At 71.1% G+C, this 224,715-nt stretch carries 205 protein-coding genes and 1 riboswitch (1 of these 206 only partly in view); of the genes, 94 read left to right on the top strand and 111 right to left on the bottom strand.

Translation table 11 applies throughout. The features are described from left to right. Positions 1 to 588: the 5' portion of a sigma-70 family RNA polymerase sigma factor gene (locus ACFYWJ_RS32345; RefSeq protein ID WP_355279874.1), read on the bottom strand. 420 nt of this gene lie to the left of the window's left edge; only the first 588 of its 1,008 coding nucleotides appear in the window; it begins with the start codon at positions 586 to 588; its stop codon lies off the left edge, out of view. A 178-nt stretch (positions 589 to 766) separates the two neighbouring features. Between ACFYWJ_RS32345 and ACFYWJ_RS32340 the strand changes: the two genes are divergently transcribed. Then, positions 767 to 2,146 carry a DHA2 family efflux MFS transporter permease subunit gene (locus ACFYWJ_RS32340; protein ID WP_387163586.1) on the top strand — a complete coding sequence of 460 codons (1,380 nt, stop codon included), beginning with the start codon at positions 767 to 769 and terminating at the stop codon, positions 2,144 to 2,146. A gap of 29 nt (positions 2,147 to 2,175) precedes the next feature. On the opposite strand, the gene ACFYWJ_RS32335 is transcribed toward ACFYWJ_RS32340, so the two are convergent. Both ACFYWJ_RS32335 and ACFYWJ_RS32330 read right to left on the bottom strand, forming a co-directional pair. Then, complete coding sequence (locus ACFYWJ_RS32335) at positions 2,176 to 2,448, bottom strand: MoaD/ThiS family protein (protein ID WP_355279879.1); 273 nt, start codon at positions 2,446 to 2,448, stop codon at positions 2,176 to 2,178. Positions 2,449 to 2,451: 3 nt separating this feature from the next. Next, a complete protein-coding gene (locus ACFYWJ_RS32330) occupies positions 2,452 to 3,549 on the bottom strand; it encodes an exo-alpha-sialidase (protein ID WP_355279883.1) in 1,098 nt (365 codons plus the stop codon). 280 nt (positions 3,550 to 3,829) lie between these two features. Here ACFYWJ_RS32330 and ACFYWJ_RS32325 point away from each other — a divergent pair, with 280 nt between their 5' ends. Continuing rightward, entirely contained in the window at positions 3,830 to 4,375 is a 546-nt protein-coding gene (locus ACFYWJ_RS32325) for a hypothetical protein (RefSeq protein ID WP_355279884.1), read from the top strand. 34 nt (positions 4,376 to 4,409) lie between these two features. Here the strand turns inward: ACFYWJ_RS32325 and ACFYWJ_RS32320 are convergent, their stop codons facing one another. After that, positions 4,410 to 5,846: a lipase family protein gene (locus tag ACFYWJ_RS32320; RefSeq protein WP_387163582.1), complete on the bottom strand. Its 1,437-nt coding sequence runs from the start codon at positions 5,844 to 5,846 to the stop codon at positions 4,410 to 4,412. Positions 5,847 to 5,930: 84 nt separating this feature from the next. Next, complete coding sequence (locus ACFYWJ_RS32315; protein ID WP_355279887.1) at positions 5,931 to 6,554, bottom strand: TetR/AcrR family transcriptional regulator; 624 nt, start codon at positions 6,552 to 6,554, stop codon at positions 5,931 to 5,933. A gap of 148 nt (positions 6,555 to 6,702) precedes the next feature. Between ACFYWJ_RS32315 and ACFYWJ_RS32310 the strand changes: the two genes are divergently transcribed. Next, positions 6,703 to 7,437, top strand: coding sequence for an SDR family oxidoreductase (locus ACFYWJ_RS32310; RefSeq protein WP_355279890.1), 735 nt, complete (start codon positions 6,703 to 6,705; stop codon positions 7,435 to 7,437). Positions 7,438 to 7,486: 49 nt separating this feature from the next. Here ACFYWJ_RS32310 and ACFYWJ_RS32305 read toward each other — a convergent pair whose 3' ends face one another. The 4 genes from ACFYWJ_RS32305 to ACFYWJ_RS32290 form a co-directional block, all read right to left on the bottom strand. Then, positions 7,487 to 8,908: a WGR domain-containing protein gene (locus ACFYWJ_RS32305; RefSeq protein ID WP_355279892.1), complete on the bottom strand. Its 1,422-nt coding sequence runs from the start codon at positions 8,906 to 8,908 to the stop codon at positions 7,487 to 7,489. 107 nt (positions 8,909 to 9,015) lie between these two features. After that, complete coding sequence (locus ACFYWJ_RS32300) at positions 9,016 to 9,441, bottom strand: hypothetical protein (protein ID WP_355279895.1); 426 nt, start codon at positions 9,439 to 9,441, stop codon at positions 9,016 to 9,018. Positions 9,442 to 9,491: 50 nt separating this feature from the next. Next, positions 9,492 to 10,814, bottom strand: a complete 1,323-nt coding sequence (locus ACFYWJ_RS32295) for a deoxyribodipyrimidine photo-lyase (RefSeq protein WP_355279897.1) — start codon at positions 10,812 to 10,814, stop codon at positions 9,492 to 9,494. Next, positions 10,811 to 11,395: a lipocalin family protein gene (locus ACFYWJ_RS32290; protein WP_355279899.1), complete on the bottom strand. Its 585-nt coding sequence runs from the start codon at positions 11,393 to 11,395 to the stop codon at positions 10,811 to 10,813. Before ACFYWJ_RS32290 ends, ACFYWJ_RS32295 begins: the two co-directional genes overlap by 4 nt. 80 nt (positions 11,396 to 11,475) lie before the next feature. On the opposite strand from ACFYWJ_RS32290, the gene ACFYWJ_RS32285 reads away from it, so the two are divergent. The 5 genes from ACFYWJ_RS32285 (at position 11,476) to ACFYWJ_RS32265 (ending at position 16,097) form a co-directional block, all read left to right on the top strand. Next, positions 11,476 to 11,856, top strand: a complete 381-nt coding sequence (locus ACFYWJ_RS32285) for a hypothetical protein (protein ID WP_355279902.1) — start codon at positions 11,476 to 11,478, stop codon at positions 11,854 to 11,856. Between the two features lie 35 nt (positions 11,857 to 11,891). Further along, positions 11,892 to 12,734 (top strand): MerR family transcriptional regulator, encoded by an 843-nt coding sequence (locus ACFYWJ_RS32280; protein WP_355279905.1) that lies wholly within the window; start codon positions 11,892 to 11,894, stop codon positions 12,732 to 12,734. Positions 12,735 to 12,823: 89 nt separating this feature from the next. Further along, a complete protein-coding gene (locus tag ACFYWJ_RS32275; protein WP_355279908.1) occupies positions 12,824 to 14,137 on the top strand; it encodes an FAD-dependent oxidoreductase in 1,314 nt (437 codons plus the stop codon). Beyond that, on the top strand, positions 14,134 to 14,856 hold the full coding sequence (locus ACFYWJ_RS32270; protein WP_355279911.1) for a DUF1365 domain-containing protein: 723 nt from the start codon (positions 14,134 to 14,136) through the stop codon (positions 14,854 to 14,856). The genes ACFYWJ_RS32275 and ACFYWJ_RS32270 overlap by 4 nt, the downstream gene beginning before the upstream one ends. Then, on the top strand, positions 14,853 to 16,097 hold the full coding sequence (locus tag ACFYWJ_RS32265) for a cyclopropane-fatty-acyl-phospholipid synthase family protein (RefSeq protein ID WP_355279913.1): 1,245 nt from the start codon (positions 14,853 to 14,855) through the stop codon (positions 16,095 to 16,097). Before ACFYWJ_RS32270 ends, ACFYWJ_RS32265 begins: the two co-directional genes overlap by 4 nt. A gap of 1 nt (position 16,098) precedes the next feature. On the opposite strand, the gene ACFYWJ_RS32260 is transcribed toward ACFYWJ_RS32265, so the two are convergent. Further along, on the bottom strand, positions 16,099 to 17,433 hold the full coding sequence (locus ACFYWJ_RS32260) for a TIGR01777 family oxidoreductase (RefSeq protein WP_355279916.1): 1,335 nt from the start codon (positions 17,431 to 17,433) through the stop codon (positions 16,099 to 16,101). 70 nt (positions 17,434 to 17,503) lie between these two features. Between ACFYWJ_RS32260 and ACFYWJ_RS32255 the strand changes: the two genes are divergently transcribed. Further along, positions 17,504 to 18,496, top strand: a complete 993-nt coding sequence (locus ACFYWJ_RS32255) for an SDR family NAD(P)-dependent oxidoreductase (protein WP_355279919.1) — start codon at positions 17,504 to 17,506, stop codon at positions 18,494 to 18,496. 56 nt (positions 18,497 to 18,552) lie between these two features. Here ACFYWJ_RS32255 and ACFYWJ_RS32250 read toward each other — a convergent pair whose 3' ends face one another. The 6 genes from ACFYWJ_RS32250 to sucB form a co-directional block, all read right to left on the bottom strand. Continuing rightward, entirely contained in the window at positions 18,553 to 18,864 is a 312-nt protein-coding gene (locus ACFYWJ_RS32250; protein WP_218715933.1) for a pyrimidine/purine nucleoside phosphorylase, read from the bottom strand. A gap of 73 nt (positions 18,865 to 18,937) precedes the next feature. Beyond that, a complete protein-coding gene (gene lipA, locus ACFYWJ_RS32245) occupies positions 18,938 to 19,960 on the bottom strand; it encodes a lipoyl synthase (RefSeq protein ID WP_355279920.1) in 1,023 nt (340 codons plus the stop codon). Next, entirely contained in the window at positions 19,957 to 20,706 is a 750-nt protein-coding gene (gene lipB, locus ACFYWJ_RS32240; RefSeq protein WP_355279923.1) for a lipoyl(octanoyl) transferase LipB, read from the bottom strand. Before lipB ends, lipA begins: the two co-directional genes overlap by 4 nt. 64 nt (positions 20,707 to 20,770) lie before the next feature. After that, a complete protein-coding gene (locus tag ACFYWJ_RS32235; protein WP_355279926.1) occupies positions 20,771 to 21,274 on the bottom strand; it encodes an N-acetyltransferase family protein in 504 nt (167 codons plus the stop codon). Then, a complete protein-coding gene (locus ACFYWJ_RS32230; protein ID WP_355279929.1) occupies positions 21,274 to 22,179 on the bottom strand; it encodes a TIGR01777 family oxidoreductase in 906 nt (301 codons plus the stop codon). The genes ACFYWJ_RS32235 and ACFYWJ_RS32230 overlap by 1 nt, the downstream gene beginning before the upstream one ends. Before the next feature lie 19 nt (positions 22,180 to 22,198). Further along, positions 22,199 to 23,947, bottom strand: coding sequence for a 2-oxoglutarate dehydrogenase, E2 component, dihydrolipoamide succinyltransferase (gene sucB, locus ACFYWJ_RS32225; RefSeq protein ID WP_355279930.1), 1,749 nt, complete (start codon positions 23,945 to 23,947; stop codon positions 22,199 to 22,201). Positions 23,948 to 24,204: 257 nt separating this feature from the next. Between sucB and ACFYWJ_RS32220 the strand changes: the two genes are divergently transcribed. Continuing rightward, on the top strand, positions 24,205 to 24,549 hold the full coding sequence (locus ACFYWJ_RS32220) for an oxidoreductase (RefSeq protein WP_355279933.1): 345 nt from the start codon (positions 24,205 to 24,207) through the stop codon (positions 24,547 to 24,549). On the opposite strand, the gene ACFYWJ_RS32215 is transcribed toward ACFYWJ_RS32220, so the two are convergent. Both ACFYWJ_RS32215 and ACFYWJ_RS32210 read right to left on the bottom strand, forming a co-directional pair. Then, entirely contained in the window at positions 24,550 to 26,061 is a 1,512-nt protein-coding gene (locus ACFYWJ_RS32215; protein WP_355279936.1) for a leucyl aminopeptidase, read from the bottom strand. 9 nt (positions 26,062 to 26,070) lie between these two features. Continuing rightward, positions 26,071 to 26,883 (bottom strand): TetR family transcriptional regulator, encoded by an 813-nt coding sequence (locus ACFYWJ_RS32210; RefSeq protein WP_355279939.1) that lies wholly within the window; start codon positions 26,881 to 26,883, stop codon positions 26,071 to 26,073. 89 nt (positions 26,884 to 26,972) lie between these two features. On the opposite strand from ACFYWJ_RS32210, the gene ACFYWJ_RS32205 reads away from it, so the two are divergent. From ACFYWJ_RS32205 to ACFYWJ_RS32185, 5 genes are all read left to right on the top strand, one after another. After that, positions 26,973 to 27,584 (top strand): GNAT family N-acetyltransferase, encoded by a 612-nt coding sequence (locus ACFYWJ_RS32205; RefSeq protein ID WP_355279942.1) that lies wholly within the window; start codon positions 26,973 to 26,975, stop codon positions 27,582 to 27,584. A 134-nt stretch (positions 27,585 to 27,718) separates the two neighbouring features. Beyond that, complete coding sequence (locus ACFYWJ_RS32200) at positions 27,719 to 28,519, top strand: hypothetical protein (RefSeq protein ID WP_355279944.1); 801 nt, start codon at positions 27,719 to 27,721, stop codon at positions 28,517 to 28,519. Then, positions 28,516 to 29,601 carry a hypothetical protein gene (locus tag ACFYWJ_RS32195; RefSeq protein ID WP_355279947.1) on the top strand — a complete coding sequence of 362 codons (1,086 nt, stop codon included), beginning with the start codon at positions 28,516 to 28,518 and terminating at the stop codon, positions 29,599 to 29,601. Before ACFYWJ_RS32200 ends, ACFYWJ_RS32195 begins: the two co-directional genes overlap by 4 nt. Continuing rightward, complete coding sequence (locus tag ACFYWJ_RS32190; RefSeq protein WP_355279950.1) at positions 29,598 to 31,079, top strand: hypothetical protein; 1,482 nt, start codon at positions 29,598 to 29,600, stop codon at positions 31,077 to 31,079. Before ACFYWJ_RS32195 ends, ACFYWJ_RS32190 begins: the two co-directional genes overlap by 4 nt. Next, a complete protein-coding gene (locus tag ACFYWJ_RS32185; protein WP_355279953.1) occupies positions 31,076 to 32,383 on the top strand; it encodes an AAA domain-containing protein in 1,308 nt (435 codons plus the stop codon). Before ACFYWJ_RS32190 ends, ACFYWJ_RS32185 begins: the two co-directional genes overlap by 4 nt. On the opposite strand, the gene ACFYWJ_RS32180 is transcribed toward ACFYWJ_RS32185, so the two are convergent. Continuing rightward, on the bottom strand, positions 32,380 to 33,852 hold the full coding sequence (locus ACFYWJ_RS32180; RefSeq protein ID WP_355279956.1) for a serine/threonine-protein kinase: 1,473 nt from the start codon (positions 33,850 to 33,852) through the stop codon (positions 32,380 to 32,382). The genes ACFYWJ_RS32185 and ACFYWJ_RS32180 overlap by 4 nt on opposite strands. Before the next feature lie 125 nt (positions 33,853 to 33,977). Between ACFYWJ_RS32180 and ACFYWJ_RS32175 the strand changes: the two genes are divergently transcribed. Beyond that, positions 33,978 to 35,990, top strand: a complete 2,013-nt coding sequence (locus tag ACFYWJ_RS32175) for a nitrate- and nitrite sensing domain-containing protein (RefSeq protein WP_355279958.1) — start codon at positions 33,978 to 33,980, stop codon at positions 35,988 to 35,990. Beyond that, complete coding sequence (locus tag ACFYWJ_RS32170) at positions 35,987 to 36,367, top strand: DUF742 domain-containing protein (protein ID WP_355279961.1); 381 nt, start codon at positions 35,987 to 35,989, stop codon at positions 36,365 to 36,367. The genes ACFYWJ_RS32175 and ACFYWJ_RS32170 overlap by 4 nt, the downstream gene beginning before the upstream one ends. Here the strand turns inward: ACFYWJ_RS32170 and ACFYWJ_RS32165 are convergent. Both ACFYWJ_RS32165 and ACFYWJ_RS32160 read right to left on the bottom strand, forming a co-directional pair. Beyond that, on the bottom strand, positions 36,364 to 38,319 hold the full coding sequence (locus ACFYWJ_RS32165) for a GMC family oxidoreductase N-terminal domain-containing protein (protein WP_355279964.1): 1,956 nt from the start codon (positions 38,317 to 38,319) through the stop codon (positions 36,364 to 36,366). The genes ACFYWJ_RS32170 and ACFYWJ_RS32165 overlap by 4 nt on opposite strands. 110 nt (positions 38,320 to 38,429) lie before the next feature. Beyond that, complete coding sequence (locus ACFYWJ_RS32160) at positions 38,430 to 38,855, bottom strand: carboxypeptidase-like regulatory domain-containing protein (RefSeq protein WP_355279966.1); 426 nt, start codon at positions 38,853 to 38,855, stop codon at positions 38,430 to 38,432. A 209-nt stretch (positions 38,856 to 39,064) separates the two neighbouring features. On the opposite strand from ACFYWJ_RS32160, the gene msrA reads away from it, so the two are divergent. Together msrA and ACFYWJ_RS32150 are read left to right on the top strand one after the other, a co-directional pair. Further along, positions 39,065 to 39,580, top strand: a complete 516-nt coding sequence (gene msrA, locus ACFYWJ_RS32155; RefSeq protein WP_355279969.1) for a peptide-methionine (S)-S-oxide reductase MsrA — start codon at positions 39,065 to 39,067, stop codon at positions 39,578 to 39,580. 245 nt (positions 39,581 to 39,825) lie between these two features. Further along, positions 39,826 to 40,920 (top strand): hypothetical protein, encoded by a 1,095-nt coding sequence (locus tag ACFYWJ_RS32150; protein ID WP_355279972.1) that lies wholly within the window; start codon positions 39,826 to 39,828, stop codon positions 40,918 to 40,920. A gap of 57 nt (positions 40,921 to 40,977) precedes the next feature. Here ACFYWJ_RS32150 and ACFYWJ_RS32145 read toward each other — a convergent pair whose 3' ends face one another. Then, positions 40,978 to 41,229 (bottom strand): hypothetical protein, encoded by a 252-nt coding sequence (locus tag ACFYWJ_RS32145; RefSeq protein ID WP_355279975.1) that lies wholly within the window; start codon positions 41,227 to 41,229, stop codon positions 40,978 to 40,980. A 116-nt stretch (positions 41,230 to 41,345) separates the two neighbouring features. Between ACFYWJ_RS32145 and ACFYWJ_RS32140 the strand changes: the two genes are divergently transcribed. Continuing rightward, entirely contained in the window at positions 41,346 to 42,380 is a 1,035-nt protein-coding gene (locus ACFYWJ_RS32140; RefSeq protein WP_355279978.1) for a hypothetical protein, read from the top strand. A 70-nt stretch (positions 42,381 to 42,450) separates the two neighbouring features. Here ACFYWJ_RS32140 and ACFYWJ_RS32135 read toward each other — a convergent pair whose 3' ends face one another. The 4 genes from ACFYWJ_RS32135 to ACFYWJ_RS32120 all read right to left on the bottom strand — a co-directional run bounded on the left by ACFYWJ_RS32135 (position 42,451) and on the right by ACFYWJ_RS32120 (position 45,941). Continuing rightward, positions 42,451 to 42,930: a gamma-glutamylcyclotransferase family protein gene (locus ACFYWJ_RS32135; RefSeq protein ID WP_355279981.1), complete on the bottom strand. Its 480-nt coding sequence runs from the start codon at positions 42,928 to 42,930 to the stop codon at positions 42,451 to 42,453. Beyond that, a complete protein-coding gene (locus tag ACFYWJ_RS32130) occupies positions 42,931 to 43,587 on the bottom strand; it encodes a hypothetical protein (protein WP_355279983.1) in 657 nt (218 codons plus the stop codon). A 97-nt stretch (positions 43,588 to 43,684) separates the two neighbouring features. Beyond that, complete coding sequence (locus ACFYWJ_RS32125; RefSeq protein ID WP_355279986.1) at positions 43,685 to 44,314, bottom strand: nucleotidyltransferase domain-containing protein; 630 nt, start codon at positions 44,312 to 44,314, stop codon at positions 43,685 to 43,687. 85 nt (positions 44,315 to 44,399) lie between these two features. Further along, positions 44,400 to 45,941, bottom strand: a complete 1,542-nt coding sequence (locus tag ACFYWJ_RS32120; RefSeq protein ID WP_355280176.1) for a phosphatase PAP2 family protein — start codon at positions 45,939 to 45,941, stop codon at positions 44,400 to 44,402. Positions 45,942 to 46,104: 163 nt separating this feature from the next. On the opposite strand from ACFYWJ_RS32120, the gene gcvT reads away from it, so the two are divergent. Both gcvT and ACFYWJ_RS32110 read left to right on the top strand, forming a co-directional pair. Beyond that, positions 46,105 to 47,205 (top strand): glycine cleavage system aminomethyltransferase GcvT, encoded by a 1,101-nt coding sequence (gene gcvT / locus ACFYWJ_RS32115; RefSeq protein WP_355279989.1) that lies wholly within the window; start codon positions 46,105 to 46,107, stop codon positions 47,203 to 47,205. 26 nt (positions 47,206 to 47,231) lie between these two features. After that, a complete protein-coding gene (locus tag ACFYWJ_RS32110) occupies positions 47,232 to 48,329 on the top strand; it encodes a branched-chain amino acid aminotransferase (RefSeq protein WP_355279991.1) in 1,098 nt (365 codons plus the stop codon). A 59-nt stretch (positions 48,330 to 48,388) separates the two neighbouring features. On the opposite strand, the gene ACFYWJ_RS32105 is transcribed toward ACFYWJ_RS32110, so the two are convergent. From ACFYWJ_RS32105 to ACFYWJ_RS32015, 19 genes are all read right to left on the bottom strand, one after another. After that, entirely contained in the window at positions 48,389 to 49,102 is a 714-nt protein-coding gene (locus ACFYWJ_RS32105; protein WP_355279993.1) for an MBL fold metallo-hydrolase, read from the bottom strand. A gap of 132 nt (positions 49,103 to 49,234) precedes the next feature. Continuing rightward, entirely contained in the window at positions 49,235 to 49,984 is a 750-nt protein-coding gene (locus tag ACFYWJ_RS32100) for an adenosylcobinamide-GDP ribazoletransferase (RefSeq protein WP_355279996.1), read from the bottom strand. Between the two features lie 139 nt (positions 49,985 to 50,123). After that, on the bottom strand, positions 50,124 to 51,236 hold the full coding sequence (cobT, locus tag ACFYWJ_RS32095) for a nicotinate-nucleotide--dimethylbenzimidazole phosphoribosyltransferase (RefSeq protein ID WP_355279999.1): 1,113 nt from the start codon (positions 51,234 to 51,236) through the stop codon (positions 50,124 to 50,126). 39 nt (positions 51,237 to 51,275) lie between these two features. Beyond that, positions 51,276 to 51,812, bottom strand: coding sequence for a bifunctional adenosylcobinamide kinase/adenosylcobinamide-phosphate guanylyltransferase (locus ACFYWJ_RS32090; RefSeq protein WP_355280002.1), 537 nt, complete (start codon positions 51,810 to 51,812; stop codon positions 51,276 to 51,278). Positions 51,813 to 51,828: 16 nt separating this feature from the next. Further along, positions 51,829 to 52,776 (bottom strand): alpha/beta hydrolase family protein, encoded by a 948-nt coding sequence (locus ACFYWJ_RS32085; protein ID WP_355280005.1) that lies wholly within the window; start codon positions 52,774 to 52,776, stop codon positions 51,829 to 51,831. A 101-nt stretch (positions 52,777 to 52,877) separates the two neighbouring features. After that, complete coding sequence (locus ACFYWJ_RS32080; RefSeq protein WP_355280007.1) at positions 52,878 to 53,432, bottom strand: pyridoxamine 5'-phosphate oxidase family protein; 555 nt, start codon at positions 53,430 to 53,432, stop codon at positions 52,878 to 52,880. Further along, positions 53,429 to 54,973, bottom strand: a complete 1,545-nt coding sequence (locus ACFYWJ_RS32075) for an NAD(P)/FAD-dependent oxidoreductase (RefSeq protein ID WP_355280009.1) — start codon at positions 54,971 to 54,973, stop codon at positions 53,429 to 53,431. Before ACFYWJ_RS32075 ends, ACFYWJ_RS32080 begins: the two co-directional genes overlap by 4 nt. After that, positions 54,966 to 55,724, bottom strand: a complete 759-nt coding sequence (locus ACFYWJ_RS32070; RefSeq protein WP_355280012.1) for an SDR family oxidoreductase — start codon at positions 55,722 to 55,724, stop codon at positions 54,966 to 54,968. Before ACFYWJ_RS32070 ends, ACFYWJ_RS32075 begins: the two co-directional genes overlap by 8 nt. Continuing rightward, positions 55,708 to 56,100, bottom strand: coding sequence for a lipocalin-like domain-containing protein (locus ACFYWJ_RS32065; protein ID WP_355280015.1), 393 nt, complete (start codon positions 56,098 to 56,100; stop codon positions 55,708 to 55,710). The genes ACFYWJ_RS32070 and ACFYWJ_RS32065 overlap by 17 nt, the downstream gene beginning before the upstream one ends. A 3-nt stretch (positions 56,101 to 56,103) precedes the next feature. Next, complete coding sequence (locus ACFYWJ_RS32060; protein ID WP_355280018.1) at positions 56,104 to 56,271, bottom strand: hypothetical protein; 168 nt, start codon at positions 56,269 to 56,271, stop codon at positions 56,104 to 56,106. A gap of 15 nt (positions 56,272 to 56,286) precedes the next feature. Beyond that, positions 56,287 to 57,876, bottom strand: coding sequence for an acyl-CoA carboxylase subunit beta (locus ACFYWJ_RS32055; RefSeq protein WP_355280021.1), 1,590 nt, complete (start codon positions 57,874 to 57,876; stop codon positions 56,287 to 56,289). A gap of 18 nt (positions 57,877 to 57,894) precedes the next feature. Beyond that, positions 57,895 to 58,758, bottom strand: coding sequence for an alpha/beta fold hydrolase (locus tag ACFYWJ_RS32050; protein WP_355280023.1), 864 nt, complete (start codon positions 58,756 to 58,758; stop codon positions 57,895 to 57,897). After that, positions 58,755 to 59,693 carry an aromatase/cyclase gene (locus ACFYWJ_RS32045; protein WP_355280026.1) on the bottom strand — a complete coding sequence of 313 codons (939 nt, stop codon included), beginning with the start codon at positions 59,691 to 59,693 and terminating at the stop codon, positions 58,755 to 58,757. The genes ACFYWJ_RS32050 and ACFYWJ_RS32045 overlap by 4 nt, the downstream gene beginning before the upstream one ends. A gap of 12 nt (positions 59,694 to 59,705) precedes the next feature. Beyond that, complete coding sequence (fabG, locus tag ACFYWJ_RS32040) at positions 59,706 to 60,482, bottom strand: 3-oxoacyl-ACP reductase FabG (protein ID WP_355280029.1); 777 nt, start codon at positions 60,480 to 60,482, stop codon at positions 59,706 to 59,708. A 12-nt stretch (positions 60,483 to 60,494) separates the two neighbouring features. Beyond that, positions 60,495 to 60,752 (bottom strand): acyl carrier protein, encoded by a 258-nt coding sequence (locus ACFYWJ_RS32035; RefSeq protein ID WP_355280032.1) that lies wholly within the window; start codon positions 60,750 to 60,752, stop codon positions 60,495 to 60,497. Next, positions 60,749 to 61,996 carry a ketosynthase chain-length factor gene (locus ACFYWJ_RS32030; RefSeq protein ID WP_355280035.1) on the bottom strand — a complete coding sequence of 416 codons (1,248 nt, stop codon included), beginning with the start codon at positions 61,994 to 61,996 and terminating at the stop codon, positions 60,749 to 60,751. The genes ACFYWJ_RS32035 and ACFYWJ_RS32030 overlap by 4 nt, the downstream gene beginning before the upstream one ends. After that, positions 61,993 to 63,264, bottom strand: a complete 1,272-nt coding sequence (locus ACFYWJ_RS32025) for a beta-ketoacyl-[acyl-carrier-protein] synthase family protein (protein WP_355280036.1) — start codon at positions 63,262 to 63,264, stop codon at positions 61,993 to 61,995. Before ACFYWJ_RS32025 ends, ACFYWJ_RS32030 begins: the two co-directional genes overlap by 4 nt. Then, positions 63,261 to 63,884, bottom strand: a complete 624-nt coding sequence (locus ACFYWJ_RS32020) for a TcmI family type II polyketide cyclase (RefSeq protein ID WP_355280039.1) — start codon at positions 63,882 to 63,884, stop codon at positions 63,261 to 63,263. Before ACFYWJ_RS32020 ends, ACFYWJ_RS32025 begins: the two co-directional genes overlap by 4 nt. Positions 63,885 to 63,904: 20 nt before the next feature. Further along, positions 63,905 to 65,635, bottom strand: coding sequence for a biotin carboxylase N-terminal domain-containing protein (locus tag ACFYWJ_RS32015; protein WP_355280042.1), 1,731 nt, complete (start codon positions 65,633 to 65,635; stop codon positions 63,905 to 63,907). A 375-nt stretch (positions 65,636 to 66,010) separates the two neighbouring features. Between ACFYWJ_RS32015 and ACFYWJ_RS32010 the strand changes: the two genes are divergently transcribed. The 3 genes from ACFYWJ_RS32010 to ACFYWJ_RS32000 are packed head-to-tail and all read left to right on the top strand — an operon-like array spanning position 66,011 to position 67,416. Beyond that, complete coding sequence (locus ACFYWJ_RS32010; RefSeq protein ID WP_355280044.1) at positions 66,011 to 66,394, top strand: MarR family transcriptional regulator; 384 nt, start codon at positions 66,011 to 66,013, stop codon at positions 66,392 to 66,394. Between the two features lie 20 nt (positions 66,395 to 66,414). After that, positions 66,415 to 66,903, top strand: a complete 489-nt coding sequence (locus tag ACFYWJ_RS32005; RefSeq protein ID WP_355280046.1) for a hypothetical protein — start codon at positions 66,415 to 66,417, stop codon at positions 66,901 to 66,903. A 3-nt stretch (positions 66,904 to 66,906) separates the two neighbouring features. Continuing rightward, entirely contained in the window at positions 66,907 to 67,416 is a 510-nt protein-coding gene (locus tag ACFYWJ_RS32000; protein ID WP_355280049.1) for a nuclear transport factor 2 family protein, read from the top strand. A 53-nt stretch (positions 67,417 to 67,469) separates the two neighbouring features. On the opposite strand, the gene ACFYWJ_RS31995 is transcribed toward ACFYWJ_RS32000, so the two are convergent. Both ACFYWJ_RS31995 and ACFYWJ_RS31990 read right to left on the bottom strand, forming a co-directional pair. Next, on the bottom strand, positions 67,470 to 68,210 hold the full coding sequence (locus ACFYWJ_RS31995) for a response regulator transcription factor (protein WP_355280051.1): 741 nt from the start codon (positions 68,208 to 68,210) through the stop codon (positions 67,470 to 67,472). Positions 68,211 to 68,401: 191 nt separating this feature from the next. Beyond that, complete coding sequence (locus ACFYWJ_RS31990; RefSeq protein WP_355280054.1) at positions 68,402 to 69,364, bottom strand: helix-turn-helix domain-containing protein; 963 nt, start codon at positions 69,362 to 69,364, stop codon at positions 68,402 to 68,404. Between the two features lie 86 nt (positions 69,365 to 69,450). Here ACFYWJ_RS31990 and ACFYWJ_RS31985 point away from each other — a divergent pair, with 86 nt between their 5' ends. Then, positions 69,451 to 69,618, top strand: a complete 168-nt coding sequence (locus ACFYWJ_RS31985; protein WP_355280057.1) for a hypothetical protein — start codon at positions 69,451 to 69,453, stop codon at positions 69,616 to 69,618. A gap of 56 nt (positions 69,619 to 69,674) precedes the next feature. Here ACFYWJ_RS31985 and ACFYWJ_RS31980 read toward each other — a convergent pair whose 3' ends face one another. Beyond that, positions 69,675 to 70,334, bottom strand: coding sequence for a DUF3043 domain-containing protein (locus tag ACFYWJ_RS31980; protein ID WP_387163551.1), 660 nt, complete (start codon positions 70,332 to 70,334; stop codon positions 69,675 to 69,677). A 258-nt stretch (positions 70,335 to 70,592) separates the two neighbouring features. Here ACFYWJ_RS31980 and erpA point away from each other — a divergent pair, with 258 nt between their 5' ends. Beyond that, a complete protein-coding gene (erpA, locus tag ACFYWJ_RS31975) occupies positions 70,593 to 70,949 on the top strand; it encodes an iron-sulfur cluster insertion protein ErpA (protein WP_067496006.1) in 357 nt (118 codons plus the stop codon). 183 nt (positions 70,950 to 71,132) lie between these two features. Continuing rightward, positions 71,133 to 72,059 carry a carbohydrate kinase family protein gene (locus ACFYWJ_RS31970; RefSeq protein WP_378833506.1) on the top strand — a complete coding sequence of 309 codons (927 nt, stop codon included), beginning with the start codon at positions 71,133 to 71,135 and terminating at the stop codon, positions 72,057 to 72,059. 64 nt (positions 72,060 to 72,123) lie between these two features. Here the strand turns inward: ACFYWJ_RS31970 and asnB are convergent, their stop codons facing one another. After that, a complete protein-coding gene (gene asnB / locus ACFYWJ_RS31965) occupies positions 72,124 to 74,067 on the bottom strand; it encodes an asparagine synthase (glutamine-hydrolyzing) (RefSeq protein ID WP_355280063.1) in 1,944 nt (647 codons plus the stop codon). Positions 74,068 to 74,486: 419 nt separating this feature from the next. On the opposite strand from asnB, the gene ACFYWJ_RS31960 reads away from it, so the two are divergent. Continuing rightward, on the top strand, positions 74,487 to 75,608 hold the full coding sequence (locus ACFYWJ_RS31960; protein WP_387163547.1) for a cytochrome c oxidase subunit II: 1,122 nt from the start codon (positions 74,487 to 74,489) through the stop codon (positions 75,606 to 75,608). A 10-nt stretch (positions 75,609 to 75,618) separates the two neighbouring features. Next, positions 75,619 to 76,035: a cytochrome c oxidase subunit 4 gene (locus tag ACFYWJ_RS31955; protein WP_342801330.1), complete on the top strand. Its 417-nt coding sequence runs from the start codon at positions 75,619 to 75,621 to the stop codon at positions 76,033 to 76,035. A gap of 78 nt (positions 76,036 to 76,113) precedes the next feature. Here the strand turns inward: ACFYWJ_RS31955 and ACFYWJ_RS31950 are convergent, their stop codons facing one another. The 3 genes from ACFYWJ_RS31950 to ACFYWJ_RS31940 all read right to left on the bottom strand — a co-directional run bounded on the left by ACFYWJ_RS31950 (position 76,114) and on the right by ACFYWJ_RS31940 (position 79,728). Continuing rightward, positions 76,114 to 77,385: an FAD-binding oxidoreductase gene (locus tag ACFYWJ_RS31950; RefSeq protein ID WP_355280066.1), complete on the bottom strand. Its 1,272-nt coding sequence runs from the start codon at positions 77,383 to 77,385 to the stop codon at positions 76,114 to 76,116. Positions 77,386 to 77,436: 51 nt separating this feature from the next. Next, positions 77,437 to 78,987 carry an alkaline phosphatase D family protein gene (locus ACFYWJ_RS31945; protein WP_355280069.1) on the bottom strand — a complete coding sequence of 517 codons (1,551 nt, stop codon included), beginning with the start codon at positions 78,985 to 78,987 and terminating at the stop codon, positions 77,437 to 77,439. Positions 78,988 to 79,089: 102 nt separating this feature from the next. Continuing rightward, positions 79,090 to 79,728 carry a TetR/AcrR family transcriptional regulator gene (locus tag ACFYWJ_RS31940; protein WP_355280072.1) on the bottom strand — a complete coding sequence of 213 codons (639 nt, stop codon included), beginning with the start codon at positions 79,726 to 79,728 and terminating at the stop codon, positions 79,090 to 79,092. 170 nt (positions 79,729 to 79,898) lie between these two features. Here ACFYWJ_RS31940 and ACFYWJ_RS31935 point away from each other — a divergent pair, with 170 nt between their 5' ends. Continuing rightward, positions 79,899 to 81,473 carry an AMP-binding protein gene (locus tag ACFYWJ_RS31935; RefSeq protein ID WP_355280074.1) on the top strand — a complete coding sequence of 525 codons (1,575 nt, stop codon included), beginning with the start codon at positions 79,899 to 79,901 and terminating at the stop codon, positions 81,471 to 81,473. A 29-nt stretch (positions 81,474 to 81,502) separates the two neighbouring features. Here the strand turns inward: ACFYWJ_RS31935 and ACFYWJ_RS31930 are convergent, their stop codons facing one another. From ACFYWJ_RS31930 to ACFYWJ_RS31875, 12 genes are all read right to left on the bottom strand, one after another. Next, entirely contained in the window at positions 81,503 to 82,882 is a 1,380-nt protein-coding gene (locus ACFYWJ_RS31930) for an AarF/ABC1/UbiB kinase family protein (protein ID WP_355280077.1), read from the bottom strand. Between the two features lie 104 nt (positions 82,883 to 82,986). Continuing rightward, a complete protein-coding gene (locus ACFYWJ_RS31925) occupies positions 82,987 to 83,760 on the bottom strand; it encodes a sporulation protein (protein ID WP_355280080.1) in 774 nt (257 codons plus the stop codon). 91 nt (positions 83,761 to 83,851) lie between these two features. Next, positions 83,852 to 84,580, bottom strand: coding sequence for a lysophospholipid acyltransferase family protein (locus tag ACFYWJ_RS31920; protein WP_355280083.1), 729 nt, complete (start codon positions 84,578 to 84,580; stop codon positions 83,852 to 83,854). Between the two features lie 117 nt (positions 84,581 to 84,697). After that, positions 84,698 to 85,693 (bottom strand): ROK family protein, encoded by a 996-nt coding sequence (locus ACFYWJ_RS31915; RefSeq protein WP_355280085.1) that lies wholly within the window; start codon positions 85,691 to 85,693, stop codon positions 84,698 to 84,700. Continuing rightward, a complete protein-coding gene (locus tag ACFYWJ_RS31910) occupies positions 85,690 to 86,523 on the bottom strand; it encodes a hypothetical protein (protein WP_355280088.1) in 834 nt (277 codons plus the stop codon). Before ACFYWJ_RS31910 ends, ACFYWJ_RS31915 begins: the two co-directional genes overlap by 4 nt. After that, positions 86,513 to 87,763 carry an ArsA family ATPase gene (locus ACFYWJ_RS31905; RefSeq protein WP_378833503.1) on the bottom strand — a complete coding sequence of 417 codons (1,251 nt, stop codon included), beginning with the start codon at positions 87,761 to 87,763 and terminating at the stop codon, positions 86,513 to 86,515. The genes ACFYWJ_RS31910 and ACFYWJ_RS31905 overlap by 11 nt, the downstream gene beginning before the upstream one ends. Before the next feature lie 26 nt (positions 87,764 to 87,789). Then, positions 87,790 to 88,227 carry an SRPBCC family protein gene (locus ACFYWJ_RS31900; RefSeq protein ID WP_355280090.1) on the bottom strand — a complete coding sequence of 146 codons (438 nt, stop codon included), beginning with the start codon at positions 88,225 to 88,227 and terminating at the stop codon, positions 87,790 to 87,792. Positions 88,228 to 88,277: 50 nt separating this feature from the next. Next, positions 88,278 to 88,673, bottom strand: a complete 396-nt coding sequence (locus ACFYWJ_RS31895) for a polyketide cyclase / dehydrase and lipid transport (RefSeq protein WP_355280092.1) — start codon at positions 88,671 to 88,673, stop codon at positions 88,278 to 88,280. Between the two features lie 43 nt (positions 88,674 to 88,716). Then, a complete protein-coding gene (locus ACFYWJ_RS31890; RefSeq protein ID WP_355280095.1) occupies positions 88,717 to 89,844 on the bottom strand; it encodes a glycosyltransferase family 4 protein in 1,128 nt (375 codons plus the stop codon). Between the two features lie 69 nt (positions 89,845 to 89,913). Continuing rightward, positions 89,914 to 90,927, bottom strand: coding sequence for a peptidase MA family metallohydrolase (locus ACFYWJ_RS31885; protein WP_355280098.1), 1,014 nt, complete (start codon positions 90,925 to 90,927; stop codon positions 89,914 to 89,916). 7 nt (positions 90,928 to 90,934) lie between these two features. Further along, positions 90,935 to 91,948 (bottom strand): NlpC/P60 family protein, encoded by a 1,014-nt coding sequence (locus ACFYWJ_RS31880; RefSeq protein WP_355280100.1) that lies wholly within the window; start codon positions 91,946 to 91,948, stop codon positions 90,935 to 90,937. 229 nt (positions 91,949 to 92,177) lie between these two features. After that, entirely contained in the window at positions 92,178 to 92,747 is a 570-nt protein-coding gene (locus ACFYWJ_RS31875; RefSeq protein ID WP_355280102.1) for a C40 family peptidase, read from the bottom strand. A 664-nt stretch (positions 92,748 to 93,411) separates the two neighbouring features. Here ACFYWJ_RS31875 and ACFYWJ_RS31870 point away from each other — a divergent pair. The 5 genes from ACFYWJ_RS31870 to ACFYWJ_RS31850 all read left to right on the top strand — a co-directional run bounded on the left by ACFYWJ_RS31870 (position 93,412) and on the right by ACFYWJ_RS31850 (position 98,488). Beyond that, the gene (locus ACFYWJ_RS31870) at positions 93,412 to 94,653 is read left to right on the top strand and encodes an ATP-binding protein (RefSeq protein ID WP_355280104.1); all 1,242 of its coding nucleotides are present in this window, start codon (positions 93,412 to 93,414) and stop codon (positions 94,651 to 94,653) included. A gap of 11 nt (positions 94,654 to 94,664) precedes the next feature. Continuing rightward, complete coding sequence (locus ACFYWJ_RS31865) at positions 94,665 to 95,780, top strand: tetratricopeptide repeat protein (RefSeq protein WP_355280106.1); 1,116 nt, start codon at positions 94,665 to 94,667, stop codon at positions 95,778 to 95,780. A gap of 45 nt (positions 95,781 to 95,825) precedes the next feature. Continuing rightward, positions 95,826 to 97,586: a DEDD exonuclease domain-containing protein gene (locus ACFYWJ_RS31860; protein ID WP_355280108.1), complete on the top strand. Its 1,761-nt coding sequence runs from the start codon at positions 95,826 to 95,828 to the stop codon at positions 97,584 to 97,586. Between the two features lie 70 nt (positions 97,587 to 97,656). Further along, complete coding sequence (locus tag ACFYWJ_RS31855; RefSeq protein ID WP_355280110.1) at positions 97,657 to 98,208, top strand: phosphoribosylanthranilate isomerase; 552 nt, start codon at positions 97,657 to 97,659, stop codon at positions 98,206 to 98,208. A gap of 4 nt (positions 98,209 to 98,212) precedes the next feature. Next, complete coding sequence (locus ACFYWJ_RS31850; RefSeq protein WP_218717263.1) at positions 98,213 to 98,488, top strand: Lrp/AsnC family transcriptional regulator; 276 nt, start codon at positions 98,213 to 98,215, stop codon at positions 98,486 to 98,488. A 13-nt stretch (positions 98,489 to 98,501) separates the two neighbouring features. Here ACFYWJ_RS31850 and trpD read toward each other — a convergent pair whose 3' ends face one another. Together trpD and ACFYWJ_RS31840 are read right to left on the bottom strand one after the other, a co-directional pair. Then, positions 98,502 to 99,563, bottom strand: a complete 1,062-nt coding sequence (gene trpD, locus ACFYWJ_RS31845; protein WP_355280113.1) for an anthranilate phosphoribosyltransferase — start codon at positions 99,561 to 99,563, stop codon at positions 98,502 to 98,504. Between the two features lie 89 nt (positions 99,564 to 99,652). After that, complete coding sequence (locus ACFYWJ_RS31840) at positions 99,653 to 100,072, bottom strand: hypothetical protein (RefSeq protein WP_355280115.1); 420 nt, start codon at positions 100,070 to 100,072, stop codon at positions 99,653 to 99,655. A 179-nt stretch (positions 100,073 to 100,251) separates the two neighbouring features. Here ACFYWJ_RS31840 and ACFYWJ_RS31835 point away from each other — a divergent pair, with 179 nt between their 5' ends. Genes ACFYWJ_RS31835 through ACFYWJ_RS31820 form a run of 4 tightly spaced genes read left to right on the top strand, consistent with a single transcriptional unit; the run spans position 100,252 to position 104,540 of the window. After that, the gene (locus ACFYWJ_RS31835) at positions 100,252 to 100,863 is read left to right on the top strand and encodes a heme-copper oxidase subunit III (protein ID WP_355280117.1); all 612 of its coding nucleotides are present in this window, start codon (positions 100,252 to 100,254) and stop codon (positions 100,861 to 100,863) included. A gap of 55 nt (positions 100,864 to 100,918) precedes the next feature. Next, on the top strand, positions 100,919 to 101,782 hold the full coding sequence (locus ACFYWJ_RS31830) for a cytochrome c (protein ID WP_355280118.1): 864 nt from the start codon (positions 100,919 to 100,921) through the stop codon (positions 101,780 to 101,782). After that, a complete protein-coding gene (locus ACFYWJ_RS31825) occupies positions 101,779 to 102,918 on the top strand; it encodes a ubiquinol-cytochrome c reductase iron-sulfur subunit (protein WP_355280120.1) in 1,140 nt (379 codons plus the stop codon). Before ACFYWJ_RS31830 ends, ACFYWJ_RS31825 begins: the two co-directional genes overlap by 4 nt. Further along, positions 102,915 to 104,540 (top strand): cytochrome bc complex cytochrome b subunit, encoded by a 1,626-nt coding sequence (locus ACFYWJ_RS31820; protein WP_355280121.1) that lies wholly within the window; start codon positions 102,915 to 102,917, stop codon positions 104,538 to 104,540. The genes ACFYWJ_RS31825 and ACFYWJ_RS31820 overlap by 4 nt, the downstream gene beginning before the upstream one ends. Positions 104,541 to 104,609: 69 nt before the next feature. On the opposite strand, the gene ACFYWJ_RS31815 is transcribed toward ACFYWJ_RS31820, so the two are convergent. Then, positions 104,610 to 105,107: a polyadenylate-specific 3'-exoribonuclease AS gene (locus ACFYWJ_RS31815; protein WP_355280183.1), complete on the bottom strand. Its 498-nt coding sequence runs from the start codon at positions 105,105 to 105,107 to the stop codon at positions 104,610 to 104,612. Positions 105,108 to 105,278: 171 nt separating this feature from the next. On the opposite strand from ACFYWJ_RS31815, the gene ACFYWJ_RS31810 reads away from it, so the two are divergent. After that, positions 105,279 to 106,664 carry a class II 3-deoxy-7-phosphoheptulonate synthase gene (locus ACFYWJ_RS31810; RefSeq protein ID WP_355280124.1) on the top strand — a complete coding sequence of 462 codons (1,386 nt, stop codon included), beginning with the start codon at positions 105,279 to 105,281 and terminating at the stop codon, positions 106,662 to 106,664. Between the two features lie 77 nt (positions 106,665 to 106,741). Here ACFYWJ_RS31810 and pknB read toward each other — a convergent pair whose 3' ends face one another. Beyond that, positions 106,742 to 108,706, bottom strand: coding sequence for a Stk1 family PASTA domain-containing Ser/Thr kinase (pknB, locus tag ACFYWJ_RS31805; RefSeq protein ID WP_387163533.1), 1,965 nt, complete (start codon positions 108,704 to 108,706; stop codon positions 106,742 to 106,744). A gap of 128 nt (positions 108,707 to 108,834) precedes the next feature. Between pknB and ACFYWJ_RS31800 the strand changes: the two genes are divergently transcribed. Further along, positions 108,835 to 109,203, top strand: a complete 369-nt coding sequence (locus ACFYWJ_RS31800; RefSeq protein WP_355280127.1) for an Rv2175c family DNA-binding protein — start codon at positions 108,835 to 108,837, stop codon at positions 109,201 to 109,203. Positions 109,204 to 109,213: 10 nt separating this feature from the next. Here ACFYWJ_RS31800 and ACFYWJ_RS31795 read toward each other — a convergent pair whose 3' ends face one another. Beyond that, complete coding sequence (locus tag ACFYWJ_RS31795) at positions 109,214 to 111,235, bottom strand: heavy metal translocating P-type ATPase (RefSeq protein ID WP_355280129.1); 2,022 nt, start codon at positions 111,233 to 111,235, stop codon at positions 109,214 to 109,216. 93 nt (positions 111,236 to 111,328) lie between these two features. Here ACFYWJ_RS31795 and ACFYWJ_RS31790 point away from each other — a divergent pair, with 93 nt between their 5' ends. Beyond that, positions 111,329 to 111,688 (top strand): metalloregulator ArsR/SmtB family transcription factor, encoded by a 360-nt coding sequence (locus ACFYWJ_RS31790; RefSeq protein ID WP_355280132.1) that lies wholly within the window; start codon positions 111,329 to 111,331, stop codon positions 111,686 to 111,688. Positions 111,689 to 111,807: 119 nt separating this feature from the next. On the opposite strand, the gene ACFYWJ_RS31785 is transcribed toward ACFYWJ_RS31790, so the two are convergent. The 4 genes from ACFYWJ_RS31785 to ACFYWJ_RS31770 form a co-directional block, all read right to left on the bottom strand. Next, positions 111,808 to 112,869: a phytoene/squalene synthase family protein gene (locus tag ACFYWJ_RS31785; protein ID WP_355280134.1), complete on the bottom strand. Its 1,062-nt coding sequence runs from the start codon at positions 112,867 to 112,869 to the stop codon at positions 111,808 to 111,810. Then, the gene (locus ACFYWJ_RS31780) at positions 112,866 to 114,518 is read right to left on the bottom strand and encodes an alpha-(1->6)-mannopyranosyltransferase A (RefSeq protein ID WP_387163529.1); all 1,653 of its coding nucleotides are present in this window, start codon (positions 114,516 to 114,518) and stop codon (positions 112,866 to 112,868) included. Before ACFYWJ_RS31780 ends, ACFYWJ_RS31785 begins: the two co-directional genes overlap by 4 nt. 101 nt (positions 114,519 to 114,619) lie before the next feature. Beyond that, the gene (crtI, locus tag ACFYWJ_RS31775; protein WP_355280136.1) at positions 114,620 to 116,248 is read right to left on the bottom strand and encodes a phytoene desaturase family protein; all 1,629 of its coding nucleotides are present in this window, start codon (positions 116,246 to 116,248) and stop codon (positions 114,620 to 114,622) included. Between the two features lie 7 nt (positions 116,249 to 116,255). Next, complete coding sequence (locus tag ACFYWJ_RS31770) at positions 116,256 to 117,410, bottom strand: polyprenyl synthetase family protein (RefSeq protein WP_387163610.1); 1,155 nt, start codon at positions 117,408 to 117,410, stop codon at positions 116,256 to 116,258. A gap of 278 nt (positions 117,411 to 117,688) precedes the next feature. On the opposite strand from ACFYWJ_RS31770, the gene ACFYWJ_RS31765 reads away from it, so the two are divergent. Next, positions 117,689 to 118,690 (top strand): methylenetetrahydrofolate reductase, encoded by a 1,002-nt coding sequence (locus tag ACFYWJ_RS31765; protein ID WP_378833268.1) that lies wholly within the window; start codon positions 117,689 to 117,691, stop codon positions 118,688 to 118,690. On the opposite strand, the gene ACFYWJ_RS31760 is transcribed toward ACFYWJ_RS31765, so the two are convergent. Further along, positions 118,680 to 119,267 (bottom strand): DUF2867 domain-containing protein, encoded by a 588-nt coding sequence (locus tag ACFYWJ_RS31760; RefSeq protein ID WP_378833266.1) that lies wholly within the window; start codon positions 119,265 to 119,267, stop codon positions 118,680 to 118,682. The genes ACFYWJ_RS31765 and ACFYWJ_RS31760 overlap by 11 nt on opposite strands. A gap of 238 nt (positions 119,268 to 119,505) precedes the next feature. Between ACFYWJ_RS31760 and ACFYWJ_RS31755 the strand changes: the two genes are divergently transcribed. Continuing rightward, complete coding sequence (locus tag ACFYWJ_RS31755; protein WP_355280140.1) at positions 119,506 to 120,387, top strand: hypothetical protein; 882 nt, start codon at positions 119,506 to 119,508, stop codon at positions 120,385 to 120,387. 68 nt (positions 120,388 to 120,455) lie between these two features. On the opposite strand, the gene ACFYWJ_RS31750 is transcribed toward ACFYWJ_RS31755, so the two are convergent. The 9 genes from ACFYWJ_RS31750 to ACFYWJ_RS31710 are packed head-to-tail and all read right to left on the bottom strand — an operon-like array spanning position 120,456 to position 130,302. Beyond that, on the bottom strand, positions 120,456 to 121,607 hold the full coding sequence (locus tag ACFYWJ_RS31750; RefSeq protein WP_355280141.1) for an LLM class flavin-dependent oxidoreductase: 1,152 nt from the start codon (positions 121,605 to 121,607) through the stop codon (positions 120,456 to 120,458). Then, positions 121,604 to 122,413 (bottom strand): DUF1684 domain-containing protein, encoded by an 810-nt coding sequence (locus ACFYWJ_RS31745; RefSeq protein WP_355280143.1) that lies wholly within the window; start codon positions 122,411 to 122,413, stop codon positions 121,604 to 121,606. Before ACFYWJ_RS31745 ends, ACFYWJ_RS31750 begins: the two co-directional genes overlap by 4 nt. Then, positions 122,410 to 123,777, bottom strand: coding sequence for an NtaA/DmoA family FMN-dependent monooxygenase (locus tag ACFYWJ_RS31740; protein ID WP_355280145.1), 1,368 nt, complete (start codon positions 123,775 to 123,777; stop codon positions 122,410 to 122,412). The genes ACFYWJ_RS31745 and ACFYWJ_RS31740 overlap by 4 nt, the downstream gene beginning before the upstream one ends. Then, positions 123,774 to 124,901 (bottom strand): LLM class flavin-dependent oxidoreductase, encoded by a 1,128-nt coding sequence (locus ACFYWJ_RS31735; RefSeq protein ID WP_355280147.1) that lies wholly within the window; start codon positions 124,899 to 124,901, stop codon positions 123,774 to 123,776. Before ACFYWJ_RS31735 ends, ACFYWJ_RS31740 begins: the two co-directional genes overlap by 4 nt. Continuing rightward, on the bottom strand, positions 124,898 to 126,568 hold the full coding sequence (locus tag ACFYWJ_RS31730; RefSeq protein ID WP_355280148.1) for an ABC transporter ATP-binding protein: 1,671 nt from the start codon (positions 126,566 to 126,568) through the stop codon (positions 124,898 to 124,900). Before ACFYWJ_RS31730 ends, ACFYWJ_RS31735 begins: the two co-directional genes overlap by 4 nt. Beyond that, positions 126,565 to 127,464: an ABC transporter permease gene (locus tag ACFYWJ_RS31725; protein ID WP_355280150.1), complete on the bottom strand. Its 900-nt coding sequence runs from the start codon at positions 127,462 to 127,464 to the stop codon at positions 126,565 to 126,567. The genes ACFYWJ_RS31730 and ACFYWJ_RS31725 overlap by 4 nt, the downstream gene beginning before the upstream one ends. A 26-nt stretch (positions 127,465 to 127,490) precedes the next feature. Beyond that, positions 127,491 to 128,507 (bottom strand): ABC transporter permease, encoded by a 1,017-nt coding sequence (locus tag ACFYWJ_RS31720; RefSeq protein WP_355280151.1) that lies wholly within the window; start codon positions 128,505 to 128,507, stop codon positions 127,491 to 127,493. A 2-nt stretch (positions 128,508 to 128,509) separates the two neighbouring features. After that, a complete protein-coding gene (locus ACFYWJ_RS31715; protein ID WP_355280153.1) occupies positions 128,510 to 130,129 on the bottom strand; it encodes an ABC transporter substrate-binding protein in 1,620 nt (539 codons plus the stop codon). Next, on the bottom strand, positions 130,126 to 130,302 hold the full coding sequence (locus tag ACFYWJ_RS31710) for a hypothetical protein (protein ID WP_355280155.1): 177 nt from the start codon (positions 130,300 to 130,302) through the stop codon (positions 130,126 to 130,128). Before ACFYWJ_RS31710 ends, ACFYWJ_RS31715 begins: the two co-directional genes overlap by 4 nt. Positions 130,303 to 130,309: 7 nt before the next feature. Beyond that, a riboswitch (SAM riboswitch) is annotated at positions 130,310 to 130,403 on the bottom strand. 213 nt (positions 130,404 to 130,616) lie between these two features. Between ACFYWJ_RS31710 and ACFYWJ_RS31705 the strand changes: the two genes are divergently transcribed. Both ACFYWJ_RS31705 and ACFYWJ_RS31700 read left to right on the top strand, forming a co-directional pair. Then, entirely contained in the window at positions 130,617 to 131,318 is a 702-nt protein-coding gene (locus ACFYWJ_RS31705) for a hypothetical protein (protein ID WP_355280157.1), read from the top strand. Positions 131,319 to 131,380: 62 nt separating this feature from the next. Next, the gene (locus ACFYWJ_RS31700; protein WP_355280159.1) at positions 131,381 to 131,959 is read left to right on the top strand and encodes an NAD(P)-binding domain-containing protein; all 579 of its coding nucleotides are present in this window, start codon (positions 131,381 to 131,383) and stop codon (positions 131,957 to 131,959) included. A gap of 2 nt (positions 131,960 to 131,961) precedes the next feature. On the opposite strand, the gene ACFYWJ_RS31695 is transcribed toward ACFYWJ_RS31700, so the two are convergent. The 5 genes from ACFYWJ_RS31695 to ACFYWJ_RS31675 form a co-directional block, all read right to left on the bottom strand. Beyond that, complete coding sequence (locus ACFYWJ_RS31695) at positions 131,962 to 133,134, bottom strand: glycosyltransferase (protein ID WP_355280160.1); 1,173 nt, start codon at positions 133,132 to 133,134, stop codon at positions 131,962 to 131,964. Between the two features lies 1 nt (position 133,135). Continuing rightward, a complete protein-coding gene (locus tag ACFYWJ_RS31690; RefSeq protein WP_355280191.1) occupies positions 133,136 to 133,882 on the bottom strand; it encodes an LppM family (lipo)protein in 747 nt (248 codons plus the stop codon). A 134-nt stretch (positions 133,883 to 134,016) separates the two neighbouring features. Then, complete coding sequence (locus ACFYWJ_RS31685; RefSeq protein ID WP_355280162.1) at positions 134,017 to 134,868, bottom strand: carotenoid biosynthesis protein; 852 nt, start codon at positions 134,866 to 134,868, stop codon at positions 134,017 to 134,019. 67 nt (positions 134,869 to 134,935) lie between these two features. After that, complete coding sequence (locus tag ACFYWJ_RS31680) at positions 134,936 to 136,513, bottom strand: NAD(P)/FAD-dependent oxidoreductase (RefSeq protein ID WP_355280163.1); 1,578 nt, start codon at positions 136,511 to 136,513, stop codon at positions 134,936 to 134,938. After that, complete coding sequence (locus tag ACFYWJ_RS31675; protein WP_355280165.1) at positions 136,510 to 137,136, bottom strand: N-acetyltransferase; 627 nt, start codon at positions 137,134 to 137,136, stop codon at positions 136,510 to 136,512. The genes ACFYWJ_RS31680 and ACFYWJ_RS31675 overlap by 4 nt, the downstream gene beginning before the upstream one ends. Before the next feature lie 116 nt (positions 137,137 to 137,252). Here ACFYWJ_RS31675 and ACFYWJ_RS31670 point away from each other — a divergent pair, with 116 nt between their 5' ends. From ACFYWJ_RS31670 to ftsZ, 15 genes are all read left to right on the top strand, one after another. Continuing rightward, a complete protein-coding gene (locus ACFYWJ_RS31670) occupies positions 137,253 to 137,702 on the top strand; it encodes an SAV_6107 family HEPN domain-containing protein (RefSeq protein ID WP_355280167.1) in 450 nt (149 codons plus the stop codon). 125 nt (positions 137,703 to 137,827) lie between these two features. Then, positions 137,828 to 138,256, top strand: coding sequence for a DUF3040 domain-containing protein (locus tag ACFYWJ_RS31665; RefSeq protein WP_355280169.1), 429 nt, complete (start codon positions 137,828 to 137,830; stop codon positions 138,254 to 138,256). A 410-nt stretch (positions 138,257 to 138,666) separates the two neighbouring features. After that, the gene (gene mraZ / locus ACFYWJ_RS31660) at positions 138,667 to 139,098 is read left to right on the top strand and encodes a division/cell wall cluster transcriptional repressor MraZ (RefSeq protein WP_218715918.1); all 432 of its coding nucleotides are present in this window, start codon (positions 138,667 to 138,669) and stop codon (positions 139,096 to 139,098) included. A gap of 219 nt (positions 139,099 to 139,317) precedes the next feature. Then, entirely contained in the window at positions 139,318 to 140,316 is a 999-nt protein-coding gene (gene rsmH, locus ACFYWJ_RS31655) for a 16S rRNA (cytosine(1402)-N(4))-methyltransferase RsmH (protein WP_355284990.1), read from the top strand. Next, positions 140,313 to 141,311, top strand: coding sequence for a hypothetical protein (locus ACFYWJ_RS31650; protein ID WP_387163518.1), 999 nt, complete (start codon positions 140,313 to 140,315; stop codon positions 141,309 to 141,311). Before rsmH ends, ACFYWJ_RS31650 begins: the two co-directional genes overlap by 4 nt. After that, the gene (locus ACFYWJ_RS31645) at positions 141,308 to 143,191 is read left to right on the top strand and encodes a penicillin-binding protein 2 (protein WP_355284875.1); all 1,884 of its coding nucleotides are present in this window, start codon (positions 141,308 to 141,310) and stop codon (positions 143,189 to 143,191) included. Before ACFYWJ_RS31650 ends, ACFYWJ_RS31645 begins: the two co-directional genes overlap by 4 nt. A gap of 104 nt (positions 143,192 to 143,295) precedes the next feature. Beyond that, complete coding sequence (locus ACFYWJ_RS31640) at positions 143,296 to 144,888, top strand: UDP-N-acetylmuramoyl-L-alanyl-D-glutamate--2,6-diaminopimelate ligase (protein WP_355284872.1); 1,593 nt, start codon at positions 143,296 to 143,298, stop codon at positions 144,886 to 144,888. Next, positions 144,885 to 146,384, top strand: coding sequence for a UDP-N-acetylmuramoyl-tripeptide--D-alanyl-D-alanine ligase (gene murF / locus ACFYWJ_RS31635; RefSeq protein WP_355284870.1), 1,500 nt, complete (start codon positions 144,885 to 144,887; stop codon positions 146,382 to 146,384). The genes ACFYWJ_RS31640 and murF overlap by 4 nt, the downstream gene beginning before the upstream one ends. Continuing rightward, the gene (mraY, locus tag ACFYWJ_RS31630; RefSeq protein WP_218716002.1) at positions 146,381 to 147,457 is read left to right on the top strand and encodes a phospho-N-acetylmuramoyl-pentapeptide-transferase; all 1,077 of its coding nucleotides are present in this window, start codon (positions 146,381 to 146,383) and stop codon (positions 147,455 to 147,457) included. Before murF ends, mraY begins: the two co-directional genes overlap by 4 nt. 50 nt (positions 147,458 to 147,507) lie before the next feature. Beyond that, the gene (murD, locus tag ACFYWJ_RS31625; protein ID WP_355284878.1) at positions 147,508 to 148,944 is read left to right on the top strand and encodes a UDP-N-acetylmuramoyl-L-alanine--D-glutamate ligase; all 1,437 of its coding nucleotides are present in this window, start codon (positions 147,508 to 147,510) and stop codon (positions 148,942 to 148,944) included. Further along, a complete protein-coding gene (gene ftsW, locus ACFYWJ_RS31620) occupies positions 148,941 to 150,359 on the top strand; it encodes a putative lipid II flippase FtsW (RefSeq protein ID WP_355284867.1) in 1,419 nt (472 codons plus the stop codon). Before murD ends, ftsW begins: the two co-directional genes overlap by 4 nt. Next, positions 150,356 to 151,471: an undecaprenyldiphospho-muramoylpentapeptide beta-N-acetylglucosaminyltransferase gene (gene murG, locus ACFYWJ_RS31615; protein ID WP_355284864.1), complete on the top strand. Its 1,116-nt coding sequence runs from the start codon at positions 150,356 to 150,358 to the stop codon at positions 151,469 to 151,471. The genes ftsW and murG overlap by 4 nt, the downstream gene beginning before the upstream one ends. Beyond that, positions 151,468 to 152,964: a UDP-N-acetylmuramate--L-alanine ligase gene (gene murC, locus ACFYWJ_RS31610; protein WP_355284861.1), complete on the top strand. Its 1,497-nt coding sequence runs from the start codon at positions 151,468 to 151,470 to the stop codon at positions 152,962 to 152,964. Before murG ends, murC begins: the two co-directional genes overlap by 4 nt. A gap of 8 nt (positions 152,965 to 152,972) precedes the next feature. Continuing rightward, a complete protein-coding gene (locus tag ACFYWJ_RS31605; RefSeq protein WP_355284858.1) occupies positions 152,973 to 153,650 on the top strand; it encodes an FtsQ-type POTRA domain-containing protein in 678 nt (225 codons plus the stop codon). A gap of 160 nt (positions 153,651 to 153,810) precedes the next feature. After that, the gene (gene ftsZ / locus ACFYWJ_RS31600) at positions 153,811 to 155,064 is read left to right on the top strand and encodes a cell division protein FtsZ (protein WP_355284856.1); all 1,254 of its coding nucleotides are present in this window, start codon (positions 153,811 to 153,813) and stop codon (positions 155,062 to 155,064) included. Between the two features lie 63 nt (positions 155,065 to 155,127). On the opposite strand, the gene ACFYWJ_RS31595 is transcribed toward ftsZ, so the two are convergent. Next, the gene (locus ACFYWJ_RS31595) at positions 155,128 to 155,673 is read right to left on the bottom strand and encodes a hypothetical protein (protein WP_355284854.1); all 546 of its coding nucleotides are present in this window, start codon (positions 155,671 to 155,673) and stop codon (positions 155,128 to 155,130) included. Between the two features lie 164 nt (positions 155,674 to 155,837). Here ACFYWJ_RS31595 and ACFYWJ_RS31590 point away from each other — a divergent pair, with 164 nt between their 5' ends. From ACFYWJ_RS31590 to ACFYWJ_RS31550, 9 genes are all read left to right on the top strand, one after another. Next, entirely contained in the window at positions 155,838 to 159,254 is a 3,417-nt protein-coding gene (locus ACFYWJ_RS31590) for an AAA family ATPase (protein ID WP_387208268.1), read from the top strand. Between the two features lie 153 nt (positions 159,255 to 159,407). Then, positions 159,408 to 160,139 carry a peptidoglycan editing factor PgeF gene (pgeF, locus tag ACFYWJ_RS31585; RefSeq protein ID WP_355284381.1) on the top strand — a complete coding sequence of 244 codons (732 nt, stop codon included), beginning with the start codon at positions 159,408 to 159,410 and terminating at the stop codon, positions 160,137 to 160,139. Then, positions 160,136 to 160,867 (top strand): YggS family pyridoxal phosphate-dependent enzyme, encoded by a 732-nt coding sequence (locus ACFYWJ_RS31580; protein WP_355284378.1) that lies wholly within the window; start codon positions 160,136 to 160,138, stop codon positions 160,865 to 160,867. Before pgeF ends, ACFYWJ_RS31580 begins: the two co-directional genes overlap by 4 nt. Positions 160,868 to 160,974: 107 nt before the next feature. Beyond that, complete coding sequence (locus ACFYWJ_RS31575; RefSeq protein WP_355284375.1) at positions 160,975 to 161,730, top strand: cell division protein SepF; 756 nt, start codon at positions 160,975 to 160,977, stop codon at positions 161,728 to 161,730. Positions 161,731 to 161,819: 89 nt separating this feature from the next. After that, positions 161,820 to 162,122: a YggT family protein gene (locus tag ACFYWJ_RS31570; protein WP_019046242.1), complete on the top strand. Its 303-nt coding sequence runs from the start codon at positions 161,820 to 161,822 to the stop codon at positions 162,120 to 162,122. A gap of 60 nt (positions 162,123 to 162,182) precedes the next feature. Continuing rightward, complete coding sequence (locus tag ACFYWJ_RS31565) at positions 162,183 to 163,043, top strand: DivIVA domain-containing protein (RefSeq protein WP_355284373.1); 861 nt, start codon at positions 162,183 to 162,185, stop codon at positions 163,041 to 163,043. Positions 163,044 to 163,126: 83 nt separating this feature from the next. After that, positions 163,127 to 163,327 carry a hypothetical protein gene (locus ACFYWJ_RS31560; protein ID WP_355284370.1) on the top strand — a complete coding sequence of 67 codons (201 nt, stop codon included), beginning with the start codon at positions 163,127 to 163,129 and terminating at the stop codon, positions 163,325 to 163,327. A gap of 277 nt (positions 163,328 to 163,604) precedes the next feature. Beyond that, positions 163,605 to 166,736: an isoleucine--tRNA ligase gene (gene ileS / locus ACFYWJ_RS31555; RefSeq protein WP_355284368.1), complete on the top strand. Its 3,132-nt coding sequence runs from the start codon at positions 163,605 to 163,607 to the stop codon at positions 166,734 to 166,736. Positions 166,737 to 167,043: 307 nt separating this feature from the next. After that, positions 167,044 to 167,553 carry an NlpC/P60 family protein gene (locus tag ACFYWJ_RS31550; protein WP_355284365.1) on the top strand — a complete coding sequence of 170 codons (510 nt, stop codon included), beginning with the start codon at positions 167,044 to 167,046 and terminating at the stop codon, positions 167,551 to 167,553. 3 nt (positions 167,554 to 167,556) lie between these two features. On the opposite strand, the gene ACFYWJ_RS31545 is transcribed toward ACFYWJ_RS31550, so the two are convergent. Further along, positions 167,557 to 168,432: a UTP--glucose-1-phosphate uridylyltransferase gene (locus ACFYWJ_RS31545; protein WP_355284362.1), complete on the bottom strand. Its 876-nt coding sequence runs from the start codon at positions 168,430 to 168,432 to the stop codon at positions 167,557 to 167,559. 95 nt (positions 168,433 to 168,527) lie between these two features. Between ACFYWJ_RS31545 and ACFYWJ_RS31540 the strand changes: the two genes are divergently transcribed. The 3 genes from ACFYWJ_RS31540 to ACFYWJ_RS31530 all read left to right on the top strand — a co-directional run bounded on the left by ACFYWJ_RS31540 (position 168,528) and on the right by ACFYWJ_RS31530 (position 173,911). Beyond that, on the top strand, positions 168,528 to 169,922 hold the full coding sequence (locus tag ACFYWJ_RS31540) for a DNA polymerase IV (RefSeq protein WP_355284359.1): 1,395 nt from the start codon (positions 168,528 to 168,530) through the stop codon (positions 169,920 to 169,922). Between the two features lie 127 nt (positions 169,923 to 170,049). After that, positions 170,050 to 170,547 (top strand): hypothetical protein, encoded by a 498-nt coding sequence (locus ACFYWJ_RS31535; RefSeq protein WP_355284356.1) that lies wholly within the window; start codon positions 170,050 to 170,052, stop codon positions 170,545 to 170,547. A 127-nt stretch (positions 170,548 to 170,674) separates the two neighbouring features. Next, positions 170,675 to 173,911: an arabinosyltransferase domain-containing protein gene (locus tag ACFYWJ_RS31530; RefSeq protein WP_355284353.1), complete on the top strand. Its 3,237-nt coding sequence runs from the start codon at positions 170,675 to 170,677 to the stop codon at positions 173,909 to 173,911. A gap of 108 nt (positions 173,912 to 174,019) precedes the next feature. Here the strand turns inward: ACFYWJ_RS31530 and ACFYWJ_RS31525 are convergent, their stop codons facing one another. Continuing rightward, a complete protein-coding gene (locus tag ACFYWJ_RS31525) occupies positions 174,020 to 174,949 on the bottom strand; it encodes an ADP-ribosylglycohydrolase family protein (protein WP_355284351.1) in 930 nt (309 codons plus the stop codon). 115 nt (positions 174,950 to 175,064) lie between these two features. Then, on the bottom strand, positions 175,065 to 175,988 hold the full coding sequence (gene rarD, locus ACFYWJ_RS31520) for an EamA family transporter RarD (protein ID WP_355284348.1): 924 nt from the start codon (positions 175,986 to 175,988) through the stop codon (positions 175,065 to 175,067). 35 nt (positions 175,989 to 176,023) lie between these two features. Between rarD and ACFYWJ_RS31515 the strand changes: the two genes are divergently transcribed. Then, positions 176,024 to 178,447 (top strand): HAD-IC family P-type ATPase, encoded by a 2,424-nt coding sequence (locus tag ACFYWJ_RS31515; protein WP_355284346.1) that lies wholly within the window; start codon positions 176,024 to 176,026, stop codon positions 178,445 to 178,447. 80 nt (positions 178,448 to 178,527) lie between these two features. Further along, positions 178,528 to 179,346: a PhzF family phenazine biosynthesis protein gene (locus ACFYWJ_RS31510; protein ID WP_355284343.1), complete on the top strand. Its 819-nt coding sequence runs from the start codon at positions 178,528 to 178,530 to the stop codon at positions 179,344 to 179,346. 81 nt (positions 179,347 to 179,427) lie between these two features. Here ACFYWJ_RS31510 and ACFYWJ_RS31505 read toward each other — a convergent pair whose 3' ends face one another. Further along, positions 179,428 to 181,512 (bottom strand): MMPL family transporter, encoded by a 2,085-nt coding sequence (locus tag ACFYWJ_RS31505; protein ID WP_355284341.1) that lies wholly within the window; start codon positions 181,510 to 181,512, stop codon positions 179,428 to 179,430. Positions 181,513 to 181,623: 111 nt separating this feature from the next. Between ACFYWJ_RS31505 and ACFYWJ_RS31500 the strand changes: the two genes are divergently transcribed. From ACFYWJ_RS31500 to ACFYWJ_RS31490, 3 genes are all read left to right on the top strand, one after another. Then, positions 181,624 to 182,781, top strand: a complete 1,158-nt coding sequence (locus tag ACFYWJ_RS31500; protein ID WP_355284339.1) for a histidine kinase — start codon at positions 181,624 to 181,626, stop codon at positions 182,779 to 182,781. After that, the gene (locus tag ACFYWJ_RS31495) at positions 182,778 to 183,437 is read left to right on the top strand and encodes a response regulator transcription factor (RefSeq protein ID WP_355284336.1); all 660 of its coding nucleotides are present in this window, start codon (positions 182,778 to 182,780) and stop codon (positions 183,435 to 183,437) included. Before ACFYWJ_RS31500 ends, ACFYWJ_RS31495 begins: the two co-directional genes overlap by 4 nt. Before the next feature lie 167 nt (positions 183,438 to 183,604). Beyond that, the gene (locus ACFYWJ_RS31490; RefSeq protein ID WP_355284334.1) at positions 183,605 to 184,246 is read left to right on the top strand and encodes a hypothetical protein; all 642 of its coding nucleotides are present in this window, start codon (positions 183,605 to 183,607) and stop codon (positions 184,244 to 184,246) included. A 54-nt stretch (positions 184,247 to 184,300) separates the two neighbouring features. Here ACFYWJ_RS31490 and ACFYWJ_RS31485 read toward each other — a convergent pair whose 3' ends face one another. The 3 genes from ACFYWJ_RS31485 to lspA are packed head-to-tail and all read right to left on the bottom strand — an operon-like array spanning position 184,301 to position 186,565. Further along, a complete protein-coding gene (locus ACFYWJ_RS31485) occupies positions 184,301 to 185,032 on the bottom strand; it encodes a hypothetical protein (protein ID WP_355284331.1) in 732 nt (243 codons plus the stop codon). Continuing rightward, positions 185,025 to 185,951 carry an RluA family pseudouridine synthase gene (locus ACFYWJ_RS31480; RefSeq protein ID WP_355284329.1) on the bottom strand — a complete coding sequence of 309 codons (927 nt, stop codon included), beginning with the start codon at positions 185,949 to 185,951 and terminating at the stop codon, positions 185,025 to 185,027. The genes ACFYWJ_RS31485 and ACFYWJ_RS31480 overlap by 8 nt, the downstream gene beginning before the upstream one ends. Beyond that, positions 185,948 to 186,565 carry a signal peptidase II gene (gene lspA, locus ACFYWJ_RS31475; RefSeq protein ID WP_355284326.1) on the bottom strand — a complete coding sequence of 206 codons (618 nt, stop codon included), beginning with the start codon at positions 186,563 to 186,565 and terminating at the stop codon, positions 185,948 to 185,950. Before lspA ends, ACFYWJ_RS31480 begins: the two co-directional genes overlap by 4 nt. A gap of 85 nt (positions 186,566 to 186,650) precedes the next feature. On the opposite strand from lspA, the gene ACFYWJ_RS31470 reads away from it, so the two are divergent. Both ACFYWJ_RS31470 and ACFYWJ_RS31465 read left to right on the top strand, forming a co-directional pair. Beyond that, positions 186,651 to 187,604, top strand: coding sequence for a hypothetical protein (locus ACFYWJ_RS31470; protein WP_378833570.1), 954 nt, complete (start codon positions 186,651 to 186,653; stop codon positions 187,602 to 187,604). Next, positions 187,601 to 188,305 carry a hypothetical protein gene (locus tag ACFYWJ_RS31465; RefSeq protein WP_355284321.1) on the top strand — a complete coding sequence of 235 codons (705 nt, stop codon included), beginning with the start codon at positions 187,601 to 187,603 and terminating at the stop codon, positions 188,303 to 188,305. The genes ACFYWJ_RS31470 and ACFYWJ_RS31465 overlap by 4 nt, the downstream gene beginning before the upstream one ends. Before the next feature lie 6 nt (positions 188,306 to 188,311). On the opposite strand, the gene ACFYWJ_RS31460 is transcribed toward ACFYWJ_RS31465, so the two are convergent. Next, positions 188,312 to 189,172, bottom strand: coding sequence for a TIGR03619 family F420-dependent LLM class oxidoreductase (locus tag ACFYWJ_RS31460; protein WP_355284318.1), 861 nt, complete (start codon positions 189,170 to 189,172; stop codon positions 188,312 to 188,314). A 155-nt stretch (positions 189,173 to 189,327) separates the two neighbouring features. Between ACFYWJ_RS31460 and ACFYWJ_RS31455 the strand changes: the two genes are divergently transcribed. Then, positions 189,328 to 189,798 (top strand): VOC family protein, encoded by a 471-nt coding sequence (locus tag ACFYWJ_RS31455; RefSeq protein WP_355284311.1) that lies wholly within the window; start codon positions 189,328 to 189,330, stop codon positions 189,796 to 189,798. Between the two features lie 8 nt (positions 189,799 to 189,806). On the opposite strand, the gene ACFYWJ_RS31450 is transcribed toward ACFYWJ_RS31455, so the two are convergent. Further along, positions 189,807 to 190,226, bottom strand: a complete 420-nt coding sequence (locus tag ACFYWJ_RS31450; protein ID WP_355284308.1) for a Rieske (2Fe-2S) protein — start codon at positions 190,224 to 190,226, stop codon at positions 189,807 to 189,809. Between the two features lie 177 nt (positions 190,227 to 190,403). Between ACFYWJ_RS31450 and ACFYWJ_RS31445 the strand changes: the two genes are divergently transcribed. Then, positions 190,404 to 191,378 (top strand): NAD(P)-dependent alcohol dehydrogenase, encoded by a 975-nt coding sequence (locus ACFYWJ_RS31445; RefSeq protein ID WP_355284306.1) that lies wholly within the window; start codon positions 190,404 to 190,406, stop codon positions 191,376 to 191,378. 6 nt (positions 191,379 to 191,384) lie between these two features. Here the strand turns inward: ACFYWJ_RS31445 and ACFYWJ_RS31440 are convergent, their stop codons facing one another. From ACFYWJ_RS31440 to ACFYWJ_RS31405, 8 genes are all read right to left on the bottom strand, one after another. Beyond that, a complete protein-coding gene (locus tag ACFYWJ_RS31440; protein ID WP_355284387.1) occupies positions 191,385 to 192,005 on the bottom strand; it encodes an LON peptidase substrate-binding domain-containing protein in 621 nt (206 codons plus the stop codon). A 79-nt stretch (positions 192,006 to 192,084) separates the two neighbouring features. Then, a complete protein-coding gene (gene acs / locus ACFYWJ_RS31435) occupies positions 192,085 to 194,028 on the bottom strand; it encodes an acetate--CoA ligase (RefSeq protein ID WP_355284304.1) in 1,944 nt (647 codons plus the stop codon). A 76-nt stretch (positions 194,029 to 194,104) separates the two neighbouring features. Next, positions 194,105 to 195,739, bottom strand: a complete 1,635-nt coding sequence (locus tag ACFYWJ_RS31430; RefSeq protein ID WP_355284301.1) for a cation acetate symporter — start codon at positions 195,737 to 195,739, stop codon at positions 194,105 to 194,107. Next, the gene (locus ACFYWJ_RS31425) at positions 195,736 to 196,092 is read right to left on the bottom strand and encodes a DUF485 domain-containing protein (protein WP_355284299.1); all 357 of its coding nucleotides are present in this window, start codon (positions 196,090 to 196,092) and stop codon (positions 195,736 to 195,738) included. The genes ACFYWJ_RS31430 and ACFYWJ_RS31425 overlap by 4 nt, the downstream gene beginning before the upstream one ends. 140 nt (positions 196,093 to 196,232) lie before the next feature. After that, positions 196,233 to 197,987, bottom strand: coding sequence for a cation acetate symporter (locus ACFYWJ_RS31420; protein ID WP_355284296.1), 1,755 nt, complete (start codon positions 197,985 to 197,987; stop codon positions 196,233 to 196,235). A gap of 26 nt (positions 197,988 to 198,013) precedes the next feature. Beyond that, entirely contained in the window at positions 198,014 to 198,379 is a 366-nt protein-coding gene (locus tag ACFYWJ_RS31415) for a hypothetical protein (protein WP_355284293.1), read from the bottom strand. Continuing rightward, positions 198,376 to 199,173 (bottom strand): LytTR family DNA-binding domain-containing protein, encoded by a 798-nt coding sequence (locus ACFYWJ_RS31410; protein ID WP_355284290.1) that lies wholly within the window; start codon positions 199,171 to 199,173, stop codon positions 198,376 to 198,378. The genes ACFYWJ_RS31415 and ACFYWJ_RS31410 overlap by 4 nt, the downstream gene beginning before the upstream one ends. A 101-nt stretch (positions 199,174 to 199,274) precedes the next feature. After that, positions 199,275 to 200,456, bottom strand: a complete 1,182-nt coding sequence (locus ACFYWJ_RS31405; protein ID WP_355284288.1) for a histidine kinase — start codon at positions 200,454 to 200,456, stop codon at positions 199,275 to 199,277. A gap of 317 nt (positions 200,457 to 200,773) precedes the next feature. Here ACFYWJ_RS31405 and dnaE point away from each other — a divergent pair, with 317 nt between their 5' ends. The 4 genes from dnaE to ACFYWJ_RS31385 all read left to right on the top strand — a co-directional run bounded on the left by dnaE (position 200,774) and on the right by ACFYWJ_RS31385 (position 209,572). Beyond that, positions 200,774 to 204,319 carry a DNA polymerase III subunit alpha gene (gene dnaE / locus ACFYWJ_RS31400; protein ID WP_378833550.1) on the top strand — a complete coding sequence of 1,182 codons (3,546 nt, stop codon included), beginning with the start codon at positions 200,774 to 200,776 and terminating at the stop codon, positions 204,317 to 204,319. A gap of 134 nt (positions 204,320 to 204,453) precedes the next feature. Then, a complete protein-coding gene (locus ACFYWJ_RS31395; RefSeq protein WP_355284285.1) occupies positions 204,454 to 206,307 on the top strand; it encodes a hypothetical protein in 1,854 nt (617 codons plus the stop codon). 186 nt (positions 206,308 to 206,493) lie between these two features. Continuing rightward, positions 206,494 to 208,245: a malto-oligosyltrehalose trehalohydrolase gene (treZ, locus tag ACFYWJ_RS31390; protein ID WP_355284283.1), complete on the top strand. Its 1,752-nt coding sequence runs from the start codon at positions 206,494 to 206,496 to the stop codon at positions 208,243 to 208,245. A gap of 76 nt (positions 208,246 to 208,321) precedes the next feature. Then, positions 208,322 to 209,572 (top strand): serine hydrolase domain-containing protein, encoded by a 1,251-nt coding sequence (locus ACFYWJ_RS31385; protein WP_355284280.1) that lies wholly within the window; start codon positions 208,322 to 208,324, stop codon positions 209,570 to 209,572. A gap of 21 nt (positions 209,573 to 209,593) precedes the next feature. Here ACFYWJ_RS31385 and ilvA read toward each other — a convergent pair whose 3' ends face one another. Together ilvA and ACFYWJ_RS31375 are read right to left on the bottom strand one after the other, a co-directional pair. Continuing rightward, positions 209,594 to 210,946 (bottom strand): threonine ammonia-lyase IlvA, encoded by a 1,353-nt coding sequence (gene ilvA / locus ACFYWJ_RS31380; protein WP_355284277.1) that lies wholly within the window; start codon positions 210,944 to 210,946, stop codon positions 209,594 to 209,596. A gap of 90 nt (positions 210,947 to 211,036) precedes the next feature. Further along, a complete protein-coding gene (locus ACFYWJ_RS31375; protein WP_355284276.1) occupies positions 211,037 to 211,471 on the bottom strand; it encodes a nitroreductase family deazaflavin-dependent oxidoreductase in 435 nt (144 codons plus the stop codon). A 96-nt stretch (positions 211,472 to 211,567) separates the two neighbouring features. On the opposite strand from ACFYWJ_RS31375, the gene ACFYWJ_RS31370 reads away from it, so the two are divergent. Beyond that, positions 211,568 to 211,783: a hypothetical protein gene (locus ACFYWJ_RS31370; RefSeq protein WP_355284274.1), complete on the top strand. Its 216-nt coding sequence runs from the start codon at positions 211,568 to 211,570 to the stop codon at positions 211,781 to 211,783. Here ACFYWJ_RS31370 and ACFYWJ_RS31365 read toward each other — a convergent pair. Continuing rightward, a complete protein-coding gene (locus ACFYWJ_RS31365) occupies positions 211,772 to 214,441 on the bottom strand; it encodes an AAA family ATPase (RefSeq protein ID WP_355284272.1) in 2,670 nt (889 codons plus the stop codon). The genes ACFYWJ_RS31370 and ACFYWJ_RS31365 overlap by 12 nt on opposite strands. Before the next feature lie 159 nt (positions 214,442 to 214,600). Here ACFYWJ_RS31365 and ACFYWJ_RS31360 point away from each other — a divergent pair, with 159 nt between their 5' ends. The 3 genes from ACFYWJ_RS31360 (at position 214,601) to ACFYWJ_RS31350 (ending at position 216,289) form a co-directional block, all read left to right on the top strand. Beyond that, complete coding sequence (locus ACFYWJ_RS31360; protein WP_355284269.1) at positions 214,601 to 214,957, top strand: nuclear transport factor 2 family protein; 357 nt, start codon at positions 214,601 to 214,603, stop codon at positions 214,955 to 214,957. A gap of 29 nt (positions 214,958 to 214,986) precedes the next feature. Beyond that, positions 214,987 to 215,412: a hypothetical protein gene (locus ACFYWJ_RS31355; RefSeq protein WP_355284267.1), complete on the top strand. Its 426-nt coding sequence runs from the start codon at positions 214,987 to 214,989 to the stop codon at positions 215,410 to 215,412. Between the two features lie 70 nt (positions 215,413 to 215,482). Continuing rightward, positions 215,483 to 216,289 carry a methyltransferase domain-containing protein gene (locus ACFYWJ_RS31350; RefSeq protein WP_355284926.1) on the top strand — a complete coding sequence of 269 codons (807 nt, stop codon included), beginning with the start codon at positions 215,483 to 215,485 and terminating at the stop codon, positions 216,287 to 216,289. Positions 216,290 to 216,295: 6 nt separating this feature from the next. Here ACFYWJ_RS31350 and treY read toward each other — a convergent pair whose 3' ends face one another. Then, positions 216,296 to 218,716, bottom strand: coding sequence for a malto-oligosyltrehalose synthase (gene treY / locus ACFYWJ_RS31345; protein ID WP_355284929.1), 2,421 nt, complete (start codon positions 218,714 to 218,716; stop codon positions 216,296 to 216,298). Between the two features lie 8 nt (positions 218,717 to 218,724). Then, a complete protein-coding gene (glgX, locus tag ACFYWJ_RS31340) occupies positions 218,725 to 220,845 on the bottom strand; it encodes a glycogen debranching protein GlgX (RefSeq protein WP_355284931.1) in 2,121 nt (706 codons plus the stop codon). 351 nt (positions 220,846 to 221,196) lie between these two features. Between glgX and ACFYWJ_RS31335 the strand changes: the two genes are divergently transcribed. From ACFYWJ_RS31335 to bioD, 3 genes are read left to right on the top strand one after another with little or no spacing between them, the layout of a single operon-like run. After that, positions 221,197 to 222,474 carry an adenosylmethionine--8-amino-7-oxononanoate transaminase gene (locus ACFYWJ_RS31335; protein ID WP_355284934.1) on the top strand — a complete coding sequence of 426 codons (1,278 nt, stop codon included), beginning with the start codon at positions 221,197 to 221,199 and terminating at the stop codon, positions 222,472 to 222,474. A gap of 47 nt (positions 222,475 to 222,521) precedes the next feature. Beyond that, entirely contained in the window at positions 222,522 to 223,676 is a 1,155-nt protein-coding gene (locus tag ACFYWJ_RS31330; RefSeq protein ID WP_387163491.1) for an 8-amino-7-oxononanoate synthase, read from the top strand. Beyond that, on the top strand, positions 223,673 to 224,341 hold the full coding sequence (bioD, locus tag ACFYWJ_RS31325; protein WP_355284939.1) for a dethiobiotin synthase: 669 nt from the start codon (positions 223,673 to 223,675) through the stop codon (positions 224,339 to 224,341). Before ACFYWJ_RS31330 ends, bioD begins: the two co-directional genes overlap by 4 nt. Positions 224,342 to 224,715 lie beyond the last annotated feature (374 nt).

Raw genomic sequence — 224,715 nt, 5'->3', positions numbered from 1 at the left:
GGGTTCGGTGATGTGGTCGGCGTCGGTGGTGTGGGCGGCGAGGGTGGCGTGGGCGCGTTGCAGGGTGCTGTTGATCGCGGTCGGGGTGGTGTCGAGGAGGTCGGCGACCTCGGTCGCCTTCCAGTGCAGGACATCGCGCAGGATCAGGACGGCGCGCTGGCGGGGCGGCAGGGTCTGCCAGATCGCGATCAGGGCCAAGCGGGTGGTGTGGCGGGTGGCGACGATCGCGGCGGGGTCGGTGGACTCGGGTTCGATGAGGATGTCCGGGATGGGTTGTAGCCAGGGGACGGTGTCGGCGTCGCCGCGCAGCTGGTCGGGGTGGTCGGCGGGGCCGGTGAGGCCGGAGGGGAGGACGCGGCGGCTGCTGTGCTCGAGCGCGTTGAGGCAGGCGTTGGTGGCGATGCGGTAGAGCCAGGTGCGCAGGGACGCGCGGCCCTCGAAGTCGGCGTAGCCGCGCCAGGCGCGCAGCAGGGTCTCCTGGACCAGGTCCTCGGCGTCGTCGAGGGAGCCGAGCATGCGGTAGCAGTGGGCCAGGAGTTCGCGGCGGTACGGCAGGGTGCGGGTCGCGAACTCGTCGGTCTGGGTCATTCGCCGTCCTTCCGGGCACAGGGGTCCCCTGCTAGTACTGACCGGCTGCTCGGCGAGAAGTCATCGGTGTGCGCGCGATGAGTTTGTTCGTGTGTCCGGTCGGTATGTGTGTGGGCTCGATCGACCGGAAGGACACCCCATGGAGATACCGACAGTGTCGAAGGCTACGCAGCGTTGGGTGCTCGCGCTGGGAGCCGTCGCCTCGATGATGGCGGCGCTGGACACCCTGGTGGTGGCGACCGCGCTGGGCACGCTGCGCGAGGATTTCGGCGCCTCGCTGGCGACCTTGGAATGGACCGTCAACGGCTACAACCTGAGTTTCGCGGTGCTGCTGATCACCGCGGCGGTGCTCGGGGACCGGTTCGGGCGGCGCCGGATGTTCGCGGTCGGGCTCGCGATCTTCGTCGCCGGGTCGGCGGCGTGCGCGGTCGCGGGGTCGGCCGGGATGTTGATCGCGGCGCGGGTGGTGCAGGGCGCGGGGGCGGCGCTGATCATGAGTTTGGCGTTGGCGTTGGTCACCGCGGCGTTCGCGCCCGAGCGGCGGGGTGGGGCGATCGGGGTGCTGGAAGGGGTGACGGGGTTGGCGGTCGCGTGCGGGCCGCTGGTCGGCGGAGCGGTCGCGGAGGGGCTGTCGTGGCAGTGGATCTTCTGGGTGAACGTGCCGATCGGGCTGCTGGCGATTCCGCTGGTACTGGTGCGGATTCCGGAGAGCTTCGGGCCCGATACCGCAGTCGACGGTGTCGGGTTGGGGCTGGTGACCGGTGGTGCGCTGGGCGTGGTGTGGGGGCTGGTGCGCGGCAATATCGTGGGCTGGACGGATCCGGAGATCCTGCTGACGCTGGGTGGTGGCATCATCGCGCTGCTCGGTTTCGCGGTGTGGGAATCCCGTACGCGCACACCGATGTTCCCGATCCGGATGTTCACCTCCCGTGGCTTCGCGGCCGGGAACGCGGCGATCTTCCTGACCTTCGCGGCGCTGTTCGGCGCGGTGTTCTTCTTCGCGCAGTTCCTCCAGATGGTGTTTCACTACGGGCCGCTGGGCGCCGGGCTGCGGTTGCTGCCGTGGACCTTGACCCTGTTCTTCTGCGCGCCGTTGGCCGGGGTCATGGCCGATCGGATCGGGGAGCGTCCGCTGATGACCGTGGGATTGACGCTCCAGGCGATCGGGCTGGGCTGGATCGCGATCGTCGCCGATCCCGGAATGGCTTATCCGGCATTGATTCTGCCGCTGGTGGTGGCGGGAATCGGGGTGTCCATGGCGATTCCGACCGCGCAGAGCGCGGTGGTCGGGGCGGTGGAGCACGGGTCGATCGGGAAGGCCGCGGGGGCCAACAGCATGATGCGGGAACTCGGCGGGGTGTTCGGGATCGCCGTGGTAGTGGCGGTTTTCGCCGGATTCGGTGGGTACGGGTCGGCGGGGGAATTCGTCGACGGATTCGGTCCGGCGATCGCGGTGGGTGCGGCGTTGTCGTTGCTCGGTGCCGTCGTGGCGCTCGCGCTACCGGGTCGCCGGGCGCGGACGGCCGACGGTGAGGAGGCGGCGATGGTTCCGGTGTGAGCCGCGGCGGTGGATCGCCGTGCTGCGGTCTACCCGCCGGCGACGGCCGGGATGATCATCAGTTCGGTGTTCGTGGTCAGCGGGGTGTCGACGCCGTTCAAGGTGCGGCACTCGTCGCCGTCCACATAGAAATTGACGTAGCGGCGGAGAGTGCCGCGCTCGTCGCGGAGACGCCGTTCCAGCGCGGGGGACCGGTCGCGGAGAGTGTCGAGGACCTCGCGCAGGGTGGGGGCGTCGATGTCGAGTTCGTGCGCGCCGTTCGCGTAGGGGCGCAGGGCGGAGGGGAGCAGGACGCGGGCCATGGGTCAGCCGATGACGGCGGCGCGGACGCACAGGACGTCGGGAAGCTTGTCGGCGACCAGGTGCCAGTGGTCGCCTTCGTCGGGGCTGCAATAGACCTCGCCGTTGCGGGTGCCGAAGTAGATGCCGGTGGGGTCGGCGTCGTCGGCGGTCATCGCGTCGCGCATGACGGCGGCCCAGAACGGCACCGTCGGAAGGCCGTCCGTGCGCGCCGACCAGGTCCGGCCGCCGTCGTCGCTGCGGTAGACGGCGCAGGTGGCGTCGGGTGGGAAGCGGAAGCGGTCCATGTCGGCGACGAGCGGGAAGGTGTAGATGACGCCGGGGCGGCGGGGATGGGCGACGATCGGGAAGCCGAAATTCGACGGCGGCAGGTCGGCGTCGATGGACTGCCAGGTGGTGCCGTCGTCGGTGCTGCGGAACACGCCGCCGTGGTTCTGGAGATAGAGGGTGCTGGGGGTTTCGGCGTCGCGGACGACCTTGTGCACGCACTGGCCCCATTCGGGCAGCTCGCCGGGCATGAAGTCGGCGGTGACGCCCTTGTTGGTCGGTGTCCAGGAGGCGCCGCCGTCGGTGGTCTGGTAGACGCCGCCGGTCGACATGGCCACGGCCAGGCGCTGGGTGTCGGTGGGATGCGGCAGGACGGTGTGCAGCGCCAGCCCGCCGCCGCCCGGCTCCCACTGCGGCCGGTGCGGGTGGTCCCACAGGCCTCTGACCAGCGTGAAAGTCCTTCCGCCGTCGGTGGAACGGAACAGGGCCGACGGTTCGACGCCCGCGTACACCACCTCCGGCTCGGCCTCGGTGGCCGGCGCGATCTGCCAGACGCCCTGGAGCGCGGCGTCGGTGCTGTCGGGGAAGGCCAGTGGGGCGTCGTCGGGTTCGGTCCAGGTCTCGCCGAGATCGTCGCTGGCCACCAGTGTCGGGCCGAAGTGGCTGTTGAGGACACCGGCGAGCAGGCGCGGGGTTGTCCGGCGGGTGTCGATGGCCAGGGCTTTCACATCGGCGACCGGGAACTGGGGCGGGCTCACCGTCCAGCTCGCCCGGCCGTCCGAGCTGCGGGCCAGGAACAATCCCTTGCGCGTTCCGATTCCGAGAAGTACGTCCATCGCCGACCTCCAGGTCGTCAGCACCGACGCGGATGAAAATGAGCGTACTCCGCGGTGACGTAAGGGCCGCATGATCGCGTTTCGTGAGGGATACTGGTCCGATCGTGCGCAACCCGCCGCACGAGCGTGACTTTTTCGCGACCATTTCGTAATCTGGCAGTGACCTTGTTCTCGACAGTAGCTGGTGATTGATAAAGTGCCTGGTCAACATCGCACCCCCGCTCCTCCGACGGGGCGCATGTCGTTGGCTGTGTGCAGCCTCGCAGCAACGGTTCCCGGCATGCTCTGGATGGCGTTCCGGCCGGGCGGGACCGAGGTGCAGCAGGTCGCGGCCGTCGTGCCGCACACCCCGTCCGCCGTCGAGGTCGACGTCCTGCCCGCGCTGACCCACGACGAGCCGACCATCGCGCCTGCTCCGGTCGCGGCCGACGACGAATCGGCGACGCTGTCCGCCTCGAAGCTGAAGTACCTGTGCTCGACGGAGTGGAAGGGCACCCAGCCCCACGTCGCGCAGGTCAGCCACATGGTGCAGAAGATGTTCGGGCTCTCCGACATCGGCGGTGCCAACGGACGTTTCGACGGTGACCACGGCGCCGGCCTCGCGCTCGACATCATGACCTCGAACCCCGCGCAGGGCGACGCGATCGCCGCGTTCGTGCTGGCCAACAAGGCGCGCTTCGGCGTCACCTACGTGATCTGGCAGCAGCAGTTCAACGACGGCGGCGGCTGGTCGTACATGGAGGACCGGGGCAGCCCGACCCAGAACCACTACGACCACGTGCACGTGTCGTTCTCCTCGTACGGCGCCGCCAACCTCACCTGCTGATCTCCGGCACCGAAGTACCGGAGACCAGCCTCGGTCACTTGCCGATCGGCGCGCCGAACAGCCCGGCGAGCGTCTCGCCGACGATCGCCACCCATTCCGGCCAGGTGCGCTGATCGAGGGTCATGGTGCCGACATCGGTGAGCGTGCACCCGGACTCGACCGGCACGCCCGCGAAGCGGTCGCGCATCCACATCATCACGCTGGGGACCGCGATCGGTTCCAGTGAGAGATGTTCGCTGAGATGGTCACGGGTGTAGGTGATCCGGGCGGCGGGGTCCTGGCAGTAGGTGCCGTAGAGGGTGTTGACCGGGCCGACCGGGACCAGCCAGTCCATGTTCGCCTGGTAGAGGAACACGGGCATGGTCGGCGTGGATTTGCCCATGCGGGTGCGGTCGAGGACCTTCTTCGCCTCCGGGGAATCGAGGGGGTCGCCGGGGGTGTTCAGCAGGCCCTTGATGTTCATGAACGGCAGCGACAGCGCCTGGTAGGTGACGCACATGCGGTCCTTCGCGTCGAGCAGCACCTGCGCGAGCGGGGTGCCGGTGCGCCGCAGGAAGGCGGCGAATTCCGGTTCCTCGTGGGCCAGTCCGATGATGCCGGCGAACACGACGCCCGAGGCCGCGTTGTTGTTGGCGAGGTTCACCAGCGCGCCGAGGTCGGCGTCGGTGCCGCCGGAGGCCGCGCCGACGATGTTCAGCTCGGGCGCGTAGGTGGCGGCCAGCTCGGCGGCGTGCATGGTCGGGACCGAGCCGCCCGAGTAGCCCATCATGCCGACCTTGGTCGCGGCGCCGTCGAGGCCGAGCGGGGTGAAGTTCTCCGCGGCGCGGATGCCGTCGAGGGCGATGCGACCGGCGAGCGGGCCGTGGGCGAAGGCGGAGTTGGGGCCCTGGTGGTCGGGAACGACGACGGCCCAGCCCTGCTGGAGCGCGACCTGCACCTCGAGGAAGGAGATCGAGGCCACCGACTGGCCGGTGAGCTGACCCGGAATCGACCACTGCTGCACCGCGTAGGAGGAGGCGCAGTACTGACCGGTCGAGTCCTCGGCCATGTGATAGGAGAGCAGGTTGCGGGTGCCGGGCGCGACCTCGCCGCGCGGCTTCAGCACGGTGGCCACCGACGCGATCGGCTGGTCGTAGCTGTTGTTGGAGCGGTAGGAGACCTGCCAGGCGTCGACATCGACCGGGAGCAGGGAGAAGTTGGCGACGCGGACCTCGCGCGCGGCGATGATCTCGCCCGGCTGCTTGGTGGCGATCACCTCGGCCGGCGGGCGGTAGAACCCGTCGAATTCCGGGATCGCCGGGGCGCTGAGGAACGGCGGGGCCGGCTGCACCGGACCGTCGTAGGGATCGGCGAATGCCGGTGTGCCGCTGAGGATCAGCAGCGTGCCGAGCGCGGCGGCGCCCGCGGTGGCGCAGCGGCGGAGCAGGCCGGTCCGCGTTCTGTCGTCGGATCTTCTTCGCGTACCGGGCACGCGGCACCCCTTCGTTCAGTTTTAGACGCCGTCGTCTAAATTGTGCCGCACGTTACAGCGTGCCGGAGCCGTTCGGCAAGTGGGTCAGGGCAGGGTGAGGGCGACCAGGAAGCGGGTGAGGACTTCGACCAGATCGTCGAATCCGGTGCGCGGCTCGGTGCTGCTCCACTGGTGCACCAGCGCCATCAGCGCGCCGATGAATCCGGTTGCCGCCGTGCGATATCCGCCGACGGGGGTGAAGTCCTTGCCGAGCGCGAGGCGCAATTCGGTGGCGAAGAAGTCGGCCCAGACCTCGCGCTGTTCGATCCGGTGCCGCTCGAACTCGTCGCTCACGCCGACGCACTCGACGAACGAGACCCGCGCGCGATGGACATCGGAGCCGACCGACTCCGCGTAGGCGCGCATGGCGGCCCGCGCCCGGGTGACGAAATCGGCGGCGGCGGTGTCGGCGACCGCCGCGGCGACGGCCTGGCGCGCGTCGACCTGCACCGCGTCGTACACCGCGAGCAGCAGTTCCTCGCGATTGGCGAAGTGCTCGTAGAACTGGGCGCGGGCGAGTCCGGCGGCCTTGCAGATGCTGGTGATGGAGCTGTTGCGGTAGCCGGCGTCACCGAAGACGGCGAGTCCGGCGAGCAGGAATCGGTCGCGCCGCTGGGCTCGCCGGTCGTCGACGCGGCTGCTCGCGCGGGAAGAACTGGGGACCGTCACCGCCGTCAGGATAGTGCGACGTCTCCTGGGTGGGTGATCAGCGTGCGGCTTTCCTGAGAGTCGACCGTTCATTTAGGCATATCTCCACGCGATCGGAGCCGCGCTCCTACGGTGAGAGTGGCTCAGTTCTGTCGAGAGGAATGTGGACATGGGACGGTTGGCGGGCAAGGTCGCGGTGATCAGCGGCGGAGCGCGGGGAATGGGCGCGGCGCACGCGCGCCGGTTCGTCGCCGAGGGCGCGTCGGTGGTACTCGGTGACGTGCTCGACGACGAGGGTGCCCTCGTCGCCAAGGAGCTCGGCGACGCCGCGATCTACCGGCACCTGGATGTGCGCGAGCCCGAGCAGTGGGCCGCGGTCGTCGCGGCGGCGGTCGAGACCTTCGGCGGGCTGCACGTGCTGGTGAACAACGCGGGGATCGTCAACGGGAACCTGCTCGTCGACTTCGCGCTGGAGGAGTGGCAGCGGATCATCGACATCAACCTGACCGGGACGTTCCTCGGCATGCAGGCGGCGGTGCCCGCGATGACCAGCGGCGGATCGATCGTGAACATCTCCTCGGTCGAGGGGATGCGCGGTAGCCCGGGTCTGCACGGGTACACGGCGACGAAGTTCGCGGTGCGCGGGCTCACCAAGTCGGCGGCCCTGGAGCTGGCGGCGCAGGGAATCCGGGTGAATTCGGTGCATCCCGGCCTGATCAGCACGCCGATGACCGAGGGGATTCCGGCGGACTTCCTGCAGATTCCGGTGAAGCGGGCGGCCGAGCCCGACGAGGTGTCGGCGCTGGTCGCGTACCTGGCGTCGGACGAGTCGTCGTATTCCACCGGTGCGGAGTTCGTCGTCGACGGTGGGCTCACGGTCGGGGTGCCGCACAAGAGTTTCTGAGTGGCATCGTGTCGGCGGAACCCGGCGGTTCCGCCGACCGACACCGCGATCAGCTCAGGCGGCGGATGTCGCCGCGGACGCGGTAGAAGCCGCCGCGGGCGGATTCGGTGACGGCGTCGACGACGTAGCGGGTGCCCGCCTGGCGGATGTCGCGGGGGAACTGGACGTTCCAGCCGCGTTCGTAGCCGGGGCTGACGACGTGCACGCGCAGCGAGCCGCCGTGTTCGACGCATTCGACGACGATGCCGGTGCCCGCGTCGGCGGTGACCTCGAGGGTGCTGGAGGCGGTGACCGCCGAGATCTCGGGGGCCTTGACCGAGATCGTGCTGGGCAGCACGCCCTGGTCGGCGTCGCGGACGGCGGATTCGCTCACATCGAGGCAGGCCAGCGCGCCGGATGTGGTGACCAGGTACAGCTTCTCGTCGTGGTACTGCATGGAGTAGGCCGAACCGCAGCCGGTGGCCAGCTTCCACAGGCGGGTGCCGGTGGCGTCGAAGCAGTAGACCGAGGAGTGCGAGTCGCCGGCGAAGACGTAGCGGCCGTCGGGAGAGGCGGCGCAGGAGAAGACGGCGGCGTCGCACTGGTAGGCGCGGGTGGTGACGCCCTGCTTGGTGATCTCCTCGACGCGGTTGGCCGAGGTGCCCGCGTAGACGTCGGAGGTCTCCTGCCAGCCGAACAGGACCGAGCCGTTGGTCGGCGAATGCCACTGGGTGGCACCGGTTTCCAGGTGGTACTTGGTGACACCGGCGCTGTGGCCGTGGTAGACGCCGGTCGGGTCGAGGCGCACCATCCAGCCGGAGGAGCCGGTGCTGCGGGCCGACCACAGGGACTCCTCCTCGTGATCGATGACGGTTAGACCGCCCGCGGCGTCGGAGGCGGCGAGGATGCCGTCGTGGATGTCGAGCCAGTAGACGTCGGTGGCCGAGACGTCGTAGGCGGCGCGCGGGACCTTGCCCGACAGGTCGTAGACGCGGCCGTCGTCGCAGCCCGCGTAGATCCAGAAGTCGTCGGCCACCAGGCATTTCACGCCGTCGGGCAGCTGGTAGCGGTTGGTCACCACGCCGTCGGGGGTGAGGGTGTAGACCTCGCCGTTTTCGTTGCCGACCCAGCAGCGCTGCTCGTCGACGAAGATGCCGAACGCGGCCGCGCCGGAATCGAAGCGCCACAGGACCGGAGCGCTCTTGGCGGTCGAGCGCTGGCTGGTGATCACCCGCCGCGTCACCGCGCGGCGCTGCCGCCCACCCATCACCGCGGGCGCGTAGCCCTTGCGGACCTTCTCGCCGATCTTCTTCTGCGCGGCCGACTTCGCCTTCTCCGCCGTGGCGAACGAACTCGCCTTGGACTGACCCTGCTCGCCGATCCGGCCGAAGCGGATGTTGACCTGGGTGCCGGTGACGATCACCTCGTAGAACTTGTGCGAGGAACCGGTGTCGTCGGACAGTTCCAGGTAGGTGGTTTCGGCGGTCGTCATGGATCCTCGCTGAGCTCGTGCGTCTTTCGAACGAGCGAAAAGTAGCAAGGCACACCGACATCGGCCCGATAGACGAGATCACTGCAGGTCAACGCATGTGAGTGGCGCTATCCACTGAAGCAGGCGGTGAGTTTGGCCACCGAGTCCGGCGACAACGGACGCAGACCCTTCTGGAGGTCGGTGTTCTGTATGCCGAATCGGATTCCTCGTCGATTGTCGGGGAACCGGTCCGGGATCGCGTTGCGGAGTTCTCGTCGCAGCGTGAACGGCACTACGTAGGTGTAGATCTCGGGTTCAGGCCAGGGCGAATTGACTGCCGGTCGGGCCGGGTCCGTCGCTGTGAGCATGGCGAGTAGACCCGAGCCTGGACGCTGGCCGCCGCCACGCCAGACGAAGATGGTGTCGCCGACGCGGACTTGTGCGGCACTCCGGACGGCCGACGGGCTGGAGCGCACCCCGATCAGGCCGGACTGCTTGCAGATGGCCCAGTTGGCAGCATCTTCGTAGCGCAGGCTGAAAACGAACGCGGGCATACGAACAGATGCTAGTGGCCGCGATCATCGCCGGGCGGTGGAACTGCGTGTCACATACCCGCGACGTCGAGGAGTGGTGGGGGATAGACGGTGTGGGGGAGGGCGGTGCGCCAGGGGCGGTGGATGGTGGGGCCGGGGAGGTGGGCTAGTTCGGGGAGCCAGGTGCGGGTGTAGGTGCCGTCGGGGTCGTAGCGGTCGGCTTGGCGGAGGGGGTTGAGGGTGCGGTTGGGGCGGGTGTCGGTGCCGGTGCCCGCGGCCCACTGCCAGTTGAGCTGGTTGTTGGCGAGGTCGGCGTCGACGAGCCAGTGCAGGAAGTGGGCGGCGCCGATGCGCCAGTCCAGGCGCAGGGATTTGGCGAAGAAGGAGGCGGTGATCAGGCGGGCGCGGCCGGGGAGCCAGCCGTCGGTGACGAGCTGGCGCATGGCGGCGTCGATGATCGGGTAGCCGGTGCGGCCTTGTTTCCAGGCGGTGACGGCGTCGGGGTCGGTGCGCACGGCGAACGGGCCGGGGCGGTAGCTGGTCCAGGCGGTGTCGGGGCGGGCCGCGAGGAGCTGGTGGTGGAAGTCGCGCCAGGCGAGCTGGCGGGCGAAGGCGTGGCCGCCCGGGTCGGACAGATCGGTGCGGTGCACGATCTCGACGGGGGACAGGCAGCCGAAGTGCAGGTGCGGGGAGAGGTGGGAGGTGGCGTCGGCGGCGAGGTCGTCGTTGCGGTCGGCGTAGTCCTCGATCGGGCCGGCGAGCCACTTCCGCAGCAGGACCCGGCCGCTGATCTCGCCGCCGCGCGGGCAGTTCGGGGACGGGTCGCCAGTCGACAGGTCTCCGGGTGTCGGCAGGGGATCACTCGCCACGTCGGGCACCGACAGGTTGCGCGGAGTGCCGAGCGGGTGACGCTGGTGGGAGTCGACCCAGCGGCGGAAATACGGTGTGAACACGGCGTAGTGGTCGCGGCCGGTGGCGGGGGTGAGGACGGCGGGGTCGGCGGCGGTGACGACCGCGCTGTGGGTGCGCACCACGCAGTCCGTTCCGGCGAGGCGCTCGCGCAGGGCCTGTTCGCGGCGGGTGGCGAAGGCGCTGACGTCCTCGGCGAGATGCACCGCGCCCGCGCCGGTCTCGGCGACTAGCCGGGCGAGTTCTTCGGTCACCTCGCCGCGGCGCACCACGAGCCTGCCGCCGATGCCACGCAGGCGCTCGTCGAGTTCGGCCAGGGCGGTGGCGAGGAAGACGGCGCGATTGGGCGGACAGCGGTCCGGGACGATGCGGTCGTCGACGACGAAGACCGGGACCACGGCGTCGCTCTCGCGGTGCGCGGCGGTGAGGACCGGGTTGTCGGCGGTGCGCAGGTCGCGGGTGAACAGCGCGATCGAGACGCTCATCGGGCGCACAGCGGGGTGATGTCGGAGCGGCCGCCGGTGGTCGGGGTGGTCAGGTAGACGCAGGTGTTCTGGCCCGCGGCCACGATCGCGGCGTCGATGTCGTTCCAGGTGGCGGCGTCGACGGCGGGGGTGCGCGACAGCACGAAGCCGGACAGGCGGCTGGGATCGGTGACGACCGCCCAGGAGTAGTCCGGGCCGAGCGCGGTGACGATGTAGTTGGGGGCGCCGGTGCGCTGATCCTGGCCGGGCACGCCCGGGAAGGAGACGTGCAGCTGGGCGCTGGTGACGGGATCGGTCACCGTCGCGGTGCCCCGGATCTCGGCGGTGCCGCCCGACCAGGTGCGGCAGCGGTTGTAGACGCCGACGTCGCCGGCGTCGTCGAGGGTGTAGGTGGCGGTGGTGTCGCCGGCGCAGTCGAGGCTGAACGGGGCCGGGATCGCGGCCAATTGATGCCAGACGCCCAGGTACCGCTCGACATCGAGCGACGGCACCGGCGCCGGGGGCGCGGCGGAAGCGGCGGCCGGGACCAGCGCCACGGCCGCGCAGGCGAGTAGCGGAACGGAGGAACGGGCGATGCGCACGAGAACTCCTCGGATCGTTGGTACTGACAGACTACCAATGAACGATGCATAATCGATGCATCCGGCGAGAGGAGTTCCCGATGACACGGGAGTGGCCGTTCCGTCTGCTCGGTGTGGTGACTGCCGCCTACGGCGTGAGTGTGGCCGCACGCCCCGAGGTGCTGTTGCGGCCGTGTGGATGGGAGTCGGATCGGGCGGGCAGTCGGGCGCTGGCCCGGATGGTCGGGTGCCGGGACGCGATCTCCGGCGCGGCCATGGTGCTGGCGCCGGACGCCCGCGTCGCGCGCGCCGCCGCGGGGGCGCGCATCGCGGCCGACCTCGCCGACGCGCTGGTCCTCGGCGCCGCGGTCGAACCGCGCCTGCGCCGGACCGCGATCGCGGTGCCGCTGGTCTGGGGCCTGATCGGGGCGGTGAGCACGGCGCTGGCCTGGCCGCCGCGACCCGCCGCCACACGGCCGTGACACGCGGGCGCGGTGGCATCGGTCAGAATGGGACGATGCCCGCCGGTTCCGCCCCTGTCTCCGACGCGGCCGGGTACACAGTGCGCGCGGTCGCGGATCGTCTCGGCATCCCGACGGCCACCCTGCGCAGCTGGAATCGCCGCTACGCCATCGGGCCCGCGCAAGACCGTCCCGGCCGCCATCGCCTCTACACCGAAGCCGATATCGCCCTGCTCGAGCGCATGGTGACGCTGATCCGCGACGGCGCGAGCCCGGCGGGCGCCGCGGCGGCCGCGCGGGGACCCGCGGTGCTGGCGGGCAACCGCGGCGAGCTGATCGACGCCGCGTTCGCCCTGGACTCCTCGACCTCGGTCGACCTGGTCGAGGCGCACGTGCGCGCCTTCGGCGTGATCCGCACCTGGGACGAGCTGTGCCGCCCCGCCTTCGCCGACATCGTGGCGCGTCAGGGCGTGGGGGAGAACTGCATCGATGTCGAGCATCTGCTGTCGTGGTCGATCGCGGCGGTGATGCAGCGGGTGCAGACCGCGCCGGTGGTCGCCGACCGGACCGTCGTCCTCGCCTGCACCGGCGGGGAGACCCATTCGCTGCCGCTGGAAGTGCTGCGCGCGGCACTGGCCGAGCAGGGCGTCGGCGCCCGGATGCTGGGCGCCGATGTGCCGACGATCGCGCTGGTCGGCGCGCTGGCCCGGCCCGCGGGGCCCACCTCGCTGCTGCTGTGGTCGCAGCGGGAATCGACCGCGCTGACCTCGGCCGTGCTGGCCGGTCTCGACGCGGGCGCGCGGGTCTTCGTCGGTGGCCCCGGCTGGGACGCGGCGTTGCTGCCGCCCTCGGTCGCGCGCATCGCCTCGCTCGCGGGCGCGGTCGAGGTGTTGCGCTGACGGCTGGCCGCCGCGCACCAAACGATGCATAATTGATTCAAATCGGGTGGATCGGCCGCCCGTAGTCCGGGGACGACCGGAGGAATCGCATGCACGCATCGAATGGGCCACGCCGGGTAGCGGTGATCGGTAGCGGAGTCGCGGGGCTCACGGCCGCCTGGGTGCTCGCGCGCTCGGCCGAGGTCACGCTCTACGAGGCGCAGGGCAGGCTCGGCGGGCACGCCGACACGCACCGCGTGGTCGCGGGCAACGGCGAAACCCTCGGCGTGGACACCGGATTCATCGTGCACAACGACCGCACCTACCCGACCCTGCGGCGGCTGTTCGGCGAACTCGGCATCGCCACCGGGGAGTCCGACATGAGCATGTCGGTGCGCTGCGACGGCTGCGGACTCGAATACGCCGGCGCGCGTGGGCTGCCGGGACTGTTCCCGCGCCCCGGGCACCTGGCGCGTGGCCGGTATCTGCGGCTGCTCGCCGAGGTGCCGCGATTCCACCGCCTGGCCCGTGCCGAACTCGCCACGAGCGCGGCGACCGAACGCACGGTGGCCGAATTCCTGGCCGACGCCGGGTTCTCCGCCTACTTCCGCACCCACTTCCTGGCACCGCTCATCTCGGCGGTCTGGTCCTGCGATCCGCGCACCGCGCTGCGCTACCCGGCCCGCTACCTGTTCACCTTCCTCGAGCACCACGGCATGCTGACGGTGTTCGGCTCACCCACCTGGCGCACGGTCACCGGCGGATCGGCGACCTATGTCGCGGCGGTCGCCAGCCGCCTGCACCGGGTCCGGGTCGTCACCCCGGTCCGGGCGCTGCATCGGCATCCGGACGGGGTCACCGTCCGCACCGCCGACGACGGTGTCGACGACTTCGACGCCGCGGTGGTCGCGACCCACCCGCACGAGGCGCTGGCCCTGCTGGCCGAACCGACCGCCGCCGAACGCGTCATCCTCGCGGCGATGCCCTACTCGGTGAATCACACTGTCCTGCACACCGATTCCCGGCTGCTGCCGCGCGCTCCCGGCGCACGCGCGTCCTGGAACTACCGCCTGCCCGCCTGCGGCGCCGAACCCGACCGCGTCCTGGTCACCTACGACCTCACCAGGCTCCAGCGCCTCGACGACACCGGCGACCGGCGCTTCCTGGTGACCCTGGGCGACGGCGACCGCATCGATCCCGGCGCGGTGCTCGAGACCATGACCTACGAACACCCGCTCTACACCCCGGAATCGGTGGCCGTCCGCGCTCGGACAGGCGAACTCGGCTGCGCCCGAACGGCCTTCGCGGGCGCCTACCACGGGTGGGGGTTCCACGAGGACGGCGCGCTGTCGGGCCTGCGCGCCGCCGAGCGACTCGGCGGACGCTGGACGGGACCGGTGCCCGACCTGGTGGCGGCCACGTGACCGCGCGCCTGATCCGCACCGACATCCGGCACACCCGGCTGGCGCCGGTCCGGCACGCCTTCCGCTATCGCGGGCACAGCTGGCTGGTCGATCTGGACCGGGTGCCCCGGTGGCCGTGGTGGCTGCGGCCGTTCGCGGGTTTCGACGCGGGCGACCACCTGGGCGAACGCGGTGGCTCGCTGCGCGCTGCCGTCGACGGGTACCTAGCCGCCGAAGGCATCGACCTGCGGGGTGGGCGGGTGCTCATGCTGGCCGGCGCGCGCTCCTTCGGGTACGTCTTCGATCCGCTGACGCTGTACTGGTGCCGCGACCAGTCCGGCGCGCCGGTGTGCGTGATCGCCGAGGTGCGCAACACCTACGGCGGCGCGCACCGCTACCTGCTGCGGCCCGACGACGACGGTCGGGCCCGGGTCGGCAAGGAGTTCTACGTCTCGCCGTTCAACCCGGTGGCGGGGGAGTACCGGCTGCGCGTACCCGAGCCGGATGCGGCGCTGCGGGTGTCGATCACGCTGGTGACCGACCGGCCGATCTTCGTCGCCACCGTCGCGGGCCGCTGCGTGCCCGCCACCACCGGCGCGATCCTGCGCGCCGTGCTGACCGATCCGATCCCGCCGCTGCTCGTGGCCGCGCGTATCCGCTGGCAGGGCGTGCGGCTCTGGGCGCGGGGACTGCCGGTCGTGCCGCGTCCGGCGGCCGTGCCCGAGGAGGCGCTCCGATGACGACCGTGGACACCACCGCGAATCCCGCTGTGCCGGAGCATGATCGGTGGGATCTGGCCGTGCCGCGCGGGCTGCGGGCGGGCGTGTCGGCGAGGGCGGTCGACCCGCTGGTGCGCCGCCTGACCCGGCGGCTGCCGCTGGCGGTGCGCTATCCCGACGGCACCGTCGTCGGCGCGCCCACCGGGGTGCCGTGCCTGGTGCTGCACCGGCCCGGCGACTTCGCCGCCCGGGTCGGCGCGGCCGGGCTCATCGGTTTCGGTGAGTCGTACATGGCAGGCGACTGGGACGCGCCCGATCTCGTCGGCGTCCTGACCGTGCTCGCCGCCCACGTCGACGAGCTGGTGCCGCGGTCGCTGGCCCGGTTGCGCCGCCTCTACGTCGCCGGACATCCGGCCGCCGAACGCAATTCCGAGGACAACACGCGCGGCAACATCGCCCGGCACTACGACCTGTCCAACGACTTCTTCGGGCTGTTCCTCGACGAGACCATGACCTATTCGGCCGCGTTGTTCACCGATCCCGCCGCCGATCTCGCCACCGCCCAGCACGCGAAGATCGACCGACTGCTCGACAGCGCGCACGTGCGCTCCGGCACCCGGCTGCTCGAAATCGGGACCGGCTGGGGCGAACTCGCGATCCGGGCGGCGGCGCGGGGCGCGCACGTGCACACCGTGACGCTGTCGACCGAACAGCGGACGGCGGCGCTGGACCGGGTGGCGGCGGCCGGACTGACGGAGCGGGTGCGGGTGGACCTGCTCGACTACCGCGGGGTGCGCGGCAGCTACGACGCCGTCGTCTCGGTGGAGATGATCGAGGCGGTCGGCTACGAATACCTCGACACCTATTTCGCGACCATCGGCCGGGTGCTCGCGCCGGGCGGCCGGGCCGCGATCCAGGCCATCACCATGCCGCACGAGCGCATGCTCGCCACCCGGCACACCTACACCTGGATCCAGAAGTACATCTTCCCCGGTGGATTCCTGCCGTCGGTGCGGGCGATCGAGGACTCCGTCGCGCGGGCGACGGATCTGGGTGTGCACGAGGAGTTCTCGATGGGCGCGCAGTACGCACGGACCCTGCGGATGTGGCGGGAACGGTTCGAGAACGCGCGGACGGAGGTCGGCGCGCTCGGGTTCGACGAGACGTTCGTGCGGATGTGGCGGTTGTATCTGGCGTACTCGGAGGCGGGCTTCCGGTCGGGGTATCTCGACGTCGGGCAGTTCGTCCTCGCGCGGGGGTGAGTCAGCGACCGAGCAGATGACGCAGCGTCTGTTCGAGGTCTGGGCCCCGGAAGACGTGGCCCGCCTGGGCCAGTCGGGCCGGGGACACCCGCTGACTCGCCGCGGCCAGCTCCCGCGCGCCCTGCTCGCCCAACAGCAGCGCCGGGCCGAACGACGGGACCGGGAGCAGCACGGGCCGGTGCAGAACCCGGGCCAGCACCTCCGTGTAGTCGCTGTTGCGGACCGGATCGGGGGCGACCGCGTTGACCGGGCCGACGAGCGAATCGTCCCAGAGCGCACGGTGATAGATGTCGAGGAGATCGTCGAGACCGATCCAGGACAGCCACTGGGTGCCGTCGCCGATCCGGCCGCCCAGACCTGCCGTGAACAGCGGCCGCAGCAGCCGCAGTGTTCCGCCGGTGGGTGACTGGACGATGCCGGTGCGGACCTGCACCACGCGGCCACCGGCGGCCGTGGTCGCCGCCTCCCAGCCGGTGACCACCTCGGCGAGGAAACCGTCACCGGGATCGCCGGTCTCGGTGAGGATCTCGTCGCCCCGATCGTAGCCGTAATAGCCGATGGCGGAAGCGGAGACGAAGGTGCCGACGCCGCAGCGGGCGGCGGTCTCGGCCAGCGCCTGGGTCGGGCCGATCCGGCTGTCGGCGATGGCGCGGCGGTGCGCCTCGGTGAACCGGCCCGCGATCGGCGCGCCCGCCAGATGCACCACCGCGTCGACGCCGTCGAGCAGGTCCGGCGCGGGATCGGCCGGGTCCCACCGGCGTTCGGCTGGACCGGACGGCGCGTGGCGCACGAGCCGGACGACCTGGTGACCGCCGGTCGACAGGAACGCGCACAGCGCCGTGCCGACCATGCCGGTCGCGCCGCTGACCGCGATGGTGCGCGCGGTGAAACCCGCCTCGGCGGCGCGCCGGTGGGCGGCGAGGTCGTCGGCGAGCTGGCGGTAGCGGTAGTCGAACATCGGGCGCAGCAGGCGGACGGGGAGTGGGGTGTCGACGTGGTCGGCCACGCGGGTGTGGGTGTCGTCGACGGCGGTGAAGTCGTGGGTGTGCCGCCACGGCAGCAGGCGGCCGATCGGCGCGGAGGCCAGGCCCTCGACCGCGGTCGTGTCGGCGAAACGGTGGGGCGGGTCGTAGGCGGCCGGATCGTGGCGCGCGACCCAGCGCAGGCCGCCCGGCAGACCGAGCACGGCGGCGCCACGGGCCAGGTCGTCGGACTCGCTGAGCAGCCGGACCGGCTGCCAGGGCGGCGCCAGGCGGGTGAACGCGCCGGGCCGGGCGAACCAGGCGAAGACCTCGTCGCGGGGTGCGGAGACAACCATCGAACAGTCGATGCCCATCACTCGACTCTAGCCCCGATCGGTCATCGTTGAAACGTTTGTGCATCGTTTCACGCGGTATTCTGGAGAAGTGATCGCGATTGGTGGGAAAAACGATGCGAGCTTCGAGCCGTCGTTCGTCGACGCGCTGCTGGACCGGGCCGTCCTGCCGGGCTACAGCAGAGTCGGGATCGCGCTGCGACGGCGCGGCTGGCCGACCGCCGACCCGGCGCCCGACGCCCTGCGCGGGCGGCGCGCCGTGATCACCGGGGCCAACAGCGGCATCGGGCTGGCCATGGCGGACGGGCTGGCGGCATTGGGCGCCTCGGTCGTGCTGGCCGTCCGGAGCACGCCGCGCGGCGAGGACGCGGCGGCCGGACTGCGGCGACGGCACCCCGGCGGCACGGTGACGGTGGTGGAATGCGATGTCGCCGAACCCGATTCGGTGCGGCGCTGCGCCGCCGCACTCGGCGAGACCCCGATCGATGTCCTGGTACACAACGCGGGTGTGCTCCCGGCGCGCCGCCAGGAGAACAGCACCGGACACGAACTCACCCTCGCCACCCACGTGCTCGGGCCGCTGCTGCTGACCGAGCTGGTCCGGCCCCTGCTGGCGGCCGCGCACGGGGCTCGGGTGGTGCTGATGTCCTCCGGCGGGATGTACGCCCAGCCGCTGATGACCGACGACCCCGACTACCGGCGCGGCGAATACCGGGGCGCGCGGGCCTACGCGCGCACCAAACGGATGCAGGTCGCGCTCACACCCCTGCTGGCCGCCGAGCTCGCCGACGAGCGGACGTGGGTGCACGCCGTGCACCCCGGCTGGGTCGACACCCCCGGCATCGCCGACGCGCTGCCCCGATTCCGCCGCGTCACCCGGCCGCTGCTGCGCACCCCGGCCGAGGGCGCCGACACCGCGATCTGGCTCGCGGCCACCGCGCGGCCGGTGCCCTCGGGCCGGTTCTGGCACGACCGCCGGGTCCGCCCGCTGCACCTGCGGCGCGGCACCCGCTACCCCGAGGCCGAGGCCGTCGCGCTGTGGCGGGACTGCCGGGCCATGATCGGCGTGCCGGAGTCCACCTGACCGACACGGCGAAGGGCGGCGGTTCCACGGAACCGCCGCCCTTCACTCAAGGTCGATCAGCCGAAATGGCAGACGTAGTGCAGGGTCTCGACGACCTCGATGTCGAAGGCGCTGTTGCCGGGAACCGAGAACGACTCGCCGCCACGGAAGACCTTGGGCTCGGTCTCGCCGGGCAGGGTCACCTTCGCCTCACCCTCGATGAGCTCCATGATCTCCGGGGCGCCGGTGGTGAAGGTCAGGGTGGCGGGCAGGATCACGCCGACGGACTTCGAGGTGCCGTCGGGCAGCTCGATGTTGTGGCTGACGCACTTGCCGTCGAAATAGACATTGGCCTTCTTGACGACGGAGACGTTCTCGAACTTCGACATGGGTCCTTCCGGGGGTGAGGGGACCCTTAGTCTACTGGCGGGGCAGGGCTCACCGAGCCCTGCCCCGACGAGGTCAGCTGCCGTAGCGGGCCAGCACCGAGCTGGCTTCCTGGGAGGCGGTGCCTTCCTGGGCCAGATGGGCCATCGCCTCGGGGATCTCGCGGCCGTGATGGGCCATGGCCTGCGCGTAGAGGCGGCCCGCGCGGTAGGAGGACCGGACCAGCGGGCCCGCCATCACGCCGGCGAAACCGAGTTCCTCGGCGACCTGGGAGTGCTCGACGAACTCCTCCGGCTTCACCCAGCGGTCGACCGGGTGGTGCCGCGGCGACGGGCGCAGGTACTGGGTGATGGTCAGGATGTCGCAGCCCGCCTCGTGCAGGTCACGCATCGCGGCGGTGACCTCCTCCGGGGTCTCGCCCATGCCCAGGATGAGGTTGGACTTGGTGACCAGACCGGCCTCGCGGGCCGCGGTGATCACCGCCAGCGAGCGCTCGTAGCGGAAGGCGGGGCGGATGCGCTTGAAGATGCGCGGCACCGTCTCCAGGTTGTGCGCCAGCACCTCGGGGCGGGTCGAGAAGACCTCGGCGAGCTGATCGGGGTCGGCGTTGAAGTCGGGGATGAGCAGCTCGACGCCGGTGCCCGGGTTGATCGCCTTGATGGCGCGCACGGTCTCGGCGTAGAGCCAGGCGCCACCGTCGTCGAGGTCGTCGCGGGCGACGCCGGTGATGGTCGAGTAGCGCAGGCCCATGGCCTGCACGCTCTCGGCGACGCGGCGGGGCTCGTCGCGGTCCAGGGCAGCGGGCTTGCCGGTGTCGATCTGGCAGAAGTCGCAGCGGCGGGTGCACTGCTCACCGCCGATGAGGAAGGTGGCCTCGCGGTCCTCCCAGCATTCGAAGATGTTGGGGCAGCCCGCTTCCTCACAGACCGTGTGCAGACCCTCGCGCTTCACCAGGCCCTTGAGCTCGGTGTACTCCGGGCCCATGGTGGCGCGGGTGCGAATCCACTTGGGTTTGCGCTCGATCGGGGTCTCCGCGTTGCGCGCTTCGATGCGCAGCAGTTTGCGTCCGGCGGGGGCAGAGGCGTCGACGGAGGTCACCGGACCGACTCTACGCTCGGGGCGACGACATTCGCGGCGCCGGTGGTGCGATCAATATCATGCGGCTGAACGGGAATTTCGCCGTTCAACGTGGCAATGATCGCGGCCGCGACGAGCGGCTTGATCTCGGTGACGGTGACCTCGCGGCCCAGCTCGCGGGTCAGCGAGGTGACCCCGGCGTCCTTGATGCCGCACGGCACGATCGCCTGGAAGCCGTCGAGGGCGGAGTTGCAGTTCAGCGAGATGCCGTGCAGGGCGACGCCGCGCTGCACGCGCACGCCGATCGAGGCGATCTTGCGCTCGGCGAGCCACTCGGTGGCGGGCAGCCACACGCCCGAACGGCCCTCGACCCGGCCGCACTCGATCCCGAGGCCGGAGACCACCTGGATCAGCGCCTCCTCCAGCCTGCGCACGTACTGCACGACGTCGACGGGCTCGGCCAGGCGGATGATCGGGTAGCCGACCAGCTGGCCCGGGCCGTGCCAGGTGAGCTTGCCGCCGCGGTCGACGTGTACCACCGGGCTGCCGTCGATCGGCAGGTCCTCGGTCTCGGTGCGGCGGCCCGCGGTGTAGACCGACGGATGCTCGAGCAGGAGCACCCGATCGGCGCCTTCGCCTGCGGCGCGCTCGTCGGCGATCTGCCGTTGCAGCTCCCAGGCGGCGGTGTATTCGATGAGTCCGAGATCCTCGACCACGATCGGGGTCGAATCGAATCGAGCGGACGCGGTGGGGCGCGTGTCGTTCACGGCCCTGACGTTACGCCCACGGGCCACCGGGAGTGAAGACCGGTCGGGACGGACGGACTGCCGGTCAGACGTCCAGCGCGAAAGTGCGCTGCATCAGCGTCAGATCCATCCAGCGGCCGAACTTGTGGCCGACTTCCGGCAGCTCGCCGACGGTGCGGAAACCGAAGCGCTCGTGCAGGGCGATGGACCCGGTGTTGCTCGATTCGATCGCGGCGATCATGGCGTGCACGCGGCCGGAATCGGTGGCGCGGGTGACGAGTTCGGTGAGCAGCGCGCTGGCGACGCCGCGGCGCTGGAAGCGCTCGTCGACGTAGACGGAGTTCTCGACCGAGAAGCGGTAGCCGGTCTTGGGCCGCCACTGGCCGTAGGAGGCGTACCCGGCGACCTCGCCGTCGATCTCGGCGACCAGGATCGGCATGCCCGCGGCGGTGCGATCGGCGAACCAGGTGAGCCGGTCGTCGAGGTCGACCTCGTCGGTGTCCCAGATCGCGGTCGAGGACGCGATATTGGTGTTGTGGATCGTGAGGACGGCGGGGAGGTCGGCCTTGTCGGCGTCGCGGATGAACATCACTGACCTCCGGGGCGACCGACGGCGGCGGCGAGCGCGGCGCCGATCGTGGGGTGCTGGAAGGTGTAGCCCGCCTGCTCCAGCGCGGCGGGAATCGCGCGCGGGCCGCGCAGGATGGCCTCGTCGGCGAGTTCGCCGACCAGGGCGCGCAGGGCGACTCCGGGGACGATGAGCGGGGTGGGCCGGTGCAGGGCCCGGCCGAGCGCGCGGCTGAACTCCGCGTTGGTGACCGGGGCCGGGCCCGCGGCATTGATCGGACCGGACACTTCGGGGTGGGTGAGCGCGAAGCCGATCGCGCCGACCTCGTCGTCGAGGGAGACCCACGGGGTGTACTGGCGGCCGCTGCCGAGGCGACCGCCCAGGCCCAGCCAGTACAGCGGTTGCAGCATGCTGAGCATGCCGCCGTTGCGGGCCAGGACCACGGCGCTGCGGACCAGGACGGTGCGCACGCCCGCCGAGCTGGCCGGCTCGGTCGCGGCTTCCCAGTCGCGGCACAGGGTCGCGAGGAAACCGGTTCCGGCGGGGGAGGTCTCGTCGACCACCGCGTCGCCGGTGTCGCCGCCGTAGTAGTGCGCGCCGCTGGCGTTGACCAGCGTCGGCACTCCGGCGGCGGCGACCGCCGTGGCCAGGACGTCGGTGGGGGTGATCCGGCTGTCGCGCAGCGACTGCTTGTAACCGCCGTTCCAGCGGCGCGCGCCGATGCTCGCGCCGCACAGGTTCACCACCGCGTCGGCCCCGCGCAACGCCCGCTCGTCGAGCTGGGCGCGCGCGGGTTCCCACGCGAATTCGTCCGGTGCCGCGGGAGCGCGGCGCACCAATCGCGACACCTCGTGCCCGTCGCGGCGCAGAGCCGCGACGAGCGCCGTCCCGATCAGCCCGGACGAACCGGCGATCACCACCTTCATCTTCGGCCGAATTCCTCGACTACAGACCCAGATCGGCCTCGAACGCCGCCTCTTCCAACCGGTGCCGGATGGTGGTGAGGAAGCGGCCCGCGTCGGCGCCGTCGATGAGCCGGTGATCGTAGGTCAGCGGCAGGTACACCATCGAGCGCACGCCGATCGACTCGCTGCCGGTCTCGTCGGTCACCACCACCGGGCGCTTGACGATCGCGCCGGTGCCGAGCATGGCCGCCTGCGGCGGGACCAGGATCGGGGTGTCGAACAGCGCGCCCTCGGAACCGATGTTGGTGATGGTGAAGGTGCCGCCGGACAGCTCGTCCGGCTTCAGGCCACCGGTGCGGGCGCGGTTGGCGATGTCGGCGATCGCGCGGGCCAGCCCGGCCAGCGACAGGTCGCTGGCGTTGTGGATGACCGGCGAGAGCAGACCCTGCTCGGTGTCGACCGCGATACCCAGGTGCACCGACGCGTGGTAGGTGATCTCCTTGGTGTCCTCGTTGTAGGAGGCGTTCACGTTCGGGTGCACACCGAGGGCCTCGACCACGGCCTTGGCGAAGAACGGCAGGTACGTCAGGTTGACGCCCTCGCGCGCCTTGAACGAGGCCTTGGCGAGCTGACGCAGATGCGCGATCTTGGTGACGTCGGCCTCGTGGACCTGGGTCAGCTGCGCGGTGGTCTGCAGCGATTCGCGCGTCTTGGTGGCGGTGATCTGCCGGATCCGGCTCGCCTTCTGCGTGGTGCCGACCAGACCGGCCAGCTTCGGCGCGGCGGCCTGCTTTGCCGGGGCGGCGGGCGCGGCGGCGACGGCCGGAGCCGCGGCGGGCGCCGGCGCCTTCTTGGCCTCGGCCGCGGCGAGCACATCCTGCTTGCGGATGCGGCCGCCGACACCGGAACCGGTGAGCGACGCCAGGTCGACGTTGTTCTCCTCGGCCAGCTTGCGCACCAGCGGGGTCACGTACGGCGAGCTGCCGTTGGCGGCGACCGCCGGGGCAGGAGCCGACGCGGCCGGAGCCGGGGCGGGCGCGGGGGCCGGGGCAGGCGCCGGAGCGGGGGCAGGTGCCGGAGCCGGGGCGGGAGCCGCCGCGGCGGGCGCGGGAGCGGGGGCCGGAGCAGGCGCGGGAGCCGGTGCCGGGGCGGGCGCCGGAGCGGCCGCGGGCGCGCCGCTACCGATCACACCCAGCTGACCACCGACGGCGATGATGTCGTCTTCCTGCGCCGAGATCTCCAGCAGCGTGCCGGCGACCGGGGACGGGATCTCGGTGTCGACCTTGTCGGTGGACACCTCGAGCAGCGGCTCGTCGACGGCGACGGTGTCACCGACGGCCTTGAGCCAGCGGGTCACGGTGCCCTCGGTGACCGACTCGCCCAGCTCGGGCATCTTCACGGGCGTACCGGAAGCGGCGGCGGGGGCGGCGGCGGGCGCGGGAGCCGGGGCCGGGGCGGGAGCCGCGGCGGCGGGGGCAGGCGCGGGGGCCGGAGCGGGGGCGGGTTCGGCAGGCGCGGCAGCAGGCGCGGGCGCGGCGGCAGCGGCTTCGCCCGCCTCGCTGATCACACCGAGCTCACCGCCGACCTCGACGATGTCGTCTTCCTGGGCGACGATCTTCGACAGCACACCGGCGGTGGGCGACGGGATCTCGGTGTCGACTTTGTCGGTGGAGACTTCGAGCAGCGGTTCGTCGACCTCGACCGTGTCTCCTTCCTGCTTCAGCCACCTGGTCACCGTTCCCTCGGTGACGCTCTCACCAAGAGCCGGCATCTGGACGGAGAAGGCCATGTCCTCTGTCTCCTCTGACTGTTAGACGGGTAATACAACAGTGCTTCGACCCCGGCAGACACCCGTCGCGGGTCGCGGCGTACGTCCACCCCACCGCGAGAGCGAGGCGTCCGGGAATCGTCGGTTTCTTGTTCCGGCAACCATCCTTGCACTCGCCCGCCGACGACGTAGCGCAGGGCGGCATTCCGGGCAGAGCTGGCACCATGGAATGTACGGCGGTGAGCAGATTTCCGTCGGAGCGCAGGAGGTTGTTACCGGTGGGTTTGCTGGATCGTTTCCGCGGTGCGCGCGGCCGGAGCAGGACAGTCGCTCGTGACAGCGCGTCGGAGATCGCCGCGCTCGCCGACTGGGCGCGGGCCCGCCGCGGCGTCGAGGCGTTCATCGAACCGAAAACCGCTGTGACCGATGTCACAGCGGTGCTGGTGGCCGCGGACGGCGAATGGACCCGCCGCATCGTCGGCGAACGCGGCGCGCGGCGACTGGCGGGCGCGCTGAAGATCCCGGTCTACGACGTCAATCGCACCGGCTATCCACAGCGCATGCGCGACTACGATGCCCGCCGCCGCATCGAGCAGCGGCGGGCCCGCGAGCAGGAGCAGTGACTACTCCGCGCCGATCTCCTCGATCACCGTGATCAGGGTGCGCACCGGGACACCGGTGCCGCCCTTGCCGATGTAGCCGAACGGCCCGCCGGTGTTGTACGCCGGACCCGCGACATCCAGGTGCGCCCACTGCACGCCCTCGGGCACGAACTCCTTGAGGAACAGTGCGGCCGAGAGCATTCCGCCCCACCGGTGCGGGGCGACATTGGCCAGGTCGGCGACCTTGGAGTTGAGATCGGCGCGCAGCTCGGCGGGCAGCGGCATCGCCCAGCCGTGCTCGCCGACCGACCGCGACGCGGCGGCGACGCGATCGCGGAACTCCTCGGTGCCCATCACGCCGGGCGTGCGGGTGCCGAGCGCGACCATCTGGGCGCCGGTCAGGGTGGCGACGTCGATCAGGTAGTCGGGCTCGTCCTCGGCGGCGCGCACGATCGCGTCGGCCAGGATGAGCCTGCCCTCGGCATCGGTGTTGAGCACCTCGACGGTGGTGCCGCCGTACTGGGTGAGCACATCGCCGGGGCGCTGCGCGGTAGCCGAGGGCATGTTCTCGGCCATCGGGACGGTCGCGGTGACGGTGACCGGCAGCCCGAGCCGGGCGGCCAGCAGGGTGGTCGCGATGACCGCCGCGGCGCCGGCCATGTCGGAGGTCATGTTCTCCATGTTGGCGGCGGGCTTGATCGAGATGCCGCCGGTGTCGAAGGTGATGCCCTTGCCGACCAGCGCGATCTTCTTGGGGCCGCCCGCGTAGGTGATGCGCACCAGGCGCGGCGGCCGCGCGGAGCCCTGGCCGACGCCGACGATGCCGCCGTAGCCGCCCGCGGCGAGCGCGTCCTCGTCGAGCACCTCGACCTCGAGCCCGGCCGCCTCGGCGAGCACGCGGGCCCGCTCGGCGAACTCGGCCGGGTACAGCGCGCTCGGCGGGGTGTTGACGAAATCGCGCGCGGTCGCGACGGCCTCGGCGACGAGCTGGGCGCGCAGCAGTTCCAGGACGCCGAATTCGGCCTCGGGAACCAGCAGTTCGACGCGCAGCACCGGCTGCTCGTCCGGCTTCGGCGCGCTCTTGGCCGACTTGAAGGTGGTGAAGGTGTAGGCGCCGAGGTAGAAGCCCTCCGCCGCGGCGGCCAGGTCGACGCCCGAGAGGGTGGTCGCGACGAGTTCGGTGCCGCTGAGCGCGCGCCCGGCCACCCCGGCGCTGCGGCGCACCTGCTCGGCGTCGACCTTGTCGGCCGCGCCGAGGCCGACCGCGAGCACGCTGGTCACCTCGGCCAGTGCCGCGGGGGCGGGCACCCGGGTGAGTTCCTCGGGCTTGCCCTTCGCACCGACCGCGCCCAGGGCATCGAGCAGCTCCGCGCGAACCTCGGCGGTGAGCACGTCGCCGAACAGGTCGGCGGGGACGATGGCCGGTCCGTTCTCCGAGGACGTCAGGCCGATCACCAGTACATCGGTGTCCGGGCTGATGGTTTCGATGCGTGCCAATTCCGGTCCGAGTGAACGATCTGCAACAGCGGTCATCGCCCCAGATTATGCGGTCGGTGCCGAGTGCCGCACCGCGACGCCGTCGAGCAGCAGTCCGACACCGGCGGTGAGCAGTTCGTCGAAGGAGAGGTCGGGCCCGTGCGGCTCGGCGGCGAACATCCGGTGCAGCACCGGGCGGACGCGCGGGTCGAGGAGTTCGGCGAGTTCGGCGCGCACCGGGTCGGCGATCGCGGTCGCCCCGGCGCCGATCCGGTCGCCGCGATCGGTGCTCCACATCAGGGCCAGACCCTGGACCAGGCCGGAGTAGGCGAGGTAGATCGTGAGCATCTCGGCGCTGGTCAGATCGAGGTCGTCGAGTGCGGTGAAGGCGCGTTCCAGGGAGTCGAGCAGCGCCGGGCCCAGCGGCGGCCGGGTGCGCGCGAGCACGGTGAGCACCCATGGGTGCCGTCGGTAGAGCCGCCACTCCGCGTCGGCCTCGGTCGCCAGGGCCGCGCGCCAGTCCGGGGCGGGCGCGGGCTCGGGGGCCCGCGCGAGGGCCAGTTCCGTCATCGCCGCCAGCAGGGCTTCGCGGTCGGGGAAGTGCCGGTACAGCGCGGCGGTCGCGACGCCGAGTTCCCCGGCCAGGCGGCGCATGGTGAGGCCGTCGAGTCCGTCGCGGTCGGCGAGCGCGATCGCGGTGGTGGCGATGTGCACCGGGGACAGCCGGGTCGGCCGGGCACGGCGCACCGGTGGGCGCCGGTCCCGGCGCGCCCGATAGGCCCGGCCCTGACACGACCGCGAGCAATAGCGGCGCACCCGGCCGCGGTCGGCCTGTTCCACCTTGCGACCACAGTGCGCGCACGACGTCGATTTCCGCACACCAACCAGTGTGACGAAATCCTCGTAACTGTGCTGGCGCACTCCTAGATTGGCGGCTGCACACGCTGTTCACATCGAAGGAGAGACCGATGAACACCCACGTCAGACAGGCCGGGCCCGACGAACTCGCCGCGGTCGCCGACGCCTTCGTCGCGGCGAGCCTGGACGAGGTCGTCTCGGCGTGGATCCGGGCGGGCGACCCGGAGATCGAGCAGGCCTACCGCAGCACGTTCGGACCGCAGTTCGTGGCCAAGGCGATGGCCGAGGACGAGGTGTGGGTGGCGGGCGACGGCGAGGACATCTGGGCGGTGTCGCTGTGGCAGACGGTCACCTCCGCCGACCGGCTCGCCGCCGAAGCCGACGAGGCGCAGGCCTTGCTGAAGGCGGCGCCCGGGGTGGTGTCGTTCCAGCGGATGGCGGCGGTCTCGAGCCTGGTCGGGGCCGCGCATCCCCGGGAATTCCCGCACCGCTACCTGCACGTCATCGTCACCGTGCCGGAGCACCGGGGCAAAGGCGCGGGCGGCGCGATCCTGGCCGACCGCCTCGCCGCCTTCGCCGGGGCAGGCGAATCGGCGTTCCTGGAGGCCAGCACGGTCCGGTCGTCGCGCCTCTACGCCCGCCACGGCTTCGCGCACGAGGGCGACCCGATCCAGCTGCCCGACGGCGGACCGACCCTGCTGCCGATGTGGCACCGTGGCTGACTCGGGCGGCGGAGGGCAAACACCGGCTACCCCGGGTCACGGGGGCGGATTCGCGGTGTGACCCGCACGGCAATCCGGTGGTGAATACTGGCAAACACTGGACAACACTGGAACCACTGCCTACGCTCACGCTCGTGACGGACACGGCCGAGGAGCTGGAGGCGCGCATCGCCGACCTCCGCGGCGAGGTGCGCCGTGCCGCCGCGTCCGGTGACCGCGCCACCGCCCGTCAGCTGCGCGCGGAACTGCGCAAAGCCGAATCCGCCTGGGACGTGGTCGTGCTGGGCTCCATCCCGGAACCCGCCGACGCGCCGGAGCGGGCCGACGCGCCCGCCGTGCCGGTGCGCGAGCACGTGCACCGCGCGCTGACGCTGCTCTCGGTGCCGTCCTCGCCCAAACTCGTCCTCGCCGTGCACGAGGCGTTCTTCTCCGGCGAACTGCTACCCGCCCGGCTGACCAGCCTGCGCCGCGACGAGGAACGCTCGTTCCGCTCGGCGCCGTACGCGCGTCCGTACTACGTCTGCGCGGCGCTCACGACGGATCTGCTGGCGCCGGCACGCGGGCTGATGGCGGTCAGTTCGTGGCCGCTGGAAGGCCGGATGGTGGGGCCGTTGAGCCCGCGCGTCGACCTGTTGACCTCGGCGATCCGCCTGGCCGACCATCTGTCGGCGCAGCCTGCCACGACCCCGGCGGGTCAGCGCGTACTGTGGCGGCTCGCCGTGTCGATACCGGGAGTGTCGGGAGCTCCGGACACACTGGACCCGGCGGAGGTGATCGAGGCCGCGCGGCGAGAGCTGGCGGTGCACGCGGACGAGGACGCGCGGCAACGACTCTCGGCCGCGCGCCGGGCGGCCGATCAGCTGGCCGATCCGGCCGCACAACTATTCGGTGTTCGGCTCGGGGTGGCCGACCGGCGACGAATCGAGGTGAAATGAGCACTCTCGCAGCACAGCTGGACCACTTGCGCGGCGCGGCGCCCGCGACCAGGCACAATGCCCGCACCATCGCCGCGCTCACGGCCAATCCCGGGTGCGCCCGGCGCGCCCTGCTCGACGCGGCCGCGGTGGACAAGACCGTGATCGCCCAATCGCTCGGTTTCCCACCACAGTTCGGTCAGTCGCAATTCGCCATCACGCGCGGCAACGCCTTCGAGTCGATGGTGAAGGCCAACGGGTGCGCCGAACTGCTGGCCCTGCTGCGCGACACGCTCGGCCTCACCATCCCCGAGGTCGCCTACCACGACCTGAACTCCGTCGGCGAGAACACCGGCAACGCCGTGCGGTACCAGCGCACCAGGCAGCTGCTGAAGTCGACGATCGCGGCGGGCGACGGCACCCTGTTCGACCACCCGATGCTGCGCCTCGACATCGCGGGCGCCACCGCCTATCTGGAGCCCGACGTGGTCGCCGTGCAGCTCGACGGCAAGTTCCACGTCGTGGAGATCAAGGCGTTCCCGGTGATCGACGGGCAGGCCGACCCGGCCCAGGTCGCGGCGGCCGCGCGCCAGTCCGCCGTGTACGTGATCGCGTTGCGCGAGTTGATGACCGAGATCGGCGAGTCACCGGAGCTGGTCTCGCACAACACGATCCTGGTGTGCGCGAAGGACTTCACCAACCGGCCCACCGCCGCTCTGGTCGACCTGCGCAAGCAGCTCGCGGTCGTCTCCCGGCAGCTGACCCGGCTCACCGCCATCCCCGACCTGCTCGAGCTGCTGCCGCCCGAGGCCACCTTCGCGCCGGGGGAGGACCTGGAGAAGACGATCGCGGCCATCCCCGCCCGCTACGCGCCCGAGTGCATGTCGAGCTGCGAGCTCGCCTTCGCCTGCCGCGACGAGGCCAGGACCTGCGGTTCGGTCGACGCGCTCGGCCGTGGCGTGTGCGACGAGGTCGGCGGCATCGAGAACCTGCACACCGTGCTCGGCCTGGCCGACGGGACGCTGCAACCGGGACCCGAGCACGCCGACATCACCGCCATGCTGCGCACCGCGCACCGGTTGCGGCTGGAGATCGCGGGATGAGTGTGCTGTCGGCCCTCGCCAAGGCCGAGGCGGTCCGCGCGGGCCGGGCGCAGCCCACCGCGGCGGTGCGGCACCTGCACCTGGCCGAGCGGCCGCTGGTGGCGGGGCCGCTGCGGCTGGCCGGTGAGGCGGCGGCGCCGCTGGCGATCATGATCGGCACCGCGCGCGGCGACCAGAACGTGCTGATCGTGCCGCAGCCACGCGACCGGGTGCTGCGGCTGCGGTTCATCGAGCAGCTGGCCGATGTGGTGCTGCCCTATCTCGCGTCGTTCCTGGCCGAGAGCGAGGAACTCACCAGCAAGGCGGGCGAGACCTACACCCGCTGCCTCGACGCGCCCCAGATCTGGACGCCCAACGAGGGCGGGGTGAACTTCCTGAAGCTGCTGGGCCGTTCGGTCCGCTTCCACCGCACCGACGGCGACAACCCGGTGCCCGTCTCGATTCCGCTGCTCGGCCGCTGGCTGACCTGGTTCGGCGACCGCGCCGAGCACCCCGGGTCGGCGGTGCTGCCCGCGATGACCTCGGCGCTCTCGGCGCACTGGGCGACCGGCCAATCCGCCCTGGAGGACGGCAATCTCGCCGCCCTGCTCGGCTGGATCGATCCGCCGCCGGGCCGCACCGGCGCCGAGGCCGCGGCCATCGCCGAGGACCCGTTGCAGTCCCCGCCCGCCGGCCCGGCCACCGATCCCGGCTTCGACAACGAGGAACTCGCGCCGCTGATCGCCGCCTACAACGCCGCCACGGACGAGAACGCGCGCGCCGTCGCCGCCGAACGGCTCGAGCGTTCGCTGCGCGGCCAGCTCGAACCCACCTGGCAGTTGATGTGGCGGGCGCTCGACCTGCTGCGCGCGCTGCCGCCGGGCGCCAGCGTGGCGAACCGGTGGACCGATGATCGCGGCGCCTTCTCGTATTTCGCGGCCGAGGTGGCCGAGGGCACCCCGCAGGCCCGGCGCGATCCGGCCGTGCGCGCGGTGCGCAGGCTGCTCGAACGCGAGCGGGCGCTGGAGGCGTTGCAGGCCCAGTGCGCCTTCGACGATCCACTGCGCATGCTCGAGCACCGGGTCACCGGGGCGGCGTTCCGCGGCACCGTCGTGCACAGCGAACCCGATCGCGTCGACCGCTCGGGCGCGCGCCCGAAACTGCGCCCGCACATCCACATCCGCACCACCGATCCGTTCCTCGCGGTCGTCGGCGAGGAGCTGACGTGCGTGGAGCGGCCGAAGCAGAGCGGGGTCGTCGTCGAGATCGACGGTGACGGCATGGTGCTCGAACTCTCGGGCGGGATGGGCCGCAAGCTCGTCGCCGAACCCGGCTCGGTGCCCGCCGACGGTGAGGCCCTCGGGTTCGCGCGGTTCTCGCCGACGCCGTTCAACGGTCAGCTGAATCTGCCCGCCCGCGAGGACACCCCGTGGACGCACGGCGGTCCGCCGCCGGAATGGGCGCCGCCCACCGACGACGAAGGGGAGGAGCTGCAGTGACCACGCCGGACGAGGCCGTCGCGAACATTCTCACCGACCTGCGCGACGCGAGCCATCGCGCCATCGTCGTCGACTCGCCGCCCGGCGCTGGCAAATCCACGCTGGTCGTGCGGGCCGCCCGCCAGCTCGCCGAGGACGACGATCAGCGGATGATCGTGGCCCAGACCAACGAGCAGGTCGACGACCTCATCGACCGCCTCGCCGGGGCCGATCCGGCGATGCGCATCGGCCGCCTCTCCAGTACCGCGTACGTGACCAGCGAGCGGGTCGACCAGCACGCGAACGTCCGCGTCGCGACCAAACCCGCCGACCTGGCCGATCGCACGATCGTCATCGGGACCGCCGCCAAGTGGGCCACCATCACCGACGGCAGCTGGTCGCACGCGATCATCGACGAGGCGTATCAGATGCGCTCGGACATGTTGTTGCGCATCGCGAATCGGTTCGATCGCGGGCTGTTCGTGGGCGATCCCGGGCAGCTCGATCCGTTCGCCACCGTCGAGACCGCGCGCTGGGCGGGGCTCACCTGGGACCCCACGATGAGCGCGGTGAGCGTGATGCTGGCCAACAACGACAACATCCCGATCCACCGGCTGCCGGTGTCGTGGCGGCTGCCCGCCACCGCGGCGCCGGTCGTCTCGCGGGCCTTCTACCCGTTCACCGGCTTCGAGTCCGGCACCGGATTCGGCGACCGCAGCATGGATTTCACGACGCGCGGCCTCGGCGGACCGATCGACGCGGTGCTCGAGGAAGCGGCTGCGACGGGCTGGGGCTGGTACGAACTGCCCGCCCGGCACACCCTGCGCACCGATCGCGAGGCGGTGCACGCCCTGGCCGCGATCGCCGCCCGGCTGATCGAGCGTGGCGCCACCGCGCATTCGGAATCCGGCAGCCACCCGGTCACCGTCGATCGCGTCGCCATCGGCACCGCCCATCGCGATCAGGCCGATGCCGTGCGCACCGCGCTGCGCGGCACCGCCGCCGAGCCGGTCACCGTCGACACCGCCAACCGGCTCCAGGGCCGCGAATACGACGTCACCCTGGTGCTGCACCCGCTCTCGGGCCGCCGCGACGCGAGCGCCTTCCACCTCGAGGCGGGCCGTCTGTGCGTGCTCGCCTCGCGGCACCGCCACGCCTGCATCCTGGTCGGCCGCGCGGGCATCCCCGAGCTCCTCGACGCCCACCCCTCGGCCGAACCGGTCCACCTCGGCGTGCCGGTGAAGTTCCCCGACGGCTGGGAGGCGAACCAGTCCGTGCTGAGCCATCTGACCCGGCATCGGGTGCGGGCGGGAACACTGAACTAGCGCCGTCGCGCCAGCCACCGCGTGGTTTCCGCCGACCGGGCGCCGGAGATCACGATGAGCGGGAGGATCACGATGAATCCCGCTGCGGCGAGCCAGTCCGTCTCCCCGGTCACCAGCGCGTACCCCGCGACACCCACCGCGGCCAGCAACAGCCACAACGATCCCGCGCAGACCAGGACCTGGCCCGCTCGTCTGCGGAGGATAAGCGCGACGCCGCCGACGATCGACAGCGCGGCAGGGGGAACGGTCGCCACCACCGCTGACAGCGACAGCCGGAAGTCCTCGTCATAGGTCATCGCCGACCCGACGTAGGAGGTGTCGGTCGGCTGCATCCTCATCAGGTGCCCGAACATCGACATACCGATGAATCCGAAGATCAGTCCCATCACGAGGCTGATCACGGCCACGGCTTTCGCGCTGCCCCCGGATACCTCGGGTGCGGGCGCCGATCGCGGTGTGCGCGCACCGCCTGCCGCCGCCGACTGGACCGACGGCGCAGGGAAGATGTTGTACAGCAGCGCATCCCGTGCGGCCGTGGCAAACTCCCCACAACCGCCGAAGCGCTCCGCTCGCCGCTTGGCCATCGCGCGCGCGAGCACGGCGTCGAGCGCGGGCGCCAACCCGGCCCGCGCGGTGCTCAACCGCGGTACCGGCGCGGACAGGTGACCGGCGATCACCTGGGCCGGATTGGTGGCCGGAAACGGTGGCTGCCCCGCCAGCAGCGCGTACAGCGTGCAGGCGAGCGAGTACTGATCGGACCGGTGATCGACCACCTCGCCCGCCAGCTGTTCCGGGGAGGCGTAGGCCAGGGTGGCGGTGAACGTGCCCGTGACGGTCAGCTTGGTGCCGGAGTCGACGAGCCGGGCGATGCCGAAGTCGGTGAGCACGGCGCGGGAATCAGCGGTGCCGGGCGCCGCCACCAGGATGTTGGCCGGCTTCACGTCGCGATGCAGTACCCCCTGGCCGTGCGCGTAGTCCAGCGCCGCGGCCGTCTCGGCGATGTATCGCAGGACCAGGTCCGGCGGGGTGTTCGGGTCGAGCCGGGTGGCGTCGACGCCCTCGATCAACGGCATCGAGATCCACAGTCGCCCGTGGTCGGTGCCCCGGTCGAAGATGCCGACGATCCCGGGGTGTTCGAGCCCGGCGACGATGGCGGCTTCCTGTTCGAAGCGCCCGCGCACTTCGGGATCGGCCGATACCGCCGGATCGAGGACCTTCAACGCCACGCTGCGCGGCAGCCGGGGATGCCGGGCGCGATAGACCGTTCCCATGCCACCGCGCCCGAGCACGCTCTCGATGCGGTATCCGGCGAATGTCTCGTCGACGGCTGTCACCGATCCCCCTTGTTCCACCATGTCGTGACCACGCAGCATAGGCGTCGTCGCGCCGCGCGCTGGGATCACGTGACAGTTCACCCTGGGTAAGCTGCGAGTTTGCTTGACGGGGAGGGTTTTTCGGGGTCCGCGCAAACCGCGCGCGGGTGGGGACGGTCGGTTAGTCTCTGCGCGAAGACAAGCGTGCCGGGTCGTCTGTTTCGCGGGTGCGGGCACGCAGCGGAGCGCCGGGGGCGGCTCCGGGAGCGGAAAGTTTCGGTGTGAAGAACTGGCGTAGCTCGTTGCTCGGGAAGTCGTGGTCGGGCGGGCGCGGCGTTCGCGGCCGGGTGAGCGTACGGATCCGGCTCCTGTCCATCGTGCTGATCTCCAGCGTGATCCTGCTGGTCACCGGTGGTGGCGCGGCGGTGTACCTGGTGGACTCGGCGCGCGAATCCACCGAATGGGCCGAGCTGGCCAGCAGCACCACCGGGCCGGCGATCCTGATGGTGTCGGCCTTCCAGGAGGAACGCAGGCTGTCGCTGCTGCGGCTGGCCGGTGACCCGCCGTCCACGCCCGCCCTGGTCACCGCCCGCCAGCGGTCCGACGAGGCGCTCGCCGCGGTGATGGCCAAGGGTGACGCCGCGCGCGAGCTCAATCCGGACGGGTCGGCCGAGGACATCGAGGGCTACAACAAGCTCTTCGCCATGGTGCCGACGGTGCGCGGCGGCGTCGACGCCCTCCAGATCCCGCCGGATCAGGTGTTCACCTTCTTCTCCCAGGTGATCGGCACCATCGTCGCCGCGTCCGTGCTGGCGGCCCGGGTGGCGCCGGACGCGAAGATCGGCATCGAACTGGGCTACGGCGTCGAGCAGTTGCGGGCCGCCGAGGCGCTCTCGCAAGCCGACACCCTCGGCTCGGTGGCGTTGACCAACGGCCGGATGTCGGCCGCCGAACTGACCGACTTCGGTCGCCGGGTCGGCGAGTTCCGTGGCGAGGTGGCCTATTCGGCCACGGTGCTGAAGGGCACCCGGCTCGCGCAGCTCGGCGCGATCACCGCGAGCACGGACTGGCAGCAGGTCACCGCGATGCAGGACGCGCTGGTGACGCGCGGTCCCGTGAGCAACGATCGCGGCGACGCGGCGCTGCCGCTGAGCCTGGCGGGCTGGCAGGACGCCACCCGGCACGTGAACCTCGCCCTGCAGCAGCTGTGGGAGGACCAGAGCGGCGACGCCCACGTCATCGCCCGTCAGCAGGGCGAGACCGACACCCGCAACGCGCTGCTCGGCGGGGCGCTGGTCGCGCTGCTCGCGGTGGGCGCCTTCCTGGTGGCGCTCGTCCTGGCCAATCGGTTCATCGGCCGCATGCGGCGGCTGCGCCACGACACCCTGGAACTGGCCGACGAGCGGATGCCCGACCTCATGCGCAGGCTCGCGGCGGGCGAGCAGGTCGAGGCGCGCGCGGAGACCTCCCGGCTGGACTTCGGCTCCGACGAACTCGGCCAGGTCGCGGCCGCGTTCAACCGGGCGCACCTGGCCGCGGTGTCGGCGGCGATCGCCGAAGCCCAGACCAGGGCGGGCATCAATACCGTGTTCCTCAATATCGCCCACCGCAGCCAGGTGGTCGTGCACCGTCAGCTCGCCCTGCTCGACCGCGCCGAACGCGACGAGAGCAACGCCGATCAGCTCGAATTGCTGTTCCAGCTCGACCATCTCGCCACTCGCACCCGCCGTAACGCCGAGAACCTCATCATCCTCGGCGGCGAGCAGCCGGGCCGGCGCTGGCGCAATCCGGTCGCGCTGCTCGAGCTGGTCCGCGGCGCCATCGCGGAGAGCATGGACTACACCCGGATCCAGACCAAGCAGCTGCCCGAGGTGCGCATCGCCAGCCACGCGGTCGCCGACGTCATCCACCTGCTCGCCGAGCTGATGGACAACGCGACGGCGTTCTCGCCGCCGGAAGCGCACGTGACGGTGTCCGGGGTCGTGGTCGGGCGCGGCATCGCGGTGGAGATCATCGACCAGGGTCTCGGGATGCCGGAAGCCGATCTCGCCGAGCGCAACGCGATGCTGGCCGACCCACCCGAATTCAGCGTGACGACACTGTCGGGCAGCTCCCGGCTCGGCCTGTTCGTCGTCGCGAAACTGGCGGGCAGGCACAACATCTCGGTGCGATTGTCGGAGTCGGTCTACGGCGGGGTGCGCGCGATCGTGCTGATTCCGTCGGCGCTGGCCGAGGCCACCGACCAGTCCGCGCCGATCTCCGGCCAGTTCCCCGTCGTCACCCCGCGCGCATGAGCGACGAGCGCGAGCACTGGTACGAGGAGGACGCCGGCCCGATCGTGCGCCTCTACGCGGTGACCCGCGGGCGCGGGCGGACCGAGCGCGACGAACTCGACCTGACGACCCTGCTGGTCGACGCGGGCGCGGGAACACGACTGCGGCGCACCGAACCCGAGTACGCCGCGATCGTCGAGCTGTGCCGGACCCCGATGGCGGTGGCCGAGGTGTCGGCGCACCTGGGGCTGCCGCTGAACCTGGCGAAGGTGCTGATCACCGATCTGATCGAAGAGGGCAGGCTGATCGCGCGCGCCCCGCAGCACCGCGCGGTCGGCAGTGCCGACCTCGGGGTGCTGCGGGCCGTTCTCGCGGGGATCCGCCGGGTCGACGGCTAGCCGAGCCTGGCCGCCAGCCGCTTGGCGTTCATGTAGCCGATCGCCTCGATGGTCACCATCGGGTTCACGCCCGGTGCGGTGGGGAAGCTGGAGCCGTCGGCCACGACGATGTTGTCCACGTCCCAGGTGACGCCGTCCGGATTGGTCGCCGACAGCTCCGCGCTGCCGCCCATCCGGGCCGAGCCCATGATGTGCAGGGCGCCGAGCGAACACCGGCCCGGCCCGTAGCCCGCCTTCTTGCAGGCGGCGTCGAACTCGGTGAGTGAGCCGCGCACACCGGGCTCGAACGAGATGCCCGCCTGATGACCGGAGTAGATGCGTTGCGCCCCCGCGGCTTCCAGCACCGAGGCGGCGCCGACGATGCCGGTGTGCAGGTGGTTCGCGTCGTAGTCGGAGAGCCGGTACTTCACCACGGCCTCGCCGCTGCCGTCGATCGAGACGGTGCCCGGATCGCGGTCGCGGGTGATCACGCCGATCGAGTTGGTGCGCGCGAAGTCGAGCATGGTGTCGCGATGCGCGGCGGCCCCGCGCCAGCTCATGAACCCGGTCGCCAGGCCGGGATGAATCGGCCCGGTCTCGTAGATGACGCCGTAGCCGTTGCCGTCGAGGTCGGCGTGGTGCCTGCTGATCCGGGCCTGGAGCGCGCCCTCCCAGGGCCGGATCTCCTCCTCGAACACCCCGAACACCGCGGCGGCCGGATGCAGGCGCAGGTGCTTGCCGATGTTCTTGTTGCGCAGGCCCGACCGCTGCAACAGCGCCGGTGTCTGGATGGCGCCCGCCGCGACGACCACCGCGCGGGCCCGCACGGTGATCTCGACGCCGTCGGAGGTGCGGGCCGAGACCGATTCCGCCCGACCCGCTTTCACCGTGATCGTGCGGACATCGGCGTCGACCACCAGGCGCGCGCCGTGCCCGGCGGCGTCGGAGAGCCAGGTCTTGGTGACCGACTGCTTGGCGCCGAGCCTGCACCCGTAGCCGCACCGCCCGCATTCGACCGCGGCGTCGCAGGCGTCGCCGACATTGCGCGGCAGGGTGTCGACGTCCCAGCCGAGCGCCTTGGCGCCGCGTTCGAGGATGCCGTCGCGGGCCGAGAGCGGCGACCGGCCGCTGGTCACCCCGATCCGGCGCTGCACCGTGTCGAGCGCGTCCCCGAACTCGTCGTCGGCGAACTGCGGGACACCCGATTCGGCCCATTCCTTGCGGACGTTGTCAGGGGTGGGCAGCGAGGTACTCCAGTTGACGACGGTGCCGCCGCCCAGACAGGACCCCGCCACCAGCGTGATCTGCCCCTCCGCCGAGGCCGGTGGGCCCGAGGCGTACAGGCTGGTCAGCGCGTCGAGCTCGCCGTTGCCGAAATCCTTGTCGTCGTAATAGTTCCCGCGTTCCAGGACCACCACGTCGAGGCCCGCCTCGGCCAGTACCGCGGCCGCCGCGCCGCCGCCCGCGCCGGAACCGACCACCACGACATCGCAGTCGAGGGTGGTCGCCGCGGTGAATCGCTGCGGCGTCAGCGCGGGGGCCGGGGCGTCGGCCAGCGGCCCGGTCGGCGCCGGATAGCCGATCCGTTCCCACAGCGGGTTGACCCCGGTCGGGCCGGGGGTCACGTTGTAGGCCAGCAGCGACGCCTGCTTGAGCGCCTGGAACACCGCGCGCGCCGGGGCCAGCCCGGAATCGGCCAGCCGCAGCAGGGCGGCCTCCCTGCGCTCCTGCGACAGCGTCGAGAACCGCCGGAAACCACTCCCGGTCAGCAGGCCGAAGGCACGGGAATCCCACAGCCCCAACAACATTCCCAGCTGCTTCTGATCCGCTTCCCGCGGGTTGCGGCCCAGGATCCGGAAGATCGTGTCGACCGTGCCGAGCGCGGTCGCCGGTGGTAATCCGAGCTCGTCGCCCGGGAGGAATGTGTCACAGATCAGGCCGAGCGCCGCGCGCTGTTCGGCTGTTGGTTCCATACGGAAACCACCCCTTCTCACTCTGGGGTGATTTGTATCACGGGTGCTGCGGGCGTGCTCGGTGTCAACGGGTTTCGGGCCGGGCGGCGCGCACCCGGCCCGATCGGCGGCTAACGGCGGCCGGTGGCGACCGTGAACTGCACCGTTTTCAGCGTCGGTGTCGACAGTTCGACATCGGCGGTGGCGACCGTCTTCGCCGTGCCGGGCGAGGCCGTCACCTGGTAGCGGCCGGGCTGCAGGCCGCGGAAGCTGACCTGGCCGTCGGCGCCGGTCGACAGGTGCCGGTGGATGGTGTCGCCGCAGGCGTCGAAGCCGGTCAGGACCACCTTGCCGCCGGCGATCGGGCCGCGGGTGGTCTCGTCGAGCACGATGGCGTCGATCTGGCCGGTGGCCGCCGGGTCGGGCGAGCGTAGCGCTAGGTCGTTTTGTCGCGATTGTCTGGCTTCGCAGGAGGTGGCCTGCTCGACGGTGTCGGTGCTGCCGGGATGGGCTCCCGCGCTGGTCACCGCACCCGCGGTGAGAGCGGCTGCGGCCAATCCGATCATCGAATACCGGGCAACGACGCTACGTGGCATTTCGCCGACTTCCTCCTGTTTCCTCGGTGACGCTGGGGCACACACGGATGTTCCTGAGGTATCGCTCGCGCGGCGAGCTTACTGGCGGGAATTCCGGGCCCGTCGGGGGAGTTCCATAGAGGCGGTTGTGGCCGTTCTGTGCGACCGTGGAGCTCTACGAAGGAGGACGCGTGACCGAAACCCGCAAGGCGATTCTGGCCGGTGGATGCTTCTGGGGCATGCAGGACCTGATCCGCCGTCAACCGGGCGTGCTGTCGACCAGGGTCGGCTACACCGGTGGCAGCAACGATTACCCCACCTACCGCAACCACCCCGGCCATGCCGAGGCCGTCGAGATCGACTACGACCCGGCGCAGACCGACTACCGGGCCCTGCTCGAGTTCCTGTTCCAGATCCACGACCCCACCACCAGGGATCGGCAGGGCAACGACATCGGCTCGAGCTACCGCTCGGCGATCTTCTACCTCGACGAGGACCAGCGCCGCACGGCGATCGACACCATCGCCGACGTCGACGCCTCGGGCCTGTGGCCCGGCAAGGTCGTCACCGAGGTGACCCCCGCGAGCACCTTCTGGGACGCCGAGCCCGAACACCAGGACTACCTGATCCGCTACCCCGACGGCTACACCTGCCACTTCCCCCGCCCCGGCTGGAAGCTCCCCAAGCGCGCCACCGCCGAGCAGTAGCCCGGTCACACTCCCGCCCGACATTGTTTTCCCGCCGACGCCCGCTCGGCGGCGCTGACGCGATTTCGCTCGAATGCCCGCGACGGCTCGAGCGAATTACTCGCTGTGCGGGGTCCGCGCAGGAAAACCGCATGTCGGGTGGGTCGTGTGAAATGATCACCTGTGTCGGCGTGACCGTGGCGCCGGATCGGAAGACTCATATCGGCGGTTTCGGCCGTCGCACAAGGTGAGGGGATGCGATTCGGATGACGTATGGACAGCAGCAACCCGGGTATCCACCGGCGGGGCCGAAACTCGGTGTCGGCGACGCCATCGGTTACGGGTGGGACAAATTCAAGAACAACGCGGTCGTGTGGATCGCGATCGTGCTGATCGCGTTCGTCATCCAGGTGGCGATCAACTTCCTGTTCGGCCTGGGGAACACGACCGATACCGATGCCGACGGTGGCATCAGCATCGGATTCGGAATCTGGCAGTTCATCGGGACCGTCGTCAGCGCCATCATCGGCTATTTGATCTCGGCCGCTTTCGTGCGCGGCGCGCTGCACGAAACCGATGGGCGGAAACCGGGATTCGGTGATTTCTTCCAGTTCACCAATGTGGGCGCGATCATCCTGGCCGGCATCCTGGTCGGTCTGGCGACCGGTATCGGTTTCGTGCTGTGCATCCTGCCGGGTCTGGTGATCGCGTTCTTCACCTGGTGGACGATGCAGTTCGTGATCGACCGGAACCAGGACGCGGTGACCGCGATCAAATCGAGTTTCTCGGCGATATCCAGTAATGCCGGACCGCTGCTGCTGCTGACGCTGGCGCTGTTCGGCATCAATATCGTCGGCGCGCTGCTGTGCGGCCTCGGCCTGCTGGTGACGATTCCGCTGACGATCATCGCCTCGACCTACGCCTACCGGGTGGTGACCGGCGGTCCGGTCGTCGGCGGGGCGACGGCTGTCGCCGATCCCGGCTATCCGCAGCAGTACGGCGGGCCCGCAGGGGGATTCGGCCAGCCGGGTCAGCCCGGTTACCCCGATCAGCCCGGCTACCCCGGTCAGCCCGGTTACCCGGGTCAGCCCGGTTACGGTGGCCCCGCGCAGGGTGGCCAGCCCGGTTACGGTGGCCCGGCCCAGGGTGGTCAGCCCGGCTATGGCGGACCGGCCCAGGGCGGTCAGCCTGGCTACGGCGGCCCGGCGCAGGGTGGTCAGCCCGGATACGGCGGTCCGGCCGAAGGTGGTCAGCCGGGCTACGGCACCGGCCCGGGCTACGGCACTCCGGGCGGCCCCGAAGGCGGCCCCGACCTGGGCAAGCCGGGCGAGGGCCCCAGCAGTCCCGATATCGACCGCTGACCCCGAACACGAAGGGGGCGTGCGATGCAACCGCATCGCACGCCCCCATTTTCGTACCTACTCGCAGCCGATGCCGTCGCCGTCACGGTCGAGGCCGTACTCGTCGGGCCCGATCACCTGCACGCGCCCGGTGTAGACCGGCCCGTTCCCGCTGCCGCCTTCGCAGTCGACATCGCTGACGATCGGTAGGCAGGGGGAGTAGGACTTGTGGCAGTTGCCCGACGGCTGGGCGGTGGCCACGGCGGGCGTGACGATCGCGAAGGCGAAGGCCGCGACGGCGGCCGATCCCAGGGTGACGGCGAATTTCATGGTGCTCCGTTCAGTTGTCCAGCGGCGCACAGTTTTCCACGTGCGGGCGATTTGCCGGAAATCTGCGGATCGGTACCTACGGGTAATCTCGGGGGCCGAGGGCGAGGGAGGCCGGAATGCGGGGGAAGTGGCGGGCGTGGTCGTGGCGGCGGCGCGGCGCGGTGCTCGTGCTGGTGGTGCTGCTCGTGGTGTCGTTGCCGGTCGCGGGCGTGCTGACGGCGTTGCTGGCGCACAACATCGGCGAGCAGTCCGAGCAGGCGCGGACCAGGGGCAAGGACGCGTTCTGGCTCGGTCACGCGTGGGTGGACGGGCGCAGGACCGACGCCGATGTCGATCAGCTGGTGCGGTTGCTGGCGGGTACCGGGATCCGGGATCTGTATGTGCACACCGGCCCGCTCGAGCACGACGGGAGCCTGCGCGACGAGCTGGCGCCCAGGGCGCGCTGGTTCGTCGACGCCGTGCACGCGAAGCTACCGGGGATCCGGGTGCAGTCCTGGCTCGGTGACATCGTGCGGCCCGAATTCGACGGGCTGGACGTGGAATCGGCGCGGTCGCGCGAGCGCGTGGTCGCCTCGGCGCGACGGGTGCTGGACTACGGCTTCGACGGCATCCACTACGACCTGGAGCCGATCCGGTCCGGTTCACCAGGCTTCCTCGCGCTACTCGACGCGACCAGAGCGGTGACCGCCACCGCGCGGGTGCCGCTGTCGGTATCGGCCCCCGTCATCGATCCCCTGCCGGGCCTGCACGCGGTGGGTATCGCGCTCGTCGACCACGGGAAGTGGTGGAGCCAGGCCTATTTCGCCGAGGTCGCGCGTCGCGTCGATCAGGTGGCGGTGATGTCGTACGACACCGCGATGCCCACGCGGGCGCTCTACAGCGGATACCTCGCCCAGCAGACCGCACTGGCCGCGGAGGTCACTCCGTCCGAGGTCGACCTGCTCATGGGCGCACCCGCGTTCTGGGCCGACGATCCCGGCCACGACGGATCCTCGGAGACGGTCGCCGCCGCGATCCGCGGCATCCGCCTCGGTCTCACCCGAACCGCCGTGGACCGCCCCAACTTCGGCGTGGCCCTGTACGTGGATTTCGCCGCCAGACCCCAGGATTGGATCGACTACCGCCAGAGCTGGTGCCGTTCGCCCGAGTGACCGTGACGCTGGTCGGTCCGGCGCTCGCGGCTCATGCCCTGCGGTGCCACGGACAGTAGTTGGTCCGCGACTACCCGGAGGTCGCGGCCAATTCACCGTCCCCTGCCGGGGACAGCCACTCCCGCAACTCGTCGATGTAGTCGGCAGGCAGCTGCGCTTCGACCGCGCCTTCGATCAGCACGTTGACGTAGTCATGATCGGGCGCGGACTGTCTGCCGTCCGGATACGAGATGTACGCCCAGCAGTACTCGGTTCCGTGTTCGGCAGTATGCACGGGAACGGCGATGCGGACATAGGCGTCCGGGTCCTCGATGGCGTCCATGGCGCGGAGGTCTTGATCCGACATCTCCCAGACCAGTCCGAGTACTCGACTGCCGGGATTCGGCGACGGCTCGATGCTGGCAACCGCGCCCGGCCGATAGGAGCCCTTTCGATTGAACGACAGACAGAATCGCTGGAGGGTGCCGGTACCTCGGAGCCCCGCGCCGGGGCATCGACGCTGCATCTGCGCCGCCGACATGTTGGAGCCGTATGCGAAATAGAGCACCATCTAGACCTCCCCGATCGATGCGTTGAGTTGGTCAGCGGAAGTGACCAGCTTGACGGTTCCGAATCGCTTCATGGACATCACATTCGACCTGAGCGCTTGGGCGAGGTCCTTGCGTCCATGGATGAAGATTGCCGTATCCGCGATGCGCACACTGGAGTCTTCCAGATCGCGGTCGGTCGAGAGTGACATCTCCACCACGTTGTTTCGCCGCGCGGCGTCGATGACGCAGACGCTGGCCAAATCACGCATGTCCTCGACATGGTTCACGAGGTAGAGGTGGAAGTGGGCCGGATACTGAGTCAGTAGCTCACGCAGGCGATCACACCAGCGTGGGTGAACGTGATTGAAGGTCTGGAATCGGATCACGTGAATGCCACGCGCGAGTGCGTCCCTGGTCGCCGAGTGGTAACTGTCGGCAATTCGTTGGCCTTCCGATCCCCGGTAGGTGAACCCTTCGCCGGTGACCACGATTTCCTCGGCGGCCCGGTTGATCTGTTCGATGAAGTAGTCGTAGAAGGCTGTATTGAACTGCCCGTCTTTCGGTTCGAAGACGCGGATCTTGCGGAGACCACCCATCTGTCGAAACCGGATGAACTGTGTCACCAGTACCGAGGTGATCAAGCCGGCGGCGATTCCGAGGAGAAGCTCGGTCAGCATGGTGTGATCCCGTCCAAGAGCAACGTGGTCCGATAACCATGTATAGCGGAGGCGGCCTTAACCGGCAACGCAATGCCTTGTGTGAGTGGCGATTTGATCAAGCAGACGTGGTGGCGAGCCACGGATGATCGGGGTGCACGCGCGTCAGCCACGCGGACAGGCGTGCGCGGCGGTGCTCGGAGAGCAGGGGGAGGGTGCGGTGGAAGTCGGCGTCGTCCTTGGGGCGGTTGGCTTTTGCCTTGAACAGCAGGACTACTTCGGGGATGAGGTAGGGGATGCCGGTGGGGGTGGTGTGGATCAGGTCGGAGTAGGGGAGGGTGATCGTCGGGTCGCGGCGGCAGATCCATGTGTCGCCGTCGTGGGGTTCGCGGAAGACGTCGAGGTGGAACGCGCCGGTGTAGGGGTCGCGGAGCCAGGTCTGGTGCAGGTCCTCGCGGTGGGCGGCGCGGGCGTAGGGCCAGAGGTGGCCGTCGCCGACGATGTCCCACTCGTATTCGGGGAAGGCGGCGGCGATCTCGGGGAAATCCGCTCGGGGGACGGTGATCTCGATGTCCTCGTGGGCGCGGGAGATCCCACCCGCGAACAGGTCGACGGCCCAGCCGCCGGCGACGGCCCAGGGCACGGGGCAGGACGCGAGACGGGCGGCGACGACACTCGGGGTCCACGGGTCCCAGCGGCGGGTGGCTTCGGTTGCGGTGATCGGACGGGCGCCGTCCGGTGAGCTCATCGACCCATCATGTCCACAGGTGCGGGTACCCGCGCAAGGCTGTTGTGGCCGATGGTGATCGAGGTGAGACGGGTTCGTGAGGAAATCAGCGGCGGCGGTCGGTGAGCCACGCCAGCGGGCGCCGATGGTGCGGCCGCGCCCGGTTCTCCCAGCGCGGGTTGTCCTCGTCGCGCCGGTAGACCGGGATGCGGCCGGCGACGGTGAAACGCAGATCGCGTGCCGTGCCGACGACTTCACCGTCGGCGGCCACCGGGACGGGGAAGTGCAGGGCGATCGACAGCTCGTGCATCTGGCGTTCGCCGTAGACCCGGCTGTGTCCGATCGCGGCCAGCATCAGCGCGATGACGGCTCTGGTGCGGGAGAAGCGGACGTCGGCGCGCAGCCAGCGGACGTCGAGCAGGCCCTCGTCCAACCGGGAGCGGAAGGCGGGGACGGCGCCGTGCGGGTGATACGGACCGTTGCCCACGAACAGGAACCACAGGTCGTGCCAGCGGTCGTCGATCCGGATGCGGGTCGGTTCGGCCCGGCGCAGCATGACGATCAGGGCCGCCGCGAACGCGGGCCACTTGCCCCAGCGGTCCTCCCACTTCTCGCGCAGGCGGACCAGGTCGGGGTAGGCGCCGACGCTGGCGGTGTTGATCAGGTAGTGGGTGCGCGGACCGTCGGCGGTCTCGAATTCCACCGCGGCGATGTCGACTTCGACCGCTTCCCCCGCGCCGGTCGCGTCCACGACCTCGCGCAGGTCGTAGACGCCGAGGTCGCGGGCGAAGTGATTGAGCGTACCCGCCGGGACGACGACCAGCGGCAGCTTGTTGCGCAGGGCGACGGCCGCCGCGGCGGCGATGGTGCCGTCACCGCCCGCCGCGCCCACGGCGACGATCGACGAGTCGATGGCCTCCTGGAGCAGCTCGACGGCGTCGCGGCCGGGCTCGGTGTGCAGCAGGGTCGCCGCGGGCAGGGCCTCGGCGATATCGGCGGTGGGATCGTAGGTGGAGTCGCCCGAGCGCGGATTGATCAGCAGCAGCAGACCTTTGCCGTCGACCAGCACGGGCACGTCGCGCACCACGTGCGCCTCGGCCTCATCGGATTCGCGGATCGGCCACCAGCGGCGGGTGGCCAGCGCGACACCGGTGCCGACGGCAGCGCCGACGAGGACGTCGGACGGCCAGTGCGCGCCGGTGTGGACGCGCGAGTAGGCGACGGCCGCGGCCACGGGCGCGACGGCGAGCGCGGTCCGCGGGCTCTCCAGGGCGACCGCGGTGGCGAAGGCCGCCGCGTTGGCGCTGTGCCCCGACGGGAACGACGACGACACCGGCGCGTCGATCAGGCGCCTGCCGTGCGGCATGAGCTCGGCCGGTGGCCTGCGGCGCGGGATCAGCGACTTCAGCACCAGATTCACCACGAAGCTCGACCCGGCCAGCGCGATCACCCCGCGCATGGCGGCCCGCCGGGGCTGGCCGGGCTTCAGCGCCAGCACCGCCGCCGTGGCCAGCCACAGGCCGCCGGTGTTGGCCGACTTGGTCAGCCGCAGCATGCCGCGGTCCACCGGGGACTCCGGGATCCTGGACACCGTCTGGCTCAGCGTCCGGTCCATCCGGGAGACTCTGCGGAACCTGCGGCCGGGCATCTCACTCACGGCCACGACCTTACCGCCGTTGCCCGGCATCGGCTTTCGCCGAAGCCGGAGCCGACCGCCGCGATCGCGACGCCGGGACCGGCGCGGATGCCGGTGCTCGCGCCCGCGCGCGGAGGTTCGCGCGGTTCCGGCCGGGACCGATAAGCTCTCGCCCATGACCGACAACGCGCTGCTCGAGGGCCCCATCCACGCTGTTCACGTCGAGCTCGGAGCCACCTTCGCGCCGTTCGGCGGGTGGGAGATGCCCGTGCAGTACGGCGGCACCGTCGGCGAGCACACCGCCGTGCGCACCACGGTCGGGCTGTTCGATGTCAGCCACCTCGGCAAGGCGACGGTCGCGGGCCCCGGCGCGGCGGCGTTCGTGAACTCGGCACTGACCAACGACCTGGCCCGGATCCGCCCCGGCAAGGCCCAGTACACGCTGTGCTGCGCGGCCGACGGCGGCGTGATCGACGACCTGATCGCCTACTACGTCAGCGACGACGAGGTGTTCCTCGTGCCCAACGCCGCGAACACCGCGGCCGTCGTCGCCGAACTGCGCAAGGTGGCGCCCGATGGCGTCACCGTGACCGACGAACACCGCGACTACGCGGTCTTCGCCGTACAGGGCCCCAAGTCGAGCGAGGTGCTCGCCGCGCTCGGCCTGCCCACCGACATGGAGTACATGGCCTACGCCGACGCCGACTGGGACGGCCGCCCGGTGCGGGTCTGCCGGACCGGCTACACCGGCGAGCACGGTTACGAGCTGCTGCCCCGCTGGGCCGACGCCGAGGCCGTGTTCCGCGCCCTCACCGCGCAGGTCGTCGCCGCGGGCGGACAGCCGGCCGGGCTGGGCGCGCGCGACACCCTGCGCACCGAGATGGGCTACCCGCTGCACGGCCACGAACTGTCCCTCGACATCACCCCGAACCAGGCCCGCACCGGCTGGGCCGTCGGCTGGAAGAAGCCGGAGTTCTGGGGCAAGGCGGCGCTCGAGCAGGAGAAGGCCGACGGCCCGCGCCGCACGCTGATGGGGCTGAAGGCGCTCGATCGCGGCGTGCTGCGACAGGGCCAGACCGTGCTGCGTGACGGCGAGCCGGTCGGGGAGACCACCTCGGGGACGTTCTCGCCGTCGCTGAAGGTCGGCATCGCGCTGGCCCTGCTCGACACCACCGCGAAGCTGGAGCCCGGCGACGAGGTGGAGGTCGACGTGCGCGGGCGCAGGCTGCGCTGCGAGGTGGTCAAGCCGCCGTTCGTCGACACCAAAACCAAGTAATTCCGCGCAATGGATAGGATCGCATCATGACAGTCGCTGCACAGTTCACTCGTATTCCGCATCCGGCGCCCGTTTCGGCGCAGCGGCGGGAAGAGGTACTGGCGGCCCCCGGTTTCGGGCGGTTCTTCACCGATCACATGGTGTCGATCGACTACGCCGACGGCGCGTGGGGCAACGCGCGCGTCGAGCCCTACGGCCCGCTCTCGATGGACCCGGCGACCATGGTGTTCCACTACGGGCAGGCGATCTTCGAAGGACTCAAGGCCTACCGGCAGCCCGACGGCAGCATCGCCACCTTCCGGATCGACGCCAACGCGGCGCGCTTCCGCCGCTCGGCCGCCCGGATGGCGATGGCCGAACTGCCGGAGGAACTGTTCGTCGAGTCCGTGCGTCAGCTGCTCGACGTGGACGCCGACTGGGTGCCCGCCGCAGGCGGCGAGGACTCGCTGTACCTGCGTCCGTTCATGTTCTCCACCGAGGCGGGGCTGGGCGTCAAGCCCGCGGCGGCCTACAAGTACCTGCTGCTGGCCTCGCCGGCGGGCGCGTACTTCCCGCGCGGCGTGAAGCCGGTGCGGGTGTGGCTGTCCACCGAGTACGTGCGCGCGGCTCCCGGCGGCACCGGCGAGGCGAAGGTGGCGGGCAACTACGCCGCCTCGCTGCTGGCCCAGGCGCAGGCCACCGAGAAGGGCTGCGACCAGGTCGTGTGGCTCGACGCCTGCGAGCGCCGCTACGTCGAGGAGATGGGCACCAACAACCTGTTCTTCGTCTACGGCACCGGCTCCGAGGCCCGGCTGGTGACCCCGGAGCTGTCCGGCTCGCTGCTGCCCGGCATCACCCGCGACTCGCTGCTCACCCTGGCCGCCGACTCCGGCTACCCGGTCGAGGAGCGCAAGGTCTCGGTGGAGGAATGGCGCAAGGGCGCCGAATCCGGCGAGATCAGCGAGGTCTTCGCGTGCGGAACCGCCGCGGTGATCACCCCGGTCGGCTGGGTCCGCTCGGCCGACGGCGAGTTCAGCATCGGCGGCGGTGAGCCCGGCGAGGTGACGATGGCGCTGCGCGACACGCTGACCGGCATCCAGCGCGGCACCTTCGCCGACACCCACGGCTGGCTGCGCACGGTCTAGGCACTCTCGACAAAAGGAGCGGGTCCCCCAGGGGACCCGCTCCTTTTTGTTCTGTCCGGTCAGCCCGGCATCAACGCTTGCCACTGCTGGAGGGTCTGCGGGCGCAGCACGTAGTTGTTGTCGCGGATCGAGGACAGCTCGGCGCTGGGCTCCTCGGAGTACCAGTGGCCGGGGTAGACGACCGGGTTGCCGTCGAGGGCGGCCAGGTGGCGCAGGCTGCGGAACATCTCGTCGGAGTCGCCGCCGGGGAAGTCGGTGCGGCCGCAGCCGTCGACGAACAGGGTGTCGCCGGAGATCAGGCGGCCGTCGAACAGGAAGCACTGGCTGCCCGGGGTGTGGCCGGGGGTGTGCAGTAATTCGATCTCGAGCGCGCCGACCTTCACCTTGTCGCCGTTGTCGTGGCCGGTCAGCTCGCTCGGGGCGATCCCGGTGGTCTGGGCGACCCAGTCCAGTTCGTGCTTGTTCACGTGCACCGCGACGCTGGTCTTCTCCAGCAGCTCACGCACGCCGCCGAGGGTGAAGCCGAGCATGGTGCCGCCGACATGGTCGGGGTGGTGGTGGGTGGCGAGGACGCCGGTGACGGTCATGCCGTCGGCGGTCGCGACGTCGACCAGGTCCGATGCCTGGTAGGCGGGATCGATCACGACGGTCTCGCCGGTCTCCCGGTCGCCGATCAGATACGCGAAATTGCGCATCTGCGTGGCGATCGGATCGCCGACGGCGTAATCCCGGCCGGACAGCAGCTGGCGGAAGTAGAGGCGCTCGGAAGACATGTCAACACTGTATTGCCACCGGTGTGCTGGGGGAGCACCCGAGTACCGATGAGCGGACGGTCTGTGCGACCACACAACGGCCGCCGCCCCGAACTTGTGACCAATGTAGGTTTCACATCCTCGGGTACTGGACTAACCCACGAGCGAGAACCCAACGGCCGCAAGTGAAACAGTGATCTCGACGACAGCGCCGAGCACGTCGCCGGACAGCCCGTCGAAGCGGCGGACGCAATGCCGGGTGAGCGGGACCGTCAGCGCGAGCACCGCGACGGCTACCAGCGGGCCGAGCCAGAGATTGGCTGGGACCGCGAACACCGACGCCGCGACCGCCAGGATCGGCCAGCTCAGCACCGGCGCGAGCGGCTGGGTACCCGCCACCAGCGTGCCGAAGCCGGAGTCGGGCGCCGCCCCGATGCCGCGACGGCAGGCGAGCACGACCGCGACCCGGCCCAGGGCCACGGCCAGCCCGATCGCGAACCACCGCTGCTCGTCGGCCAGCGCGGCGAAGGCGACGGCTTGGATCGCGATGGCGAAGATCAGCGCCGCCACCCCGAACGGTCCAGCGCCGCCGGACTTCATGATCTGCCGGGCCCGCTCGGGTGGGCCGTAGCTGCCCAGACCGTCGACGGTGTCGGCCAAACCGTCCAGATGCATGCCCCGCGTCAGCAGGGCCAGCAGCCCGACCGTGAGCAGCCCGGCCAGCAGAGTGGTCAGCCCGGCCGCTACCGACAGGCGCATCGCCGCGGCGGCCAGCCCGCCGAGCAGCAGACCGACCAGCGGGGCGAGCGCGATGGCGTGCCCCGCCGCGCGGCGGTCGACGGTGTCCGGCCCGGTGACCGGAAGGACGGTGAGCCAGGAGACGGCCAGGCGCACGCTGTTCACGATGTGCCGAGCGGCCGGAGCGAACGGGTGGCCGCCGGGAGTCCGGCTCGGCCATCGCCCGGCGCGCCGGTGCGGGTCGCGGGCCGGTACCCAGCGCGATGGCACGACCGGCCCGGCAGGGACGCCATCGACGCCGGGTTCACTTGCTCAGGTCGACGGAGTCCGGCTCGTCGGCGGTGCTGACGCCCGCGTCGGCGAAGGTCGACATCTCCGCGAGGGTGGCGACGGCGGCGCGCAGGATCGGCAGCGCGGTGAGCGCGCCCGAGCCCTCGCCAAGGCGCATATTCAGGTCGACCAGCGGCTCCAGGCGCAGGTGCTTCAGCGCCAGGTCGTGGGCGGGTTCGGTGGAGCGGTGCCCGGGCAGCCACCATTCCTTGGCGCCCGCGGCGAGGTCCTCGGCGACGAGGGCGGCGGCGGTGACGACGACACCGTCGAGCACGACCGGCGTCCGGCGGTTCGCGGCCTGGGCCAGGAACCCGGCCATGGCGGCGAAGTCGGCGCCGGCGGCGACCCGCAGCAGGTCGACCGGATCGGTGGCGACCGGCCGGGCCCGGCGCATGCCGTCGCGGATGGCGGCGACCTTGCGGATCCAGCCCGCGTCGTCGACACCGGTGCCGCGGCCGACGGCGGCGACCGGCTCGGTGCCGGTCAGGGTGGCGATCAGGACGGTGGCCGGGGTGGTGTTGCCGATGCCCATGTCGCCGGCGATCAACAGGTCGGCGCCCGCGTCGATCTCCTCGTCGGCGATCGCGCGGCCCGCGGCCAGCGCGGCGGCGACCTCGTCGTCGGTGAGCGCGTCTTCGCGGTCGATCGCGCCGCTGCCACGGCGCACCTTGTGCTGGGACACCGACGGATCGGTGTCACCGGCGACGGCGATATCGGCCACCCGGACCGTGGCCCCCGCGACGGCGGCGAGCGCGTTGACGGCGGCACCACCCGCCAGGAAATTCGCCACCATCTGCCCGGTGACCTCGCTCGGATACGCCGAGACGCCGTGCTGGGCGACGCCGTGATCCCCGGCGAACACCACGACCCTGGCCCGCTCGAACTGCCGGGGCGGGCACACGCCCTGGCAGGCCGCGATCCAGTTGCCGAGGGTCTCGAGCCGTCCCAGCGATCCGGCCGGTTTCGTGAGCTGCGTCTGACGCTGCTCGGCCGCCGCGCGGACCTGCGCGTCCGGGGCCGCGACCGGTCCGAATCCGTGTGTCACTTGCAAGCCTTTCGACAGGGGTGCCGGGTGTTCGACGCTCATCTTGCCCGGATCACGGTGTGTCGCGCCGACCGACCCGGCTCATTTCAGCCGGACCGGCAACCCGGCCACGATCAGGAACGCCTCGTCGCACACCCGCGCCAGGTGCTGGTTGAGCGTGCCGATCTCGTCGCGGAACAACCGGCCCGAGCGGGTCGCCGGGATGACACCCATCCCGACCTCGGGCGACACGATCACCAGCCGCTGCCGGTAGGACGCCACGGCCGCGACGAGCGCGTCGCAGTCGGGGGCGACGGTGCCGCGCGGGGCGTCCCAGGCGGCGCGGGCGTCGAGGCGGGCGGTGAGCCAGGTGCCGATGTCGTCGAGCAGCGTCGCGGGCGCGGCGGTGGTGAGAGCCGTTGCGGGCTCGGCGTTCTCGATGGTCGTCCAGTGCGCGGGCCGCCGGTCGCGGTGTCCGGCGATCCGGGCGGCGAAGTCGGCGTCGGCCGGATCGAGCACGGCCGTGGCCAGGTAGCGCACCGTGTCCGCGTCGGCCAGCAGGTTCTCGGCGAACGCTGACTTGCCGGAGCGGGCGCCGCCGAGGACGAGGGTGCGGACGGGCGCGGCGCTGGCTGACATGCCAGCACGGTAGCAATCAGTGGGCGCCGAGCGCGTCGAGGATCAGCGGGCGGGCGGTGGTGATCGACTGCTGCCAGTACGGCCAGGTGTGGGTGCCGGTGCCGAAATCGACCCGCGCCGCCACGCCGAGCGCGACGGCGCGTTCGCGGAAGACGCTGGCCGCGATCAGCGCGAACGCCTCGATGCCCGCCGCGTTGATCGTGTTGCCGACGCCGTTGGGCACGTCCAGCGGGCCCGGGACGCCGTTGCCCGCCGTGACGTAGACCGGCAGCCCGCGCAGCCGCTCGACCTGGACGGTGGCGTCGTTGCGGCTCCACGCGGGATCGCCGGCGGCGCCCCACATGTCGTCGATGTTGTACCCGCCCTCGTCGAGCATGGCGGCGCGCATGGCCTGGTCCCACATCGGGGAGGCCGGGTTGAGGAAGCCGGAGAACGCTCCGGCGAAGCGGAACTGGTCGCGATGATGGGCGGCCAGGGTCAGCGCGGCATTGCCGCCCATGGAGACCCCGACGATCCCGTTGTTCGTGCGCGAGACGCCGTAGCCGGCCAGGAAATCCGGGAGCTCGCGGGTGAGGAAGGTTTCCCACTTGTAGGTCGTGGCTTGCCGATTGGTGCTGCTCGGGCGGTACCAATCGGTGTAGAAGCTGGAGTGCCCGCCGACCGGGAACACCAACGTCACGTCGTCACCGGCGAACCGGCGCAGCACATCGGTGTCGGTGGTCCACTGGCTGTGATCGGCGGGCGCGCGCAGTCCGTCGAGCAGATACAGCGCCGAACTGCCGCCCCGCGCGGCCCACTGCACCTGCACCCGGACCGGTCCCATGCTCGACGGCACGACCAGCTCTTCGAAACCCCCTGCGGGAGCGCGCATCACCGGCGCGGTGCGCGGTCCGGCGGCGGCCGTGGCCGTGCCGATCGACGACAGGACCACGACCGCCGTGGCGACCGCCAGCGCTCTTCTCAACACCGGCCAAGCTGACCAGCCGCACGATCCCGGGGTCAAGCCGATTCCGCAGGTCGACGACTCCACGGTGCCCGGGACTGTGCGGCCTCACAGCCGCCGGATCAGCCGGTCCGGCGGGCCGAGTGATACGGGCGGCAGTCGGTGATGGTCCGGCCGTCGTCGCTGAATTCGAGGAATACCCGCCAGAGTTGGCGCACCCGATGATCGGCCCACAGACCGCGGGTCGGGGTGATGCGGTAGAACACCTGCTGGCCCTCGTCGGGGAGTTTGACGTTGTCGTAGAGGGACAGGTCGGCCAGCCACGGGAACTGCTCGAAGCTCAGGGTGACCGCCCGCTGGATCTCGGCGGGATCGGTGACCAGGGTCGCCCGGCCCTGGATCTGCACCGAGCGGATCTCGCCGCGCCCGGCGAACCCGCCGGGCGGCAGATGGCTCACCACGTAGCCGACATTCGGATTGTGCTGCATCTGCGCGTGTTTGCGATTGAACTGGAAGGTGTGCATGTAGGCGATGAGGCCGTCGGCGGCGATGTGCATGGCGGAGGCCGACGGTGCGCCGTCGGCGTCGACGGTGGCCAGCGCGGCGAGTTCCTCCGTGCGGAGCAGGTCGGTGATGGCGTCCTGGACGGCGGCGATGTCGGGTTCGTCGCGGCTCACGGCGCACCGATCCCGAGGTCGGCCAGCACGGCGAGGGCGGCGGCCCTGGCCCCGCCGGTGACGCCCTGGCCGGGATGGGTGGACGGCCCGACGAGGTAGAACCCCTCGGCGGGCAGCCGGTAGCCCATGTTCGGCAGCGGCCGGAAGCCCATGAACTGGAACAGCTGGCAGCCGAAGTGGCCGGGATCGCCGTCCACCCACGCCTCGTTGTAGCGGGCCATGTCGAGCGGGCTGTGCACCACCCGGGCCAGGACCTGGTCGGGTCCGATATTGGTGGTCATGGCCGCGAAGGTGGCGAAGACCGCGTCGAAGATCTCCTCCTTGCGGCTGTCCCAATCACCCTCGGCCAGCTCCATCGGGGCGTAGCCGAGCAGGTAGAGCGTGTGATGGGGAGCGGGCGCCCTGGTCGGGTCCCAGCGGGTGGCGGCCGAGATCGTCGGGATGGTGTGCACCGGCTCGCCGTATTTGAGTTGGTCGAAGGTGCGCAGCAGGTCGGGCAGGTCCAGCGCGACCTCCTGGAAGCCGGCGTCGGTGACCTCGGGCCCGGCGTGGAACTCGGGCGCCTCGCTCAGTACCAGGTGACCGGCGACGAGGCGGAAGCTCGCCGGCTTGATCCGGTCGACCTTGCGTTCCCACTCGGCGCCGAAGCGGTGCTCGACCAGCGCGGGCAGCTGCTTGATGTTGAGGTCGGCCAGCACGGCGCGGCGCGCGGTGTACTCGCTGCCGTCGGCGCAGCGCACCCCGGTGACGCGGTCGCCGTCGAAGTGGAACCGCTCGACCTTCGCGCCGGTCCGGACGCTGCCGCCGTACTCGCGCAGCGCCGCGGCCAGCGCGTCGGACAGCGACTGCGAGCCGCCGACCGCGAAGCCCATCCCGTAGCGGTGGATGAACGGCACCATCAGCAGCAGGAACGCGCCGGTGCCGCCCTCGTCCGGCGCGATCAGCAGCTCCGAGACCCACCGGCACAGCGCCGCTTTGACTTTCGGATGATCGAACCATTCGTGGCAGACGTCGAGGTAGCTCATCATCAGCACCCGCATCGTCTCCTGCCCGATCTCGGACTGCTCCAGCTGCGCGAACAGCGCGCCCAGCGGTGCGGGTGGGGTGAACATCGCGGGCAGCAGCTGGTCGAGCAGCGGGCTGGCGAATTCGTAGAACCGCACGTAGTTCTCGGCATCGGCGGGGGAGATCCGCGCGATCGTCTCGGCGGTCTTGTGCACGTCGTGGTGGAAGGCGATGTAGTCGCCGTCGGGGAACACCACCGACATGCTGGGGTCGGGGTAGACGTAGCTCAGGCCGTGCCGGGCGAGCAGGCCCAGCTCGTCGTCGCGGATCATCGGGTTGCCGTGGATGAAGATGTGCGCGGCGGCGTGCAGGTCGTGCCGGTGCCCCGGCAGAGTCACCGCCTCGCTGACGACGCCGCCACCGATCTCCGGCTTCGCCTCCAGCACAACGACATCCAGACCGGCCTTGGCGAGGTAGGCGGCCGCGGTCAGGCCGTTGTGGCCGGCCCCGACCACGATCACATCGTGTTCAGGCATGCTGGGCCCCCAGTCCGAAGCCGCCGTCGATGTCCCAGATCGAGCCGGTGACGAAACCGGCCCCGGCGGAGTCGAGCAGGGTGAGCACCGGCGCGGCCACCTCGTCGGCGGTCGCGATGCGCTTGATCACGTTGGTGGCGACGACGCCTTCCTCGAGCCCGGGGATCGCCACGGCGCCCGCCCGGAAGCCCGGCGTCTCGGTGATCCCGGCGCACACGCCGTTGACCCGGATACCCATCGGGCCCAGCTCACTCGCCCACGTCGGCACCAGATACTGCAGGGCCGCCTTGGTGGCGCCGTAGACGCCGGTGCCCGGCCCCGGCTTGCGGCCGATGGACGACGAGATCACCGCGATCGCCGCCCCGGACTGCTTGGCCAGCGCCGGTGCCGCCGCGGCGACCGTGGCGATGGTGCCGCGCAGGTTGACATCGATGACGCGGTTCACCTCGTCCATGGGCTGGGCAAACACCACGCCCGGAATCAGGATCCCGGCATTGCACACCAGCAGGTCAAGCCCGCCGAATTGCCGCTCGGCGTGGTCGACGGCCCGGTGCGCGGTCTCCGGGTCGGCGATGTCGCCGCTGATCCACGCCGCGGCGGGGCCGAGCGCGCCCGCGGCCTCGGCCAGCGCCTTCTCCCGGCGCCCGGTGAGCACCACCTGCGCGCCCTCGGCGACCAGTGCCGCCGCGATCGCGTAGCCGATGCCTTCGCTCGATCCGGTGATCAGAGCGGTCCTACTGTCGAATCGCATGGTTCTCCTGTGTTGAGCCGGTCCGGCGCCACTGCACGACGCGGCCGTTGTCGGGGGAGGTTCGGAGGGTGAGCAGGCCGTCGGCCAGCTCGGCGAGGCGGACCTGTTCCGCGCCCACCCAGTCGGCGCGCGAGCTGACCAGGATGTGGTGGCGCAGCACGCCGTCGTCGATGCGCCACCGGCCCGCGTAGCCCATGTAGCCGGGCTCGCCCGGACCGGTGCGCATCATGGCGACCGAGAGATGGCCGCACGCGGTATAGGTCAGGAAACCGGCGGGCTCGGGGCCGAGCGGGCCCGCGATCGGCGCGCCGCCCGCGCCGGTGTCGTGGAAGGACGCCAGTCGCCAGGTGCCGATCAGGTCCTCGGAGCTGGGCACGGGCTACCGCCAGCCGCGAGGATCGCGAAATCTGCTGTAGGGCAGCTCGGCCGGCCGCGCCGAGAGCGGCTCGTCCGGCTCGTCACCGGCCAGGAAGGCGACGGCGACGGCCGCGATCACGTCTTCGCTCAACTCGAACCCGGCCTCGGCCGGCGCTGCGTACTCGGACATCGGTGTGCTCCTGAACTACTGGGGTGGGTTGCCGTGTTTGCGGACGGGGGGTTCGGCGTGCTTGGCGCGCAACATGTTCAGCGATCGGATGAGGACCGCCCTGGTGTCGGCCGGGTCGATCACGTCGTCGACCAGGCCGCGCTCGGCCGCGTAGTAGGGGTGCATGAGCTCGCGCGCGTAGCGGGCGACGAGCTCGGCTCTGGCCGCGGCGGGATCGTCGGCGGCGGCGATCTGCTTGCGGAAGACCACGTTCGCCGCGCCCTGGGCGCCCATCACCGCGATCTCGTTGGTCGGCCAGGCCAGGGCCAGATCGGCGCCGACACTGCGCGAATCCAGCACGATGTAGGCGCCGCCGTAGGCCTTGCGCAGCACGATCGAGATCCGCGGCACGGTCGCGTTGCAGTAGGCGTAGAGCAGCTTGGCGCCGTGCCGGATGATGCCGCCGTGCTCCTGCCCGACCCCGGGCAGGAATCCGGGGACATCGAGCAGGGTGATCAGCGGGATGTTCATCGCGTCGCACATCTGGACGAACCGCGCGGCCTTCTCGCTGGCGGCGATGTCGAGCGTGCCCGCCAGGCACTGCGGCTGGTTGGCCACGAAACCGACGGTGTGGCCGTCCATCCGCGCCAGCGCGATGACGACATTGGCCGCCCAGCGCTCCTGGATCTCCAGATACGCGCCGTCGTCGGCGATCTCGGCGATCACCGCGCGTACGTCGTAGGGCGTGGTCCCGGTCTCGGGGACGAGCTCGGCCAGCGCCGGGCAGCGCCGCTCGACCGGGTCGTCGGTCGGCACCACCGGGGGCAGCTCCCGGTTGTTCTGCGGCAGGAACGACAGCAGGTAGCGGACGTCGGCCAGGCAGCCCGCCTCGTCGTCGTGCACGAAGTGCGCGACCCCCGAGCGTTCGGCGTGCACGTCGGCACCGCCGAGGCCGTCGCGGGTCACCGTCTCCCCGGTGACGGCGGTGACGACATCGGGCCCGGTGATGAACATCTGCGCCGTGCCCCGCACCATCAGCACGAAATCGGTCAGCGCGGGCGAGTAGGCGGCCCCGCCCGCGCACGGCCCGAGCATGACGCTGATCTGCGGAATGACCCCCGAGGCCGCGGTATTGCGCCGGAAGATGCCGCCGTACCCGGCCAGTGCGGCGACCCCCTCCTGGATCCGCGCGCCCGCCCCGTCGTTCAGCGAGACCAGCGGCGCGCCCGCGCTGATCGCCAGATCCATGACCTTGTGGATCTTCTCGGCGTGCGCCTCGCCGAGGGCGCCGCCGAAGATCCGGAAGTCGTGGGCGTAGACGAACACGATCCGCCCGTCCACGGTGCCCCAGCCCGCGACCACGCCGTCGGTGTAGGGCCTGCTGTGCTCGAGGCCGAAGCCGGTGGCCCGATGCCGGCGCAGCGGCTCGAGTTCGGTGAACGAATCCGGATCGAGCAGCAGCGCGAGGCGTTCGCGCGCGGTGAGTTTCCCCCTGGCGTGCTGTCGCTCGGTGGCGGTGGGATCCGGGCCGGTCGCGGCCAGCTCCTTGCGTAGGCGCAGTTCGTCGAGCCGGGGGATGTCGCCGTCGCCGGCGGGCAGGAACGGGAGCGTGTATTCCTCGGTCACAGCGGTGTCCTCTCTCCGTCAGGCCGCGGCCCGGTCGAGCAGGCAGGTTTCGAAGAAGGCCAGCGCGCTGGTGTGATACGCGCGGGCCGCCCAGCCCAGGCTGATGTTGTGGCCCGCGCGCGGCACCCTGGTCAGGCCGCGCCGGGGCGCCCCGCGCAGCATCGCGACCAGGTCGGCGAGCGCGGCGTCGTCGGTGCGCCACCACCGTTCCTGCTCGGCGAAGCTGAACCGCACCGGGATCCGGATGCGATCGGCCAGCTCGGCGAAGGTCTGCGGCCAGGCCGCCGCGTCGACCAGCTCCTGGATCGGCGGCGAGTCGACCGTCGCGCCCGCCCGGGCGAAGGTGCCGGGCGGGTAGAGCTGGAGGTCGCCCCAATTGCGTTGCCAGGCTTTCGATTCCAGCGAATCCTCGGCGTAGAGGTGACCGCAGCCGGAGACGTCGACACCGAGGAAGGTGGTGTCGTCGGTGGCCAGGGTGAGGGCCAGCTTCCCGCCGAAGGAGTGCCCGAGCAGGAAGACGCCGGCCCCGATCTCGTTGCCCGCGGTGAAATCGGCCAGCCCCGCCCGGATCGTCTCGGCCTGCTCGGCCAGCGACTGCCCGTCCGGCAGGGCGTCGGCGGAGTCGCCGTAGCCGGGCCGGTCCAGCGCCAGTACCGCGTAGCCGAGCCGGGTGGCGGTGCTGAGCAGCGAGACGTCCGGATGGGCGCGTCCGTGGAAGTAGCCCGCCGACATCCCCGCCCCGTGCAGGGCCAGGACGGTCGCCCGCGGCAGGGCCAGGGCGGGCGTGCTGAGCAGTCCGGACAGCGGAATCCCGGCCGCGTCCACCGTGATCCGGTGCACGCCAGGGGTCAGGACCGCCGAGCGCGCCTCGGCGGAGCTCATGACCGGTCCTCGGCGAAGGTCTTCGCGTGCCGCAAGGTGGCCAGGCTGTTGGTGCTCAGCGCCCGCTGCACGTACGCCCGCGCGGCGGCGACATCGGCGTCGGGACCGAGCACGGCGGCGATGTTGTCGGTGTTGAGCACCACGCTGTGCTGCGAGGACACCGCCACGCCGTCGGCGTGCGGCCGCACGGTCCAGTAGCCGGTGTGCAGCGTCATCAGCGCGGGCATGGTGATCTGCTTGTAGGCGATCGTGTGGTGCGGCAGGACGATCCGGTACGACATGGTGCGGTGCTGGGAACCGTCCACCGCCACGGTGTCCATCGCCAGCGACTGCATGCCGGGCCCCGGCTCGATCAGCTCGACCCCGGCCACGTGCGGGAGCCGCTCCGGCCACAGATGCGCGTCGCTGATGAACCCGAACACGTCCTCGGCGGTGCCGGCGACCGCAACGGTGTCCTCGAACGAGAACGCGGCGTCGGCGCCCGCGTCCCCGAGCTCGATGCTGCGTTTGAGCGCGGCCAGCTCGGTGCGCGAATTGCGGTCGACCACCTGATCGATCCAGCCGAGCTGATCGGCCGAGACCGCCTCGTAGTCGTGCAGCAGACGCACGTGGCTGTAGTTCTCGGTGAGCGTGTCGACGATCCAGGTGCCGCCCATCGCCGCGATCGGCGGGCTGCTGACCTCCTGCCGGAAGTCGATGCGCCGGTGCTCGGGATCGAGCACCCGCCGCGACACCCAGTGCTTGACGCTGTCGGCCGCGGTGGCCCAGATCCGGATGCGCTGGTCGCGCTCGTCGTTGTCCAGGTAGTCGGCGAAGATGGTGGGCGGGAACAGCTGTGGCCAGTTCTGCACGTCGGCCAGCAGGCGGTAGACGGTGTCGGCGGGCGCCGCGATCTCGATCGAGTGCTCGGCGCGGCCGGTGCCGGAGGTGGTCATGATCGTTGCCTCTCAGTAGTTCCCGAGTCCGCCGCAGACGTTCATCGCCTGGGCGGTGATGGACGCGGCGGTGTCGGAGGCCAGGTAGCCGACCAGGCCGGCCACCTCCTCCGGGGTGCAGTAGCGGCCGAGCGGGATCTTGGCGGTGAACTTCGTCATCACCGCGTCCTCCGAGGTCTGCTGCAGCGCGGCGTAGTTGCGCCGGACCTGCTGGGCCATCGGCGTTTCCACATAGCCGGGGCACACCGCGTTGACGGTGATCCCGGTCGGCGCGAGCTCGTTGCCCAGGGCCTTGGTGAAGCCGACGACGCCGTGCTTGGACGCCGAGTACGGCGCGCCGAGGACCACCCCCTGCTTGCCCGCGGTGGAGGCGATGTTGATGATCCGGCCGCGGCTGCGGTGCCGCATCCCGCCGGTGTTCAGCACCTCCCGCGTCATCCGGAAGACACTGTTGAGGTTGGTGTCGATGACGTTGTCCCAGATCTCGTCGAGCAGGTCGGCGGTGACCCCGCCACCGCTGATGCCCGCGTTGTTGACCAGCACGTCGACCGGGCCGAACCGGGTGGTGGCGGCCTCCACGAACTCGCGCACCGAGTCCCCGGAGCGCACGTCGACGGCGCTGCCCGCCACCTCGAGACCGGCTTCGTGCAGCTGCTTGACGGTGGTGGTGACGTTCTCCGCTGTCCGGGCGCCGAGGTAGACCCGGTGCCCGTTCGCGGCGAGCAGCCGGGCGACGGCCAGCCCGATCCCGCTGGTCGCGCCGGTGACCACTGCGTGCGATTGCGACATGACGACTCCTGCTCAGGGGGTGCGGACGGGGAGGAGGGCGTTCACCGCGGCCAGGAAGGCGCGCGGCGTGGTGGCTTCGATGACGGTCGAATCGTCGAGCGTCACCCCGAATTCGCGTTCGACGCGGCTGGCGGTCTCGAGCATCGCGAGCGAGTCGTAGCCGAGGTCGTCGAAGGTCAGGTCGAGGATGCCCGTGTCCAGGTCGACGTTCTCGGGCTCGCCGGAGCCTTCGAGCAGGATCCGGGTCAGGTCGTCGAGGGTGAATGTCATGGGAGTGCCCTTCCTTCGGGAGCGGTGAGAACCATGGCGGCGTTGAAGCCGCCGTAGCCGCGGGCCAGGACGAGGGCGGCACGCATCGTCGCGTGCCGCGCCCCTCCGACCACCAGGTCCAGCGGTGTGCCGGAGTTCGGTGCGACGTTGATGGTCGGCGGGATCGTGCCCGCCTCGATGGCGAGCAGCGCGGTGGCGACGTCGAGCGGTCCCGCGCCGGAATACAGCCGTCCGGTCATGGTTTTCGGCGCCGTGACCGGGACGCCGCGGTGGCCGAAGACGGCGGTGATCGCCTCGGCCTCGATCCGGTCGGGCTCGGGCAGGCCCGCCGCGTCGGCGAACACCACGTCGATGTCGTCCGGGCCGAGCCCGGCGTCGGCGAGCGCGCGCTCGATCGCGGCGCGCAGGCCGGGCTCGCGACCGGTGTGTGGGGCCGGGTCGAAGGTGGCCGCGTACCCGGCGATCTCGCCGTAGCTGCGGGCCCCGCGCGCCGTGGCCGCGTCGGCGGATTCGAGGATCAGGATCGCGCCGCCCTCACCGGGGACGTGCCCGGCGGCCCGCTCGTCGAACGGCAGGTAGGCGGTGGCGGGGTCGGTGCCGGTGTGCAACTGCCCGCTGGTCCACAGCGCCGCCCAGCCCCACGGGCACAGCGTGGCGTCCATCGCACCCGACACCATCAGCGCGGTCCCGCGCCGAATCTGCCTGCGGGCGTGCGCGATCGCGTCGAGCCCGCCGGCCTGGTCGCTGACCACCACGCCGCTGGGCCCTTTCATCCCGTGCCGAATGGAGATCTGCCCGCTGTTGACCGCGTAGAACCAGGCGAAGGACTGGTAGGCGCTGACGAAGCCGCTGCCCTTGCTCCACAGATTGCCGAGCTCCTTCTGGGCGAACTCGAAGCCGCCCGAGGACGCGGCGGTCAGCACACCCATGTCGAAGTCGGCCATTGCGGCGGTGTCGACCCCGGCGTCGGCCAGGGCCCACTCCGCGGCGACCAGGGCCAGCCTGGTCACCTGATCGGTCTGCGGCAGCAGCCGATTCGGCAGGTGCGCCTTGGGATCGAAGTCGTCGATCTCGCCCGCCAGGGTGGCTGGATAGCCGGCCGGGTCGAACCGGGTGAGCCGGCCGATGCCGCTGTGGCCCGACCGCACCGCGTCCCAATACGGGCGCGTGCCGAGGCCGTTCGGCGCGGTGATGCCGAGGCCGGTGACGACGGTCCTGGTGTCCTCGCGTACCGCGCCGCTCATGCCGGGGCTCCTGTCGGGGTGGTGAGCACCATGGCGCTCTGGAAGCCGCCGAAACCGCTGCCGACGGTGAGCACCGTGTCGGTGCGGTGCTCACGGGCGGTGAGCGGCACGTAGTCCAGATCGCATTCGGGATCGGGGGTGCGCAGATTCGCTGTCGGCGGCACCACGTCGGCGCCGATCGCCAGCACCGAGGCGGCGATCTCGATGGAGCCGATCGCGCCGAGCGAATGCCCGACCATGGATTTGATCGAGCTCACCGGGGTCGCGTAGGCGTGCGCGCCCAGGCTGCGCTTGAACGCCGCGGTCTCGTGCCGGTCGTTCTGCTTGGTGCCCGAGCCGTGCGCGTTGATGTAGTCGATCGCGTCGCCGGGCAGTCGTGCCTCGCGCAGGGCCACGCGGATGGCCTCGGCCATCTCCACGCCGTCCGGCCGCAGCCCGGTCATGTGATAGGCGTTGGCGCGGGTGGCGTAGCCGGCGATCTCGGCGTAGATGTGCGCCCCGCGCCGCCGGGCGGCCGAGAGTTCCTCGAGCACGAACAGGGCGGCGCCCTCGCCGAGCACGAAGCCGTTGCGCGAGCCGTCGAACGGGCGCGAGGCGGACTCGGGCTCGTCGTGGCGCGGGGTGGTCGCCTTGATCGCGTCGAAGCAGGCCATGGTGATCGGCGAGATCGGCGCGTCCGAGGCGCCGGTGATCATGACGTCCACCGACCCTTCGGCGATGAGCTGGGCGGCGTAGCCGACCGAGTCGAGACCCGAGGTACAGCCGGAGGACACCACCGTGGCCGGGCCCTGCGCGCCGACGGCGTGGGCCACCTCGGCGGCGAACGAACCGGGCGACAGATGGTGGTAGAGGTGCTGGTCGGCGTACTTCTGGTCGACCAGGTGCAGCCGTCCGCCGTTGCTGATCACCCGGTAGTCCTGCTCCAGGCGCATGGTCGCGCCGACCGCGCTGCCCAGCGCCACCCCGATCGCGTACGGGTCGATCGCGTCGAGCTCGAGCCCGCTGTCGGCGACGGCGCCGCGCGCGCCGACCACGGCGAACTGCGCCGCCCGGTCGAGCCGGTGCACCTCGTGCGGGGTCAGGCCGTGCTGCTCGGGATCGAAGTCGACCTCGGCGGCGACCCGGGACCGGAACTGGTCGGGATCGAAGAAGCTGATCCGCCGGGTGGCGGTGCGGCCCGCGGTGAGCAGTTCCCAGAACTGCTTGGTGCCGACTCCGCCGGGGGCGATCACCTCCATGCCGGTGATGACGACGCGCCGGGTGTTCATCGTGCCTCCCAGTGGTAGAAGCGGTGCGCGACCGCGTCGGCCGGCTTGCGCCAGGTGGCCGGGTCGTATTTGTCGATCAGGGGGTCGAGGTCGTCGCAGATCTGGATGAAGCGCGGGTCGGCCTGCTTCCAGGCCTGCGCGATCACTTCGCCGCCGTCCGGGGTCTCGAAGTCCTGCAGGTGGAAATAGACGCCGCCGCAGGCGAACAGCTGCCTGCGCCGGGTGCCCATCCGGTGCGGCACCTCGGTGGTGTCGAAGTCGGCGAACAGCCGGGCGACCCGCGGACGGCGCGACGGGACGAGCCGGTTCACCACGAGCGTGCTGTACATCGCCGGGTGCACCGGGCCGGGCAGCCAGTGGTAGTACCGCTCGGCCATCGGCACGGCGGCGTCGAAGACGGTGACCTCGGTGCCGAGATCGGGGCCGTCGGGGACACCGGCCAGCGGTGCGTCGCTGTCGACGACGTGCACGAGCAGGTCGGTGTGATAGTGGAACAGCTGGCGCCGCACGATTTTCGCGTCCGGGGCGGGCGCCGCCGCGTCGTAGTCGGCGTAGGCGGCGGCCAGCCGGTCCCGTGCCGCGGTGGTGGTCGTCCGGGCGACCGTGACTGTCGTATGCATCCGGTGTCGGCTCCTCTGCGTCAGCTGTTCTGGATGCGGCACAGCACGGCGCCGGTGCCGATGCTGCGGCCGATGTCGGTGATCAGGCCGACCACGGTGCCCGCCTTGTGCGCGGTCACCGGCTGCTCCATCTTCATGGCCTCGATCACCGCGATGAGCTGGCCGGAGGTGACCGAATCACCCTCCGCGGCAGCTACTTTCACCAGCGTTCCGGCCATCGGAGCGGTCAGGGAGTCGCCGGACGGCGCCGTCGCCACCGCCCGGGCGACGCGGGCGGCGGGACGGGTGGCGGCCCTGCGGCCGCGCACGGGCAGGGTGACCTCCACGCGCCTGCCCCTGACCTCGAGCACCACCGTCTCGCGCGGCGCCGGGTCCTGGGGCGCCACACCGACGCCGTCGAACGGCGCGAGGGTGTTGTCGAAGTCGGTCTCGATCCAGCGGGTGTGCACCCGGAACGGCGCGTCGGTGAAGGCCGGGTCGGTGACCAGGGCCCGATGCAGCGGCAGCACGGTCGCGATGCCGTCGATGCCGAACTCGTCGAGCGCGCGAGCGGCGCGCTGCAGGGCCTGGGTCCGGTCCTCGCCGGTCACGATGAGCTTGGCCAGCAGCGAATCCCAGTTCGCGCCGACCACGCTGCCCGCCTCGACCCCGGAATCGACCCGGACCCCCGGCCCGCTCGGGGTCCGGTAGCCGGTGATCGTGCCCGGCATCGGCAGGAAGCCGCGACCGGGGTCCTCGCAGTTGATCCGGAACTCGATCGAGTGACCACGGCTCGGCGGATCGGGGTAGTCGAGCAGGCCGCCATCGGCCAGGCGCAGTTGTTCGCGCACCAGGTCGATGCCGGTGACCTCCTCCGAGACCGGGTGCTCGACCTGCAAGCGGGTGTTGACCTCGAGAAACGACAGGGTGCCGTCCGCGCCGACCAGGAACTCACACGTCCCGGCGCCCCGGTAACCGGCTGCGCGCAGGATGGCCTTGGACGCCGTGGCGAGCGCGTCGCGCTGGTCGGGGGACAGGAAGGGCGCCGGCGCCTCCTCGACGAGCTTCTGGTGCCGCCGCTGCAGGGAACAGTCCCTGGTCGACACCACGACCACGGTGCCTTCGGCATCGGCCAGGCACTGGGTCTCCACATGGCGCGGCGCGTCCAGATAGCGCTCGACGAAGCACTCCCCGCGCCCGAACGCCGCCTCCGCCTCCCGCACCGCCGAGGCGAAGCACTCGGGGATCTCGGCGAGGGTCCGGGCGACCTTCAGGCCGCGACCGCCACCGCCGTGCGCGGCCTTGATCGCGACCGGCAGCCCGTGTTCCTCGGCGAAGCGCACGACCTCCGCGGGATCGGCGACCGGCCCCGGGCTGCCCGGCACGATCGGCGCGCCCGCGGCGACGGCGATCCGGCGGGCGGTCACCTTGTCGCCGAGATCGCGGATCACCGCCGGCGGCGGTCCGATCCAGATCAGCCCGGCCGCCAGCACGGCGGCGGCGAAATCGGCGTTCTCGGAAAGGAATCCGTAGCCGGGATGCACCGCGTCGGCACCCGCGGCCCGCGCCGCGGCGAGCACGGCGTCGATGCTCAGGTAGCTCGTCTGCGCGGTGTCGCCACCGAGTGCGTAGGCTTCGTCCGCGGCGCGGACATGGACGGCGTCGCGATCGGGATCGGCGTACACCGCGACGGCGACGAGGCCGGCGTCCCGGCACGCCCGCGCGATCCGGACGGCGATCTCACCCCGATTGGCGATCAACACTTTTCGCATCGTGTCTCCTGAAAGTTGTTGGCGCTCTTCGGTAATCGTGGACATCGCAGATCACCACGCGATGAACGGCGATTCCGGGAATCTTCAGGAGCTGTGCCCGGACCCGCCCGATTCCGGCGGATCTCGTCCAATTCCTCCCGGCTCGTTCAGATTCGGCTCCGCCCGGTTGCCCGCGCGTGCCGCCGGCCGTACGATCGCGCGCCGTCGTGCGGCCGGCCGGGCGTTCGCCAGCGGTCGCCAATACATGGCTTGCCATGTATTCTTGCGGTAGCCGCAGATCAATGACGATGGAAGGTGGGAATGGAACCGCTCGAGACGCTACCGATGGATCGGAGCACCTCCCTGGGGTACGTGATCAACCATCTCGCGCGGCTCATGGAACAGGCGCTGCGCGACCGCATCGCCGGGCACGGTGTGGTGCCGGGGCAATTCGCACAACTGCTCGCACTGTACGAGGAGGAGGGGATCTCGCAGCTCCAGCTCTGCGAGAAGGTTCGTATCGACCAGTCGACGATGGCCCACACGCTCAAGCGGATGGAACGTGACGGCCTCATCGAACGCACCGCCGACCCCGAGGACGGCCGGCGGGCGCTGATCTACCTCACCGACCGGTCCCGCCGGCTCCGCACCGCGCTGATCGCGGCCGCTCGGGAGGTGAACGACATCGCGACCGCGGGATTCCCGGATGTTCGCGGGGACGACTTCATCCGCATGGTTCGACAGGCGATCGGCAACCTCGAGGCCGATCGGACCACATGACCATCGAAGAGAGGTAAACCATGCTCTCCCGCATCCATCCCATCGCGGGCACGATCGGATTGCTCACCATCCTCACCTTCTGGACCTCGACAGTGGTGACCGAGCTCAGCGGGTCGAAGGACGCGATCATCGCGGTGAAGCAGGCCATCCCGTGGGCCCTGCCCATCCTGGTCCTCGCGCTCGCCGCCACCGGCGGCACCGGGTTTCGGCTAGGCGGGACGTCGACGATGCCCGCCATCGTCGCGAAGAAGCGGCGGATGCCGTTCATCGCGGGCAACGGGTTGCTCGTGCTGATCCCGTCGGCGATCACCCTGGCCGTGCTGGCGGGCCGCGACGAGTTCGGGCCGCTGTTCTACAGCGTGCAGGCGCTCGAACTCGTCGCGGGCGCGGTCAATATCGTCCTCATGTCACTCAATATCCGCGACGGCCTGCGCATCACCGGCCGTTTCCGGTCACCGGATCAGGTGACCTCGAACGCTACCGTGGGTAGCGACGAATCTCAGGGATAGAAAATGAACGACACCAGTCTCCGTGCCGAACTCGAAGCCTTGCGCGCGGAAGTCCGGGAATTGCGCGACCATCGAGAAATCGCCGCGCTGTTCGACACCTTTTTCTTCTTCGAAGATCGTAAATCCATGGATGACGCCTGGGCGGAATCCATTTTCACCGACGATGTATTGCTCGAATTGCCACCCGAGGATTATCGCGGCATCGCGGGCATCGCCGCGCACATGACCTATGTCGTGAATCTCTTCGGCCCGACCCATCACACCACCACCGATTGTCATGCCGATATCGACGGCGACACCGCCGCGGTCCGGCTGAACCTGACCGCGACGCACAAGCACGTCGTCGCGGGGGAGCCGCCGCTGCTGGTCTGGGGCCATCTCGACGCCGACGTCCGGCGGACCGCCGTGGGCTGGCGGATCGCCAGGATGAAGTTCATCAAGGTGCTGCGCACCGGCGAGGCCCCGCCCGGATTCGCCTTCGACGAGAACCTCAACGTGGTCGCGGTGAGCTGACCACACGGCAGCCGCCGGCTCGATCCGAGCCGGCGGTTTTCGCCGTGCCCGGCTCAGTCCAGCGGCATCAGCTTGAAGCCGACGCCACGCACCGCCACGATCCAATCGCTGGCGCCCAGCTTGGCCCGCAGGCTGCTGACGTGCGTGTCCACGGTGTGCTGCGACCAGGACCCGTCCCAGACCTCGCCCAGGATCTGCTTGCGCGCCACCACGATTCCGGGCCGCCGCGACAGCATCAGCAGCAGGTCGAACTCTTTTCTGGTGAGCGTCAGCTGGCGGCCGTGCAGCGTGGCCTCCCTGGCCGCCGCGTCGATGCGCAAGGCGCCGCAGCGGGTGGCGGGCGGCGCGCTCTCGGCCTGGGGGCACGCCCGTCGCATGAGCGAATCGATGCGCGCGACGAGTTCCCTGATCCCGAACGGCCTGGCCAGGTAGTCGTCGGCGCCCGAGCGCAGGCCGAGCACGCAGTCCAGTTCGGAATCGCGGTCGGTGACCACGATGATCGGGACCGGGTGGCGGGCCCGGATCGAACGGCAGACCTCGAAGCCGTCGTAATCGGGGAGATCGGGGTCGAGCAGGACCAGATCGGCGCGGTCGAACAGTTTCAGCGCCATTCTTCCGGTATCGACGGTGGCGACTTGATGGCCGTAGCGGGGGAGTTCGCTGTCGAGTGTGCCGACGGCATCCGAACCCGCCGCGATGAGAATTCGCCAGGACCGTTCCACCATCATGTGCCGGGGTTCGGGAAAACTGGGCGCGAGGTCGATATCGGTTTCCCGAAGGTCACTGCTACGCATGGCTCGAATACCCCCACCGTCCTGGGCATCGAAATGCCGCACCGACGACCACACTGCTACGGGCGGCCGGTATTTCACCTGTCCTTGTCAGGGTAGCCGACTCTATGTGTTCGCGCACTGTGGCGTTCGGCGCCATTCTTTCGAAAAAGTGCCCGGATCGGTATTCCACAAATCCGATAACGGACGGTCGTTCAAGTCGTGGCGCCGAAGCGGCGGCGATATTCGGTCGGGGCGATACCGACCTGGCGCTGGAAGTGGTGCCGCAGCAGGGCGCCGGAGCCGAAGCCGGACTGGTCGGCGATGTGTTCGAGCGGCATGTCGGTGGCCTCGAGCAGGTGCTTGGCGAACAGGACGCGCTGGGTGGTGAGCCACTTGACCGGGGTGGTTCCGGTCTCGGCGGCGAAGCGGCGGGCGAAGGTCCGGGTGGACATGCTCGACCTGGCGGCCAGCTCGTCGACGGTGTGCGGATGCGCGAGGTTCTCGGCGAGCCAGCTCAGCGTGGCCGACAGGCCCTCGGAGCGGCATTCGGGCACCGGCTGCTCGATGAACTGGCGCTGGCCGCCGTCGCGCTGCGGCGGCACGACCATCCGGCGGGCGATGCCGTTGGCCGCCGCGGTGCCGATCTCGCGGCGCACCAGGTGCAGGCAGGCGTCGATGCCCGCCGCGGTGCCCGCGCTGGTGATCAGGTTGCCCTCGTCGACGAAGAGCACGTCCGGGTCGACGGTCGCGGCGGGGAACTGCGCGGCCAGGATGTCGACGTAGCGCCAGTGGGTGGTGCACTTGCGCCCGTCCAGCAGCCCGGCCTCCCCGGCCAGGAAGGCGCCGGAGCAGACGGTCAGCACGATCGCGCCTGCGTCCGAGGCCGCGCGGACCGCCTCGACGACCCGCTCGTCGTAGCTGTGGCCGAGGGTGAAGGGGAAGGCGGGGATGGCGACGAGATCGGCGTGCACCAGCTCGTCGAGGCCGTACTCGGGCGTCACCGAGACGCCGGGGGTGGTGGAGCGCAGCGGCTTGCCCGGCGTGGCCCCGCAGACCTTGAAGTCGAAGCCGGGCAGGCCGTCGGCGGTGCGGTCGAGGCCGAAAACCTCACAGACGACGCCGAATTCGAACATGGCGAGCTTGTCGTTGAGGACGACGGACACCGTGGACAGCATCACTCCATGCTATCTGGCTGAATCTTTACGCACAATGACAGAACAGCCACTTTCGGCCGAAAACAGACGAGCGCAAAATTTCTGCCATGGTTACTTTCTTGATCGTCCTCGCCGCCATCATCGGACTCGCCGTTCTCATCGGTCGCGGCACCGCCGGATCGACCGGCGTCGTCGACCGTGACGCCCAGCGCATCGAAGCCGAACTCGCCGCCATCGCCGGCTACGCCACCAACATCCGGCCCGGCCTGCACTGAACGCGCGAATGCCGCCCCACCCGCGGGTGGAACGGCATTCGTGACAGGGGGAGAACTCAGACGGCGTCGCCGGGGCCGACCCGCGGCTTGGGGGCGCGCATCTTGCGGATCTGCGAGGCGCGCACGAAGGCGTACCAGCCCAGCTTGAAGCCGGTATCGGTGGTGTCGGGGAACCGCTCGATCACCCGGTTGTTCACGATCTTGCCGAGCACGAAGCCCTCGATGATCATGAACACCATCATCACCAGCATCGCCAGCGTCACGATGGTCTGCAGCCCGGGGGCCACGAACATCGACATGATCAGCACCAGCGCCATCGGCATGAACAGGCCGACCAGATTGCGGCGGGCGTCGACCAGATCGCGCACGTAGGCGCGGACCGGGCCCTGATCGCGGGGCAGCAGGTACTTGTCCTCGCCGGCCAGCATCCGGGCGCGGCGATCCTGCACGGCGGCGCGGCGGTCGGCCGCGGCGGCCTTGCGGTCTTCCTTGGAGCCCTTGGTGGCCTTGCGGCGGGCGCGGGCCTCCTTGGCGGTCATCGGGGCGGGCGCGACCGGGCCGCGCCGTTTGCCTTCGGCCTCACGCCTTTTCGGGGTCGGGCGACCCTTGCCCGGGGTGGTGGAAGCGGGTGCGGTGGCGGTCTGTTCGACGTCCGGCACCGAGGGGTCGACGGACTCGTCGATGGTGCTGGACTCGTCGCGACGGAACAATTTCACGTTCACCAGGCTATTCGATGGGCCCGGGCATCGGGAAATGCGGTCCGCTGTCCGGTGCGCGCGGTCTCATCGGCGCCCGGAGTGCGACCTGGATCACGCCCCGGTGGCGCGTACTGTGGGGTGAACCACCCAGGTCGAATCCACGCTGCGTGGCGGGGGTGGCAAAATAGGAATAGCAGCCGCCGCGATGGTGTTGAAATCAGTCGTGCGCTGTGCACCTGAGGTCCGTTCCGCGGGCCGGCCGACTTAGGAGTGTCCATGACTGTGCAGAACGAGACCGCCACCGAGACCCACGGTGCGACGCTGACCGACGCTGCCGCCGCCAAGGCGAAGGCGCTGCTCGACCAGGAAGGTCGCGACGACCTCGCCCTGCGCATCGCCGTCCAGCCGGGTGGCTGTGCCGGCCTGCGCTACCAGCTCTTCTTCGACGACCGCGTCCTCGACGGTGACATCGTCGTCGAGTTCTCCGGCGTGAAGCTCGCCGTCGACCGCATGAGCGCCCCCTACATCCAGGGCGCCTCGATCGACTTCGTCGACACCATCGAGAAGCAGGGCTTCACGATCGACAACCCGAACGCCACCGGCTCCTGCGCCTGCGGCGACTCGTTCAACTGATCTTTCGCGGCCACGCCACGACACGGTGTGGTTGCGCTGAGGTGAACCACCGGGGGTAGCGGCTTGCTACCGTTGAAGTCCGGGATCTGACGATCCCGGACTTCTTGCTTTCCGCGCCTAGTGTCGAAGGGGCCTCGCCTCGTGTCTGTTGCTGTGTCCGCGTCCATCGCCACCGACCACCTCATGCGTTTTCCCGGTAAGTTCGCCGATGTGCTGCTCGCCGATCAGCTCGATCATGTGTCCCTGAGTTTCCTCGTCGACGACCTGCAGATCCGCCGCGGCGGCGTGGCGGGCAACATCGCCTACGCGATGGGCCTGCTCAAGCAGCGGCCCGTGCTGGTCGGCGCGGTGGGCGCCGACTTCGCCGAGTACCGGCAGTGGCTGGAGTCCAACGGCGTCGACTGCTCGGCCGTGCACATCTCGGACAAGGCGCACACCGCGCGGTTCGTCTGCACCACCGACGAGGCGATGGCGCAGATCGCCTCCTTCTACCCGGGTGCGATGAGCGAGGCGCGCGACATCGATATCGCCGCGATCGCCGGCGCGCACGATGTCGACCTGGTGTTGGTCGGCGCCAACGACCCCGAGGCGATGGTGGCGCACACCCGCCAGGCCAAGGCCCAGGGCATCGCCTACGCCGCCGACCCGTCCCAGCAGCTGGCCCGCCTCGACGGCGAGCAGGCGGCCGAGCTGGTCGACGGCGCCGCCTACCTGTTCACCAACAAGTACGAGTGGGCGCTCCTACAGCAGAAGACCGGACTGAGCGAAGCGGAGATCACCGCCAAGGTCGGCATCCGGGTGACCACCCTCGGCTCCGAAGGCGTGCTCGTCGTCGACGCCGACGGCACCGAGGTGCGCGTCGGCGTGGTGCCCGAGGTGTCCAAGGTCGACCCGACCGGTGTCGGCGACGGCTTCCGCGCCGGTTTCCTCACCGCCCACCGCGCCGGCCTGAGCCTGGAGCGCTCCGCCCAGCTCGGCTCCCTGATCGCCGTGCTGGTCCTGGAGACCACCGGCACCCAGGAGTGGACGCTCAGCAAGGACGAGGCCGTCGAGCGCCTCACCAAGGCCTACGGCGCCGACGCCGCCGACGAGCTGTCGGTGCTGCTCTAGGCACGCAGAACCGAACGCCCCCTCGATCTTTCGACCGAGGGGGCGTTCGTCTGTCTCAGGGGGACTACAGCGAGACCGGGTAGACCGGCTCCTGGATCTCCGGCTTGATCCGGTCCTCGACGAAGATGCCGTGCCAGACCATGAAGACCAGCAGGGTCCACAGGCGGCGGCTGTGGTCGGACACACCCGCCTTGTGGTCGCGCAGCATCTGCAGGACGGCCGCCTTGTCGATCAGGTGGTCGGTCTGGGACTCGGCGATCTGGGTCTGCGCCCAGTCGTAGAGCTCGGTGCCGCGCAGCCAGTGCCGCAGCGGGACCGGGAAGCCGAGCTTGGCGCGGTTGAGGACGTGATCGGGGACGATCCCGTCCAGGGCCTGGCGCAGCGCGTACTTGGAGGTTTCCTTGGTGATCTTCTGGTCGTAGGGCAGACCCTGGGCGACCCGCATGACCTCGTTGTCCAGGAACGGCACGCGCAGTTCCAGCGAGTTGGCCATGGTCATCTTGTCGGCCTTGACCAGGATGTCGCCGCGCAGCCAGGTGAACAGGTCCAGGTGCTGCATCCGGGCCACCGGGTCCCAGCCCGCGGACTGGGCGTAGATCGGCGCGGTGACGTCCTGGTGGGTCCACTCGGGGCGGAACTCGCGCAGCACCGCGCGCAGCTGCGCGTCGTTGAAGCTGCGGGCGTTGCCGTAGTAGCGGTCCTCCAGGGTGAGCGAGCCGCGCTGCAACAGCGACTTGCCGCGCCTGCCGTCGGGGATCTTGTCGCCGAGCTTGCCGACGAGCTTGCGCAGCCCGGCGGGCAGGTACTCGAACGGCTTGAGCGACAACGGCTCCCGGTAGATGGTGTACCCGCCGAACAGCTCGTCGGCGCCCTCGCCGGAGAGCACCACCTTGACGTGCTTGCGGGCCTCCTTGGCCACGAAGTACAGCGGCACCAGGGCCGGGTCGGCGACCGGGTCGTCGAGGTACCAGACGATCTCGGGGATGGCGGCGGCGAACTCGGCGGGGGAGACCACCTTGACGATGTGGCGCGCGCCGATCAGCTCGGCGCTCTCGGCGGCCACGTCGACCTCGGAGTAGCCCTCGCGCTCGAACCCGGTGGTGAAGGTGATCAGCTTCGGGTTGTGCCGCATGGCCAGCGCCGCGATGGCGGTGGAGTCGATGCCGCCGGACAGGAACGAGCCGACGGTGACATCGGCGCGCATGTGCTTGGCGACGGAGTCCTCGAGCGCGGCGGCGATCTCGGCGTAGCGGGCCTGGGCGGCCCCCTCGGCGAACGGCCGGACCCGGAAGTCGGGACGGAAGTAGCGGGTGGCCCGCGGCGCCTGCCCGACCTTCACGGTGGCGTAGGTGCCGGACTCGAGGCGGCGGATGCTCTTGTGCAGCGACTCGGGCTCGGGCACGTACTGCAGCACGGTGTAGTGCTCGAGCGCGCGCGGGTCCAGCTCGTCGGAGACGCCGAGCGGGCTCAGCAGCTCCAGCACGCTCTTCTTCTCGCTGGCGAAGGCGGTGCCGCCGGGGCCGCTCGCGTAGAACAGCGGCTTGATGCCGAACGGGTCGCGCGCCAGGAACAGCTCCTGGGTCTCGGTGTCCCAGATCGCGAAGGCGAACATGCCGCGCAGCTTGCGCACGGCCTCGGGGCCCCAGAAGTGGAAGGCGGCCACGATCGACTCGCCGTCGCCGTCGGTGGCGAAGATCTTGCCCTCGGGGAACTCGGCGCCGTGCTCGGCGGCCAGCTGCTCGCGCAGTTCGAGGTAGTTGTAGATCTCGCCGTTGAAGGTCATCGCGTAGCGCTGCGGATTGTCCGCCGGGCCCCAGCGCAGCGGCTGGTGCGAGTGCTCGATATCGATGATGGAGAGGCGGTTGAAGCCGAAGATCATGTGATCGTCGTGCCAGGTGCCCTTCTCGTCGGGGCCGCGGTGCCGCTGGCAGTGCAGCGCGTCGTACACCTGATCGACCACCTCGGTCGTCGCCGTATCAGCTGTCAGGAATCCGAGCAGTCCGCACACGGTGTCGGCAACCTCGTCTCTGGAAGCGAGCGCATAGACGCTCTAACGTCTGGCCTACTGGGGCCCGGGGGTCTGGGCGGCGCATTGCGGTAGAACGATGTCGTAGCAATGCAATGCAGTCACCTTACTGGCGCCCGCAGGCGATGGCACCTCCCGCGCGGCATGTGTGACGACCGGCGAGGGCGTGATGCGGTCCATGGCAACGTATTCGCAGGTCGCCTACCCGGTCTCGGTATCGGCGGAGTGTCGAACACGACCCCGCGACAACTCGGTGCCCGCTTTGGTCTACGCTGCGTAGTACTCAGGTCCTTCTCAGGTGTGCAGGCGTCACAGCGGCAATACTCGAGGGCGGCCTGAAACGTGCTTGAAAGCGGTGTCGGAACGGGCGGATCGCGGCCCGGACGACGCAATGTGTCGGAATGTGTAGCGACCAGGAAGGCGTGAGCGTGGCGCACAAGGCGAGCGAAGAGATCGGGGCACGACCCGTTCGGGGTCGGCAGGGCCGCATCCTTCGACGGGCCGGGCTGGCGGTGTCCTTGGGGATCACTGCCGTCCTCGTCTCGGGCTGCTCGATCGACAATGTATGGCTGCGGTTCGGCTGGCCCTCGGGCATCACGCCGCAGGCCACCCGGATGCGGGAGCTGTGGACCTGGTCCGTGCTGGCCGCGCTCGCGATGGGCGTGCTGGTCTGGGGTCTGACCTTCTGGACCGTCATCATGCACCGCAAGCGCAAGGACTCCCCGGAGTTCCCGCGCCAGACGGGCTACAACGTGTCGCTGGAGCTGACCTACACGGCGATCCCGTTCGTGATCATCGCGGTGCTGTTCTACTTCACCGTGGTCGTGCAGAACTACGTGCACGAGAAGACGGACAACCCGGATGTCACCGTCGACGTGACCGCGTTCCAGTGGAACTGGAAGTTCGGCTACCGCAACATCAACAATGTCGGCGGGCTGACCTGGAACGGCATCGACTCCGAGCGTGAGCTGGCGAACGAAGAGCAGCTCGCGCAGTACGAGGAGCGCAAGAACGAAGAGGGTCACCCGCAGCCGGGCCCGGTGCACGGCAAGCCGGCCAACGACATCCTCTCGTACCTGCACTACGACAAGGTCGAGACCGTCGGTTCCAGCACCGAGATCCCGGTCCTGGTGCTGCCGACCGGCAAGCGCATCGAGTTCCAGCTCGCCGCCGCCGACGTGATCCACGCCTTCTGGGTGCCGGAGTTCATGTTCAAGCGCGACGTGATGCCGAACCCGAAGGAAAACCAGTCCGACAACGTCTTCCAGATCTCCGAGATCGAGAAGGAAGGCGCGTTCGTCGGCCGCTGCGCCGAGATGTGCGGTACCTACCACTCGATGATGAACTTCGAGGTCCGCGCGGTCTCGCCGGAGAAGTACGCCAAGTACATGCAGGCGCGCATCGACGGCAAGACCAACGGCGAGGCGCTCGAGTCGATCGGCGAGTCGCCGGTGGCCACCTCCACGTACCCCTTCAACACCAAGCGTGACATCAAGAGCGCTTCGGTGAACGAGAGCAAGTGAGGATTCTGATATGAGGATCGAAGCGCGGATCTTCGAACTGCTCACGGCGTTCTTCATCCTGGTGGGCATCGTCTACGGCTTCTTCACCGCTCAGTCGCGCACCGGCATCGAATGGGCCGGTACCACCGCGATCGTGCTGACCGCGGGCCTGTCGCTGATCATCGGCACCTACTTCCGCTTCGTCGCGCGCCGCATCGACCTGCGGCCCGAGGACTACGAGGAGGCCGAGATCGTCGACGGCGCCGGTGACCTGGGCTTCTTCTCGCCCGGCAGCTTCTGGCCGATCACCCTGGCCGCCGCCGGTTCGGTCACCGCGCTGGGCCTGGCGTTCTTCCAGTTCTGGCTGATCGGCCTCGGCGTGGTGCTCGTGCTCGCCGCCGCGGCTGGCCTGGTGTTCGAGTACTACATCGGCGCCGAGAAGCACTGAGCGACAACTACACAGACACAAGGGAAGGGCCCCACCGGAATCCGGTGGGGCCCTTCCCTCGTCGGTGGCCGGTGTGGGCTAGACGCTGTAGCGCAGCGCCTGCTCCGAGCGGCAGATGTCGTCGATGCCGGAGACGATCTCGCGCAGCTGCTCCGACGGCAGCGCGGAGGGACGCAGGCGGCAGGTGAAGGTGATCAGGCCGTAGTCGGCAGGCGACAGGCCGCGGGCGGCGGCCTCGGCCCGCAGGTACGGGGAGCGCACGCCGTAGGTCATCGCGGAGATGACGGTGAAGCAGCCGGTGCGTTCGCGGTGGGCGGCGAACAGGTCGTGCAGGCCGTAGAAGACCGAGCCGTAGTTGGCCAGCGGGGCGAACACGCCGACCCGGTAGGCCGGGCCGCGCTCCGACGAACTGATGACGGTGTCGGCCAGGTACTCCGCGTCGCGCATGGTGAGCACCTTCGGCGCGAACATCAGCGCGCCCGCCGCGGCGTTGCGCACCGGCATGCCCGCGCGCCCGCCCGCCGCCGAGGCGATGGCGCCCAGCGACTTGCGGGTGCGGGTGCCGACCTCGCGCCGCGCCCGCAGGCCACGGGTGGGGGCGGTGGGGTACAGGCTCGACCACTGGCCGAAGCGCACGGCGCCGAGGGTCACCTGGCCGGTGCCGACCGGGCGGGCCACCTTCAGCGGCGCGGTGTCGACCCAGCGGCCGACCTGCAGCGCCGCGCTGCCGGGGTTGGTGATCTCGGTGGTGGCGTGCTCGACGAAGGAATCGAAATCGAGGAACCGGTCGGCGTCGGTGGTCAGCCAGGTGTGGTCCTTGTCGACCTCGACGACATCGAGGGTCAGCGCGGTGATGATGCCCGCGCGCCCGCCCGCGCCGAGGATGCGGTGGAACCGCTCGGTGTGGTGGCCGCGCCCGCAGGTGCCGATCCGGCCGTCGGGGTCGACGTACTCGAGGTCGACGATCTGATCGATGAACATGCCGTAGCGGTGCGAGGCGGTGCTGACGCCACCGACGGAGGCGAAGCCGCCCGCGGTGATGTCGCGGTGGTCGCCGACCACCGGCAGGCCGAGGCCGTGCGCGCCGAGGCGGCGGTCGATCTCGGAGAGCTTGGCACCCGCCTGCACCCGGACCGTCCGCCTGCCCAGGTTGATGTCGAGCACCGAATTCATCTTGCGCAGCGAGAGCACCGCGCGCTGATCGGTCAGGCCATAGGACTCTTCGGTCTGCTCGCCGCCGCGAACCGTCAACCGTTCCGAACGATCGCGCGAATCACGTACAGTGCGAACGACATCCGCGGTGTCCCGGGGGAGATATTCTTCGGAGATGACGGAGTGCGGCGTGCCCATGACCGCATAGCTAACCACAGCTCGGCGATTCTTGCGCACGGTACCTCGGAGCTACTTCCGCGTAGGCGCGAGTCGCTTCGTGAACAGGACTTTCCCGGTCGCGTCGCACAGGTCGACGGTCAGTTCGCCGGAGCGCCCGTCGATGCGGACCTCGCCGAAATGCTGGTACTGCGCGTCCAGCGGCGAGGTGTTCGGCGCGGGCGGCGCGTGCACGAAGACCGCTTCCGGCCCGAAGGTCGGATCGAGCTCGTTCGGACCGAACGCCCCGGCGTTGAGCGGACCCGAGACGAACTCCCAGAACTCGTCGAAATCGGTGAAGGCGGCGCGCGCCGGCGAATAGTGGTGTGCCGCCGTGTAGTGCACGTCGGCGGTGAGCCAGACGACGTTGGTGACCTTGTTCGCCTTGATCGAAGAGAGCACCCGCGCGATCTCGGTCTCGCGGCCGCTGGGTGCGCCGGGAGCGGCGTTGGCCGGGCCCTCGAAGGCGGTCTTGCCGTCGGGGACGATCAGGCCCAGCGGCAGGTCGGCGGCGACGATCTTCCAGGTGGCCTTCGAATCCCGCAGGCCGTCGCTGAGCCAGCTGGTCTGCGCGGTGCCGAAGATGGCGCCCTGCGCCGCGGTGTTGGCGCCGTTGGCGTCCTTGTAGGCGCGCATGTCCAGGACGAAGACGTCCAGCAGCGGGCCATAGGAGATCTTGCGGTACAGGCGGCCGTCGACGGCTTCCCTGGGCTCCAGCGGCATCCACTCGTGGAAGGCCTGCCAGGCGCGCGTGGCCAGGGTGTCCATGCTGCGCTCGGTGTAGTTCTTGTCGGCGGCCACGGTGCCGCCGGGGTACCAGTTGTTGGTGGTCTCGTGGTCGTCCCACTGGACCACCTGGGCGACGGCGGCGTTGAAGCGGCGGTAGTTGTCGTCGGTGAGGTTGTAGGCGTAGTTGCCGCGGAACTGGTCGAGGGTCTCGGCCGGGGCGTTCTTGGCCTCGGCGGTGATGTTCTTCCAGACCCGGCCGTCGGGCAGGGTGACCGATTCCTTCAGCGCGTTGTCGGCGTAGACGCAGTCGCCGGAGTGCAGGAACAGGTGCGGGTCGCGCGCGGCCATCGTCGCGAAGACCTTCATGCCGCCCAGCTCGGGGTTGATGCCGAAGCCCTGGCCGGCGACATCGCCGGACCACAGCAGGCTGATGTCGGCGGGCGCGGTGGGCGCGGTGCGGAAGACGCCGGTCAGGGTGTCCGAGCTCGCGCCGTCCTCGCCCTCCAGGCGCACCCGGTAGTGCACGACCTGGCCCGCGGGCAGGCCGTTGACGCGCACCCGGCCGGTACCGTCGGTGGCCGGGGTGAGCAGGGGGCCGGTGAATCGCTTGACGTCGCTGAACTTCTCGGTCGCCGCCGTCTCCACGATCAGGGTCGCGGGGCGGTCCGAGCGCGCCCAGATCAGCGCGCCGTCGCTGCGCGGGTCACCGACGGCGATGCCGTGGGTCAGCGCGGGCCTGGCCGTGACCAGGCCGGGACCGTCGCCGCACGCCGCCAGCGCGGGCGTGGTCGCCAGACCGAGGGCGGTGGCGCGCAGCAGCGTGCGCCGGGACATCGCGAAATCCGAACCAGCCATGGCTGTCACGGTGCATCGCCGGTCGGAACGCCGGGACGCGGGCGCGGCAACGCCACATGAACGGTGTCGTACGGTCGGCTAACGGTCTTGCGTGCCGGGATGTCAGACGAGCAGGTCGAGCGGCAGCGGGTAGGCGTCGGCGGCGGTGCTGTCGTCGGTCAGCATCCGGGCGGCGGCGGCCTGCCAGTAGTCGAGCAGGGTGCGGTCGCCGGTGCCGCGGCGGATCGGGGCGCTGAAGGCCAGGCCGCGCGCGATCTCGACGGTGAGCAGGGCGATGCGCGGGAAGTCGGGATGGGCGGCGATCTCGGGACCGAACAGCTGGGCGAGCTGGGTACGCAGCTTGGCGCTGATCCGTTCGACCAGGGGGACGAGGGTGGCGTGTAGCGCGGGATTGGTGCGCGCGGCGGACCAGAGTTCCATCTCGGCGAGAAAGTCCGGGCCGGAGAACAATTCGCGCACGGCCGCGATCGCGGCGGCCAGCCGGTCGGCGGGCGGGTCGGCGTCGAAGCCGTCGATGATCCGCTGGGCGCGGACGGCGCGGCGCGTGACGAGTTCCTCGATGGTCGCGGTGAGCATGTCCTCGCGGGTGGGGAACTGGAACAGCAGCGAGCCGCGCGAGATGCCGGATTCGGCCTGGACGGCGCGCGTGGTCAGGGCCGTGTAGCCGCCCGCGGTGAGGATGGCGATGGCGGCGTCGATGACGGTCGCGCGAGCTCGCTCGCCGCGCGTCTGACTCGGCACGGTGCTGCCTCCCTCGGTTCCGGTCGGGTCGTGCTCGGTCCACCCTAGCGGTCGGCCACGCGGGTCCCGGTCGCGCACGAATTTACTAGGACATCTGGACTATAAGCGCGACCGGTGGTGAAATGTGTCACTAGTCCACATGGACTACATTGGTCTCGACGAGGAGTCAGATGTTGCTGTCCGAAACCGACGCCCCCACCCCGCGCCCCGAACTGCTCTACGACTTCGTCGAACGGTGGGCGGCGCGCACCCCCGATGCCACCGCCGTGTCCTACGGCGATCTGACCTGGACCTGGGCCCAGTGGTGGGAGCGGATCCGGCGGGCGGCCGGCGGCCTGCGCGCCGCCGGGGTGCGGCCCGCCGATCGCATCGCCTACCTCGGCAAGAACCATCCGGCGTGCCTCGAGCTGACCTTCGCCGCGGCCGCGCTCGGCGCCGCCACCGCGGTGGTGAACTGGCGCCAGGCCGGGGACGAACTGGCCTATGTCCTCGGCGACTGCGCGCCGCGGGTGCTGGTCGTCGACGACGAACTGCTGCCCGCGCTGACCGCGATCCGGGACCGGCTGACACCCGGGCTGACGGTGCTCGTCGTCGGCGGCGAGCACGACGAGTACGAATCCTTCCTGGCCGATGCCACCCCGGTGACCCCCGGCCCGGACCTGTCCGACACCGCCGACGCGTTGCTGATCTACAGCTCGGGCACCACCGGACGCCCCAAGGGCGTGGTGCTCGGCCAGCGGGCCCTGGTGGTGCACACGGCGAACATCCAGTCGATCTTCCCGGTCGACTCCGGCGACGTGAACCTGGTCGCGATGCCGATGTTCCACGTCGGCGGAATCTGCTACGCGTTCCTGGGGATTCGGGCCGGCATCGCCAGCATCGTGCTGCGGGAACCGGACGGTCCCTCGCTGCTGGCGGGGCTGGCCGCCGGGGCGACGCACGCCTTCTTCGTCCCGCCGGTCATCGCCCGGCTGCTCGCGGCGGGCGAGCCCGCCGTCGGCGCGGTCGCGCGATTGAAGTACCTGGGCTACGGCGCCGCCCCCATGCCGCTGCCGCTGCTGCGCGCGGCGCTGGCGGCCTGGCCGGACCTGGGCTTCGTGCAGGTCTACGGGCAGACCGAGCTGTCCGGGGTGGTCTGCGCGTTGCGGGCGGCCGAGCACCGCGATCCCGACCGGCCCCAGCTGCTGCTGTCCGCGGGCCGGGCCTACCCGAATATCGAGGTCCGCGTGGCCGATCCGGTCACCGGCGCCGAGATACCCGTCGGCGAGCAGGGCGAACTGTGGTTTCGCGGCGCGCAGCGGATGACCGGGTACCTGCACCGCCCCGAGGAGACCGCCGCGACCGTCACCGCCGACGGCTGGCTGCGCACCGGTGACATCGGCCGGGTCGACGAGGACGGCTACCTCTACGTCGAGGACCGGCTCAAGGACATGATCATCACCGGCGGCGAGAACGTCTACGGCCCCGAAGTCGAACGCGTCCTGCTCGACCACCCCGCCGTGACCGACGCCGCGATCATCGGGGTCCCCGACGAGCACTGGGGCGAATCGGTGAAGGCCGTGGTGGTCGCGGACGGTTCGATCGACGGCGCCACCCTCATCGCCTTCTGCCGGGAGCACCTCGCCGGCTACAAGTGCCCGCGCACCGTCGATTTCACGGCCGAACTCCCGCGCAACGCCAGCGGCAAGATCCTCAAACGCGAACTTCGGCGCCCCTACTGGGACAACCACGACCGCGTGATCTGACCGGAGCCGTCAGCGGCGGCGCGCAGGTCTCACAGGCCGACCGCGGCGGCGGTGTCGGGGTACCAGCGGGTGCACTCGGCGCGGAGGGGGACCTCGGTCTGGAGCTGGCACAGGACGGCGACGCCGCCGAGGAAGGAACGCAGGATGGGGGTGTGGCCGGGCGGCATCGTCAACTGGCGCAGCACGTTCGACAGGCGCAGGTCGGTCGCGAGGCGGACCTGTTTGCGCAGCCAGTCGGCGGAGAGCGGGTAGGTGGGCGACAGCAGCGCGTCGCGCACCGGTTGCAGGCGGGCGGCGACGGTGGCGATGTCGAGCTCGCGGCCCGGGGCGACGAAACCGTGGCGGCGGATGGCGACCTCGAGGTCGGCGGGGGAGTCGGCGATCACCGCGGCGCCGACATCACCCGCGACATCGAGGAAGGCGGCGGGCCACGGCGTGCACGCGCCGAAGTCGACGACGCCGAGGCGGCCGTCGGGCATGCGCAGGAAGTTGCCCGGGTGCGGGTCGCCGTAGACGAGGCCGGCGCGGGCGGGCGCGGAGAACAGGAAGCGCAGGATCAGCACGCCGAGGCGGTCGAGCTCGGCCGCCTCGCCGCGCACGATCAACCGCGACAGCGGGACACCGTCGAGCCATTCGGTGACCAGCACGTCACCGCGCTGGGCGATCACCCGGCTCAGCACCACGTCGGGATCGTCGGCGAAGGCGGCCGCGAACACCCGCTGATTGGCCGCCTCGCGGGCGTAGTCGAGTTCGGCGTTGATCTCCTCGCACAGCGCCTCGATCACCGGCCGGGTATCCGCGCCGGGCAGCAGCGCGGTGAACAGCGGAGTGGCGCGGCGCAGGGCCTGCAGGTCGGCCAGGACGGCCCGGCGCGCACCGGGATACATCACCTTGACCGCGACCGGGGTGCCGTCGTGCCAGCGGGCGCGGTGCACCTGACCGACCGAGGCGGCCGCGGAGGCGCGGTCGTCGAATTCCAGGAACAGCGAACGCCAGTCGGGGCCGAGCTGGGCGGCCAGTTCGGTGTGCACGGCGGCGGGCAGCATGGCGGGCGCGGAATCGTGCAGCCGTGCCATCGCCTGCCGGAACGGTTCGGCCAGATCGGGGGCCAGGCCCAGTTCGAGCAGGCCGAGCAGCTGCCCCAGTTTCGCGACGCAGCCCTTGAGTTCGCCGAGCACCTGGAACAGATGCTCGGCGGTCCTGGCCCGGATATCGCGGTCGACGTCCTCGGGCGCGCGCCCGATCGCCTTCTTGCCGAACCCGGCGATGCGCCGTCCGGCATAGGCGACCGGCACCGCGGCCAGCCGGGCGCTGCGCACGACCTTGCCGGTGGGGGGATGGCCGACGCGGGTGTCCGGAGCGGAGCGGGCGAACGGCAGCACCCGGCCTTCGGGGTCGCGACCGACCATGTCCACCTCACTGCCCCGCCGGAATGAGTCGACGCCTACCCGGCGCCGTGTCCTGTGAGGCTATCAACCGGGTGCGGGCCGCGTCGCGGGTCGGCGCGGGTAGCTCAGCCGAGCGCGCCGAGCCCGTGCAACGTGCGATGGATCTCGGCGGTCCAGTCGTGCTGCGCCAGTTGCGCGTAGTCGACCCAGAAGGTGCCGATGCCGTCCCGATCCTCGCGGAACCAGCCGCCCTCGATGTCGGCTTCCAGGACGACGCTCATGCCGTGCTCGGCGGCGACGAAGGTGAGCTCGAGCTGATTCACCCGGGGAAAGTGGTGCGAGCGACCGAACTCGATCTCCTGATAGAACGGCAGCCGCTGCGGCGTGCCCGCGATGGTGCCCGCCTCCACATCGGTGCGGTGCAGCCCGAAACCCATGCGCCGCACGGCATCGAGCACGACGTGCTGGGCGGGCAGTGCCCCGATGCCGAGCGGATCGGTGTCGGTGGCGTCGACGGCGCCGTGGATGTCGACCACGGTGCGCAGCGCGACACCGGCGCCCGGCAGGTGCTGACCGTCGAAGAAGGTGATCGGTGTCTCGAGGGGAACCGGTGCGGCGAAGCGCAATTCGGCCACCGTGCCGGCGAGGAGGGTGAACGGACCGGCCACCCCGGCCCGGCCGAAGCCGTGGTCGGTGACGTGTTCCTCGCCGTCGGCGTACTCACGCTCGACCCGGGTGACGAACTCGACGGCCACGTGCCCGATCGACTGGTCGACGCGGCCGCCGCGCAGCCGCACCACTCCCTCGACCAGGCCACCCGGTTGCGCACCGGGGGTGAACAATTCGGTTTCCACTTCGGCGCCGCCGACACCGGCCGCGGCCAGCAATTGCTTGAACATGCGAGCAGTCTGGCCGACGGCGCTTACGATCCGCTTGCCGTCGGCCGGTGCTGTGGGTCAGCTCTCGCGGCGCCGGGCGCCGCGGGACGAGTCAGCTGGCGGCGGTGTCGGGGATGCGGGTGGCCTCGAGCTGGCGATCGGTGGGGGCGACGCCCTTCTTGAGGCTGTGCGCGTAGACGTCGACGTATTCCTGGCCGGTGAGGCGCATCAGCTCGTACATCACCTCGTCGGTGACGGCGCGCTCGACGAAGCGGTTACCGCTCATGCCCTCGTAGCGGGAGAAGTCCAGCGGCGCACCGAACTTGAGAGTGACCCGCTGCCGACGCCACTTGAACGGTCCGGGCGGGCTCACCTTGTCGGTGCCGATGACGGCGACCGGGATGACCGGGACACCGGTCTCCAGCGCCAGCCGCGCCATGCCGGTCTTGCCCTTGTACAGGCGACCGTCGGGGGAGCGGGTGCCCTCCGGGTACAGGCCGACCAGCATGCCCTTGTCGAGCAGCTTGCGGGCCGCGTTGAGCGCGTCCTCGGCGGCCGAGGCGCCGCTGCGGTCGATCGGGTACTGGCCGGTGCCGCTGAAGAAGAACTTCTGCAGGCGGCCCTTGAGGCCGGGGGTGGTGAAGTACTCGGCCTTGGCGAGGTAGCTGATCCGGCGCGGGCTCAGCAGCGGCGCGAACAGCCAGTCGGAGAACGAGAGGTGGTTGCCGGCCATGATCGCCGGCCCGTCGGTGGGGACGTTCTCGACGCCCTCGACCACGGGTCGGTTGTATAGGTGCATGAACGGTCCCGGGAAGACGAACTTGAGCAGCCAGTAGAACATGGCGTCCTTTCCTCGGAACCGGGATCGTGGGGTGCAGCCTCGTCGGAAACCGACTTTACCGCTGGTCGCAGGTCACAACCAACCCGAGACGGTAGCCGCATCACACGGTTGTGACGCTCATCTCCCGCTCCGGCCCGCCACCGGCGTGTCGACCGCGGCCCTGGCCAATTCGGCCGCGCCGATCATGCCCGCCGCCTCGCCGAGCTGGGTGGTGCGCAGGCGGGCGAGGGGCCGGTGCCCGGCGCCGGTGACCGCGCGCGCGTAGTGCTCGCGGGCCTCGTCGAGGAACAGCGGCGCCGAACTGCTCACGCCGCCCGCGATCACCACCAGGTCGGGATCGAAGATGTCGCTGACGAAGGCCAGGCCGAGTCCGAGCCAGCGCGCGAAGTCGGCCATCACCCGGACCGCGAGCGGATCGCCGTCCTGGGCGGCGCCCGCCACCCGGCGGCCGGTCAGCGAGCCGGGATCGCGGATGACGTCCCCGGCGAGCACCGAGCGCACCGGATCGGTGGCCAGCAGTTCGATCGCGGTGTCGGCCAGCGCGGTGCCACTGCAGTAGCGCTCCCAGCAGCCGCGTTTGCCGCACGCGCAGGCCCGGCCCTCCGGCACCACCTGCAGATGCCCGAGTTCGGGCGCGACGCCGTGGCTGCCGCGATAGAGCTTGCCGTCGATGAGCAGGGCGGCGCCGATGCCGGTGCCGATCGCGACCAGGACAACGGTGTGCCCGCCCGCGGCCGCGCCGAAGCGGTACTCGGCCCAGCCCGCGGCGTTCGCGTCGTGCTCCAGGATCACCGGCAGGCCGAGGCGGGCGGTCAGCCGCTGCGCGACCGGGGCGTCCTGCCAGGGCAGGTGCGGCGCGAACCGGACCGTCGAACGGTCCTCGGAGATGAAACCGGCGACGGCGAGCCCGACCGCGGCGATCGGATGCCTGCGCGCGAGGTCGCGGACCGCGCGGTCGATGGCGTCCTCGAGTGCGCGCGCCGCGTGCGGCGTCGGGGCCTGCACGGAATCGAGCACCTCGCCCTCGGCGTCGACGACCGAGGCGCGGATGTTCGTGCCACCGACATCGATGCCGACGGTGAGCAGGTGTTGACGGTCGATCCCCTGGGTCATCCCCGGATCGTCACCGGAATGTCGACATAACGCGAGCGTGGCGCGCGGGTGGGACGGGATCGGTCGCCGTGGGGACGCTCGGCGTGCTCGGGCTCGGTCGGCGCCTGGGTGGCGAAACGGCCGGTGCCGGACCCGGTGTCGGCCGGGACCTGCGCGGCGGCGCCGGGGCGTGCCGGTGCGCCCTGTGGCCGGGGCGCGGCGAATTCGTCGACCCGGCGGGGGCGCGGGGTGCCGTCGGGACGGGCCGAACCCCAGCGCAGGCGGGAGCGGGTCGCCGTGTCGGCGGGGGATTCGTCCGCGGCCGCGAACGTGTCGCGGGCGTGCGGAGCGGTGCTGTTCGGCGCTGCGCCGGAACCCGGTGCCGCCGTGGTGTCTTCCTGCTGCGCACCCGGGCCGGGCGTGGCGCTGTGACCGGACGCTCCGTCGTGGCTGTCCGCGCCCGGCCGGTCCCCGGTGGCGCCGTCGTGGTGCGCCCACCCGGACTCGTGCGAATCATGGTGTGCGGCGGCGTATTCGGCCCACTCGGGCGGCAGCACCGGCTCCACGGGGACGCCGGCGAGCGCCTCGCGCAGCACCGTCACCATCGAGGTGCCGTGCTCGGCGAGGGCGGCGACCACGTCGTGGTGTTCGCCGCGCATCAGGGCCGCGGCCGCGCAGACCGGGCACCAGGCGCAGCCGCCGAGATCGGCCTGACCGTCGGCGGCGGTGCGGCGCAGCACGGGTTCGACTCTGGCCAGCAGCACTTCGGCCAGCAGCCGCAGCTCCTCGGTGAACTCGGCGAAGCCGTCGGGGTGGTGGCCGCGGCGGTCGGACTGGGAGTCACTGCTCATCTGCGGTGGCCTTCGTGTAGTTCGGATCGGCGGGCCAGACCTGCGGATCGGGCCGGAAGCGGACCACCAGATGACCGTCGTCGAGCTCGGCGCCCGCCACCGTGCAGCGTTGCAGCACCGGTGCGAGCCGGACGCGTGTGCGTACCCCGTCGGCTCCCACGATCAGATCGTCCTCCACTCGGCCCAGCCGCAAGGTGCCGGGATCGACCACCGGCAGCCGCATCCGCATCGCGTACACGGAGTCGACACCGGAGCCGGACTCCCATCGAACCATCGGTTCGCCCGAATGCGCGCTCTGAGCGTGTGGGCCGGGCAGCGTGTCGACCGCGTAGGAGAACGCCGACAGCGCGCTCAGCCCCACCGGTTCGGCGCCCGCGTGCTGGGCGATCAGGATCGGGACGTCGGTGAGCTGCTCGTGCAGCCGCGCCACCACCTCGAGCTGCTCGGCGCGGCGGTTCAGGTACCAGTGCACGGCCGGATGGGCGCTCTCGCCGGGCGAGGGCACCGGCGGCAGCACCTTGTTCACCACCACCGCGTCCAGCCGCAGGCCCAGCAGCGCGGCCGCCGACCGCACGCGCCGGGACTCGGCGACGGCCACCTGCTCGGGACCGGTGATCAGCCGGGCGCTGGTGCGGGTGCGGTCGGCGAGCAGGTCGCGGACCCCGCCCACCGCGGTGACGATCCGCTCGACCGTGGCCGCCAGCACCGCCTTGCGCAGGTCGGGGCCGATCGCGCTCATCGAGCGGGCGTGCCGCGGCCAGAGCCGTTCGAGATAGGTGAGCAGGGTGTCCGGCGCGGTGACCAGGCGCAGCATGTCGGCCGAGGGCGGGCAGTCGACGACGATGACGTCCCAGTCGTCCTCCTCGGTGTACTGGGCGATCTCCACCAGCATCAGCAGTTCCTGCACGCCCGGCAGCCCGGTCAGCTCGGCCGGGTCGATCGCGGTCAGGTCGACGCCGTGATCGTGGCCGCCGCCCTTGGCCAGCATCCGCACGACATCGCGGAACCGGTCCTCGAGCAGCGCGAGGGAATCGATCTCGATCACCTCGAGCCCGGGCGCCACCCTGGCCACCCCGGCGACGGTGCCCGGATCGTGCGGGAAGCGGAAGCCGAGCGCGTCACCGAGCGAATGCGCCTGGTCCAGCGAGGCGATCAGCACCCGCTGCCCGGCGCGGGCGTAGGCCATGGCCGTCGCGCAGGCCAGCGTCGTCTTGCCGACACCGCCCTTACCGACGAACAGTTCGACGCGGGTACCGCCCGGGGCGCTCAGCCCTCGACCCGCTTCTTCAGTTCCTTCAAGGCCGTATCGGTGATCACCTTCTCGGCCTTCCGCTTGAACATGCCGATCATCGGGATGTTCAAGTCGACGGTCAGCTCGTAGACGACCTCGGTGCTGCCGTCGGGCCGGTCGCGCAGTTCGTAGCTGCCGTCCTGGGCCTTCTGCAGGTCACCGCTGAGCAGCCGCCAGCTCACCGCGTGGCCGTCGGCGCGCCAGGTGTAGGCCAGCACGTAGGTGTCCTTGACGACGCCGGCGTCCAGCACGAACCGGGCGGTCGCCGCCCGCCCGGCGGCGTCGGTGTCGAGCACCTCGACCGATTGCGCGGCCGCCACCCATTCCGGATAGGACGCCAGGTCCGCGATGACGGCCATCACCTGCTGCGACGGCGCCTCGATGACGATCGATCTCTGGGTCCGGTCGGCCATGGCGGACAACGGTTCCTTTCGTGCGGGACGAGCAGTCGGGGCCTACGGCGTCAGGACGCCGCGGCGGCCGCCGGCGCGACGCCCGCGGGTCGACCGGCCTCGAGCCGTGCCTTCAATTCGAACGACATGTGCTTGCCCGCCACCCGGCGGGCCCGGTTCGCCGCGGCCAGCGCGCGCGGCGTCATCGGCTTGGCCGCGGTGGGCTCGGCGTGCAGGAAGTAGTGCAGGATGGCGCCCTCGGGGACGGCCTCCAGCCATACCTCCATGGTCCCGTCCAGCGGGCCGGCCACCGTCCAGCGGATGCCCTTGTCGCCGCGATCCTCCCGGACGTCGAGACGGAGATCGGGCCACCAGCGGCGCCAGTTGTTCGTGGCGCTCAGCACGTCGGCGATCGCGGCGGGCGGCGCCGCGAGAAAGGTCTGATCTGCGACCTGGATACTGCTCACCTCGCTGAGCGTAGTGGACGCCACACCGGACGCGGCCGGGGTGTCACCGCAGCAGCTGCCGCAGCCGGGCGCCCTGGCGGTCCCAGTGCCAGTTCTCCTCCACCCACACGCGGCCCGCGGCGCCCATGGCGGCCGCCTTGTCGCGGTCGGTGAGCAGCTCGACGAGGGCGTCGCTGATCTGCTCGGCGGAGCGTCCGTGCACCACCAGGCCGGTCTCGCCCTCCCGGACGGTCTCGGGCGCGCCGCCGGAGCTGCCCGCCACCACCGGCACGCCGGTGGCCGAGGCCTCCAGGTAGACGATCCCGAGGCCTTCGACGTCCAGCCCGGCACCGCGGGTGCGGCACGGCATCGCGAAGACGTCGGCGATGGTGTGGTGGGCGGCCAGCTCGCCCGAGGGCACCCGGCCGGTGAACACCACGGAATCGGAGACCCCGAGCGCCTCGGCCAGCCCGCGCAGCCGGATCTCGTAGGGGCCGCCGCCCGCGATCACCAGGACCGCGCCGTCGACGCGTTCGCGGATCTCGCTCATCGCCACGATCAGCATGTCCTGGCCCTTGCGCGGGACCAGCCGCGACAGGCACAGCACGGTCGGGCGGTCACCGAGGCCGTAGCGGGCGCGCAGTTCGGCGCGCGCGCCCGGGTCGGGCCGGAACTCGGCCGGGTCGACACCCGGCGGCAGGTACTCCAGCGCGGCGCGCGGCCCGAAGGCCGAGGCGAACCGGCCCCGGGTGTACTTGCTGACGTAGGTGACGACGTCGGTGTTCTCGCCGATCGAGCGCAGCACCTGCCGCGCGCCGGGCAGCATCGACCAGCCGACCTCGTGGCCGTGGGTGCTGGCCAGGATGCGCTCGGCGCCCGCGCGGCGCAGCATCGGCGCCATCGCGGCCAGCGGCGCGGCCGCGCCGAACCACACGGTGTCGCAGCCGTGCTCGCGCAGCAGGTTGCCCGCGCGCTTGATCACGCCGGGCGTCGGCAGCATGAGCGTCGTCGGATGCCGAACCACGCGGAACTTCTGCGCGGCGTCGAACTTCTCGTGGCTGTCACCGCGCCAGCGCGGCGCGTAGACGACCAGGTCGTCCGGCGGCAGCTGATCGGCCAGCGCGTTGAGATAGGACTGGATGCCACCCGGCCGAGGCGGGAAATCATTGGTAACCAGCAGAGTTCGGGCCATAAGTGAACAACCTAATAGGTCAGCGTCACGAGGTGACTCGGCGAGGGGCGGTCGAGAGGCGGTCGGTGGTCAGACGGCGCGGCCCCGTAACCAGGCGCGCCAGCCGTCGAGCAGGTCGGCGCGAGAGGCGCCGAGCACGGCGGCGAAGGCCGCGTCCTGGGCCGCGGCGGACTGCGGGCCGGTGGCGAGCTTCCTGTACAGCGTGGTGAGGGCGGCCGGGCCGTAGCGGTCGGCGAGGAAGGCGCACGCGCTCCAGGCCGATTCGTAGGCGTAGGGGGCGTCGGTGCCGGTGAAGTCGGCGTCGCCGATCAGCTCGGTGGGCAGGGTGCCCGCGCGCAGGCGGGTGGTGAGCGTCGGCGCGATCTGGGAGAACGTGTTGGCCCCCGCGCGCTGGGCGACGTACTCGGCGTAGCCCTCGACCAGCCACAGCGGCGCGCCGTCGGCGGTGGCCGCCCTGGTCGCGACGTGGGTGAGTTCGTGGCGCAGCAGGGTCGCCATGCCCTCGTCGCCGACCCGGCGGCGGGCGTCGGGATTGAACACGATCCGCTGGTCGGTCGGCCGGGTGCCGGGCGCGTAGGAGCCGGTGAGCGAGACCGCGGCCACGTCGGCGCCGGTGGCGGCACCCGCCGCCCTGGTCAGCGCGGTGAACTCGGTGGGCGTGCCCGCGACGACGAGCACCGGCGCGCGATTCCAGTCGGTGCCCCAGGCGGCGCTCACGTCGGCGATCGCCGGGGCGAGCTGTTTCTCCAGGACGTCGACATCGGCGCGGTGGCCGGAATGGGCGACCACGAGCGCGTCGGCCTCGCCGCCCGCGGCGACCCGGCGCACCAGGATCGGCCCGAACGGCTGGAGCTCGCGGCGCACGGGGGTCAGCCGGGGGTCGTCGATGCCCACGGTGGTGTCGAGCACCTCGGCCTCGTCGGTGGCCAGTTGCAGCGGACCGGCGTTGCGCGGTACCAGGATCAGTGCGGCGCACGCCCCGGTCAACAGGGTGACCGAGGCGAGCGTGAGCGCGAATTCGAGGCGGCCGTTGGCCGAGAACCAGGAGCGTAGGCCGGACGCGCGGCGGGACGGATCGGTCACCGCCGGCTCAGTATCGCCGGGCCGAGTGGAACGGGGTGGTGTTGATCGGCGCGACGGCGACCGGGACACCGAAGGTGGAGGCGTGCACCATCATGCCGTTGCCCGCGTAGATCCCGACGTGCGAGATCTCGGGGTAGAACAGCACGACGTCGCCGGGCTGCAGGTCGTCCTTGGCCACCGGGGTGCCGTAGTTCGCCTGCTGGGAGCTGGTGCGCGGGACGTTCTTGCCGACCTGCTTGAAGGCCCACTGCACGAGGCCGGAGCAGTCGAACTGGTCGGGGCCGGTGGCGCCCCAGACGTACGGGTCGCCGATGCGGGTCAGGGCGGCGGCCAGCGCGCTGGTGCCGCTGCCGGGGACCAGGCCCTGCAGCAGCGAGTCGCGATCGAAGCCGGGCGGGAAGGGCGAACCGGCCAGGGTCGACTTGTCCTTGGCCGAGAGCGCGCCCCAGGCCTCGACGACCTGGGTGGTGGCCACGGTGAGATCGCTGCGCTTGCGGTCGACGTCGGCGCGCACGGCCTCGGCGGCCGCGGTCGCGGCGCGGGCGGTGTCGGCGGCCGCGCGGGTGACCGATTCGGCGGCGGTGGCCGCGTCGGCGGCCTTCTTGAACTGGCGCACGCTGTCGGCGGTCTGCTGCGCGAGCACGTCCAGCGTGGACATCTTGTCCAGCAGCTGCTGGGGCGAATTGCTCGACAGCACCGCGAACATGCGATCGGTGCGCGCGCCGGTGTAGGTGGCGATCGCGGTGCGATCGATCATCGGCTGGAACTTGCGGACCTCGGCGCGGGCGGCGTCGGCGACGGCGGTGCTGGCGGCCAGCTTGTCGTCGGCCTCGCGCTGGACGGCCCACTTGGCGTCGAGATCGGACTGCGCGTTGAGCGAGGCCTGGTTGAGGGCCTCGGCCTGCCGGGAGAGGTCGATCATCCGGGCGATCGCGTCACCGGCGGTGGTCGGCAGGGCGATCGGATCGGCGAGGGCGGGGCCCGCGGCATAGGTGGCGCACACCATGATCGCGGCGGACATGGCTCCGGCGATGCCACGCGCGACGCGTGGGTTCCGGTGGTGGTCAGTCACAGTGCGCCGTGCCCCGTTCTCTCGATGTCCGCCGATGCAGCGCCTTTACCCGAACCGGACCCGCTCGTCCGCTGAGAAGGTCTCGATCAGGTTACGGAACCGCGTGTGCCCGTGTCCAGTAGGCCACGGAGGGGTCACGGTGCGCCCTTCCCCGCGAACGACGCACCGCACCCGTCGATCAGAAGCGGCGAGCGCCCGCGAACGGCATCGAGGAGACCGAGGCGACGTGCACCGGGCTGCCCGAGGTGGCCGCGTGCACGACATTGCCGTCGCCCGCGTACAGGCCGGAGTGGCCGCCGCCGTAGAACGACACCAGGTCGCCGGGACGCAGGTCCTCGAAGGCCACCGGGGTGCCCGCGCCGAGCTGGGCGCCGCTGGTGCGCGGCAGCTCCATGCCCGCCTGACGGTAGGCCCACTGGACCAGGCCCGAGCAGTCGAAGGCGTCCGGGCCGGCGGCACCGTAGACGTAGGGGGACCCGACCTTGCTCAGCGCGGCATCGAGGGCGATGTCGGCGGCGGTGGCGCGCGGCGCGGTGAAGGTCTGCGGGACCGACGGGGTCTCGATGCCGGGGATACCCTGCGGCAGCGGGATCTCGTTGGGCACCTCGAAGGTGCCGATACCGGGGACAGTGACCGGCGTCGCCGACGCGGGAGCGGCCGGCAGGAGGAACGCGCCGATGGTGGCAGCGCCGACGGCTCCGGCGGCAACTGCTCGCTGCGCCTGACGCTTGACGGTGTTGGTCGCCATGATGCGGGTACTTCCAATCTGCCCCACGACGCCGGGTCCGTATGACGCGGCGGGCTTCATCCCGTTGAACCGTTCGTGGCCTAGGGGACTCCGTGAGGTCTCAAAAAGGTTACGAAGACATCACGGTGGTTTGTAAAGTCGGACATCGGTCCGAAAGGCAATTCGGGAGATCCGCCCGAACATTCCGTGCGAGCTGCGTCACACCAATCACGAAACGATAACGCCAGGTCGGCTCCGGGAAGCTTCTCGATCGCTACCCGGCGCGTCGTCGTCGGCTTCTTCACGGCCTATTGGTCTAGCCCTAGGGGTGAATCCCCAGGTCGCCTCCGCGCGTCGGCTCATGAACCGGTCGGTCGCCCAGTCGTACCCGCGGGCGGCGTGCCGGGCGCTCCGGCGGCCGTCGAGCGGTAATCGGTCTTACCCGATGGAATTCGGTCGAGTCATGTGATCTTCGGCAAACTGTGAGCCCGGTCTCATTCGGGTCTGATCAAGGTCATTTTGTTCGCATCGGAACGAAAGTCTCGCGGCGAATTACCGGGGGCGGGTGGGACGGCGGACCCGGGAACGGGGGTCCCGGTGGGTGGGACTCGAGGTTTCCGGTTCCGCGAAACCTGGTGCGGCGGTTAGGGTACGGCCGAATGTTCGCAGTTCGAAGGGGGCGCGGGTGGCCGACGACCAGGTATTGACCGATTTGCTCACGATGGTGGAGCGCAGCCCGGAGGTGCTCGCGCTGCGCGTCTGCGTCATCGAGCTGTATCTCGACCGCGGCCGCTACGCCGACGCGCTGGCCCACTGTGGCGTGGCCCTCGGCCACCATCCGGGAAACGCGCAGGTCCTGGCCTTGATGACGCGTTGCACGACGGCACTGTCCGGCGGCTCGCCCGCGGCGGCACCGGCACCCGCCGCCACGCCGGGCGCCGGTGCCGCGGCCGACTACGACTGGGCCGCCGCGGAGCACCAGGTCGGCGACATCATCGAACCGGCCTTCGTCGACACTCCCACCGAGTACGTCACCGACGACGACGCCGCCACCGTCGAGCGCCCGACCCGGCGACTGGCCGATGTCGGCGGCATGGACGAGGTGAAGCGGCAGCTGGACCTGACCCTGCTCGCCCCGCTGCGCAACCCGGAACTGGCCAGGGCCTTCGGCACCTCGGCGCGCGGCGGCCTGCTGCTCTACGGTCCGCCCGGCTGCGGCAAGACCTTCCTCGCCTCGGCCGTCGCCGGCGAGCTCGGCGCCAATTTCTATCCGATCGAGATCACCGACATCCTCGACATCTACACCGGCGCCAGCGAACGCAATGTGCACAGCATCTTCGAGATGGCCCGGCGCAACGCGCCCTGCGTGCTGTTCCTGGACGAGGTCGACGCGCTCGGGCACAAGCGCAGCCAGATGCACGGTTCCTCGACCATGCGCACCGTGGTCAACCAGCTGCTCACCGAGCTGGATTCGGCCACCCACAGCAACGAGGGCGTCTTCGTGCTCGGCGCGACCAACCATCCGTGGGACGTCGACGTCGCCCTGCGCAGGCCGGGCCGGTTCGACCGGATGATCTTCGTCGGCCTGCCCGACGCGGCGGCGCGGCGCGCGATCTTGCACTACAACCTGCGCGATCGCCCGGTGGCCGGCATCGACCTGACCGCGCTGGCCGCGCGGACCGACGGACTGTCCGGCGCCGACCTCGCGCACGTGTGCACCTCGGCGACCCAGCTGGCGATGGCCGACTCGATGCGCTCCGGTGAGGTGCGCCCGATCGGCATGGCCGATATCCAGGAGGCGCTGGCGCAGATCCGGCCGAGCACCGGCGCGTGGTTCGAATCCGCCCGCAATGTGGTCGAATTCGCCAACGGCGACGGCAGCTATGACGAGCTGGCGCTGTATCTGAAGCGGATGAAGCAGCGCTGACGCCCGCGCCGATGAGCGACCACCATCTCGACCGCGCCGCCGCCCTGATCGACCTCGGCCGCTTCGAGGCCGCCAGGGCGGAGCTGGCGCCCCTGCTGGCCGCCGAGCCCGACAACGGCGACGCCCACGCCCAGCTGGCCTATTCCTGGCTGCGCTCCGGTGACACCGCCACCGCCGCCGACTCCGCGCGCACGGCGCTGCGCCTGGACCCGGAGAACGTCTTCGCGTGGAAGCTGCTGGCGCTGAGCGAGCACGGGCTCCTCGGCGAGCGCTACGAATCCGACCGGCCCGCCGCCCTCGCGCACGAGGACGCGGCGACGCGGGCGGCGTCGCGGTGCGTCGAACTGGATCCCTGGTCGGCCGAATGCCATCGGATCCTGGCGACCGTCATCGTCCATCGCGACCGCAAGGCCGCCATGGCCGCCATCGACACCGCGGTCGAGCTCGAGCCGGCGAACGCGGTCCTGCACGTGGTGCGCGGCCGGGTGCTCTGGCAGGGCGCGAAGGTGGCCTCCCAGCGGGCCGCGGCGGGCCGGGCCGCCCTCGCGGAGGCGCTGCGGCTGGACCCGGACAATGTGGAGGCGCTGTTCCTGCTCGGCAGCCACGCCGTGCAGCGGCGGCGCTGGGCCGAGGCCGAGACGTGGCTGCGGCGCGCGGCCGAGCTCGATCCGTCCTACGCGCCGGAGGTGCGTGAGCTGCTGGCGCGGATTCCCGATCCGTCGGCGGACCGCGCGTCCTCGCCGGAGCGGGAACCGTCGACCTCGCCGCCGGCTCCGGTGCTCGCGGCGGCGCAATACCCACCGATGCCGCCCGATCCCGCGTGGCGCCAGGAATACCTGGGTGCGCGCGGTTCCGGCGGCGGCGCCGGTGGGTGGGCGGTGATCGGCGTCGTGGTCCTGCTCGTGATCCTGGCCGCGCTCGGCGCCACGACCGAGAACCCCGATTCCCCGTCGACCGGTCCGGCCTCGCGCACGCTGCCCTCGTACTACCGGCCGCCGTCGTATGTCCCGCTGCCGCGCACCTTTCCGCAGTTCCCGGCGGATCGCCTGCCGACCGGATACCCCTGGCCGACCACGCGCCCCCGCGTCACCCTGCCGCCGAACTGGGCGCCGCCGCCGGGTAACTGAGTTCGCCACGGCGAGCATGTCGGACCCCCGTCCTACGCTCTCGCCGTGCCCGATCCCGTTCCGCTCCCGGCTGCCGCGCGTCAGCTGGCCTTCGACGAACTCGACACACCGCTGTACGACACCACCTTCGTCGTCGTCGACCTGGAAACGACCGGGACCAGCCCGGACGGGGACTCGATCACCGAGATCGGGGCGGTGAAGGTGCGCGGGGGAGAAGTGCTGGGGGAGTTCGCGACCCTGGTGAATCCGGGATTCGCGATCCCGCCCGCGATCGTGCAGATCACCGGGATCACCACCGCCATGGTGTACGAGGCGCCGCGGATCGAGGCGGTGCTGCCGGGTTTCCTCGAATTCGCGGCGGGCGCGGTCCTGGTGGCACACAACGCCCGCTTCGACACCGCGTTCCTCAAGGCCGCCGCCGCCCGGCAGGACATCGCCTGGCCGAATCCGCAGGTGCTGTGCACGGTCAAGCTCGCCCGGCGGGTGCTGACCCGCGACGAGGCGCCCTCGGCGCGGCTCGGCGTGCTCGCGCAGATCCTGGGCGCGTCGACCACGCCGACGCACCGCGCCCTCGACGACGCCCGCGCCACGGTCGACGTGCTGCACGCGCTGATCGGCCGGGTCGGCAACCAGGGCGTGCACAGCCTGACCGAGCTGCTCGACTATCTGCCCGGCGTGACCGGGACTCAGCGCGCCAAACGCACCTTCGCGGGCGATCTGCCGTCCGCGCCGGGTGTCTATCTGTTCCGCGGACCGTCCGACGAAGTCCTCTATATAGGGACCGCGGTCAACCTGCGCCGCCGCGTCCGTACCTACTTCACCGGTTCGGAGACCCGCGGCCGGATAAAAGAGATGGTGGCCCTGGCGATCCGGGTCGACCACGTGGTGTGCGCGCACGGACTGGAGGCGGGGGTGCGCGAGCTGCGGCTGCTGGCCGCGCACGCGCCGCCCTACAACCGCCGCTCGAAGTTCCCCCGGCGCGGCTGGTGGCTCACCCTCAGCGACGAGGCCTTCCCCCGGCTCACCGCGGTGCGGACGCCGACGCGAACGGCGGTGGGGCCGTTCGGTTCCCGCGCCGACGCCGTCGACGTGGCCCTGACCATCGCCGAGTTCGCCGGGCTGCGGACCTGCGCGACCCGCCTCACCCGCACGGCCCGGCACACCTGCCCGCCCGCGGTGGTCGGCGGCTGCCCGGCCGCGCGCCCCGACGACCTGGACGCCACCGGCTACGCCCCGGCCGTCGACGCGGTCCGCGAGCTGCTCACCGGCCGCTCCGACGCGGTGCTGCGGGCCATGCTCGATCGCATCGAAACACATTCCACCGCCGAGCATTTCGAGGCGGCCGCCCGGCTGCGGGATCGCACCGCCGCCGTCGTCACCATGCTGCACCGCACCCAGCGCCTCGCCGCCCTGGCCCGGCTCGCGGAACTGATCGTCGCCCTGCCCGACGGCGCGGGCGGCTGGGAGTTCTCGGTGATCCGCTACGGCCGCCTCGCCGCCGCGGGCACCGCGCGGCGCGGCACCCCGCCCATGGCGGTCGTCGACCAGATCGTTGCCGCCGCCGAGACGGTCGTCCCCGAACTGGGCGGCGCGGTCGACGACCATCCCCCGTTGCGCGGCGCCCCGCCCGAGGAGGTCGGCGTCATCGCCCGCTGGCTGGGCAAGCCCGGCGCCCGCATCGTCCGCACCAGCGACGGCTACCACGAACCACTGCACGGCGCGGCCCGCTGGAAGGGCTGGGCCGAGCTGGCCCGCACCGCCGCCACCACGCTCAGTCCTGAGGAGCGCTACCTGGCCGAACGGTGACCGCGCGCCCGGAGGATCATGGAACCGCCTGTCACATCCGGTGACGGCGGGAGAAAGGGCGAAGGCGCGAATGTTCGTGAAGGTGTGCGGCCTGACCACCGAGGAGCAGATCGACTGGGCCGTCGAGCTGGGGTACTCCGCGATCGGCGTCATGGTCACGCCCAAGAGCAAGCGCTACCGCACGCCCGCGCAGGCCCGCGCCCTGGCCGATTACGCGCGCGGCCGGATCACCACCTTCGCGGTGGCCCTCGAAGCGGCCGAGGTCGCCGAGACCGCCGACGCCTTCGACGTCGTGCAGCTCTACCAGTGGGCCGACCTGCCGAACCTGGCGTTCTGCTCGTCCACCCCGCCCGCACCCGAGCAGACCAGCGAGTACTTCTTCTACGACGCCAGCGCAGGCTCCGGGATCTTCGAGGAGTTCCCCGACTGGGTGCGCGCGCTGCCCGGCAAGGTCGTGCTGGCGGGCGGGCTCGACGCCGGCAATGTCGCCGACACCATCGCCCGGCACCGTCCCTACGGCGTCGACGTGTCCAGTTCGGTGGAATCGGCGCCCGGCGTGAAGAGCCTGGACCTGATGCGCAGGTTCAAAGCGGCCACCGAGACCCCTGAAGTTCTAGGCTGATCCCATGATTACCGCGATCGTGCTGATCCAGGCCGAGAACTCTCGTATCCCCGAGACCGCGCAGGCCCTCGCCGACACCGCAGGCGTCGCCGAGGTGTACTCCTGCGCCGGTGACGTCGATCTGATCGCGATCGTGCGGGTGCGCGATCACGAGCGCATCGCCGAGGTCGTCACCAGCGGCATCGACAAGGTGCCCGGCGTGGTGCGCACCACCACGCACATCGCCTTCAAGTCGTACTCCAGCGCCGACGTGGAAGCCGGATTCTCGCTGGGGGAGTGAGGCTTTCGCGCGCTCAGGCCTCGTCGAGGACCTGGGTGAGCTCGGCCCAGCTCTGCAGCAGCTTCGCCGCCGCGCCGCTGTCCACCGCGGCGGCGGCGCGCTCGAGCCCGCCGGTCAGGGCGGCGTCCAGATCCAGGTCGACGTCGCCCACGCCGCGCGAGAGGTCGTAGGCCACGATCGCCGCGGCCGAGTTGAGCAGTACCGCGTCGCGCACCGCGCCCGGCGTGCCCGCGAACATCTCGCGCGCGATGCCCGCGTTGACCACGGCGTCACCGCCGCGCAGCGCGTCCAGCTCGACCCGGGGAATCCCGAGCCGGGTCGGGTCGAGCACGGTCTGCCGGATCCGCCCGCCGCTGACCACCCACACATCGGTGACGTCGGACGTCGTGATCTCGTCGAGCCCGTCGCGCCCGCGCACCACCAGGGCACTGGCGCCACGCTCGGCGAACACTCCCGCGATGACCGGGGCCAGGTCGACGAACGCGCAGCCGATCAGCCCCGCGCGCGGCTGGGCGGGGTTGGTGAGCGGGCCGAGCACGTTGAACACGGTCGGGATGCCGATCTCCTTGCGCGCCGGACCGGCGAAGCGCAGCCCCGAGTGGAACAGCGGCGCGAAACAGAAGCCGATCCCGGCCTCGCGCACCGACCGCGCCACCGACTCCGGGCCCAGCGCCAGCTTCACGCCCAGCGCCTCGAGCACGTCGGCGCCACCGGCCTTGGACGACGCGGCCCGGTTGCCGTGCTTGACCACCGGCACTCCGGCGGCCGCGACGACCACCGAGGACATGGTGGAGATGTTGACCGAGCCGGAGCGGTCGCCGCCGGTGCCGACGATGTCGACCGCGTCGCCGTCGACGTGCACCAGGCGGGCGTGCCCGAGCATGCCCGCGACCATGCCGGCCAGCTCGGTGGGGGTGGGGCCCTTGATCTTCATGGCGACACCGAAGGCCGCGATCTGGGCCGCGGTGGCGTTGTCGGTGAAGATCTCGTCGATCACCCAGGTGGTGTCGTCCGCGGCCAGGTCGCCGCCGTCGGCGAGGGTTCCGAGCACCTGGGGCCAGCTGCGCACGCTCATCTGCTCCGCATCTCCGTTCGACATCGCCATCGCGCAACTCTGATCGGGCGCGGCGGGGTAGCGCAAGCCTATTGCGCCGTTGGCAGAGTTTACGGCGCGGGACGGGGTGGTTGCAGCGCGTCCCAGCCGTCGGCGACACCGTCGTGGCGCTGTGCGAGCCCGGCCATCCGGGATCGTTCCTGCGAACAGGTCAGTGGATCGAGGCGCTGCACCCGTTGCAGGACGATCGGCACCAGTTCGCCCGCGGCGGTGTCCACGGCCTCGGCGCGCGTGTAGCCGTCGTATCCGGCGATCTCGGCGGCCGCGTCGATCCGGTCCGCGGGCAGGCGCAGATGGTGGCGCAGCACGGCGTCGGCGTCGCGATCGAGGTCACCGGCGCGGTCCAGCGCCGCCGAGCAGGCTTCGACGTCGTCGAAGCTCGACGCGACCACGACCAGATCGGTCCGCGCCGGGTCGAGCGACTCGCTCTGTCCGCCGAACAACCGCCGCCACATCCGCACCACGACCATCGCCGCCTCCTCGTCTCAGGTTATCCACATCCAACGCTGTCACAATCGGTTGTCACGTGATCGTCGCCAACACGCCGACGGAGGTCGTAGACCCCCTCTGTGCGTGGGTTTTCCGACTCCCACGACAAACTTTCGTACCCGGGTACAGCTGTCGTACTACGAAGAGTCATACTTACCCCGTGACGACCGCAGTAGGCACCCCAGGATCGGCCATTACTCAGCGTGTGCATTCGCTGAACCGGCCCAACATGGTCAGCGTCGGAACCATCATCTGGCTGTCGAGCGAGCTGATGTTCTTCGCCGGCCTCTTCGCCATGTACTTCGTTGCGCGCGCGCAGGCGCACGGCAACTGGCCCCCGGAGCCGACCGAGCTCAATATGACGCTCGCCGTCCCGGTGACGGCCGTGCTGGTCGCTTCGTCGTTCACCTGCCAGATGGGTGTGTTCGCCGCGGAGAAGGGCGACGTGTTCGGCCTGCGCCGCTGGTACGTGATCACTCTGCTGATGGGCGCGTTCTTCGTCTTCGGCCAGGGCTACGAGTACTACCACCTCGTGCACGAGGGCACCACCATCTCCGGCAGCTCGTACGGCTCGGTCTTCTACATCACCACCGGCTTCCACGGTCTGCACGTGATCGGCGGTCTGATCGCCTTCGTGTTCCTGCTGATCCGCACCAAGATGAGCAAGTTCACGCCCGCGCAGGCCACCGCCGCGATCGTGGTGTCCTACTACTGGCACTTCGTCGACATCGTCTGGATCGGGCTGTTCGCCACGATCTACTTCGTCCGCTAGGCGCGGGCGCACAGCATTTGCACAAGTCGGTTCCGTCTACTCCAAAGGGACACAGATGAGTTCATCTCCCCCGTCGGCCCCCGAGCCCGCCGGCCCTGACAACGGTCAGGCCACCAAGGCGCGTAAGCAGCGTCGCGTTCGCCGTCGTATCGCGGGTGGCCTCGCGTTGCTGGTTGGTCTGGTCGGAGCCGGCTTCCTCGCCGCGGCGCTCACCCCCGCGCCCCAGGTCGCCACCGCGCACGAGGACCAGTCCGCGCTGATCCGCGAGGGCAAGCAGCTCTACGAGACCTCGTGCATCACCTGCCACGGCGCGAACCTGCAGGGCGTCGAGGACCGCGGCCCCAGCCTGATCGGCGTCGGCGAGGCCGCCGTCTACTTCCAGGTGTCCTCCGGCCGCATGCCGATGGCGCGCAACGAGGCCCAGGCCATGCGCAAGCCCGAGAAGTTCGACGCGCATCAGACCGACGCGCTCGGCGCGTTCGTCGCCGCCAACGGCGGTGGCCCCTCGGTGATCCGCGACGCCAACGGTGAGATCGCGCAGGAATCGCTGCGTGGCGACGACATCGCCCGTGGTTCGGAGCTGTTCCGCATGAACTGCGCCTCCTGCCACAACTTCACCGCCCGCGGTGGCGCGCTGTCCGGCGGCAAGTTCGCCCCGCCGCTGGCCGAAGCCAACGAGCAGCAGATCTACGACGCCATGCTCACCGGCCCGCAGAACATGCCGAAGTTCTCCGACCGGCAGCTGACGCCGGAGGAGAAGCGCGACATCGTCGCCTACGTCAAGAACGCCGCGGAAGAGAAGTCGCCCGGCGGCTGGGACCTCGGCGGTTTCGGCCCGGCGACCGAAGGTCTGGCGATCTGGGTTATCGGCATCACCGCCGTGGTGGGTGCCGCGATGTGGATCGGATCTCGCACATGAGTGGACAGGAGCACAACGACATGGGTCGGGAACCGACCGAAGCCGAACTGGACGCGATGACGCGTGACGAGCTGGTCGAGCTCGGTACCGCGCGCGACGACGTCGATGTCGCGTACCGCGGCGAGCGCTGGCCGGTGCCCGGCACCCGCGCGGAGAAGCGCGCCGAGCGCGCGGTCACCTTCTGGTTCGCCATCTCCGGTCTGGCCGCCGCCGCGCTGATCGGCGTCTTCCTGTTCTGGCCGTGGGAGTGGAAGGGCTACGGCGACGAGGGCCATGCCGCCTACTCGCTGTTCACCCCGCTGGTCGGCCTGACCTTCGGCATCTCGGTGCTGGTCATCGGTATCGCGGTCGTGCTGATCCGCAAGCGGTTCATCCCCGCCGAGATCTCGATCCAGCAGCGCCACGACGGCCCGTCCGACGAGGTCGAGCGCCGCACCCTGGCGGCCGAGCTGCAGGACGCGCTCGACACCTCCACCCTGGGTCGCCGCAAGATGATGCTCGGTACCGCGGGCGCCGGTGTCGGCGTGCTCGGTATCGGCGCGCTGCTGGTGTTCGTCGGCGGCATGGTGAAGAACCCGTGGGCCAAGGGCGACAAGTCGCCGCTGTGGGTCTCGGGCTGGACCCCGGACTACCCGGGCGAGACCATCTACATCCGCCGCGACACCGGTCGTCCGCAGGATGTCGTGCTGGTGCGTCCGGAGGATCTGGACGCGGGCGCCATGGAGACCGTGTTCCCGTGGAAGGAGAAGTGGCGCGGCAACGAGCACGACACGCTGCAGTCGCTGCGCGGCATCCGCAACTCGGTCATGCTGATCCGTCTGCGCACCGCGGACGCGGAGAAGGCGATCAAGCGCAAGGGCCAGGAGAGCTTCAACTACGGCGACTACTTCGCCTACTCGAAGATCTGCACCCACCTGGGCTGCCCCACCTCGCTGTTCGAGCAGCAGACCAACCGCATCCTGTGCCCCTGCCACCAGTCGCAGTTCTCGGCGACCGAGTGGGGTAAGCCGGTCTTCGGTCCGGCCGCCCGCGCGCTCCCGCAGCTGCCGATCACCGTCAACTCCGAGGGCTTCCTGGTCGCCAACGGCGACTTCATCGAGCCGCTCGGCCCGGCCTTCTGGGAGCGTCGTTCATGAGCACTCTGGTGGCGAACCAAGCCAACGAGATGGACGAGCGGTATCGCGCCGCCGCGTTCGTGAAGCGGTCGATCAACAAGGTCTTCCCGACCCACTGGTCGTTCCTGCTCGGTGAGATCGCGCTGTACGCGTTCATCATCCTGCTGCTGTCGGGCATCTACCTGACGCTGTACTTCGACCCGTCGATGGCGCACGTCACCTACGACGGGTCCTACCAGCCGCTGCGCGGTGTCGGCATGTCGCGGGCCTACGAGACCGCGCTGAACATCTCCTTCGAGGTGCGCGGCGGTCTGTTCGTCCGGCAGATCCACCACTGGGCGGCCCTGCTGTTCGCGGCGTCGATCATCATCCACCTGTTCCGCATCTTCTTCACCGGCGCGTTCCGCAAGCCGCGTGAGGCGAACTGGGTGATCGGCTCGCTGCTGCTGATCCTGGCGATGTTCGAGGGCTTCTTCGGCTACTCGCTGCCCGACGACCTGCTGTCGGGTACCGGTCTGCGGGCCGCGTTCGGCGGTATCACCATGAGCCTCCCGGTCATCGGCACCTGGATGCACTGGCTGATGTTCGGTGGCGACTTTCCCGGCGACATCATCATCCCGCGCCTCTACATCGCGCACGTGCTGCTGCTGCCCGGCATCATCCTGGCGCTGATCGGCGCGCACGTCGCGCTGGTCTGGTACCAGAAGCACACCCAGTTCCCCGGTCCCGGCCGGACCGAGAACAACGTGGTCGGCGCGCGCATCGTGCCGGTGTTCGCCGCGGACCAGGGCGCGTTCTTCGCGTTCACCCTCGGCATCGTCGGCATCATGGGCGGTATCCTGCAGATCAACCCGATCTGGAACCTGGGCCCGTACAACCCGTCCCAGGTCTCGGCGGGTTCGCAGCCCGACTTCTACATGATGTGGACCGACGGTCTGGCGCGTCTGATGCCGCCGTGGGAGCTCTACCTGGGTCGCTACACGGTCCCGGCCGTGGTCTGGGTCGCGCTGATCATGGGCCTGGTGTTCACCCTGCTGATCGCCTACCCGTGGATCGAGAAGCGTCTCACCGGTGACACCACCGCGCACCACAACCTGCTGCAGCGTCCGCGCGACGTGCCGGTGCGTACCGCCATCGGTGCCATGGCCATCGCGTTCTACGTGGTGCTCACGCTGTCGTGTGTCAACGACATCATCGCGCTGAAGTTCGACATCTCGCTGAACGCGACCACCTGGATCGGTCGTATCGGCGTGCTGCTGCTGCCGCCGCTGGCCTACTTCGTGGCCTACCGGTTCTGCATCGGCCTGCAGCGCGGTGACCGCGCGGTGCTCGAGCACGGCATCGAGACCGGTGTCATCAAGCGCCTGCCGCACGGCGAGTACATCGAGGTGCACCAGCCGCTGGGCCCGGTCGACGACCACGGCCACGCGATCCCGCTGGAGTACCAGGGCGCCCCGGTGCCCAAGAAGATGAACAAGCTGGGTTCGGCCGGCAAGCCGGGCACGGGTAGCTTCCTGCGCCCCGACCCGAAGGCCGAGTCGGACGCCTACTTCGCCAACGAGCACGCCGAGGAGCACAAGATGCTCACGGCCCTCGCCGAGGAGCAGGCCCGCGCCAACGGTGACGAGCCGCACGGTCACTGACCGCGCACCACGCACACGAGAAAGGCCCCGAGTCGACACGACTCGGGGCCTTTCCCGTTGTCCGGGGGCTCAGAGCCGCGGGGTGCGCCGGTAGGCCTCGATCGCCTCGAACTTGGCGAGGTTGTGCCTGGCGTCGGCCAGCGCGTCGTGCGCGTCGTCGGGGATCGGCGGCAGGTCGGGGCTGCCGTGCGCGGCCCAGTGCTGGCGCAGCTCGTTGGTGAAGCGCGGCATGCCCTTGGGCAGCGCGGTCATGTCACCCCAGAGCTGGCACAGCGCGACGTGGTCGTAGGCCGAGACCCAGGCCCACAGCTCCGGCTGCACGCTGGCGCGGGGCAGGAAGAACTTGAACAGGTCGTCGCGGATCTGTTCCCTGGTGCGATACAGCGGCGATCCCGCGGGCGGCAACTTCGGCAGCACATGTTTGCGCACCCACGGACCGGCCCGTCCCGCGTCGAATTCGGTGGAGACCGCGTAGTACTCGCGACCGTCCTCGCAGACGACGCCGATCGAGATCAGATCGATCGTGGTGCCGTCCTCGATGAATTCCGAGTCGTAGAAATATCGCAGGGAGATCGCCTCTTCGTGCCGGTGGGCGGCCGTGCCCGTCCGGGGAGGACGACGCGGTCCGTGACCCACGATGGGTCGGGAGAAACCCTATGACGATGGTTCGGGCGCGCGACGAACGGGTAGCCGGTACGCCGGATATTCGCCGGGCGGCGAAAGCCGTATTCTGATCTGGTGACCTGGACCGTCGACGTACCCATTGACCGCCTGCCGGAACTGCCGCCGCTCCCCTCGGAGCTGCGTAGCCGACTCGACGCCGCCCTGGCCCGGCCCGCGCTGCAGCAGCCGTCCTGGGACGCCGACGAGGCCGCGACGATGCGCACCGTGCTGGAGAGCGTGCCGCCGATCTGCCTGCCCGCCGAGGTGGAGGAGCTCAAGACCCAGCTCGCCGCCGTCGCGCGCGGCGAGGCCTTCCTCATGCAGGGCGGTGACTGCGCGGAGACCTTCGCCGACAACACCGAGCCGCACATCCGCGGCAACATCCGCACCCTGCTGCAGATGGCCGTCGTGCTCACCTACGGCGCGAGCCTGCCGGTGGTGAAGGTGGCCCGCATCGCCGGGCAGTACGCCAAGCCGCGCTCCTCCGACGTCGACTCCCTCGGCCTGAAGTCCTACCGCGGCGACATGGTCAACTCCCTGGTCGCCGACGAGGCGCTGCGCCGCCACGACCCCTCGCGCCTGGTCCGCGCCTACGCCAACGCCAGCGCCGCGATGAACCTGGTCCGCGCGCTGACCACCGCGGGCATGGCCGACCTGCACCAGGTGCACGACTGGAACCGCGACTTCGTCGCCCAGTCGCCCGCGGGCGCCCGCTACGAGGCACTGGCCGAGGAGATCGACCGCGGCTTGCGCTTCATGACCGCCTGCCAGGTGAACGACCCGAGCCTGAAGTCGGCCCGCATCTACGCCTCGCACGAGGCGCTGGTGCTCGACTACGAGCGCGCGATGCTGCGGCTGAGCGAGTCCGAGACCGGCGAGCCGCTGCTCTACGACCTCTCGGCGCACTTCCTGTGGATCGGCGAGCGCACCCGCCAGCTCGACGGCGCGCACATCGCGCTGGCCGAGCTGCTGGCCAACCCGATCGGCCTCAAGATCGGCCCGACCACCACGCCCGATCAGGCGGTGGAGTACGTCGAGCGGCTCGACCCGCACAACGAGCCAGGCCGGCTCACCCTGGTCGCCCGGATGGGCAACGGCAAGGTGCGCGACGTGCTGCCGCCCATCATCGAGAAGGTGCAGGCCACCGGTCACCAGGTGATCTGGCAGTGCGACCCGATGCACGGCAACACCCACGAGTCGTCCACCGGCTTCAAGACCCGCCACTTCGACCGCATCGTCGACGAGGTGCAGGGCTTCTTCGAGGTGCACCACGCGCTGGGCACCCACCCCGGCGGCCTGCACATCGAGCTGACCGGCGAGAACGTCACCGAGTGCCTGGGCGGCGCACAGGACATCTCCGACCTCGACCTCGAGGACCGCTACGAGACCGCCTGCGACCCGCGCCTGAACACCCAGCAGTCGCTGGAGCTGTCGTTCCTGGTCGCCGAGATGCTGCGCTGAGCGTCAGGACGAGCCCGGGGCGGTCAGCGATGACCGCGCCCGGGCTTCTCTTTGTCCTTGTCCGGGGCCGGATCCCTTCAAGGCAGGGCGGTGAGCGTCACGACGCTGCCCGCCTCCACATTCGAGTTGAAGCCCGGCACCTGGCCGATCACCAGTGAGCTGTCGGAGTCGGTGATGGACTTGACCTCCACCCGCAGGCCCAGCTGCTGGAGCTTGCTGCGGGCGTTGCCGACGGTCTGACCCATCACATTGGGCACCTTCACCGCGTTCGACACGATCAGCGTCACGCTGTCGCCGGACTGCAGGGTGGTGCCGACGGCCGGGTCGGTGCCGATCGCCTTGTCGCCCTCGACGCTCTTGTCGTACTGCACGCGGGTCTCGCGCACGGTCAGCCCGGCGCTGGTCAGGGCCCTGGCCGCCTCCTCGGCGGTCTTGCCGCGCACGTCCGGCACATTGACCGGCTGCGAGCCCTTGCTGCGGTACACCTTCACCTGGGCGCCCATCGGCAGGACGGTGCCCGGGGCGGGCTCCACCTTGGCCACCGAACCCTTCGGCGCGGTGCTGGGCGCTTCGCCGCTGTCGATCGGCTGCAAACCGGCGTCGCGGATCGCCTGGTTGGTGGTGCTGATCTGGTCGCCGGGCTTGATGTCGGGCACGCGCGGCTTGCCGTTGGAGATCAGCACCGCGACGGTGGAGTTCTTGGTGACCCGCGAACCCGCCGACGGATCGGTGCCGACCACCCCGCCCACCGGGATGGTGTCGGAGGACTTGTTGCGCAGCACCGTCTCGAAGCCCGCCTCCTGCAGCACCGCGACGGCGCGCTCGGAGTCCATGCCCGCGATCGGTGGCACGGCGGTGTAGCGGCCCACCCCGAGCCACCAGCCGCCGATGCCGACCAGCAGGGTCAGCGCGGTGACGATCGCCGCCCAGACCACGCCGGTCCGGCGCGAGGTGTTCTCGGTGGACGCGAACGGGTTGTGCTGCGGCGCGGGGGAGTGCGCGGACTGGTAGTCCTCGGGGCGCGGCCGGGGCGCGGTGACGACCCGGGTGTGCTGTGGCTGGGCGTGCGGCATCGGATGCGCGGCAACGGGATTCGGGGTGAGTGGACGCTCGCCGGGGTGGTGCGCGTCGCCGGTGCGGTAGCTCTCGCTGAGGTGCTCGGCCGAATCGCGGGGCGCGGGCACCCGGTACGGCGGCAGATTCAGCTCCATGGCGATCATCTGCAGCTGCGCGGCCATCTCGTTGGCGTCGGCGTAGCGGCGTTCGGGATCGCGGGAGGTGGCCTTGGCGACCAGCGCGTCGAGTTCCGGCGGCACGCCACCGATGAACTGACTCGGCGGCGGCACGTCGTTCTCCACCCGCTGATAGGCGACCGAGAGCGAGTTGTCGCCGGTGAACGGCACCCGGCCGGTGAGCAGCTCGAAGATCAGGATGCCGAAGGAGTACACATCGCTGCGGGCGTCGGCGGTGCCGGTGGTGACCTGCTCGGGCGCCAGGTAGGCGGCGGTGCCGAGGATGACGCTGGCCGAGGTGGTGTTGGCGGCGGCGACGGCGCGGACCAGGCCGAAGTCGGCGATCTTCACCTCGCCGGCGTCGGAGATCAGCACGTTCTCCGGCTTGATGTCGCGGTGCACGAGCCCGGCGTCGTGGGCGGTGCCGATGGCGCGCAGCACCGGCTCGGCGACGGCGCGCACCGCGTGCGGCGGCATCGGGCCGCGCTCGCGCAGCAGCTCGCGCAGGGTGCCGCCCTCGACCAGTTCCATGATCAGGAACGGGTACTCGCCGTCGACACCCTGGTCGTACACAGCCACCAGCGAGGGATGCTTGAGCTTGGCCACCGCCCGCGCCTCGAATTCGAAGCGGGTGAGGAACTGGGGGTCGCCGGCGAACTTCGGATCCATCACCTTGATCGCCACCGGACGATCCAGCCGGGTGTCGGTGCCCCGGAACACCATCGACATTCCGCCGCGAGCGATCGGCGCATCGATCCGATAGCGCCCTTCCAGCATCTGGCCGATCAAGTGATGTCCTCCGGCTTTCACAAACTTCGCACCCCTCGCGACACTGCGACAAGCGACCAGGCCACCGTGTGCGGCCCCCACGATCGTAACCGGGTCATGATGGCATGCCAGCCGATGCGGGCGAGGTCGCACGTACTACGGTTGTGCGGGTGAGTGCCTTCCCTTGCAGCGACGATGTGCTGCCCGACACCGAAACCATCGTCTCGCTCCCCGAGGCCGCCGACATACTCGGTGTTCCGGTCACCGCCGTGCACCAGCTGCTGCGTGACCACCAGCTCCTCGCGATCCGCCGCAACGGTGTCGCAGGCATTCCCTCCCGCTTCTTCGACGACAACGACGAGATCGTCCGGATGCTGCCCGGCCTCATCACCGTGATGCGCGACGGCAAGTACACCGACGAGGACATCCTGCGCTGGATCTACACCGAGGACGCCTCGCTGCCCGGCCGCCCCGTCGACGCCCTGCACGGTCCGCTGGCCCGCGAGGTCGTCCGCCGCGCCGCCGCCGAGCCCTTCTGAGCCCGCGGTCCTAGCGGCGCCCGGTCGCCCGCTCGTGCGCCCGGCGCCAGGCGGACGAGCGCAGCAGCCGCAGGCCGTTGAGGCCGACGATGACGGTCGAACCCTCGTGCCCGAGGACGCCGAGCGGCAGCGGCAGGTGCCCGATCAGGTCCCACAGGACGAGGACGCCGATGAAGCCTGCCGCGATGGCCAGGTTGGCCAGCACCACCCGGCGTGCGCGCCGCGACAGCGCGATCACGGTGGGGATGGTGGTCAGTTCGTCGCGGACGACGATGGCGTCGGCGGTCTGCACGGTCAGATCCGAGCCCGCGCCGCCCATCGCGATCCCCACGTGCGCGGCGGCCAGGGCGGGCGCGTCGTTGATCCCGTCACCCACCATCGTCACCCGGGACCCGTCGGCGGCCAGCTCGCGCACCGCCGTGACCTTGTCGTGCGGCAGCAACCCGGCCCGCACCGCGCCGATGCCGAGCTGCCGGGCGAGCCGGTCCGCGGTGGCGTGATTGTCGCCGGTCAGCAGGACCGGCACCCGGCCGGTGGACGCGGTGAGCGCGGCGACGGCGTCCGCCGCCTCGGGGCGGACCTGATCGGTGAAGCCGAGCACCGCGATCGGTTCGTCGTCGCGCAGCACGACCACGGCCGTGTGGCCACGGGACTGCGTCATCGCGACGATGTCCGCGGCGGTCGACGGTGGCGGCCCGACGGCATCGTGGTCGGCGAGTGCCGCCGCGGCGCGGGGATCGCCGTCGGTGAGCACGGCTGGTGAGCTCACGCGCACGAGCCTGCTGTCGACCAGCCCGGACACGCCGCTGCCGGGGTAGGCGATGAAGTCGCGGACGGCCGGGAAGACCAGCCCGCGCTGCCTGGCGGCGCGCACGATCGCCGCGGCCAGTGGATGTTCGCTCGGGTGCTCGACCGCGGCGGCCAGGCGCAGGACCTGCTCCTCGGTGACCGCGCTGCCCGGCAGCGGCTGGATCGCCACCAGCTCCGGGGTGCCGCGGGTGAGGGTGCCGGTCTTGTCGAAGGCGACGACGGTCGTCGCGCCCAGCTGCTCCATCACCACCGCCGACTTCACCAGCACACCGTGGCGGCCCGCGGTGGCGATGGCGGCCAGCAGCGGCGGCATCGTGGCCAGGACCACCGCGCACGGTGAGGCCACGATCATGAAGGTCATGGCGCGCAGCAGCGAATCCCGCAGCGCCGCACCGAGGATCAGCGGAACGGTGAACACGGCGAGGGTGGCGACGACCATGCCGATCGAGTAGCGCTGCTCGATCTTCTCGATGAACAGCTGGGTCCTGGCCTTGGTGCGGCCCGCCTCCTCGACCAGCGCCGCGATCCGGGCGACCACCGAGTCCGCGGCCCGGCGCTCGACCCGGACCCGCAGCGCGCCGGTGCCGTTGAGCGTCCCGGCGAACACCTCGTCGCCGGTGGCCTTGTCGATCGGCAACGGTTCGCCGGTGATGGTGGCCTGGTCGACCTCGCTCGCCCCGTCGACGACCCGTCCGTCGGCGGCGATCCGGTCGCCGGGGCGGACCAGGATCACGTCACCGACCGCGAGCTCGGCGGCGGCGACGGTCTGTTCGCCGTCGTCGGTGAGCCGGGTCGCGGTCTCGGGGGCGAGGGTGAGCAGCCCGCGGACCGAGTCCTCGGTGCGGGTGGTCGCCAGCGCTTCGAGCGCGCCCGAGGTGGCGAAGATGACGATGAGCAACGCCCCGTCGACGACCTGACCGATCGCCGCGGCCCCGAGCGCGGCCGCCACCATGAGCAGGTCGACGTCGAGGGTCTTGTCCCGCAACGCTTTCAGGCCCTCGAGTCCCGGTTCCCAGCCGCCGACGAGGTAGCAGGCCAGCAGCAGCGCCCACCACAGCCAGGCCGGTCCGCCGGTCAGCTTCGCGGTCAGGCCGAGCGCGAACAGCGCGATCGCCGCGGCCGCCCAGCGCATCTCGGGAATCGCGAACAGTCCGGTCCGCGCGGTCGATCCGCGCGCGGCGGTGACGGCGGGACGGGGCGGTGTGGCGGTGGACGAGACCACGGGGGCACCTCCGAGGCGTGGCAACAGGGGACCCGAGAATAACAGATCATATGAAGAGATATTCATGTGATAGGGTCCGCTAAACTCCACGCCATGGGACACGGTGTGGAAAGCGATCGGCCGGTGACCAGGCTGGACGCCGCGGCCGCCGCGCACGTCGCGACCACCCTGCAGGCGCTGGCCACCCCGAGCAGGCTGCTGATCCTGTCCGAGCTACGCCAGGGCCCGCGCCCGGTCACCGAGCTCGCCGAGGCGGTGGGGATGGAGCAGTCCGCCGTCTCGCATCAGCTGCGGCTGCTGCGCAACCTGGGCCTGGTCACCGGGACCCGCGCCGGGCGCAGCATCGTCTACAGCCTCTACGACCAGCATGTCGCCCAGTTGCTCGACGAGGCCGTCTATCACAGTGAGCACCTGCGGCTCGGCCTCGCCGAGCGGCCTGAGATCGCGGGCTGAGCGGCGCGTCCGCCCGGCGCTGAACCGGGTGTCGCGCGGGCAGGCACGATCCGGTGCGCACCCGACGGGCGTTCCACGGGCCGGTGCGGGTTCGCCCGGCTGCGGGCTCGTCGCCCGGATCAGCGTCGGACGGTGGCGAATCCCTTGGCCGCGAACAGGATTCGGCGATGCGTCGGCACCGTCGCCCGCCTCTCGAACACCTGGAAATCCGCCGCCTCGATGCGGTCGAGGATCTCGGCGTAGAGCACGGCCGCGGTACGGATCGCCGGGCGAACCCGTGGCTCGAGCAGGTCGACGCCGGGCTCGGCGCGGCGGTAGATATCGCGATTGACGGCGATCAGATGCGCCAGCGCCCGGCGCAGCGGCTGATCGACACGCCCTCGGGCGCGGCACGCGCGCAGGTGGGCTTCGTCGACGCCGAACGCGGCCAGTTCCTCGGTCGGCAGGTAGATCCGGTCGCGGTCGAGGTCCTCGGCGACATCGCGCAGGAAGTTGGTGAGCTGGAACGCCTCGCCCAGCGCGGCGGCGGCCGGTTCCGCGTCGGCGACCGGGACGACCGTGCCGAGCACCGGCAGCAGTTGCAGACCGATGGCGGCCGCGGAACCGCGCATGTACGCGCGCAACTCGGCCATGGTGGCGTAGCGGGTGCGGTGGCCCGCGGTGCCGGGCACGTCCATGCGCATGGCGTCGAGGAACGTCCAGAAGTGGGCGTGCGCGATGTCGTAGCGGCCGATGGTGTCGGCGGCGGCGGTGAGGATCTGGCGGCGGCGCGGGTCGCCGCTGTCGATGTCGCCGTGTTCGAGGGCGAGGCGGAGCTGCTTCTCCACCAGGTCGAGGTGCTGGGCCGGGCTGATCGCGGCGGGGCCGTCCGGCGCCGCGACGAACGCGCCGTCGCGTGGGTCGAGCACGCGGGCCGGGTCGTCGGCGTGGTCGACGATGTCGTCCACCATGCGGGCGAAGGCGTAGAGCGCGTGCACCGCTCGTCGTCGCGGTGGGGTGAGCAGGGTGGTCGCCAGGTAGTACGTGCGACCGTGCTCGGCGGCGATGCGGCGGCAGCTCGCGTACGCCGCGTCGAGCGAGTCCACGGTGGCGTCGGGTCCGGTGGTCGGCGCGTTCTCGCCGGCCGAGCGGGTGGGACGCGCCACCGGGACGGCGGCAGCTCCCGGACGCTGACGACTCATGCCCGGACGGTGGGCGCCGGTTCGCTGATGGCCCGGCGGGAACTGGCCGAGCGCAGGTGCAGCGGGTCGACGTGGCGCAGCGACACCGCGGCGACGACGGCGGCAAAGGTGGCCAGCGCGACGTGCCAGAAGTTGTACAGCCCGATCGACCCGTCCGGCTGGAACACCAGCATCAGCCAGGTGCACAACCCGACCAGCCACTGCAGCGTCACCGTCGACAGCGCGAAACCGGCGGCCAGCGCCAGCGGCCACGAGTAGTACCAGGGCAGCGCGGCGGGGGAGAGCAGCACGATCGCGACGAACGCGATCACTATGCCGAGCACGGCCTCCCGCTCGGAGTGCCGGAACCGCCACCAGATGGCGACCAGCAGGGCCACCAGGGCGAACTTGCAGAGTTCCCTGGTCACGCTGAGCACCGAGTCCAGCCGCAGCGGGGTCACCCAGGTGACCATGTGCGCCAGGATCGTCGGCAGCGACAGCCAGTTGATGATCTTGTTCGAGCCCTGCAGCGCGGTCACCCAGCCGAACCCGACCCCCGCGATCGCCGAGGCGGCGCCGAACACCAGCGCGAACACGCCGACGCCGATACCGGCGATCTTGGCGAAGACGAACAGCGGATGCGGCATGTCCGCCGACGGGCGGGCCGCGTCGGGATGCTTCTGGTCCTCGGACACTTCCGGATCGGTGGCGCCCCGCTCGGCGGCGCGGCGTTCCTTCTCGTGCAGGATCCAGATCCACACCAGGAACGGCAGCGCGACGCCCGCGGTGGCCTTGATCGCGACGCCGATGGCGACCACGACGATGCCGGCCACATGGTGGCGCTCGAGCACCAGCGCGATACCCGCGCACATCAGCCCGACCATCAGCATCTCGTTGTGCACGCCACCGATCAGGTGCACCAGCACGAGCGGGTTGAGCACCGCCAGCCACAGCGCCACGGTGGGCTTACCGCCCAGGTGCTTGGTCAGGTACGGCACCGCCCACATCATCAGCGCCAGGCCGGGCAGCATGACGATCCGCAGCGCGATGGTGCCCGCGATGACGTTGTCGCCGGTGATCATTGTGAGCACGCGGCCGATGAGCAGGAACATCGGGCCGTACGGCGCGGTCGTGGTGGTCCAGACCGGGCTCACGTTGTCCAGCAGCACACCGGGATTGGCGACGGGACCCACCTGGTAGGGGTCGAAACCGTCGCGCAACAGCGCGCCCTGGGCGAGATAGGAGTAGGCGTCGCGGCTGAACATCGGCGCCGCGAACAGCAGCGGCGTGATCCAGATGCCGACGATGGCCCGCAGCTCGTTCAGCGTGACCTGCGCGCCGTCCTTGCCGAGGGTGTTGCGGCCCAGCCGAACCCACGCCGTGATCATCATCAGCACACCGAGCCAGATGACGATCGTCGAGAGCGCGTAGCCGTGGCCGAACCGCAGCCAGGACAGGTGCAGCGCCTCGAGCAGCGGGTCGCGCTTGCGCACCGCGCCCGCGCCGAAACCGCCGAAGGTGATCATCACCGCGCCGAAGAAGCCCATGACGGCCGCGTGACCTTCGGGACTGCGGACGAAGTCGCCCGCGGTCCGTAGCCGGGACCGGACGCCGGGATCGGTCCCGGTGGGCATGTGGCGCTGCGGCTCGAGGGTGCGCGTGGTGTCCATGGGGCCTACGGTCGTCTCAGGGGGCGGCATGTTCGGTCGGTCCCCCCGGATGGTCGGCGGTCGCAACCGCGAGCTGATAAGTCGGCCGTCAGTTTACGGCTTCACCTTGGAACACTAGCCCGGTGGTCGGTGGCGTTGCGCGTCCGGCTGCCGGTGATTCGTACCGCGGCCAGCTTGCCCGACAGCAACGTGGTGGGTACACCCACCCCCGGAGTGGTGCCGCAACCTGCGAGAACGACGTTGTCCACGCCCCTTGGCAGGTTGCGCGGCCGGAACGGACCGGTCTGGCGGAACAGGTGGGCCACCGAGAACGGTGTGCCCGCGATCATGCCCTGCGCCGCCCAGGTGACCGGGGTGTCGACGTGGTCGATCCGGAAATGCTCGGCGATGCCGGTGTAGCCGCGCCGCTCCAGCTCCGCCAGCAGCTCGCGCAGGTACGCGGGGGCGAGGCGGTCCCAGTCCAGCGGCGCGGCGTCCAGATTGGGGCACGGCGCGAGCAGCGAGAACGGTTCGTGCCTGCCGTCGGCCCGGTCGACGTAGAGCCCGGGATCGGTCAGCGCGGGCCTGGTCAGCAGCAGCGACGGGTCGCTCATCACCCGGCCGCGGCCGCGGCGCGCGGAGATCTCGGTGAAGGTCGTCGCCCAGGCGGCGCCGAAATCGATGGTGTGATGCGCCTGCACCGGCCACCGCGCGGCGACCTCGGCGGGCACGGTGCCGTGCGCGACCACCGCGGACGGCGACGCCCGCAGCCCGCGCCGGTACCGCAGACCGAACCGGGGCAGCGACCCGAGATCGGCGGTCAGCACGACGGCGTCACAGGCGACAGCGCGGCCGTCGGCGGTGCGCACCGCCGACGCGCGGCGGCGGCCTGCGCGAGACCGGGGACGCCCGGTGCTCGAGTCCGGAGACCGTTCGGGCGACGACCCGGCGCCGGTCGTGTAGTCGACGCCGACGACCTCGGCCCCGAGCACGAGATTGCCGCCCGCCGCGGTGAACGCGTCGGCGAGCGCGCTGGTGATGGCGCGCATGCCGCCCTCGGGGAAGTAGACGCCGAGGCAGGTATCCATATTGGGGATCGCGCCGTAGAGCGCCAGCGCCTTGTCCGGCACCGTGCCCGCGTAGAGCGCCTGGAAGGTGAACAGCCGGGCCAGCCGCTCGTCCCGCAGATAGGACCGCACCCGCGGCCCCAGCTTGCCGAAGCCGCCGAGGCGGGCGAGCGTGGTCAGCCCGGCGCGCGCGGACGCGCTGCGCACCAGGTCCAGCGGCGAATCGAAGTTCGCGTCCATGAACTCGGTGTACTCGGCGTCGTAGATCCGGCCCAGCCAGCCGCGCAGCCGCCGGTAGTTGCGGGCCTCGGCCGGTCCGCAGGTCGCGGCCACCTCGGCGGCCATCGCCTCGGCGTCGTCGAAGACGCGGATGTCGGTGCCGTCGGCGTAGCGCGCGTGATAGGCGGGCGCCAGGCGGTGGATGCGCAGGCCCACGTCCGCCCGCGTCTGCCCGACCGCGGCCAGCGCCTCGTCGATCAGCTCCGGCAGCGTGAGCACGGTGGCCCCATTGTCGATCTCGTAGTCGCCGAACCGGTAGCGCCCGACCCGGCCGCCCGGATGATCGGCCCGTTCGAGCACGGTCACCTCGCGGCCCGCGCCGCGCAGATGCAGCGCGGCGGCCAGCCCGGCGAGCCCCGCGCCGACCACGACGACATGATTCGTCTGTCCCACAACGCTTCTCATCGCGGGCTCAGGCGGTGCGGCGGGTGGCGGCCAGCGCCATGTCGTGCAGTAACCGCTTGGCCTGCGCGGTGGCGCTGCTCGTGGCCACCGCGCGCAGGCCGGTGTCGGTGAGCTCGGTGATCCGGCGCTCGACCTCGTCGACCGCGCCGAGCTCGGTGAGCAGCGCGCGCAGCCGGTCGACCGCCGCGTCGTCGAGATCGGTGCCGAGTCCGGTGCGGATCAGGGCCGCGGGCTCCGGCTCCGCGCGCCGCAGCGCCTCCGCGATGAGCACGGTGCGCTTGCCCTCGCGCAGGTCGTCGCCGGACGGCTTGCCGGTGACGGCGGGGTCGCCGAACACGCCGAGCAGGTCGTCGCGCAGCTGGAAGGCGATGCCGACGTCGGTGCCGTAGGTGCGCAGCGCCGCCACCAGGGCGTCGTCGGCCCCGGCCAGCGCGGCGCCCAGGTGCAGCGGGCGCTCGATGGTGTACGCGGCGGTCTTGTACCGGTTGATCCGCAGCGCGGCCTCCACCGATTCGTCGCCGCCAGCCTCGCCGTTGATGTCGAGCAGCTGCCCGCCCAGCACCTCGGTGCGCATCCGCGCCCAGACCGGGGCGAACCTGGCCAGCGCGGCGGGGGCGAGCCCGGCCTCGTGCACCAGGTCGTCGGCCCAGGCCAGGGCGAGATCGCCGATCAGGATGGCGACAGCCCGGCCGTACTCGGCGCCGTCGCCGGGCCAGCCCGCCGCGCGATGCCGGTCCTCGAACTCGATGTGCACGGTCGGGTAGCCGCGCCGGGTCTGCGAGGAATCGATGATGTCGTCGTGCACCAGCGCGCACGCCTGCACCAGTTCCAGCGCCGCGCAGGCGGTGAGCACCGCGGCCGCGTCCGGTCCGGCCGGATCGCCGCCGGCGCCGAGCCAGCCGGTCCAGGCGAAGCCCGGCCGGGTGCGCTTACCGCCCCGGATGACGAACTGTTCCAGCGCCAGGGCGGCGTCGACGAAGACCGGCCCGAGCGGCTCGACGATCTCGCGCCGCGAGGCGAAGAAATCGGCAAGCACCTGCTCGACCGCGGCGACGAACGCGGGCGTGCCCGGCGTGAGCGTGGCGAGATCGACCGTCTCCGACGTGTCGGCGACGGACCGGGACAGCGGGGTACCGATTCCGGCGGACAGGGTGGCCTCCAGGTGCGGGAGTGGGCGAGCGGATGGACGCCGATCGCACGCGGCGGCGCGATCACCGGGGTTCTGTCGCAGAATACGCGGGTGGCGCGGGGGTGTCGTCGGCGCACAGGGCCGCTGCGACCGACCCCACACCCGGCGTTTCGGCGGCGTCTGCGTGGCGCGCAGGTCGCGTCCAGCAGACTTGACGGTCGCGCGGCCGGTCCGTGCCCGATTTCGGGTGGCGATGGCCGTCGATTCCCGGTCGGCGCCGCGGCGTCGGGGCGCACCACTACACTGAACCGGTGACATTCGACGATGGACGGGGACGTTCGACCCCTGATCGACCCGCCCGGAAGCAGTCGATCGTCTCGAACACCCCCTCGGTGGTGCAGAGCCTGCGTGCCCACTCGGGCAGCGGCGTGCCCTTCTCCGTGGAGTTCAACCCGCCCCGCGACGCGGCGGGCGAGGCCCGGCTGTGGCGCGCGGTCCGCGAGTTCGAGTGCATGCACCCGGCCTATGTGTCGATGACCTACGGCGCCGGCGGCTCCACCAAGGACCGCACCGTGCGGATCACCGGTGAGCTGGCCACCGAGACCACCCTGCTCCCCGTCGCCCACCTCACCGCCGTCGGTCACAGCATCGACGAGCTGCGCGCGCTGGTCGGTTCCTACGCCGACTCCGGCATCCGCAACCTGCTCGTCCTGCGCGGCGACCCGCCGGGCGATCCGCTCGGCGAGTGGCGCAAGCATCCCGAGGGCGTCGAGTACGCCGAGGAACTGGTGCGCATCGTGCGCGACCTGGGCGATTTCCACGTCGGTGTCGCCTCGTTCCCGCAGGGGCACCACCGCTCGCCCGACCTCGACCACGACACCCGGCAGCTGGCCGCGAAACTGCGTGCGGGCGCGGAGTATTCGATCACCCAGATGTTCTTCGACGTCGAGCACTACCTGCGACTGCGCGACCGGGTGGTGGCGATGGACCCGGTCGAGGGCGCCAAGCCGATCATCCCCGAGCTGATGCCGATCACCTCGCTGCGCACCGTGCAGCGCGCCGAGGAGCTGTGCGGTCGTCCGCTCGAGCCGTCGGTGCTGGCCCGGCTGACCCGCGCCGCGGGCACCGGCCCGGAAGAGGACAAGGCGGCCGTGCGCGCCGAGGGCATCCAGATCGCCACCGAGATGGCCCAGCGCCTGATCGACGAGGGCGCCCCCTGCCTGCACTTCATCACCCTGAACTTCGCGAAGGCGACCAGCGAGGTCCTCACCAACCTCGGCTACGGCGTGACGGCGGCCCCGCTCAGCGCGTGAGCGTCAGCTCGGTCCACACCCGCTCCCAGTTCCTGGTCATCGCCGGATAGACGATCAGGTACCGGAACGGCTTGATGAAGGCCATGTAGGCGCGCCCGAACCATCCGTTCGGTTTCACCAGCACCGCCATCTGCAGGTGGTAGCCGGGCCCGTCGTCGTCGGGCACCCACCCCAGGTGCATCACCCCGTGCATGGTGCCGTTGGCGATCTCGGCGGCGTATTCGTCGTCGAGGACGTACACGCTGGTGAACGGGCTGTCCGTGTCATCGGGCACCGGCGTGTCCCGTAGGTCGGCGGGCAACCGATCCCGCAGCGACGGCACCCGCCTACCCGTTCCGGCCGACTCCCGATCCCACCCGAACACCTCGCCCAGCTTCCAGCGGATCGTGAACAACACCCCGGTGACGCCGGACGACTCGGACGCCCGCTCCGCCTGCAACGCCGCGAGCAAAACGGGAAAATCCCCGGCCTGCCCACCCGGCGTCCGAAACCGCCACACATCCTCGACCTCGAAATCCGGGGCGATCTCGTGAACGCGCCACCCTCGCCCCGTGTGCGCCACAGCCGGAACTCGCATGAGAACCCTCTCTCCGTACGGATGCGTATGGAAAGAGCGTACCCCTGTTGTACGCCTGCGTATAGATCCGATGCGGGCAGCGGTGGAATCCGGCGATCGTGTCGGCGCGTGCGGGCCGCGGACACGTTCGTGTCCGAGTCGAAACGACTCCGGGCAATTCGTACAGCAACGGCGCGGCACCCCGGACTCGCCGAACGCTGTTGGCGCATCACGGAATTCGTGACCTAGGGTGCCCGGCATGCCCAGCTACCTGCACGAAGGTGTCCTGGAATTGTTCCGAGCGGATCTCACCTTGGCCGCCACCCTCATCGCCGAAGTCTGCGATGTCCCCGTTCCCGGCTACACCGGAGCGACCACCGAGCAGTGCGACTTCTCCGATATCGGCCCCAAGGAGTTCCGTGGCGATCTCGCGCTGAGTCTGCACGACGCCGACGGTGTGGCCGTCCTCGGCATCTGCGTCGAGGTCCAGCTCTCGGAGAAGCCGCACAAGCAATGGAGCTGGCCGGTCTACCTGACCACCCTGCGCGCCCGATTGCGCTGTCCCGTAGTGCTTCTGGTCGTCGTGCCCAACACCCGCGTGGCCGCCTGGGCGGGCACACCGATCGATATCGGCCACCCGGGTTTCGCCCTGCGCCCCCTCGTCGTCGGCCCGGACCGCGTGCCGCTGGTGACCGACCCCATGGAGGCCGCGTCCTCCCCGGAACGCGCCGTCCTCTCGGCCATGGCGCACGGCAACGGACCCCACTCCGGCGAGGTCTTCACCGCCCTCCTCGTCGGCCTGACGAAGACCGACGACGAACGTGCGCGGATGTACCATGACCTGGTCGATGAGGTGTTGTCCGAGGCGGCCAGCCGACGGTTGGAGGAATTGATGACGATGACCTACGAATACCAGGGCCGGATCGCCCGCAAGTACGTCGAGCAGGGCCGACAAGAAGGCCGCGAAGAGGGCCGCGAAGAAGCTACCGCGGCCAGCATCCTCACCGTTCTCGGTGCGCGTCGACTCGTTGTCTCCGACGAGCAGCGGGCTCGTATCGAGAGTTGCCGAGACATGAACCAACTCGAGACCTGGCTGAAGCGCGCGATCGACGCCGCCATGACCGCCGACATCTTCGACTGATTCGACCCACTTCGTGAGACGCCGAGGGGAGGGGTCGCGGTAGGTCGCGGCCCCTCCCCTCGAAATGCTCAGGCCGCGCGGGCGGGGCGGAGGCCCCAGGCGTCGGCCAGGAGGCGGTGGGACTCCAGGCGGTCGTGGTGGTGGTGGGTGATGGTGGTGACCAGGAGTTCGGTGGCGTCGGTGAGGGTGGCGAGGGCCTGGAGGCGTTCGGTGACGGTGTCGGGGGTGCCGACGATCTGGGCGGCCAGGCGGTCTTCGACGAGGCGGAGCTGGTCGGGGGTGAGGGGGGCGGCGGTGTCGGGGTCGAGGTATTCGCTCGCGCCGGAACCGCTGCGGATGCTGTGCACCCAGTGGCCGTAGGTGCTCGCGTGGTGGCGGGCGGTGGCCTCGTCGGCGGCGACGACCACGTCTGCCGAGACGATCACGTGCGGTTCGGCGAGGGTGGCCGAGGGCCGGAAGGCCGCCCGGTACGCCTCGACCGCGTCCAGCGCGGTACCGGGGGCGACGTGGTAGGCCGCGGCGAACGGCAGCCCGAGGCGTCCCGCCAGCTCGGCGCTCTCCCCGGCCGTGCTGCCGAACAACCACAGTTCCACCTCGGCGCCCTCACCCGGAACGGCGTGCAGCGCAACATCGTTGGAGCCGACGTAGCTGCCGGCGAGCAGCGCGCGCACCTCGCCGACCTGCTCGGGAAAGGCCTGCGCCTCCGCGCCCGGCTGTTGCAGTGCCGCGAGCGAGGCGATGAACTTGGACCGGTCGGTGATCCCGCGCGGATCGAACGGCGGCGGCACCACCACCCCGTCGCGGATCTCGGTGCGCCCGACGAGGGCGTCGAGCACCGGCCGCCCGCCCTTGGTGGTCGAGACCTCGGCACCGAACTGACTGCGCCGGTGCCCGGACCGGCCGAGGCCGAGGTCCAGCCGGCCCGGGGCCACCGCGTCGACGGTGCCGAACGCCTCGACGATCGAGGCGGAGGTGTGGTGGCCCACCTGCACCGCGCCGGTGCCGACCCGGATGCGCGAGGTGGCGGCGGCGACGAGGCCGAGCAGGGTCAGCGACGACGAACTGGCCACCGACACGAAGTGGTGCTCGGCCAGCCAATACCGGTGGTAGCCCCACTGTTCGGCCCGCCGGGCCAGATCGAGGGTGTTGCGCACGGCCTGCGACGCGGAGGACCCGGCGCTGATCGGCGAGAGGTCGAGGATCGATAGCGGAACGGTCACAGCGCCGGATCCTGTTCTCCCGCTTCGATCGCCACCCGCAGCCGGTTCTCGGCCGGCGCGACCGGGCAGGTCGCGTAGTCGGTGAAGGCGCACGGCAGGTTGACCGCCCGGTTGAAGTCCAGCGTCACGGTGCCGTCGGCCTCGACCGCCCCGATCGCCAGCGACCGCGCCGCCGGGTAGGTGGTGACGCCACTGGTGGCGTCGGTGAACAGCACCTTCAGATCCCCGGGCGTGCCGAAGGCGACCAGCGTCTCGGTGGTGTCGCCGATCCGGAATTCGACGGTGCCCGCGGCACGGTGGTGGTGCTCGAGCCCGTCGACGACCGCGCCGGTGGTGACGGTGCGCGCGGTATCGAACGCGGTGAACCGCCCGGTGACGACCCAGCGCGGATCGGCGGCGTAGGCGGGGACCCCGGTGAACGCGGCCAGCGTCGGCGCGGCCGGGTCGTGCACCCGCACCGCGAACTGCCCGGAGCGGCGGATCACCTCGAAGACCCGCTCCTCGTTGAACACGCTGAGCCCGGGCGCGCCCTCCCCGGGGACCAGGATCTGCACGCCGCCGATCCGCTCACCGTCGACATCGAGCCGGTCGGCGGGCTGGGCGGTGATGAACACCTTCTCGTCGGTCACCCACCAGGTGCCGGGCAGGCCGTCGATGCGCGCCGGGCTGTCGGTGAGCCAGTGCAGGCCGGCCAGGCTGAGCCAACCCAGCGGGTCGCGCAGGCCGTCCTCGCGGGCATCGTGCCAGCGGTGCCAGTCGTCGGTGAACGTGGTTGCGGTGCTGGTGGTATCGACGGTGATCGTCATGACGCGCGTGCTCCTTCGGCGACGGTGGGGTGATGGGGATGACGCAGACCGAGGTGGTCGCGCAGCGTGGTGCCCTGGTACTCGGTGCGGAAACTGCCGCGTTCCTGCAGTTCCGGCACCACCCGGTCGACGAATTCGTCGAGCCCGGCGGGCGTGAGGTGCGGGACGAGGATGAAGCCGTCGGCCGCGTCGGACTGCACGTAGTGGTCGATCTGCTCGGCGACCTGGACCGGGGTGCCGATGAACTGCTGCCGCGTGGTGACCTCGATGATCAGTTCGCGGATGCTCAGGTTCCCGGCCTCGGCCTGCGCGCGCCACGCCTTCGCCACGGCCAGTGGATCTTTCGCGTGCCGCACCCGGCCGCGGGTGATCTCGGTCGTCGTGTCGGGTTCGAGGTCGGGCAGCGGGCCGTCGGGGTGATAGCCGGAAAGGTCACGGCCCCACACCTGTTCGAGGAAGGCGAGGGCGGTCTGCGGGCTCACCTGCTGGTAGCGGATGTGCCTGGCCCGCTCGTGCGCCTCGGCCTCGGTGTCGCCGAGCACGAACGTCGCCGCCGGGAAGACCAGCAGTTCGTCGTGGGAGCGGCCGTATTTCGCCAGTCTGCCCTTGATGTCGGCGTAGAACGCCTGCCCGGCCTCGAGGGTGCCGTGCACGGTGAAGATGGCGTCGGCGGCCTCGGCGCCGAACTCACGGCCCTCGTCGGAATCGCCCGCCTGCAACAGCACCGGATGCCCCTGCGGGCTCGGCGGCAGCACGAACGGCGCCTCGAGGTCGAACTGGCTGCTGCGCACGGCCGTGGCGGGCACGTCGTCGGCGAAGACGCCACGCTCCCGGTCGATCACGAGCGCGTCGGCGGGCCAGCTGTCCCACAGGGTCTTGGTCGCCTGGACCACCTCGGCGGCGCGGCGGTAGCGGTCGCGGTGCTCCAGATAGCCGCCGCGCCGGAAGTTCTCGCCGGTGAACGCGTCGGAGGAGGTGACGACGTTCCAGGCGGCGCGTCCGCCGGAGAGGTGATCGAGCGAGGCGAACTGCTTGGCCAGCTCGAAGGGTTCGTTGTAGGTGCTGTTGATGGTGCCGGCCAGCCCGAGCTTCTCGGTGACCGCGGCGACCGCGTTGAGCACGGTCAGCGTGTCCGGCCTGCCCACCACGTCGAGATCGTGGATGCGGCCGCGGTGTTCGCGCAGCCGCAGCCCCTCGGCGAGGAAGAAGAAGTCGAACAGGCCGCGTTCAGCGGTGCGGGCCAGGTGCTCGAAGGACGCGAAATCGACCTGCGACCTCGACGCCGGATCGGCCCAGACGGTGGTGTTGTTGACGCCGGGGAAGTGCGCGGCGAGGTGGACTTGCTTGCGTGGCTTCGTGCTCACAGCGCGGCTCCCTGCGTGCTCTCGGCGTAGCGGCTGGTCGGGCGGGGGAGCCCGAGACGGTCGCGCAGTGTGCCCGTGCCCGGGCCAGGGCCAGGACGGGGCGTGAGCGCGGCGAGGGTGGCGGGCAGCGCCAGCGGCCGCAGCACCACACCGTCGGCGATGGCCGATCCGCCGATCTCGTCGAGCAGGTCGTCGAGTTCGGCCGCGGTGCCGATCTGGGTGAGCCCGGGATCGTCGATCGTCCGCCCCAGCCATTGATCCAGCTCGCGGACCTCCGCCCTGGCCCGCTCGGCCGATTCGGCCAGGTGCACGGTGAGATCGAGCAGGACCCGGACCGTCTCGGGATCGCGGCCCGCCGCGGCGAGGGCGGCGCGCAGCGTGATGCGGTGGGCGGCGGCGGTGGCCAGGTCGGGGGCGCTGATCCGGAGGAGATCGGCGCGGCGCACGGCGATGTCGACGGCCTCGGCGTCGTCGGCGCGCACGGTCACGATCGGCCGGCCCTGGGGCGAGCGCGGCGTGATCGACGGGCCCTTGACCGAGAAGTGGTCACCGGCGAAGTCGATGTAGTGCAGGCGATCCCGGTCGATGAACCGGCCGGTGGGGACGTCGCGGATCTCGGCGTCGTCCTCCCAGCTGTCCCACAGCCGGGTCACCACCTCGACCGCGTCGTCGGCCTCGTGCCACAGGTCGGCCGCGTCCTGGACCAGCTTGCGGCCGAACGCCTTCGCCTCGGTGGCGGTGGTCGAGACACCCACTTCCCAGCCCGCCCGGCCCAGGCTCGCGAAATCGAGCGCGGCGATCGCCTTGGACACGTGGAACGGTTCGGTGTGGGTGACCGGCGCCTGCGGGATCAGCCCGATCCGGTGGGTGCGCGGCGCGACGCGGGCGGCGATGGCGACGGCGTCGAGCCTGCCGCGGGTCACCGCGGTGCCGCCGTCCTGCAGGCCGAACGCGTCGGGCAGGAACACGGCGTCGGCGCCGAGCTGTTCGGCGCGTGTCACCACCTCGATCCAGTAGCCCGCCGTGAACAGGTCTTCGGCACGCGAGTCCGCGCGTCGCCAGGACGCGGGATGCGTTCCGGTGCCCACGGTCTCGATGCCGAGGAACAGGGCGTTCTCGCTCATCGGGTGAGGTCCTTTCCGTCGAGAGGGTCGATCCGGACGCCCGGCGTGGGGATCGCGGCGAGCAGTTCGCGCGTGTAGTCGTGCCGCGGATCGGTGAACAAGGTGGCGGTCGGGCCCGTCTCGACGATGCGACCGTGCCGCATCACCGCCACCCGATCGCTGATCTGCCGGACGACGGCCAGATCGTGGGAGATGAACAGATAGCCGAGCGCGAGCTCTTGCTGCAGCCCGTCGAGCAGGTCGAGGATCTGCGCCTGCACCGAGGCGTCCAGCGCCGAGACCGGCTCGTCGAGCACCAGCAGGTCCGGCCGCAGGGCAAGGGCGCGGGCGATGGCGACGCGCTGGCGCTGTCCACCGGACAGTTCGGCGGGCCTGCGCGCGGTGAACTCGCCGGACAGCGCGACCTGGTCGAGCAGTTCGCCCACCCGGCGGGCCCGCGCGGCGCGGTCGCCGACGCCGTAGGCGTGCAGCGGTTCGGCGATGATGTCGCCGACCTGCCAGCGCGGATCGAGCGACGAGTACGGGTTCTGGTACACCACCTGGAAGCGGCGGCGCAGCTCGCGCAGCCTGCGCCTGCGCGCGCTGGTGAGGTCGTGCCCGTCGAAGGTCACCGTGCCGCTGTCGGGTTCGGTCAGCCGCAGCGCGATCCGCGCGGTGGTGGACTTGCCCGAACCGGATTCGCCGACCAGCGCGAGTGTCTCGCCCCGGTCGAGGGTGAACTCGACATCGTCGACCGCGGTGACATCGGCCGCGTGGAACCGCTTGTGCAGGGCCCGCACCGACAGCAGCGGTGACTCGGCCCTGGTGCGCGGCGGCCGGAATCCGGCGGGCGCGAGTGCGGGCGAGGCGGCCAGCAACCGGCGCGTGTACGGGTGCTGCGGATGGGTGAGAACCTGTGCCGCCGGACCGGATTCGACCACCTCGCCGCGCTCGAGCACCACCAGCCGATCGGCCCGCTCGGCGGCGACGGCCAGATCGTGGGTGATCAGCAGCACGGCCGTGCCGCGGGCGGCGATCCGTTCGGCCAGCCGGTCCAGCACCTGCCGGGCCACCGTCGCGTCCAGCGCGCTGGTGGGTTCGTCGGCGATGATCAGCTCCGGGCCGCAGGCCAGCGCGATGGCGATCAGCACCCGCTGGCGCTGCCCGCCGGACAGCTCGTGTGGATATTGCCGGGCGCGCAGCTCGGGGCGGTCGAGGCCGACTTCCGTGAGCAGGTCCAGGGCCCGCAACCGGGCGCCGCGCCGATCGGCCAGCTGATGCACCAGTAGTGCCTCGGCCACCTGATCGCCCACGCGCAGGACCGGATTCAGCGAGAGGCCCGGGTCCTGGGGCACCAGCCCGACCCGGGCACCGCGCAGGCGCCGCAGGGCCTTCTCGTCGCTGGGGTCGACCGGCTCACCGGCGAACTCGATCCCGCCGGAGACGTAGCGCGCGGACTCGCCGAGCAGGCCGATCACCGCGTGCGCCAGGGTGGACTTGCCCGAGCCGGATTCCCCGACCAGCGCCACCACCTCGCCGCGGCCGACCTCGATCGAGGCGCCGCGCAGGGCGTCGACCGGGCCGGAACTCGCGCGGTACGCGATGCGCAACTCGTCGACCCGTAGGAGGGGACCGGTCGGTGTCGCGGAAGCGTCGGTTGTCGTGTGCGTGGCCGCCGATTCGCTCATCGGGTCTCCGCCTTTCCGACGTATCGGCCGAGGCGCTGTGCCGAGAGCACGACCGCGACGATGACCAGACCCGGCAGCGTCGTCAGCCACCACGCCGAGGCGAGGAAGTTGCGACCCTCCGAGATCAGCGAACCCCATTCGGGGGTGGGTGGTTTGGTGCCGTAGCCGAGGAAGCTCAGCGAGGACACCGCCAGCACGGCCATGCCGAATTCCACGGCCGCCAGCGCCAGCACCGGCTGGAACGCATTGGGCAGCACGTGCTTGGCGAGCACCGCGTACCAGCGCACGCCGGACGCGTGCGCCGCCTCCACGTACGGCGCGTGCCGCACCCGCAGCACCTCCGAGCGCATCACCCTGGCGAAGTTCGCGATGAGCGAGATGCCTACGGCCAGGGCGACATTGCGGGTGCCGAAGCCCAGCGCGGTCACCAGCGCCAGCGACAGCAGCAGCGCGGGGATCGAGAGCAGCACGTCGACGACCCGCATGATCGCGGTGTCGACGATCCCGCCCGCCGCGCCGGAGAGCAGCCCCAGCAGCGAGCCGACCACCAGGGCGATGCCGACGGCGGTCAGGGTCGCGGTGAGCGAGAGCCCGGCGCCGTGCACCATCCTGGTGTAGAGGTCGCGGCCGAGATTGTCGGTGCCGAACCAGTGCGCCGCGCCGGGCGCCTGGAACTTCTCGGCGGGCACGCCGGTCAGCGGGTCGCCGGGCGCGAACACCGACGGCGCCACCGCCCAGCCGATCGCGACGGCGAGCACGAGGCCGGCGAGCACCAGGCCCAGATGTCCACGGACCCAGCGCGCGATCCCGGCGGCCCGTCGCGTCCACGCGGTGCTGTCGTCGGCCGTGCCGGGCCGCTCGGCGACCGAGCCACGGCGCACGAGGATGTCAACCATGGGTGTTCCCTTCGGTCTCGGTGGGGTCAGGCACTGTGCGCCGCCTTCGCGGCGACGTCGGCCTTGGTGTCGGGGAGCGCGCCGGAACGTGCCTTGGCGCGTCTGTTCCCGGCGCCGGTGATGCGCGGATCGAGCAGGGGATAGAGCAGATCGACCGTCAGATTCACCACGACGAAGATCAGCGCCGAGAGCAGCACCACGCCCTGCACCACCGGGATGTCCTGGTTGAGCACGGCGGTCTGAGTCAGCCTGCCCACCCCGGCGCGGGCGAACACCGACTCCACCACCACCGAGCCGGCCAGCATGGTGCCGACCAGCACGCCGGCGATGGTGAACGCGGGGACGGCGGCGAGCCGGGCGACGTGGCGCCGCTGCACCCACCAGCGCGACGCGCCCTTGGCCAGCGCCACCTCGGTGAACGGCTGACGCCAGGTCTGCTGCAAGCCGGCCGCGAGGACCTGGGCGATCACCGCGCCGATCGGCAGCGCCAGGGTCAGCGCGGGCAGCAGGGTGCCGCACAGCCCGGTCCCACCGAACGCCGGGAACCAGTGCAGCCGGAAGGAGAACAGCTGCAACAGGATCAGGCCGGTCCAGAACGTCGGCACCGAAACACCCAGTGGCGGCAGCGCGCTCAGCGTGTTGCGCAGCCACGGACGACGGGTGTAGGTGGCGGCGAAGGCCAGCACCACGCCGCCGAGGGTGGCGAACAGCAGGGCCAGCGCCGCCAGGCCGAGGGTGGCGGGCAGCACGTCGAGCAGGGCGTCGGTGACCGGCTGCCCGGTGCTGATGGACCGGCCGAGATCACCGGTCACCGCGTTGCCCAGCGCGGTCACGTACTGCTCCCACAGGGGCTTGTCCAGCCCGTAGCGGGCCTGCAGTTCCGCGATCGCCGCCTTGTCGACGGCGCTGCCGGGGCCGCCGCCGTCGGCGGCCATCGACACCGGGTCGGCGGGCAGCAGATACAGCACGACGAAGGAGATGGTGAACGCCGCCCACATCACCCAGATCGCCTGCAGCACGCGCGAACCCACATAGCGGCCCATGACTAGCGCCCGCTCAGCCAGGTATCGAAGAACTGCAGCCGGGCCGAGGCCTCGAACTTCAGGTCCTGGGTGTTCGCGGCCGCGCCGATCGCCTGCGACAGTTCGACGGTGGGGACGTAGAGGCCGTTGTCGAGGATCTGCTGCTGCGCCGTCTTGATCAGCGCGGCGCGGGCCGCGGGATCGTTGGTGGCGAGCTGCTTGTCCAGGGTCTCGTCCAGTGCCGGGATCGGACCGCGCGCGTTGAGGTTGCGGCCGGTGAGCGAGAACGAGGTGCGCAGGATGTCGCCGTCGGCGCGGGTGGAGTTGCTGTAGAAGGAGTCGTAGTCCTTGGAGTTCATCTTGGCGGTGCTCTCCGGGCCGGAGACCAGGTCGAGCTTCAGCTCCACGCCCACCTGGCGCAGCTGCTGCTGCACCAGCTCGAGGATCGCCTGGTTGCCCGCGAAGACCTGGCTGAAGGTCACCGAGAAGCTCAGGCGCTCACCGTTCTTCGCGCGGATGCCGTCCGCGCCCGGCGTCCAGCCCGCCTGGTCCAGGATCGACTTGGCCTTGGCCGGGTCGTTGGGCAGCTTCGCCGACAGATCCGCGTAGGCGGGGGTCGCCGAGGCCAGCGACGAGGTCGCGAACTTGAACTGCGGGCCGAGCACGGTGTCGACGAGCTGCTTGCGATCCAGCGCCGGCAGCAGCGCCTGGCGCACCGCCGGGTCGCGCAGCGGTCCGCGATTCACGTTGAGCTGCAAGCCGAACGGCGTGCCGGGGTTCGAGGTGGACAGGATCCGGCCGTCGACGGCCTCGATCTGCGGCGCGTCCTGGGGCAGCGCGTCGCTGATCGCGTCGAGCTGGCCGGAGACCAGGCTGCCGGTGCGCACGCCGGACTCGGGGACGACGGTGAATTCGATCCGGTCCAGGTAGGCCTCGCCCTGATGCCCGAACACCGCCGAGCCCCAGCGGTATCCGGCCCGCTTGGCCAGGGTCACCGAGACGTCCTGCTTGTAGGCCGCGTAGGTGAACGGGCCGCTGCCGATGTTGTCGCCGGCGCACCGGGCCTCAGCCGGTTTGGCATTGGTCGCCTGGCCGAGGATGCCGAGCTGCGGCGTCGAGGACGCCTGCAGGAACTGGGCGTTGGGCTGGCTGAACTCGACCCGGGCGGTGAGCTTGTCGACCGCGGTCGTGCCGACGTAGTTGGTCAGGTAGCTCGCGCCGAGCGGCGCCTTCGCGCCACCCAGCTTGATGATCGCGTCGAAGGTGTCGCGCACCGAATCCGCGGTCAGCGGGGTGCCGTCGCTGAAGGTGACGCCGTCGGCGAGCTTGAAGGTGAACACCTTGGCGTCGGGGCTGACCTCCCAGCTCTGGGCCAGCCACGGGGTGATCGCGCCGGTCTTGGGGTCCTGATCGGTGAGCGAGTCGACGATCTGGCGGGCGACATAGATGGTCTGGTTCGACCCGGCCTGGGCCGGATCCGAGCACGACGGCGCCTGGGACAGCCCGTAGCGCAGGGTGCCGCCGGGCTGGGGCGGACCGGCCTGCCCACTCGAGCCGCCGGTGTCGCTGCCGCACGCGACCACGGAGGTGGCGACAGCCAGGACGCCGGCGACGGCGGCGAGACGATGACGGGGACCGATCACGGGGTGACTCCAGAGAATTCGCGGCCTGCGGCCAGGGGATTGAGGGGAAAACGGCGGCGCGGTTCGGGCGCCACCTCGGCCTGGAACAGCGCGAGGCTGCCCAGGTGGTCGGAGTCGGTCACGGGGGCGATGCCGGTGATCGGGTCGGGGACCCGCACTGCAGACCTCGCCACTGTTGCTCCTCCATCGAACCCGGCGGAAGCACCCACACCCGGGAACGGGCGGGTTGCTGCGACGTCGTGGAGCCAGGTCTCTCGGTCGCTCTGGATGGTTGTGACCGGCCACAGGGGCCGGTACCGAATCAGCATGTGGCACTGCCGCGATGCTTCACAACGGTAAGGATCAGCGTGAGCGCAGAGCTTGGAACCGGGCCCGCGCTGGTGCACACTGTCCGCGACGCGCCGACGAATCGGTGCACCTCACCTGCGGGGATTTCACCGGATACCGGCGTAGCGTCGGATGTCTCCGCGTCGATGAGGAGTGCGTCGTGACCGAGCCGCGTCGTTGCACCACCCTGACCACGCTGGCGGCCTGCGCCGCCGCGCTGCTGCTGGCCGCGCCCACCGCGGCGGCCGCGCCCGCGACGGTAACCAGGGATGCGCCCACCGTGCGGACCGCGGGCCCCGGCGACCTGCTCGGCGCGTACCGGACCGTCGTCGACACGCTCGAAGCGCTGGGCATCCAGCCGTTCCTCTACCCGACGGTCGCCGCGAACTGCGGCGGCGACGGCCTCGGCCTCGTGCCCGCCGTGGCGGGCGCGGTGCCCGGGCCGTGGCCCGCGAACGCCGTGCAGATCCCCGGCCTCGACCTCACCGCCGTGAAGTCGGGACAGACGATGTTCACCTTCCTGCCCTACGGCCTGTCGCCGGACACCGCCGCCACCGCGACCTCCGGCATGCAGGTGGCCTGGCTCAACATCAGCACCGGCCGCGGCGGGATGGCCTCGATGGGCTCGATCGCCGACGTGGTGCGCGCCCTGGTCCCGCCCGAGGTCCCGGTCGAACTGCGCCCGATCGCCGAAACCGCCATCCGCGACTTCCTCTTCGCCGCCATCCCGGTCGGCGGCGTCCGCGCGGTTCCGGTCGACACCGGCCGGGGCACCGTGCTGGCCGCCGTCTTCGGCACCACCGACAACGCGGGCCGCTCCTGCTTCTTCTTCCCGACCGTCGGCATCACCGAAGTTCCCTGAGCCGCGTCACCGGTCAGGAACGAAGAAGCGCCGATCGCTGGTGTGCGCCTACCGTTCTCGGCATGGACAGCAGCACTGCGGCGATCGCAGTCATCGGAACGGGTCGGGTCGGTACGGCGGTGGGGACGGCGCTCGCCGCGGCGGGACGGCGGGTCGTCTACGGGTCGCGCACGCCGGGTGACGGGCGGGTCGGGGTCGCCGAGGCGCTCGCCGAGAGCGCGGTCGTGCTGGTCGCGATTCCGGCCGAGGCCGTCGACGGCTTCGCTCGCGAACACGCGGCCGCGCTCGACGGCAAGCTGGTGCTCGACGCGACCAACAGTTTCGGGGCCGGACCGGCCAACGCGGCAGCCACTTTCGCCGAACACGCGCCGACGGCCCGGTACGCGCGCGCGTTCAACAGTCTGGGCGCGGAGGCCTTCGCCGACCCGACGTTCGACGGTGCGCCCGCGGACCTGTTCTATTCGTGCGCGGCCGCGGACCGCAATGCGGTCGAGGATCTCGTCGCCGCGGTCGGGCTGCGGCCGGTCTTCGTCGGCGAAGGCAATCACGAGGTCGTCGACGGCGTGATGCGGCTGTGGCTGACCCTCGCGATGGGGGAGGGGAGGGGGCGCGAGTTCGCGTTCCGGATCGTCGACCGCTGAGCTCAGGCCTGCTGCGCGCTCACGGTCTCCGGGGCGACGAGGGGGCGCTGCTTCCAGCGCAGGGTGCCGGTGCGGTGGCGATAGTGCGAGCGGGTCCACAGCGCCAGGTAGTGGGCGACGCCCAGCGGGTGGGCGATCGCGGAGGTGAGGTCGGTGCGGGTGGGTGCCCGGCGGGTCTCGGTGGCGCGGGCGGCGAGGCGGCCCGCCACGGCGGCGAGGTAGCCGAGCAGCCCGGCGCGGCGGACCCGGCCGCGGCCGCACAGTGCCGCCAGCGGGGGAATCCAGTAGGCCAGGGCCGCCAGGGCGCCCACCGCGGCGCCCGCGTCGACCCGGCCGCCGTAGGCCGACCACAGCCAGCGGGTGTAGCCGTCGGTGAGTTCGGCCGCCCCGGTGTACATCCGGGTGCTCGCGCTGGGTCCCGCCGCGACCAGAGCGGTGCGATGCCCGGCCCGGCGCAGCGCCCTGGCCAGATCGAGATCCTCGGTGGCGCTGGCGGCGACGGCCGCGTGCCCGCCACCGGCACGATAGGCCGCGGCGTCGACGGCGAGGAACTGCCCGCACGCCACCGCGGTCGACGGGCGCAGACTGTGATTGGCCGGGCCGACCGGCAGCGTCGACGCCCACGCCCACGCCAGCAGCGGCTGGACCAGACGCTCGGTGGTCGAGGCCGACTCCTGCACCGGCCAGGCCGACACCAGACCGGCTCCGCGCCTGCGCAATTCGGTGACCGACGCGGCGACGGCGGACGGGGCGAGCCGGACGTCGGCGTCGACGAAGACCAGGGCCGCCGCGTCGGTGCGGGCGGCGAGCCGGGCGCAGGCGGCGGCCTTGCCGGTCCAGCCGGGCGCCGGGTGGGCGGCCGAGCGCAGCACGGTGAACCGGTCGTCACCGCCGACCGCGGCCAAGGCGGCCTCGTAGGTGCGGTCGGTGGAGGCGTCGTCGAGGATCAGCACGCGCAGCCGGGGGACGCCGGTCTGGGCGCGCAGGTCGCCGATGAGTTCGGGCAGGCGCTCGGCCTCGTCGCGGGCGGGCACGCAGACCGTCACCGGTTCGATCACGCCGGCCACCCGGCGCGGCAGGCTGCGCAACGTGACCAGGTTGTAGGCGGCGGTGGTCGCGCCCAGCGCGGCGAGACCGGTGCCCGCCCAGGTCAGGTAGCGGCCCGCCGCGCCCATGTCAGCGGCCCAGCCTGCGGCCGGCGATGTCGCGCCAGATCTCCTGCGGCGAGAAGCCGCCGCGCGGCGCGTTCGGCGGGCCGGGGTTGCGGTCGCGGAAGGCCAGCCCGGCGATCAGCGCGGCGACGGCGAGGGTGATGCCGCCGACGATGCCCGCCCAGCCCGCGAACGAGCGGGTGTTCGGGTCGGCGTACTTCACCTCGGCGCGCAGGGTCGAGGTCTCGCCGGCGGGCAGCTTCCAGGACACGGTGTTGTCGCCCTCGCGGGTGCCGTTGGTCTTGGCGACACGGGCCGGGAAGGCGATGGAGAACTGCACGTCCGAGCCCTGCGGCGGCACCGACTCCAGGTCGACGCGGCCCTTGAGGCTCACCAGATCGCCGGTGCGCTGGAACTCCAGGGTGAACATGCCCTGGGTCTGATCCGACAGGCCGCCGAGCTGGCCGACCTCGCCGAAGGTCAGGTCGTCGAAGAACACCTGGGTGCCGACGAAGCCGTCCTGGTTGTAGTTCTCGATGCGCACCTTGGCGGCCAGCTGGTCCGGCGCCTTCAGCTGCGGGCCCTTGTCGGTGGGGCCGGTCGGCACCACCGCGGCGACGATGCGCCCCGACACCCGGTCGTTGGACGACACGCCCATCGACACCTGCACGCGCAGGCACCCGGCCAGCGCGGGCACCAGCAGCGCCAGCAGGACGGCGACCGCGGCGACGCGCCGCGCGGGCACGCGACGACGTGGCGACGGAGTGGGCATGTCGGCGACGAGACTCGGCTGCACGGGTGACATCGTGCCAGGCCCGGGCCCGAGAACCCACACGACGGGCCCACCGGGTCGCGCGCATCCGCGCCGAACAGGCATTTCCCGCCGGATTCGGGTACTCCGCCGACTCAGCGCGCGCGGTCGGCGGCCAGGTCCCGCGTACGCAGCAGCAGCGGGACGCCGAGCGGCGCGAGCCCGGCGAGACCCCAGCAGGCGGAGGCGGGCAGGCCGAGGAACACCGCGTGGGCGAGGGCCGAGCCGAGCCAGGTCCAGACGAACACCGCCACCGGCACCGCCACCGACGGGTCGTGCGCGGGCGGCACCCGGCGGTCGAGCACGGTCAGCAGCGCCGCCATCAGCGTGGCGACCAGCGCCCAGCCGAGGTAGTTGGTGTACGGGATCTGGGGGAGACCGGGCAGCCCGGCATCGGTGACCGCCCAGGTCCACTGCCCGTCGGCCACCATCTGCGGATCGAGGAACAGATCCCAGCCGACCGCCCCGACCACGAAGAGCCCGGCTCGGCCCGCCGCGCCGCGCACGAGCACCCCCGCGACGATCCAGATCGGATAGAGCCCGCCGGTCCAGGCCAGCGGAACCACCAGCGGCACCTCGGCGAGCGCGGGCCCGATCCGGTCGACGGCATAGGCGTAGGCGCCGAACGGGAACCCGGTGGCCGTGCCGACGATCTCGGCGGTGAGCCCGAGCCCGGAGACGATGACGAAGAACCCGGTGGCCCAGCGCCCGCCCCGCGTTGTCGCCGCGTGCGCGAGGGCGGTCGCCGCCGACAGCGCGACGACGACGATCGTGATCCGGTCCCGGATCGTGCCCGCGCTCAACGGATACGCGATCTGGACCAGGACCAGCAGGATCGCCGTCGCGGTCGGCAGCGCCCGCGCGGGCTCGGCCCGCAACCATCGACCGAAGATCGCCGCGCCCTGTCCGAGCCGGTCGACGAGCTGGTGGCCCCCGGTGCCGATCATCGGTGTCGCCTGTCGGTCACGAGGGACGCGCGCGACGGTGCCGCGCCGCGCGCCGCGAGTCCGGCCCTCATCGTCGGTGCGGCAGCGAGAACCGGCGGATCCGGCGATCGCCGAGCACGAGCCGGGCCGCGCTGCGCCCACTGGCACCGGAGACGCCGCCGCCCGGATGGGTCGACGCGCCCGTCAGATACAGCCCGGGCGCCCCCGGCACCCGCTGCCCCGACAACTCCGGCAGCGGCCGCCACAGCATCATCTGATCCAGCGACATCTCCACGTGCATGACATTGCCCCCGCGCAAACCCATCTCGCGCTCCAGATCGACGGGCGTCTGCACGAACCGCTGCCGCACCGACGACGCGAAGCCGGGCGCGTACCGCTCGACCTCCGCGATGATCCGATCGGCCTCGTGTTCGGCGTGGTCGGCCCAGTCGCTGCCGTCGGCGAGCGCGTACGGATGCCACTGCGCCCACAGCGACAGCTGGTGCTCGCCGGGTGGCGCGATGGTGGGGTCGAGCGCGCTGAAGCTCATCGCCAGCACCACCGGTCGCGGCGGCAGGTCACCACCGGCCGCGGCGCCGTGCGCGCGCCGCAGCTGGTTCCGGTCCGAGACGAGGAACTGCAGGCCGCGGGCGGATTCGGCGGTCGTGGCGCCGGGATACTCGGGGAGCCGGTCGGTGGCCAGGCGCACCACCATGCCGATGCCGGGGCCGACCCGGATGCGGCGCTGCCAGTCGTCCAGGGTGGCCGCGTCGAAGTCGCCCGCGCGCAGCAGATCCAGGGTCGCCAGGATGTGCGAGCCCGCGATCACGGTGTCGGCGCGCAGATTCCGGCCCGCGGCGGTGGTGACCCGCCAGCCGTCGCCGGTGCGGCGCAGGGCGGTGACGGCGTCGCCGGTGTGCAGTTCGCCGCCGTCGGCGCGCAGCCGGGCGATCAGGGCCGCGCTGAGCGCCCCACTTCCCCCCACGGCCCGGCCGGGCGGCAGCGTGTGCATGAGCGCGGCGAAACCGGCCATCGGCGCCGAGCCGGGTTCCGACATCGGCGGGCCCGACTGCGCGCCGAACCAGGCCAGCGACGCCTTGAGGCGTTCGTCGTCGAACCAGTAGTCCAGCAGCGCGTCCCCGGTCTGCAGGAACTCCCTGGACAGGGCGCTGCCGCCCGCGCGCGCGTCCAGCCCCCAGAACGAGCGCACGAGCCTGCCCGGCGTCGGCGGACCGCCGAACGCGCGCATCACCCGCGCGCTGCGCTCACCCCACACCCCGACGAAGCGGCGGTAGGCGTCGGCGTCGCGCGTGCCGCAGGCCGCGGCGATCGAGGCGCAGGTCAGGTCGAGATCGCGATGGAAGACGATCGGCGGGCGCACGCCGTCCGACGGCGTGAAACCCCAGGGATCGCAGTCGATGTAGCGCAGCCCGAACCGGTCGAGTTCGAGCTCCTCGATGATCCCGGTGTGCCGGATCATGATGTGCGCCGAGGATCCGCGATCCACCAGGTGGCCGGGGAACCGCTCGACCGTCGAGACCGCGCCGCCGGGCACCTCGTCGCGCTCGAGCACCTGCACCCGCTGTCCGGCCCTGGCCAGGTAGCAGGCCGCGACCAGCGCGTTGTGCCCGGAACCGACGACGACCGTCGTGCCTGCCGTCCTCACGCGCCGGACGCGGGCAGCGGCAGCCGCCGTCCCAGGATGGCGAACGGCCTGGTGTCGCCCGCGAACACGAAATTGCGGATCACATCGGTGAATCCGGCCCGCCGGTACAGCCGCCAGGCCCGGTTGTCCTCCTCGGGCACCTCGGGCGTCGACAGCAGCACCGCGGCCTCGGTGCGGTCGGCCAGCAGCCGCTCGAGCAGCGTCGAGCCGATGCCGCGGCCCTGCGCGGCCGGATGCACGTGCAACTCGGTGAGTTCGAAGTAGTCGGCGAGCAGCTCGCGAGCGGCGGCCTCGGGCCAGCCGCAGCGGCGCATCCCGGTGTGCACCTGCTGATGCCACCACTGCCGCGGCGCGCCGCTGTAGCCGTAGGCAATCGCGAGGATCGGGGCGGTGCGCAGGTCGACGGCGCCGGAGTCGTCGGGCAGCACGGCGGCCACGGCACGCCAGCCCGCCCGGGTGGTGTGCTCGGTCCACATCGGGGCGCGGTGATGCTCGGTGCCGCGCGGATAGTCCATGGCGGCGACATACACCGACAGGGCGTCGTGCAGGCGCGCGCGCAGGGCGGCGACGCTGAGGTCGACGACGACGGGTGCGGGGGTGTGATTCGGCTTGACGGCTGTCATGGCTCTCGTCGATGGCGCGCTGGCGCGGAAGTTGTCGGTGGGTGTCCCTATATTCAATCTCAATTCAAACGTTCGAATGCTTGTTCGATCTGTGCGAGGGGCGAAAGGGGCAGCAGATGGCTGGTCGCAACGATGGTCGGGAGCACGCGGGGCACGACGGTCGCGCGGGCGGGCTGCTACGTCAGGCCGACGCCCTGCTCACCGATTCGGCCTGGGAACACGACCCGGGTGAGCGGTTCCGCACCGCCTACCTGGCGGCACTGCGCGGCGCGGGCGCGATGATCGCGCTCACCGGCGCCGATCGGGCGCCCAGGGCGCGCTCGCGCAGCGCCTGGGTGCTGCTGCGGCGCGCGAGTCCCGAGTTCGCGATGTGGGCGGACTACTTCGAGGCGCACTCGCAACTGCGGGCCGATCTGGAGGCCGGGCTGGACCGCGCGGTCACCGACACCCGCGCCGACGAGTTCTGCTCACGGGTGGGCGCATTCCTCTACGACATCGACGATGCGCTGGTCGCCGCCGCCAAGACACGCCCGCAGCCGAGTCGCGACCGGGACATGACCGCTTAGTTATCACCGAGTAGGTGGTACGGCTTCGATCGAACTCGTATCATGGGGAGCAGATAGCCGCCAAGGTCGGCTACCCGTCGCCTACCCGGAGGCGACCAGCCACGCCTAGTGCCGGGGGAGGTACCGTGCCACTCTCCGAGCACGAGCAGCGCATGCTCGAACAAATCGAGAGCGCTCTCTATGCTGAGGATCCGAAGTTCGCCTCGTCCGTCCGCGGCGGACGTCTTCGCTCCACGTCGAGTCGACGCAGACTGCAGGCGGCGGCCTTGTTCGCCATCGGCCTGTTCCTGCTCGTCGCCGGCATCGCCGCCCCGTTCAAGCCGGGCGGTTTCCCGATCATCAGCCTCGTCGGATTCATCGCCATGTTCGGTGCCGGCGTGCTGCTCATGATCGGCAACTCGCGCAGGTCCGCTCGGCCGGACTCGACCGAGACCCCCGGCGCGGGCTCCGGCCCCACGGGCGGCTCGACCGGACGCGGCGGTCGTCCGCGCAAGTCCGGCGGCTTCTCCGAGCGGATGGAAGACCGCTTCCGTCGAAGGTTCGAGCAGGAGTAACTCGGCTGTAGCCGAGACATCACGGCATCGAAGGCGGCGCCGCACCCGATCGGGTGCGGCGCCGCCTTCGCCTGTTTTCGCGGTGGTGGGGCCGTCGGATCGATGGTCAGGGCGGTTCCCCCACTTTCCCCACCGTTCCCCACCGCGCCCCCACGGCCCGCGCCGCCGCCGGTGGCACCTGCGATGTTTGCTGAACGTTGTCGGAACCACGGGTTGCCGACCCGCGCGGGTTGCCCGAACACGCGATAACACCGAATCTCGGTGATAGCTGGCATGACCTGCGGAATTGTGTTGGCGGGGAGCGAGATCACCCGGGGTTTCGATTGAAAGTGGGGGAAAGTGGGGTAATGTGGGTCGCGCACTACAGGAGAGGCCGTACGGCGAGGTGATCCAGTAGGGAGGTGGCCGAGATGTTCCTCGGTACCTACACCCCCCGCCTGGACGACAAAGGGCGACTGACGTTGCCTGCGAAGTTTCGAGACGAACTGGCGGGAGGGTTGATGGTCACCAAAGGTCAAGACCACAGCCTGGCCGTGTACCCGAAGGACGAGTTCACCGCGCTCGCGCGGCGGGCCGCCGCGGCGTCTCGAAGCAACCCGCAGGCAAGGGCTTTCGTCCGAGCGCTGGCGGCGGGCACCGACGAACAACGTCCGGATGCACAGGGCCGGATCACGCTGTCGCCGGACCATCGACGCTATGCCGATCTCACGCGAGATTGCGTGGTGATCGGCTCGGTCGACTTCCTCGAGATATGGGACAAGCAGGCGTGGGAGTCCTACCTCGCCGAGCACGAGGAGGACTACGCGCAAGCCAGAGACGAGTCGCTGGGCGGGATCTTCTAGCTCGGAGCACGCGAGTGCTGCGAGGCCTCTGCCCGGGCGCGGACCCTGACGTACTTCCCCGACGCCAGGTGCCGCGCCTCGGTCAGAGACCTCGACGCATTCGCCGGTTCCATCGCAAGGGCGGTGGAACGGCTTCATTCAGACCGCAATCTCATTCGAAAAGCACTGTGTGGCAAGGCGACCCGTCTGCGACGCGAGGCAGTATCCCGGGAGGTCGAGGTGAACCATGACACCGAGAACCCCCGTCATGTGCCGGTCCTGCTCGAACGCGCCGACGAACTGCTCGGCCCCGCGCTGAGCGAACCGGGCGCCGTCTACATCGACGCGACGCTCGGCCTGGGCGGCCATGCCGAACACTTCCTGCGCACCTATCCGAACGCGCACCTGGTCGGGCTCGACCGCGACACCACCGCGCTGAAACTGGCGGGGGAGCGGCTCGCGCCCTACGCCGACCGGATCACGCTGGTGCACACCCGCTACGACGGCATCGCCGACGCGCTGAGTCAGGCGGGCCTGCCCGAGATCGGTGCGGTGTCAGCGATTCTGATGGACCTCGGGGTGTCGTCGATGCAGCTCGACGAGGCCGATCGCGGTTTCGCCTACTCCGTCGACGCGCCGCTGGACATGCGGATGGACCCGACCACCGGCCCGACCGCCGCCGACGTGCTCAACACCTACAGCCACGGCGACCTGGCCCGGGTGCTGAAAACCTATGGCGACGAACGGTTCGCGGGCAAGATCGCCTCCGAGGTGCTGCGCAGGCGCGCGGTCAAGCCGTTCACCACCAGCGCCGAGCTGGTCGAGCTGCTCTACGACACCATCCCGGCCGCGGCGCGGCGCACCGGCGGTCATCCGGCCAAGCGCACGTTCCAGGCTCTGCGGGTGGAGGTCAACGGCGAGCTCGACTCGCTGCGCGCCGCGCTGCCCGCGGCACTGGATTCGCTGCGCGTCGGCGGGCGGATCTGCGTCATGTCGTACCAGTCGCTGGAGGACCGGCTGGTCAAGCAGGAGTTCGCGCCCCGGATCGTCTCCAGATCGCCGATGGACCTGCCGGTCGAATTGCCCGGCATGGGACCGGAATTCCGGATGCTGACCCGAGGTGCGGAGAAGGCGACCGAGTCCGAGATCGAGGTCAACCCGCGATCCGCGCCGGTGCGGATGCGCGCGGCCGAACGGATCGCGGAGAGGTCAGGGAGGACACAGGAGGGGACACGATGAGCGTGCGGACGAGCACCGTCGCCGTGCCGGGGCGTACGGCCCGTCGCGTCGAGGCGGCCGAACGGGTGAAATCCGGTGCCGCGCAGCGGGCCTACGCGCGCAAGCGCACCAGGGAGCAGCTGCTCGACGGGATCGAGCTGCCCGAGCGGGCCTCGACGATGGCCGGGCGGATCCCGTTCGTCACCGCCATCATCGGATTGCTCGGCTGCGGCCTGGCGCTGACCCTCCTGCTGACCACGCGCGCCGCCGAGGACAGCTACCAGCTCGGCGACGCCAGGACGGTCAACCGCAAGCTCGCCGACGAGCGGGCCGCGCTCCAGCGTGAGGTCGCCGCCGCCGACTCCGCACCCGAATTGGCCGCGCGCGCCAGGGAACTGGGCATGATCCCGGCCAAGGACCCGGCCCGGCTGGTGCTCGGCCCCGGCGGTGAGGTGACCGTCATCGGGACGCCGACGCCCGCGCAGGGCGCGCCGGTGCCGCCGCTGAACGGTCCGCCGACCACCACCCCCAACCCCGCGCCCGGCCATGCCCAGGCGCAGGGTGAGCGGGTGGTTCCGGTGCAGCCGGGCGCCTCGACCACGGGTCCGGCCACGCCGAGCGGTACCCCGGCGAACGTGCTCGCCGCGCCCGCGGCCCAGGGCGCGGCGCCCGCACCGGCGCCCGTCGCGCCGCAGGCCCCGGCCGTCGCGCCGCAGCCCGCCGTCGCTCTGGCGCCCGCGCCGCTGGCCCCGGCCGACACCGCCCCACCCGCCGACGCACCCGCACCCGCCGACGGCCAGGCGCCCGCACCCGCCGAGGGACCGGCGCCCGCGCCGATCGCTCCGGTCACCGTGCCCGACCGGGTCGACGTCGCCGCCCCCACCGACCAGGGCGAACCGGTCGCACCGGCCGACCCGCCGCCGCCCGCCCCCGGTGTCGCGGCCGGCCTACCCGGCCGGGTCGCGGGGCCGCCGAGCGAGTCACCGCGGATCGTCGCTCCGGAGAGCGGTCGATGAGGCAGAGCGGGCCCGCGTCGCGACAGCGACGCGGGCCGGTCTCGTCGAGGGCCCGCCGATCGGGGTCGCTCTCGCCGGACCGGCCGATCCGGTTGCGCCTGGGCGTCGGCCGGGTCACCCTGCTGGCGACGCTGGCGGTGGTGGCACTGCAACTGCTCTACATCCAGAGTCTGGCGGCGCCCGCGCTCTCCGCGCAGGCCGCGTCCCAGCGCACCACCAAGGAGACCGAGGCCGCCGTGCGCGGCCCGATCACCGACCGGCACGGCAACCAGCTCGCCTTCACCATCACCGCGAAAGCGCTGACCTTCCAGCCGGTCCGGGTGCGTCAGCAGCTGGCCGACGCCAAGAAGACCAAGCCGAGCGCGCCCGACCCCGAGCAGCGCCTGAAGGACATCGCGAAGTTCGTCCACGAGAAGCTCGGCGCCGCGGCGCCCAAGGAAGAAGAGCTGCTGGACAAGCTGCGCAGCGACAAGACCTTCACCTACCTGGCTCGCAATGTCGATCCGCGGGTGGCCTCGGAGATCCAGGCCAAGTTCCCCGAGGTCGGCGCCGAACGTCAGGACCTGCGCGAATACCCCGGCGGCGCCCTGGCGGCCAATGTGGTGGGCGCGACCGGCTGGGACGGGCACGGCCAGATCGGCCTGGAGTCCGCGCTGGACTCGGTGCTCGCCGGCACCGACGGTTCGCGCACCTACGATCGCGGGTCCGACGGCGCGGTGATCCCCGGCAGCTACCGCGACCAGCAGCCCGCGGTGAACGGCTACGGCGTGGAGCTGACCCTCGACGAGGACATGCAGTACTACGTCCAGCAGCAGGTGCAGCAGGCCAAGCAGCTCTCCGGCGCGTCGTCGGCCTCGGCGGTGGTGCTCGACGCCAAGACCGGCCAGGTGCTGGCGATGGCCAACGACAACACCTTCAATCCCGCACTGGGACCGCAGCATTGGGCCTCGGCCGACATGAGCAACCCCTCGGTCGCCGAACCGTTCGAGCCCGGCTCGGTGAACAAGATCGTCACCGCGGCCGCCGCCATCGAGTACGGGCTCACCACGCCCGACGAGGTGCTGCAGGTGCCCGGCTCGATCCGGATGGCGGGGGTCACCGTCAACGACGCGTGGCAGCACGGCACCGCGCCGTACACGACCACCGGCATCTTCGGAAAGTCCTCCAACGTGGGCACTCTCATGCTCGCGCAGCGGGTGGGCGAGGATCGCTTCGCCGACATGGTCGACCGTTTCGGGCTCGGCAAGCGCACCGGGATCGGCCTGCCCGGCGAGAGCCCCGGCCAGGTGCCCGCGCGCGATCAGTGGTCCGGCGGCACCTTCGCGAACCTGCCCATAGGCCAGGGCCTGTCGATGACGACCCTGCAGATGACCGGCATGTACCAGGCCATCGCCAACGACGGCCTGCGCATCCCGCCGCGCATCGTCAAAGCCAGGATCGCCCCCGACGGCACCCGCACCGAGGAACTGCAGCCCGACGGCGTGCGAGTGGTGAGCCCGCAGACCGCGAGCACGCTGCGCACCGTCTTCCAGGCGACCGTGCAGAAGGACCCGATGGGCTACCAGATGGGCACCGGCGTCCCGGCCGCCATCGAGGGCTATCAGGTGGCGGGCAAGACCGGCACCGCGCAGAAGGTCGACCCGGGTTGCCGGTGCTATTCGTCCTCGTCGTTCTACATCACCTTCGCCGGGATGGCGCCCGCCGACAACCCCCGCTATGTGATCGGCATGATGCTCGACGCGCCGATCCGCAGCTCCGACGGCAGCGGTGGCGGGTCGGCCGCGCCGCTGTTCCACAGCATCGCCTCCTGGGCGTTGCAGCGTGACCGCGTGCCGCCGTCGCCGGAGCCCAAACGGCTGGTGCTGGAGGCCGGGCTCTAACTCCTCCGCCTAGGCACAACCCGCGTTGTCCATCCGACACCGCGCGTCGGTAACCTGACTGCTCGTCTCGCCCACGCGCTCGATCACTCTCAGAGAGGAGCCTTGTGCCCGCGCAGTCCAGCCCGCACGCGCTCCGGCCCACCACGCCGCCGTCGACGTCGCTGCGGGCCCTGCTGGACCTCACCGGCGCCACGGTGGCGACCCCGGTGACCACCGAACCGACCGTCACCGGCATCGAGCAGCGTTCCAACGCGGTGCGCCCCGGTGACCTGTTCGCCGCGCTGCCCGGCGCGAACGCGCACGGCGCGCGCTTCGCCGCCGACGCCATCGACCGCGGCGCGGTGGCCGTGTACACCGACGCCGCAGGCGCCGCCCTGATCGGCGAGGTCGCCGTGCCGGTCCTGGTGCGCGAGCAGCCGCGCGCCGTGCTCGGCGAGCTCTCGGCCGAGATCTACGGCCACCCGAGCGACCGCCTGCGCATCATCGGCATCACCGGCACCTCCGGCAAGACCACCACCTCCTACCTGGTGGAGGCCGGGCTCGCCGCGGCGGGCCTGTCGACGGGGCTGATCGGCACCATCGAGACCCGCATCGGCGGCAGGCGGGTGCCCAGCGCGCTCACCACGCCCGAGGCGCCCCAGCTGCACGCGATGTTCGCCGCGATGGTCGAGCAGGGCGTGCAGGCGGTCGTGATGGAGGTCTCCAGCCACGCGCTGGCGCTGGGCCGGGTCGACGGCGTGCGCTTCGCCGTCGGCGCGTTCACCAACCTGTCCCAGGACCACCTCGACTTCCACGCCGACTTCGAGGACTACTTCGCCGCCAAACGCAAGCTCTTCGACACGGATTCGCCGGTCGCCGCGCGCACCGCGGTGATCTGCGTCGACGACGAGTGGGGCACCCGGCTCGCCGGCGATCTCACCGCGCCGGTCACCGTCTCGACCACCGGCCCGGCCACCTGGCAGGTCACCGGTGACGTCGACGCCACCGGCGGCGAGCAGGAGTTCACCGCCGCGGGCCCGGACGGCGAACTGGCCGTGCGGCTGCGGCTGCCCGGCCGCTACAACGTCGCCAACGCCCTGCTGGCCGTCGCGACCTGCGCCGCCGCCGGGGTCGATCCGGCCGTGGCCGCGCCCGCGCTGGCCACCGTCGACGTCCCCGGCCGCATGCAGCGGGTCGAGCGCGGCCAGGACTTCCTCGCCGTCGTCGACTACGCGCACAAGCCCGCCGCGGTCGAATCGGTGGTGGCCACCCTGCGCGGTCACCTCACCGAGGCCGGGCACGGCAGGTTGGCCGTCGTCGTCGGCGCCGGCGGCGACCGCGACGCGGCCAAGCGCCCGCTGATGGGGGCGGCCGCCGCGCGCGGCGCCGACCTGCTGATCGTCACCGACGACAATCCCCGCACCGAGGACCCGGCGGCCATCAGGGCCGCCGTGGTGGCCGGTGCGCACGAACTCCCGGCCACCGACCGCGGCGAGATCCGCGAGATCGGTGACCGCGCGGCGGCCATCGCCGCTGCCATCGCCTGGGCGCGGTCCGGCGACGTGGTGCTCATCGCGGGCAAGGGCCACGAGGCGGGTCAGGAGATCCAGGGCGTCAAGCATCCCTTCGACGACCGCGAGGTGGTCGCGGCGGCGCTGGAAACCCTGCAGACACGACACAGTCCGCAGACGGACTCGGAGGACTTGACGGTTTCATGATCGAGATGACACTGCGGGAGATCGCGGACGTCGTCGGCGGCGAGCTGCACGACGTACCCGACCCTCAGGCACTGGTGACCGGTTCGGTCGAATTCGATTCGCGCCGAATCGGTTCCGGCGATCTGTTCCTCGCGCTGCCGGGCGCCACCTCCGACGGACACGATTACGCCGCCGCCGCGGTGGGCGCGGGCGCGGTCGCCGTGCTGGCGGCCCGGCCGGTCGGCGTGCCCGCGATCGTCGTGGCGCCGGACCGCGGTTCGGTCCCGGCGACCTCGGTCGCGCTCAGCGCCGACGCCGACGGCTCCGGCGCCGCCGTCCTCGCGGCGCTGGCCGAGCTGGCGCGCGCCAGCACCGAGCGGCTGGCCGCGCGCACCGGGCTGACCGTCGTCGGCGTCACCGGGTCCTCCGGCAAGACCTCGACCAAGGACCTGCTGGCCGCCGTGCTGGCGCCGCTGGGTCCGGTCGTCGCCCCGCCCGGGTCGTTCAACAACGAGCTCGGGCACCCCTGGACCGCGCTGCGCGCCGGCCTGGACACCAAGTTCCTCGCGCTCGAGCTGTCCGCCCGCGGACCCGGTCACATCGCCGCGCTGGCGCGCATCGCCCCGCCGCGCATCGGCGTCGTGCTCAATGTCGGCACCGCGCACCTCGGTGAGTTCGGCAGCCGCGAGGCCATCGCCCAGACCAAGGGTGAGCTGGTCGAGGCGCTGCCCGCCGAGGGACTGGCCGTGCTCAACGCCGACGACCCGAACGTCGCCGCCATGGCCTCGCGGACGAAGGCGCGCGTGGTGAAGGTCGGTCTGGCCGGTGACGCCGACATCCGCGCCACCGACGTGGTCACCGACGAGCAGGCCCGCGCCCGGTTCACCCTGCACGCGGGCGGTGAGTCCGTGCCGGTGCGGCTGGCCGTGCACGGCGAGCACCAGGTCGGCAACGCGCTGGCCGCGGCCGCCGTCGCGCTGGAGTGCGGCGCCGACCTGGCCACCGTCGCCCAGGCGCTGTCGGGCGCCACCGCGGCCTCGGCGCGCCGGATGGACGTGCGCACCACGGCCGAGGGCGTCACCGTCATCAACGACTCCTACAACGCCAACCCGGACTCGGTGAAGGCCGCGCTCAAGGCGCTGGTCACGCTGGCCAAGGCGGGCGCGGAGCCGCGCCGCAGCTGGGCCGTGCTCGGCGAGATGGGCGAGCTCGGCGACACCTCGGTGATCGAGCACGACGCGATCGGCCGCCTCGCGGTCCGCCTCGATGTCGACCGGTTGATCGTGGTGGGCACCGGACGGCCATCCCGGGGAATGCACCAGGGCGCGGTGATGGAAGGCTCATGGGGCGAGGAGTCGATCCTCGTGCCCGATATCGAGGCGGCGATCGCGCTGCTCGACGACGAGATCGCCGCGGGCGATGTGGTACTGGTCAAGGCGTCGAAGGCGGTGGGCCTGTGGGCCGTCGCCGAGCACCTGACCAGGGCAGGGGAAGGTAGCACGGAGGCGGCTCGATGAGGCAGATTTTGTTCGCGGCGGGGATCGCACTGGCGGTGTCGATCCTGTTGACGCCGTTGCTGATCCGGGTCTTCGCCAGACAGGGCTTCGGCCAGGAGATCCGGGTCGACGGCCCGGCCAGCCACCAGGCCAAGCGCGGCACCCCCACCATGGGTGGCGTCGCCATCCTGATCGGCATGTGGGCCGGTTACCTCGGCTCGCACCTGATCGGCATCGGCTACGACGCCGAGGGCCCGACGGCCTCGGGTCTGCTGGTGCTCGGGCTGACCACCGCGCTCGGCGTGGTCGGTTTCCTCGACGACTTCATCAAGCTGCGCAAGCAGCGCAACCTGGGCCTGTCGGCCGCGGGCAAGTACATCGGCCAGATCGGCGCCGCGGTCCTGTTCGCGGTGCTGGTGCTGCAGTTCCGTGGCCAGAACGGGCTCACCCCGGGCAGCAAGCACATCTCCTATGTGCGCGACATCTCGACGGTGTCGATGGGCGCGATCGTGTTCGTCGTCTTCGTCTGCCTGCTGGTGGTGGCCTGGTCCAACGCGGTCAACCTGACCGACGGCCTGGACGGTCTGGCCGCCGGTTCGATGAGCCTGGTGCTCGGCGCGTACGTGATCATCACCTTCTGGCAGTACCGCAACGCGTGCTCCACCAGCCCCGAGGCCGGCTGCTACGACGTGCGCGACCCGCTGGACCTGGCGCTGGTGTGCGCCGCCGCGGCCGCCGCGTGCATCGGCTTCCTGTGGTGGAACGCCGCGCCCGCCAAGATCTTCATGGGCGACACCGGCTCGCTGGCCCTGGGCGGCATGCTGGCCGGTCTGTCGGTCACCACCCGCACCGAGCTGCTGATGGTCGTCATCGGCGCGCTGTTCGTCGCCGAGGCGGCGTCGGTGGTGCTGCAGGTGGCGGTCTACCGCACCACTCGCAACCGCTTGTTCAAGATGGCGCCGTTCCATCACCACTTCGAATTGAGCAAGTGGGCGGAAACCACGGTGATCATCAGGTTCTGGATCCTGGCCGGCATCGCCGCCGCCGTGGGTCTCGGACTGTTCTACAGCGAATACCTTTCGCAGGTCGGGTGAGGACGAACATGGTCGAACACTCTCCCCGCGCCCTCCGCTCCCCGGGCCCCATGCTCGAATTCCTGCGTGGCCGTGACGTTCTCGTCGCGGGCTGGGGCGTCTCCGGGCGCTCACTGATCGAACCGCTGCGCGATATCGGCGCGCATCCGGTGGTCACCGACAGCGGCGCCAAGGCGCTGGCCGAGGCCGCCGAACTGGGTCTCGAGGTCGCCACCAGCGTCGAGCTGGAGAACGCCGATCTGAGCCGGTTCGCGCTGGTCATCACCAGCCCGGGCTGGCGGCCGGACTCGCCGGTGCTGGTCTCCGCCGTCACCGAGGGCATCCCGGTCTGGGGTGACGTCGAGTTCGCCTGGTGGGTCGACCAGGCCAGGATCTACGGTCCGGTCCGCAAGTGGCTGGTGATCACCGGCACCAACGGCAAGACCACCACCACCAATATGACGCACTCGATCCTGCGTGCCGCCGGCATCGCCAGCGTGGCCTGCGGCAATATCGGCCTGCCGATCCTGGACGCGCTGCGCCGCAATCCCGGCCCGCAGGTGCTCGCGGTCGAGCTGTCCTCGTTCCAGCTGCACTGGGCGCCGTCGGTGCGCCCGGAGGCCGGGGTCGTGCTCAATGTCGCCGAGGACCACCTGGATTGGCACGGCGGCCTGGACGCCTACGCCGCCGCCAAGGCGCGCGCGCTGACCGGGCGGGTCGGCGTCGTCGGCCTCGACGATCCGGTGGCGGGCTCGCTGGCGCGCAAGGCCAAGGCCCGGCGCACCGTCGGCTTCCGGATCGGGGTGCCCGCCGACGGCGAACTCGGCGTGGTCGACGGCAAGCTGCTCGACCGCGCGTTCACCAAGGCCGCGATCCTCGCCGAGACCTCCGACATCAGCCCGCAGGGCCCGGCCGGCATCGCGGATGCCCTCGCCGCCTCCGCGCTGACCAGGGCGATCGACGTGGCGCCGCAGTTCGTGAAGGAGGGCCTGGCCGAGCACAAGGTGGGCCCGCACCGCACCGCGTTCGTCCGCGAACTGGGCGGGGTCGACTTCATCGACGACTCCAAGGCCACCAACCCGCACGCCGCACGCGCCGCGATCCTGGCGCACCCGCACGTGGTCTGGGTGGCGGGCGGTCTGCTCAAGGGCGCCAGCGTCGACGACCTGATCGAGGAGGTGGGCGACCGGCTGGTCGGCGCGGTCCTGTTCGGTGCCGACGCGCCGGTGATCGCCGCCGCATTGGCGCGACACGCACCCGAGGTCCCGGTCATCGAGCTGGATGCGCGAGACGATGCAGGCATGGAGTCGTCGAGATCCCAGCGTGCCGAAGCGGTCATGGGCCGCGCGGTCCGCGCCGCGGCGGGTCTGGCCCGCGCCGGAGACACCGTGCTGCTCGCCCCCGCGGCCGCCTCCCTGGACATGTACGACGACTACACCCACCGCGGACGCTGCTTCGTGGACGCGGTGACGGCACTGGAAGACGGTGACATCGGGCGGGCGCTATGACGGAGACGCGGCGAACGGGTTGGGCGGGGGAGCGCTTCGGCGCCTGGTTGGCCCGTCCGCTCGCGTCCTTTCACCTGATCGTCACCATCGCGACCCTGCTGACCGTGCTCGGCCTGGTCATGGTGCTCTCGGCGTCGAGCGTCGAGGCGTACGCCGGTGGTGGTTCGGCGTACGCGCTGTTCATCCAGCAGGCCATGTTCGCCGCGCTCGGCGCCGTCGCCTTCTATATCGCGCTGCGGCTGCCGCTGCGGCTGCTGCGGCAGTGGTCGTTCCCGATCTTCAGCATCTCGGTGCTGGCGCTGGTGCTGGTGCTCATCCCCGGCATCGGCGCCATCCACGGTGGCGCGCGGCGCTGGTTCGACATCGGCCCGCTGTCGATCCAGCCGTCCGAGGTCGTCAAGGTGACGCTGGTGGTGTGGGGCGCGCATCTGCTGGCCTCGCGGCGTGGCGCCCAGCTCAAGGACATCCTGGTGCCGCTGGTGCCCGCCGGTCTGCTGGTGTGCCTGCTGGTGGTGCTGGAACCGAACCTGTCGACCACCATCGCGCTCGGCATCGTGCTGATGGCGCTGCTGTGGTTCGGCGGGCTGCCGGTGCGGCTGTTCGTCGGGATCATGGTCACCGGGGTGGTCGCGGCGTCGGTGCTGGCGCTGTCGGCCGGGTATCGCTCCGATCGGGTGCGCGCGTTCTTCAACCCCGGTGACGACCCGCAGGGCGTGAACTATCAGGCCCGCCAGGCCAAGTACTCCCTCGCCGACGGCGGCATCTGGGGCCGCGGCCTCGGCCAGAGCCGCGCGAAGTGGAGCTACCTGCCCAACTCGCACAACGACTTCATCTTCGCCATCATCGGCGAGGAACTCGGCTTCCTCGGCTGCATGCTGGTGCTGGCGCTGTTCGCGCTGTTCGTCTACGCGGGCATCCGGATCGCGCTGCGCTCGGTCGACCCGTTCCTGCGGCTGCTCACCGCGACCGCCACCACCTGGATCACCGCGCAGGCGCTGATCAACATCGGCTACGTCGTCGGGCTGCTGCCGGTGACCGGTCTGCAGCTGCCGCTGGTCTCGGCCGGTGGATCCTCGCTGGCCATCACGCTGTTCATGTTCGGCATCATCGCCAGCGCCGCCCGGCACGAACCGGAGGCGGTCTCGGCCCTGCAGGCCGGGCAGGACGGCCGGGTGAGCCGGATGCTGCGGCTGCCGGTGCCCGAGGTGTACACGCCCTTCAAGGCCGACGCACCGCGCAGGCCCGCCCCGAAAGCCAAGGCCGAGCGGCCGCGCCCGGCCGCGCGCCGCGAGAGCCCGGCCCCGCGCCGCCGACGCGCCCCCCAGAGCCGCGGCACCAGTTCGCTACGGTCGACCCGAGCATGGGAACCGACCTATCCGATGCCACACGCGAAAGAACGAGGTAGATCCAAGTGAGTCACCCGCGTCCCGGGTTGTCGGTGATCGTCGCAGGCGGAGGCACCGCAGGCCATATCGAACCCGCGCTCGCCGTCGCCGACGCCCTGCGCGCGCTCGACGCTTCGATCCGGGTGACCGCGCTGGGCACCGAACGCGGTCTGGAGACCGAGCTGGTTCCCGAACGCGGATACCCGCTCGAGCTGATCCCGCCGGTGCCGTTGCCGCGCAAGCCCTCCGCCGACCTGCTGCGCCTGCCCGGCCGGGTGCGCGCCTCGGTGAAGGCGACCAGGGCCGTCATCGACGAGGTGCAGGCCGACGTGATCATCGGCTTCGGCGGCTATGTCGCCCTGCCCGCCTACCTCGCCGCGCGCGGCGGCCTGTTCGGCCGCAAGCGCGCCGTGCCGGTGGTCGTGCACGAGGCCAACGCCAAGGCGGGCATCGCGAACAAGGTCGGCGCCAAGCTCGCCGCGAAGGTGCTTGCCGCGGTGCCCGATTCGGGCCTGGCCGGCGCCCAGGTCGTCGGCATCCCGGTGCGCGCCTCCATCACCGGTCTGGACCGCGCGGCCCTGCGCGCCGAGGCCCGCGCCCACTTCGGCCTGCCCGCCGAGGGCCCGGTGCTGCTGGTGTTCGGCGGATCGCAGGGCGCGCGCAGCCTCAACGAGGCCGTCTCCGGCGCCGCGCCGCAGCTGGCGGCCGCGGGGATCGCGGTACTGCACGCGCACGGCCCGAAGAACAGCGTCGAGGTGAGCACCGCCGACGCCGACGCGCCGTATGTCGCCGTGCCGTACCTGTCCCGGATGGATCTGGCCTACGCCGCCGCCGACGCGGTGGTCTGCCGCTCCGGCGCGATGACCGTGGCCGAGGTGTCGGCGGTCGGGCTGCCCGCCTTCTACGTGCCGCTGCCGCACGGCAACGGCGAGCAGGAGTTCAACGCCAGGCCCGTGGTCGCGCAGGGAGGTGGCAGAATTGTCGCCGACGCCGACCTGACCCCGAAATACGTGATCGATGAGGTGATTCCGCTGCTGCTCGACCCCGCTCGACTCGCCGAGATGAGCCGCGCCGCCGCAGGCGCTGGCCATCGCGACGCTGCCGACACGGTGGCCCGGATCGTCACCGAGGTCGCCCGATGAGCGGCGAGGAACTCGCGACGGCGCTGCCGCCCGAACTCGAACGGGTGCACATGGTCGGCATCGGTGGCGCGGGCATGTCCGGCATCGCCCGGATCCTGCTCGCCCGCGGCGGCGCGGTGTCCGGCTCGGACGCGCGCGAGAGCCGCGGCGTGCTGTCGCTGCGGGCGCGCGGCGCGCAGGTCCGCATCGGCCACGACGCCGACGCGCTCGACCTGCTGCCCGGCGGCCCGACGGTCGTCGTCACCACCTACGCCGCGATCCCGAAGACCAATCCGGAACTGGTCGAGGCGAATCGGCGCCACATCCCGGTGCTGCTGCGCCCGACCGTGCTCGCCGCGCTGATGCGCGGGCACAAGACCCTGCTGGTCTCGGGCACACACGGCAAGACCTCGACCACCTCGATGCTGATCGTGTCGCTGCAGCACTGCGGCGCCGATCCGTCGTTCGCGGTCGGCGGCGAGCTCAACGAGGCGGGCACCAACGCCCACCACGGCAGCGGTGACATCTTCGTCGCCGAGGCCGACGAGTCCGACGGCTCACTGCTGCAATACGACCCGGACGTCGCCGTGGTCACCAACATCGAATCCGATCACCTGGACTTCTTCGGCACCGACGAGGCCTACATCCAGGTCTTCGACGACTTCGCCGACCGGCTCGCGCCGGGCGGTCTGCTGGTGGTGTGCCTGGACGATCCTGGCTCGCTGGCGCTGGCGCATCGGGTCGCCCCGCGACTGCGCGAGCGCGGTGTGGAGGTCCTCGGCTACGGCTCCGGCGACCTGTCGGCGGCCCCGGTGCCGGTCGGCGCGCGCCTGATCGATTGGCAGCCGCGCGATGTCGGCGGCATCGTCGAGTTCGAGCTGGCGGGGGAGAGCACGCCGCGCACGGTGCGGCTGTCGGTGCCGGGCAGGCACATGGCGCTCAACGCGCTGGCCGCGCTGCTGGCCGCCAGGGCCACCGGCGCCGATATCGACGAGATCGTGCAGGGCCTGGAGGGTTTCGGCGGCGTGCACCGCCGGTTCCAGTTCACCGGCCGGGAGAACGGCGTGCGCGTCTTCGACGACTACGCCCACCATCCCACCGAGGTGCGCGCCGTGCTCGAGGCCGCCGCCCAGCTGGTCGCCCAGGAGGCACGCGACGGCGCGCGGACCACCCGCGGCCGGGTGATCGTGGTGTTCCAGCCGCATCTGTACAGCCGCACCGCCACCTTCGCCACCGAGTTCGGCGCCGCGCTGAGCCTGGCCGACGAGGTGGTCGTGCTCGACGTCTACGGCGCGCGCGAGGAGCCGCTGCCCGGCGTCAACGGCGCGCTGGTGGCCCAGGCCGTGACGAGCCCGGTGCACTACCAGCCGGACATGTCGAAGGTGGGCAAGCAGGTCGCCGCGCTCGCGCAGCCCGGCGACGTCGTGATCACCATGGGCGCCGGCGATGTCACCATGCTCGGCAGCCAGATCCTCGACGGCTTGCGCGCCCGGCCGCAACAGGGCGGCCGGTGAGATTGCCGATGCCCGCCGCGCGCGGGTGGCGCGGCTACCGCCTCTGGACGGTGGTCGGTCTCCTCGTGGTGACGGTGCTCGTTGTTCTCGCCTGGTTCACCCCGGTGTTGTCCGTGCGTACCGTGCGCGTCGACGGCTTGGTCGCGGTCTCCGAGGAAGAAGTCCGCGCACGGCTCGAAATCCCGGACGGCCGTTCGATGTTGCGCATCGACACCACCTCGATCGCCCAGCGTGTGGCCGCGATCCCGAAGGTGCGCTCGGTCCGGGTACAGCGCACGTTCCCCTCCACCGTGCTGGTGAGCGTGGTGGAACGAACACCGGTGCTGTACATCGAATCACCGGACGGCGCGCACCTGATCGACGCCGAGAGTGTCGAATTCGCGATCGAGCCCGCACCGCCGATCGGGGTGCCGAAGCTGCTCACCGAGGGGTCCTTCACCGGGCCCGCGGCGGCCAGGGCCGCGGTGGATGTGCTGGTCACGCTGCCGCCCGCGCTGTCGGTGCAGGTGGGCGAGGTTGTCGCGCGGTCGATTTCGGACGTCTCGTTGAACCTACGTGACGGTAGGAAGGTAGTGTGGGGCGGCACGGGCGACGGCGAGCGCAAAGCTGCCGTCGTGTTGCCGCTGCTGACCCGTGAGGGGACCGTGTTCGACGTGTCGAGTCCGAATCTGGTCACGGTAAAGTGAGCGACACTCTTTGTGGCACAAGATTCTGGCTCTCGTCTCGGCGCGCCTGCGCCGGGATCGCAGTGGCTGCGAATAGCGTTCCGCAGCAGTCGGATACTTGACATAACGCCAACCCTATGGTTGAGGTTGAGGGTTTAAGATCGAAGGAAGGCGAGAGCCCATGACGCCCCCGCACAACTACCTTGCGGTGATCAAGGTCGTCGGTATCGGCGGCGGCGGCGTGAACGCCGTCAACCGAATGATCGAACAGGGACTCAAGGGAGTCGAGTTCATCGCGGTCAATACCGACGCCCAAGCCCTGCTGATGAGCGATGCCGACGTCAAGCTGGATGTCGGCCGCGAGCTGACCCGCGGCCTCGGTGCCGGTGCCGATCCGGAAGTCGGCCGCAAGGCCGCCGAAGACCACAAGGACGAGATCGAAGAGGTGCTCAAGGGCGCCGACATGGTCTTCGTCACCGCGGGCGAGGGCGGTGGCACCGGTACCGGTGGCGCGCCCGTCGTCGCCAGCATCGCCCGGAAGCTGGGCGCGCTGACCATCGGCGTCGTCACCCGGCCGTTCTCGTTCGAGGGCAAGCGCCGTGGCAACCAGGCCGAGGTCGGCATCAACCTGCTGCGCGAGTCCTGCGACACGCTCATCGTCATCCCGAACGACCGGCTGCTGCAGCTAGGCGACGCGGCGGTGAGCCTGATGGACGCGTTCCGCTCGGCCGACGAGGTGCTGCTCAACGGTGTCCAGGGCATCACCGACCTGATCACCACCCCGGGTCTGATCAACGTCGACTTCGCCGACGTCAAGTCCGTCATGTCCGGCGCCGGTTCGGCGCTCATGGGCATCGGCTCGGCGCGCGGTGAGGGCCGGTCGGTGAAGGCCGCGGAGACGGCGATCAACTCGCCGCTGCTCGAGGCGTCGATGGACGGCGCGCACGGCGTGCTGCTCTCGATCGCCGGCGGCTCCGACCTCGGTCTGTTCGAGATCAACGAGGCGGCCTCGCTGGTGCAGGAGGCGGCCCACATCGAGGCCAACATCATCTTCGGTACGGTCATCGACGATTCGCTGGGCGACGAGGTGCGCGTCACCGTAATCGCGGCGGGTTTCGACGGTGGCGGCCCGTCCCGGCGGGCGGCGCCCGAATCGCACACCCGGGTCGGGTCCGGCTCGATCGGTGCGGGTCGGGCCGGCGAGGTCGGCCAGGCGCGCACCAGCGAGGCGCCGGTCCGGGCGACCGAACCCGCCACCAGCGGGGTGTCGAGCGGGCGGACCAGCGCGCCGAGCTACCGCGACACCGAGCGCTACCGGGAATCGGAGCGGCAGCGGGTCACCGAGCAGGCCATGAACCGCGTCAACAACCCCGACCAGGGCGACGACGGCGACGATGACGACGACATCGAAGTGCCGATCTTCATGCGCCGATAGGCAACACGTACGAGAAGAGCCCGGACTCCCAACGGAGTCCGGGCTCTTCTCGTAGATACGGGCTCAGCCCTTGGCGCTGCCCAGGCAGAACGTGGTCTTCGGGTCGTTGACGACCAGCACCGAGTCGGCGTCCGCGCCGCACAGCTGCTCGTCGACCTGACCGTCGATCCGCGAGACGACCTTGAAGTCGGCCTCGGTGGCGGTGCACGGCACGAACTTGTAGCCGGTCATCATGCCCTCGTTGTAGCAGCTGCCCTCCTTGAAGTTGGGGGCCAGACAGAGGAACGCGAGGGTGCCGCCGCTGCCGAAGGTCTCCTCGTAGGAGGTGTAGTCCTCGTGGCACTCGACCTTCTGATCGTGCACCTGGACGACCTTGTAGACCGCGGTCTCGGCCGAGCAGTCGACCGGCTCGGTCTTGGAGTCGATCATCGACGCCGAGATCACGTTGATGCAGTCACCGACCTTCGAGCGGGCGGTGTCGGACTTGCCCGCGTCCTTGGCCACCTCGGTGACCTTGTCCACGGCCGAGCAGCCCGCGGCACCGAGTGCCGAGACCGCCAGCAGTGCGAGCGCGAACCGCGAAACCTTGCCCTTGCCGGTGAATGTCATGCGAACCTTCTTTCTGAAGAACCTCACCGCGGACCCTTCGGCGGTGATCGGCCTCGCCCACCCAACCCCACGGCCGTCTCCGGAGCATCCGGGAAACCACGGCATTCGCGCGTCGGCGCCCCGGGTTAGGCTCACCCCGGACAATCCGGGCAGGAGAGGGGGTGGTGACGGTGATCGAACGCGCCTTCGTCGGCCGGGCTCCCGAACTCGCCACCCTGACCTCGACGTTCACCGGCCCCGATGCCCCCTGGCTGCTGCTGGTGGAGGGGCCCGCCGGAATCGGCAAGTCCCGCTTGATCACCCATTTCGCCCAGGCCGCACCGTGCCGGGTGTTCTCGATCACCGGTGCCGAGGACGCCCGCACCCAACCGCGCTATCTCGCCGACGATCTCGTCGAACAGCTCGGTGACGCCGACCCGGACCGGGCGCGCGGCGCGATGGTCGGCCACCGCCCGGAGGCCGACCTCACCGACGCGGGTCGCGTGATGCCGCCGGTCGACGACCCCGAAGCTGCCGTGCCCGCGGCGGAACTGCTGGCCGACCTCGCGCTCGCCCGGTGGCTGCGGCGCGCGCTCGGCGCGGCGGAGACGTTGCTGGTCGTCGACGACGCGCAGTGGGCCGACGCGGAGTCGGTTCGGCTGCTGGCCTTCCTGATCCGCAATCGGCCGGTGGGCGGGTTCCGGTTGCTCCTGGCGTTCCGCGACGGCGGTTGTCCGCCGTCGATCGCCCGGTTGCTGCGGGCGCCGCGGGTCCGCTCGGCTCAGGTCCGGGTGCCGCCGTTCACCCGGGTCGATGTCGACGGACTGCTGCCGGGGGAGGACCCGCGGCGGCGCGCGCGGTTGCTCGACGCCTCCCAGGGCAATCCGCTGTACCTGTCACTGCTGGCCGACCTGCCCGACCGGGAGCTCGACCGGGCGCTGCGCGGGGAGAACCCGGATCCCGCGTCGACCGACTACGCCGCCGTCGACCGGACGATCCGCGCCGAACTGGCCCAGCTGCCCGAGCTCGAACGGTCGGTCGCGCAGGCCGTCGCCGTGTGCGGTGCGCCGCCCGACCTCGAACTGCTGTCCGCGACAGCCGATCTCCCCGCCGCGTCGGTGGCGGGCGCGCTCGACGGTCTGGTCGCGCGCGGGGTCGTCCGCGCGGTCGACGGCACGGTGACCTTCGTCCACCCGCTGATCCGCACCGCCGCCTACCGCCTGGCCGGGCAGGGCTGGCTGACGCTGGCCCACCGCCGCACCGCGCTGGCCCTGCGCGCCCGCGACGCGCCGATGGCCGCGCGAGCCACACAACTCGAACACGCGCTGCTCGGCCGGGACGAGATCGCGGGAGCCGAATTGCGGCTGGCCGCCGACCAGGTCCTCGCCGACGCCCCGGCCTCGGCCGCGCGCTGGTTCGCGCTCGCGCACCGGATCGCGCCCTCGGCCGCCGATCCGCTCGCCGACGCGGTGGCGCTCGGCCGGGCGCTGCTGCTGGCCGGCGCGGGCGAGCGCGCGGCGGCGGCGCTCGACCCGGCCGCCGCCGAACCGGGCCCCCACCAGCTGGAAGCGCTGCTGCTCTCGGCCCGGTGTGCCCGCATGCGCGGCCGGGTCGAACAGGCCAGGACGCTGCTCGCGACCGCCGCGACCCTGCCTCGCCGCGCCGGTGACGGCCCGGTCCAGCTGGAACTGGCCATCCTGGAATTGCAGGACCACCGCGACGCCGAGGGCCACGCCCGCCTCAACGCCTTGTTCGGGTCCGCCGAGATCGAGGACTCGGCGGTCCGTGCCGCCGCGCTGGCGTTGCGCTGTCTCGGTTTCGTCGCCGACGGCCAGATCCGGACCGCGGCCGACCTCTATCCCGGGTGCCATCGGGCCTTCGAGGACCTCACCGACGCCGGCTTCCGCGAGGTCGTCCACGCGATCCCCGCCCTGGGCTGGTGCGCCTACTTCCTCGACCACGACCGCGACGGTCTCGTCCACCTGGACCGCGCCCTCCGGGTCAGCCACCGCTTCGGCCGCAGCTACGCCCTCGCCGAACTCCAGACCGTCCGCGCCTACTCGCTGGCCAAACTCGGTCGCCTGCACGCCGCGATCGCCGCCGCCGACGACGCGACCGAGGCCGCCACCACCTTCCACCACCCCGACCTGCTCTCCTTCGCCGGCGCGGTCAAACTCCGCACCCTGCTGCTGACCGCCCCCACCGACACCGTCACCACCCAGTGGCACGCCGTCGCCGCCCTGCCGCGCCCCGCCATGCGCTGGTGGCGCCAGGTCGTCGAGACCACCCTCGCCGAAACCGCCCGCCTGGTGGGCCTCCCGGCACCGGACCTTCGCCCGCCCGGCGACCCGGTCCCCGACCTGGCTCGCCCGCCCGCCGTTCCGTCGGTCCCGGGTGTTCCGGCGCCCGGCGTCCCCGCGCTTCCCGGCGATTCGGCACCGACCCTGCCCGCCCCCGACACCCGCCCCGGCCCGCTGCACCCCACGCACCTCGCCAGGGCAGCCCATGCCGCCATCGCCGACGGTGATCTCACGAGCGCGGCCGACCTCGTCGCCCGGGCGGCCGCCGCGGCGACGTCCCAGATGTCGGCCACCGGCGTCCGCGAAACCGTCGCGGGCGAGGACGGCTCCACCCCGGCGGACCAGCGGCCGAGCAGTCCGGGGCGCGCCCCGCAGCCGGGTGTAGTCGGTGCCACGCGCGTCGCGGGCGGTGCTCCCGGCGTGCCGCACACCGCACCGGATGGCCCGGCCGTCGGTGCGCACGCGCCGCATCCGGCCGACGGCAGTTGGAGCACCGCAGACCCGGTCGCCGGTGCGCATGCGCCGCGCCCGGCCGACGGCAGTTGGAGCACCGCAGACCCGGTCGCCGGTGCGCATGCGCCGCGCCCGGCCGACGGCAGTCGGAGCACCGCAGACCTGGCCGCCGGTGCGCATGCGCCGCGCCCGGCCGACGGCAGTCGGAGCACCGCAGACCTGGCCGCCGGTACGCACGCGCCGCGCCCGGCCGACGACCGCCGGAGCACCGCGCACGAGGACCAGGGTGGCGGCGCCTGCGCGGCGGACGAGGGCCTGGGCAGTCAGGTCGGGTCGGCCGCGCTGGCCATGGCCGACTATGCCGCCGCCATCGGTGATCTCGGTGCCGCCGCGGCGGCGGCCGAGCGGGCGATCGCCGCGTTCACCCGTGCCGGAATGGCGGTCAACCGCGCGCAGGCCGAACTGCTGGCCGGCACAGTCGCGGGCCGTCGCGGCGATTTCGGCGAGGCGACCAGCCGATTCGCCTCGGCACGGGCGGCTTTCGCCGACGCGGGCGCGCAGCGACTGCTGGCCGAGACCACCACGGCCCAGCGCCGCCTGGCCGGCAGCTGCTCACCCACCGTCACCATCCTGACCAGGCGCGAACGCGAAGTCGCCGACCTGGCGGCGCTGGGTTACGCGAACAAGGACATCGCCGCCCACCTCTACCTGAGCCCCCGCACCGTCGAGGACCACCTCGGCCGCGTCCTGCGCAAGCTCGGCCTCACCAGTCGCGCGGGCATCGCCCGCAAGCTCGACGAGCTGAGCGCTCCGAGCGACCCGTCCGGCACCTCGGCCCCGCGCCGCTGAGTGTGCTCGGTGCCGAGCGACGCCGAACCCGCAGCGCGCGGACCGGGCTCGCCGCGGCTGTCCGGCGCCCGGCTCGACACGGTGCACCGGGGTTGACCGACGTCACCACCCACGGGCACCGCACCCCGCCCGGACGGCACTACGCTCGAAGTCATGACTTCCGCACCTCCCACCGTGACCGTTCGCCGGGTGACCACCACCCGCGCCGGTGGCTTCTCCGCCGCCCCGTACGACTCGTTCAACCTGGGCGATCACGTCGGCGACGATCCGGAAGCCGTGCGCCGCAATCGGGTTCGGCTGGCCGAGGGGATCGGGCTCACCCCGGACCGGCTGGTGTGGATGGAGCAGGTGCACGGGCGCGCCGTGGAGATCGTCGACGGGCCGCGCGCCGAACCGGTCCCGGTCACCGACGCGCTGGTCACCACCGTGCCGAACCTCGCCCTGGTGGTGCTCACCGCCGACTGCGTGCCGATCCTGCTCTCCGACGACGAGGCGGGTGTCATCGCCGCGGTGCACGCGGGCCGCATCGGCGCCCGGATCGGGATCGTGCCGCGGGTGCTCGAGGCGATGGTGTCGGTGGGCGCGCGGGTCGAGCGGATCGGCGCCTTCCTCGGCCCCGCCGCCTCCGGCCGCCAGTACGAGGTCCCCGCCGCGATGCGCGCCGACGTCGAGGCCCACCTGCCCGGCAGCGCCACCACCACAGTCCGCAAGACCCCCGGTCTGGACCTGCGCGCCGGCATCAGCAGGCAGCTCACCGAGGCGGGCGTCGGCGGCATCGCGCTGGACCCGCGCTGCACGATCGAGGACAAGACCCTGTTCAGCCACCGCCGCGGCGCCCCGACCGGCCGCATCGCCGGCGTGATCTGGATGGACCCCACCGCGTGAGCGCGGCGTGCGAGACCACCCGCGCCCAGGAACTCTCGGCCCGCCTCGACGGCCTGCTGGCCCGCATCGATGCCGCCGTGGCGGCCGCGGGCCGACCGGCCGGTGCGGTCCGGCTGCTGCCGGTGACGAAGTTCTTCCCCGCAGCCGACGTCGACATCCTCTACGGACTCGGCAGGCGCGAGTTCGGCGAGTCGCGGGAGCAGGAGGCCTCGGCCAAGGTCACCGAGCTGGGCTACGACGACGTCGAATGGCACATGATCGGCCGTCTGCAACGGAACAAGGCGCGCGCGGTGGCGCGCTGGGCGCACACCGTGCACTCGGTCGACAGCGAACGCCTGGCAACCGCCCTGGACCGGGCCGCGCAGGACGCCATGGCAGCCGGCGAGCGTACCGCGCCCCTGCGCGTCCTGCTCCAGGTGAGCCTGGACGACGACCCCGGTCGCGGGGGTGTCGCACCGGCCGATCTGCCCGCCCTGGCCGACCTCGTGGCGAAGGCCCCCGGCCTGCATCTGGCCGGTCTGATGGCGATTCCGCCCCTTGACGCCGCCAGTGATGCGTCCTTTGCGAATCTTGCGACTTTGCACACTTCGCTGCTGACTCGACACGCCGACGCCACCGAACTTTCTGCAGGTATGTCGGGTGATTTGGAAGTTGCGGTCGAACACGGTTCGACGTGTGTGCGTGTCGGTACCGCCTTGATGGGCGCGCGACCGATAACCTCGGCGTAGCAAAGAAACCTCATCAGTCACATTCGACACATACGATTGGGCCGACGAGGCGCTGAGCAAGAACTTCAACACCCGGCCGCCACCGGGGCCGAAGGAAGGTCGACCAGATGAGCACGCTGCACAAGTTCAAGGCGTACTTCGGCATGGTTCCGCTCGACGAGTACGAAGACGATTACGTCGACGATCACGCCCCTCGCGGCGCCGACGAGCGCGCTGGCCGCACTCGTCCGCGCAGCTACGACCGCTACGCCGAAGACCGATACGGCGCCGACCGTTTCGAGGACGAGGCCGACGACTACCCGCAGCCGGCCTACAAGTCGGCCTACCAGGCGCGTCGTGACGATTACGTCGCCGACACCTACGCCGACGATCGTTATGAGACGCCACGTCGCCCCACCAGGATCGAGACCGCGCCGTCATCGGGGCGCTCGTTCCGGGCGGGCGGTGTCGCACCCGGCATGCGCGGTTCCACCCGTGGCGCGCTCGCGGTCGATCCCGACGCCGAGGAGCGCAGGCTGGAGGAGCGCATGCGCCCCGAGCCTGCCGCCGCGCGGCGGCCTGGGATCTTCGAGGACGGAGGTCCCTTGTCCAAGATCACCACGCTGCGTCCGCGGGACTACAGCGAGGCCAGGATCATCGGTGAGCGTTTCCGTGAGGGCAACCCGGTGATCATGGATCTGGTCGACCTGAGCAATGCCGATGCGAAACGGCTGGTCGATTTCGCGGCCGGGCTCGCGTTCGCGCTGCGTGGTTCGTTCGACAAGGTGGCGACGAAGGTGTTCCTGCTCTCACCGGCCGATGTCGACGTATCAGCGGAAGAGCGCCGCCGGATCGCCGAAAACGGCTTCTACAACCAGAAATAGCGACCACCTCCGCAACGCCGTGATGGCCGCCCGCGCACTGCGCGGCGCGGCCATTTTGCACGCCGCCGATTTTGCGGCAGAGTGAAGACGTGGCCCTGTTCGCGGTTCTGTACCTGGTGCTTTTCATCTTCTGGCTGTTGCTGATCAGCCGGGTGATCGTCGAGTTCATTCGCAGTTTCGCGCGCGATTGGCGCCCGACCGGTGTGGTGGTGATCATCCTCGAGGTGATCTTCACGGTGACCGACCCGCCGGTGAAACTCCTGAGGCGGTTGATACCTCCTGTGAATCTCGGGGGTATTCGGCTCGATCTGTCGATAATGGTCCTGCTCTTCGTGGTGTTCATCCTGATGTCCATCGTGGGTAGGCTCGGGCAGCCCGTGACCTCCGTGTGACATACTGAATCGAGAAGACCGCTTGCTAGTTCTCCAAAAGACGCGTGAAGGGATCCTTCGATGCCGCTGACTCCCGCCGATGTGCATAACGTCGCGTTCAGCAAACCGCCGATCGGTAAGCGCGGCTACAACGAGGACGAGGTAGATGCCTTCCTGGATCTCGTCGAGCAGGAGCTCTCGCGCCTGATCGAAGAGAACGCCGACCTGCGTCAGCGGGTCGCCGAACTCGACACCGAGCTGGCCGACGCCAAGAAGAACCGCGCGTCCGCGCCGGTCAACGCCGTCAAGGCGCCTGTCCAACAGGCCCCGCCGCCTGCTCCGGAACCGATCGCGCCGCCGGTGCCACCCGCACCGCCTGCGCCGATGCCGGTCGCCGCCCCGGTGCGCGACAACTCGGGCCCGGACGCGAACATGCAGGCCGCGAAGGTGCTCACGCTGGCGCAGGAAATGGCCGACCGGCTCACCACCGACGCCAAGACCGAGGCCGAGGGCCTGCTCTCGAACGCGCGGGCAAACTCCGAGCGACTGGTCGGCGACGCCCGCACCCGCTCGGAAGCGATGATCGCCGACGCGCGCCAGAAGTCCGACGCGATGCTGACCGACGCGCAGAACCGCTCCGACACCCAGATCCGGCAGGCCAAGGACAAGGCCGAGGCGCTGACCGCCGACGCCGAGCGCCAGCACGCCGAGATCATGGCCACCATCACCCAGCAGCGCACGGTGCTGGAAAGCCGCATCGAGCAGCTGAAGACCTTCGAGCGCGAGTACCGCGTGCGGCTGAAGTCGTACCTGGAGTCGCAGCTGGAGGAGCTGGAGAACCGCGGCTCGGCCGTCCCGGTCGACGGTGGCGAGTTCGCCGGCGAAACCAACGGTTCGGCCAACAGTCTGGCTCCTGCCTCCTTCGCCAAGGGCGCCAAGTAAACTGGACCCTGGTCACACGGCCCGCCGTGTGACCAGGGAAACGCCCAGCTTTCGTCGGGCTGCTCGGGTTCTTGGGAGTCAGCATGCTCGTCTTGACGCTCGTCCTCGCGGCTATCGGTTTCGGTCTGCTCGTCGCGGCGCTCGCCACCGGTTCGGTGCTGTGGGCGTGGGGGTGCATTCTGATCTGTGTCGTCGGTGCCGCCACTCTGCTGGTGAGCGCGCTGGCCACCCGAAAACCCGAGAACGACCCGGTCCCACCCGGCCGACACGCCCGGCGGGACTGACGGCGCGAAATATCCGCTGGACGGTCCCGGTTAGAATCGAACTACACACGGCACCGATCCGGCCATCACCGGGGAGCCTTCGGAAGAACGGCGTTCGCGCTCAGTAGAACCGAACGGGTGAGCCCGTCACAGCTCACACAACGAGAGGCCCGCGCCGCTCCCTCTGGGACGGAACGGGCAAACGGGGTGGTACCGCGGTACGGCGCACCGGCGCCGGCATCGTCCCCGTGCCCAGGATTCGCGCCGACGGCGCGGCGGCACGAGGAGCAGATCCGCGATGGCGGACGAGACAACCACCGGTGCGTACCCCCGGGTCGACTTCGGCGCCGGTTCCGGCGCGTCGTTCCCGGAACTGGAACAGCGGGTACTCGACTACTGGGCGCGCGACGACACCTTCCGCGCCAGCCTGGCCAACCGCGAGGGCGACACCGAGTTCGTCTTCTACGACGGCCCGCCCTTCGCCAACGGCCTCCCGCACTACGGCCACCTGCTCACCGGCTACGTCAAGGACCTGATCCCGCGCTTCCAGACCATGCGCGGCCACAAGGTCGACCGCCGCTTCGGCTGGGACACCCACGGCCTGCCCGCCGAGATCGAAGCCGAGAAGCAGCTCGGCATCACCGACAAGTCGCAGATCGACGAGATGGGGCTGGCCGAGTTCAACGCCGCCTGTAAGTCCTCGGTGCTGCGCTACACCGGCGAGTGGCGCGACTACGTGACCCGCCAGGCCCGCTGGGTCGACTTCGACAACGACTACAAGACCCTCGATCTCGACTTCATGGAGTCGGTGATGTGGGCGTTCAAGTCGCTGTACGACAAGGGCCTGATCTACCAGGGCTTCCGTGTGCTGCCCTACAGCTGGTACGAGCAGACGCCGCTGTCGAACCAGGAGACCCGCCTCGACGACGCGTACAAGATGCGCCAGGACCCGGCGGTCACCGTCGACATGGTGCTGAGCGTGCCCGCCGAGCATCCCTTCGCCGCACTCGACGGCGCGAACGCGCTGATCTGGACCACCACGCCGTGGACCCTGCCGTCCAACCTGGCGATCGCGGTGCACCCCGACGTGCGCTACGTGCACCTGCGCGCCGCCGACGGCAAGCGCTATGTGCTGGCCGCCGAACGGGTCTCGCACTACGCGCGGGAATTCGGCGAGGAGCCCGAGGTGCTCGGCGAGTACGACGGCGCGGCGCTGGCCGACCTGTCCTACGCGCCGCCGTTCGACTTCTTCGTCGGTCACCCGAACGCGCACCGCGTGCTCACCGCCGACTACGTCACCACCGATTCCGGCACCGGCATCGTCCACCTCGCCCCGGCGTTCGGTGAGGAGGACATGGACGTCGCCTCGGCGAACGGGATCGAGATCGTCCAGCCGCTGGACCCGGCGGGCAAGTTCACCTCGATGGTGCCGCCGTACGAGGGCCTGATGGTCTTCGACGCCAACCCGGTGATCATCAAGGACCTCAAGGCCGCCGGAAAGCTGTTGCGGCACGAGACGATCGAGCACTCCTACCCGCACAGCTGGCGTTCCGGCCAACCGCTGATCTACATGGCCGTGCCGTCCTGGTTCGTCGCGGTCACCAAGTTCCGCGACCGGATGGTCGAGCTGAACCAGCAGATCAGCTGGGTGCCCGAGCACATCCGCGACGGCCAGTTCGGCAAGTGGCTCGAGGGCGCGCGCGACTGGAACATCAGCCGTAACCGCTACTGGGGCAGCCCGATCCCGGTGTGGGTCTCCGACGACCCGGCCTACCCACGCCTGGACGTCTACGGCTCGCTCGACGAGCTGGCGGCCGACTTCGGCGTGCGCCCGACCGACCTGCACCGCCCCTACATCGACGAGCTGACCCGGCCGAATCCCGATGACCCGACCGGCAAGTCGACCATGCGCCGGGTCTCGGAGGTGCTCGACTGCTGGTTCGAGTCGGGCTCGATGCCGTTCGCCCAGGTGCACTACCCGTTCGAGAACAAGGAGTGGTTCGACAGTCACTTCCCCGGCGATTTCATCGTCGAGTACAACGGGCAGACCCGCGGCTGGTTCTACACGCTGCACGTGCTCTCGACCGCGCTGTTCGACTCGCCGTCGTTCAAAACCGTTGCCGCGCACGGCATCGTGCTCGGTGACGACGGCCTGAAGATGTCGAAGTCGAAGGGCAACTACCCCGACGTCAACGAGGTCTTCGACCGCGACGGCTCCGACGCGATGCGCTGGTTCCTGATGAGCTCGCCGATCCTGCGCGGCGGCAATCTCATCGTCACCGAGCGCGGCATCCGCGAAGGCGTCAGCCACGCGCTGCGCCCGCTGTGGAACGCGTGGACCTTCCTGCAGCTCTACGCCTCGAAGCCCGGTGTGTGGCGCACGGATTCGCCGCACGTGCTCGACCGGTACATCCTGGCCAAGCTCGCGGTCACCCGGGACGTGATCACCGAGGCGCTGGAGAGCTACGACATCGCCGGTGCCACCGACGAGTTGCGCTCGTTCGCCGACGCGCTCACCAATTGGTATGTGCGCCGGTCGCGGTCGCGGTTCTGGTCCGAGGACCGGGACGCGGTGGACACGCTGCACACGGTGCTCGAGGTGGTCACCCGCCTGGCCGCGCCGCTGCTGCCGCTGATCAGCGAGGTCATCTGGCGTGGGCTCACCGGGGAGCGCTCGGTGCACCTGACCGACTGGCCGACCGAGACCGAGCTGCCGCACGATCCGGAGCTGGTCGCCGCGATGGACGAGGTGCGGGTGGTCTGCTCGACCGTGCTGAGCCTGCGCAAGGCGCAGAACCTGCGGGTGCGCCTGCCGCTGGCCGAGGTCACCATCGCTGCGGCCGACGCCGAGCGGCTCACGCCGTTCGCCGAGCTGATCGCCGACGAGGTCAACGTCAAGAAGGTCGACCTGACCACCGATGTCGACGCGCACGGCCGTTTCGAGCTGGTCGTCAACGCGCGTGCCGCCGGTCCGCGGCTGGGCAAGCAGGTCCAGACGGTGATCAAGGCGGTCAAGGCCGGGGAGTGGAGCGAATCCGCCGAGGGTGTCGTCACCGCCGCCGGGATCACCCTGCTGCCCGAGGAGTACACCCAGCGCCTGGTGGCGGCGGAACCCGAGTCGACCGCCGCGCTGCCCGCCAATGCCGGTCTGGTGGTGCTGAACTCGGTGGTCACCGAGGAGCTGGAGGCCGAGGGCTGGGCCCGCGACCTCATCCGTGATCTCCAGGAGACCCGCAAGGCGCAGGGGCTCGAGGTGTCGGACCGGATCGCCGTCACCCTGGAGGTCCCGGCCGAGCGGCTGGCCTGGGCGCAGACCCACCGCGAGCTGATCGCCGGTGAAGTCCTCGCCACCACGCTCGATTTCGGTGCGGCGGAGGCGGACGCGGCCGAGCTCACCGGCGGCGTGAAGGCTGTCGTGCGCAAGGCTTGATCGACGACAACGACGGGGCGGGACCGGCTTTCGGTCCCGCCCCGTTCGTGTGCGCCCGCCCGGCCGATGATAACGATGCTGACAAGTTGCTGAATGTGTGTGACAGCTCGGTGATCTTCGCGCACAATCGACAGTGTTACTGCTGATGCGCATGGAACCCGCTGAGGCGGCAGTAGCTGTGTGTTACGTCTGATCTCGTCCGAACACGGGTAGTTCGCCGGGTCACCCCGGTACCGGGTCGTCGGCTCGGCGAGCTGCTCGCCACGCTCTTACGTCCGGTAGGAAACGCGGGGAGGCGGAACAGCATATGCGGCGAAAAGTCTTGCGGCGGTTGGCCTTCGGGTTCGTCGCCACCACCATCACCACCCTGGTCCTCGCCGGGCCCGCCTGGTCGCAGACCGGGAGCGCGTCCGGCTCGGGTGGTTCCTCGTCCGGTAGCTCCAGCGGCTCCGGCGCGCTCCCGTTACCCAGCGCGACCGGGATCGGCGCGCTCACCGCCGCCGCCACCCAGATCGGCAAACCCTACGAGTGGGGCGCCGTGGGGCCCCACTCGTGGGACTGCTCCGCGCTGGTGCAGTGGGCGTTCCGGCAGGTCGGGGTCGACCTGCCGCGCACCACCTGGGAGCAGGCGAAGGTCGGCATGCCGGTGACCTTCCGCGGGCTCGCGCCCGGCGATGTCGTCATCCTCAACGGCGACGGCTCGCACGTCGGCATCTACGCGGGGCTCGGCCAGATCCTCGACGCCCACGACTGGGGCGTTCCGGTCGGGCTGCATCCCCTGCGGGAATTCGACATCTTCACGATCCGGCGCTTCTGAGCGTCAGTCGACCAGCTGTCGCAGCAGCGGCCCGTATTCGGGGTGGGCCAGCGCGGAGGCGAACTGGGCGACCAGATAGTCGGCCGGGTTGCCGGTGTCGTACCAGCGACCCTGGATGACCTGGCCGTACACCGCGTGGTTGGCGGCGTAGGTGTTGATCGCGTCGGTCAGGTACACCTCGCCGGTCCGGTGGGTGTACCAGTTGTCGGTCTGCGTCCTCAGCTCGTCGATGATGCCGGGCGTCACCACGTAGCCGCCGATCGCCGCGAACGCCGAGGGGGCGTCCTCGGGCTTGGGCTTCTCCATCAGGCCGGAGATGCGCAGCAGGCCGTTGTCGAGGTCCTCGCGGACCACCGGAACGCCGTAGCGCTGCGACTCGCCCGGTGCCATCGGCAGCAGGGCCAGCACCGGGCAGCCGGTGGACTCGTAGGCGGTGATGAGCTGCTGGGCGCGCGGGACCTCGGCGACGAAGACGTCGTCGGGCCACAGCACCAGCATCGGCTCGTCGCCGAGGTGCCGGGCGGCGTTGAGCACCGGGGTGCCGTTGCCGTACGGGCCGTGCTGGTCGAGGTAGGTGATGTGACCGGCGCGCGAGAGCTCACCGACTTCCTCGACCGCGTCGGCGTAGGCGGACTTGCCGTCGGCGCGCAGCTGCGCGACCAGCGCCGGGTTGGGGCGGAAGTGGTCCTGGATCAGCGACTTGCCGCTGCTCACGACGATGGTGATATCGGTGATCCCGGAGGAGACCAGTTCACGGACGGTGTGCTCGATGACCGGCTTGTCGCCGACCGGCAGCATCTCCTTCGGCGTCGCCTTGGTCAGCGGAAGGAGCCGGGAGCCGATTCCCGCAGCCGGAATGACAGCCTTGCGGATCTTCATCCACCGATCATCACATATCCGGCTGGGTGATCGCTGTGCCACGGCTGTCGACCTGCTGTCGGAAATATGTCGGCGGCGCCGCGTAGATTGCGGGCGTGCGCACCGATGCCGACACCGCCGGCGTCCCGGCCAGGGCAGATGCGGCGGTCACCGCCCGCCGCTGGGTGCTGCACATCGATATGGACGCGTTCTTCGCCTCGGTCGAACAGCTCACCCGCCCGACGCTGCGCGGCAGGCCGGTGCTCGTCGGCGGCGCGGGGCAGCGCGGGGTGGTCGCCGGGGCCAGCTACGAGGCGCGGGTCTACGGCGCGCGCTCGGCCATGCCGATGCATCAGGCCCGGCGGTTGATCGGGGCGTCGGCCGTGGTGGTGCCGCCGCGCGGCGCGGTGTACTCGGTGCTCAGCGCCGCGGTGTTCGACACGCTGCGCGGCCGGATCCCGGTGCTGGAGACGCTGTCGTTCGACGAGGCGTTCGCCGAGCCCGCCGAACTGGCGGGCGCGAGCGTCGCCGCGGTCGAGCAGTACTGCGCGATGCTGCGCGCCCTGGTCACCGCGCGGACCGGACTCACCGCCTCGATCGGGGCCGGCACCGGCAAGCAGCTGGCCAAGATCGGCTCCGGCCTGGCCAAACCCGACGGCATGCGGGTGATCTCGCCCACCGAACAGGGTGGACTGCTGGCCGGGCTGCCGGTGCGCAAGCTGTGGGGGATCGGTCCGGTGGCCGAGGGCCGGTTGCGCAGTCTCGGTATCGAGACGGTCGGCGCCTTCGCGGCGCTGCCGGAATCGGAGGCCGCCTCGATCCTGGGCGGCAGTGTCGGCGCGGCCCTGCACCGGCTCGCCCGCGGCGTCGACGACCGCCCGGTCGCCGAGCGCGCCGAGGCCAAGCAGATCAGCGCCGAGAACACCTACGAGCGCGACATCGTCACCCTGCCGGACCTGCGCGCCGCCGTCACCGCCATGGCGGCGGCCGCGCACCGCAGGCTCGAGCGCGACGGCCGCGCCGCCCGGACCGTGGTGCTCAAGCTCAAGAAGTCCGATATGAGCATCGTGACCAGGTCGTTCACCCTGCCCTACGCCACCGCCGACCTGACCACCCTGGCCGCGGCCGCGCAGCGCTCGGCGATCGATCCGGCCGAACTCGGCCCGATCCGGCTGGTCGGGGTCGGCTACGGCGGATTGTCGCTGGTGCGTCAGGAATCGCTGTTCCCGGAACTGGATCAGGCGGTGCCGGAGGATCTCGGCGCCGATCCGGTCACCGAGCCCGCACCGGTGCCGGAGCCCGAGGAGGCGCGGAATCCGCCTGCGGGCCAGTGGTTTCCGGGGATGGATGTGCGCCATCCCGACTTCGGGCACGGCTGGGTGCAGGGCGCGGGCTACGGCGTGGTGACGGTGCGGTTCGAGACCAGTTCGACCGGCCCCGGCCCGGCGCGGACCTTCGCCGCCGACGACGAGAACCTCGTCAGGGCCGACCCGCTCGACAGCCTCGCGTGAGCGCGCGGGCGGGGCCGAACTCCGGTCTGCGCCTGCGCAAGTTGCCCGTCGGTCCGCACGCCGAGCGATCTCCGGTAGCCTCGGCAACCGCGATGGAACCCTCCCACCGAACGCAAAGGACGAGCAGTTGAAGCTTCGTACGACCGGACGTGTCGCGATCGCCGGACTGGCCGTTGTCGCCGCACTTGGCCTGAGCGCGTGCAGCGACGACAAGGGTGACAAGCCCGCCGCCAAGACCACCACCAGCGTGAAGACCTCGGCCTCGGCCGCCGCGAACCTGCCCGCGGTGCCGACCGTGGAGCAGCTGAACGCGCAGCTGAACACCGCGCTCGACCCCTCGGTGCCCAACGAGGAGAAGCTGGACTTCGTGCAGGGCGGCTCGGCCGACCCGGAGCTGCCGAACCGCTTGGCCCAGGCGGCCAAGGACGCCAATGTGGCTGTGCAGGTCACCGAGGTGACCTCGTTCGGTGACAGCGTGAACGCGAAGGCGAACTTCACGGTCAACGGTCAGACCAATGTGGTCGATGTGCCGTTTGTGGCCGAGGACGGTAAGTGGAAGGTCCAGAAGGCCTGGGCGTGCACCATGCTGACCAACCTGGGTCAGCAGTCGGTCGCCTGCGTCTGACCGCCCGCCGCGAACCCCGGCCCGACCTCGTCGCGGCCGGGGTTCGCGCGTTCGGCGAGCTCGCGCGATCGCGAGTGACCAGCACGTGTTTCGCGGGCTGTCGGCGGCGCAGCTACTATCGGGCCCCGTGGTAGAGACGATCGTGCGGCAGGGGCATCCGCCCAAGGATGTTTCGGACTCCGCGCGACGGGCCGGGCCCGACCGCTGGGTCCGCGTCGTCGCGATCGTGGCCGCGCTGGTCGGCGTCCTCAGCGCGATCGCCATCCCGTTCCTGCCGGTCCGCGTCGACACCGCGACGGTGTCCTGGCCGCAGCGCGGCGCGACCACCTCGATCGAATCCCCGCTGGTCGCCTACGCGCCCGCCGAGCTGACGGCGACCGTGCCGTGCGCGGCGCTGAGCTCGCTCGCCGAGACCGGCGGCGTCGCGGTGTCGACGATCCCGCACCAGTCGGCCGACATGGAGAAGTACGGCTTCGTCGTCAAGGTCGTCGCCGACACGCCCGAGCGCGCGGGGCGCGTCGACGTGGTGTCCCGCTCGACACTGCTGTGGACGGTGCCGCTGGCCGAAGTCCTCGGCAGCGGTTGCGCGCTCTCGGTCGCCCTCACGCCACAGGAAGCCGCCGTCACCACGACGGGTCTCGGGGCGTCCGGCGCGGTGCTGCCCAGCGATCTGCGTCCCCAGGTGGTCGGCGTCTTCAGTGAGCTGACCGGCGCGCCGCCCGCCGGCCTGGACGTGCGGGTGGTGGCCGACTCGCGCTACACCACCTCGCCGACCTGGCTCAAGCTCGGTGTGATCGCGCTGTGCCTGCTCGCGACCGCGCTCTCGCTGTTCGCGCTGCACCGCCTGGACGCGCTCGACGGTCGCTCGGCCCGCCGGTTCCTGCCGCAGCGCTGGTGGCGGCTGCGGCCGGTGGACTGGCTGGTGTTCGCGGTGCTGGTCGTCTGGCACTTCATCGGCGCCAACACCTCCGACGACGGCTACATCCTCGGCATGGCCAGGGGCGCTCGCTCCTCGGGCACCATGTCGAACTACTACCGCTGGTTCAGCGTCGACGAGGGGCCGTTCTACACGCCCTACACCGACATCATCGGCTGGATCACCCATATTTCGGCCGTCAGCCCGCTGGTGCGGCTGCCCGCGCTCGGCGCCGGCCTGCTGACCTGGTGGCTGATCAGCCGCGAGGTGCTGCCCCGGCTCGGGACGGCGGTGCGCCGTCAGCGGGTCGCGACCTGGACCGCGGCGCTGGTGTTCCTGGCCTTCTGGCTGCCCTACAACAACGGCCTGCGCGCGGAGTTCGTCGTCGCGCTGGGTGTGCTGGTCACCTGGGTCTCGGTCGAGCGGGCCATCGCGACCCGGCGGCTGCTGCCGTTCGCGGTCGCGGTGATCGTCGCGGCGTTCACCCTCACCGGCGCGCCGTCGGGCCTGATCTGCCTGGGCGCGCTGGTGGCCGGTGCCCGCGTCGTCACCGCGGTGATCGTGCGGCGGGCCAAGACGGTGGGCTACCTGACGCAGCTGCTGCCGATCCTGGCCGCGGGCACGCTGGTGCTGACCGTCGTGTTCGCCGACCGGACCCTGGCCGGTGTGCGCGAGATGTTCGAGGTGCACGGCAAGATCGGGCCGGGGGAGTCCTGGTTCTTCGAGTTCCTGCGCTACCAGTACCTGCTGCAGCTCAATGCCGACGGCTGGCTGACGCGCCGCTTCGGTGTCTTCGCCATGCTGCTCGGGCTGATCGTCTGCGCGGCCACCATGCTGCGCCGCGGCGGGCACATCCCCGGCACGGCGGTCGGCCCGACCCGCAGGCTGCTGGGCATCACCCTCGCCGCCATGGTGCTGATGATGTTCTCGCCGACCAAGTGGACCCACCAGTTCGGCGTGTTCGCCGGCCTGGCCACCTGCGTCGCCGCGGTGACCGCGGTGGCGGTGAGCCCGGCCGTGCTGCGGCCGCTGCGCAACCGCGCGCTGTTCGCCGCCGCGGTGTTCTTCGCGCTCTCGATGACCTTCGTCGGCGCCAACGGCTACTGGTACGTCTCGTCGTGGGGCATCCCCTGGTGGGACAAGCCGCCGAGCATCGCGGGCTACGGCGTCTCGACCGCCTTCGTCGGCCTGACCGTGCTGTGCCTGGCGATCGCGGCGTGGTTCCACATCCATCCGAGCCCGGCCACCCGCTCGGGGCGGCCGGCGCGGGTGCCGGTGCTGGCGGTGGTCGCCGCGATGATGGTGCTGTTCGAGGTGGCCTCGTTCGCGAAGGCGACCGTCGCGCAGTACCCGGCGTACTCGCTCGCGGGCTCGAACCTCGAGGCGGCTTTCGGCAGTGGCTGCGGCATGGCCGACGAGGTGCTCGTCGAGACCGACCCGAACGCGTCGATGCTGGCGCCGCTGACCGGCGACGTGGCGAGCGCCATGGCCGGTGACTCGACCGGGTTCCGCCCCGACGGCGTGGCGCCGGTCCTCACCTCCGACGAGGTGGAATCGACCACGGGGCAGGCGAATTCGGTCTCCGACGATCCCGACAAGCTGCGGGACGCGTCGACCTCGGCCGGCTCGGAGTCCCGGCAGGGTTCGCTGGCCCTGCCGTTCGGCCTCGACCCCGCGACCACGCCCGTCCTCGGCAGCTACCGCGCGGGCGCCCAGGAGCCCGCCGCGCTGACCACCGGCTGGTTCCGCCTGCCCGAGGGTCCGCGTGGCCCGATCCTCGCGGTGTCGGTGGCGGGCCGGATCCGCTCGGTGGACGCGGACGGCATCGTGCACCCCGGCCAGGAACTGGCCGTGGAGTACGGCACCGCGGCCGCCGACGGCACCGTCACGGTGACCGGTCAGGTGGCGCCGATCGATATCGGTCCCGCGCCGATGTGGCGCAACCTGCGCGTCCCGCTGGACCAGCTGCCCGCCGACACGAGCGTGGTGCGATTGGTCGCCCAGGACAAGGACCTGGGCCCGGACCAATGGCTGGCGGTCACCCCGCCGCGCATGCCGCAGACCACCACGCTCAACGCCCTCGTCGGCAGCGAGACGCCGGTGCTGCTGGATTGGGCGGTGGGCCTGCACTTCCCGTGTCAGAACCACCTCCCGATCTACAACGGCATCGCGGAGCTGCCCACCTATCGCATCCTGCCCGACCGCAACGGTGCCACCATCACCAACCTGTGGCAAGGCCACGACGGTGGCGGCCCGCTCGGCTGGACCCAGCTGCTGTTCACCGCCCGCACCCTGCCGACCTACCTGAACAACGACTGGGATCGGGACTGGGGTTCGCTCGAGCAGTACCTGCCCCTGGACACCACCGCGGTGCCCGCGCGCCCGCAGGTGGACTCCGAGAACCGCTGGGGGACCTGGACTCCCGGCCCGATCATCACCGCCTGGTAGTCGGGTAACCCGGCGCGGAGGTGTCCCCGCGCCGGGAGATCGGCGGCGTCGGGGCGGGTGATCTGTCGTCCGCCCGCGACTCGTGGGAGGTCGCGCTGGGCGGGCCCGTCAGCGGGAGTGGGCGGCGATGCGCTGTGCCAGGTCGGGGAGATCGGCACCGGTCAGGCCGGGATAGCCGTGCAGCAGGGACCGCCAGCGCGCCGGGACCGCGGAGGCGCCCCAGCGCGCACCGAGCAGCCCGCCCGCGATGGCGGCGGTGGTGTCGGTGTCGTTGCCAGCGCGCACGCAGGCTTCCAGCGCGCGGGGCAGGTGCTCGGGCGTCGACCGGTCGGTGCTGGTGATCGCCCACCAGGCCGTCTGCAGGGCGTGCACCACCCAGCCGTTGTTCGGGAAGTCGGCGGGGGTGCCCTTCTCGGCTTCGTCGAGGCGTTCGTTCCAGTACGCGGCTTGTGGTGAGCCACAGACATATTCGCGCACACCGTCGAAGTCGGCGTGCAGCACCGCGTGCCGCACGGCGTAGGTCCAGATCTTGCACGCCTCGACGGCGTGCTCGTCGAAGTGCGTCAGCATCCCGATCCGGCCCGCCGCCGCGACACAGGCCGCGGGATCGTCCAGATAGGCCAGCGCGACCGGGGCGGTCCGCATGAGCGAGCCGTTGCCGCCGGTGCGACCCGACAGCGACATCGCCACCGCCTGCATGCTCAGTGCCGACGAAGGCCGGGCCGACAACACATTCCGGGTCTGGTTCCCGATGTCGGGCGGCACGCTGTCGTACCAGGCGACGAACCCCGCCGCGACCGCGTCCAGGTCGATCCCCGGCCCGTTCACCGCCGCCAGCACGATCGCCAGCGCCATCGAGGTGTCGTCGGTCCACTCGCCCGGCGCCCAGTGGAACGGCCCGCCGCCGACCATGTCGATCACCGCCCCCGGACCCGGCACGGTGAACTCGTAGCCCGCGCCCAGCGCGTCCCCCGCGGCCCCGCCGACGAGCACCCCCGCGACCCGATCAGAGAACCCCGCATCATGCACCGAACCCACCCCTCTCGGGCGCCCGCTCGCCGTTTGTCCAGCTGTCGACCCTACCGGTCGGATTGTGAGACACACCAAGCTTTCGCCCCCGGCGCGCCCGTGTCGCGCGGTGGATTCGGCCCGGTCAGGGCGTGGTGACCTCGTCGGCGGGCGCGGGGACCGCGCTCACGCGGCGCGCCCGCCGCGCGCGGCGCAGGGCGTCGGTGGTGAAGACGGCCAGCGCGGCCCAGATGAGGGCGAATCCGGCCCACCGGGAGGCGGGCATCGGCTCGTGCATGACGGCCACGCCCCAGGCCATCTGGAGGGCCGGGGTGAGGTACTGGAGGATGCCCATGGTCGACAGCGGGACCCGCTGGGCGGCGACCGCGAACAGCAGCAGCGGGATCAGGGTGACCGGTCCGGTGGCCAGCATCAGACCGAAATGGGCGGGGGTGGAGGTGAATTCGGTGCGGCCGGTGGCCATCAGCGCGATCAGGAAGGCCACCGCGAACGGCACCGCGACGATGCCCTCGGCGGCGATGCCGCGCAGCGCGTCGAGCGGGATCACCTTCTTGACCAGACCGTAGGTGGCGAACGAACAGGCCAGCACCAGCGCGATCACCGGCGGCCTGCCGTAGTCGACGGTGAGCACCACCACGGCCAGCGCGCCGAGTCCCAGCGCCACCCATTGCGCGCGGGCCAGCCGCTCCCGGAACAGCACGACGCCGAACGCCACGGTGACGAGCGGATTGATGAAGTACCCCAGCGCGCACTCCACGACATGCCCGGAATTCACGCCGTAGACATAGGTGCCCCAGTTGATCGCGATCGCTGCCGAGGCCGCGGCCGCCAGCCGCCAGGTCCGCGCGTCGATCCCGCGCATCGCCCGCAGCCGCCCGGTCAGCGCCAGCACGATCAGCACGACGACCAGCGTCCAGACGATGCGCTGGGCCACCACCTCGGCCGCCGACGCGAACGCCAGCAACCCGAAGAACGCGGGGAACAGACCCCAGATCAGATAGGCGCCGGTACCGAAGACGACACCGGGCGGGGAGGGGCTGCGCTGCATTCATCCCATGTTACGACTGACGTAGCCTGACGAGCATGTCCATTTCCGTGCAGGAGCCCGCGGCGACCGGGCTCACCGCAGCACAGGTCGAGGAACGACGCCGCGACGGGCGAACCAACGATGTCCCGGCCAGAGCGAGCCGGTCCGTGCGCGAGATCGTGCGCGCGAACGTCTTCACCCGGATCAATGCCATTCTCGGTGTGCTGTTCCTGCTGGTGCTGTCCACCGGCTCGATCATCGACGGCATGTTCGGCCTGCTCATCGTGGCCAACAGCGCGGTCGGCATCATCCAGGAGATCCGGGCCAAACGGACGCTGGATCAGCTGGCGATCGTCAGCCAGGCCAAGCCGACGGTGCGCCGCGACGGCGTCGCCCAGCAGGTCGCGCCGGGCGAGGTGGTGCTCGACGACCTGATCGAGCTGGGCCCGGGCGACCAGATCGTCGTCGACGGCGAGGTCGAGGAGGCCGCCGCGCTCGAGGTCGACGAATCGCTGCTCACCGGCGAGGCCGACCCGATCGACAAGGGCGTCGGCGCCCCGGTGATGTCGGGCAGCTTCGTGGTGTCGGGGTCGGGCGCCTACCGCGCGACCAAGGTCGGCAAGGACGCCTACGCGGCCAAGCTGGCCGAGGAGGCCAGCAAGTTCACCCTGGTGCACTCGGAGCTGCGCTCCGGCATCGACAAGATCCTCAAGTTCATCACCTACCTGCTGATTCCGGCGGGCGCGCTGAGCATCTACAACCAGTTGGTCTCGAGCAAGGAGTCCTGGCGGCCCGCCGTCACCGGCATGGTCGCGGCGCTGGTGCCGATGGTGCCCGAGGGCCTGGTCCTGATGACCTCCATCGCGTTCGCGGTGGGCGTGGTGCGTCTGGGCAAGCGCAACTGCCTGGTGCAGGAACTGCCCGCGATCGAGGGCCTGGCTCGCGTCGACGTGGTGTGCGCGGACAAGACCGGCACCCTCACCGAGAACGGCATGCGGCTGTCGCAGATCGAACCGCTCGGTGCCTTCGACGAGGACCAGGTGCGGCAGGTGCTGGCCGCCCTCGCCGGCGACGACCCGCGCCCGAACGCGAGCGTGCAGGCCATCGCCGAAGCCTTCCCGGAGTCACCGGACTGGTCGCAGACCGCCATCGCCCCGTTCTCCTCGGCCAAGAAGTGGAGCGGCATCTCCTATGGCGCCCACGGCGATTGGCTGCTCGGCGCGCCCGACGTGCTGCTCGACCCCAGCTCCGCCGACGCCGAGCGGGCCGAACACCTCGGCTCCTCGGGCCTGCGCGTGCTGCTGCTGGCCCGCTCCGATCGCCCGGTCGACGCCGACGACGCGCCCGGCCGGGTCGAGCCCGCCGCGCTCGTCGTGCTCGAACAGCGGGTCCGCCCCGACGCCAAGGGCACGCTGGAATATTTCGCGAGCCAACACGTCTCGATCAAGGTGATCTCCGGCGACAACGCCGTCTCGGTCGGCGCGGTGGCCTCCTCGCTGGACCTGCCCGGCGGCGACCACGCCGTCGACGCGCGCTCGCTGCCCGAGGACCGCGACGCGCTCGCCGACGTCCTCGAGCGCGACACCACCTTCGGCCGCGTGCGCCCGGATCAGAAGCGCGCCATGGTCGGTGCGCTGCAGTCGCGCGGGCACACCGTCGCCATGACCGGCGACGGCGTCAACGACGTGCTCGCGCTCAAGGACGCCGATATCGGCGTCGCGATGGGCGCGGGCAGCCCGGCGACGCGCGCGGTGGCCCAGATCGTGTTGCTGGACAACAAGTTCGCCACGCTGCCGTATGTGGTGGGCGAGGGCCGCCGGGTGATCGGCAATATCGAGCGGGTCTCGAATCTGTTCCTCACCAAGACCGTGTACTCGGTGCTGCTGGCGTTCCTGGTCGGCCTGGCCGGTGTCGGTTCGCAGATCTTCGGCTACGACCCGATCGGCTATCCGTTCCTGCCGCGCCACGTCACCATCGCGGCCTGGTTCACCATCGGCATCCCGGCGTTCATCCTGTCGCTGGCGCCGAACAACGAGCGCGCCCGCACCGGGTTCGTCGGCCGGGTCATGCGCCTGGCGGTGCCCTCGGGCGTGGTGATCGGCGTGGCGACGTTCGTGGCCTACCTCATCGCCTACGCCGGGCCGGAAGCCACGGAGACGCAGAAGATCCAGGCGGGCACCACCGCGCTGATCACCCTGATCATGATCGCGGTGTGGGTGCTGGCGCTGGTCGCCCGGCCGTACAACTGGTGGAAGGTGGTGCTGATCGCGGTGTCGGTGCTCGCCTACATCGCGCTGTTCACGATTCCGTTCACCCGGGAGTTCTTCAAGCTCGACCCGTCGAACCCCCGGCTGACGCTGGCCGCGTTCGTCTGTGGCGCGGTGGGCATCGTGCTGGTGGAGCTGGCGTGGTGGGTGCAGGCGCGACTGTCCGGCAACGCGGGCAAGTTCGCGCCCGCGGTGGGTGCCCAGGGCGCCTGAGACCGCGCTGACCAGGCCGGGTTTGCCTCGAGAACCCTTGCGCCGGACGCACATTCGGTGTTGGAGTACCTTTGCGCACTATGGAGGTATTGCTGCACCAGATCGACGCGTTCACCGACGCACCGTTCTCGGGCAACCCGGCCGCGGTCATGCCGCTGCCCCGCTGGCTGCCGGACGCGCTGCTGCAACAGCTGGCCGAGGAGAACAACCTCGCCGAGACCGCGTTCTACACCTCCGAGTTACCCCCGGACGTCGGCGGCCCGCCCGGCGAATGGCCCGCGTTCCACCTGCGCTGGTTCACCCCGGCGGTCGAGGTGGACATGTGTGGGCACGCCACGCTGGCCTCGGCCACCCAGATCATCGAGGACCTGCACCCCGAGCACGATCGGGTCAGCTTCTACACCCGCTCGGGCTGGCTGCACGTCGACCGCACCGATGACGACGAGTACGTCCTGGATCTGCCCGCGCTCGCCTCGGTGCGGGTCGACCCCGACCCGGCCCTGGTCGCCGCGCTCGGCGTCACTCCGGTCCGCGCCTTCACCGGCCAGGACGAGGTGATCGTCCTCGCCTCCGAGGACGAAGTCCGCTCCGCCACACCGAATCTCGGTGCCTTTCCGGCCCTGGCCCGTGGCGCGATCATCACCGCGCCCGGCACCGCCACCGATGTCGTCTCGCGCCTGTTCGCCCCCGGTGTCGGCATCCCGGAGGACCCCGTCACCGGTTCGGCGCACGCCCAGCTGGTCCCGCTGTGGAGCCGCGAGCTGGGCCGCACGACGCTGACCGCCCGTCAGCTGTCCCGGCGCGGCGGCACGCTGCGCGCCGAGCTCGCCGACGACCGGGTGCTGCTGCTCGGACGCTGCCGCCGCTACCTCGACGGTGTGGTCACCCTGCCCGACTGAGCCGGGCCGCCCGCCGCATCCCACGCACACGAGCGGCGCCCCTCCGGTCGGGACGGGCGCCGTCGTACCGCGCTGGTGGCGCTAGGGGACCCGGGACAGGCTGTCCGCCAACGGCTCCCGGCGATCTTGCCCGACCGCCGATCGGGTCGGCCTGCCCAGCGGCCACCACACCCGATCACCCGCCAGGAAGGTCAGCGCCGGGACCAGCACCGTGCGCACGAGCAGCGTGTCGAGCAGGACGCCGAACGCGACCGTGAAGCCCAGCTGCGCCAGCGAGACCACCGGCAGTGTGGTGAGGACGGCGAAGGTGGCGGCCAGCACGATGCCCGCCGAGGTGATGACCCCGCCGGTGACGCTCAGACTGCGCAGCATGCCCGCCCTGGTCCCCACCTCCGCCGCTTCCTCGCGCGCCCGGCTGACCAGGAAGATGTTGTAGTCGACGCCGAGGGCGACCAGGAACAGGAACGCCATCAGCACCAATCCGGAATCCAGGCCCTGGAATCCGAAGACGTGCTCGAACACCAACACGCTCGCCCCCAGTGCCGCCGCGAAGGACGCCATCACGGTGAGCACCAACCCGATCGGCGCGACGAGCGCGCGCAGCAGCAGCGCGAGCACCGCCGTGACCACCAGCAGCACGAGCGGGATGACGACCCTGCGGTCGTGCGCCGAGGCCTCCGCGGTGTCCAGGTTCGCCGCGCTCGGCCCGCCGACGACGGTGCCGGGCGCGGTCGTGGCGAGGGCACCGCGCAGCCGGTCGATGGTCGCGGTCTCGGCCGGGGTGCCGGCGAGATCGCGGGGGAGAGCGGTGATTTCGCTGATCCCGGCGCCGCTGCGCCCGTCCTCGACCTCGGCGATGCCGGAATCGGCGCGGACTGCCGCGACGACCGCGTCCCGCGATCCGGTGGGGCTCACGATGGTCAGCGGGGTGCCCGCGCGGGCCGGGAAGTGCTCGGCGATCACCCGCAGGCCGGTCACCGACTCGGGCGCGTTCACGAATTGGTCAGCGCGAGAGAGCGAGTCGGTGTTGCCGAGCAGGCCCAGGCTCAGCCCGCCCAGCACCGCCAGGGCGGCGACCGCGCTGATCGCGGGCTTGTCGGCGATGACGGTCCCGATCCGGACCCACAGCCCCGAGGCGGTCGGCGCGGCAGTGCCCGGTCGCGGAACGCGCGGCCAGAAGATCCACCGCCCGCACACCACCAGGATCGCCGGGAACAGCGTCACCATCACCACGACCGTGCAGACGATGCCCGCCGCCCCGACCGGCCCCATGCCCGCCGCGCTGTTCATGTCCGCCGCCAGCAGGCACAGCAGGCCCAGGCTCACCGTGGCCGCCGAGGCCGCGATCGCGGGGACGGTACGCCGCAACGCCGCGACCATGGCCGCCCCGACATCGGCCGTGGTGCGCAGCTCTTCGCGATACCGGGCGACGATCAGCAGCGCGTAATCGGTGCCGACGCCGAACACCAGGATGGTCAGCACCGCCGCGCTCTGGTCGTTGACGGTGATGCCGAACGCGCGCGTCAGCCCGTATACCGCCGCCATCGCGGCCACATTCGCCACCGCCACCGAGACCAGCGGGAGCAGCCACAGCAGCGGACTGCGGTAGGTCAGCAGCAGGATCACCGTGACGACGAGCATGGTGACGATCAGCAACCGCTCGTCGATCCCGTCGAACGCGCCCTCGAAATCGCCGTCGAGCGCACCGGGCCCGGTCACCGAAACCTCCAATCCCGCAGGATGTTCGGCGACCGCCGAACGCAGATCGGCGAGGTACTCGGCGGGTTCGCCGTGGCTCGCCGCGACCAGGAGCGGATACATCACCGCCGCACCGTCTTCGGCGGCCACGGGCTGCTCGGGACCCGCGGTGCTGCCGTATTCCGCACGGAGGGCGGCGTAGTGGCCGGTCGCCGCCTGCCGATCGGCCGCGGTGAGCCCGCCCGGCCGGTGGTACACCACCAGGAAGGTGTTCTCGGTGCCGCCGGGCAGCGCCGCCGAGAGTTCCTCGGCCAGGGTGGATTGCGCCGCCGCGGGGAGATAGTCGGTTTCTTTGTCGGACTTCGCCGCGTCGAGCGAACCGGCGAGCGGGAACAGGGCGAGTACCGCCGCGACCCACAGCCCGATCAGCAGCCACGCGCGTGCTTTCGAGGAGAACAGGAATCTCATGCGAGCAGCGTCGCGCCGGATCCGCGCCGAATCGTCCGCCCACGGGCCGGTCTCGCGGATACTCCGCGCGGAGTACGCACGGCGGTCGCGGCTGCCGGACAATGAACGGCGATGCACAGGCGATGGTGGACCGACGGCGCGCTCGCCGCGGCGGTGTTCGTCGGGGAACTGGTCCTCGCGCGGGCGTTCGCCGAACAGCGCCCGCTCGACGCGGTCGGGGTGGCGCTGCTGGCCGGCACGACGGTGCCGCTGGTCGCCCGGCGCCGGGCGCCGATGATCGTGCTGGCCGTGCACGTGGCGTTCGCGCTCGGCTATCACACGCTCGAGTACCCGCACGAGGCCGCGTTCCCGTCGACGATGGTCGCGCTGTACACCGTGGCGGCCGACGGGAATCGCCGCCGCACGTTCGTGGTGATCACGGCGGTGGTCCTGCTCGGGGTCGGCGGCATGCTCGCCTCGCCCGAGCTGGGCGAGAACCTGCCGCTGCAGGCCTTCGGTACGACCGGCTGGATCGTGGTGTCGTGCGTGGCGGGCGAGGCCGTCCGATTGCATCGCGCCTACCTCGGTGAGGTACTGGCCCGCGCCGAACGCGCCGAGCGGTCGCGCGACGAGGAGGCCGAGCGCCGGGTCGCCGAGGAACGGCTGCGCATCGCCCGCGACCTGCACGACCTGCTCGCCCACACGATCACCGTCATCCAGGTGCAGGCCGGAGTCGCCGGGCACCTGCTCGCCGAGGGGCACGACGACCCGGCCGTGCTCGGCGCCGCGCTCGACACGATCACCGACGCGTGCGTCGACGCCAGGGCCGAACTCCGGGCCACCGTGGGTGTCCTGCGCGCGCCCGGCGGCGATTCGCGCTCGCCGCTGCCGACGCTCGAGCACCTCCCGGTGCTCACCGACACGGTCGCGGCGGCGGGCGTCGCGGTGACCACCGCCGGAACCGGCCGCGTCCGGGCCTTGTCGCCGACAGTCGAACTGGTCGCCTACCGGATCATCGGTGAAGCGCTGACGAATGTCGTCAAACATTCGGGCGCGCGGGCTGTCCGGGTCGGCTTGGACTATCGCGACACCCGGCTGATCGTCACCGTCGCCGACAACGGCCGCGGAACACGATCGACGACCACCGGATTCGGGATCAGGGGGATGACCGAGCGCGCCGAGGCGATCGGTGGCACCTTGCGGGTGGACAGCACGCCCACCGGCTGCACGGTGACCGCGGACCTGCCGTTGTCCTCGATGGCGGCCGAATCCGGCAGGGCCGCACCATGATCCGGGTCGTGCTCGCCGACGATCAGGCACTGGTCCGCGAAGCTTTCGCGCTGCTGGTCGACTCGGCCCCGGACCTGACTGTCGTCGGGCAGGCCGCCACCGGCGCCGAGGCGATCACGCTGGCCCGGTCCGAACGCGCCGATGTGGTCGTGATGGACATCCGGATGCCCGAACTCGACGGCATCGCCGCCACCGCCCGGATCGCCGCCGACGAGGACCTGGCCGGTGTGCGCGTGCTGGTGCTCACCACCTACGACACCGACGACAACGTCCTGGCCGCCTTGCGCGCCGGCGCCAGCGGATTCCTCATCAAGGACACCAGGCCCGCCGCCCTGCTCGCCGCGATCCGCACGGTCGCCGCGGGGGAGTCGCTGCTCTCGCCGAGCGCCACCGCCGCCGTCATCGCCCGGGTCAGGGCCGTGCCCGATCCCGCGCCGCGACCGTCGCTGGGCACGCTCACCGACCGCGAACTCGACGTGCTGATCCTCGTCGCCAAGGGGATGTCGAACGCCGAGGTCGCCGAGACCCTCGTGGTGAGCCCGCTGACGGTGAAGACCCACGTGAGCCGGATCCTCGCCAAACTGCTGGCCCGCGACCGGGTACAGCTGGTCATCGCCGCCTACGAAGCCGGATTGGTCATCCCGGGCCCGGGTTAGGCCGGTCGACGGGGTCGCGAAAAGGCCGCTTCATCTGCGAAAACGTGGTCGACCACGATTCGGGCTTGTGTATACGTATACTTCTACATATAGTTGGGCATAGCCGGAGCGACACCACATCGAGTCAGCCCGGGACGTTCCTTCCACACCTTCCGAGGAGTATCGCCATGCCTACCTTCCAGACCCCGGACCCGATCACCGTCACCGTCGACGTGCCGTGTGGTGACGTGGTCGTCACCGCCGCCGACCGCGCCGACACCGTAGTCGAGATCCGCCCCACCGATCCGTCCAGCAAGAGCGACATCCGCGCCGCCGAGCAGATGACGGCCGAGTTCGTCGCGGGTGCGCTGACCGTGCGCTCGCCGAAGAGTAAGTGGTACTCCGGTGCGTTCAGCGGCAAGTCCTCGGTCCAGGTGCGCATCCAGGTTCCGGCCGGTTCCGAACTGAAGGCCTCGACCGCGCTCGGTCGCCTGGTCGGCGCGGGCGATCTCGGCGAGTGCGACCTGGCGGTGGCCGCCGGAGACATCACCGTCGAGCGCCCGCGCGGGTCGGTGACCGCGAAGACGGCCAAGGGTGACATCCGGATCGGCGAAGCCGCCCGCGGGGTGTTCCAGCTGGAGACGTCGATGGGCGAGCTGGTGGTGGGTGTCCGGGCCGGTACCGCCGCGCACCTGGAGACCTTCGCCGCCTACGGGTCGATCACCAACGACGTCGCCGCGGCCGCCGCGGCGGGCGACGACACGGTGCGCGTCTTCGCCCGGAACATGTACGGCGACATCACCATCGGTCACGCCACCGTCGCGGCGTGACTCGCTGCCCGGTGGCGGCCGCTCCCGGTGCGGACGGTCGCCGACCGAGTCGGGCTACTCGGCGGGGACCGGGCCGTCGTCGGGCGTCGGCGCGATCACCCCGGTCGACTCCGGCAGCAGCGGAGCCACCGCGAAGCGGCCCGCGATCGCGTCGGCGGGCAGTGCCTGCACCGCGCGGACGCCGGGTCGCGTTGCCAGCTCCCGCAATTGGGGGAGGGTGCCGCGCACGACCAGCCCGGCCGTGCACGCGCAGCCCGCGCGCAACCTGGCCTCGGTGACCCGGGCGATATCGGCACTGCGCTGATCCCGGAACCGCTGGGCGGCCACCAGTCCCGCCGCCGCGTCGGCGGAGCGCACGGCCGGTTCGTCACCCGCCGGGGTCGCGACGGTGATCACCGGAGTCTGGACCCGGTCGATCGGGACGTGCTGGATCACCCCCGCCACCCGCAGGCCGTCGGCGGCGGCCGGAATCTGTTGCGCGGTCAGGTAGTCGGTGAACGACACCAGCGCCCAGTGCGGATCGGTGTCGGCGCCGTCGAGCGAAGCGCGCGCCTCGCGCAGGTAGTCCTCGACCTGCTCGCCCTGGGCGGGGCCGAGCCGATCGGTCGTCACGCCCATCGGCGGGCGGGGATTGAGGATGCCGAGCACGACGACGACCACGGCCAGCGCCACGGCCGCGGCGATGAACAGCGCCGTCCGCCCCGATACGCGGCGATCCCCGGCGCTCCCGCGGTCGTCCGGTGCCGGGTCCGGCACCGGTTCGGACGACCGCGGGTCGTCAGGCATTGCGCAGTACGTCCAGTGCGCCCGCGAGGTCGTCGGGGTACTCGCTGGTGATCTCCAGCCAGCGACCGTCGGCGGGATGGTGGAAACCGAGCTGGCGCGCGTGCAGCCACTGCCGTTCCAGCCCGAGGCGCTTGGCCAGCGTCGGGTCGGCGCCGTAGGTCAGGTCACCGGCGCAGGGGTGGCGGACGGCCGAGAAGTGCACCCGGATCTGGTGGGTGCGGCCGGTCTCCAGGTGGACATCGAGCAGGCTGGCCGACTGGAAGGCTTCGATCGTGTCGTAGTGGGTGACACTGGGCCTGCCGTCGCCGGTGACCGCGAACTTCCAGTCGTTGCCGCGCGCCCGCCCGATCGGCGCGTCGATGGTGCCGCTGCTCGGATCGGGATGTCCCTGCACCAGGGCATGGTATTGCTTGTCCACCGTGCGCTGCTTGAAGGCGCGCTTGAGCATCGTGTAGGCGTGTTCGGACTGGGCGACCACCATCACGCCCGACGTGCCGACGTCCAAGCGGTGCACGATGCCCTGCCGCTCGTGCGCGCCCGAGGTGGAGATCCGGTAGCCCATCGCGGCCAGGCCGCCGACCACGGTCGGGCCGGTCCAGCCGACGCCGGTGTGCGCGGCGACGCCGATCGGCTTGTCCACCGCGACGATGTCGTCGTCGGCGTAGAGGATCTTCATCCCCTCCACCGGGGTGGCCTCCACGGTCAGCTCGCGCTTCGGTTCGGGGAACACCACTTCCAGCCACGCGCCCGCGGTGAGCCGGTCCGATTTGCCCGCGGCGACGCCGTCGAGCTGCACCGAGCCCTCCTCGGCCATCGCGGCGACCGCGGTCCGCGACAACCCGAGCAGCCGGGACAGGCCCGCGTCGACCCGCATCCCGTCCAGCCCGTCGGGAACGGGCATGGTCCTGGTTTCCCTCACGCGGTCTCCTCTGTGTGCTTGCGACCGCTGCGGGTGCCGTCCGGCTCGAACCCGAACACGGTGAGTGCGACGAGCAGGATCGCGCCGCAGACGATGGCCGAGTCGGCGACGTTGAACACCGGCCACCAGCCGACGGCGACGAAGTCGACGACATGGCCCTGCAACGGGCCGGGGTAGCGGAAGATCCGGTCGACCAGATTGCCCAGCGCGCCGCCGAGCACCATGCCCAGGCCGATCGCCCACCACAGCGAGCGCAGCGTGCGCCCGATCCGGATGACGCCGATCACCACGGCCGCGGCGATCAGGGTCAGCAGCCAGGTCATGCCGGTCGCCATCGAGAACGCCGCGCCCGGGTTGCGCACCAGGGTGAACCGCGCGAAATCGCCGATGATCGGCACCGATTCGCCGGGATCGATGAGGGCCACGGCGAGGCACTTGGTCAGCAGGTCGAGGCCGAACAGCACGACGGCGATGATCAGCAGCGTCGTCAACCGACGGCGACCAGCGGGTTTGTCCGTTCCGGTGGGCTCGGGCGCGGCGTCGGGGGCCGGTGCCGCCGAGTCGTCGCCCGTCTCGGGAACGGCAGCGTTGTCGGATGGCCGGTCTTCACTCACGCGACCATCATTCCCTAGTGGCGATCCGCGCTGCGCCGCGGTGCCCGGGAGTCCCAGCTGTTACTCAGGAAGCGGTCGTACCCTGATGGCTGTGACGGTGTTGTCTAGTTCTCGCTTACCCCGCATCGCGCGTCCCGGGGTGTTACTCGTGGCGCTCGTGCTCGGGTTCGCGACCTTCGGCGCGGGGTGCGCCGACCGGTCGGCATCGCCCGCCGATGTCGAGGGCACCGAGCCGCTCGGCATCGGTAAGGAAGTGACGGTGCCGATCACGGCCGCCGTCACCACCCTGGTCTCGGCCGGCGACGAGCCGCGCGATCTGCTGCGTCCCCGCTACCCGGCGGGCACCACGCAGGAGGTGACGCTGTGCACCGACTACCGGATCCAGCAGCAGGTCAACGATCAGCCCGCCCGCGACTTCTCGCCCGCCGCGCTGACCATCCCGATGACCGCCCGCGCCGGCACCGACGGGGTCGACGTCACCGTCGGCACCGTCACCACGCCGGACCCGGTCCTGAACAAGGCGTTCACCACCGCCGACGGTTCGCACGCGGGCTTGGAGATGAGCGACCTGGGCGCGATCACCGAACTGCGCCTCGCGCCGTCGCCGGATACCCCCAACACGGCGCGCGCCGCCCTGGAACAGGCCTTCTACCAGGCCGTCTACCGCTCGATCGCGTTCCCCGACGCGCCGGTCGGCGTTGGCGCGGTGTGGACGGTGCACCAGGAGATCACCGGCGGCGTCACCCTCGACCAGATCACCACCGCCACCCTGACCAGCCGCGACGGCGACCGGCTCACCATCGACCTGCAGGTGACCCAGACCCCGACCGAGAAGGTGTGGATGCTGCCCAACAACGCGGGCTCGCTAGAGATCGAGGGCTACGTGATGGAGGGCACCGGCACGATCACCGTCGATCTCGGTCTCCCGCTGCCGGTCTCGGGGGCCATCGATGTCGGCGGTCAGCAGATCTACCGCGACGCGCGCAGCGTGAGCACCCTCGTGCAGACCCAGTCGACGCGCGTCTCCTGGACCGAATGATGCGGTCGACCCTGCTGCGCGCGAGCGCGGCCGCGTCGGCCTGCGCCGCGCTCGCCGGTGTCGTCGGCTGTGGGTCCGACGACGAGCCCGCCGGTTCCTTCCCCGCGGCCGCCACGGCGGCGCCGGGCAGCGGCACGGTGGTGCGCGATCCCGCCCAGCTCGCGGCCGGGCTGCTGGCGGCACCGGATCTGCCCGGCGACTTCAGTGTGGTCCCGCCGCGCACCGGCGACGACGGTCCGGCCGTGCCGCCCGCGGCGCCCACCGATCCGCCGGACTGCGGCAGGCTGCTCAGCCCGCTCGCCGAGCAGCACCCGGGATCGTCGGCGGCCGCGTCCGTCCAGTTCGCCGGACCGAGCTACGCCACGATCGATATCGATGCCGCGAGCTATCCCGATGCCGCGCTGGCGGCCGCCTTCGACGCGGTGCAGGCGCAGCCGCGACGCTGCGCCGCCTACACCGGCGACGACGCGGGCGTGCACATCGACTACCGCACCACCGCCCTCACCCAGCCGCCCGCGGGCGACGCGAGCTCGGCCTTCACCCTGACCGCCACCAGCGAAGGCTTGACGCTCACCTCCGCGGCGGCCCTGGTGCAGGTCGGCAACACCCTGGTCCAGGTCGTGGTCACCGCGCCGGAGACCGTGGACCCGGGGGTGCTCGCCGACCTCACCGCCGCGCAGGTGCGCAAGCTGCGCGGCTGAGGCGCCTCAGGTGGTGGCGGGCACCGGCGGCGCGATCTTGCCGCCGAGATGGGCGATGTAGCCGCGCACCTCGTCGGCCGAGCGGTCCGGCATCCCGAAGACCACCTCGGTGACGCCGAGTTCTTCCCACTGCGCGAGCTGCGCGGCGTCGTAGCGCCCGGCCAGCGCGATCACGCGCGGCGTGCCCTCGCGGCCCGCCTCCCGCCAGACCCGGTGCAGCAGCGCGATCTTCTCACCGAGGTCGCCCTCGGTCGGGGTGGTGATCCAGCCGTCGGCGTGCTGGGCCAGCCAGCCGAAGGACTTCTCGGTGCCGCCCGCGCCGAGCAGGACCGGGATCGTCGGGCTGGTCGGCTTCGGCCACGACCAGCTCGGCCCGAACCGCACGAATTCGCCCTCGAACTCGGCTTCCTCCTGCGACCAGATCGTGCGCATCGCGTCGAGGTGCTCGCGCAGCACGGTGCGCCGCTTCTTGGGCGGGACGCCGTGGTGGGCGAGTTCGTCGGTGTTCCAGCCGAATCCGACGCCGAGCTCGACCCGGCCACCGGCCAGGTGATCGAGCGAGGCGATGGTCTTGGCGAGGGTGATCGGATGGTGCTCGGCGGGCAGCGCGACCGCCGTCGACAGGGTGATCCGCTCGGTCACCGCGGCCGCCGTCGCCAGCGCCACCCATGGATCGAGGGTGCGCAGGTAGCGGTCGTCGGGCAGCGAGGAGTCCCCGGTCTGCGGATGTGCCGCGGCCCGCACCACCGGGATGTGGGTGTGCTCGGGGACGTAGAACGCGTCGAAGCCCGCGTTCTCGGCCGCCAGCGCGGCGTCGGCGGGCGTGATGCCCCGGTCACTGGTGAACAACACGAGCCCGTAGCGCATGTTCCGGCCCTCCGGATCAGACAACAAAACTGAAACAAGTTCTACCAGTCTTTCGGGCCTGCCGGAAGACCGTTCACCGGATGACCTTTCCCCGGCGAGTGGAGGGGAATAGGCTCTGAACGGTCCGAGCATCAACCTCGACCCGGAGGTATCCGATGTCTGATGTTTCCCCGTTTCCCGCTGGTTATCCGCGTATCTGTCCTGGCATCTCGTGTGCGGGCGCCGGTGCCGCGATCGATTTCTACATCGCCGTGTTCGGCGCCACCGAGCGCATGCGCATGCCAGGTCCGGACGGCACCGTCGCGCATTGCGAACTCCTCGTCGGCGACTCTGTTCTCATGGTCGGCGACCCGGCGCCGGAGATCGGCTTCCTCGACCCGAAGGCGGTCGGCGGTTCGCCGGTCAACCTGATGGTCTACGTCCCCGACGCCGACGCCGCGTTCGCCGCCGCCCTCGGCGCGGGCGCCACCGAGATCAACCCGATGACCGACCAGTTCTACGGCGACCGCAGCGGCGCCTTCGAAGACCCGTGGGGCCACCGCTGGACGGTGGCGACCCACATCGAAGACGTCACGCCGGAAGAGATGCAGCGCCGCATGGACGAGATGATGAACGCGGCGGGCTGATCGCGGCCTCAGGCGGGCACGATCGAATCACCCTCCACCCGTACCGGTTTCGCCGGCAGCGGCGCCGTGGCAGGACCCGCGGTGACGCTGCCGTCGAGCCCGAACCGGCTCCCGTGGCACGGGCAGTTGATCGAGCCGTCGGCGACCGAGCCGACCCGGCAGCCCGCGTGCGTGCACGTCGAGGACAACCCGACGAAGGTCCCCGCCGACGGCTGGGTGATCACCGTGTCCCCGACGATCACCCCACCCCCCACCGGCACATCGGCGGTCTTCGCCAACGCCCCCGTCGGCCCACCGACGGGCGCCTGCGCCGCCGCGGGCGCACTCTCGTCCTTGCCCGCGCAGGCGGCCACGGTCGCGGCCGCGGCGAGCACCCCCGCGCCGACGACTACGGTCCTGCGGTCGAGCTGTATCTCGTTACTGGTCATCGTGGAACTCCGATCGGAACTAGCGACGTAGGCGGCGGCCGGGCGGTCCGACCGCTCCTTATCGGTTCAACGGGATCGGCGGGTCCCCGGTTCGAACTCTCGACCGGATGATCGGGGACGATTTCTCCGGGACTTCCCCGATGTGGCCGGGACCGGTGCGGGCTTACTGTCACGCACGTGAAGGCGATCGTGCAGCAGGTATACGGATCTTCGGCGATGCTCGAGGTCGCGGAGGTCGAGCGGCCCGTGGCCGGGGCCGGGCAGGTGCTGGTGCGGGTACGCGGGGCATCGGTGAACGCGCGGGACTGGCACATCATGCGGGGCGATCCGAAGATCGTGCGGTGGCTGGACCGGTCGGTGTTCGGGCGGCGCGGTCCCGCGCAGCCGATCCACGGCGGCGACTTCGCGGGGACCGTCGAGGCGGTCGGCGCCGGGGTGACGGATCTACGGCCCGGTGACGAGGTGTACGGCGAGTCGAGCAGCGGCGCGTTCGCCGAGTACCTGGTGGTGGACCGGTCGGTGGTGGGTCTCAAACCCGCGGGGCTGAGCTTCGCCGAGGCGGCGGCCGTCCCGCTGGCCGCCAACACCGCGCTGACCTGCCTGCGACACGTGACAACGGGGGAGCGGGTGCTGGTCATCGGCGCGTCCGGCGGGGTCGGCACCTTCGCCGTGCAGCTCGCGCTCGCCGCGGGCGCCGAGGTCACCGGGGTGTGCAGCACCCGCAATGTCGAGCTGATCCGCGGGCTGGGCGCCGCCCGGGTCGTCGACTACACCCGCGACACGGTGACCGGCCGCTACGACACCGTCCTCGATCTCGCGGGTAGCCGGGGTCTGCGCGAACTGCTGCGCCTGGTCGAGCCGACCGGCACCCTGGTCCTGTCCGGCGGCGGAAACTACACCGGCGGTAGCCTTTTCGGCCCGCTCGGGCTCATGGTCCGCGCCCAGCTCAGCCGCCCGTTCGTGCGCCCCACCCTCCGGGTGCCGACGGCGAAGCAGAGCAGCGCGGCACTCGACGAACTCCGTGCCCTGATCGACGCGGGCCGGGTGCGGCCGATCATCGACCGGACGTACCCCCTCGACGAGGTCCCCGCCGCCATCCACTACCTGGAGACCGAGCACGCCAGGGCGAAGGTCGCGATCACCGTCGGCTGAGCGCCGTCACTGCAGGCGGAACTCCATCATCGCGATCGCGTCGTCGACCGCGACGATGAGATTCTCCAGCCGGGTGTACGGGTCGGGCGCCGACAGCGCCGCCTGCCGGTCGGTCGGCCCGATCGGCAGGCGCGCGGCCAGCTCGTAGGAGCGCACCGTCGGGTCGTCGGAGAGGTCCTCCAGCGACGCCGACGGCGGTGGCCGCCGGATCCCGGAGCGCCGCGCGAGCTGCGCGGTGAGCGTGTGCAGCCGATCGGCGCGTTTGCGCAGGTCGGCCAGCAGTTCGCTGTCGTCGGCGCCGACGCCGTCGGGCCACGCCGTCACCTCGGCGCGCGGGTAGGGCGCGTCGGGGAGCCATTCGTCGACCCGGATCCGCTCGGTGCCCGCGCAGCGCAACCGGAACCGCGAGCCCGACAGCTCGACGACATCGGTGATCCGGGCCAGGACGCCGAGATCGGTACGCACCTCACCGCCACCGACCTCGTGCCCCCGCGCGATCAGGACCACACCGAACTCCGGCTCCCGCCTGCCGTCGAGGCAGTCCTCGACCAGCGCGACATAGCGCGGCTCGAAGATCTGCAACGACAGCGGCTCGCCGGGCAGCAGGACCGCGCCCAGCGGGAACATAGGGATCTCCACCCTCACAGCATGCCCGCTGTCGCGGACGCCGTGCCCCTCCGACATGCGTGCGCGACGGATCGCCGGGTCATCCCTTCGCGATCGCTTCGAACACGGTCGGGTCGACCAGCGTGGACGTGTCACCGAGTTCGCGGCCCTCGGCCACGTCGCGCAGCAGCCGTCGCATGATCTTGCCGCTGCGGGTCTTGGGCAGCTCGGGGACGAGGTGGATCTCGCGCGGCCGGGCGATCGGGCTGATCTCCAGCGAGACGGCGGCCTTGAGTTCGGTGACCAGCGCGTCGGTGCGCTCGGCCGACCCGGTGAGGATGACGAAGGCGACGATGCCCTGCCCGGTGGTCGCGTCGCTGGCGCCGACGACGGCGGCCTCGGCCACGGCCGGGTGCCCCACGAGCGCGGACTCGACCTCGGCGGTGGAGATGCGGTGGCCCGACACGTTCATCACGTCGTCGACCCGGCCGAGGATCCACAGATCGCCGTCGGCATCGAGCTTGGCCCCGTCACCGGCGAAGTACCAGCCCTCGGAAGCGAAACGCTGCCAATAGGTTTCACGGAACCGATCCATGTCGTTCCAGATGCCGCGCAGCATCGACGGCCACGGCTGATCCAGCACGAGCAGGCCCGAGGCGTCGTTGCCCAGCGGGGTGCCGTCGTCGTCGACGACCTTCGCCGAGATACCGGGCAGCGGTGCGGTGGCCGCGCCCGGCTTGGTGTCGGTGACGCCGGGCAGGGGCGAGATCATGATGGCGCCGGTTTCGGTTTGCCACCAGGTGTCGACGATGGGGGTGGTGTTGGCGCCGATGACGTCGCGGTACCAGCGCCAGGCTTCGGGGTTGATGGGTTCGCCGACGGAGCCGAGCAGGCGCAGGGTGGTCAGGTTGTGGGCGTCCGGGATCTCACGGCCCCACTTCATGAAGGTGCGGATCAGGGTGGGGGCGGTGTAGTAGATGGTGACGCCGTACTTCTCGATGATCTCGAAGTGGCGGTGTTCAGTGGGGGAGTTGGGGGTGCCTTCGTAGACGACCTGGGTGGCGCGGTTGGCCAGTGGTCCGTAGACGATGTAGCTGTGTCCGGTGACCCAGCCGATGTCGGCGGTGCACCAGTAGACGTCGGTGCCTGCTTTGTGGTCGAAGACGTTGTGGTGGGTGTAGGCGGCTTGGGTGAGGTAGCCGCCGGTGGTGTGCAGGATGCCCTTGGGCTTTCCGGTGGTGCCGGAGGTGTAGAGGATGAAGAGGGGGTGTTCGGCGGGGAAGGGCTGGGCTTCGTGGGAGGGCGAAGCGAGCGAGACGGTCTCGTCCCACCACAGGTCGCGCACCGGCGTCCACGGCACGTCCAGTCCGGTGCGCCGCACCACCAGCACGTGCTCGACCGAGGTCGGCTCGTCGCCGAGGGCCTCGTCCACCGCCGACTTCAGCGGGGCGGGCTTGCCGCGCCGCCACTGCCCGTCGGTCGTCACGATCAGGCGCGCCTGCGCGTCGTCGACGCGCTGCCGCAGGGCCGTCGGCGAGAACCCGGCGAAGACGACCGAATGGGTGAGTCCCAGGCGCGCGCAGGCCAGCATCGAGACGATCGCCTCGGGCACCATCGGCATGTAGATCGCCACGCGATCACCCGCTTCGAGGCCGAGCGCGGTGAACGCGTTGGCCGCGCGCGAGACTTCCTCGAGCAGTTCGCGATAGGTGATGTCGCGCGAGTCGCCGGGTTCGCCTTCCCAGTGGATGGCGACCTGGTCGCCGTGCCCGTCGATGACGTGGCGGTCGACGCAGTTGTAGGCGACATTGAGCTCGCCGTCGGCGAACCAGCGCGCGACCGGGGCGTCGCTCCAGTCCAGTACCTGGGTGAAGGGCGTGTGCCAGTGCAGCCGGTGCGCCTGTTCGGCCCAGAAACCGGCACGATCGGTGGTGGCCCGCTCGGCGAGCGAGGCATCGGCATTCGCCTGCGCGACGAACTCCGCGGCGGGCGGGTAGCTGGTCGCGTGGTCGGGCCGGGTGGGGTCGGTGACTGCACCGGTCACAAGAGATCTCCTTCGAACGAACAGGGGTGAAGCCCGTGCCGGTGGTGGGAGGGCACCGGCACGGGCTGGGGCAACGTCAGTGCGAGATCGCCTTCTCCGCACCGACGCCGGTCAGTGCCCGGACTTCCATCTCCGCGGCCTTGGCGGTGTCGACCTGCTCGCCGCGGCCACCGGCGTAGGTGCCGACGATGCCGAGTACGAAGGCCAGCGGAATGGACACGATGCCTGGGTTGGACAGCGGGAACCAGTGGAAGTCGGTGCCGGTGATCATCGAGGTCTTGGTGCCCGACACGGCCGGGGAGAACACGATGAGCACGATGGTCGAGATCAGGCCGCCGTACATCGACCACAGCGCGCCGGTGGTGTTGAAGCGCTTCCAGAACAGCGAGTACAGGATCGTCGGCAGGTTCGCCGCCGCCGCCACCGCGAACGCCAGCGCCACCAGGAACGCGATGTTCTGGCCGTTGGCCAGGATGCCGAGCCCGATCGCGAGCACGCCGATCACCACGGCGGTGATCCGCGAGACCCGCACCTGCTTGCGCTCGTCGACATCGCCCTTCTTGATCACGCTGGCGTAGATGTCGTGGGCGAACGAGGCCGACGCGGTGATCGTCAGACCGGCGACCACCGCCAGGATCGTCGCGAACGCGACCGCCGAGATCACGCCCAGCAGGATGACGCCACCGAGCTCGAACGCCAGCAGCGGCGCCGCCGAGTTCTGGCCACCCGCCGCGGCGAGGATCTTGTCCGGGCCGACGATGGCCGCCGCGCCGTACCCGAGCACCAGGGTGAACAGGTAGAACGCGCCGATCAGGCTGATCGCCCAGACCACCGAGCGCCGTGCCTCTTTCGCGGTCGGGACCGTGTAGAAGCGCATCAGCACGTGCGGCAGACCCGCGGTGCCCAGCACCAGCGCCAGACCCAGCGACAGGAAGTTCAGTTTCGAGGTGTCGCTGCCGCCGTACTGGGCGCCGGGCGCGAGCACATCGCGCGCGGCGACGGCCTTGTTGGTCGACTCGCTCACCGATTCCTGGGCGGCGCCGAGGATGTCGGAGAAGTTGAAGCCGAACTTGGCCAGCACCAGCACCGTCATCAGCGCGGCGCCCGCGATCAGCAGCACCGCCTTGATGATCTGCACCCAGGTGGTGCCCTTCATGCCACCGACCAGCACGTAGACGATCATCAGCACGCCGACGATCGCGATCACGACCGATTGGCCCGCGCGGCTGGAGATGTCGAGCAGCAGCGCGACCAGGCCGCCCGCGCCCGCCATCTGCGCCAGCAGATAGAACAGCGACACGGTCAGCGTGGTCAGCGCGGCCGCGGTGCGCACCGGGCCTTCCTTCAACCGGAAGCTGAGCACGTCGGCCATGGTGAATTTGCCGGTGTTGCGCAGCATCTCGGCCACCAGCAGCAGTGCGACCAGCCAGGCGACGAGGAAGCCGATCGAGTACAGGAACCCGTCGTAGCCGTAGACGGCGATCGCGCCCGCGATGCCCAGGAAGCTGGCCGCCGACAGGTAGTCACCGGCGATGGCGATGCCGTTCTGTGGACCGGAGAAGCCACGGCCGCCGGTGAAATAGTCGGCGGCACTGGCGTTGTTGCGGCTGGCCCGGATCACCACGACCATGGTGACCGCGACGAACAGCGCGAAGATGGCGATATTGGCGACGGGGTTACCCACCGTCGTGTCCGCGGCAAGAATGGTCACGCGCGGCCTTCCTCGAGAGATTCGCGAATGGCCGCGGCGCGCGGATCCAGCTCACGATTGGCGAAACGGACGTAGAGCCCGGTGATGAGGAATGTGGACACGAACTGCCCGAGGCCGAGCAGCAGACCCACATTGATGTTGCCGAAGACCTTGGTGGCCATGAAGTCGTGCGCGTACGCGCCGAGCACCACATAGCTCAGGTACCACAGCAGGAACAGCGCGGTCATCGGGAAGACGAAGCGGCGCAGGCGATTGCGCAGATCCTGGAACTGCGGGCTCGCCTGCACGGCGAGCCATTCGTCGGCACTCGGCGTGCGCCGGTCGGGCGCTTCTTCGGTGTCGGTTTCGGTCATGCCTGGTGGTCCTAGCGTGAGGAGTGTCGTGCGTGCGATGACCGTAAGACGCGGAGTATGAGCGTGTAATGATGTGGCGTGGGTCACTCGGTGAAGGTGGCCGCCGGTGCGGTGAACGGTCGCTGTGGCGCGACGAACGGTCAGCGGTCGACGGCGGTTTCCGGCTCGCGGTCGGCGCTCATGCCGAGGCGTTCGGGTGCGTGCAGGCGCAGGAAGATCCCCGCGACCGTGCGCTGATCCTGCCCCTGGGTCACCAGGCTGACCACGATCGTCACCGCGAACGCCAGCGGCACGCTCACCGCGCCCGGATAGTCCACGATCGCCGACGGCCAGCCACCGGCCAGCTCCGGCGAGACGCCGCCGAGAACCGCGAGCACCGTGGCGCCACCCGCGGTGATGCCGCCGGTGAGCAGCCCGCTCGCCGCGCCCGCCGCGGTCAGCCCGCGCCACCAGATGCCGAGTACCAGCAGCGGACACAGGGTCGAGGCGGCCACCGAGAAGGCGAGCGCGACCGTGCGGGACAGGTCGAGTGAGGCGACGGTGAGCGCCAGCGTCAACGGGACGAGCCCGGCGACCAGCGCGGCGGCCCGGAAATCCCGGATCCGCCCGCGCAGCACATCGGTGCTGAGCACGCCGGCGAGGCTGACCAGCAGCCCCGACGAGGTCGACAGGAACGCCGCGATCGCGCCCGCCGCCGCCAGCGCCGCCAGCAGCTGCCCGCCGAGTCCGCCGAGCACTGCGCCCGGCAGCAGGACAACCGCGGCGTCGGAGGCGCCGGTGATCAGCAATTGCGGCACGTACAGGCGGGCGAAGACGCCGAGCAGGATCGGGAACAGGTAGAAGACCCCGACCAGCCCGATCACCGTCAGCGCGGTCCGGCGGGCCGACGGACCGTCCCGATTGGTGTAGAAGCGGACCAGCACATGCGGCAGGCCCATCGTGCCGAGGAAGGTCGCCACGATCAGCGAGAACACCTGGTACTGCGGATGTTCGCCACCGAACCCGCCGCCCGGCGCCACCCAGCTCGCGCCGCCGGCGGGCGCGCCGGCGACCACCGGCACCGCCGAGCCCGGCTCCAGGATCAGCTCGGAGCCCTCGGTCAGGGTGTGGTCGCCGGGGGTGAGCAGGACCGGCCCGTCCTCGGCCCGGCCGTCGAGGGTGCCGGTGACGCTCACCTGCTGCGACACATCGAGGTGCACCACCACATCGGTCGAGATGTCGACGGTGGTGCGCTGGTCGACCGTCGGTGGCGCGGGGGTGCCGACCGGCCGTTCGTCGGCCAGGAAGTGCAGACCGAGCACCAGGGCGGGCACCGCCACCGCCGTCAGCTTCAGCCAGTACTGGAACGCCTGTACCAGGGTCACCGACCGCATACCGCCGCCGATCACATTCGCCAGCACGATCGCCCCGACCGCGACGGCCCCCACCCACGGCGGGGCCCCGAGCAGGAGGTGCAGGGTCAGCCCCGCGCCCTGGAACTGGGGGATGAGATACACCGCGCAGACCACGACCACCAGCCCGGCGGCCATGCGCCGCAACCGGATCGACCCGAGCCGGAACTCCGCGAAGTCCGGGACGGTGTAGGCGCCGGAGCGGCGCAGGGGAGCGGCGACGAACATCAGCAGACCGAGATATCCCGCGGTGAAACCCACCGGATACCAGAGCGCGTCGGCGCCGTACTTGGCGATCAGGCCCGCGACGCCGAGAAACGAAGCGGCCGACAGGTATTCGCCCGAGATCGCGGCGGCATTCCACCGGGAACCCACCGTGCGCGAGGCGACCAGGAAGTCGGAGGTGGTGCGGGAGAGCCGGACTCCGTAGAAGCCGATCCCGATGGTGGCGAGCGCGGCCAGCAGCAGGGCCGCGATGGTGAGCGCCGGACTGTCCGGTGTCATCGGTGTCGCCTCGTGGTCAGCACGGGTCAGTCCCCGGCCAGTTCGAGGAAGTCGTCCTCGTTGCGCTGCGCCAGTCGCACGTAGAGGCGGCCCACCGCGTACAGGGCGGGGAACGCGAGCGCGCCGAGCACGATCCAGGGCAGCCGGATGCCGAGGACGGTCGTCGCGGCGATCGCGGCGATCCCGAACAGCACGGGCAGCGAGCCGAACACCGCGACCACGACCAGGCTCAGGCGCAGGGCCAACCCCAGTTGCGCCCGGATCAGTCCGCCGATCAGCGCCGCACCGAGATCGGTCTGCTCCACCACCTCGGTCCGGGTACGGATCTGGCGCGCACCCCGCCGCTGCGCCAGCACCACCCGTTCCCTGGGCGGCCGCTGCGGACCCGTCACCGCTGGGACCAGTTCTGCCGCGGCCCGTGCACCAGCCGCTGCTTGAGTTCGCGCACCTGGCGCCTGCTCACCGGCAGTTCCACCGCGCCGGCCCCGCCCTCGGCCCGCAGGCAGACCACGGTTCCCGTTCCGGTGCTGCGCATCCCGGTGACCAGCCGCAAGGCCACCAGATACGACCGGTGCACGCGCAGGAATCCCGCGTCCTCCCACCGGGCTTCGAGCGCCGAGAGCGGAATCCGCACCAGATGCGAGCCCGTGCCGGTGTGCAGCCGCGCGTAGTCACCGTCGGCCTCGACCCACGCGACATCGGCCCGGTTCACCAGCGTGGTCACCCCGCCCAGCTCGACCGGGATCACCTCGCTCGGATGCGCGGGTTCCGGCGGCGCCGCCGTGGGCACCGGCACCCGGGCCGCCACGATCCGCCGCACCGCCTCGGCCAGCCGCGCCCCGCGCAGCGGCTTGAGCAGATAATCCACGGCCCCGAGATCGAACGCCGCCACCGCGTGATCGTCGTGCGCGGTCACGAACACCACCGCGGGCGGCTCGGCGAACTCCGACAGAATCCCCGCCAGCTCCATCCCCGTGAGCCCCGGCATATCGATATCGAGGAACACCGCGTCGATCGGATGCGCCCGCAACAACCGCAGCGCCCCGGTAGCCTCCCCCGCCCGATGAATCTCCCCGACCCCCACCTGCGTACTCAGCAGATACACCAACTCGTCGAGCGCCGGCTTCTCGTCATCGACAGCGAGCACCCGCAGTGCGGTCGAGTTCTCATCGGTGTTCCAGGTCACAACCTGTCCATGGTAACCGGGCGAGTCGCCGTACTTCGCCGGAACCCTCGGCGGCGCCGACTGGGGGAGCGTCCGTCCGCGAGCGATGACGTCAGTCGCGCTCAGGCGTGGATGCCCGGGCGGAATTTCGGGACGCGCATGCTGACTTTGGTGCCCGCGCCAGGGGCGGTTTCGACGACCAGGCCGTAGTCGTTGCCGAAGGCGGCGCGGAGGCGGTCGTCGACGTTGGCGAGGCCGACGTGGGCGGCTTCGCCGGTGCGGGCGGGGCCGGTGTCGGTGTCGACGGCGTCCAGGGCGCCGGAGCGCAGGAGGTCGGGGTCCATGCCGATGCCGTCGTCCTCGACGCTGATCAGGCAGTCGGTGCCGGCGTCGGTGGCGACGATGCTGAGCTGGCCGCCGCGCCCGCCGCCGCCGAGCCCGTGCCGCACCGCGTTCTCCACCAGTGGTTGCAGCGCCAGGAACGGCAGCACCACGCCGAGCACCTCGGGCGCGATCCGCAGGCGGACCTCCAGGGCGTCGCCGAAGCGGGCCTGTTCGAGGGCCAGATAGCGTTCGATATTGCGCAGTTCGTCGGCGAGGACGGTGAATTCGCCCGCGGCACGGAAGGAATAGCGGGTGAAGTCGGCGAATTCGAGAATGAGCTCACGGGCCCGATCCGGATCGGTCCGCACGAACGACGCGATCGTATTGAGCGCGTTGTAGATGAAATGCGGACTGATCTGCGCCCGCAGCGCCCGCAATTCGGCCCGATCGACCCGGGCTCGCGAGGCATCCAGCTCCGCCAGCTCGAGCTGCCCGCACGCGTACCGGGCCACCTCGCCCGCCGCCCCGAGCATCCCGGGCCCCGGCTTCCCGGTGGTCACCATCCCGAGCGCCCCCACCGCCGCCCCCGTGTCGATCAGCAGCGGCTGCGCGATGAGCGAATGCTCGTCCCCGCTGACGAGCACCGCCCGCTCCTCGGCGATCGCCCGTCGCGCCGCCTCGTCGAACACCCCGGCCATCCCCGCGTGCGGCCCGTCCCACGCCAGCAGCGTCGCGTCCGCGTCCATCACCCCCAGCGCCTCGGCCCCGGCCAGCGCCCGCAGATGCGGCGCCGCCTCCCTGGCCGCCTCTTCGGTCAACCCCCGCCGCAACGGCACCGCCGCCAGCGACGCGGTGTGCAGGGCCTGATGCACCGCCCGCTGCGCGGGGGTGGTCACCACGCGCTGGGTCCGCCGCCACACCAGCCACGCGACGACCAGCACGATCGCGACACCCGCCAGCACCACCGCCGTGGTCGTCACCGGTCACTCCCGTCTACTCGCTCCGCGAACCGGCCCGGTTCGACGACGGCCGCACCCCGCGTGCGGACATCCGCCGATTATCGCCGCCCGCGGTCTCGGTGGTCCGATGATCGTCGACGGGCGCGCGCCCGGTTTCCGATCATGAACTAGCGGAAAACAGACGGTTGCTGCGGACTCGCCGGTGACGTTCGCCACGACACGCCGAACCAGGCCAGGGCGGGGGCGCGATGCCCGTGTGGCACGCGAAAAGTTGTCGGACCCACGTGCCTAGAATGCCTAGGCCAACCCCCGTCGACACCATGGGAGGAAGGACCGTCTTGGCTCCGTCCGGATCGTTCGTTCACCTGCACAACCACACCGAGTACTCCATGCTCGATGGTGCGGCGAAGATTTCGCCGCTGTTCGCGGAGGCGGAACGGCTGGGCATGACCGCCGTCGGTATGACCGACCACGGCAACATGTACGGCGCCTCGGAGTTCTACAACAGCGCCAAGAAGGCGGGCATCAAGCCGATCATCGGCATCGAGGCCTACATCGCGCCGGGCTCGCGGTTCGACACCAAGCGGGTGCAGTGGGGTGATCCCGGCCAGAAGAGCGACGACGTCTCGGGTTCGGGTGCCTACACCCATATGACGATGGTCGCCGAGAACGCGACCGGTCTGCGCAACCTGTTCAAGCTGTCGAGCCTGGCCTCCATCGAGGGCCAGCTGGGCAAGTGGGCGCGCATGGACGAGGAGATCATCGCGCAGTACGCGGAGGGCATCATCGCCACGACGGGCTGCCCGTCGGGTGAGGTGCAGACCCGGCTGCGCCTCGGTCACGAACGCGAGGCGCTCGAGGCCGCCGCGAAGTGGCAGGAGATCTTCGGCAAGGACAACTTCTTCCTCGAGGTGATGGACCACGGTCTGTCGATCGAGCGCCGGGTCCGCGAGGGCCTGATCAATGTCAGCAAGCAGCTCGACATCCCGCCGATCGCCACCAACGACTGCCACTACGTCACCAAGGACCAGTCGACCAATCACGAAGCGCTGCTGTGCATCCAGACCGGCAAGACGCTCTCGGACCCGACCCGCTTCAAGTTCGACGGTGACGGCTACTACCTGAAGTCGGCCGCGGAGATGCGCGCCATCTGGGACGCGGAGGTCCCCGGCGCCTGCGACAACACCGAGCTCATCGGTGAGCGGGTGCAGTCCTACGACGACGTGTGGGCCCACCGCGACCGGATGCCGATCTTCCCGGTGCCCGAAGGCCACACCCAGGCCACCTGGCTGCGCAAGGAAGTCCTCGACGGCCTGGACCGCAGGTTCCCCGACGGCCCGCCGCAGGACTATCTCGCGCGCGCCGACTACGAACTCGGCGTCATCTGCGAGATGGGTTTCCCCGCCTACTTCCTCGTCGTCGGTGACCTGATCCGGCACGCCCTCGACGTCGGCATCCGGGTCGGCCCCGGCCGTGGTTCGGCCGCAGGCTCGCTGGTCGCCTACGCGATGGGTATCACCAATATCGACCCGATCCCGCACGGCCTGCTGTTCGAGCGGTTCCTCAACCCCGAGCGCGTGTCGATGCCCGATATCGATATCGACTTCGACGATCGCCGCCGCGGTGAAATGGTCCGCTACGCCACCGAGAAGTGGGGCAGCGACCGCGTCGCCCAGGTGATCACCTTCGGCACCATCAAGACCAAGGCCGCGATCAAGGACTCCGCGCGAGTCCTGTTCGGCCAGCCCGGTTTCGCCATCGCCGACCAGATCACCAAGGCGCTGCCGCCGCCGATCATGGCCAAGGACATCTCGGTCTCGGGCATCACCGACCCCGACCACGAGCGGTACAAGGAAGCCGCCGAGGTCCGCGAGCTCATCGGCTCCAACCCCGATGTCGCCAAGATCTACGAGACCGCGCGTGGCCTGGAGGGCCTGATCCGCAACGCGGGCGTGCACGCCTGCGCGGTCATCATGTCCTCCGAGCCGCTCACCGACGCGATCCCGGTGTGGAAGCGCGCGCAGGACGGCGCGATCATCACCGGCTGGGACTACCCGTCGTGCGAGGCCATCGGCCTGCTGAAGATGGACTTCCTCGGTCTGCGCAACCTCACCGTCATCGGTGACGCCCTGGAGAACATCCAGGCCAACCGCGGCGTCGATCTCGACATGGATCACCTGCCGCTCAACGACCCGGCCACCTACGAACTGCTCGCCCGCGGCGACACCCTCGGCGTGTTCCAGCTCGACGGCAGTGCCATGCGTGATCTGCTGCGCCGCATGCAGCCCACCGGCTTCGAGGACATCGTCGCCGTCCTCGCGCTGTACCGCCCCGGCCCGATGGGCATGAACGCCCACAACGACTACGCCGACCGCAAGAACGGCCGCCAAGAGGTCAAACCGATCCACCCCGAGCTCGAAGAGCCGCTGAAAGAGATCCTGGCCGACACCTTCGGCCTGATCGTCTATCAGGAACAGATCATGCAGATCGCGCAGAAGGTCGCCGGGTACTCGCTCGGCCAGGCCGACATCCTGCGCCGCGCCATGGGTAAGAAGAAGCTCTCGGTGCTGGAGGAGGCCTACGCGGGTTTCCGCGAGGGCATGCTCAAGAACGACTTCTCCGAGCCCGCGATCAAGGCGCTGTGGGACACCATCCTCCCGTTCGCCGGCTACGCGTTCAACAAATCGCACGCCGCGGGCTACGGCCTGGTCTCCTTCTGGACCGCCTACCTCAAGGCCAACTACCCGGCCGAGTACATGGCCGGTCTGCTCACCTCCGTCGGTGACGACAAGGACAAGGCCGCGATCTACCTGTCGGACTGCCGCAAGATGGGCATCACGGTGCTGCCGCCGGATGTCAACGAGTCCGAGCAGAACTTCGCCTCGGTCGGCAAGGACATCCGCTTCGGTCTCGGCGCGGTCCGCAATGTCGGCGCCAACGTGGTGTCCTCGATCATCGCCGCGCGCAAGGAGAAGTCGAAGTTCACCGACTTCTCCGACTACCTGAACAAGATCGACGCGATCGCCTGCTCCAAGAAGGTCACCGAATCGCTCATCAAGGCAGGCGGTTTCGACTCCCTCGGGCATCCCCGCAAGGGCCTGCTGCTGATCCACTCCGACGCGATCGACGCGGTGATGTCGACGAAGAAGGCCGAGGCGATCGGCCAGTTCGACCTGTTCGGCGGCCTGGACGACGGCGACGACTCGGTGGCCTCGGTGTTCAACGTGAAGGTCCCCGAGGACGAATGGGAGACCAAGCACAAGCTCGCCCTCGAGCGAGAGATGCTGGGCCTCTACGTCTCCGGACATCCGCTCAACGGCGTCGAGCACGTGCTGGCCGCCCAGGTCGACACCCCGATTCCGGCGATCCTGGAAGGCGACGTCAAGGACGGCGCGCAGGTGACCATCGGCGGCATCCTCGCCTCGGTCAACCGGCGGATCAACAAGAACGGCCTGGCCTGGGCCTCGGCCCAGCTCGAGGACCTCACCGGTGGTGTCGAGGTGCTGTTCTTCCCGCAGTCGTACTCGGTCTACGGCATGGACGTGGTCGAAGACGCCGTCGTGCTGGTCAAGGCGCGCGTGTCCGTCCGCGACGACCGCATCTCGCTGATCGCCAACGACCTCGTGGTGCCGGATCTCTCGGCGATCGGGGTGGCGAAGCCGGTGGCGGTGGTCATGACGACCCGGATGTGCACGCCGGACAAGATCGGTGAGCTCAAGAAGGTGCTCTCCCGCCATCCCGGCACCTCCGACGTGCATGTCCGCCATGTCGGCGCACGGGAGAAGACCACCCTGCTCAAGCTCGACGACAGCTGGCGGGTGAGTCCGTCCTCGGCGCTGATGGGCGACCTGAAGGCACTGCTCGGTCCCGGCTGCCTGGGCTGAACCGGAGGCGAACGCGGGCGGCCGCGGTCTCGGTGGTCGTGTAGCGCTGGGAGCGCGGTCGGGCCGGGCGTGCTCGCGGTGTCTCGGCGGGTGCTGATCGAAACCCGGCGGGCGACGGGCTAGCGTCGAGAGGCGTGACGTCAGCGACTCGGCTCGATTCGCCCCCACACCCCGTGCGACTCGCGCGCCCGCGCCCGCGCGTGCCGCCGCGGGCCGTACTGCTCGTCGCGGCAGCGCTCATCGTGGCCCAGCTGGTCCTGCGCGGCTGGGTCGCGGCGTCGGGATTCTTCTACTGGGACGACTTCATCCTGATCGGCGAGGTGGGCCGGCATCCGCTGTGGTCGACCGAATTGCTGTTCACCAGCCACGACGGCCACGTGATGCCGTTGGCGTTCGCGCTGACCTGGGCGGTGACCGCGATCGCGCCGTTCGAGTGGGGCGTGGCGGCGGCCGTCCTGGTGCTGTTGCAGTTGCTCGCTTCGCTCGCGGTGCTGCGGCTGTCGGTCGTGCTGCTCGGGACCGGGCCGCGGCTGCTGGTGCCGTTGACCTGCTACCTGTTCGTTCCGCTGACGGTGCCCGCCTTCGCCTGGTGGTCGGCCGCGGTGAACGCGCTGCCGCTACAGATCGCGCTCGCCTGGGCGAGCGCGGACGCGGTCCGGCTCGTGCGGACCGGGCGCAGGCGGTACGCGGTCTCGGGCGCGGCGGTCTCCGCGGTGGCGCTACTGAGCTTCGAGAAGGCGGTGGTGGTGCTGCCGGTCGCGGTCGCGGTGGTGGCGCTGTCGGCCTACGTGTCCGGGGATTCGGTGCGCGCGGCGGTCCGGCGCGGCGCCGTGCTGTGGACGGCGGCGGGCGCGGTGCTGCTGGCCTGGTCGGCGTTCTTCCTGCTGGTCATCCAGCGACCGCGCGGACTGTCGCGCCCCGAACAACCCACCGCCCTGCTGAGCCGGGCACTCTCGGACGGACTGGTCCCCGCCCTGTCCGGCGGACCCTGGCGATGGGAACGCTGGCAGCCCGCCACCCCGTGGGCCGACCCGCCCGGCGTGGCCGTCGCCCTGTGCTGGACGGCACTGATCCTGTTCGCGGCGTGGACGATCCGCACCCGCGCCCGGGTCGGCGTGATCTGGGTGTGCGCGGCCGCCTACGTCGTCGCGACCGTCGCGCCCGTCGTGGTCCTGCGCGACGGCCCCGGCACCGCGGCGCTGCTGCTCCAATCCATCCGCTACTTCGCGGACGTCGCCGTCATCGCCTGCCTCGGCCTCGCCCTGATCATGACCGCCCCACGCCGCGTGCCCCGCGACCTGCGAAGCGGTGCCACCGCAGGTGGCCTGCTCCTGGCGCGGGGTCTTCCGGTGCGAGCTGTCGTGGCGGTGGTGGCGACCGTGATCTTCCTCGTGAGCAGCGTGTATTCGACCGTCACCTTCACCCGCTCGTGGGAGCCGAGTCCGGCGCGTGCCTACGTCACCGGGGTACGAACCGCGCTGCCGGATGCGGACGCGCCGCTGTTGCCGCAGGAAGTCCCGTGGAATGTGCTGAACCCCTTGGCCTTCCCGCAGAACATGACCGACCAGGTGTTCGCCGCGCTCGCCGGGCCGGACACCTTCGCCCGGTCGACACCGCACCTGCGGATGTTCACCGACGAGGGCGAACTCGTCGACGCCCAGGTGTGGTGGAACCGCTCGATCGTGCCCGCCCCCGAACCCGGGTGCGGCTACCGGATGACGCCCGGCGAGGCGGTCCGGCTGCCCTTGGACGGGCCGATGCAGATCCGCGAGTGGACCGCCCAGCTGAACTACCTGGCCGACCGTGACGGCACCATCGCCGTCTCGTTCGAGGGCGCCGCCGAAACCGTCGCCGAGGTCAGGTCCGGGCTGCACCCGGTCTACGTCCGCATGCTCGGCGGTGGCACGGCCTTGCGTGTCCGCGCGCTGACTCCCGGCCTCGAATTGTGCTTCGGCGCGGGGCCGGTCGGAGTCGTCGCCCACGACTGACCGCCGACTGCTCGTGCGGGGCGGCGGCGAAGACGCACCGGCGGCCGGTTCGTACCGAGCTCCCGAGCAGACCACCGTGCTTCGGGTACTCGCGTCGACCGACCCGTGCCGGGCATGGCGGGAGACGGGCAGCGCGGTGACACCGGTCGCCCTGCCCGATGCCCGCCCGCATGCGATGCTGGGGCCATGAGGCAGTTTCGGGTGTGGGCGCCGGAGGCGGGGGCGGTGCGGCTGCAACTGGACGGGGTGACCCATGCGATGCGGCGCAATGGGGGCGGGCGCTGGTCGGTCACCGTCGACGCAGGTCAGGGCGCCCGCTACGGGTTCCTGGTCGACGACGACCCGACCGTACTGCCCGACCCGTGCTCCCCGCGCCAGCCCGACGGCGTCCACGCGCTCTCCGCCGTACACGACCTCGATCCGGCGGTCTGGACCGACCGGCGGTGGACCGGCAGGCAGCTGGCCGGTTCGGTGTTCTACGAACTGCACATCGGCACCTTCACGCCCGACGGCACCTTCGACGCGGCGATCGAACGGCTCGACCACCTGGTCGCCCTCGGCGTCACCACGGTCGAGCTGATGCCGGTCAACGCCTTCGACGGCACCCACAACTGGGGTTACGACGGCGTGCTCTGGTACGCGGTGCAGGAGAGCTACGGCGGTCCCGACGGCCTGCAGCGCTTCGTCGACGCCTGCCACGCGCGTGGTCTGGCGGTCTGCCTGGACGTGGTCTACAACCACCTCGGCCCGTCCGGCAACTACCTGCCCCGCTTCGGCCCCTACCTCGCCGCGGGCCGGAACACGTGGGGGCAGAGCCTGAACCTCGACGGGCCCGGCTCCGACGCCGTCCGCCGCCACATCATCGACAATGCCCTGCGCTGGCTGCGCGACTTCCACATCGACGCGCTGCGTATCGACGCCGTGCACGCCCTGGTCGACCGCACCGCGACCCATCTGCTCGAGGAACTCGTCGTCGAGACCACCGCGCTGGCAGCGCATCTGGGCCGCCCGCTGAGCCTGATCGCCGAGAGCGACCTCAACGATCCCCGCCTGATCACACCCCGCGCGGCGGGCGGCTTCGGCCTGACCGGCCAGTGGAACGACGACCTGCACCACGCCGTGCACACCGCCGTCTCCGGCGAACGACAGGGCTACTACGCCGATTTCGGCTCCCTGGCCTGCCTGGCCCAGACCCTCACCCACGGCTTCTTCCACGCCGGAACCTATTCCAGCTTCCGCGGCCGCACCCACGGCACGCCGATCCCGCGCGACCTGATCCCCGGCAGCGCCCTGCTCGGCTACACCTGCACCCACGACCAGATCGGCAACCGGGCCGTCGGTGACCGCCCCAGCGCCTACCTCACCCCGGGGCAGCTCGCGGTGAAGGCGGCGCTGGTGCTGCTCTCGGCGAGCACGCCGATGCTGTTCATGGGTGAGGAATGGGGCGCGCGCACCCCGTTCCAATTCTTCACTTCTCATACCGACCCGGTCATCGGCGCGGCCACCGCGACCGGCCGCCGGGCCGAGTTCGCCGACCACGGCTGGGCCGCCGACGACGTCCCCGACCCCCAGGACCCGGCCACCTTCACCCGCTCCAAGCTGGACTGGACCGAACCGACTCGCGAACCGCACGCCCGGCTGCTCGCCTGCTATCGCGCCCTGCTCACGCTGCGCAAGGCCAGGTCCGAGTTCACCGACCCCTGGCTGGAACGGGTCTGGGCCGACTACGACGAGGCGAACCGCTGGTTCGTGCTGCGGCGCGGCCGGATCTCGGTGGTCTGCAACCTGTCCGAGGACGAGGCCGTGATCCCGGTGCACGGAAGGGTATTGCTGGCCTGGGCGCCCGCCACCGAATCCGGTGCGGGAATACTCATCTCGGGCCACAGCTTCGCCGTGCTGGAGGAGGGTGACGGCGCGGGGGCCGTGGTCACCGAGTGATCCGGCCAGGGCACGGCTCGGCCACGGTCGGCGGCCGACCGTTGCCCAGGCGAACAGACGTCCGTACGGTTGAACGATGAGCAACGACGCTTACGGGCAGGACAGTGCTGCCCTTCCGGCCGGTGTCGGCGGTTTCGCCGCGGCCGGATTCGGTCCGCTGGTGCGCGCCTTCGCCACCTTGATCGGCCATCGCCGCGCCGCGGGTGGCGCCATCGCGATCTCTCGGCACGGCGAACCCCTGGCCCATCTGTGGACCGGCAGCGCGGGCGACCGGCCGTGGACCGCGGACACCGCGCCCATCGTGTTCTCCGCGACCAAAGGCGTCACCGCCACCGTCATCCACCGGCTCGCCGATCGCGGCCTGATCGACTACCAGGCGCCGGTCGCCGAATACTGGCCCCGATTCGCGGCGCACGGCAAGGGCGCGATCACCGTCGCCGACGTGCTCACCCACCGCGCGGGCCTGTCCTCGCTGCCCGCGGTCGCCGCCACCGCCGCCGAATCCCTCGACCACGAACTCATGGAGGACCGGCTCGCGCTGGCCACCCCCGACCGGCTGCTCGGCACCCCGACCTACCACGCGCTGACCTACGGCTGGCTGCTGGCCGGGGTGGCCAGGGCCGTCACCGGGCAGAGCATGAGCGAGCTCATCCGCAGCGAGGTCACCGATCCGCTCGGCATCGACGGCATCCACCTCGGTCGTCCGGCCGCCGGTTCGCCGACGGAGTACGCGCGGCTGGCGGGCACGCACCTGAGCGTGGCGGGCAACCCGATCGCCGCCGGATTCCTCGACCGGATCGGCCAGCGGATCCCCGGCCCGCTCGGCGCGGCGGCCCGCTGCCTGTTCGTGCCCGGCATGGAGAGCATCCTCGACGGCGACGACCCGGCGATCCTCGACTCCGAGATGCCCGCGGGCAACGGTGTGTGCACCGCGCTGGGGCTGGCCAGGATGTACGCGGCGCTGGCCGACGGGCTCACCGTCGACGGCAGGCCGTTCCTGACGCCGGGGACCCACCGGTCGATCCGGCGCGTGCAGACCTACCGCCTCGACCACGCCCTGTTCTACTTCCCGATGATGTGGCACCTCGGCTATCACTCGATGCCGGTGCCCGGCGCGCGCAACGCCTTCGGTCACATCGGGCTCGGCGGGTCCTTCGGCTGGGTCGACCCGCAGTCGGGACTGTCGATCGCCTTCGTGCACAACCGCCTCGACCAGGGCCTGCTGCCCTACGACCAGCTGGCGATGAGCTGGCTGCTGCCGCTGGCCGTGGCGGGCGCCCGCGCGTCCCGCTCCGGCACGCAGCGCCCGGACCGCGTCGCGGCGTAGTCCGGGGCTGCCGAGCGCGGCCTAGGTGAGGTAGCGATACGCGGGAGAACCCGGTTCCAGGCGCTCGGCCTGGATCGGGGACTCCTCGATGCGATGCAGCAGCGACGCCAGATCGTCGGTGGCGCCGAGTTCGATGCCGACCAGCGCCGCCCCGGTCTCCCGGTTGTTGCGCTTGACGTACTCGAACATGGTGATGTCGTCGTCGGGGCCGAGCACGTCGTCGAGGAAGCGGCGCAGCGCGCCGGGTTCCTGCGGGAAGTCGACGAGGAAGTAGTGCTTGAGGCCCCGGTGCACCAGCGAGCGCTCGATGATCTCGCCGTAGCGGGAGACATCGTTGTTGCCGCCGGAGACCAGCACGACCACGGTCGAACCGGGCTCGATCTCGATCTCGGCCAGGGCCGCGGTGGCCAGCGCGCCCGCGGGCTCGGCGATGATGCCCTCGCTCTGGTACAGGTCGAGCATCGCGGTGCAGATCGCACCCTCGTCGACCTGCATCATCCGGAAAGAGGCTGTGCCGGTGGGGGATTCGGTGGTGGTGAGCAGCGGCAGCGAGGCGTGTGAGACCACCCGGCCGCCGAACGAGGACGCCGCCTGGTACGGCAGGTCGCCGATCCGGCGCACCGCGGCGCCGTCGACGAACGGGTCGATCTCGGGCAGCGTCACCGGGCCGCCCGCCACCAGCGCGGCGGTCATCGAGGCCGCGCCCGCGGGCTCGACGCCGAGCAGGCCGGCCTGCGGCGCGCGTTCGCGCAGGTAGGTGCCGATGCCGGCGAGGCACCCGCCGCCACCGACCGGGACGATGACCAGATCGGGCGCGGCGCCCAGTTGCTCGAGGAACTCGGCGGCGATGGTGCCCTGGCCCGCAGCGGTGCGCGGATCGTCGAACGGCGGCACCATGGTCGCGCCCGTGCGGGCGACGTCGTCGGCGGCGGCCGCGGCGGCCGCGTCGTAGGTCTCGCCGACGGCGATCAGCTCGACGAACTCGCCGCCGTGCACGCGGATGCGATCGCGCTTCTGCTTCGGGGTGGTGGTCGGCACGTAGATGCGCCCGCGCACGCCCATGGCCCGGCAGGCGAAGGCCACGCCCTGGGCGTGGTTGCCCGCGCTGGCCGCGACCACACCGGCCGCGCGTTCGGCGGCCGTGAGCTGGACCATCAGGTTGTAGGCGCCGCGCAGCTTGTACGAGCGCACCGCGGTGAGGTCTTCGCGCTTGAGGTAGACCTGCGCACCGGTGCTCGCCGACAGCCGCGCGGAGTACTGCAGCGGTGTCGGCTCGATGATGTCGGAAATTCGCTTGGCGGCGGCGTCGATCTCGTCCGCGGTCAGCGGCGGACGGGTTACGGACACTTCGGCGACGTCAGCGATGGGGGACACCCGCTAAATGCTACCGAGGGGGTCGGGCGTACCGAGAGCGCGCCTCCCGTCGCCGGATCCGCCGCGACGACGGGCCCGGCGACCGGGGCGTCAGCGCGGGGTGAGGACGAAGACGGGGATCTGGCGATCGGTCTTCGTCTGGTACTCGGCGTAGTCGGGCCACACCGCGACCGCGCGCTCCCACCACAGCGCCTTCTCGTCGCCGGTGACCTCACGGGCGGTGTAGTCCTTGCTGACGGTGCCGTCGCGCAGCTCGACATGCGGCTCGGCCTTGATGTTGAAGTACCAGACCGGGTGCTTGGGCGCGCCGCCCAGCGAGGCGACGACGGCGTACTCGCCGTCGTGCTCGACGCGCATCAGCGGGGTCTTGCGGAGCTTGCCGGTCTTGGCGCCCTTGGTGGTCAGCAGGATGACCGGCTTGCCCTGTAGCGAGGTGCCCTCGGCTCCGCCGGAGTTCTCGTAGGTCTCGGCCTGGGTGCGAGCCCAGTCCGAAGTGCTCGGTGCGTACTCTCCAGTCAGTGGCATGACCTGCACAACGATCCGTCGCGGTGTGATGTTCCCGATAGGCCCGGACGGGAAAGTTCGGTAGCCCGAACTTCGATGTCCGTCTATCCTGTGTGCATGGCAGTGGTCACCCCATCGGCAGCAACCGCGACGGTCGACATCGCGGGCAGTGCCTGGCCGGTCTACAAGCTCGAGGCGCTGGTCGCCGGGCTCGTCGTGGGCGCCCTGCTGCTGTTGATCCTCGGCTCGGCCCAGTCGGCCGTGCTCGCCGCGGCCGCCGTGGCCGCGCTGCGCTGGTCGGTCGGTGCCGCCAGGGCGCACTCACTCCGCTAGGTCGAGCTCGCGCAGCTCCCCGCGGGAGAGCACCCCCAATTTCGGATACGCCTTGTACAGGTGGTGCCCGACCGTGCGGTGACTCAGGAACAACCGCGCCGCGATCTCCCGGTTCGACAGGCCCTGCGCCGCCAGCCGCACGATCTGCGATTCCTGCGGCGTGAGCACGCTGAGCGGGCCGCCCGCCGGGCGAGCGGCGGCGCCGACGCCGAGCGCGGCGAGTTCGGTGCGGGTGCGTTCCCGCCACGGCGCGGCGTCGAGCCGGTCGAACAGCTCCAGTGCCTGCTCGAGCTGGGTCCGCGCGTCGACCTTGCGTTTGTCCCGGCGCAGCCACTCGCCGTAGAGCAGCCGGGTGCGGGCCTCGTCGAACGGGCGCTGGGCCGGGAGCGCGGCGAGGTAGTGCCGCTCGGCGTCGGCGCCCTCGGCGAGGATCGCCGCGGCCCTGGCGGCCAGAGCCGCGATCCACTCCTGACCGGCCCGCGCCGACCACGCGTCGAGCTGTTCCCGCGCCGCGACAGCCCGGTCGGTGTCGCCGAGCCGCGCGGCCACCTCGACCTGGTCGGCCAGGGTGCGCAGCCCGCTGACGTGATGCCGGGCCGGTTCGACGGTCATGTGGTCCAGTTCGGCCCGCGCCTGATCCAGCCTGCCCTGCCCGAGCGCGAGCAGCGCCAGCGCCGCGTGCGCCCACGGCGCGCCCACCGCCTGCGCCCCGCCGAAGGCCTCGGCAACCGCGCGATCGGCGTAGTCACGGCAGGACTGTTCGTCGCCACGCAGCGCGGCCGCGTAGGCAAGGAACGCGGTGAGCTGACTGATCCACTGCGGCTGGCCGATGTCCTCGGCGATCCGCAGCCCCTCCTCGGCGGCGATCCGGCTCTCGCCGGGGCGGCCACCGAACAGCTCGGCTTCGGCGCGGAAGAACAGCAGCGGTGCGAGCAGCGCGATCCGGCCCTGCTCCCTGGCTTCGCCGATGAGCACGTCGGCCAGCTCGCCGACCTGGTCGTCCTGACCGACGACGAGTCCGCTGCCGCACAGCTGGACCAGGTCGGCGGGACTGTCGGCGCCGTTCGCGCGGGCCGCGTCCGCCGCTGCTCGCAGGTCGACCGTGCGCAGCCCGGCCACCGAGCCGGTCAGGTAGCGCACGATCGGGGTGACCGGATCGCCGGCGTCGAGCCGCAGCGTGGCCAGCAAGGCCGCCACCTCGTCGAGCTCGGCGGGACCGAGGTACCAGGCGGTGTGCACCGCCCGGGTGACGATGCGCGCCGCGGCCCGCGGATCGGTCTCCCGCGCCGCCACCGCCATCAGCCGCCGATGCGCGGAACCCGGCTTGCCCGCGGCGAATTCGGCCTGCGCGCGCACCAGTTCGAGGCGCGACTCGATCGCCGCGTCGGTCGACATCGACGCGGCGCGCTCGGCCAGCCGCGCGGCCTGGTCGGTGAGTCCGGCCTCGGTGGCGGTCTCAGCCGCCAGCACCAGCCTGCGCAACCGGGCGTCGGCGTCGGCGCTGAGCGCCGCGGCCCGGTCGTAGGCGGCGACCGCGCCGTGGAATCCGGTGCGCCGCCTGGCCCGATCGGCGGTGCGCTCCAGCGCGGTGGCCGCGGCTTCGTCGGGTCCGGTCGCGGCGCAGGCGAGATGCCAGGCCCGCAGGTCGGCGGCGTCGGCGTCGTCGAGCGCGGCGGCGAGGGCGCGGTGCGCGGCCAAGCGCTCGGTGAGCGCCGAACCCTGGTAGACGGCGGCCCGGGAGAGCGGATGACGCCAGGTCAGCACCTGCCCGTCGGTGCGCACCAGATCGGCGTCCTGGGCCCGCTGTAGGTCGTCGAGTCCCGCGCCGAGGGTCGCGGCGGCGCGCAGTACCGGCGCCAGATCCTCGGCGCCCGCGGCCGCGGCGATCAGCAGGATCGTCCGGGTCGGCGCGGGCAACCGGGCCACCCGGCCGTGGAAGGCCAGCTGGAGCCGCTGGGTCAGTGGCAGCGGATTCGGATCCTCCGCGTTGCCCGCCGCGGCCGGAAGTTCCAGCAGGGCAAGGGGATTGCCCCCCGATTCGGCGAGCAGGCGATAGCGCGTCGTGGGCGAGAGCCGGGTCGGGCCCGCGTCGAGCAGGGCGGCGGCGGCCTCGGCGCGCAGCCCCGACAGGGCCAGTTCGGGCAGTCCCGGCGCCGGGAAGTCGTCGGGGCCGGACCGGGTGGCGAACAGGATCACCACCCCCTCGGCGTCGAGCCGGCGCGCGGCGAACAGCAGGGTCTGCGCCGTCGCCCGGTCCAGCCAGTGCGCGTCGTCGATCAGGACCAGCAGCGGGCCGTCGGCCGCTTCCTCGGCCAGCAGCGTCAGCACGGCCAGGCCGATCAGCATCAGGTCCGCGGGCGTGCTGTCGCCCAGGCCGAATGCGGCGTCCATCGCGTCGCGCTGTCGTGGCGGCAGCCGCCGGACCAGCTCCATCGCCGGGCGCACCAGCAGATGCAGTGCCGCGAAAGGCAATTCGGCCTCGGACTCGATCCCGGCACTGCGAATCGCCGGAATGCCCTGCGCCGCCGCGTACTCCAGTAGGGCGGACTTGCCGATCCCGGCCTCGCCGCGCAGCACCAGCGCCCCGCTGCGCCCGGCGCGCGCGGCCGTGAGCAGGTCATCGATCGTGGCCTGTTCGGTTTCGCGTCCGTGCAGCATGCGCACCACGGTAGCGCCGTACCGGTACCGGCGGTTCGCGTGTCGCGAGAAGTACCTATAGACGACTGATTCGACCTACCCCCGTCGCGCCATAACGTAGGTGTCATCGCAGGAACAACCCGCGAAACACCAGCTCACAGCACATTTTCGGAGGTCGAGATGAACACCGTCGTCGCGCAGTACCTGGAGGCATGGAACACCCGCGAGCCCGGTGCCCGCCGCGCCGCGGTCACCCGGCTGTTCACCCCCGAGGCCCGCTACGTCGACCCGCTGGTCGCCGTCACCGGCCACGCCGAACTCGAGGCCGCCATCGCCGGCGTGCAGACCCAGTTCCCCGACTGGACCTTCCGCCTGGCGGGCCCGGTCGACGCCCACCACGACCAGGTGCGCTTCACCTGGGGGCTCGGCCCCGCCGACGGTGACGCCGTGGTGATCGGCTTCGACGTCGCCGTCCTCGCCGACGGCCGCATCGACAGCGTCTACGGCTTCCTCGACCAGGTCCCCGCGTCCGCCTGATATTTCCGACACCGCCAAGGAGATCCGCCATGACCACCGCCACCGCCCCGTCCCGCCTGTCCACCCTGCTCACCCCGGGCGAGCCGCTGCTGCTGCTCTCGCTGCGCCTCGACGCCGTCGTCACCACCGTCAACGGCGTCGCCTACCTCGCCCTGGCGCCGCTGCTGGAGCGGCTGCTCGGCCTCGACACCCGGGCCGGCCTCGCGATCGGCGCCTTCCTCACCGCCTACGGCCTCGCGGTCGCGGTGGTCGGCCGGAGGTCGCCGGTGGTCCGGTACGCGGCGGCGGCGGTCGCGATCGGCAACGCGACCTGGGTGGTCGCGAGCCTGGTCGCCGTGGTCACCGGAGTCCTCGGGCTGACCGTGGCCGGGTCGGTGTGGGGAGTGCTGCAAGCCGTCACCGTCGGCGCCTTCGCCGCCCTGCAGTACCGCGGTCTGCGCGGCACCAGCCACTGAACAGCGAACCGCGAAACGCGAGGCCACGACCATCGTGGCCTCGCGTTTCGCGCGGCGTAGCGTCGTAGGCATGGCCGTTCCCGACGATCAGCTACCGTCCTTCCACGTCGACGCCGCCGGTGCGGCCGACGACCTGCTGATCACCCTGCTGGACCGGCAGGCCGAGCTGTCCGGCGTCGTCCGGATGCGGCGCTGGGTGCTCGACGTCCTGGCGCCGCGACCCGGCGACACCGCCCTCGACATCGGCTCCGGTACCGGCTCGGAGGTCCTCGCCTTCGCCGACCGGGTGGGTCCGCACGGCCGGGCCGTCGGCGTCGACGCGAATCCGGCCATGCTCACGATCGCCCGCGAGCGGGCGCGCGGCACAACTGCCGAATTCGCCGAGGGCACCGCCGCCGCGCTTCCGCTGCCGGACGATTCCGTCGATGTGGTCCGCTGCGAGCGGGTCTTCCAGCACCTCGACGACCCCGCCGCCGCCACCGCCGAGATCGCCCGCGTCCTGCGTCCCGGCGGCCGGGTCTGCCTCGTCGACAGCGACTGGTACACCGCGATCCTGCACCCCGGCGACCCGGCCGTCGTCGCCGCGCTGTCGGAACGGATGCGGGCCGACACCGCCAACCCCGGCTCCGGCCGTCGCCTGCGCGGGCTGCTGGTCCGGGCCGGATTCGTCATCGACGACCAGGCCTCCCAGGCGGTGATCTGGGACGCCGACACCGCGATCCCGCTGGTCGGGCAGATGGTCGCCACCGGCCGCGCCACGGGCGTGATCACCGCCGCGCAGGCCGACGAGCTGACCGCCGCGATCGCGCACGGCGTCGAGGCCGGCGACTACCACATGTCGGTCACCATGTTCGCGGTGCTCGCGCACCGGCCGTGACGCCGCTCAGCGCACCAGCAGGGCCACCGGCAGCCGGGTGAACAGCTTGTCCAGCCGGACACTGCCCGCGAACGTGGAGCCGGTGAGCCGGTCGACCCACGTGCCTTCCGGCAGGTGCAAGGTGGTGTCGAGCCAGCCGGTCGCGGCCAGCCCGACCGAGTGCCTGGTCGCCGCGACGATCACCTCGGGCGCCTCACCCGCCGGTCCGCGCCCGAAGGCGACCAGCCGCTGCGCGTGCTCCCCGGCGCCGTAGAGCGGCCGGTACATCCCGCCCACGAAGCACTCCGGCCGTTCCCGGCGCAACCACAGCGCGTAGGCGACCACCCACATCTTCGCCGCCCCCGTGGTGTCCAGTGTCGGTGGCTCGGTGAGGGATTGGAGCAGCCCGGCGCGCACGGCGAAGTTCACCGGGCGGCGGTTGTCCGGGTCGACGAGGGAGTCCTCCCACAGTTCGGTGCCCTGATAGATGTCCGGGATACCGGGCCCGCACAGCTGTAACAGCTTCTGCGACACCGCGTCCGACCAGGCGTGCGGGGCCAGCTCGTGCGCCAGATCGCCGATGCCGGTGCCGACCGGGCCGTCGATCACCGCGTCCAGCCAGCCGTGCACCGACGATTCGAACTCCGCGTCCGGTTCCTCCCAGGACGTCTTGGTCCCGGCCTCGCGAATCGACTTCTCCGCGAACAGATGCAGCCGATCCCGCAACCCCGGCACCGAGGACGCGGGCCGCCCGTCGGCGGGCCAGACCCCGAACATGTTCTGCAACAGGAACAGCGCCGTCGCGCCGTCGGGTGCCGGCGTCGTCTCCAGCCAGCCGCGCACCCGCTGCGACCAGATCTCGGCGACCTGCGACAGCACCCCGATCCGGGCGCGCACGTCCTCGCCGCGCTTGGTGTCGTGGGTCGACAGGGTCGTCATGGTGGCGGGCCAGCGCTGCGAGCGCTCGCTGTTGGACAGGTGGAAGTCGTTGACGGTGTGGCCGAAGCGCGCCGGATTGCCGCCCACCTCCTGCAGCGACACCAGCCGCGCGCCCTGATAGAACATGGTGTCCTCGACCGACTTCGCGGTGATCGCGCCGCACACCTGGGAGAACCGGATCGCCGCCTCCCCACCCACCGACAGCGCGGTCACCAGCACCGACAGCGGCGCCGTCAGCTCGGCGTTGCGCTTCTCCACCTCCGCGACGACGGCCGCGGTGATCCCGGCCAGCGGCGCGTAGTCCACCCGGTACACCGGCATGAACGCCAGCACCTCGATGGTCGCGTTGCTCACCGCGAGGGTGTCGAAGCTGCCCGCGTTGCCGTCGCGTTTGATCGCGGCGACCAGCCGCCGGATCTCCGGCGCCAGAATGGTTTCCGCGACGGCGCGCTTGATCCGGTGCTCGGTCTCACCGAACCAGGCGCGGTCGCTGCCGTGCCCGGCGACGTGCTGGGACAGCTCGGTCATCGCGGCCTCGCCGGCCGGATCGATCAGGACACCGCCGAGATCGGCGAGCGCGTCGTAGCCGGTGGTGCCGTCGACCGGCAGCGTCGCGTCGAGCGGCTCCCGGTTGGCGAGGATCTTCTCCACCAGCAGCAGCCGCTGCGGGCCGATCAGCCTGCGCAGCCGGGTCAGATAGGCGCTCGGGTGCGACAACCCGTCGGGGTGGTCCACCCGCACACCGTCGATGAGATCGTGTTCGCACCAGGCGGCCAGCTCGCGGTGGGTCGCCTCGAAGACCTCGGGGTCCTCCTGCCGGACCGCGGCCAGGCTGCTCACCGCGAAGAACCGCCGGTAGGTGCACACGCCGGCCTTCCAGCTCACCAGGCGGTAGTGCTGGCGATCGTGGATGCGCAACGCGTTGTCGCCGTCGGTGCCCGGCGCGATCGGGAAGCGCAGATCGTGCAGCGCCAGCATCGGTTCGTGGCCGGACCGGTCGACCGACAGTGCGGCCGGATCGTTCTCGCTCTGCAACACCGGGAGCGCGAGGCGTCCGCCCGCACCGTTGCCCGGACTCCAGTCGATGTCGAAGTACTTGGCGTACTTGGACTGCTGACCGTTGCGCAGCACATCCCACCACCACGGGTTCTGCCGCGGATCGGCCACACCGACGTGATTGGGCACCAGGTCGACGATCAAGCCCATCCCGCGGCTGCGCACCTCGTCCGAGAGCGCCTTGAGCCCGGTCGGCCCGCCCAGCGCGGCCGAGACCGTGGTGGGATCGGTGACGTCGTAGCCGTGCGTCGAGCCGTGCGCCGCGGTCAGGATCGGCGACAGATACAGATGCGAGATCCCCAGCTGCTGCAGGTATTCGGCGATGGCGCGGGCATCGGCGAAGGTGAGCGCGTCCGGGCGCAGTTGCAGCCGGTAGGTGCTGCGCACCGTGCTCGGCCGGATGGGCGCGCGGTGCAGCAGGGTCAGCGGATCGGTCACGTAGGTCTCGGTCATCGTTTCGGCTAGGCGGTTCGGCGCAGGACGAGCAGGCAGCGGCTGGGGACGGGGAGTGTCGAGGCCGCGGGATAGACCCCGTCGGCCGTTCCGGTGGGGGTCGAACAATCCAGGGCCGGTGTCCATTCGGCACCGAACTCCGGTCCTGGCAGCACGAAATCGAGCGCGTCGTCGTGCGCATTGAAGCACAGCAGGAACGAGTCGTCGCTGATCCGTTCGCCGCGCGGTCCCGGCTCGGGAATGCCGTCGCCGTCGAGCAGCACGGCCAGGGATTTCCCGAAGCCGCTGTGCCAGTCGTCGGTGGTCATCTCGGCCCCGGCCGGGGTGAACCAGGCGATCTCGCGATTGCGGCCCGCGCCGTCGCCGGGTCCGGCGGCGAGGAAGCGGCGGCGCCGGAAGATCGGGTGCGCGGTGCGCAGCGCGATCGCCGAGCGGGTGAACTCGAGCAGATCGGCGTTGGTCCGCGCCAGCGACCAGTCCATCCACGACAGCGGCGAATCCTGGCAGTACACATTGTTGTTGCCGAGCTGGGTGCGGCCGATCTCGTCGCCGTGGGCCAGCATCGGCGTGCCCTGGCTCAGGATCAGCGTGGCCAGCAGGTTGCGCTGCTGGCGCGCCCGCAGTTCCAGGATCGCCGGATCGTCGGTCGGTCCCTCGACGCCGCAGTTCCACGACCGGTTGTGGCTCTCGCCGTCGCGGTTGCCCTCGCCGTTGGCGTCGTTGTGTTTCTCGTTGTAGGACACCAGGTCCCGCAGCGTGAAGCCGTCGTGCGCGGTGACGAAGTTGATGCTGGCGCTCGGGCGGCGTCCGGTCGACTCGTACAGATCCGAGGAACCGGTGAGCCGATACGCGAACTCGCCCAGCGTCGCGGGCTCACCACGCCAGTAGTCGCGCACGGTGTCGCGGTACTTGCCGTTCCACTCCGTCCACAGACTCGGGAAGTTGCCGACCTGGTAGCCGCCCTCGCCGACGTCCCACGGTTCGGCGATGAGCTTGACCTGGCTCACCACCGGGTCCTGGTGCACCAGGTCGAAGAACGCGGAAAGCCGGTCCACATCGTGCAATTCGCGGGCCAGCGTGGCGGCGAGGTCGAACCGGAAGCCGTCGACGTGCATGTCCAGGATCCAGTAGCGCAGGGAGTCCATGATCAGCTGCAGGGTGTGCGGATGCCGCACATTGAGGCTGTTGCCGGTGCCGGTGTAGTCCTTGTAGTGCGCGGGCTCGGTCTCGTCGAGGCGGTAGTAGGCGGCGTTGTCGATGCCGCGCAGGCTCAGCGTCGGCCCGAGGTGATTGCCCTCGCCGGTGTGGTTGTAGACCACGTCGAGGATCACCTCGATGCCCTCGGCGTGCATCGCGCGCACCAGCGCCTTGAATTCGGCGACCGCGGCGTCACCGCGCGGGCGGGCCGAGTACTGGTTGTGCGGGGCCAGGTAGCCGATGCTGTTGTAGCCCCAGTAGTTGCGCAGCCCCTGATCGGTCAGCACGTGATCGTGGAAGAACTGGTGCACCGGCATGAGCTCGATCGCGGTGACGCCCAGGCTCTTCAGATGCCCGATGATCGCCGGATGCGCCAGGCCCGCGTACGTGCCGCGCAGTTCCTCCGGCACGTCGGGATGGGTCATCGTCATGCCCTTGACGTGCGCCTCGTAGATCACCGTCTCGTGGTAGGGCCGGTTCGGCGGCCGGTCGGCGCCCCAGTCGAAGAACGGGTTGATCACCACGCCGGTCATGGTGTGGCCCAGCGAATCCAGGCCGTAGGTGTACAGCGACGGATCGTTGACGAACTGCCCGTCGAAGGCCTTCCCGTACGGATCGAGCAGCAGCTTGCTGGGATCGCAGCGCAGTCCGAGCTCGGGCTCGTACGGGCCGTGGACGCGGAAACCGTAGCGCTGGCCCGGCGTGATCGCGGGGAGGTAGGCGTGCCAGACGTACCCGTCGACCTCGTCGAGCTCGACTCGGGTCTCGGCGCCGTCCTTGGCGATCAGGCTCAGTTCCACCCGCGTGGCGACCTCGGAGAACACCGAGAAATTCGTGCCCGCGCCGTCGTAGGTGGCGCCCAGCGGATACGCGGTGCCCGGCCACACGCCCAGTGGGGTCACCTCACCGGATCGGTCGTACGGGCTCGACATGCTACGACAGTAGAGGAATCCGGTCCCCGCCCGCGCGCGGTGCGCGTGGGTGCTTCGTCACCCCTGGTCAGCGGCCGCGAGCAGGCGCCGGGCGGATGACGTGCACGGTCCAGGTCTCGGCGATCTCGGGATGCCAGTGCGGGCCCGCCTGTCTGCCGGGGCGGGGGAGCACGTGCTCGAGCCGGAGGTAGGCGCCCTCGGCGGGTCCCGAGCTCGCCGCGGTGCGGGCAGCGCCGGCGCGCGTTCCCGCGGCAATCGCCGATCGGCCGCTCGATCCCTGAGCGCTAGTGCTAACTTGAACGGTGTTCAAGGCCGTCGGCGACGGCAACCGGGCGACGACGAGGAAACCCTGTGGACCTGACCCCCGAGCAGATCAGTGCCCTCGATGCCGAGCACGTCTGGCATCCCTACGGCGGCTTCCCGGCGACCACCGAACCGCTGGTCGTCGCGAGCGCGGCGGGCACCAGGCTGACGCTGGCCGACGGCCGCGAGCTGGTCGACGGGATGAGTTCGTGGTGGGCGGCGGTGCACGGCTACCGGCACCCGGTCCTCGACGCGGCGCTGCTCGCGCAGTCGCAGCGGATGAGCCACGTCATGTTCGGCGGCCTCACCCACGCCCCGGCCACCCGGCTCACCCAGCTGCTCGTCGAGCTCACGCCGGCCGGTCTGGACAAGGTCTTCCTCTGCGATTCCGGCTCGGTGTCGGTCGAGGTCGCCGCGAAGATGTGCCTGCAGTACTGGCGCGGGGTCGGCAAGCCGGGCAAGCACCGGCTGCTCACCTGGCGCGGCGGCTACCACGGCGACACCTTCACCCCGATGAGCGTGTGCGACCCCGACGGCGGCATGCACGCGCTGTGGACCGACGTCCTCACCGAGCAGGTCTTCGTCCCCGCGCCGCCGGCCGGCTTCGACGCCGACTATGTCGCCGAGCTCGAACGTGCGGTCGCGAGTCATCGGGACGAGCTGGCCGCGGTGATCGTCGAACCGGTGGTCCAGGGCGCGGGCGGGATGCGCTGGCACGACCCGCGCTACCTCACCGAACTGCGCCGGATCTGCGACGAGAACGACGTGCTGCTCATCTTCGACGAGATCGCCACCGGCTTCGGCCGCACCGGCGAGCTGTTCGCCGCCGACCACGTCGGCGTCGCCCCCGACGTGATGTGTGTCGGCAAGGCGCTGACCGGCGGCTATCTCACCCTGGCCGCCACCCTGTGCACCGCGCGGATCGCCGAGACGATCAGCGCCGCGCACGGCGGGCTCATGCACGGGCCGACCTTCATGGGCAATCCGCTGGCCTGCGCCGTGGCGATCGCCTCGATCGAGCTGCTGCGCTCGCGGGACTGGCGGGGCGAGGTCGCCCGGATCGAGTCCGAGCTGCGGGTGGGTCTGGAGCCGCTGGCCGCGCTGCCCGGTGTCGCCGACGTGCGGGTGCTTGGCGCGATCGGGGTCGTCGAGCTCGACGCACCCGTCGACATGCGGGCCGCCACCGACGCGGCCGTCGACGCGGGCGCGTGGCTGCGCCCGTTCCGCACCCTCGTCTACACGATGCCGCCGTTCATCAGCACCACCGAGGACATCGCCACCATCACCGGCGCCGTGCGCGCCGCGGTGAAGGCGAGCCTCGGATGACGCCGCGACCGCATCCCCTGAACGGCGTTCAAGTAAGCTCCCCAGCTGTGAGTACGGATCCGTTGAGCTGGTTGGACGAGCGCGCGGCCGAGCGGGTCGACGCCGGGCTGCGCCGACACCTGCGCCCGCGCGCCGCCGAGTCGTCCGCGATCGACCTCGCGTCCAACGACTACCTGGGCCTGGTCCGCCATCCCGAGGTCGTCGAGGGCGCCATCTCGGCCGTGCGCCGCTGGGGCGCCGGGTCCACCGGTTCGCGCCTCGTCACCGGGACGACCGCCGAGCATGCCCAGCTCGAGGCCGAACTGGCCGAATTCGTCGGCGCCGAAAGCGGATTGGTGTTCGCCTCCGGCTACGCCGCCAATCTCGGCGCGGTGACCGCGCTGGCCGGTCGCGGCACCCTCGTCGTCTCCGACGCGGGCAGTCACGCGTCCCTGGTCGACGCGTGCCGGCTGTCTCGGGCCAGGGTGGAGATCGCCCCGCACCGGGATGTCGCCGCCGTCGAACGCCTGCTCGCCGAACGCGCCGAGGAGCGCGCGCTGGTCCTCACCGACTCCGTCTTCAGCGCCGACGGCGACCTCGCCCCGCTCGCCGACCTGCACCGGGTGTGCCGGGCGCACGGCGCGGTGCTGATCGTCGACGAGGCGCACGGGCTCGGCGTCCGCGGCACGGGCGGTCGCGGACTGGTACACGAGATGGGCTTGGCCGGCGAGCCCGATCTGGTCATCACCGCCACCCTGTCCAAGGCCTTCGCCGCGCAGGGTGGTGTCGTCCTGGCCGACGCGCGCATCCGAGCCCACCTCATCGACGCCGCCCGCACCTTCATCTTCGACACCGGCCTGGCCCCCGCCGCGGTCGGCGCGGCCCGCGCGGCCCTCGGTCTGCTGCGCCGCGATCCCGCGATGGCGTCACGGGTGCTCGACCGCGCGGCCGATATCGCCCGCATCGCCGGGGTGCCCGAACCGGACTCCGCCGTCGTCTCGGTGGTCCTCGGCGAAGCGCAGCTCGCCTTCGACGCCGCGCAGGCCTGCCGCGCCCGCGGCCTCGACGTCGGCTGCTTCCGTCCGCCGTCGGTCCCCGAGGGCACCTCGCGCCTGCGGCTGACCGCGCGCGCCAACCTCACCCCCGCTGAACTCGACACCATCGCCGAGGTCCTCGGCGACGTGCTCGCCGCGGCCCGTGGCAAGGAACCGGTGACGGCATGAGCCTCCTGCTGATCAGTGGCACCTCGACCGACGTCGGCAAGACCGTCGTCACCGCGGCCGTGGCCGCCGCCGCGCACGCCGCGGGCCGCTCGGTCGCGGTGTGCAAACCCGCGCAGACCGGCATCGCCCCCGGCGCCCCGGGTGACCTCGCCGAGGTCACCCGCCTCACCGGGCTGACCCGCACCGTCGAGCTGGCCCGCTACCCGGAACCACTCGCCCCGGACACCGCCGCCCGCCGCGCCGGCATGCCGCTGCTGTCCCTGGACGAGACCGTCGCCGCGATCGACGCGCAGCGCGACGCCGACCTGGTCCTGGTCGAAGGCGCGGGCGGCCTGCTCGTGCGGATGGGGGAGTTCACCCTCCTCGACCTGGCGCAGAAACTCGGCGCCCCCGTCCTCGTCGTGGCGGCCGCCGGTCTCGGCACCCTCAACCACAGCGAACTCACCACCCGCGCCCTGGCCGCCGCCGGTGTGCCGTGCGCCGGACTGGTCATCGGTTCCTGGCCCGCCGAGCCCGACCTCGCCTCGCAGTGCAATCGCGACGATCTGCCGCGCGTCACCGAGACCCCGTTGCTCGGCGCGATCCCCGCGGGCGCCGGGGGATGGGACCGCGAGCGGTTCACCGTGACCGCCCCGAGCTGGTTCCCCGCCGGCTGGCGGCCCTGAGTGGCGCCCCGATGATCATCGATCGTCGACGAAACGCCCGCTGACCAGCCGATTTGACTTCATGATCGGCGATGCGTAACTTAATTCGAGTCAGAGCGACACGGACACCGACCCGGTGCCGAACCGCCGAGCCTCTCGAGGCTAGCGGATCGCACAGGGAAACGAGGTAGGACGATGAGCGCCTGACTGATCATGTGTGCGGGCTCACTGTCTTCCGGACTTGCTTCGGTGGATCGTCCGCGCTAAAGTTTGAACCCTTGACCTGCTGAAGCCCCTGCGAAATGTTGTGGGTAGAAGCTTGTGCGTGTGTTCTTTGAGAACTCAATAGTGTGTCGATGAATGTCAGTGCCAATATTATTATTGGTTCCGGCCTC

This window comes from Nocardia sp. NPDC003269, assembly GCF_042888005.1.
Lineage (GTDB): Bacteria > Actinomycetota > Actinomycetes > Mycobacteriales > Mycobacteriaceae > Nocardia.
Note: the sequence above shows the minus strand (reverse complement) of the source record. Positions and strands in the feature narration are given on the sequence as shown.

Excerpts from the sequence above, each read along its gene's own strand:
- ACFYWJ_RS31760 (WP_378833266.1), bottom strand. The coding sequence starts at position 119,267 with ATGCGAGTTCCGGCTGTGGCGCACACGGGGCGAGGGTGGCGCGTTCAC.
- ACFYWJ_RS32140 (WP_355279978.1), top strand. The coding sequence starts at position 41,346 with ATGCGGGGGAAGTGGCGGGCGTGGTCGTGGCGGCGGCGCGGCGCGGTG.
- ACFYWJ_RS31925 (WP_355280080.1), bottom strand. The coding sequence starts at position 83,760 with ATGTTCAAGCAATTGCTGGCCGCGGCCGGTGTCGGCGGCGCCGAAGTG.
- ACFYWJ_RS31915 (WP_355280085.1), bottom strand. The coding sequence starts at position 85,693 with ATGACCCAGGGGATCGACCGTCAACACCTGCTCACCGTCGGCATCGAT.
- ACFYWJ_RS32060 (WP_355280018.1), bottom strand. The coding sequence starts at position 56,271 with ATGTCCGAGTACGCAGCGCCGGCCGAGGCCGGGTTCGAGTTGAGCGAA.
- ACFYWJ_RS31935 (WP_355280074.1), top strand. The coding sequence starts at position 79,899 with ATGTTGCTGTCCGAAACCGACGCCCCCACCCCGCGCCCCGAACTGCTC.
- ACFYWJ_RS31365 (WP_355284272.1), bottom strand. The coding sequence starts at position 214,441 with ATGCTGCACGGACGCGAAACCGAACAGGCCACGATCGATGACCTGCTC.
- ACFYWJ_RS31455 (WP_355284311.1), top strand. The coding sequence starts at position 189,328 with ATGTCTGATGTTTCCCCGTTTCCCGCTGGTTATCCGCGTATCTGTCCT.
- ACFYWJ_RS32045 (WP_355280026.1), bottom strand. The coding sequence starts at position 59,693 with ATGACCACCTCCGGCACCGGCCGCGCCGAGCACTCGATCGAGATCGCG.
- mraY (WP_218716002.1), top strand. The coding sequence starts at position 146,381 with ATGAGGCAGATTTTGTTCGCGGCGGGGATCGCACTGGCGGTGTCGATC.
- ACFYWJ_RS31790 (WP_355280132.1), top strand. The coding sequence starts at position 111,329 with ATGGGACACGGTGTGGAAAGCGATCGGCCGGTGACCAGGCTGGACGCC.
- ACFYWJ_RS31425 (WP_355284299.1), bottom strand. The coding sequence starts at position 196,092 with ATGACCGAAACCGACACCGAAGAAGCGCCCGACCGGCGCACGCCGAGT.
- ACFYWJ_RS32335 (WP_355279879.1), bottom strand. The coding sequence starts at position 2,448 with ATGGCCCGCGTCCTGCTCCCCTCCGCCCTGCGCCCCTACGCGAACGGC.
- ACFYWJ_RS31605 (WP_355284858.1), top strand. The coding sequence starts at position 152,973 with ATGCCCGCCGCGCGCGGGTGGCGCGGCTACCGCCTCTGGACGGTGGTC.
- ACFYWJ_RS32025 (WP_355280036.1), bottom strand. The coding sequence starts at position 63,264 with ATGAACACCCGGCGCGTCGTCATCACCGGCATGGAGGTGATCGCCCCC.
- ACFYWJ_RS31460 (WP_355284318.1), bottom strand. The coding sequence starts at position 189,172 with ATGCGCTACGGGCTCGTGTTGTTCACCAGTGACCGGGGCATCACGCCC.
- ACFYWJ_RS31995 (WP_355280051.1), bottom strand. The coding sequence starts at position 68,210 with ATGCGTAGCAGTGACCTTCGGGAAACCGATATCGACCTCGCGCCCAGT.
- ACFYWJ_RS31820 (WP_355280121.1), top strand. The coding sequence starts at position 102,915 with ATGAGCACTCTGGTGGCGAACCAAGCCAACGAGATGGACGAGCGGTAT.
- ACFYWJ_RS31745 (WP_355280143.1), bottom strand. The coding sequence starts at position 122,413 with ATGACGATCACCGTCGATACCACCAGCACCGCAACCACGTTCACCGAC.
- ACFYWJ_RS31930 (WP_355280077.1), bottom strand. The coding sequence starts at position 82,882 with ATGGTCGGTCGCGACCCCGAAGGCCGGGTGCTGCCGTTCGCCCGCTCC.
- ACFYWJ_RS31565 (WP_355284373.1), top strand. The coding sequence starts at position 162,183 with ATGCCGCTGACTCCCGCCGATGTGCATAACGTCGCGTTCAGCAAACCG.
- ACFYWJ_RS31385 (WP_355284280.1), top strand. The coding sequence starts at position 208,322 with ATGAGCAACGACGCTTACGGGCAGGACAGTGCTGCCCTTCCGGCCGGT.
- ACFYWJ_RS31990 (WP_355280054.1), bottom strand. The coding sequence starts at position 69,364 with ATGCTGTCCACGGTGTCCGTCGTCCTCAACGACAAGCTCGCCATGTTC.
- ACFYWJ_RS32070 (WP_355280012.1), bottom strand. The coding sequence starts at position 55,724 with ATGCGATTCGACAGTAGGACCGCTCTGATCACCGGATCGAGCGAAGGC.
- ACFYWJ_RS31695 (WP_355280160.1), bottom strand. The coding sequence starts at position 133,134 with ATGGGCGCGGCGGGCCGCTACCTGACCTGGGCGGGCACCGGTCTCGCC.
- ACFYWJ_RS31355 (WP_355284267.1), top strand. The coding sequence starts at position 214,987 with ATGACCACCGCCACCGCCCCGTCCCGCCTGTCCACCCTGCTCACCCCG.
- ACFYWJ_RS32165 (WP_355279964.1), bottom strand. The coding sequence starts at position 38,319 with ATGGAACCAACAGCCGAACAGCGCGCGGCGCTCGGCCTGATCTGTGAC.
- ACFYWJ_RS32295 (WP_355279897.1), bottom strand. The coding sequence starts at position 10,814 with ATGAGCGTCTCGATCGCGCTGTTCACCCGCGACCTGCGCACCGCCGAC.
- ACFYWJ_RS31720 (WP_355280151.1), bottom strand. The coding sequence starts at position 128,507 with ATGGGCCGCTATGTGGGTTCGCGCGTGCTGCAGGCGATCTGGGTGATG.
- ACFYWJ_RS31485 (WP_355284331.1), bottom strand. The coding sequence starts at position 185,032 with ATGCCTGACGACCCGCGGTCGTCCGAACCGGTGCCGGACCCGGCACCG.
- ACFYWJ_RS32020 (WP_355280039.1), bottom strand. The coding sequence starts at position 63,884 with ATGCATACGACAGTCACGGTCGCCCGGACGACCACCACCGCGGCACGG.
- ACFYWJ_RS31510 (WP_355284343.1), top strand. The coding sequence starts at position 178,528 with ATGGAGGTATTGCTGCACCAGATCGACGCGTTCACCGACGCACCGTTC.
- ACFYWJ_RS32250 (WP_218715933.1), bottom strand. The coding sequence starts at position 18,864 with ATGTCGAAGTTCGAGAACGTCTCCGTCGTCAAGAAGGCCAATGTCTAT.
- ACFYWJ_RS31950 (WP_355280066.1), bottom strand. The coding sequence starts at position 77,385 with ATGGGCACGCCGCACTCCGTCATCTCCGAAGAATATCTCCCCCGGGAC.
- ACFYWJ_RS31440 (WP_355284387.1), bottom strand. The coding sequence starts at position 192,005 with ATGTTCCCGCTGGGCGCGGTCCTGCTGCCCGGCGAGCCGCTGTCGTTG.
- murF (WP_355284870.1), top strand. The coding sequence starts at position 144,885 with ATGATCGAGATGACACTGCGGGAGATCGCGGACGTCGTCGGCGGCGAG.
- ACFYWJ_RS31725 (WP_355280150.1), bottom strand. The coding sequence starts at position 127,464 with ATGGTTGACATCCTCGTGCGCCGTGGCTCGGTCGCCGAGCGGCCCGGC.
- ACFYWJ_RS31360 (WP_355284269.1), top strand. The coding sequence starts at position 214,601 with ATGAACACCGTCGTCGCGCAGTACCTGGAGGCATGGAACACCCGCGAG.
- ACFYWJ_RS32300 (WP_355279895.1), bottom strand. The coding sequence starts at position 9,441 with ATGCCCGCGTTCGTTTTCAGCCTGCGCTACGAAGATGCTGCCAACTGG.
- ACFYWJ_RS32010 (WP_355280044.1), top strand. The coding sequence starts at position 66,011 with ATGGAACAGGCGCTGCGCGACCGCATCGCCGGGCACGGTGTGGTGCCG.
- ACFYWJ_RS31685 (WP_355280162.1), bottom strand. The coding sequence starts at position 134,868 with ATGATCGGCACCGGGGGCCACCAGCTCGTCGACCGGCTCGGACAGGGC.
- ACFYWJ_RS32230 (WP_355279929.1), bottom strand. The coding sequence starts at position 22,179 with ATGAAGGTGGTGATCGCCGGTTCGTCCGGGCTGATCGGGACGGCGCTC.
- murC (WP_355284861.1), top strand. The coding sequence starts at position 151,468 with ATGAGCGGCGAGGAACTCGCGACGGCGCTGCCGCCCGAACTCGAACGG.
- ACFYWJ_RS32130 (WP_355279983.1), bottom strand. The coding sequence starts at position 43,587 with ATGCTGACCGAGCTTCTCCTCGGAATCGCCGCCGGCTTGATCACCTCG.
- sucB (WP_355279930.1), bottom strand. The coding sequence starts at position 23,947 with ATGGCCTTCTCCGTCCAGATGCCGGCTCTTGGTGAGAGCGTCACCGAG.
- ACFYWJ_RS32215 (WP_355279936.1), bottom strand. The coding sequence starts at position 26,061 with ATGACCGCTGTTGCAGATCGTTCACTCGGACCGGAATTGGCACGCATC.
- ACFYWJ_RS31780 (WP_387163529.1), bottom strand. The coding sequence starts at position 114,518 with ATGGACACCACGCGCACCCTCGAGCCGCAGCGCCACATGCCCACCGGG.
- ACFYWJ_RS31515 (WP_355284346.1), top strand. The coding sequence starts at position 176,024 with ATGTCCATTTCCGTGCAGGAGCCCGCGGCGACCGGGCTCACCGCAGCA.
- ACFYWJ_RS31505 (WP_355284341.1), bottom strand. The coding sequence starts at position 181,512 with ATGAGATTCCTGTTCTCCTCGAAAGCACGCGCGTGGCTGCTGATCGGG.
- ACFYWJ_RS32145 (WP_355279975.1), bottom strand. The coding sequence starts at position 41,229 with ATGAAATTCGCCGTCACCCTGGGATCGGCCGCCGTCGCGGCCTTCGCC.
- ACFYWJ_RS31495 (WP_355284336.1), top strand. The coding sequence starts at position 182,778 with ATGATCCGGGTCGTGCTCGCCGACGATCAGGCACTGGTCCGCGAAGCT.
- glgX (WP_355284931.1), bottom strand. The coding sequence starts at position 220,845 with ATGTCGAGCCCGTACGACCGATCCGGTGAGGTGACCCCACTGGGCGTG.
- ACFYWJ_RS31785 (WP_355280134.1), bottom strand. The coding sequence starts at position 112,869 with ATGAGTCGTCAGCGTCCGGGAGCTGCCGCCGTCCCGGTGGCGCGTCCC.
- ACFYWJ_RS32110 (WP_355279991.1), top strand. The coding sequence starts at position 47,232 with ATGACAGTCGCTGCACAGTTCACTCGTATTCCGCATCCGGCGCCCGTT.
- trpD (WP_355280113.1), bottom strand. The coding sequence starts at position 99,563 with ATGAGCGTGCGCAGCTGGCCCCAGGTGCTCGGAACCCTCGCCGACGGC.
- ACFYWJ_RS31560 (WP_355284370.1), top strand. The coding sequence starts at position 163,127 with ATGCTCGTCTTGACGCTCGTCCTCGCGGCTATCGGTTTCGGTCTGCTC.
- ACFYWJ_RS32235 (WP_355279926.1), bottom strand. The coding sequence starts at position 21,274 with ATGTTCATCCGCGACGCCGACAAGGCCGACCTCCCCGCCGTCCTCACG.
- ACFYWJ_RS32125 (WP_355279986.1), bottom strand. The coding sequence starts at position 44,314 with ATGAGCTCACCGGACGGCGCCCGTCCGATCACCGCAACCGAAGCCACC.
- ACFYWJ_RS31730 (WP_355280148.1), bottom strand. The coding sequence starts at position 126,568 with ATGAGCGAATCGGCGGCCACGCACACGACAACCGACGCTTCCGCGACA.
- ACFYWJ_RS31875 (WP_355280102.1), bottom strand. The coding sequence starts at position 92,747 with ATGGCGACCAACACCGTCAAGCGTCAGGCGCAGCGAGCAGTTGCCGCC.
- ACFYWJ_RS31370 (WP_355284274.1), top strand. The coding sequence starts at position 211,568 with ATGGCAGTGGTCACCCCATCGGCAGCAACCGCGACGGTCGACATCGCG.
- ACFYWJ_RS31470 (WP_378833570.1), top strand. The coding sequence starts at position 186,651 with ATGGCTGTGACGGTGTTGTCTAGTTCTCGCTTACCCCGCATCGCGCGT.
- ftsW (WP_355284867.1), top strand. The coding sequence starts at position 148,941 with ATGACGGAGACGCGGCGAACGGGTTGGGCGGGGGAGCGCTTCGGCGCC.
- ACFYWJ_RS32195 (WP_355279947.1), top strand. The coding sequence starts at position 28,516 with ATGAGCACTCTCGCAGCACAGCTGGACCACTTGCGCGGCGCGGCGCCC.
- ACFYWJ_RS32305 (WP_355279892.1), bottom strand. The coding sequence starts at position 8,908 with ATGACGACCGCCGAAACCACCTACCTGGAACTGTCCGACGACACCGGT.
- ACFYWJ_RS31880 (WP_355280100.1), bottom strand. The coding sequence starts at position 91,948 with ATGTCCGCCGCGATCATGGTGTGCGCCACCTATGCCGCGGGCCCCGCC.
- ACFYWJ_RS31420 (WP_355284296.1), bottom strand. The coding sequence starts at position 197,987 with ATGACACCGGACAGTCCGGCGCTCACCATCGCGGCCCTGCTGCTGGCC.
- ACFYWJ_RS32330 (WP_355279883.1), bottom strand. The coding sequence starts at position 3,549 with ATGGACGTACTTCTCGGAATCGGAACGCGCAAGGGATTGTTCCTGGCC.
- ACFYWJ_RS31825 (WP_355280120.1), top strand. The coding sequence starts at position 101,779 with ATGAGTGGACAGGAGCACAACGACATGGGTCGGGAACCGACCGAAGCC.
- ACFYWJ_RS31960 (WP_387163547.1), top strand. The coding sequence starts at position 74,487 with ATGTGTAGCGACCAGGAAGGCGTGAGCGTGGCGCACAAGGCGAGCGAA.
- fabG (WP_355280029.1), bottom strand. The coding sequence starts at position 60,482 with ATGTCGCAATCGCACGCAGTGGTCACCGGCGCGACCAGCGGGATCGGG.
- ACFYWJ_RS32285 (WP_355279902.1), top strand. The coding sequence starts at position 11,476 with ATGACACGGGAGTGGCCGTTCCGTCTGCTCGGTGTGGTGACTGCCGCC.
- ACFYWJ_RS32190 (WP_355279950.1), top strand. The coding sequence starts at position 29,598 with ATGAGTGTGCTGTCGGCCCTCGCCAAGGCCGAGGCGGTCCGCGCGGGC.
- ACFYWJ_RS32205 (WP_355279942.1), top strand. The coding sequence starts at position 26,973 with ATGAACACCCACGTCAGACAGGCCGGGCCCGACGAACTCGCCGCGGTC.
- ACFYWJ_RS31735 (WP_355280147.1), bottom strand. The coding sequence starts at position 124,901 with ATGAGCGAGAACGCCCTGTTCCTCGGCATCGAGACCGTGGGCACCGGA.
- ACFYWJ_RS32265 (WP_355279913.1), top strand. The coding sequence starts at position 14,853 with ATGACGACCGTGGACACCACCGCGAATCCCGCTGTGCCGGAGCATGAT.
- gcvT (WP_355279989.1), top strand. The coding sequence starts at position 46,105 with ATGACCGACAACGCGCTGCTCGAGGGCCCCATCCACGCTGTTCACGTC.
- erpA (WP_067496006.1), top strand. The coding sequence starts at position 70,593 with ATGACTGTGCAGAACGAGACCGCCACCGAGACCCACGGTGCGACGCTG.
- ACFYWJ_RS31840 (WP_355280115.1), bottom strand. The coding sequence starts at position 100,072 with ATGGTCGTGGTGCGGATGTGGCGGCGGTTGTTCGGCGGACAGAGCGAG.
- ACFYWJ_RS32015 (WP_355280042.1), bottom strand. The coding sequence starts at position 65,635 with ATGCGAAAAGTGTTGATCGCCAATCGGGGTGAGATCGCCGTCCGGATC.
- pgeF (WP_355284381.1), top strand. The coding sequence starts at position 159,408 with ATGACTTCCGCACCTCCCACCGTGACCGTTCGCCGGGTGACCACCACC.
- ACFYWJ_RS32050 (WP_355280023.1), bottom strand. The coding sequence starts at position 58,758 with ATGAGCTCCGCCGAGGCGCGCTCGGCGGTCCTGACCCCTGGCGTGCAC.
- ACFYWJ_RS32310 (WP_355279890.1), top strand. The coding sequence starts at position 6,703 with ATGGGACGGTTGGCGGGCAAGGTCGCGGTGATCAGCGGCGGAGCGCGG.
- ACFYWJ_RS31945 (WP_355280069.1), bottom strand. The coding sequence starts at position 78,987 with ATGGCTGGTTCGGATTTCGCGATGTCCCGGCGCACGCTGCTGCGCGCC.
- murD (WP_355284878.1), top strand. The coding sequence starts at position 147,508 with ATGCTCGAATTCCTGCGTGGCCGTGACGTTCTCGTCGCGGGCTGGGGC.
- bioD (WP_355284939.1), top strand. The coding sequence starts at position 223,673 with ATGAGCCTCCTGCTGATCAGTGGCACCTCGACCGACGTCGGCAAGACC.
- mraZ (WP_218715918.1), top strand. The coding sequence starts at position 138,667 with ATGTTCCTCGGTACCTACACCCCCCGCCTGGACGACAAAGGGCGACTG.
- ACFYWJ_RS31850 (WP_218717263.1), top strand. The coding sequence starts at position 98,213 with ATGATTACCGCGATCGTGCTGATCCAGGCCGAGAACTCTCGTATCCCC.
- ACFYWJ_RS32035 (WP_355280032.1), bottom strand. The coding sequence starts at position 60,752 with ATGACATTCACCCTCGACGACCTGACCCGGATCCTGCTCGAAGGCTCC.
- ACFYWJ_RS32075 (WP_355280009.1), bottom strand. The coding sequence starts at position 54,973 with ATGCCTGAACACGATGTGATCGTGGTCGGGGCCGGCCACAACGGCCTG.
- ACFYWJ_RS32275 (WP_355279908.1), top strand. The coding sequence starts at position 12,824 with ATGCACGCATCGAATGGGCCACGCCGGGTAGCGGTGATCGGTAGCGGA.
- ACFYWJ_RS32120 (WP_355280176.1), bottom strand. The coding sequence starts at position 45,941 with ATGCCCGGCCGCAGGTTCCGCAGAGTCTCCCGGATGGACCGGACGCTG.
- ACFYWJ_RS31550 (WP_355284365.1), top strand. The coding sequence starts at position 167,044 with ATGCGGCGAAAAGTCTTGCGGCGGTTGGCCTTCGGGTTCGTCGCCACC.
- ACFYWJ_RS32135 (WP_355279981.1), bottom strand. The coding sequence starts at position 42,930 with ATGGTGCTCTATTTCGCATACGGCTCCAACATGTCGGCGGCGCAGATG.
- ACFYWJ_RS31675 (WP_355280165.1), bottom strand. The coding sequence starts at position 137,136 with ATGACAGCCGTCAAGCCGAATCACACCCCCGCACCCGTCGTCGTCGAC.
- ACFYWJ_RS32325 (WP_355279884.1), top strand. The coding sequence starts at position 3,830 with ATGCTCTGGATGGCGTTCCGGCCGGGCGGGACCGAGGTGCAGCAGGTC.
- ACFYWJ_RS31670 (WP_355280167.1), top strand. The coding sequence starts at position 137,253 with ATGGCTGGTCGCAACGATGGTCGGGAGCACGCGGGGCACGACGGTCGC.
- ACFYWJ_RS31375 (WP_355284276.1), bottom strand. The coding sequence starts at position 211,471 with ATGCCACTGACTGGAGAGTACGCACCGAGCACTTCGGACTGGGCTCGC.
- ACFYWJ_RS32260 (WP_355279916.1), bottom strand. The coding sequence starts at position 17,433 with ATGGGCATCGACTGTTCGATGGTTGTCTCCGCACCCCGCGACGAGGTC.
- ACFYWJ_RS31450 (WP_355284308.1), bottom strand. The coding sequence starts at position 190,226 with ATGACCAGTAACGAGATACAGCTCGACCGCAGGACCGTAGTCGTCGGC.
- ACFYWJ_RS31970 (WP_378833506.1), top strand. The coding sequence starts at position 71,133 with ATGCGTTTTCCCGGTAAGTTCGCCGATGTGCTGCTCGCCGATCAGCTC.
- ACFYWJ_RS31490 (WP_355284334.1), top strand. The coding sequence starts at position 183,605 with ATGCCTACCTTCCAGACCCCGGACCCGATCACCGTCACCGTCGACGTG.
- ACFYWJ_RS32030 (WP_355280035.1), bottom strand. The coding sequence starts at position 61,996 with ATGAGCGGCGCGGTACGCGAGGACACCAGGACCGTCGTCACCGGCCTC.
- ftsZ (WP_355284856.1), top strand. The coding sequence starts at position 153,811 with ATGACGCCCCCGCACAACTACCTTGCGGTGATCAAGGTCGTCGGTATC.
- ACFYWJ_RS31865 (WP_355280106.1), top strand. The coding sequence starts at position 94,665 with ATGAGCGACCACCATCTCGACCGCGCCGCCGCCCTGATCGACCTCGGC.
- ACFYWJ_RS31545 (WP_355284362.1), bottom strand. The coding sequence starts at position 168,432 with ATGAAGATCCGCAAGGCTGTCATTCCGGCTGCGGGAATCGGCTCCCGG.
- ACFYWJ_RS32005 (WP_355280046.1), top strand. The coding sequence starts at position 66,415 with ATGCTCTCCCGCATCCATCCCATCGCGGGCACGATCGGATTGCTCACC.
- ACFYWJ_RS31690 (WP_355280191.1), bottom strand. The coding sequence starts at position 133,882 with ATGCCCACTCCGTCGCCACGTCGTCGCGTGCCCGCGCGGCGCGTCGCC.
- ACFYWJ_RS32170 (WP_355279961.1), top strand. The coding sequence starts at position 35,987 with ATGAGCGACGAGCGCGAGCACTGGTACGAGGAGGACGCCGGCCCGATC.
- ACFYWJ_RS31500 (WP_355284339.1), top strand. The coding sequence starts at position 181,624 with ATGCACAGGCGATGGTGGACCGACGGCGCGCTCGCCGCGGCGGTGTTC.
- treZ (WP_355284283.1), top strand. The coding sequence starts at position 206,494 with ATGAGGCAGTTTCGGGTGTGGGCGCCGGAGGCGGGGGCGGTGCGGCTG.
- ACFYWJ_RS31890 (WP_355280095.1), bottom strand. The coding sequence starts at position 89,844 with ATGGCCCGAACTCTGCTGGTTACCAATGATTTCCCGCCTCGGCCGGGT.
- ACFYWJ_RS31465 (WP_355284321.1), top strand. The coding sequence starts at position 187,601 with ATGATGCGGTCGACCCTGCTGCGCGCGAGCGCGGCCGCGTCGGCCTGC.
- crtI (WP_355280136.1), bottom strand. The coding sequence starts at position 116,248 with ATGAGAAGCGTTGTGGGACAGACGAATCATGTCGTCGTGGTCGGCGCG.
- ACFYWJ_RS32280 (WP_355279905.1), top strand. The coding sequence starts at position 11,892 with ATGCCCGCCGGTTCCGCCCCTGTCTCCGACGCGGCCGGGTACACAGTG.
- ACFYWJ_RS32090 (WP_355280002.1), bottom strand. The coding sequence starts at position 51,812 with ATGTCAGCCAGCGCCGCGCCCGTCCGCACCCTCGTCCTCGGCGGCGCC.
- ileS (WP_355284368.1), top strand. The coding sequence starts at position 163,605 with ATGGCGGACGAGACAACCACCGGTGCGTACCCCCGGGTCGACTTCGGC.
- ACFYWJ_RS31855 (WP_355280110.1), top strand. The coding sequence starts at position 97,657 with ATGTTCGTGAAGGTGTGCGGCCTGACCACCGAGGAGCAGATCGACTGG.
- ACFYWJ_RS31350 (WP_355284926.1), top strand. The coding sequence starts at position 215,483 with ATGGCCGTTCCCGACGATCAGCTACCGTCCTTCCACGTCGACGCCGCC.
- ACFYWJ_RS32105 (WP_355279993.1), bottom strand. The coding sequence starts at position 49,102 with ATGTCTTCCGAGCGCCTCTACTTCCGCCAGCTGCTGTCCGGCCGGGAT.
- cobT (WP_355279999.1), bottom strand. The coding sequence starts at position 51,236 with ATGAGCGTCGAACACCCGGCACCCCTGTCGAAAGGCTTGCAAGTGACA.
- ACFYWJ_RS32000 (WP_355280049.1), top strand. The coding sequence starts at position 66,907 with ATGAACGACACCAGTCTCCGTGCCGAACTCGAAGCCTTGCGCGCGGAA.
- ACFYWJ_RS32150 (WP_355279972.1), top strand. The coding sequence starts at position 39,826 with ATGACGTATGGACAGCAGCAACCCGGGTATCCACCGGCGGGGCCGAAA.
- ACFYWJ_RS31755 (WP_355280140.1), top strand. The coding sequence starts at position 119,506 with ATGCCCAGCTACCTGCACGAAGGTGTCCTGGAATTGTTCCGAGCGGAT.
- ACFYWJ_RS31645 (WP_355284875.1), top strand. The coding sequence starts at position 141,308 with ATGAGGCAGAGCGGGCCCGCGTCGCGACAGCGACGCGGGCCGGTCTCG.
- ACFYWJ_RS31920 (WP_355280083.1), bottom strand. The coding sequence starts at position 84,580 with ATGTTCTACTGGCTGCTCAAGTTCGTCTTCCCGGGACCGTTCATGCAC.
- ACFYWJ_RS31830 (WP_355280118.1), top strand. The coding sequence starts at position 100,919 with ATGAGTTCATCTCCCCCGTCGGCCCCCGAGCCCGCCGGCCCTGACAAC.
- treY (WP_355284929.1), bottom strand. The coding sequence starts at position 218,716 with ATGACCGAGACCTACGTGACCGATCCGCTGACCCTGCTGCACCGCGCG.
- ACFYWJ_RS31575 (WP_355284375.1), top strand. The coding sequence starts at position 160,975 with ATGAGCACGCTGCACAAGTTCAAGGCGTACTTCGGCATGGTTCCGCTC.
- rarD (WP_355284348.1), bottom strand. The coding sequence starts at position 175,988 with ATGCAGCGCAGCCCCTCCCCGCCCGGTGTCGTCTTCGGTACCGGCGCC.
- ACFYWJ_RS31700 (WP_355280159.1), top strand. The coding sequence starts at position 131,381 with ATGGACAGCAGCACTGCGGCGATCGCAGTCATCGGAACGGGTCGGGTC.
- ACFYWJ_RS31900 (WP_355280090.1), bottom strand. The coding sequence starts at position 88,227 with ATGGCCGACCGGACCCAGAGATCGATCGTCATCGAGGCGCCGTCGCAG.
- ACFYWJ_RS31955 (WP_342801330.1), top strand. The coding sequence starts at position 75,619 with ATGAGGATCGAAGCGCGGATCTTCGAACTGCTCACGGCGTTCTTCATC.
- ACFYWJ_RS31985 (WP_355280057.1), top strand. The coding sequence starts at position 69,451 with ATGGTTACTTTCTTGATCGTCCTCGCCGCCATCATCGGACTCGCCGTT.
- ACFYWJ_RS31650 (WP_387163518.1), top strand. The coding sequence starts at position 140,313 with ATGAGCGTGCGGACGAGCACCGTCGCCGTGCCGGGGCGTACGGCCCGT.
- ACFYWJ_RS31595 (WP_355284854.1), bottom strand. The coding sequence starts at position 155,673 with ATGACATTCACCGGCAAGGGCAAGGTTTCGCGGTTCGCGCTCGCACTG.
- ACFYWJ_RS31910 (WP_355280088.1), bottom strand. The coding sequence starts at position 86,523 with ATGAGCAGTGACTCCCAGTCCGACCGCCGCGGCCACCACCCCGACGGC.